The 230,686-nt window shown below is 59.2% G+C and carries 178 protein-coding genes and 9 pseudogenes (1 of these 187 running past the window's edge); 77 read left to right on the plus strand and 110 right to left on the minus strand.

Annotated elements, in window-relative coordinates; translation table 11 throughout:
• Nucleotides 1-133: 133 nt before the first annotated feature.
• The 6 genes from glgX to glgA form a co-directional block, all read right to left on the minus strand.
• Complete coding sequence (gene glgX / locus CKW07_RS06435) at nucleotides 134-2,293, minus strand: glycogen debranching protein GlgX (RefSeq protein WP_095144114.1); 2,160 nt, start codon at nucleotides 2,291-2,293, stop codon at nucleotides 134-136.
• A 240-nt stretch (nucleotides 2,294-2,533) separates the two neighbouring features.
• Complete coding sequence (locus CKW07_RS06440; protein ID WP_095144115.1) at nucleotides 2,534-2,821, minus strand: DUF2934 domain-containing protein; 288 nt, start codon at nucleotides 2,819-2,821, stop codon at nucleotides 2,534-2,536.
• A gap of 21 nt (nucleotides 2,822-2,842) precedes the next feature.
• Complete coding sequence (locus tag CKW07_RS06445) at nucleotides 2,843-5,629, minus strand: malto-oligosyltrehalose synthase (RefSeq protein ID WP_095144116.1); 2,787 nt, start codon at nucleotides 5,627-5,629, stop codon at nucleotides 2,843-2,845.
• Nucleotides 5,626-7,707 (minus strand): 4-alpha-glucanotransferase, encoded by a 2,082-nt coding sequence (gene malQ, locus CKW07_RS06450; RefSeq protein WP_095144117.1) that lies wholly within the window; start codon nucleotides 7,705-7,707, stop codon nucleotides 5,626-5,628. The genes CKW07_RS06445 and malQ overlap by 4 nt, the downstream gene beginning before the upstream one ends.
• Nucleotides 7,704-9,509: a malto-oligosyltrehalose trehalohydrolase gene (gene treZ / locus CKW07_RS06455; RefSeq protein ID WP_095144118.1), complete on the minus strand. Its 1,806-nt coding sequence runs from the start codon at nucleotides 9,507-9,509 to the stop codon at nucleotides 7,704-7,706. The genes malQ and treZ overlap by 4 nt, the downstream gene beginning before the upstream one ends.
• A gap of 13 nt (nucleotides 9,510-9,522) precedes the next feature.
• Nucleotides 9,523-11,091: a glycogen synthase GlgA gene (glgA, locus tag CKW07_RS06460; RefSeq protein WP_095144119.1), complete on the minus strand. Its 1,569-nt coding sequence runs from the start codon at nucleotides 11,089-11,091 to the stop codon at nucleotides 9,523-9,525.
• An 856-nt stretch (nucleotides 11,092-11,947) separates the two neighbouring features.
• Between glgA and CKW07_RS06465 the strand changes: the two genes are divergently transcribed.
• The 9 genes from CKW07_RS06465 to CKW07_RS06505 all read left to right on the plus strand — a co-directional run bounded on the left by CKW07_RS06465 (nucleotide 11,948) and on the right by CKW07_RS06505 (nucleotide 28,425).
• Nucleotides 11,948-13,372 carry a serralysin family metalloprotease gene (locus CKW07_RS06465; protein ID WP_095144120.1) on the plus strand — a complete coding sequence of 475 codons (1,425 nt, stop codon included), beginning with the start codon at nucleotides 11,948-11,950 and terminating at the stop codon, nucleotides 13,370-13,372.
• 103 nt (nucleotides 13,373-13,475) lie between these two features.
• Nucleotides 13,476-13,856: an AprI/Inh family metalloprotease inhibitor gene (locus CKW07_RS06470; RefSeq protein ID WP_095144121.1), complete on the plus strand. Its 381-nt coding sequence runs from the start codon at nucleotides 13,476-13,478 to the stop codon at nucleotides 13,854-13,856.
• A gap of 223 nt (nucleotides 13,857-14,079) precedes the next feature.
• Nucleotides 14,080-15,852 (plus strand): type I secretion system permease/ATPase, encoded by a 1,773-nt coding sequence (locus tag CKW07_RS06475; protein WP_095144122.1) that lies wholly within the window; start codon nucleotides 14,080-14,082, stop codon nucleotides 15,850-15,852.
• Nucleotides 15,849-17,183: an HlyD family type I secretion periplasmic adaptor subunit gene (locus tag CKW07_RS06480; RefSeq protein ID WP_095144123.1), complete on the plus strand. Its 1,335-nt coding sequence runs from the start codon at nucleotides 15,849-15,851 to the stop codon at nucleotides 17,181-17,183. Before CKW07_RS06475 ends, CKW07_RS06480 begins: the two co-directional genes overlap by 4 nt.
• 2 nt (nucleotides 17,184-17,185) lie before the next feature.
• Nucleotides 17,186-18,550 (plus strand): TolC family outer membrane protein, encoded by a 1,365-nt coding sequence (locus CKW07_RS06485; RefSeq protein ID WP_095144124.1) that lies wholly within the window; start codon nucleotides 17,186-17,188, stop codon nucleotides 18,548-18,550.
• Nucleotides 18,551-18,618: 68 nt separating this feature from the next.
• Nucleotides 18,619-21,579, plus strand: a complete 2,961-nt coding sequence (locus CKW07_RS06490) for an autotransporter domain-containing protein (RefSeq protein ID WP_095144125.1) — start codon at nucleotides 18,619-18,621, stop codon at nucleotides 21,577-21,579.
• A 73-nt stretch (nucleotides 21,580-21,652) separates the two neighbouring features.
• Entirely contained in the window at nucleotides 21,653-24,736 is a 3,084-nt protein-coding gene (locus tag CKW07_RS06495) for an autotransporter domain-containing protein (RefSeq protein ID WP_095144126.1), read from the plus strand.
• A gap of 57 nt (nucleotides 24,737-24,793) precedes the next feature.
• The gene (locus CKW07_RS06500) at nucleotides 24,794-26,473 is read left to right on the plus strand and encodes a polyurethanase (protein ID WP_095144127.1); all 1,680 of its coding nucleotides are present in this window, start codon (nucleotides 24,794-24,796) and stop codon (nucleotides 26,471-26,473) included.
• A gap of 98 nt (nucleotides 26,474-26,571) precedes the next feature.
• On the plus strand, nucleotides 26,572-28,425 hold the full coding sequence (locus CKW07_RS06505) for a polyurethanase (RefSeq protein ID WP_095144128.1): 1,854 nt from the start codon (nucleotides 26,572-26,574) through the stop codon (nucleotides 28,423-28,425).
• Between the two features lie 46 nt (nucleotides 28,426-28,471).
• On the opposite strand, the gene CKW07_RS06510 is transcribed toward CKW07_RS06505, so the two are convergent.
• Together CKW07_RS06510 and CKW07_RS06515 are read right to left on the minus strand one after the other, a co-directional pair.
• Nucleotides 28,472-28,870: a hypothetical protein gene (locus CKW07_RS06510; protein WP_256577033.1), complete on the minus strand. Its 399-nt coding sequence runs from the start codon at nucleotides 28,868-28,870 to the stop codon at nucleotides 28,472-28,474.
• A 214-nt stretch (nucleotides 28,871-29,084) separates the two neighbouring features.
• Entirely contained in the window at nucleotides 29,085-29,309 is a 225-nt protein-coding gene (locus CKW07_RS06515) for a YgdI/YgdR family lipoprotein (RefSeq protein WP_095144129.1), read from the minus strand.
• A gap of 265 nt (nucleotides 29,310-29,574) precedes the next feature.
• Between CKW07_RS06515 and CKW07_RS06520 the strand changes: the two genes are divergently transcribed.
• Nucleotides 29,575-31,227 carry a VRR-NUC domain-containing protein gene (locus tag CKW07_RS06520; protein WP_095144130.1) on the plus strand — a complete coding sequence of 551 codons (1,653 nt, stop codon included), beginning with the start codon at nucleotides 29,575-29,577 and terminating at the stop codon, nucleotides 31,225-31,227.
• Entirely contained in the window at nucleotides 31,224-33,488 is a 2,265-nt protein-coding gene (locus CKW07_RS06525) for an ATP-dependent DNA helicase (protein ID WP_095144131.1), read from the plus strand. The genes CKW07_RS06520 and CKW07_RS06525 overlap by 4 nt, the downstream gene beginning before the upstream one ends.
• On the opposite strand, the gene CKW07_RS06530 is transcribed toward CKW07_RS06525, so the two are convergent.
• The 5 genes from CKW07_RS06530 to CKW07_RS06550 all read right to left on the minus strand — a co-directional run bounded on the left by CKW07_RS06530 (nucleotide 33,453) and on the right by CKW07_RS06550 (nucleotide 38,196).
• A complete protein-coding gene (locus CKW07_RS06530) occupies nucleotides 33,453-33,977 on the minus strand; it encodes a GNAT family N-acetyltransferase (RefSeq protein WP_095144132.1) in 525 nt (174 codons plus the stop codon). The two genes, CKW07_RS06525 and CKW07_RS06530, sit on opposite strands and share 36 nt — an antisense overlap.
• A gap of 87 nt (nucleotides 33,978-34,064) precedes the next feature.
• A complete protein-coding gene (locus CKW07_RS06535; RefSeq protein ID WP_095144133.1) occupies nucleotides 34,065-34,343 on the minus strand; it encodes a cupin domain-containing protein in 279 nt (92 codons plus the stop codon).
• A gap of 118 nt (nucleotides 34,344-34,461) precedes the next feature.
• Nucleotides 34,462-35,856, minus strand: coding sequence for an FAD-binding oxidoreductase (locus CKW07_RS06540; RefSeq protein WP_095144134.1), 1,395 nt, complete (start codon nucleotides 35,854-35,856; stop codon nucleotides 34,462-34,464).
• Between the two features lie 19 nt (nucleotides 35,857-35,875).
• The gene (locus CKW07_RS06545) at nucleotides 35,876-37,165 is read right to left on the minus strand and encodes a glycosyltransferase (protein WP_095144135.1); all 1,290 of its coding nucleotides are present in this window, start codon (nucleotides 37,163-37,165) and stop codon (nucleotides 35,876-35,878) included.
• Nucleotides 37,166-37,263: 98 nt separating this feature from the next.
• Nucleotides 37,264-38,196 (minus strand): GntR family transcriptional regulator, encoded by a 933-nt coding sequence (locus CKW07_RS06550; RefSeq protein ID WP_095144136.1) that lies wholly within the window; start codon nucleotides 38,194-38,196, stop codon nucleotides 37,264-37,266.
• A 195-nt stretch (nucleotides 38,197-38,391) separates the two neighbouring features.
• Here CKW07_RS06550 and CKW07_RS06555 point away from each other — a divergent pair, with 195 nt between their 5' ends.
• From CKW07_RS06555 to CKW07_RS06595, 9 genes are all read left to right on the plus strand, one after another.
• Nucleotides 38,392-39,447, plus strand: coding sequence for a spermidine/putrescine ABC transporter substrate-binding protein (locus CKW07_RS06555; RefSeq protein ID WP_095144137.1), 1,056 nt, complete (start codon nucleotides 38,392-38,394; stop codon nucleotides 39,445-39,447).
• 89 nt (nucleotides 39,448-39,536) lie between these two features.
• Nucleotides 39,537-40,397 (plus strand): ABC transporter permease, encoded by an 861-nt coding sequence (locus tag CKW07_RS06560; protein ID WP_095077075.1) that lies wholly within the window; start codon nucleotides 39,537-39,539, stop codon nucleotides 40,395-40,397.
• Entirely contained in the window at nucleotides 40,394-41,200 is an 807-nt protein-coding gene (locus CKW07_RS06565) for an ABC transporter permease (protein ID WP_095077074.1), read from the plus strand. Before CKW07_RS06560 ends, CKW07_RS06565 begins: the two co-directional genes overlap by 4 nt.
• The gene (locus tag CKW07_RS06570) at nucleotides 41,193-42,272 is read left to right on the plus strand and encodes an ABC transporter ATP-binding protein (RefSeq protein WP_095144138.1); all 1,080 of its coding nucleotides are present in this window, start codon (nucleotides 41,193-41,195) and stop codon (nucleotides 42,270-42,272) included. Before CKW07_RS06565 ends, CKW07_RS06570 begins: the two co-directional genes overlap by 8 nt.
• A gap of 32 nt (nucleotides 42,273-42,304) precedes the next feature.
• On the plus strand, nucleotides 42,305-43,588 hold the full coding sequence (locus CKW07_RS06575) for a glycosyltransferase (protein WP_095144139.1): 1,284 nt from the start codon (nucleotides 42,305-42,307) through the stop codon (nucleotides 43,586-43,588).
• Nucleotides 43,581-43,949, plus strand: a complete 369-nt coding sequence (locus tag CKW07_RS06580; protein ID WP_095144140.1) for a cupin domain-containing protein — start codon at nucleotides 43,581-43,583, stop codon at nucleotides 43,947-43,949. The genes CKW07_RS06575 and CKW07_RS06580 overlap by 8 nt, the downstream gene beginning before the upstream one ends.
• A gap of 94 nt (nucleotides 43,950-44,043) precedes the next feature.
• On the plus strand, nucleotides 44,044-44,394 hold the full coding sequence (locus CKW07_RS06585) for a cupin domain-containing protein (RefSeq protein ID WP_095144141.1): 351 nt from the start codon (nucleotides 44,044-44,046) through the stop codon (nucleotides 44,392-44,394).
• Nucleotides 44,395-44,399: 5 nt separating this feature from the next.
• Complete coding sequence (locus tag CKW07_RS06590) at nucleotides 44,400-45,428, plus strand: aminoglycoside phosphotransferase family protein (protein WP_095144142.1); 1,029 nt, start codon at nucleotides 44,400-44,402, stop codon at nucleotides 45,426-45,428.
• Between the two features lie 33 nt (nucleotides 45,429-45,461).
• Complete coding sequence (locus tag CKW07_RS06595) at nucleotides 45,462-46,961, plus strand: aldehyde dehydrogenase (RefSeq protein ID WP_095144143.1); 1,500 nt, start codon at nucleotides 45,462-45,464, stop codon at nucleotides 46,959-46,961.
• A 66-nt stretch (nucleotides 46,962-47,027) separates the two neighbouring features.
• On the opposite strand, the gene CKW07_RS06600 is transcribed toward CKW07_RS06595, so the two are convergent.
• The 3 genes from CKW07_RS06600 to CKW07_RS06610 form a co-directional block, all read right to left on the minus strand.
• Nucleotides 47,028-48,341: an FAD-binding oxidoreductase gene (locus CKW07_RS06600; RefSeq protein ID WP_095144144.1), complete on the minus strand. Its 1,314-nt coding sequence runs from the start codon at nucleotides 48,339-48,341 to the stop codon at nucleotides 47,028-47,030.
• On the minus strand, nucleotides 48,338-49,426 hold the full coding sequence (locus CKW07_RS06605) for a polyamine ABC transporter substrate-binding protein (RefSeq protein WP_095144145.1): 1,089 nt from the start codon (nucleotides 49,424-49,426) through the stop codon (nucleotides 48,338-48,340). The genes CKW07_RS06600 and CKW07_RS06605 overlap by 4 nt, the downstream gene beginning before the upstream one ends.
• 110 nt (nucleotides 49,427-49,536) lie before the next feature.
• On the minus strand, nucleotides 49,537-50,895 hold the full coding sequence (locus CKW07_RS06610; RefSeq protein WP_095144146.1) for a glutamine synthetase family protein: 1,359 nt from the start codon (nucleotides 50,893-50,895) through the stop codon (nucleotides 49,537-49,539).
• A gap of 162 nt (nucleotides 50,896-51,057) precedes the next feature.
• Between CKW07_RS06610 and CKW07_RS06615 the strand changes: the two genes are divergently transcribed.
• The 5 genes and pseudogenes from CKW07_RS06615 (at nucleotide 51,058) to CKW07_RS06635 (ending at nucleotide 55,976) form a co-directional block, all read left to right on the plus strand.
• Entirely contained in the window at nucleotides 51,058-51,996 is a 939-nt protein-coding gene (locus tag CKW07_RS06615) for a helix-turn-helix domain-containing protein (RefSeq protein ID WP_095144147.1), read from the plus strand.
• A gap of 292 nt (nucleotides 51,997-52,288) precedes the next feature.
• Nucleotides 52,289-53,179, plus strand: a complete 891-nt coding sequence (locus CKW07_RS06620; RefSeq protein WP_095144148.1) for a universal stress protein — start codon at nucleotides 52,289-52,291, stop codon at nucleotides 53,177-53,179.
• Nucleotides 53,180-53,220: 41 nt separating this feature from the next.
• Nucleotides 53,221-53,328 (plus strand): annotated as a pseudogene (locus tag CKW07_RS06625) (LuxR C-terminal-related transcriptional regulator); the annotation flags it as partial.
• Nucleotides 53,329-53,484: 156 nt separating this feature from the next.
• Nucleotides 53,485-55,095 carry a mechanosensitive ion channel family protein gene (locus CKW07_RS06630; RefSeq protein WP_095144149.1) on the plus strand — a complete coding sequence of 537 codons (1,611 nt, stop codon included), beginning with the start codon at nucleotides 53,485-53,487 and terminating at the stop codon, nucleotides 55,093-55,095.
• A gap of 173 nt (nucleotides 55,096-55,268) precedes the next feature.
• The gene (locus tag CKW07_RS06635; protein WP_095144150.1) at nucleotides 55,269-55,976 is read left to right on the plus strand and encodes a phosphoribosyltransferase; all 708 of its coding nucleotides are present in this window, start codon (nucleotides 55,269-55,271) and stop codon (nucleotides 55,974-55,976) included.
• 4 nt (nucleotides 55,977-55,980) lie between these two features.
• On the opposite strand, the gene CKW07_RS06640 is transcribed toward CKW07_RS06635, so the two are convergent.
• Nucleotides 55,981-56,958, minus strand: a complete 978-nt coding sequence (locus CKW07_RS06640) for a site-specific integrase (RefSeq protein ID WP_095144151.1) — start codon at nucleotides 56,956-56,958, stop codon at nucleotides 55,981-55,983.
• A gap of 153 nt (nucleotides 56,959-57,111) precedes the next feature.
• Nucleotides 57,112-57,370 (minus strand): annotated as a pseudogene (locus tag CKW07_RS06645) (IS5/IS1182 family transposase); the annotation flags it as partial.
• Between the two features lie 262 nt (nucleotides 57,371-57,632).
• On the opposite strand from CKW07_RS06645, the gene CKW07_RS06650 reads away from it, so the two are divergent.
• Complete coding sequence (locus CKW07_RS06650) at nucleotides 57,633-58,133, plus strand: DUF4822 domain-containing protein (protein WP_095144152.1); 501 nt, start codon at nucleotides 57,633-57,635, stop codon at nucleotides 58,131-58,133.
• A gap of 117 nt (nucleotides 58,134-58,250) precedes the next feature.
• Nucleotides 58,251-58,691, plus strand: a complete 441-nt coding sequence (locus tag CKW07_RS06655; RefSeq protein WP_095144471.1) for a hypothetical protein — start codon at nucleotides 58,251-58,253, stop codon at nucleotides 58,689-58,691.
• 219 nt (nucleotides 58,692-58,910) lie between these two features.
• On the opposite strand, the pseudogene CKW07_RS06660 reads toward CKW07_RS06655, so the two are convergent.
• A pseudogene (locus CKW07_RS06660) lies at nucleotides 58,911-59,036 on the minus strand (IS5/IS1182 family transposase); the annotation flags it as partial.
• Between the two features lie 284 nt (nucleotides 59,037-59,320).
• On the opposite strand from CKW07_RS06660, the gene CKW07_RS06665 reads away from it, so the two are divergent.
• The 8 genes from CKW07_RS06665 to CKW07_RS06700 all read left to right on the plus strand — a co-directional run bounded on the left by CKW07_RS06665 (nucleotide 59,321) and on the right by CKW07_RS06700 (nucleotide 68,452).
• Nucleotides 59,321-60,691 carry an NAD(P)/FAD-dependent oxidoreductase gene (locus CKW07_RS06665; protein WP_095144153.1) on the plus strand — a complete coding sequence of 457 codons (1,371 nt, stop codon included), beginning with the start codon at nucleotides 59,321-59,323 and terminating at the stop codon, nucleotides 60,689-60,691.
• Entirely contained in the window at nucleotides 60,691-61,101 is a 411-nt protein-coding gene (locus tag CKW07_RS06670) for a RidA family protein (protein WP_095144154.1), read from the plus strand. Before CKW07_RS06665 ends, CKW07_RS06670 begins: the two co-directional genes overlap by 1 nt.
• Nucleotides 61,102-61,111: 10 nt before the next feature.
• On the plus strand, nucleotides 61,112-61,786 hold the full coding sequence (locus tag CKW07_RS06675; protein ID WP_095144155.1) for a DUF1028 domain-containing protein: 675 nt from the start codon (nucleotides 61,112-61,114) through the stop codon (nucleotides 61,784-61,786).
• Entirely contained in the window at nucleotides 61,779-62,948 is a 1,170-nt protein-coding gene (gene argE / locus CKW07_RS06680; protein WP_095144156.1) for an acetylornithine deacetylase, read from the plus strand. The genes CKW07_RS06675 and argE overlap by 8 nt, the downstream gene beginning before the upstream one ends.
• 10 nt (nucleotides 62,949-62,958) lie before the next feature.
• Complete coding sequence (locus CKW07_RS06685; protein ID WP_095144472.1) at nucleotides 62,959-64,458, plus strand: aldehyde dehydrogenase; 1,500 nt, start codon at nucleotides 62,959-62,961, stop codon at nucleotides 64,456-64,458.
• Nucleotides 64,459-64,531: 73 nt separating this feature from the next.
• Nucleotides 64,532-65,977, plus strand: coding sequence for an APC family permease (locus tag CKW07_RS06690; protein ID WP_095144157.1), 1,446 nt, complete (start codon nucleotides 64,532-64,534; stop codon nucleotides 65,975-65,977).
• Entirely contained in the window at nucleotides 65,977-67,359 is a 1,383-nt protein-coding gene (locus CKW07_RS06695; protein ID WP_095144158.1) for an aspartate aminotransferase family protein, read from the plus strand. The genes CKW07_RS06690 and CKW07_RS06695 overlap by 1 nt, the downstream gene beginning before the upstream one ends.
• 52 nt (nucleotides 67,360-67,411) lie before the next feature.
• On the plus strand, nucleotides 67,412-68,452 hold the full coding sequence (locus tag CKW07_RS06700; RefSeq protein ID WP_095144159.1) for an ABC transporter substrate-binding protein: 1,041 nt from the start codon (nucleotides 67,412-67,414) through the stop codon (nucleotides 68,450-68,452).
• A gap of 130 nt (nucleotides 68,453-68,582) precedes the next feature.
• Here CKW07_RS06700 and CKW07_RS06705 read toward each other — a convergent pair whose 3' ends face one another.
• Complete coding sequence (locus CKW07_RS06705) at nucleotides 68,583-69,494, minus strand: LysR family transcriptional regulator (protein WP_095144160.1); 912 nt, start codon at nucleotides 69,492-69,494, stop codon at nucleotides 68,583-68,585.
• A gap of 288 nt (nucleotides 69,495-69,782) precedes the next feature.
• On the opposite strand from CKW07_RS06705, the gene CKW07_RS06710 reads away from it, so the two are divergent.
• Nucleotides 69,783-70,751 carry a DNA-binding protein gene (locus CKW07_RS06710; protein WP_095144161.1) on the plus strand — a complete coding sequence of 323 codons (969 nt, stop codon included), beginning with the start codon at nucleotides 69,783-69,785 and terminating at the stop codon, nucleotides 70,749-70,751.
• Nucleotides 70,752-70,790: 39 nt separating this feature from the next.
• Here CKW07_RS06710 and CKW07_RS06715 read toward each other — a convergent pair whose 3' ends face one another.
• Both CKW07_RS06715 and CKW07_RS06720 read right to left on the minus strand, forming a co-directional pair.
• Entirely contained in the window at nucleotides 70,791-72,563 is a 1,773-nt protein-coding gene (locus CKW07_RS06715) for an acyl-CoA dehydrogenase C-terminal domain-containing protein (RefSeq protein ID WP_095144162.1), read from the minus strand.
• Nucleotides 72,564-72,683: 120 nt separating this feature from the next.
• Nucleotides 72,684-74,306, minus strand: coding sequence for an acyl-CoA synthetase (locus CKW07_RS06720; RefSeq protein ID WP_095144163.1), 1,623 nt, complete (start codon nucleotides 74,304-74,306; stop codon nucleotides 72,684-72,686).
• Between the two features lie 213 nt (nucleotides 74,307-74,519).
• Here CKW07_RS06720 and CKW07_RS06725 point away from each other — a divergent pair, with 213 nt between their 5' ends.
• The 7 genes and pseudogenes from CKW07_RS06725 (at nucleotide 74,520) to CKW07_RS06755 (ending at nucleotide 82,309) form a co-directional block, all read left to right on the plus strand.
• Entirely contained in the window at nucleotides 74,520-76,787 is a 2,268-nt protein-coding gene (locus CKW07_RS06725; protein ID WP_095144164.1) for a PAS domain S-box protein, read from the plus strand.
• A 75-nt stretch (nucleotides 76,788-76,862) separates the two neighbouring features.
• Nucleotides 76,863-77,555, plus strand: a complete 693-nt coding sequence (locus tag CKW07_RS06730; RefSeq protein ID WP_095144165.1) for a response regulator transcription factor — start codon at nucleotides 76,863-76,865, stop codon at nucleotides 77,553-77,555.
• 22 nt (nucleotides 77,556-77,577) lie between these two features.
• Nucleotides 77,578-77,676 (plus strand): annotated as a pseudogene (locus tag CKW07_RS25645) (hydrolase); the annotation flags it as partial.
• A gap of 366 nt (nucleotides 77,677-78,042) precedes the next feature.
• Entirely contained in the window at nucleotides 78,043-78,990 is a 948-nt protein-coding gene (locus CKW07_RS06740) for a pirin family protein (protein ID WP_095144166.1), read from the plus strand.
• A 22-nt stretch (nucleotides 78,991-79,012) separates the two neighbouring features.
• Complete coding sequence (locus CKW07_RS06745) at nucleotides 79,013-81,160, plus strand: FUSC family protein (protein WP_095144167.1); 2,148 nt, start codon at nucleotides 79,013-79,015, stop codon at nucleotides 81,158-81,160.
• A complete protein-coding gene (locus CKW07_RS06750; RefSeq protein WP_095144168.1) occupies nucleotides 81,150-81,353 on the plus strand; it encodes a DUF1656 domain-containing protein in 204 nt (67 codons plus the stop codon). Before CKW07_RS06745 ends, CKW07_RS06750 begins: the two co-directional genes overlap by 11 nt.
• Entirely contained in the window at nucleotides 81,350-82,309 is a 960-nt protein-coding gene (locus CKW07_RS06755; RefSeq protein ID WP_095144169.1) for an HlyD family secretion protein, read from the plus strand. Before CKW07_RS06750 ends, CKW07_RS06755 begins: the two co-directional genes overlap by 4 nt.
• Nucleotides 82,310-82,393: 84 nt before the next feature.
• Here the strand turns inward: CKW07_RS06755 and CKW07_RS06760 are convergent, their stop codons facing one another.
• Nucleotides 82,394-82,636, minus strand: coding sequence for a DUF6868 family protein (locus CKW07_RS06760; RefSeq protein WP_095144170.1), 243 nt, complete (start codon nucleotides 82,634-82,636; stop codon nucleotides 82,394-82,396).
• Nucleotides 82,637-83,240: 604 nt separating this feature from the next.
• Between CKW07_RS06760 and CKW07_RS06765 the strand changes: the two genes are divergently transcribed.
• Nucleotides 83,241-84,116: a universal stress protein gene (locus tag CKW07_RS06765; protein WP_095144171.1), complete on the plus strand. Its 876-nt coding sequence runs from the start codon at nucleotides 83,241-83,243 to the stop codon at nucleotides 84,114-84,116.
• 19 nt (nucleotides 84,117-84,135) lie between these two features.
• Here CKW07_RS06765 and CKW07_RS06770 read toward each other — a convergent pair whose 3' ends face one another.
• Nucleotides 84,136-85,059, minus strand: a complete 924-nt coding sequence (locus CKW07_RS06770) for a universal stress protein (protein WP_095144172.1) — start codon at nucleotides 85,057-85,059, stop codon at nucleotides 84,136-84,138.
• Nucleotides 85,060-85,248: 189 nt separating this feature from the next.
• On the opposite strand from CKW07_RS06770, the gene CKW07_RS06775 reads away from it, so the two are divergent.
• Both CKW07_RS06775 and CKW07_RS06780 read left to right on the plus strand, forming a co-directional pair.
• Nucleotides 85,249-85,584, plus strand: coding sequence for a hypothetical protein (locus CKW07_RS06775; RefSeq protein ID WP_141234431.1), 336 nt, complete (start codon nucleotides 85,249-85,251; stop codon nucleotides 85,582-85,584).
• On the plus strand, nucleotides 85,574-86,257 hold the full coding sequence (locus CKW07_RS06780) for a hypothetical protein (protein WP_095144174.1): 684 nt from the start codon (nucleotides 85,574-85,576) through the stop codon (nucleotides 86,255-86,257). Before CKW07_RS06775 ends, CKW07_RS06780 begins: the two co-directional genes overlap by 11 nt.
• 166 nt (nucleotides 86,258-86,423) lie before the next feature.
• On the opposite strand, the gene CKW07_RS06785 is transcribed toward CKW07_RS06780, so the two are convergent.
• Nucleotides 86,424-86,849 carry a potassium channel family protein gene (locus tag CKW07_RS06785; RefSeq protein WP_095144175.1) on the minus strand — a complete coding sequence of 142 codons (426 nt, stop codon included), beginning with the start codon at nucleotides 86,847-86,849 and terminating at the stop codon, nucleotides 86,424-86,426.
• 92 nt (nucleotides 86,850-86,941) lie between these two features.
• Nucleotides 86,942-87,190 (minus strand): hypothetical protein, encoded by a 249-nt coding sequence (locus tag CKW07_RS06790; protein ID WP_095144176.1) that lies wholly within the window; start codon nucleotides 87,188-87,190, stop codon nucleotides 86,942-86,944.
• 363 nt (nucleotides 87,191-87,553) lie between these two features.
• Between CKW07_RS06790 and CKW07_RS06795 the strand changes: the two genes are divergently transcribed.
• Nucleotides 87,554-88,810 (plus strand): MgtC/SapB family protein, encoded by a 1,257-nt coding sequence (locus tag CKW07_RS06795; protein WP_176465287.1) that lies wholly within the window; start codon nucleotides 87,554-87,556, stop codon nucleotides 88,808-88,810.
• Nucleotides 88,811-88,993: 183 nt separating this feature from the next.
• Complete coding sequence (locus CKW07_RS06800) at nucleotides 88,994-89,917, plus strand: universal stress protein (RefSeq protein WP_095144177.1); 924 nt, start codon at nucleotides 88,994-88,996, stop codon at nucleotides 89,915-89,917.
• Nucleotides 89,918-89,971: 54 nt separating this feature from the next.
• On the opposite strand, the gene CKW07_RS06805 is transcribed toward CKW07_RS06800, so the two are convergent.
• Nucleotides 89,972-90,535: a GNAT family N-acetyltransferase gene (locus CKW07_RS06805; protein WP_095144178.1), complete on the minus strand. Its 564-nt coding sequence runs from the start codon at nucleotides 90,533-90,535 to the stop codon at nucleotides 89,972-89,974.
• A 228-nt stretch (nucleotides 90,536-90,763) separates the two neighbouring features.
• Here CKW07_RS06805 and CKW07_RS06810 point away from each other — a divergent pair, with 228 nt between their 5' ends.
• Complete coding sequence (locus CKW07_RS06810) at nucleotides 90,764-91,660, plus strand: universal stress protein (protein WP_095144179.1); 897 nt, start codon at nucleotides 90,764-90,766, stop codon at nucleotides 91,658-91,660.
• Between the two features lie 61 nt (nucleotides 91,661-91,721).
• On the opposite strand, the gene fnr is transcribed toward CKW07_RS06810, so the two are convergent.
• The gene (gene fnr / locus CKW07_RS06815) at nucleotides 91,722-92,468 is read right to left on the minus strand and encodes a fumarate/nitrate reduction transcriptional regulator Fnr (protein ID WP_095144474.1); all 747 of its coding nucleotides are present in this window, start codon (nucleotides 92,466-92,468) and stop codon (nucleotides 91,722-91,724) included.
• A 307-nt stretch (nucleotides 92,469-92,775) separates the two neighbouring features.
• Nucleotides 92,776-94,617 (minus strand): ATP-dependent zinc metalloprotease FtsH, encoded by a 1,842-nt coding sequence (ftsH, locus tag CKW07_RS06820; RefSeq protein ID WP_095144180.1) that lies wholly within the window; start codon nucleotides 94,615-94,617, stop codon nucleotides 92,776-92,778.
• A 549-nt stretch (nucleotides 94,618-95,166) separates the two neighbouring features.
• Between ftsH and CKW07_RS06830 the strand changes: the two genes are divergently transcribed.
• The 7 genes from CKW07_RS06830 (at nucleotide 95,167) to CKW07_RS06860 (ending at nucleotide 105,183) form a co-directional block, all read left to right on the plus strand.
• Nucleotides 95,167-96,087: a universal stress protein gene (locus tag CKW07_RS06830; RefSeq protein ID WP_095144181.1), complete on the plus strand. Its 921-nt coding sequence runs from the start codon at nucleotides 95,167-95,169 to the stop codon at nucleotides 96,085-96,087.
• A gap of 96 nt (nucleotides 96,088-96,183) precedes the next feature.
• Nucleotides 96,184-97,566 (plus strand): MBL fold metallo-hydrolase RNA specificity domain-containing protein, encoded by a 1,383-nt coding sequence (locus CKW07_RS06835; protein WP_256577027.1) that lies wholly within the window; start codon nucleotides 96,184-96,186, stop codon nucleotides 97,564-97,566.
• 222 nt (nucleotides 97,567-97,788) lie between these two features.
• Entirely contained in the window at nucleotides 97,789-100,080 is a 2,292-nt protein-coding gene (locus tag CKW07_RS06840; RefSeq protein WP_095144183.1) for a heavy metal translocating P-type ATPase, read from the plus strand.
• A gap of 180 nt (nucleotides 100,081-100,260) precedes the next feature.
• Complete coding sequence (locus CKW07_RS06845; RefSeq protein ID WP_095144184.1) at nucleotides 100,261-100,959, plus strand: ion channel; 699 nt, start codon at nucleotides 100,261-100,263, stop codon at nucleotides 100,957-100,959.
• Between the two features lie 285 nt (nucleotides 100,960-101,244).
• Nucleotides 101,245-103,341 (plus strand): formate dehydrogenase subunit alpha, encoded by a 2,097-nt coding sequence (gene fdhF, locus CKW07_RS06850; protein WP_095144185.1) that lies wholly within the window; start codon nucleotides 101,245-101,247, stop codon nucleotides 103,339-103,341.
• Nucleotides 103,328-104,347 (plus strand): 4Fe-4S dicluster domain-containing protein, encoded by a 1,020-nt coding sequence (locus CKW07_RS06855; RefSeq protein ID WP_095144186.1) that lies wholly within the window; start codon nucleotides 103,328-103,330, stop codon nucleotides 104,345-104,347. The genes fdhF and CKW07_RS06855 overlap by 14 nt, the downstream gene beginning before the upstream one ends.
• Nucleotides 104,344-105,183 carry an FAD/NAD(P)-binding protein gene (locus tag CKW07_RS06860; protein ID WP_095144187.1) on the plus strand — a complete coding sequence of 280 codons (840 nt, stop codon included), beginning with the start codon at nucleotides 104,344-104,346 and terminating at the stop codon, nucleotides 105,181-105,183. Before CKW07_RS06855 ends, CKW07_RS06860 begins: the two co-directional genes overlap by 4 nt.
• Before the next feature lie 57 nt (nucleotides 105,184-105,240).
• Here the strand turns inward: CKW07_RS06860 and CKW07_RS06865 are convergent, their stop codons facing one another.
• From CKW07_RS06865 to CKW07_RS06880, 4 genes are all read right to left on the minus strand, one after another.
• Nucleotides 105,241-106,206, minus strand: a complete 966-nt coding sequence (locus tag CKW07_RS06865; RefSeq protein WP_095144188.1) for a ribose-phosphate pyrophosphokinase — start codon at nucleotides 106,204-106,206, stop codon at nucleotides 105,241-105,243.
• A gap of 114 nt (nucleotides 106,207-106,320) precedes the next feature.
• Nucleotides 106,321-106,887 (minus strand): phosphoribosyltransferase family protein, encoded by a 567-nt coding sequence (locus tag CKW07_RS06870; RefSeq protein WP_095144189.1) that lies wholly within the window; start codon nucleotides 106,885-106,887, stop codon nucleotides 106,321-106,323.
• Nucleotides 106,888-107,067: 180 nt separating this feature from the next.
• The gene (locus CKW07_RS06875) at nucleotides 107,068-108,435 is read right to left on the minus strand and encodes an erythromycin esterase family protein (protein ID WP_095144190.1); all 1,368 of its coding nucleotides are present in this window, start codon (nucleotides 108,433-108,435) and stop codon (nucleotides 107,068-107,070) included.
• A 268-nt stretch (nucleotides 108,436-108,703) separates the two neighbouring features.
• Nucleotides 108,704-109,111 (minus strand): hypothetical protein, encoded by a 408-nt coding sequence (locus CKW07_RS06880; protein WP_095144191.1) that lies wholly within the window; start codon nucleotides 109,109-109,111, stop codon nucleotides 108,704-108,706.
• A 1,066-nt stretch (nucleotides 109,112-110,177) separates the two neighbouring features.
• Here CKW07_RS06880 and CKW07_RS06890 point away from each other — a divergent pair.
• Nucleotides 110,178-110,636, plus strand: coding sequence for a hemerythrin domain-containing protein (locus tag CKW07_RS06890; RefSeq protein ID WP_095144193.1), 459 nt, complete (start codon nucleotides 110,178-110,180; stop codon nucleotides 110,634-110,636).
• Between the two features lie 62 nt (nucleotides 110,637-110,698).
• On the opposite strand, the gene CKW07_RS06895 is transcribed toward CKW07_RS06890, so the two are convergent.
• The 6 genes from CKW07_RS06895 to CKW07_RS06920 all read right to left on the minus strand — a co-directional run bounded on the left by CKW07_RS06895 (nucleotide 110,699) and on the right by CKW07_RS06920 (nucleotide 120,506).
• Nucleotides 110,699-111,088 (minus strand): hypothetical protein, encoded by a 390-nt coding sequence (locus tag CKW07_RS06895; RefSeq protein ID WP_095144194.1) that lies wholly within the window; start codon nucleotides 111,086-111,088, stop codon nucleotides 110,699-110,701.
• A 305-nt stretch (nucleotides 111,089-111,393) separates the two neighbouring features.
• Complete coding sequence (locus CKW07_RS06900) at nucleotides 111,394-114,489, minus strand: efflux RND transporter permease subunit (protein WP_095144195.1); 3,096 nt, start codon at nucleotides 114,487-114,489, stop codon at nucleotides 111,394-111,396.
• Entirely contained in the window at nucleotides 114,486-115,598 is a 1,113-nt protein-coding gene (locus CKW07_RS06905; protein ID WP_095144196.1) for an efflux RND transporter periplasmic adaptor subunit, read from the minus strand. Before CKW07_RS06905 ends, CKW07_RS06900 begins: the two co-directional genes overlap by 4 nt.
• 30 nt (nucleotides 115,599-115,628) lie before the next feature.
• The gene (locus tag CKW07_RS06910) at nucleotides 115,629-117,152 is read right to left on the minus strand and encodes an efflux transporter outer membrane subunit (RefSeq protein ID WP_095144197.1); all 1,524 of its coding nucleotides are present in this window, start codon (nucleotides 117,150-117,152) and stop codon (nucleotides 115,629-115,631) included.
• Nucleotides 117,153-117,269: 117 nt separating this feature from the next.
• Nucleotides 117,270-117,485 (minus strand): hypothetical protein, encoded by a 216-nt coding sequence (locus CKW07_RS06915; protein ID WP_095144198.1) that lies wholly within the window; start codon nucleotides 117,483-117,485, stop codon nucleotides 117,270-117,272.
• Between the two features lie 123 nt (nucleotides 117,486-117,608).
• Nucleotides 117,609-120,506, minus strand: a complete 2,898-nt coding sequence (locus CKW07_RS06920; protein ID WP_095144199.1) for an AAA family ATPase — start codon at nucleotides 120,504-120,506, stop codon at nucleotides 117,609-117,611.
• 276 nt (nucleotides 120,507-120,782) lie between these two features.
• On the opposite strand from CKW07_RS06920, the gene CKW07_RS06925 reads away from it, so the two are divergent.
• From CKW07_RS06925 to CKW07_RS06955, 7 genes are all read left to right on the plus strand, one after another.
• Entirely contained in the window at nucleotides 120,783-122,441 is a 1,659-nt protein-coding gene (locus CKW07_RS06925) for a bifunctional 3-(3-hydroxy-phenyl)propionate/3-hydroxycinnamic acid hydroxylase (protein WP_095144200.1), read from the plus strand.
• Between the two features lie 2 nt (nucleotides 122,442-122,443).
• Nucleotides 122,444-123,088, plus strand: coding sequence for a TetR/AcrR family transcriptional regulator (locus CKW07_RS06930; RefSeq protein ID WP_095144201.1), 645 nt, complete (start codon nucleotides 122,444-122,446; stop codon nucleotides 123,086-123,088).
• A gap of 270 nt (nucleotides 123,089-123,358) precedes the next feature.
• The gene (locus tag CKW07_RS06935) at nucleotides 123,359-123,973 is read left to right on the plus strand and encodes a TetR/AcrR family transcriptional regulator (protein WP_095144202.1); all 615 of its coding nucleotides are present in this window, start codon (nucleotides 123,359-123,361) and stop codon (nucleotides 123,971-123,973) included.
• Nucleotides 123,974-124,058: 85 nt separating this feature from the next.
• On the plus strand, nucleotides 124,059-125,150 hold the full coding sequence (locus CKW07_RS06940) for a VOC family protein (protein WP_095144203.1): 1,092 nt from the start codon (nucleotides 124,059-124,061) through the stop codon (nucleotides 125,148-125,150).
• 175 nt (nucleotides 125,151-125,325) lie between these two features.
• Entirely contained in the window at nucleotides 125,326-126,282 is a 957-nt protein-coding gene (locus tag CKW07_RS06945) for a fumarylacetoacetate hydrolase family protein (RefSeq protein WP_095144204.1), read from the plus strand.
• Nucleotides 126,282-128,183, plus strand: a complete 1,902-nt coding sequence (locus tag CKW07_RS06950) for an acyl-CoA synthetase (RefSeq protein WP_095144205.1) — start codon at nucleotides 126,282-126,284, stop codon at nucleotides 128,181-128,183. The genes CKW07_RS06945 and CKW07_RS06950 overlap by 1 nt, the downstream gene beginning before the upstream one ends.
• A gap of 156 nt (nucleotides 128,184-128,339) precedes the next feature.
• Nucleotides 128,340-129,659 carry an outer membrane protein transport protein gene (locus CKW07_RS06955; RefSeq protein ID WP_095144206.1) on the plus strand — a complete coding sequence of 440 codons (1,320 nt, stop codon included), beginning with the start codon at nucleotides 128,340-128,342 and terminating at the stop codon, nucleotides 129,657-129,659.
• A 226-nt stretch (nucleotides 129,660-129,885) separates the two neighbouring features.
• Here CKW07_RS06955 and CKW07_RS06960 read toward each other — a convergent pair whose 3' ends face one another.
• Nucleotides 129,886-130,116: a hypothetical protein gene (locus CKW07_RS06960; protein ID WP_095144475.1), complete on the minus strand. Its 231-nt coding sequence runs from the start codon at nucleotides 130,114-130,116 to the stop codon at nucleotides 129,886-129,888.
• A gap of 175 nt (nucleotides 130,117-130,291) precedes the next feature.
• Here CKW07_RS06960 and CKW07_RS06965 point away from each other — a divergent pair, with 175 nt between their 5' ends.
• Nucleotides 130,292-131,953, plus strand: a complete 1,662-nt coding sequence (locus tag CKW07_RS06965) for a SulP family inorganic anion transporter (RefSeq protein ID WP_095144207.1) — start codon at nucleotides 130,292-130,294, stop codon at nucleotides 131,951-131,953.
• A gap of 21 nt (nucleotides 131,954-131,974) precedes the next feature.
• Here CKW07_RS06965 and CKW07_RS06970 read toward each other — a convergent pair whose 3' ends face one another.
• Entirely contained in the window at nucleotides 131,975-132,163 is a 189-nt protein-coding gene (locus CKW07_RS06970; protein WP_095144208.1) for a ribbon-helix-helix protein, CopG family, read from the minus strand.
• Between the two features lie 448 nt (nucleotides 132,164-132,611).
• Here CKW07_RS06970 and CKW07_RS25660 point away from each other — a divergent pair.
• A pseudogene (locus CKW07_RS25660) lies at nucleotides 132,612-132,871 on the plus strand (helix-turn-helix domain-containing protein); the annotation flags it as partial.
• Between the two features lie 169 nt (nucleotides 132,872-133,040).
• On the opposite strand, the gene CKW07_RS25665 reads toward CKW07_RS25660, so the two are convergent.
• On the minus strand, nucleotides 133,041-133,325 hold the full coding sequence (locus CKW07_RS25665) for a hypothetical protein (RefSeq protein ID WP_095144210.1): 285 nt from the start codon (nucleotides 133,323-133,325) through the stop codon (nucleotides 133,041-133,043).
• A 527-nt stretch (nucleotides 133,326-133,852) separates the two neighbouring features.
• Between CKW07_RS25665 and CKW07_RS06985 the strand changes: the two genes are divergently transcribed.
• Nucleotides 133,853-134,614: a histidine kinase dimerization/phospho-acceptor domain-containing protein gene (locus tag CKW07_RS06985; RefSeq protein WP_256577028.1), complete on the plus strand. Its 762-nt coding sequence runs from the start codon at nucleotides 133,853-133,855 to the stop codon at nucleotides 134,612-134,614.
• 648 nt (nucleotides 134,615-135,262) lie between these two features.
• On the opposite strand, the gene CKW07_RS06995 is transcribed toward CKW07_RS06985, so the two are convergent.
• Nucleotides 135,263-136,561 carry a sodium:proton antiporter gene (locus CKW07_RS06995; protein ID WP_095144212.1) on the minus strand — a complete coding sequence of 433 codons (1,299 nt, stop codon included), beginning with the start codon at nucleotides 136,559-136,561 and terminating at the stop codon, nucleotides 135,263-135,265.
• A 177-nt stretch (nucleotides 136,562-136,738) separates the two neighbouring features.
• On the opposite strand from CKW07_RS06995, the gene CKW07_RS07000 reads away from it, so the two are divergent.
• The gene (locus tag CKW07_RS07000; protein ID WP_095144213.1) at nucleotides 136,739-137,473 is read left to right on the plus strand and encodes a Crp/Fnr family transcriptional regulator; all 735 of its coding nucleotides are present in this window, start codon (nucleotides 136,739-136,741) and stop codon (nucleotides 137,471-137,473) included.
• Between the two features lie 51 nt (nucleotides 137,474-137,524).
• On the opposite strand, the gene CKW07_RS07005 is transcribed toward CKW07_RS07000, so the two are convergent.
• Nucleotides 137,525-137,695 carry a CsbD family protein gene (locus tag CKW07_RS07005; RefSeq protein ID WP_095144214.1) on the minus strand — a complete coding sequence of 57 codons (171 nt, stop codon included), beginning with the start codon at nucleotides 137,693-137,695 and terminating at the stop codon, nucleotides 137,525-137,527.
• Nucleotides 137,696-137,999: 304 nt separating this feature from the next.
• Between CKW07_RS07005 and CKW07_RS07010 the strand changes: the two genes are divergently transcribed.
• Together CKW07_RS07010 and CKW07_RS07015 are read left to right on the plus strand one after the other, a co-directional pair.
• Nucleotides 138,000-138,158 (plus strand): DUF3309 family protein, encoded by a 159-nt coding sequence (locus CKW07_RS07010; RefSeq protein WP_095144215.1) that lies wholly within the window; start codon nucleotides 138,000-138,002, stop codon nucleotides 138,156-138,158.
• 69 nt (nucleotides 138,159-138,227) lie between these two features.
• Nucleotides 138,228-138,788 carry a YSC84-related protein gene (locus CKW07_RS07015; RefSeq protein WP_095144216.1) on the plus strand — a complete coding sequence of 187 codons (561 nt, stop codon included), beginning with the start codon at nucleotides 138,228-138,230 and terminating at the stop codon, nucleotides 138,786-138,788.
• 279 nt (nucleotides 138,789-139,067) lie between these two features.
• Here the strand turns inward: CKW07_RS07015 and CKW07_RS07020 are convergent, their stop codons facing one another.
• Nucleotides 139,068-139,367 carry a hypothetical protein gene (locus CKW07_RS07020; protein WP_095144217.1) on the minus strand — a complete coding sequence of 100 codons (300 nt, stop codon included), beginning with the start codon at nucleotides 139,365-139,367 and terminating at the stop codon, nucleotides 139,068-139,070.
• 270 nt (nucleotides 139,368-139,637) lie between these two features.
• On the opposite strand from CKW07_RS07020, the pseudogene CKW07_RS25675 reads away from it, so the two are divergent.
• Nucleotides 139,638-139,885 (plus strand): annotated as a pseudogene (locus CKW07_RS25675) (hypothetical protein); the annotation flags it as partial.
• A 472-nt stretch (nucleotides 139,886-140,357) separates the two neighbouring features.
• Here CKW07_RS25675 and CKW07_RS25680 read toward each other — a convergent pair.
• The 3 genes and pseudogenes from CKW07_RS25680 to CKW07_RS07045 all read right to left on the minus strand — a co-directional run.
• A pseudogene (locus CKW07_RS25680) lies at nucleotides 140,358-140,532 on the minus strand (Hsp20/alpha crystallin family protein); the annotation flags it as partial.
• An 84-nt stretch (nucleotides 140,533-140,616) separates the two neighbouring features.
• Nucleotides 140,617-140,736: pseudogene (locus CKW07_RS25685) on the minus strand (hypothetical protein); the annotation flags it as partial.
• Nucleotides 140,737-141,185: 449 nt separating this feature from the next.
• Nucleotides 141,186-141,611 carry an N-acetyltransferase gene (locus CKW07_RS07045; protein ID WP_095144220.1) on the minus strand — a complete coding sequence of 142 codons (426 nt, stop codon included), beginning with the start codon at nucleotides 141,609-141,611 and terminating at the stop codon, nucleotides 141,186-141,188.
• 319 nt (nucleotides 141,612-141,930) lie between these two features.
• Here CKW07_RS07045 and CKW07_RS07050 point away from each other — a divergent pair, with 319 nt between their 5' ends.
• Together CKW07_RS07050 and CKW07_RS07055 are read left to right on the plus strand one after the other, a co-directional pair.
• Nucleotides 141,931-142,917 carry a two-component system response regulator gene (locus CKW07_RS07050; RefSeq protein ID WP_095144221.1) on the plus strand — a complete coding sequence of 329 codons (987 nt, stop codon included), beginning with the start codon at nucleotides 141,931-141,933 and terminating at the stop codon, nucleotides 142,915-142,917.
• Nucleotides 142,918-142,920: 3 nt separating this feature from the next.
• Nucleotides 142,921-143,913, plus strand: coding sequence for a LysR family transcriptional regulator (locus tag CKW07_RS07055; protein ID WP_095144222.1), 993 nt, complete (start codon nucleotides 142,921-142,923; stop codon nucleotides 143,911-143,913).
• Here the strand turns inward: CKW07_RS07055 and CKW07_RS07060 are convergent.
• From CKW07_RS07060 to CKW07_RS07115, 12 genes are all read right to left on the minus strand, one after another.
• On the minus strand, nucleotides 143,822-147,478 hold the full coding sequence (locus CKW07_RS07060) for a PAS domain-containing protein (RefSeq protein ID WP_176465289.1): 3,657 nt from the start codon (nucleotides 147,476-147,478) through the stop codon (nucleotides 143,822-143,824). The two genes, CKW07_RS07055 and CKW07_RS07060, sit on opposite strands and share 92 nt — an antisense overlap.
• 62 nt (nucleotides 147,479-147,540) lie before the next feature.
• A complete protein-coding gene (locus CKW07_RS07065) occupies nucleotides 147,541-148,989 on the minus strand; it encodes a TolC family outer membrane protein (RefSeq protein ID WP_095144223.1) in 1,449 nt (482 codons plus the stop codon).
• Nucleotides 148,990-149,080: 91 nt separating this feature from the next.
• On the minus strand, nucleotides 149,081-156,211 hold the full coding sequence (locus tag CKW07_RS07070) for a TcdA/TcdB pore-forming domain-containing protein (protein ID WP_095144224.1): 7,131 nt from the start codon (nucleotides 156,209-156,211) through the stop codon (nucleotides 149,081-149,083).
• 100 nt (nucleotides 156,212-156,311) lie between these two features.
• Complete coding sequence (locus CKW07_RS07075) at nucleotides 156,312-158,453, minus strand: type I secretion system permease/ATPase (RefSeq protein WP_095144225.1); 2,142 nt, start codon at nucleotides 158,451-158,453, stop codon at nucleotides 156,312-156,314.
• A 1-nt stretch (nucleotide 158,454) separates the two neighbouring features.
• The gene (locus CKW07_RS07080) at nucleotides 158,455-159,843 is read right to left on the minus strand and encodes an HlyD family type I secretion periplasmic adaptor subunit (RefSeq protein ID WP_095144226.1); all 1,389 of its coding nucleotides are present in this window, start codon (nucleotides 159,841-159,843) and stop codon (nucleotides 158,455-158,457) included.
• Nucleotides 159,840-161,966: a peptidase domain-containing ABC transporter gene (locus CKW07_RS07085; protein WP_095144227.1), complete on the minus strand. Its 2,127-nt coding sequence runs from the start codon at nucleotides 161,964-161,966 to the stop codon at nucleotides 159,840-159,842. Before CKW07_RS07085 ends, CKW07_RS07080 begins: the two co-directional genes overlap by 4 nt.
• Nucleotides 161,967-162,442: 476 nt before the next feature.
• Nucleotides 162,443-162,811, minus strand: a complete 369-nt coding sequence (locus tag CKW07_RS07090) for a hypothetical protein (protein WP_095144228.1) — start codon at nucleotides 162,809-162,811, stop codon at nucleotides 162,443-162,445.
• 62 nt (nucleotides 162,812-162,873) lie between these two features.
• Nucleotides 162,874-163,914, minus strand: a complete 1,041-nt coding sequence (locus CKW07_RS07095; RefSeq protein WP_095144229.1) for a fimbrial protein — start codon at nucleotides 163,912-163,914, stop codon at nucleotides 162,874-162,876.
• A 141-nt stretch (nucleotides 163,915-164,055) separates the two neighbouring features.
• Nucleotides 164,056-166,665 (minus strand): fimbria/pilus outer membrane usher protein, encoded by a 2,610-nt coding sequence (locus tag CKW07_RS07100; RefSeq protein ID WP_095144230.1) that lies wholly within the window; start codon nucleotides 166,663-166,665, stop codon nucleotides 164,056-164,058.
• 184 nt (nucleotides 166,666-166,849) lie between these two features.
• A complete protein-coding gene (locus CKW07_RS07105; RefSeq protein WP_095144231.1) occupies nucleotides 166,850-167,590 on the minus strand; it encodes a molecular chaperone in 741 nt (246 codons plus the stop codon).
• Between the two features lie 70 nt (nucleotides 167,591-167,660).
• Nucleotides 167,661-168,278, minus strand: coding sequence for a fimbrial protein (locus CKW07_RS07110; RefSeq protein ID WP_095144232.1), 618 nt, complete (start codon nucleotides 168,276-168,278; stop codon nucleotides 167,661-167,663).
• A 317-nt stretch (nucleotides 168,279-168,595) separates the two neighbouring features.
• Complete coding sequence (locus CKW07_RS07115; RefSeq protein WP_095144233.1) at nucleotides 168,596-169,225, minus strand: response regulator transcription factor; 630 nt, start codon at nucleotides 169,223-169,225, stop codon at nucleotides 168,596-168,598.
• Between the two features lie 136 nt (nucleotides 169,226-169,361).
• Here CKW07_RS07115 and CKW07_RS07120 point away from each other — a divergent pair, with 136 nt between their 5' ends.
• Nucleotides 169,362-173,009: a transporter substrate-binding domain-containing protein gene (locus CKW07_RS07120; RefSeq protein WP_095144234.1), complete on the plus strand. Its 3,648-nt coding sequence runs from the start codon at nucleotides 169,362-169,364 to the stop codon at nucleotides 173,007-173,009.
• A 49-nt stretch (nucleotides 173,010-173,058) separates the two neighbouring features.
• Here CKW07_RS07120 and CKW07_RS07125 read toward each other — a convergent pair whose 3' ends face one another.
• The 4 genes from CKW07_RS07125 to CKW07_RS07140 all read right to left on the minus strand — a co-directional run bounded on the left by CKW07_RS07125 (nucleotide 173,059) and on the right by CKW07_RS07140 (nucleotide 178,175).
• Nucleotides 173,059-173,784, minus strand: coding sequence for a tyrosine-protein phosphatase (locus tag CKW07_RS07125; RefSeq protein ID WP_095144235.1), 726 nt, complete (start codon nucleotides 173,782-173,784; stop codon nucleotides 173,059-173,061).
• Complete coding sequence (locus CKW07_RS07130; protein WP_095144236.1) at nucleotides 173,784-176,006, minus strand: polysaccharide biosynthesis tyrosine autokinase; 2,223 nt, start codon at nucleotides 176,004-176,006, stop codon at nucleotides 173,784-173,786. The genes CKW07_RS07125 and CKW07_RS07130 overlap by 1 nt, the downstream gene beginning before the upstream one ends.
• A gap of 63 nt (nucleotides 176,007-176,069) precedes the next feature.
• Nucleotides 176,070-176,609, minus strand: coding sequence for a polysaccharide biosynthesis/export family protein (locus CKW07_RS07135; RefSeq protein ID WP_095144237.1), 540 nt, complete (start codon nucleotides 176,607-176,609; stop codon nucleotides 176,070-176,072).
• Nucleotides 176,610-176,930: 321 nt separating this feature from the next.
• On the minus strand, nucleotides 176,931-178,175 hold the full coding sequence (locus CKW07_RS07140; RefSeq protein WP_095144238.1) for an EAL domain-containing protein: 1,245 nt from the start codon (nucleotides 178,173-178,175) through the stop codon (nucleotides 176,931-176,933).
• Between the two features lie 658 nt (nucleotides 178,176-178,833).
• Between CKW07_RS07140 and CKW07_RS07145 the strand changes: the two genes are divergently transcribed.
• Nucleotides 178,834-179,715 (plus strand): nucleoside deaminase, encoded by an 882-nt coding sequence (locus tag CKW07_RS07145; RefSeq protein ID WP_176465290.1) that lies wholly within the window; start codon nucleotides 178,834-178,836, stop codon nucleotides 179,713-179,715.
• A 439-nt stretch (nucleotides 179,716-180,154) separates the two neighbouring features.
• Here the strand turns inward: CKW07_RS07145 and CKW07_RS25690 are convergent.
• Nucleotides 180,155-180,339, minus strand: a pseudogene (locus CKW07_RS25690) (IS630 family transposase); the annotation flags it as partial.
• A 352-nt stretch (nucleotides 180,340-180,691) separates the two neighbouring features.
• On the opposite strand from CKW07_RS25690, the gene CKW07_RS07150 reads away from it, so the two are divergent.
• On the plus strand, nucleotides 180,692-181,588 hold the full coding sequence (locus CKW07_RS07150) for a winged helix-turn-helix domain-containing protein (protein ID WP_095144240.1): 897 nt from the start codon (nucleotides 180,692-180,694) through the stop codon (nucleotides 181,586-181,588).
• A complete protein-coding gene (locus CKW07_RS07155; protein WP_095144241.1) occupies nucleotides 181,585-182,043 on the plus strand; it encodes a hypothetical protein in 459 nt (152 codons plus the stop codon). Before CKW07_RS07150 ends, CKW07_RS07155 begins: the two co-directional genes overlap by 4 nt.
• 524 nt (nucleotides 182,044-182,567) lie before the next feature.
• On the opposite strand, the gene CKW07_RS25185 is transcribed toward CKW07_RS07155, so the two are convergent.
• The 45 genes from CKW07_RS25185 to CKW07_RS07360 form a co-directional block, all read right to left on the minus strand.
• Nucleotides 182,568-182,909 carry a hypothetical protein gene (locus CKW07_RS25185; RefSeq protein WP_141234432.1) on the minus strand — a complete coding sequence of 114 codons (342 nt, stop codon included), beginning with the start codon at nucleotides 182,907-182,909 and terminating at the stop codon, nucleotides 182,568-182,570.
• A 220-nt stretch (nucleotides 182,910-183,129) separates the two neighbouring features.
• Nucleotides 183,130-183,756, minus strand: coding sequence for a response regulator transcription factor (locus tag CKW07_RS07160; protein ID WP_095144242.1), 627 nt, complete (start codon nucleotides 183,754-183,756; stop codon nucleotides 183,130-183,132).
• A gap of 713 nt (nucleotides 183,757-184,469) precedes the next feature.
• Nucleotides 184,470-184,853 (minus strand): hypothetical protein, encoded by a 384-nt coding sequence (locus CKW07_RS07165; RefSeq protein WP_256577029.1) that lies wholly within the window; start codon nucleotides 184,851-184,853, stop codon nucleotides 184,470-184,472.
• A gap of 10 nt (nucleotides 184,854-184,863) precedes the next feature.
• Nucleotides 184,864-185,376 (minus strand): hypothetical protein, encoded by a 513-nt coding sequence (locus CKW07_RS07170; protein ID WP_095144243.1) that lies wholly within the window; start codon nucleotides 185,374-185,376, stop codon nucleotides 184,864-184,866.
• Nucleotides 185,373-186,218: a hypothetical protein gene (locus tag CKW07_RS07175; RefSeq protein ID WP_095144244.1), complete on the minus strand. Its 846-nt coding sequence runs from the start codon at nucleotides 186,216-186,218 to the stop codon at nucleotides 185,373-185,375. The genes CKW07_RS07170 and CKW07_RS07175 overlap by 4 nt, the downstream gene beginning before the upstream one ends.
• Nucleotides 186,211-187,350 carry a hypothetical protein gene (locus tag CKW07_RS07180; RefSeq protein ID WP_095144245.1) on the minus strand — a complete coding sequence of 380 codons (1,140 nt, stop codon included), beginning with the start codon at nucleotides 187,348-187,350 and terminating at the stop codon, nucleotides 186,211-186,213. Before CKW07_RS07180 ends, CKW07_RS07175 begins: the two co-directional genes overlap by 8 nt.
• Complete coding sequence (locus CKW07_RS07185) at nucleotides 187,347-188,909, minus strand: class I adenylate-forming enzyme family protein (RefSeq protein ID WP_095144246.1); 1,563 nt, start codon at nucleotides 188,907-188,909, stop codon at nucleotides 187,347-187,349. Before CKW07_RS07185 ends, CKW07_RS07180 begins: the two co-directional genes overlap by 4 nt.
• A gap of 11 nt (nucleotides 188,910-188,920) precedes the next feature.
• Nucleotides 188,921-189,640, minus strand: a complete 720-nt coding sequence (locus CKW07_RS07190) for an outer membrane lipoprotein-sorting protein (RefSeq protein WP_176465291.1) — start codon at nucleotides 189,638-189,640, stop codon at nucleotides 188,921-188,923.
• A gap of 4 nt (nucleotides 189,641-189,644) precedes the next feature.
• Nucleotides 189,645-190,862, minus strand: coding sequence for an FtsX-like permease family protein (locus tag CKW07_RS07195; protein WP_095144248.1), 1,218 nt, complete (start codon nucleotides 190,860-190,862; stop codon nucleotides 189,645-189,647).
• Complete coding sequence (locus tag CKW07_RS07200) at nucleotides 190,862-191,215, minus strand: hypothetical protein (RefSeq protein ID WP_095144249.1); 354 nt, start codon at nucleotides 191,213-191,215, stop codon at nucleotides 190,862-190,864. Before CKW07_RS07200 ends, CKW07_RS07195 begins: the two co-directional genes overlap by 1 nt.
• 31 nt (nucleotides 191,216-191,246) lie before the next feature.
• On the minus strand, nucleotides 191,247-191,480 hold the full coding sequence (locus tag CKW07_RS07205; RefSeq protein WP_095144250.1) for a phosphopantetheine-binding protein: 234 nt from the start codon (nucleotides 191,478-191,480) through the stop codon (nucleotides 191,247-191,249).
• 15 nt (nucleotides 191,481-191,495) lie between these two features.
• Nucleotides 191,496-192,323 carry an ABC transporter permease gene (locus tag CKW07_RS07210; RefSeq protein ID WP_095144251.1) on the minus strand — a complete coding sequence of 276 codons (828 nt, stop codon included), beginning with the start codon at nucleotides 192,321-192,323 and terminating at the stop codon, nucleotides 191,496-191,498.
• Nucleotides 192,316-193,263: an ATP-binding cassette domain-containing protein gene (locus CKW07_RS07215; protein WP_095144252.1), complete on the minus strand. Its 948-nt coding sequence runs from the start codon at nucleotides 193,261-193,263 to the stop codon at nucleotides 192,316-192,318. Before CKW07_RS07215 ends, CKW07_RS07210 begins: the two co-directional genes overlap by 8 nt.
• A gap of 1 nt (nucleotide 193,264) precedes the next feature.
• A complete protein-coding gene (locus CKW07_RS07220) occupies nucleotides 193,265-194,602 on the minus strand; it encodes a methylaspartate mutase (RefSeq protein ID WP_095144253.1) in 1,338 nt (445 codons plus the stop codon).
• Nucleotides 194,599-195,033: a cobalamin B12-binding domain-containing protein gene (locus CKW07_RS07225; RefSeq protein ID WP_095144254.1), complete on the minus strand. Its 435-nt coding sequence runs from the start codon at nucleotides 195,031-195,033 to the stop codon at nucleotides 194,599-194,601. The genes CKW07_RS07220 and CKW07_RS07225 overlap by 4 nt, the downstream gene beginning before the upstream one ends.
• Before the next feature lie 8 nt (nucleotides 195,034-195,041).
• Nucleotides 195,042-196,310, minus strand: a complete 1,269-nt coding sequence (locus CKW07_RS07230; protein ID WP_095144255.1) for a hypothetical protein — start codon at nucleotides 196,308-196,310, stop codon at nucleotides 195,042-195,044.
• A gap of 22 nt (nucleotides 196,311-196,332) precedes the next feature.
• Complete coding sequence (locus CKW07_RS07235) at nucleotides 196,333-198,159, minus strand: acyl-CoA dehydrogenase (RefSeq protein WP_176465292.1); 1,827 nt, start codon at nucleotides 198,157-198,159, stop codon at nucleotides 196,333-196,335.
• Between the two features lie 10 nt (nucleotides 198,160-198,169).
• Nucleotides 198,170-199,153: a hypothetical protein gene (locus tag CKW07_RS25435; protein ID WP_176465293.1), complete on the minus strand. Its 984-nt coding sequence runs from the start codon at nucleotides 199,151-199,153 to the stop codon at nucleotides 198,170-198,172.
• Nucleotides 199,150-199,680, minus strand: coding sequence for a hypothetical protein (locus CKW07_RS07240; protein ID WP_095144257.1), 531 nt, complete (start codon nucleotides 199,678-199,680; stop codon nucleotides 199,150-199,152). Before CKW07_RS07240 ends, CKW07_RS25435 begins: the two co-directional genes overlap by 4 nt.
• Nucleotides 199,677-200,513, minus strand: a complete 837-nt coding sequence (locus CKW07_RS07245; protein WP_141234433.1) for a hypothetical protein — start codon at nucleotides 200,511-200,513, stop codon at nucleotides 199,677-199,679. Before CKW07_RS07245 ends, CKW07_RS07240 begins: the two co-directional genes overlap by 4 nt.
• 4 nt (nucleotides 200,514-200,517) lie before the next feature.
• Entirely contained in the window at nucleotides 200,518-201,447 is a 930-nt protein-coding gene (locus tag CKW07_RS07250) for a hypothetical protein (protein WP_141234434.1), read from the minus strand.
• A gap of 118 nt (nucleotides 201,448-201,565) precedes the next feature.
• Nucleotides 201,566-202,723, minus strand: a complete 1,158-nt coding sequence (locus CKW07_RS07255) for a hypothetical protein (protein ID WP_095144260.1) — start codon at nucleotides 202,721-202,723, stop codon at nucleotides 201,566-201,568.
• A gap of 3 nt (nucleotides 202,724-202,726) precedes the next feature.
• Nucleotides 202,727-204,268, minus strand: coding sequence for a class I adenylate-forming enzyme family protein (locus CKW07_RS07260; RefSeq protein ID WP_095144261.1), 1,542 nt, complete (start codon nucleotides 204,266-204,268; stop codon nucleotides 202,727-202,729).
• 15 nt (nucleotides 204,269-204,283) lie between these two features.
• On the minus strand, nucleotides 204,284-205,069 hold the full coding sequence (locus tag CKW07_RS07265; RefSeq protein ID WP_095144262.1) for a hypothetical protein: 786 nt from the start codon (nucleotides 205,067-205,069) through the stop codon (nucleotides 204,284-204,286).
• The gene (locus CKW07_RS07270) at nucleotides 205,066-206,025 is read right to left on the minus strand and encodes an alpha/beta hydrolase (RefSeq protein ID WP_095144263.1); all 960 of its coding nucleotides are present in this window, start codon (nucleotides 206,023-206,025) and stop codon (nucleotides 205,066-205,068) included. The genes CKW07_RS07265 and CKW07_RS07270 overlap by 4 nt, the downstream gene beginning before the upstream one ends.
• Nucleotides 206,022-206,804, minus strand: coding sequence for a hypothetical protein (locus tag CKW07_RS07275; RefSeq protein WP_141234435.1), 783 nt, complete (start codon nucleotides 206,802-206,804; stop codon nucleotides 206,022-206,024). The genes CKW07_RS07270 and CKW07_RS07275 overlap by 4 nt, the downstream gene beginning before the upstream one ends.
• Nucleotides 206,797-207,471: an ABC transporter ATP-binding protein gene (locus CKW07_RS07280; protein ID WP_176465294.1), complete on the minus strand. Its 675-nt coding sequence runs from the start codon at nucleotides 207,469-207,471 to the stop codon at nucleotides 206,797-206,799. Before CKW07_RS07280 ends, CKW07_RS07275 begins: the two co-directional genes overlap by 8 nt.
• 20 nt (nucleotides 207,472-207,491) lie before the next feature.
• Nucleotides 207,492-207,683 (minus strand): phosphopantetheine-binding protein, encoded by a 192-nt coding sequence (locus CKW07_RS07285; protein WP_218192027.1) that lies wholly within the window; start codon nucleotides 207,681-207,683, stop codon nucleotides 207,492-207,494.
• 894 nt (nucleotides 207,684-208,577) lie between these two features.
• On the minus strand, nucleotides 208,578-209,288 hold the full coding sequence (locus CKW07_RS07290) for an SGNH/GDSL hydrolase family protein (protein WP_095144267.1): 711 nt from the start codon (nucleotides 209,286-209,288) through the stop codon (nucleotides 208,578-208,580).
• 38 nt (nucleotides 209,289-209,326) lie between these two features.
• Nucleotides 209,327-210,520: a hypothetical protein gene (locus CKW07_RS07295; RefSeq protein ID WP_095144268.1), complete on the minus strand. Its 1,194-nt coding sequence runs from the start codon at nucleotides 210,518-210,520 to the stop codon at nucleotides 209,327-209,329.
• On the minus strand, nucleotides 210,517-211,308 hold the full coding sequence (locus CKW07_RS07300; protein WP_095144269.1) for an outer membrane lipoprotein-sorting protein: 792 nt from the start codon (nucleotides 211,306-211,308) through the stop codon (nucleotides 210,517-210,519). The genes CKW07_RS07295 and CKW07_RS07300 overlap by 4 nt, the downstream gene beginning before the upstream one ends.
• Nucleotides 211,305-213,617 carry an ABC transporter permease gene (locus tag CKW07_RS07305; RefSeq protein ID WP_095144270.1) on the minus strand — a complete coding sequence of 771 codons (2,313 nt, stop codon included), beginning with the start codon at nucleotides 213,615-213,617 and terminating at the stop codon, nucleotides 211,305-211,307. The genes CKW07_RS07300 and CKW07_RS07305 overlap by 4 nt, the downstream gene beginning before the upstream one ends.
• Nucleotides 213,614-214,339 (minus strand): ABC transporter ATP-binding protein, encoded by a 726-nt coding sequence (locus CKW07_RS07310; RefSeq protein ID WP_095144271.1) that lies wholly within the window; start codon nucleotides 214,337-214,339, stop codon nucleotides 213,614-213,616. Before CKW07_RS07310 ends, CKW07_RS07305 begins: the two co-directional genes overlap by 4 nt.
• 18 nt (nucleotides 214,340-214,357) lie before the next feature.
• Entirely contained in the window at nucleotides 214,358-216,289 is a 1,932-nt protein-coding gene (locus CKW07_RS07315; RefSeq protein ID WP_176465295.1) for a fatty acyl-AMP ligase, read from the minus strand.
• 19 nt (nucleotides 216,290-216,308) lie between these two features.
• Nucleotides 216,309-217,202, minus strand: coding sequence for an ACP S-malonyltransferase (fabD, locus tag CKW07_RS07320; protein WP_095144273.1), 894 nt, complete (start codon nucleotides 217,200-217,202; stop codon nucleotides 216,309-216,311).
• Nucleotides 217,203-217,213: 11 nt separating this feature from the next.
• Nucleotides 217,214-217,660, minus strand: coding sequence for a hypothetical protein (locus tag CKW07_RS07325; RefSeq protein WP_095144274.1), 447 nt, complete (start codon nucleotides 217,658-217,660; stop codon nucleotides 217,214-217,216).
• A gap of 47 nt (nucleotides 217,661-217,707) precedes the next feature.
• Nucleotides 217,708-219,258, minus strand: coding sequence for a class I adenylate-forming enzyme family protein (locus CKW07_RS07330; RefSeq protein WP_218192028.1), 1,551 nt, complete (start codon nucleotides 219,256-219,258; stop codon nucleotides 217,708-217,710).
• The gene (locus CKW07_RS25540; RefSeq protein WP_218192029.1) at nucleotides 219,258-219,527 is read right to left on the minus strand and encodes a hypothetical protein; all 270 of its coding nucleotides are present in this window, start codon (nucleotides 219,525-219,527) and stop codon (nucleotides 219,258-219,260) included. The genes CKW07_RS07330 and CKW07_RS25540 overlap by 1 nt, the downstream gene beginning before the upstream one ends.
• A 78-nt stretch (nucleotides 219,528-219,605) precedes the next feature.
• Nucleotides 219,606-220,811, minus strand: coding sequence for a diaminopimelate decarboxylase (locus CKW07_RS07335; RefSeq protein ID WP_095144275.1), 1,206 nt, complete (start codon nucleotides 220,809-220,811; stop codon nucleotides 219,606-219,608).
• A gap of 15 nt (nucleotides 220,812-220,826) precedes the next feature.
• The gene (locus CKW07_RS07340) at nucleotides 220,827-221,528 is read right to left on the minus strand and encodes a 4'-phosphopantetheinyl transferase superfamily protein (protein ID WP_095144276.1); all 702 of its coding nucleotides are present in this window, start codon (nucleotides 221,526-221,528) and stop codon (nucleotides 220,827-220,829) included.
• Nucleotides 221,501-222,679 (minus strand): hypothetical protein, encoded by a 1,179-nt coding sequence (locus CKW07_RS07345; protein ID WP_095144277.1) that lies wholly within the window; start codon nucleotides 222,677-222,679, stop codon nucleotides 221,501-221,503. Before CKW07_RS07345 ends, CKW07_RS07340 begins: the two co-directional genes overlap by 28 nt.
• A gap of 35 nt (nucleotides 222,680-222,714) precedes the next feature.
• Nucleotides 222,715-223,761, minus strand: a complete 1,047-nt coding sequence (locus CKW07_RS07350) for an NAD(P)-binding domain-containing protein (RefSeq protein ID WP_095144278.1) — start codon at nucleotides 223,759-223,761, stop codon at nucleotides 222,715-222,717.
• On the minus strand, nucleotides 223,758-229,793 hold the full coding sequence (locus CKW07_RS07355; protein ID WP_176465296.1) for a thioester reductase domain-containing protein: 6,036 nt from the start codon (nucleotides 229,791-229,793) through the stop codon (nucleotides 223,758-223,760). Before CKW07_RS07355 ends, CKW07_RS07350 begins: the two co-directional genes overlap by 4 nt.
• A gap of 2 nt (nucleotides 229,794-229,795) precedes the next feature.
• Nucleotides 229,796-229,966 (minus strand): hypothetical protein, encoded by a 171-nt coding sequence (locus CKW07_RS25440; RefSeq protein ID WP_176465297.1) that lies wholly within the window; start codon nucleotides 229,964-229,966, stop codon nucleotides 229,796-229,798.
• A protein-coding gene (locus tag CKW07_RS07360; RefSeq protein ID WP_095144280.1) for an aminotransferase crosses the window boundary here: on the minus strand, nucleotides 229,960-230,686 show its 3' portion. Its footprint extends 635 nt past the window's final position; only the last 727 of its 1,362 coding nucleotides appear in the window; its start codon lies beyond the right edge, outside the window; its stop codon occupies nucleotides 229,960-229,962. Before CKW07_RS07360 ends, CKW07_RS25440 begins: the two co-directional genes overlap by 7 nt.

Here is a 230,686-nt window from a genome sequence, read left to right on the forward strand (position 1 = left end):
GGTTCAGCGATCCTGCCCCTGGACTGCCGCACGCTGAGTATTGTCCATGCCCTGCGGTTCGTCGCCCCCGCCTGCGTGCAGGTCAGTATTTTTTTTCAAAGACTGTACTGGGTGCGATCCGTGGGGCAGGGTTTCACTCATCCTCCTCGCGTTGCAGTTCGAACAGCAGCAGCGAGCGGCCGGTCACGGCGTAGGGGTGATCGAAGTCGAAGCGTTCCTGGCCACGAATCGAGGGTTGGTGGGTGTCGACCAGGCAAGTCCAGAATCCACCGTCAGGCACTTCGGGCAGGCAAAAATTGACGATGTCGTGGTGGGCGTTGACCACCAGCAACAAGGTGGCATCGGCCCCCTTGCGACGAATGCCGGTTTCCTGGGCACGACCGTCGAGCAGTATGCCCAGGCAGCGACCGTGGCTGTCCTGCCATTGTTCGGTCGACATCTCGCTACCATCGGGAGCCAGCCAGGTCACGTCCTTGACGCCGATGTCCTCGTTGTAGCTGCCGACCAGGAACCGCCCCCGGCGCAGGATCGGGTAGCTCAGGCGCAGCTTGATCAGGCGCTTGACGAATTTGAGCAAGGCCTTGCCGTCGTCGCTCAGGTCCCAGTTGACCCAGCCGATCTCACTGTCCTGGCAGTAGGCATTGTTATTGCCGTGCTGGGTCCGGGCGAACTCGTCGCCAGCCACCAGCATCGGCGTGCCTTGGGCCAGGAGCAGGGTGGCGAAGAAGTTGCGCATCTGCCGCTGGCGCAGCGCGTTGATCCCGCGGTTGTCGGTCGGGCCTTCGATGCCATGGTTCCAGGACAGGTTGTGGTCGCTGCCGTCCTGATTGTTCTCGTCGTTGGCTTCGTTGTGTTTGTCGTTGTAGGAGACCAGGTCATTGAGGGTGAAGCCGTCGTGCGCGGTGACGAAATTGACCGAGGAATAGGGTCGCCGACCGCGTTGGTTGAACATTTCCCCTGAGGCGGTCATGCGCGCGGCAAAGTCGGCGAGCTGGCCATCGTCACCTTTCCAGAATGCGCGCACGGTGTCGCGGAAGCGATCGTTCCATTCCACCCAACCGGGTGGAAAGCCCCCGACTTGATAACCTCCGGGGCCACAGTCCCAAGGCTCGGCGATCAGTTTGACCTGGCGCAGGAGCGGGTCCTGTCGACAGGCGACGAGGAAGCTGTGGCGCTCGTCGAAGCCGTCGTGATAGCGGCCAAGGATGGTGGCCAGATCAAAGCGAAAGCCATCGACGTGCATCTCCCCGGCCCAGTAGCGCAAGGAGTCAGTGACCATCTGCAGCACGCAGGGATGGCTCAGGTCCAGGGTGTTGCCGGTGCCGGAGTCGTTGATATAGAAGCGTTTGTCGTCGGGTTTCAAGCGGTAGTACGAGACGTTGTCGATCCCGCGCATGGACAGGGTCGGGCCTTGTTCGTTGCCTTCGGCGGTGTGGTTGTAGACCACGTCCAGGATCACTTCCAGATTGGCGTCGTGCAGGTGCGCGACCATTTCCTTGAACTCGGCAATCTTGCCGCTGGCCAGGTAGCGCGGGTCGGGGGCAAAAAACGCAATGCTGTTGTAGCCCCAGTAATTGGTCATGCCTTTGTGCAGCAGGTGCTGGTCATTGACGAAGGCATGGATCGGCAACAACTCCACCGATGACACCCCCAGCTTGCGGATGTGCTCCAGCAGGTCGTCGACCATCAGCCCGGCAAACGTCCCGCGCAGTGCCTGCGGCACCGCCGGATGACGCATGCTGATGCCTCGCACGTGAGTCTCATAAATGATCGTTTTGTCCCACGGTACGCTGACCCGGTGGTCGCGGCCCCAGGTGTGCGCGGGGTCGATGACCTTGCACTTGGGCACGAAGGGTGCGCTGTCCCGTTCATCGAAGCTGAGGTCGGCGTCAGGGTGGCCAATGGTGTAGCCGAACAAGGCTTCGGACCATCTCAGTTGCCCTACCAGTTGCTTGGCGTAAGGGTCGATCAACAGCTTGTGGGGGTTGAAGCGATGGCCGTTCTGCGGGTCGTACGGCCCATGCACCCGATAGCCGTAGATCAGCCCCGGATGGACGTCGGGCAGGTAGCCGTGAAAGATTTCGTCAGTGTATTCGGGCAGCTCGATGCGCTCGAGTTCTACCTCGCCGGCATCGTCGAACAGGCACAGTTCGACCTTGGTGGCGTTGGCCGAGAAGATCGCAAAGTTGACCCCCAGGCCATCCCAGGTGGCGCCCAGCGGAAAGGGCAGGCCTTCACGGATGCGCGTGGCCTCGACATGGAGTTCGGCAGTGGTCGTAGTGGGCGTGGTCATGAAGACTCCTGCGGCATGGCATCGACATGGGCCGATTCGCGGGTAATGCGGTTCAGTTAAGGATAGCGTTGCTCAAAACATCCCCCTGTGGCTTGCTCGCGCTGGGCTGTACAGCAGCCCCAAAAAACGATCGCCGAGTTCGTTCTGAAAGACCGCAGTCGCTTTGTTGGGGGCGCTTCGCGCACCCGCGCGAGCAAGCTCGCTCGCCACAGGTCTCTCACTCGCTTCCAGAGGCGACCCTCAACTGGCCGGCTTGCGAGGCGCCCGGGGCTTCTTTGGCGCGGCGCTCTTTTCGCCTGATACGGCGCCCGCCGGGCTTTTGGCCTTTGCCCCGGTCTTGGTCGCCGGGGATTTACCGGCAACAGCCACGGCCTTGGCCGGCTTTACCGGTTTGGCGGGCGCCAGGGCTTCGGCCTCGGCCAGTTTGCAGGCCATTGCCCAGTGGCGTGCTTCCTGGCCTTCGGGTTTCCCTTCGGACTCCCAGATCTGATAGGCAAATTCACGAATACGTTTGTCATCGGTACTCATCGCAATACTCCTGAGTTGAGCTCAAGGCTGGATAAACAGATTGACCGGGAAGTCCCCCAGCGCCGCACTGATCAGTAGTTCTGTGTGGTGTGTGACTTCAGGTGTTGAAAAAAGTCCCTTCAGTTTTTCAGCGCACAGGGTGAACGGTAGTTTGACCCGGGTATCGCCCCAGAGCGGGGCATCGACCTTGGGTTCGGCACTGCGTTCCAGCAGTGCGGCAACCTGTATCGGTACCAGCACAATCGCCCATTGCCCCTGGTCCTCACGGGCAAACGCCAGTACCCGTCGGGCCTGGCTGCCCAACACTGGCAAGGGCACATAGCGTCCGCGCCGGAACAGCTGCGGATAATCGGCGCGCAGCGCCAGGGTACGGGCGATCAGCGCCTGCTTGATGTGTCCGTCGCGCCAGGTCTCCAGCAACTTCCCGGGCGGGGCCATCGGGTCCAGCGCGGCCTGACGGGTGTTGAAGTCCACGGGTCGACGATTGTCCGGGTCCACCAGGCTGAAGTCCCAGAACTCGTTGCCCTGATACAGGTCCGGCACCCCCGGCGCTGTCATGCGCAGCAAGGTTTGCGCCAATCCGTTGAGTGCGCCGGCGCAGGCAATCGCCTGTGCGGTCTCGGCAATCATGGTGCGCAATGCCAGGCCTCGCGGTGTGAGCAGCAGTGTCTCGATAAAGGCGCGAGCGGCCTGCTCGTAGGGCTCATTGGCGGCGCTCCAGCTGCTTTGCAACTTGGCTTCGCGCAGGGCCTTTTGCTGCCACTGGCAAAGGCGTTCGCAGTAGCCTGTCAGACCGGGGAGGTCGTCTACACGTAACTCCAGGGGCCAACTGGCGAGCAGCGTCTGGTAGAGGATCAGCTCGTCGCCTGCCGAGGGGGCGAGCGGGTCGGTGCGCAAGGCCTGGGCGTGCGGGCGCCAGGCATTGACCTGTCCGGCATACCAGGTGCTGAGCTCGCTGAGCACGGCCAGGCGCGCGCGGCTGTCTTCGCCGCGTTTGTGGTCATGGGTGGCGGTCGTCAGCAGGTTGTCGGGAAACGCTTCGAGGCGTTGCTGGCAGGCGGCATGGAAATCGCTGGCCGGCGCACTGAATTGTTCGCTATTGAAGCCGACATCGTTGCGCGACAGCAGCACGCCGCATCGATAGAACGCGGTGTCTTCCACGGCTTTGGCCGCGGCGGGTGATGTCAGTTGCTGGAAGCGCACACAGGCGTGCTTGAGGATCTTGCGCTGACGGCCCACCGCACGCTTGCGCCAGGGCTGGCCGCCCAGCCACAGCGCAATATTGTCGAGCACCGGCCAGTCGGCTTCACTCAAGGTCTGGCGTGCGCCGGTCATGGCCTGCTGGAAAAAAACCTCGTCCTCGGTCGAGCGCCCGAGCGGGCCGATGTACGTGCGGTACACCGGGAAATGCACGATCAACGCCTGCAGGGCCCGTCGAATGGCGCCCAGGGTCAGGTCGCGGCTCATCACGTCATCCCGGGCCACTTGCAGCAGGGCCTGGGCGACACTTTCACAGTCACCGGCCAGCGAGCCGTTGAGGATTTGCTGGCGAGCCAGCTGGGCTTCTTCGATAAAGGCCGGCGGCCGTTCGCTGTGGCGCTGCCACAATTGAGCCAGGGGTTGCGCGCCTTGGGGGGCGTGTTGCAGCAGCGACAGCTGATTCATGAATTCATAACCGGTACTGCCATCGACCTTCCAGTCGCGACGCAGGGTTTCGCCGGCGCCGAGGATTTTCTCGACGTAGAGGGGGATGTGCCGCCCAGGCGAAAGCGCGTCGACTCGGCGCCTGAGCTTGCGGCAGTAACCCCGTGGGTCGGCGAGACCGTCAATGTGGTCGATGCGCAAGCCATCCACCAGGCCGCTGGCGATCAGCTCGAAGACCTTGGCGTGGGTGGCCTCGAACACGGCCGGGCGTTCGACCCTCAACGCACCCAGCTCATTGATGTCGAAGAAGCGTCGCCAGTTGATGTCGTCGGCCGCGGTTCGCCAACTGGCCAGGCGATAGCTCTGGCGTTCCAGCAGGTTGTGCAGGCGCTGGAAACCCTCCGGCTGGCGGGCGTCATGCAGGGCCAGGTTGAACGCGATGCAGCGCGCGATCCCGGGCTCTCGGGCCAGTGCCGCCAGCGCTTGGTGCAAGGGGCCGGCGAGGGCGCGGGCGTCGATCTGGTAATGCAGGGTGGTGAACTGGTCAGCCAGGGCCTTGAGGAAGGCGGCCTGATCGGCGCTCAGTGCATCGTCGGGTTTGAGCAGCAGGGCGTAGTCGGTGGGGCAGATCGGGAAACAGTGCTGAGCGTGCCGGGCATGGAAGCGGCCCTGTTCAGGATCAAACTGTAGCGTCAGGGTGCCGTCCTGCAAGGCGATGCCGTAATCGCTACCCAGAAACGGCAGCAATAGTTGACCTTCGAGCAAAGGGTCCGGTGAGTGCCACTGGATGTCGAAGAATTCGCCATAGGGGCTGAGCCGCCCCCACTCCAGCAGATCGAGCCACCAGGGATTGTCCGCGCCGCCGACGGCCATGTGATTGGACACGAGGTCCAGCACCAGGCCCATGTGCCTGGCGCGCAGGGCCTGCACCAGGCGCCGCAATGCGGCCTCACCGCCCAGTTCGGGATTGACCCGGCCGGGGTCGACCACATCGTAGCCGTGCGGCGAGCCGCTGCGCGCACAGAGCAAGGGCGAGGCGTACAGATGGCTGATGCCCAGGTCGCTGAAGTACGGCACCAGCGGCACCGCGTCATCCAGGGTGAAGCCACAATGAAACTGCAACCGGAGGGTTGCCCTTGGCGGTGGGGTGTACACCTGGGTCATTGATCACGCTCAACGGCCTGCAGGCGCGCACAGGCGAGCATCTCCAGGCGTCGCGCGGCATCGGTATCGTCCAGCAGTTTTTCGCTGTCCACCGGCAAGCGCCGGCACCAGTTCGGGTGGCTGTCGAGGGTGCCAGGCAAATTGGCCTGTTCATCAAGCCCCAGTGCATCTTCCAGGGGCAGCAGCACCAGGGGCGCGCGGGTATGCCCGAGGAAGCGTGCGCTGGCATCGAGCACTTGATCGGTCTCCAGGGTTTCCTCGCGGAAGTTCTGTGGGTCCTGGCTCAGTACGCCGCGCAGGCCGTCGCGCTCGCGCTGGCGGTGTTCGCGCCATTGCCGCTCGCCTTGCTCATCGGTCAGCCCCAGGCGGGCGCTCCATTCGATGTCGCGGCCATGCCACCAGCCGTTGAGCGTTGGCAGGTCGTGGGTGCTGGTGGTGGCCAGCGCGTTGTCGGGCCAGTCGAGAATGGGGCGAAAGCGCGCGCCGTGGTCCTGCTCGAACAGCAGCACGCGCATGCCCAGGATCGAGCGTGCGCTGAGTTTCTCCCGCAGACCGTCGGGTACGGTGCCCAGGTCTTCACCGAGGACGATTGCCTGGTGCCGATGGGATTCGAGTGTCAGCAAGCGCAGCAGGTCATCCACCGGGTAGTACAAGTAGGCGCCTTCACTGGGCGGCGCGCCCAAGGGGATCACCCACAATCGTTGCAGGCCCATCACATGGTCGATGCGCAACCCTCCGGCGTGGGCGAAGTTTGCCCGCAGCATTTCGATGAACGCACGAAAGCCGTTACGCACCAGCCCTTCGGGAGAAAACGCGGAAATCCCCCAGCCTTGACCGGTGCGGTTGAGAATATCCGGCGGCGCGCCGACCGTGAGCGAGGCCAGCAATTCGTCCTGGCGGCTCCAGGCCTGGCTGCCGCCTCCGTCGGCGCCCACCGCCAGGTCGGCGATCAGGCCAATCCCCATGCCACTGTTGCGGGCCACGTTTTGCGCCCGTTGCAGGCAGCGGGCGATCAGCCATTGGCAAAAGGCGTAGTAGCCGATGCGGCCGGCGTTTTGTTCGGCAAAGGCGGCCAGTTCGGCACTGCGCGGGTTGCGCCAGGGGGACGGCCATTGTCGCCAGTCGAGGCTTTCACCGCGGGCGGCACACACCTCCTGAAGGGCCTCGAAGCGGCAGTGGTTTTCCAGGGCCTCGCCACCGCTGTGGCGAAAACTGCTGAAATCGGCGTGCAACGGGTGTTCGCCTTGCGTGAACCCGTCGTACAGCGCTTGCAGCACCTGTTGCCTGGCTTTGGCCGCCGCCGGCCAGTCGATCAGTGGCTGGTTCTCCAGGCGCTTGAGTTCGTCCGCCAGTTCGGTGGCGTCAATGGCCATGCGCAGCGCGCGTTCGCCGAGGATCTCGCCGGGTGCGGCATACAGGCTATTGAGGAACAACCGGCTGGAGGGCGAGTAGGGGCTATAGCGCTGCGGGTCGTTGTTGAACATCGCGTGTATCGGGCTGATCGCCAGTGCCTCCGCGCCCCGTTCGCCGGCAACCCGGGCGAGGTTCTCCAAGGCCTGTGTGTCGCCGATACCACCGTCGCCAGGGCGTCGTAATGAATACAGCTGCACGCTCAAGCCCCAGGCCCGAGGTGTCGGACTGTCCACCGCCGCCGCCACGCTATGGCAGTGCAAGGGGGCCACGGCGAGGGTGAAGGCATGCCCGGCAATGCTGACATCCTGATACCCCACGGGGATCAGTCCTGGCAGGACGGCATCGTCGTCGAGCCTGAGGTTGAGGGTCGCGCCGTCTTCCAGGCGAATTTCACAGGGCGTGCAGGGCGCGAAGTAGCGCGCGAGGTCGAGTCCGCGCCCCACATCGACGGTCATCAGCGGCGGCAAGTGCGTGCGGTCCTGGGCCTGCTGCAAGGCTTGCAGGCTGGCGTCGATTTCCTGGGCGCTGCCCGCCGGGTGCCCAAGCCCGGTGAGAACAGCCCGCAACACCGATGGCGCGACTTTTTGCGGCCGGCCATTGGCGTCGATCCAGTCCACCGCCAGGCCGGCGCGGCTGGCGAGGATTTCCAGTTGGGCGTCGCTCATGGGCGCTCTCCAGTAGGGGATGGCAATGCGGTGCCCGCCGTCAGGCTGACCACCGCGCAATGGGGCGCCAAGGTGCCCTGTTGCAGCTGTTCGAAGGTATGGGGAGGGTAGTCGAAGATCAACCGGGCATGGGCGGGCGGCAGATGGGCAACCCCGGTACTCCCCAGGTTCACGTTTATGCACAGCAGGCTGCCATCGCCCAATTGCCAGCGGGCGCTGAGGGCGCCGGTTCCCAGCACCGTGGTCTCCAGGGCCCGGGCACCGGGCAGGCGCGGGATGATTTCCCGGTGGCGGATGCGCAGCAGTTGTCGATAGAGCTCATGGGTGGCACGCCGGGATTTGGATGGCCCCGGGGTCAAGGTCGGGCGCGAGCCGAGAAAGGTGAGCGGGGCGTTCGGATCGGGAATCTGTTCACGGCGATGCGGGTCGGCGAACGCGGCGAAGGCGGCGAACTCGTTGCGTCGCCCTTCGCGCACCCGTTCGGCCAGTTCGCCCTGGTGGCTGGTAAAAAACAGGAAGGGTTCGGCGGCGGCCACTTCGTCGCCCATGAACAACAGTGGAATCATCGGCGACAGCAACACCAGTACGGTGGTCGCCTGCAGTGCCTGCGGCGTGCTCAGTTGGTGCAGGCGTTCGCCAAAAGCCCGATTGCCGATCTGGTCATGGTTCTGCAGAAACAGCACAAAGGCGCTGGGGGGCAGATGGGCGCTGGGTTCGCCACGGGGCTGGCCGTGGCGATTGAGGTGACCCTGATAGACAAATCCCTGGCTCAGGCAGCGGGCCAGTTGCTCGGTGGGCTGCTCGGCAAAGTCGGCGTAGTAGGCGTCGGTTTCGCCGGTCAGCAGGACGTGCAGGGCATTGTGGCCATCATCGTTCCATTGGGCGTCGAAACCCTGCTCCAGCAGGCTGGCCTGGTTGTGTTCGTTTTCCACGGTGAGCCAGACGTGCCGGGGCGGGTCGACCTGCTGGCGCACCCGGGTCGCGAGTTCCTGCAGAAAGTCCGGATCCTCGATGGCATGCACAGCGTCCAGGCGCAGGCCGTCGAAGCGGTACTCCAGCAACCACATCAGTGCATTGTCGATAAAGAAGTCGCGCACCTGGCGCCGGCGAAAATCGATGGCCGCGCCCCAGGGGGTTTGCCGGTCTTCGCGAAAAAAGCCCTTGGCATAGCGGGGCAGGTAGTTGCCATCCGGGCCGAAGTGGTTGTAAACGACATCGAGCATCACCGCCAGGCCCAGGCCGTGGGCGGTATCGATCAAGTGCTTGAGGTCTTCGGGCGAACCATAGGACGACTGTGGCGCATAGGGCAGCACGCCGTCGTAGCCCCAATTACGCTCGCCGGGAAATTGCCCCAGCGGCATCAGCTCGATGGCCGTGACGCCCAACTCCACCCAGTGCGGCAAATAGCGTTCGACCTCGGCAAATCCGCCCAGCAGGCCGACGTGCAGTTCGTAAATCACCGCCTCGTGCCAGGGCCGGCCTTGCCAGTCCGGGTGCCGCCAGCGATAGGCGAGGGGATCGACCACCACGCTGGGAGATTCGGGACCTGCGACCTGGGCCCGTGATGCAGGGTCCGGCACGTCCAGTTCGCCATCGATGTTGAAGCGGTAATGGGTGCCTGCCGGGCACCGGGTGTCGGCCACGAACCAGCCGTCAGCCCGGGGCAGCAGGGGCAAGGATTGCCCCGTGGCAAATTCGACACTTACATGAAAAGCATCGGGCGCCCACAACGCAAAGCGGGTGCGCCCGGTCTCCAGCATGACGGCGCCGTGGGGCCAGGTTTCCAGAGTCCGTAGCGGCATTCGAGGACCCCTCTCATGGCTTGACCGGCTTGCCCAGAGCCTTGGCGACCAGTTGCTCGTAGAGTTCGGCGTAGGGTTCGACCGCCTTGCACCAGTTGAAGGGCGCGGCCATGGCCCGGCAGCGCATGGCATTGAGCAGGGCGGGGAAGGCAAAGACCTTGAACGCCCGGCTCAGTGCTTCCTCGTAGCTGGCCACGGTGGACTCGTCGAACAGAAAGCCGGTGACGCCGTTCTCGATGGTGTCGGCCAGGCCACCCGTGTTGCGGGCCACCGGCAACGAACCAAAGCGCTGCGCGTACATCTGGCTCAGGCCGCAGGGTTCGTAACGCGACGGCATCAACAGGAAATCACTGCCGGCGAACATGCGCCTGGCATCGGTTTCATTGAAGCCGATGCGTACGCCGATCTGCCCTGGAAAACGCAGGGCCAGGTTGCGCATGGCTTGCTCCTCTTCCGGCTCGCCACGGCCGATGATAGCGATTTGCCCGCCAGCTTTGACGATGTACTCGGCGACGCCCTCCGTCAGGTCCAGGCCTTTCTGATAGACCAGGCGCGAGACCACCGCAAACAACGGACCTTCGGACTCTTTCAAGGCAAACAGCTTGCGCACATGGGCCGCGTTCACGGCCTTGCCTTCCCAATCACCGATGCTGAAGGGGCAAAGCAGGTGCGGATCGGTCGCCGCATCCCAGCTCTCATCGATACCGTTGGGGATACCGCTGAGCAGGCCTTGCTGGGTCTTGCTGGCGAGGAAACCATCCAGGCCGCAACCAAACGCTGGGGTGGTGATTTCCTGGGCGTAGGTCGCGCTCACGGTGGTGATATGGCTGGCATAAGCCATGCCGGCCTTGAGAAATGACAGTTTGCCGTAGAACTCCATGCCTTCTTGTTGCAGGGCGTGTTCGGGAATGCCCAGCTCCGGGCAGGAAGCCAGGCTAACCACGCCTTGATAGGCGAGGTTGTGGATGGTGAACAGGGTCGGCGTGCGTTGCCCGCGCCAGTGCATGTAGGCCGGGGCCAGGCCTGCGGGCCAGTCGTGGGCGTGCACCAGATCCGGGCACCAGTGCAGGTGCGCCAGGTTGGCCGCGATATCCGCGGCAGCCAGGCCCAGGCGGGCGAACCGGATATGGTTGTCCGGCCAGTCACGACCGTTGTTGGCGCCATAGGGCGAGCCTTCGCGTTCGTACAGCTCCGGGCAGATCAGTACGTAGATCACCAGGCCGTCGGGCATGTCCATGCGCCCGATCTTGCAGGCCGGCAAGGCGGCGTGGCCACCCAGCTCGCCAATGATGTGAATCGGGTTGTCGCTGTGCATCACTTGCGGGTAACCGGGGATCAGTACCCGCACATCGTGCAGGTGGGCCATGGCGCGGGGCAGTGCGGCCGACACGTCCCCCAGGCCGCCGGTCTTCACCAGGTCGGCGATTTCCGAGGTCACGAACAGCACTTTCTTTTTGTTCGGATTGTGACGTTGAGCAGGCAGTACCGTTTTTGAACCCGGAGCCAGGATGGCCATGGACCTCGATTCGTCGATGGCTTGGTGAGTACGTTCTTCCTGGATGTCTAAAGCGGCACTGTTCATGTGGTTCTCCCGTTTTATTGATCTGGTTCAGGCATCTCACCCGTGATGCAAGTGGCCGGTTCCTTGGCCAGGCGCTAATGCGCTACGCAACGTGCGGCAAACGCGGCCCGCTGCGGTGAAGCTCGAAGGCTGTTTTGGACATTGCAAGGATTGCACCAGTCGCCGGCCCCTCTTAACACCTGACCCGTGTCGGTGGTGGAAAGTTTCGGGTTTTTCGCCGAAATATGACCGACTGGTTTCCATTTGCGATCAGGAGTCTAGGTCAGAATCTAGAGCCATGTGGAAGGGTTTTTCGAATTGTTCGACAATCGGTTTTCGGCAGCAAAGTACGACACGAAGATTGTGACAATTGCACCGCCGAGGTGCGGTTCCGGAGGGCTGGACGGCCAAAAAAGGACCACTGAATGCCTGAAGGTAGCGCAAGGGGAAAGGCTCGCCGCACCTTTATGGTGCGAATGACGTGATCAACCCTCATCGCGCAAGGCGTACCCATTCGCGATACGTCTTGCAGTTGGACTTTCAATGCGCAGGACAGCTTTTAGTTGATGGCTAAGTGCCCTGTTAACAGTGCGACGTAGGCCGCAAGTACAACTGTACTGATATTTAATATTTAAATAAGACCCTGCTTGTCGATCCACGCCAGACAGTGAACAACCCTTACTCTTCAGATAGACAGGTCATTGTTTTGGGTTGTTTTGTGGAGCAGTTCAATTTGACGTCAAAAAAACACTAGACGTCCGATTTGAAATTGTGTCAGTTTTCTTTCGCCTTCATTGGGCGAGTGATAGGACGATCTCGCCAGAGATTGTCGCTATCGGACAAAAACTGTTCCATTGCAAAACAAGGAAGTGTGTTTATGTCGAAAGTAAAAGTTAAAGCTATTGAATCGGCGGCCGCCCCCAGTACTGCCTGGTCGCAGATCGATAGTTTCAGCCATCAGTATGACCGTGGCGGTAATCTTGTGGTCAATGGCAAACCCTCTTATTCCGTTGATCAGGCCGCGACGCAGATTCTGCGTGACGGTGCGTCCTGGCAGGACCTCAACGGTAACGGCAAGATCGAACTGACCTACACGTTCCTCACGTCGCCGGGGTCCAGCTTCGCCGCGCTGCAGGTCGGTAGGTTCAGCCAGTTCAGCACGCTGCAAAAAGACCAGGCGGTACTGGCCATGCAGTCGTGGGGCGATGTCGCCAATGTCAGCTTTACCCAGAAAGCCACGGGTGGTGACGGTCACATGACCTTCGGCAACTACAGCAACGGTAGCAGCGGTGGCGCCGCTTTTGCTTTTCTCCCCGAACCTGGCAGTGTTTATAACGGTCAGTCATGGTACCTGACGGGTGACGGCTACAACGTCAACAAGACCCCCGGCCTGAACAACTACGGCCGGCAGACCCTGACCCACGAGATCGGCCACACCCTGGGCCTGGCGCACCCTGGTGACTACAACGCAGGTGAAGGCAACCCGACCTACGGCGACGTGACCTACGCCGAAGACACCCGCGGCTACAGCGTCATGAGCTACTGGAGCGAAAGCAATATCGACCAGAACTTCAGCAAGGGCGGCTCGACGGCGTATTCGTCTGGCCCGCTGATGGACGATATCGCGGCCGTACAGAAACTTTACGGTGCCAACATGAGTACCCGTGCCGGGGATACCACCTACGGTTTCAACTCCAACACCGGACGGGATTTCCTGAGCGCCAGTTCGTCGTCGGACAAGCTGGTGTTCTCGGTGTGGGACGCGGGCGGCAAGGATACCCTGGACTTCTCCGGCTTCACCCAGAACCAGAAGATCAACCTCAATGAGGCCTCGTTCTCTGATGTAGGAGGTATGCTGGGCAACGTGTCCATTGCCAAGGGTGTGACCGTCGAAAACGCCATTGGCGGATCGGGCAGTGACCTGCTGATCGGCAATGCCGTGGCCAACGAGCTCAAGGGCGGTGCCGGAAACGACATTCTCTATGGGGCAGGAGGGGCGGACAAACTCTGGGGTGGTAGCGGCTCCGACACCTTTGTGTTTGCCGCCAGTTCCGATTCAAGACCGGGTGCGGCGGATCAGATTATGGATTTCGTCAGTGGGATGGACAAGATCGACCTGACCGGCATCACCAAAGGTGCCGGCCTGCACTTTGTCAGTGCGTTCACTGGTGCGATGGGTGACGCGGTGTTGAGCATGGTGTCGGGTGGCAGCAGTCTGGCCATCGACTTCTCCGGGCATGGCGTGGCTGACTTCCTGGTCAGCACCGTTGGCCAGGCAGCCACCACGGATATCGTGGCCTGAGTCGATGATCAAGGGGGCAGCGCTGGTGCGCTGCCCTTTGTCCTTGCCGGCTGGCCAGCGAAGGGCGAGGCTGCATGGGCTATAACCTGGAATCACACACCTTATGACAATTAACGCCTTTACCTACAAGGCTATGGCCTGGCTGATCGCCACGCTGATAATGTTTTCTGGAGATGTTGGCATGGCGAGCAGCCTGAGATTAGCGGACCCCTCGGAACTGGCCGGTACCTGGCAGGTTCACCTGCGACAGCAGCCACAGAACACCTGTGCACTCAAACTTGAGCCGGATCAAACCCTGGGCGGCGATGTTCAATGCCTGGCCGGCTGGCTCGGGCAACTCCCGGTCGGCTGGTTCACCGAGCCCGATGGTATATCGCTGACCAATAAGGACGGCACACGAATTATTCATCTTGGCCGACAGCAAGATGGGCGCTACCAGAGTAATAAACAATCGGATCCCGCCATTGTGTTACAGCGTGACTGAAATCGAGAGTACAGCTGTAGGCTGAATAATTATCCCTGCGTGGATACATGCATTCATTGCCGTTATTAACGGTCGGGTAAATAACCCCAGCGCTCTATCGTCATCAGAGGGCGTTCGTTCGCCTGTCAGTTGCCTGTATTAAAACAATGCCTGGACTTGCTTCGCGGCAGTTTATTGGATCCGTGTCGAACTTCGACACGCTATATCAGCTCGGGAAAGACTAATGAGTATGGCGAAGACCACACCCACTGCACCGCTATTGAACGCGCTGGGCGACTATAAAAACATTTTGATCAGCGTGGGCTGCTTTACCGCGTTGATCAACCTGCTGATGCTGGTGCCGTCGATCTACATGCTCCAGGTGTATGACCGGGTGCTCTCGTCGCAGAACGAAACCACTCTGGTGATGTTGTCACTGATGGTGGTGGGGTTCTTCGTGTTCATTGGCCTGTTGGAGATCGTTCGCAGCTTTATCGTGATCCGCATCGGCAGCCAGTTGGAGCGGCGCTTCAACCTGCAGGTCTACCAGGCGGCGTTCGAGCGCAATCTGTTCAAGGGCGAGGGCAACGCCGGCCAGTCACTGGGCGATCTGACCCATATCCGCCAATTCGTCACCGGCCCCGCATTGTTTGCCTTCTTCGATGCACCGTGGTTTCCGGTCTACCTGTTCGTGATCTACCTGTTTAACGTCTGGCTGGGTGTATTCGCCACCGTTGGCGCCGTGCTGCTGATTGGTCTGGCGTTCCTCAACGAAGCCATGACCAAAAAACCGCTGGCCGAGGCCGGAGGCTATTCGCAACAGTCCACCCAGTTAGCCACCAGCCACCTGCACAACGCCGAGACCATTCAAGCGATGGGTATGTTGGGAGCGCTGCGCAAACGCTGGTTCCAGGTGCATTCGCGGTTTCTCGGCTTGCAGAACCAGGCCAGCGACACCGGTGCGGTGATCAGTTCGTTGAGCAAAACCCTGCGCCTGTGCCTGCAATCACTGGTGCTGGGATTGGGTGCGTTACTGGTGATTCAGGGCCACATGACCGCCGGGATGATGATCGCAGGCTCCATTCTGATGGGGCGGGTGCTGAGCCCCATCGATCAGCTGATTGCGGTGTGGAAGCAGTGGAGCGGGGCGAAGCTGGCGTATCGGCGCCTGGATGCCTTACTGCGAGAGTTCCCGCCCAGTGACGAGGCAATGGCGCTGCCGGCGCCAAAGGGGCAGGTCAGTTTCGAGCAGGTCAGCGCCGCCCCGCCGGGCCAGCGGCAGGCGACGTTACACCGAGTCAGCTTCACTCTCGGTGCCGGGGAAGTGCTGGGCGTGCTGGGTGCCTCTGGTTCCGGTAAATCCACACTGGCCCGGGTGCTGGTGGGTGTCTGGCCGACCCTGGCCGGCATGGTGCGCCTGGACGGCGCGGACATCCATCGCTGGAATCGCGACGACCTTGGTCCCTACATCGGCTATTTGCCCCAGGACATCGAACTGTTCAGCGGCACAGTGGCCGAGAACATCGCGCGTTTTCGCGAGGCGGATCCACAGAAAGTGGTCGAGGCCGCGCAGCAAGCAGGTGTGCATGAGCTGATCCTGCGCCTGCCCCAGGGCTACGACACCCGTCTGGGGGAAGACGGTAGCGGATTGTCGGGGGGCCAGAAGCAGCGCGTGGCCCTGGCCCGGGCGTTGTATGGCGGCCCGAGCCTGGTGGTGCTCGACGAACCGAACTCCAACCTCGACACCGTCGGTGAGGCGGCGCTGGCCAGTGCCATCGCACAGATGAAAGCCCAGGGTATCAGCGTGATTCTGGTGACCCACCGTTCTTCGGCGTTGGCCCAGGCGGACAAGTTGCTGGTGCTCAATGAAGGCCAGTTGCAAGCCTTCGGTCCCAGCCAGGAAGTGCTCAAGGCGCTGTCCGGCGTACAACCACAGCCACAGCCGCCACGGGACTCACCGGCCGGGCTGAGCATGAGCCGCCAGTACCAGACACCGACCCGGAGTTCCGGGGTATGAGCAAGGATCGCGACATGACAATCGAACAGGCTTACTTGCCGGAGCGCCCTGAACGAGACGCCGGTTTTTTCGCCCGCATGGGCTGGATACTCGCAGTGGTCGGGGCTGGCAGCTTTTTCCTGTGGGCCAGTCTGGCGCCACTGGATCAAGGGATCCCGGTGCAGGGCACGGTGGTGGTGTCTGGCAAACGCAAGGCCGTGCAGTCGATGAGTGGCGGGGTGGTCACGCGGATTCTGGTGCGTGAAGGCGAAGCGGTAAAGCAGGGCCAGCCATTGTTCCGCCTCGACCAGACCCAGGTCGAGGCCGACGTGCAGTCGCTGCAAGCCCAATACCGCATGGCCTGGGCCAGCCTGGCGCGGTGGCAGAGTGAGCGTGACAACCTCAAGCAGGTGAGCTTTCCGTCACAGCTGAGCAACGACCCCGACCCGCGCCTGGCGCTGGTACTGGAAGGCCAGCGACAACTGTTCAGCAGCCGACGTGAAGCCTTTGATCGTGAACAGGCCGGGCTACGCGCGAACATCGATGGCGCCACCGCGCAACTCTCCGGGATGCGCCGGGCGCGCACCGACCTGACGGCGCAGGCCGAATCCCTGCGCCAGCAATTGGTTAACCTGCAGCCCTTGGCGGACAACGGTTACATCCCGCGCAACCGCTTGATGGAATACCAGCGCCAACTCTCCCAGGTGCAACAGGAACTGGCGCAAAACAGCGGTGAAAGCGGGCGCGTGGAGCAGGGCATTGTCGAGACCCGCCTCAAGCGGCAACAGCATGCCGAGGAGTACCAGAAAGAGGTGCGCAGCCAGTTGGCCGAGGCCCAGCTCAAGAGCCTGACCCTGGAACAGCAACTGACCTCCGCTGGCTTTGACCTGCAACACAGTGAAATCGTCGCCCCGGCCGATGGCATCGCGGTCAACCTCGGGGTGCACACCGAAGGCGCGGTGGTTCGCCCCGGCGACACCTTGCTGGAGATCGTGCCGCAAGGCACCCGCCTGGAGGTGGAAGGCCACCTGCCGGTCAACCTGATCGACAAGGTCGGCAGCCAGCTGCCGGTGGACATCCTTTTCACCGCGTTCAACCAGAGCAAAACCCCACGGGTTCCCGGCGAGGTCAGCCTGATCTCGGCGGACCAGATGGTCGATGAAAAAACCGGCGTGCCGTACTACGTACTGCGTAGCAGCGTCAGCGACGTGTCCATGGAAAAACTCAACGGGTTGGTGATCAAACCGGGCATGCCGGCGGAAATGTTCGTGCGCACCGGTGAACGCTCGCTACTCAACTATTTGTTCAAGCCTCTGCTCGACCGGGCAGGCTCCGCATTGACCGAGGAATAAGGATGTCCCGTCGCATGAGCAAGCTTTCCATACTCGGGACCGCCATCGCACTGCTGGTGTGCACACAGGTTCAGGCCATGGGGCCATTCGATGTCTACGAGCTGGCGTTGCGTAATGATCCGGTGTTCCTCGGCGCCATCAAGGAACGCGATGCGGGCCTGGAGAACCGCACCATCGGTCGTGCCGGCCTGCTGCCAAAGCTGTCGTACAACTACAACAAGGGCCGCAACAACTCCAAGGCCACCTACCTGGACGAAAACCGCCGCAATCGTACCGATGATCGCAACTACGACAGCTATGGCTCGACCTTCACCCTGCAACAGCCACTCGTGGACTACGAGGCCTACGCGGCTTACCGCAAAGGCGTGGCCCAGTCGTTGTTTGCCGATGAAACCTTCCGTGGCAAGAGCCAGGAGCTGCTGGTTCGAGTGCTGACGTTCTACACCCAGGCATTGTTTGCCCAGGACCAGATCGACATCGCACAGGCGAAGAAAAAGGCCTTCGAACAGCAGTTCCAGCAGAACGAGCACCTGTTCCGCCAGGGTGAGGGCACCCGCACCGATATTCTTGAAGCGGAATCGCGTTACGAGTTGGCCACTGCCGAAGAGATCGAGGCGCGCGACGAACAGGACGCCTCGTTGCGTGAACTGGGCGCGCTGATCGGAGCCCCGGACATCGACATCAACGACCTGGAGCCCTTGGGCGAGTCCTTCCAGTCTTTCAACCTGCAACCGGCCAACTACGACAGCTGGCACGAACTGGCGCTGAGCAACAACCCGAACCTGGCCTCCCAGCGTCAGGCGGTCGAGGTGGCGCGTTATGAAGTGGAGCGCAATCGCTCGGGGCATTTGCCCAGGATCAGTGCCTATGCCACGGCGCGGCAGAACGAATCGGAAAGCGGCAACACCTACAACCAGCGCTATGACACCAACACCATCGGCATTGAAATCAGCGTGCCGCTGTACGCCGGTGGCGGGGTCTCGGCCTCGACCCGCCAGGCCAGTCGTTCGATGGAGCAGGCCGAATACGACCTGGACGCCAAGACCCGGGAAACCCTGATCGAACTGCGTCGCCAGTTCACCGGCTGCCTGTCGGGCGTGAGCAAACTGCGCGCTTATCAAAAGGCCCTGACTTCGGCCCAAGCGCAGGTGGTTTCGACCAGACAAAGCGTCCTCGGCGGCGAACGGGTCAACCTCGACGTGCTGAATGCCGAACAACAGGTGTTCAGCACCCGTCGCGACCTGGCCCAGGCCCGTTACGACTATTTGATGGCCTGGACCAAGTTGCGTTACTACGCCGGCGTCCTGGGTGAAGCGGACCTGGCCAAAGTGGACGAAGCCTTCCGCTCGCGTACGACAACCCGCTAACCCTGCCTGAGCGCACAGCCCCGAAGCAGGGGGACTCAACAATAACAACGCCAGAAAAGCGAGTATTTATGAACACGGATGTACGTCGTTATCGCGCAGGGCCCATGGCCGCCCGTTCGTTGCTGCTGATGGCAGCGCTCCCGGCGGCGGTGCAGGCTGCGTATCTCGATCCGGGGCAACCCCAGGATGCAGCCAGTTGGCGCACGCCGGAGTATCAGGAGGATTGGGGCCTGGATCGCATGCAGGCGAATCAGGCTTACGCCGCCGGTATGACCGGCCAAGGCGTGAAAATCGGCGCCATGGACTCAGGCTTCGACCCCAACCATCCCGAGGCCGCGAGATTCCGCCCGGTTGTCGCCAACGGTATCGACGTCGGCGGTACGCCGTTCAGTGTCAGTGGTGTGCTCAACAGCAGCAACGACTCCCACGGCACCCATGTCACTGGAACGATGGGCGCGGCCCGTGACGGTGTCGGCATGCACGGCGTGGCGTTCAACGCGCAGGTGTATGTCGCCAACACCAACCAGAACGACAGCTTCCTGTTCGGTCCAGGCCCTGATCCGCGCTACTTCAAGGCCGCCTATGACGCCCTCGCCGATGCCGGCGTGCGGGCGATCAACAACAGCTGGGGCAGCCAGCCCAAGGACGTCGATTACAAGACTCTCGAAAGCCTGCATGCCGCCTATGCCCAGCACTGGAACCGCAACACCTGGATCGATGCCGCGGCCGATGTCTCGCGTCGCGGGGTGATCAATGTGTTCAGCGCTGGCAATAGCGGTTATGCCAACGCTAGCGTGCGTTCGGCGCTGCCGTATTTCGAGCCAGACCTGGAAGGTCACTGGCTGGCAGTGTCGGGGCTGGATAAAAACAACCAGCAGAAATACAACCAGTGCGGCATCGCTAAATACTGGTGCATCAGCACCCCGGGCGCAAAGATCAACAGCACCATCGTCGGTGGCGGATACGCCAGTTACAACGGCACGTCGATGGCCGCGCCTCATGCGACGGGCGCGTTGGCCCTGGTGATGGAACGCTACCCGTACATGAGCAACCAGCAAGCCTTGCACGTGCTGCTGACCACCGCGACGCAGCTCGACGGTTCAATCACCGACGCGCCCACCGACCGGGTCGGCTGGGGCGTGCCCGACCTGGCTCGGGCGATGCGTGGGCCTGGGCAACTGCTCGGCGAATTCGACGCGAACCTGGGCGTCGGTCAGCGCGATGTGTGGAGCCATGACATTTCCGATAAGGCGCTGCTGCAGCGCCAGGCGGAAGATGCCGCCGAGCGCAGCGCGTGGCAACAGACACTCAAGGACAAGGGCTGGGAACACGGCATTGCGACCGACGCCAGTCAGCAGGACCAGACCGACTACGCCGTGGGCACGGCGCGCGCCGCCGCGGCCGCCCAACGCCTGTATGCCGGCAGCCTGATCAAATCCGGCGCCGGTCAGTTGGAGTTGACCGGCAACAGCACCTATCGCGGCGCAACCACCGTCAATGGTGGCTTGCTGACGGTCAATGGCTCGCTGAGTTCAGCGGTGACGGTCAACGACAGCGCCACCCTTGGCGGGTCCGGACGCGTTGGAGGCTTGACTGCCCGCAGCGGCGCCACCGTTGCCCCCGGCAATTCGATCGGGACCTTGCAGGTGAATGGAGACGTGACACTGGCACCGGGCTCGACCTATGCAGTGGAGGTGTCGCCTTCGGGCAGCGACCGGATCGTGGCAACGGGGATGGCCACGGTCCAGGGCGCGACGGTCAGTCTCGCGCTGGAAAACAGCCCGACACTGCTGAGCGCGACTCAAGTGCGCAGCTTGTTGGGACAGCGTTACGACATTCTGCACGCGGCAGGCGGCGTTCAAGGCCAGTTCGGGGCGGTGCTGCCCAACTACCTGTTTATCGGCGGCAGTCTCGACTACTCGGCGAGTGACGTGCAGTTGGCGATCGAACGCAATGGCACGTCGTTCGCCAGTGTCGGGCAAACCCCGAATCAACGTTCGGTGGGCGCTGCCGTCGAGCAACTGGGCACGGGCAACCCGGTCTACGAAAGCCTTTTACTGTCGTCGTCGGCCGCACCCGCGCAGCAGGCGTTCCAGCAGTTGTCAGGGGAAATCTATCCGGCACTCGACACCTTGCTGATCAACGACAGCCGTTACCTGCGTGATGCGGTGGGGGAGCGCTTGCAGTATCAGGCGCCGGGTAGCAACGGTTGGGTCAAGGCACTGGGCGCCTGGGGGACGAGCGACGCGCACGACGACCACGCGGGGTCGACATCATCGATTGGCGGCTTGTTGGCAGGGGTCGACGGGGAGCTGGCAGAGGACACGCGACTGGGACTGGTGGCGGGGTATAGCGACAGTTCGCTGAACCTGGGCAGCGGCACCCATTCCCGGGCGCAGGTCGACAGCTATCACCTGGGCGCCTACGCCGGGCGTGAGCTGGGCGCGCTGCGCCTGAGCCTCGGCGGGGCCTACAGCTGGCACCGCGCGGACATCAAGCGTGACCTGCATTACGGCGACGTCAGCGCGAAACAGAAGGCCAAGGTCGATGCCGGCACCACCCAGCTGTTCACCGAAGCGGCCTACCGCCTAAACCTGCAACCGCTGGCACTGGAGCCCTTCGCCCATCTGGCCTATGTACACCTCGATACGGACGGCTTCAGCGAAAAAGGCGATGCCGCCGCGCTGCAAAGCGGCGAGGACACGCGTGATGCGGTGCTTGGCACCCTGGGGGTTCGCGCGCTGAAAACCTTCAACCTGTCCGGTCAACAGGCGCTCGACCTGGCGGGCACCCTCGGTTGGCAGCACACCTTGAGCGACACGGATTCGCAGGATCACCTGGCGTTCGCCAGCGGTGGCCCGACGTTCGCCGTGGAAAGCACGCCTTTGGCGCGCGATGCCGCCCTGGTCGGTGTGCAGGCAGGGCTGGCGCTGGCCAGGGACGTGCGCTTGAACCTCGATTACAGCGGCCGTCTGGCCAGTGACGAGAGCAGTCATGGGGTAGGGCTGAGCCTGAACTGGCAGTTCTGACCCAAGCAGCAAACCCGGCCGGGAACGGTCGGGCAATAACAACAACAGCAAAACAACTAAGGATGGTGGTTGGATGAACGTGCAACCGGTTCAAGCAAACGCAATATTCACCTTGAAAACCCTCAACCGCGCCTTGCTCTGTGCGCTGGCGACCCTGGGAACCGCCCAGGCCGCGCCCTATGAGGAAACCGGCAAGGTCGGCGATGCCAACAGCTGGCGCAGCGCCGAGTTCAATGCCGAGTGGGGCCTGGGAGCGATCAATGCCCAGGACGCCTACGCCGCCGGCTACACCGGCAAGGGGGTGAAACTGGGGATCTTCGACCAGCCGGTGTACGCCCCGCACCCGGAGTTTTCCGGTGAAAACAAAGTGATCACCCTGGTCACGCAAGGCATTCGCGAATACACCGACCCGTACATCCCGGTCAAAGCCGGCGATGCCTTTCTGTATGACGGATCGGCATCGGTGGGTTCGGACGGCAAGCTAGGTTCCCACGGCACCCACGTCGGCGGGATCGCCGCTGGCAGCCGCGACGGCAGCCCGATGCACGGCGTGGCGTTCAACGCGCAAATCATCAGCGCCGACAACGGCGATCCGGGCCCGGAAGACGGCATCATCCTGGGCAACGACGGCGCGGTGTACAAGGCCGGTTGGGACGCCCTTCGCGACAGTGGCGCGCGAATCATCAACAACAGTTGGGGCATCGGCATCACCGACCGCTTTGACCAGGGTGGTCGCGATCCGGCATTCCCGCACTTCACGGTGAACGACGCTCAACTGCAGTTCGACCAGATCAAACCCTTGCTCGACACCAAACAGGGCGGTGCCTACCGTGGCGCCATCGATGCCGCCCGCAGCGGCATCGTGACTATTTTCGCCGCCGGCAACGACTACAACCTCAACAACCCGGACGCCATCGCCGGCCTGGGCTATTTCGTCCCGGATATCGCCGCCAACTGGGTTACCGTGGCCGCGTTGCAAAAGAATCCGGACGTTGCCAGCGCCGACCCGTACATCATCAGCACCTTCTCCTCGCGTTGCGGCTACACCGCGGGTTTCTGCGTGTCGGCACCGGGCAGTCGCATTTACAGCGCGGTCATTGGCGGTACCAACGCCGACAACCTGACCATGGATTACGCCAACAAGAGTGGCACCTCGATGGCCGCCCCCCATGTGGCGGGTGCTGCGGCGGTGTTGATGGAGCGCTTCCCGTACATGACCGGCGCGCAGGTCGCCAGCGTGCTGAAAACCACCGCCACCGACATGGGCACACCGGGCATCGACTCGCTGTACGGCTGGGGCATGATCAACCTGCGCAAGGGCATCGACGGCCCCGGCATGTTCGTCGCCGACGCCGATATCCCACAGGAGTTTCGCGTAGAAGGTGCCTATGGCAACGGCCAGTTCGTCGCCGATCTGCCGGGCATCGGCGCGGTCATCGATGCCGGCAAACCCACGCAACGGCTGTGCACTGACCTCAGCTGCGGCATGGATGTCTGGGGCAACGACATTTCCGGTCACGGCGGCTTGACCAAGCAGGGTATCGGCACGCTGGTGCTGACCGGCAGCAACACCTACAGCGGCCCGACCCTGGTCAATCAGGGGCGACTGGCGATCAATGGTTCGCTGGATTCGACGGTGACCGTCAACGACAGCGGTATCCTTGGTGGTTCCGGGCGGGTCGGTGCACTGCACGCGAACAGCGGCGGCACGGTGGCACCGGGTAATTCGATCGGCACCTTGAACGTGGCCGGCGATGTCACCTTCGAGCCGGGTTCGACCTACGCCGTGGAAGTTTCGCCTACGAGCAGCGACCGCATCGTCGCCGGTGGCCAGGCCACTGTTCAGGGCGCGACCGTCAGCCTGTCCCTGGAGAACAGTCCAACCCTGCTCAGTACCACCCAGGTCCGCAGCCTGCTGGGCACCCAGTACAACATCCTGCAAGCGGCTGGCGGTATCCAGGGTCAGTTCGGCGCGGTGTTGCCCAACTACGCGTTCCTCGGCGGCACCCTCGACTACTCGGCCACCGCCGTGCAACTGGAAGTCGGGCGCAACGGCAACAGCTTTGCCAGCGTCGGCCAGACCCCGAACCAGCGTTCGGTCGCCGCGGCCACCGAGCAACTGGGTGCCGGCAATGCCCTGTACGAAACCGTGCTGCTGTCGCCGGACGCCGCCAGCGCGCAGCAAGCGTTCCAGCAACTGTCCGGGGAAATCCACCCGGCCATCGGCACCTTGCTGGTCAACGACTCGCGCTACCTGCGCGATGCCGTGGGTGAACGCCTGCGCGATCACAGCCTGTATGACGCCGCCACCCCCGGCAGCGACGACAACAACGGCTGGGTCAAAGTGCTCGGCGCCTGGGGCAAGACCGATGGCGACCAGGGTGATGCCAACTACACCCATTCCATTGGCGGCCTGCTGGCCGGCGTGGACGGCTTGATCGCCGAAAACACCCGCCTGGGCTTCGTCACCGGTTACAGCGACAGTTCGATGAGCATGGGCGACGGTACCCATTCCTCGGCTTCGGTCGACAGTTACCACCTGGGGCTGTACGCCGGGCATGAGCTCGACGCGCTGCGCCTGAGTGTCGGTGGTGCCCACAGCTGGCACCGCATCGACAGCCAGCGGGAACTGCAGTTCGGCGACGTCAGCGCCAAGCAGAAAACCAAGCGCGATGCGCAAACCACCCAGGTGTTCACCGAGGCCGCTTACCGCCTGGACCTGCAACCGATGGCCCTGGAACCCTTCGCCAACCTGGCGTACGTGCACGTGGGCAGTGACAGCTTCACCGAAAAAGGCGGGGCGGCAGCGCTCAAGGGCGGCGACGACAACCGCGATGCCGTGCTTTCCACCCTCGGCCTGCGCGCCAGTCAGCGCGTGGCGCTCAGCGCGCAGCAGTCACTGGACCTGTCCGGGACCCTGGGCTGGCAGCACAACCTGAGCAACATCCACAGCGAAGAGAACCTGGCCTTTGCCAACGGTGGCGGTACCCCGTTCAGCGTGCAGAGCGTGTCCATGGACCGCAACGCCGCGGTGGTGGGTGTACGCGCCGGCCTGGCGCTGGCGCGGGATGTCAGCCTGAACCTGGACTACAACGGCCTGCTGGGCTCCAACGACAAGACCCACGGCGTGGGACTGACCCTCGACTGGCAATTCTGATGACCGCCTCACGCGCACAACCGCACCACGCAATCGCACTGACCAAGAGGCAAGACCATGGGTGTTTTTGATTACAGGAACTTCAGCGGCGAGGCCAGGGCGCTGTACAGCGATGCCATCGCCTTGACGCTCTACGCCTACACGCCGACCGGGCAGCCGCTGGCGTCCGGCTGGACGCCGGTCACGGCCGGGCAATTGGGTTACCAGGGCACCGTGGGTGCCCAGGGGACTTTCTTTGGCGAGCAGGCCGGTTTCACCAGCGCCGAAGCCGAGGTGCTGGCCAGGTACGACGGGGCGGGCAAGCTGCTCGGCCTGGGCATTGCGTTTCGCGGCACCGGCGGCCTGGGGTACAGCGACACCTTCGGCGATATGAAGAACAATCTGCTGGCGGCCGTAGGTCCCACGGATTACGCGAAGAACTACGCCAAGAGTGCCTTCGACACCTTGCTCAAGGACGTTGCCGCGTTCGCCACCAGCCAGGGCCTCAGTGCCAGGGACGTGCTGATCAGCGGCCACAGCCTGGGTGGCCTGGGCGTCAACAGTGTCGCCGAGCTGAGCCGTGACCATTGGGGCGGCTTCTACAAGGACGCCAACTATGTGTCCTTCGCCTCGCCGACCCAAAGCTCGCCCGGTACCCAGGTGCTGAACATCGGCTATGAAAACGACCCGGTGTTCCGTGTGTTGGATGGCACCACCTTCACCGCTTCGTCGCTGTACAAACACGACCAGCCCCAAGCGTCGGCGACCAATAACCTGGTCAATTTCAACGACCATTACGCCTCCACCCAGATGACCCCGTTCAGCATCGCCAACCCGTCACACTGGGCGGCCCACGGCTCACTGGGTTATGCCGATGGCCTGAACCGGGTGATCGACTCGGCGTTCTACGACCTCACCCACAAGGACTCGACGATCTTCGTCTCGACCCTGTCCGAGAGCGCCCGTGGCAGCACCTGGATCGAAGACCTGGGCCGCAGTGGTGAAGCCCACACCGGCAGCACCTTCATCATCGGTACCGACAGCAACGACCTGTTGCGCGGCGGCAAGGGCAATGACTTCCTGGAAGGGCGCGACGGCGACGACAGCTTTCGCGATGGTAGTGGCTTCAACATCCTGCTGGGCGGCAAAGGGCACAACCTGTTCGAGCTGCAACAGCCGCTGCAGAACTTCAAACTGGCCCATGACGGCGACGGCACCTTGTACCTGCGCGACAGCTACGGCGGCATCAGCCTGACCCGGGACATCGACGCGCTGGTGAGCAAGGCGTCAGGGATGTTCAACAAGGACGTCAACTACAGCGTCACCGACCAGGGCTTGCTCAGTGGCACTGACTTGACCCGATACAACCACTCGCTCAATGGCGATGCCTACGGTAATTCGCTGGTGGCCAGCGCCGACGGCGACTGGCTGTTCGGTTTGGCGGGCAACGACCACCTGCAAAGCGACCAACAGCAGGTGACCTTCGTCGGCGGCGCGGGCAATGACGTCATGTCGGCCAGTGGCGCCAACAACACCTTCCTGTTCAGCGGGGCGTTCGGCTTCGACGCCATCAACGGTTACCAGGGCAGCGACAAGCTGGTGTTCATGGGCGTGCAGGGCGCGGGGCAGGGCTACGACTACAGCCAGCATATCTCACAATCGGGTAACGACACCTTGCTCAAGGTCGGCGACTACGCCGTGACCCTGGTGGGTGTTGGCCTGGACAACCTGTCAGGCGCGGGGATCGTATTTGCGTAATCGCATCACAAGGTAATACGCAGGAACGTCCCGCCCGGCGGGGCGTTCCGGCTGCGTGAGCTATCTCTGACAATTCCAACAACGAGAGAGGCAATACCATGGCTGTCTATGACTACAAGCACTTCACCGCATCAGAATCCAAGGCGCTGTTCAGCGACGCGATGGCGATCGCGCTGTATGCCTATCACAACCTCGATAACGGTTTTGCCACCGGCTATCAGCACAACGGATTCGGCCTCGGGCTGCCGGCCACGCTGGTCACGGCGCTGATCGGCGGCACGGATTCGCAAGGGGCGATCCCCGGTATTCCCTGGAACCCCGATTCGGAAAAAGCTGCGCTGGAGGCGGTGCAAAAGGCCGGCTGGACACCGATCACCGCCACGCAGTTGGGCTACGACGGCAAGGTCGACGGGCGCGGCACCTTTTTCGGCGAGAAAATCGGTTACACCACCGCCCAGGTCGAGATTCTCGGAAAATACGATGCCCAAGGACAGCTCACGGAAATCGGCATCGCCTTTCGTGGCACCAGCGGTCCTCGTGAGTCGCTGATCAGCGACTTCATCGGCGACGCGATCAATGATCTGCTGGCGGCACTCGGCCCCAAGGACTATGCGAAGAACTATGTCGGGGAAGCCTTTGGATCTTTGCTCCAGGACGTGGCCACCTTTGCCGCCGCCCATGGTTTGAGCGGCAAGGACGTGCTGGTCAGCGGCCACAGCCTGGGCGGGCTGGCGGTCAACAGCCTGGCGGACTTGAGCGGCGATCACTGGAACGGCTTCTACCAGGACGCCAACTACATCGCCTACGCGTCACCGACCCAGAGCAGCAGCGACAAGGTGCTGAACGTTGGCTACGAAAACGACCCGGTGTTCCGTGCACTGGACGGTTCCGACTTCAACCTGGCGTCGGTGGGTGTCCACGATACGCCTCAGGATTCGGCCACCAACAACATCGTCAACTTCAATGATCACTATGCCTCGACAGCGTGGAACCTGTTGCCGTACTCGATCCTCAACATCCCCACCTGGATCTCCCACCTGCCCACGGCCTACGGCGACGGCATGACCCGGGTGCTGGAGTCGGCGTTTTATGACCTCACGAGCAAGGACTCGACCCTGATCGTCGCCAACCTGTCGGACCCGGCACGCAGTACCACCTGGGTGCAGGACCTCAACCGCAACGCCGAAACCCACAAAGGCAGCACCTTCATCATCGGCAGCGATGGCAACGACCTGATCCAGGGCGGCAAGGGCAATGACTACCTTGACGGAGGCGAAGGCAACGACACTTTCCGCGATGCCGGCGGCTATAACATCATCGAGGGGGGCGGCGGCTACAACAGCCTGGACCTGCAGCAGTCATTGAAAAACTTCAGTTTCGCCAACGACGGCACAGGCACCTTGTATATCCGCGACGCCAACGGCGGTCTCAGCATCACCCGTGATATCGGCAGCCTGACCAGCAAGGAGCCGGGGTTCCTGTGGGGGTTGTTCAAGGAGGACGCAATTCACCGGGTCACGGACACTGGCCTGCTCTCGGACAAGGGCCTGACGCACTACGCGTCATCGGTGAAGGGCGATAGCGGTGCCAACACCCTCACGGCGCACGCCAGTGGCGACTGGTTGTTCGGACAGGACGGCGACGATCATCTGGTCGGGGGCCTGGGCAATGACGTGCTGATTGGTGGTGCCGGCAACGATCTGCTGGAGTCGGGCGGTGGTAGCAACAGTTTTGTGTTCAGCGGCGACTTTGGTCACGACCGGATCCTCGGTTTCCAGGGCAGTGACACCCTGGTGTTTCTCGGGGTCGCGGGTGTGGGGCAAGGGGATCCACTGCTGGGGCATGCCACAGCGGTGGGGGCCGATACGCTGCTGACCTTCGGCAACGACTCGGTGACCCTGGTGGGGGTGGCCCTGGACCATCTGAACAGCGCCAGCCTGGTGATCGCCTGAGGTAAAAAGCCCGGCGCGCGGTAAAGCGCGCCGGGCCGATCAAGGCTTAGTTGTAGTGAATCACGATGCCTTTGAGTTTACGTCCCTGAATGGACTGGATATCCCGGTCCCACAGCGGGCCGCTGACATAGGCCGACACCGGCTGGATCCGGTCATACACCACCACGACGGCATCACCGCCCATCGCGGCGGCTTCGGTGCGCAGCTTCTGCTCGATATCGGTCACCGGCGGTGGCGGCTCGACGCTGGCGTCGACAATCACTTCACCCACCCGAACATGGGGCCGCGTGGGTTCGACGCGTAGCACTTGCACCGACTCGGGCAGGGTGGGCGCAAAGTGCTCGCCGCCCACGTATTGGGTGGAGCTGGCGTTGATGTTGGCGCAGGCACTGAGGCCGAAAACGGTCAGGGCAATGGCCAACGCTTTGAAACCCCGCACCGGCAGTGCGAAGTCCTTGAGGCTCAGGGGCGGTTGATGGGTGCTCAAGCGGATACTCCTTTCTGGGGGGCGGCCATCAGGCTGTCGACGCTCAAAAGCATAGACACAATGGGCTGACCGGCCAGGCAGGAAGTGGATTTTTATCCGCTATGCACCCGGCAATGGCGCCAGGGCATGCTCATGGGCGGCCCCGGCACCTTGTCGGTTTTGCGGCAGACGATCATTTTTCCTTGCGGATAGTGGCGACCTCGTCGGCCCTGACCTTGACCATGGCGCCGGAAATATCCTCGAACTCGAAGAAACCGTCCTTGGTGTGGGTGTCGGGCATGTCCTTGGTCAGATATTGCGTGCCGTTCTGCAGGGTCACGACGGTGGGGGTCGAGCAGCCCGACAGCGCCAGCAAGGTCACGACAGCAAACGACAACCCCTGAATGCGGATGTTCATAGCAAAACCTCTCGTTCAAAAAACACATCATCGTCGCGATGCCCGGGCATCAGGCCGATTTCAACAGCCCATTGGTCGCACGTAATCCTGGAAAGTTCTGTCAGCCCCTGAAAAAAAACGCCTGGTACCTCAATCAAGCGTAAACCCTGTGGAGGGTGCTCAAGCGCTCAAATGAGCGCCATTGATCTTTTTCCGTTTGCCAGCACCGGTGCCAGGCTGGTATCTGTACGCATAACCAGTATCTGCACGGCATGGCGCTCTCTTTGTGACACTCAACCCGCTCGATGATCCCTTCTACTACCTGAACAACTTTCAGCGAGTGCTCGCCTGGCTCGAGCAGCGCTATGTCGACGTGCTCAACGGGCAGGAGCAGCAGTTCATTGCCGATTTCGGCCGCTTGCCCCGTGCCTCCCAGGCATTGCTGGTCCGTATGGTCATGCGCAAGGGGCTGCATTTTCGCCTCGGCAAGTTGCGGTACCCCGAGATCGGCGACAGCGCCGAAGCCGCCAAGCCCTTGCTGGCGCTAGGCTGGGTGGACGAACGGGCACCGCTGTCGATCGACGACCTGTTCGAGGTGCTGCTCAAGCCGGAGATTGTTCAGTGCTTTGGTGCGCACATTGAGCAACCCAAGGCGAAAAAACCGCAATGGCTGGCGGCATTACGTGAGCGCTTCGACGAGCCACGGGCCTTCAATGACTGGTGCCCGGCACTGGATGACCGGCTACTGAGCCTGAGCATCATGGATCTGGCCGACCGCTTGCGCTTGATGTTCTTTGGCAACCTGTACCAGGACTGGTCGGAGTTCGTGCTGGCCGATCTCGGCATCTTCACTTACGAGAACGTCGAGTTCTGTGCCCAATCCCGTGGTTTGCGCAGCCGCGACGACCTGGAGGCCTATCTCTATCTGCACCAGTGCCAGCAGCGCTTTGAAGCTGGCGAGGATGTCACGCAGGTGGTCGAACAGATCCACGCACTGCAAACGGCCAACCCCTGGCTTGAGCAACGGCGCGGCAAATTGCTGTTTCAGCTTGGGCAACACTGTGAGCGGGTGGCCGATTGGCCGGCAGCGCTGGCGATCTATCGCCAGTGCAGGTATGCCGGGGCCCGCTTGCGGCTGATCCGGGTGCTGGAGCGGTGCGCCGAGTTTCAGTTGGCACTGGAGCTGGCAAGCCACGCCGAGCAGGCACCGGAGAGTGCCGCCGAGCACCAGCAACTGCTGCGGGTCCTGCCCAGGTTGCGGCGCAAACTGGGCGGGCCGCCCGCATCACGGAGCAAGGCGCGGGAGGTTGAGCGCCTGGACCTGACCCTGGAATGGGCCGACCCGGCGTTGTCGGTGGAGTGCCTTGTCCAGGCGCATCTGGATGATCCCCGTGGACCGGTGCATTACGTCGAAAACAGCCTGATCAATTCGTTGTTCGGGCTGCTGTGCTGGCCAGCGATATTCGCGCCGTTGCCCGGGGCGTTTTTTCACCCGTTCCAGCGCGGGCCTGCGGACTTGCTCAGCGAAGACTTCCATGCCCGGCGTGCGGACCTGTTCCAGGCCTGCCTGGCAGAACTTGCGGACGGGCGTTACGTCGCGACCATCCGCCAGCGTTTCCGTGACAAATACGCGGTACAGTCGCCCTTCGTGTTTTGGACCGTGCTCACCGAGGCGTTGCTGGAGCAGGCCCTGGCCTGCCTGCCCGCCGAACACCTGAAGCTCTGGTTCGAACGCCTGCTGCAGGACATCAAGGCCAACCGCGCCGGCATGCCGGACCTGATCCAGTTCTGGCCGCAGCAGAAAACCTACCGGATGATCGAGGTCAAGGGCCCGGGGGATCGCCTGCAAGATAACCAGCTGCGCTGGCTGGAGTTCTGCCGCGAGCACCAGATGCCCGTCGCCGTCTGCTATGTGCAATGGGCGGAGCCTGAAGGGTGAGCTATGGCATTGCGGTGCGTGCCCTGTGTGAATTCACCGCCAAGACCGGTGATCTGGACCTGCGCTTTACCCCGTCACCCACGGCGCTGGAAGGCATCGTCGGTCATCGCACCGTGGCCTCGCGGCGCAGCGCGTCCTATCAGAACGAAGTCGCGCTGCAAGGCCAGTACCGGCAGTTGACCGTCAGGGGCAGGGCGGATGGCTACGACCCGGAGCAGAACCGCCTCGAAGAAATCAAGACCTACCGGGGTGAACTGGAGCGCATGCCGGCCAATCACCGGCAACTGCATTGGGCACAAGCGAAAATCTACGGCTGGCTGATGTGCCAGAAGCTGCGATTGGCTCACATCAACCTGGCCCTGGTGTATTTCGACATTGTCGGCGAACAGGAAACCAGCCTGGTGGAAACCTGGAGCGCCACGGCACTGGAGGACTTCTTCAACGTGCACTGCGGCTTGTTCCTGCACTGGGCCGAGCAGGAAATGGCCCATCGCGATGCCCGCAATCAAGGCATGCAGGCGCTGCGTTTCCCGCATCCGGACTTCCGGCCCGGGCAGCGCAACCTGGCGGAATCGGTGTTCAAGGCCGTCAGCACCGGACGTTGCCTGATGGCCCAAGCCACCACCGGCATCGGCAAGACCCTGGGTACCCTGTTCCCGATGCTCAAGGCCTGGGTGCCCCAGCAACTGGACAAAGTGTTCTTCCTCACGGCCAAGACACCGGGACGCAAGCTGGCGCTGGATGCCGCGCAAGTGCTGGTCGATAGCAGCAATGGCTTGCCGTTGCGCGTGCTGGAGATGGTTGCCCGCGACAAGGCCTGTGAGCACCTGGACAAAGCCTGTCATGGCGAGTCCTGCCCATTGGCCCATGGCTTCTATGACCGCTTGCCGGCGGCGCGGGCGGCGGCGAGCAAGCTCACGCTGCTCCATCAGGCCGCGCTGCGCGAGATTGCCCTTGAACACCAGGTATGCCCGTATTACCTGAGTCAGGAGATGGCCCGCTGGGCTGACCTGGTGGTTGCCGACTACAACTACTATTTCGACTTCAGCGCGCTGCTGTTCGGCCTGGCCCAGGCCAGCCAGTGGAAGGTCGCCGTGCTGGTGGACGAAGCCCATAACCTGGTGGAGCGCGGCCGCCAGATGTACAGCGCCAGTCTCGATCAATCGACCCTCGACAGCGTGCGCAAAACCGCGCCCGAGGCACTGAAAAAGAACCTGCAGCGGGTCAACCGCGAGTGGAATGCCTTGCACAAGGAGCAGGTCGCGCCCTATCAGGCGTACGCCAGTGTGCCGGACAAGCTGCTGCAAACGCTCGCGTCCTGTACCGCAGCCATCGGTGATTACCTGAACGAACATCCCCAGGGGCTGGATGGTGCCTTGCAAGGCTTTTACTTCGACGCATTGCAATTCAGCCGGGTGGCCGAACTCTTCGATGAACAGTTTCTGTTCGACATCAGCCAGCGTGAAACCAGGGGCAAGAGCAACTTGTCCCGGTTGTGCCTGCGCAACGTGGTGCCGGCCGGGTTCATTCGTCCACGGCTGACGGCGGCGCGCAGTGTGGTGATGTTTTCCGCGACCCTGGACCCGCAGCGCTTCTATACTGACATGCTGGGGCTGCCACCGGGCACGGTATGGGTCGACGTCGAATCGCCGTTTCGCGCCGAGCAACTCAAGGTGCAGATCGTCAGCCAGATCTCCACCCGCTTCGTACACCGCCAAGCCTCCCTCGGGCCGATTGTCGAGCTGATGGCCCGCCAATACATGGCGCGTCCCGGCAATTACCTGGCGTTTTTCAGCAGCTTCGATTACCTGCAACAGGTGCAACAACTGCTCGCCGAACAGTGGCCGCAGATCGCCCAGTGGGCACAGTCGCGGGGTATGGACGAGACGCAGCGCCAGGCCTTCCTCGATCGCTTCACCACCCGTAGTCAGGGCATCGGCTTTGCCGTATTGGGTGGCGCCTTTGGTGAAGGTATCGACCTGCCGGGAGCACGGCTGATCGGTGCCTTCATCGCGACCCTGGGGTTGGCCCAACTGAACCCGGTCAACGAGCAACTCAAGCAGCGCATGGCTGTGTTGTTCGGTGCCGGCTACGACTACACCTACCTGTTTCCCGGGGTGCAGAAGGTGGTGCAGGCGGCCGGGCGAGTGATACGAACCCAGCAGGACCAGGGGGTGGTGATGCTGATCGATGATCGCTTCGGCGAGCCCAAGGTCCAGCAGTTGCTACCGCGCTGGTGGTCGGTCGACGGTCGGCGCTGAGGCCCATTGAAACTCGAACAGGGTACAGGGGTAACCGTCGATGGGTTGCTGCTGGCGCGTGAAATCGCCTCCCGTCAGTTGCGGGATGACCCTGGCCCAGAACGCCCGGGCCGGCAGGTTGGCGTCGAGGTGGAAAATCTGCCAGTGCCCGGGTAACTGATTGAGCAGGGCCGCCACCGCATAGGCTGCCACCCCGTGCCCGCGATAGCAGCGGGCGACGAAGAAATAACCGATGTTGTACTCGACGCCCTCGCAGTGCGCCTCGTCATCCACGGTGACGAAGCCGGCCAGCTCCCCGTCCACCTTGATCAGGAACGCCTGGGTCGACGGCTTGCGCCAGTAGTCGAGCTTGGGCTGAACGTTGAACAGCCCATGGCGACCGAACTTCAGCGGTAGCCACTCACTGAAGTCGTACAGGTAGAACTGCATCAGGTTTTCGATGCACTCCAGTTCGTCCCTCTGTGCGCGGTGCAGTTCAATGGTGGCCATGGTGCGCGGCTCCTGATTGCGACCCTGCCTATGATCTTAGTGTCCTGTCTCGCACATGCTGTTCCGTTTTGACGGCGTCACAGGACACTAGCGCAAAATCACGTAGACCTTTCTGACGTCCGTGAGGTTTTCCCAGGTGCCCTCGAACCCGGCGGCCACCACGAAGGTACTGCCGGCCTCGAAGGTGCTGCTGTTGCCGGCGCTGTCGGTCAGTCGCACTTGGCCTTCGAGCAGATGGCACAGCTCGTCGTAATCGCAGTGGCACCGCTCCTTGTGCGGGCCGGCCTCCCAGACCCCGGCCGTGAGCTGCTTGTCGTCGTTGCTGAAATGCCGCCAGGTGATGCTCTGGTAAGGTTTCTCGACGATCTGCGATCGCTGACTTCCTGGATCAGCGCTCTGGTTGGTTGCGTGGCAAAGTCAGTGACGAACGCAGGTTGCTGGCGATGCATGGGAGGCTCCTTGTTAACGCAGTTCGCTAGTTTATTCAGGAGTCAAAACCGACCCCGAAGACATCCAGGGTTTTCAGGAACAGGTTGCGTTGGCCGCTACGGTCTTCATGGGCCAGGCCGCGTTGCGCCAGGCGCACGCCAATGAAGCGCAAGGGTTCGGGCGGAAAGCGCACCGGGGCGCGGTTGAGCATGTCCAGGCGAGTGCGGTGGCTGTCCTGGCCGTCCAGCAGGTCCAGCATCGTCGCGCCGGCAAAGCGGCTGGCAGCGATGCCCTGGCCAGTGAAACCCATGGCGTAGGCCACGCGGCGGTCATGGGTGGTGCCGGTGAACATCGTCGTGCGCGCGGACGAGTCGATGACGCCGCCCCAGGCGTGGCTGAAGCTCACGTCGGCCAAGGCCGGGAAGGTCTGCTGAAACTGCTCGGCCAGGCGCACAAAGGTTTCCGGGCGCTGGGTCAGGCCTTCGTCCAGCTTGCTGGCAAAGGGATAGATGGCGTCGAAGCCGCCCCACAGGATGCGGTTGTCGGCGGTTTTGCGCAGGTAGTGGAACTGGTTGCCGGAGTCGGCAATGCCGTGGCGCCGCTCCCAGCCAATGAACTGTAACTGCGCCTGGGACAACGGCTCGGTGGTCAGGGCGTAGTCGTAGATCGGAATGACCGTGGTGCGCAATGCGGGCAACAGCGATGGGAATACGTTGGTGGCCAGCGCGACCCGGGGGGCCTGGACGCTGCCGTAGCCGGTTTGCAGCAGCATGCCATTGCCGTGGGTTTGCAGGCGGGTGACCGGCGAGTGTTCGAACAGTTCCACGCCGTGCTCGATGCAGGCCCGGCGCAATTCGCGAACCATCTTCACCGGGTTGAGCAGCGCGTAATTGGGCTCATACAAACCGGCGCTGTAGAGTGGTGAGTCCAGATAAGCCTTGAGTGCCGGACCTTCCAGCCAGGTGCAGTCGATGCCATGGCGCCGGTACTTCTGCTCAAGTGCGCGCAAGCCCTCGACTTGCCATGGGGTGGTGGCTACGTTGAGTTTGCCGGGGCGTTCGAAATCGACCTCCAGGCCTAGCCGCAGGATGTCCTGCGCCAGTTCATCGAGATTGTCGCGGCCCAGGCGAATCAGGGTCTCGGCTTCCCTGGGCCAGCGCTTCAGAGCGTTGGACACGCCATGGGAAATGCTCGGTGCGCAGAACCCGCCACTTCTGCCGCTGGCCGAGGTGCCACAGGTGCGGCCCTCCAACAGGACAATACGCCCGGTGGGCATCCGTTGCCGGGCCAACAGCGCGGTCCACAGGCCGGTGAACCCCCCGCCGACGATCACCAGGTCCGCGTGGATGTCGCCGGTCTGCCGTTCGCACGCCTGGGCCGGCGTGTCGGTGTCCAGCCAATACGGCCTGGGGATCGTGTGCTTGAGGCTGTGCAGGGCGGATGGGCGCATGACGGACTCTTTTTCGTGGTTAGGACGAGGGGGTAGGCAACGCCAGGATCGCCCGCGCGGCGAGCTCGGTGCCGCGGGTCGCCTGCATGGCCGCGCCGATCGCGGCAAGGCGCTGCTGCATCGAGGTGTCGTTGAGCAACTGCGCGAGGGTGGCGGGCAGGGCGGCCAGCGGATCGGCGAAACGCGGCAGGTAGCGACCGATGCCGACCTCTTCGCCGCGCACCGCGTTGTCGTGGCCGTCCCAGCAGTAGGGAATGATCACCGAGGGCAAGCCAAAGAACAGGGCTTCGCAGAAGCTGTTGTTGCCGCCGTGGTGAATGAACAACTGGCACTCCTTGAGCACCGCCGGCTGTGGGAACCAGCTGTCCAGGTAGATGTTGTCCGGGACCTCGGTGTAGGTCTCGCGGTAGGCGCCGACGTTGATCAGGAAGCGATAGGGCAAGGTTTCCAGGGTGGCGATCAGGCGCTTGATCATCCGGGTATCGGCCGCGCCCAGGCTGCCGAAGCTGACGTAGATTAGCGGCGCGTCGTTGTGCCGCGGGAAATCGGGCACGATGTACGGCGCTTCGCGGCGCACACAACCGTCGAGGTACAGGTAGCGTTGCGGATCCAGCGGTTGCTCGCGCTCGTAGCGTACCGGGGTCGGCGACAGCAACAGGTTGAGCCAAGGTGAGTCCATCAGGAACTGGCCCGGTGGGCAGGTCGCGGTGTCGTGGCTGGCGAGAAAGCGCGAGAAGCGCTCATGGGCCGGGGCGACGGCTTTGTGGTAGTGCTCGACAAAGACCTGACGCGCCACGCTGTCGCGCTGGCTGCAACCAGACAGGTAGGGGGGCACGGCGTTGTCCGGCAACTCGGTTTCGGCACAGGAGACCATGCGCACCCAGGGGCAACCGGCATTGGCGATCGCCGGGAACATCACCACGTTGTCCAGCACGATCGCGTCCGGCTTGAGCCGGGCCAGCAACTGTTGCAGGGGTTTCTCGGCCTCGATGGCCGTGTCGATGATGGCTTCCCAGGCCGGCGCCACGTAGCTGTCGATCTGGGCCAGCGGGGTCTGGTCGAAGTAGGGGATGTTGCGCTCGATGAAGCGCTCCCAGTAATGCTGATGTTCGGCCGCCGACAGTGGGTTGGCCTCGGGAATCGGGTACTCGGCAAAACCGTACTCGGCGAAGATCCCCTGGAAATGCCCGTGACAGATAAACACCGGCCGGGCACCCAGCTCACGCAACGCCTGAGCGATACCGATGCAGTTCAGGGCCGCGCCAAAACTGGCTTCGGGGAACAGGGCGATCAGTTTTTCTTTGCGCATGGCATGGGACCGTCTGCAGCGGGTTGCCCCCGCTTTTCTTGAAGGTGTTTTTGATGCTGTCTTATTTCATGAAAAAAAGCACCACAATTTTTTCGGGGTCAAACGCGCCCGAAAGGATGGCGATGGGGGATACCACGGTTGGCGGTTTGTGGGCGTTGCGCCGCGGACAGCCGTAGGTGCAGGCGCATCAGGTCGGCGGCGATCTCCATCTGCCCCCGTTCGATCTGGGCAATGATGTGCAGGTGTTCACGCAGGGCTTCGTGCAGGCGGTGCACGCTGACACTCGGCAGCAGGTTGGGCAGGCGGCGCAGGCTTTGGTGCTGGAGCAGGGCGTCGCTGACGAAACGGTTGCCGCAACTCTGGCCGATCAGTTCGTGAAAGCTGATGTCCAGTTCGCGGAACTGCTGGAGGTCGAAGTCCTCGACCGGTGTCGCCAGCAGGGTTTCCATGCCCGCGCGCAGCAGCGTCAGGCGCTGAGCGTCGGCATTGAAGTGGGGGCTGAGCAAGGCTTCCGGTTCCAGGATCAGGCGAAATTTCAGGCTTTCGTCCAGGGCCGCGAGACTGTTGAGTGACGGGCGGAACAGCCAGGACTGGCCGGGGCCGCGCTCGATGGCCTGGCTTTCGCTCAGTTGGGCCAGGGCTTTCTGGGCGGCGGGGCGGCCGATGCCGTAGCGGCGCATCAGTTCACTGATGCTGATGCTGTCACCCAGGCGCCCGGCCATGCGGTCGCGCAGTACCGAGGTGGCCAGTTCTTCTTCGGCGGCCTGGGGCAGGACGCTGTTGAAGGGCTGGCCGGCGGGCGGGGCAACCAGGCGATAGCCCTTGCCCGCCTCATGGCTGAGCAGGTTTTCTTCGTGCAGGACTTTCAATGCCCCGCGCACCAGGGTGCGCGATACCTGGAAAGTGCGGGCCAGGGCTTGCTCGGAAACCGGGTCGCCAGGCACCACTCCCGTCTCCTGAGTGTGCTCAAGAATGCGCCGTGCCAGTTCCAGGTGATTGGTGCGAGGTTTCTTATCGGTTGTCGTACTCAAGGGCTCTTCTCTTGTCGGTCACTGCGCATTCATGCACGGATCTTATGTCATGGGCAGCCTGTCAGTCAGGCGCGAGAAAATTATTGACATCCTGCTATGCTGGTCCTAATTATTAAAAAAATACACCGCAAGCCGTTTCTTATTTTTTGCCGCACTGCCTTCGAACACAACAATAACAGTCGTTAGGTGAGCATTATGAGAAAGCTGAAGCACCTTGTTTGCGCAGGACTGGCCGTTTCCGTTGCAATCGCCTCATCAGCCGCCAGTGCCAAGGATATGGTCATCTCCATCTGGGACGGCTACATGGCCCCCGATGCGCTGGACAAGTTCAAAGTGGCCAGCGGTGTCACGGTCGACAAGGCCTTGCACGCCACCAACGAAGAGATCATGGGCAAGCTCATGGCCAATGGCGGGGAAGGCTACGACGTGGTCTTCGTGTCCTCGCCCTTTGCCGAAGTCCTGCACAAGCAGGGGCTGCTGGCGGACATCGATCCGGTCAAAGTCCCCAACCTGAAAAACCTCTACCCCGAAGCCACTCACCTGGAATACGACCCGGGTAACCAGTTCTCGGTGCCTTACACCTGGGGCACCACCGGAATCTGCTACCGCTCCGACAAGGTCAACCCTGCGCCCAGCAGCTGGAATGACCTGCTCAACCCCAGCGATGCCCTCAAGGGCAAGGTGACCCTGCTTGCCACCGACCGCTGGATGCTCGGCGCCGGGTTCCTGGCCAAAGGCTGGTCGGTCAATGACAACGACACCCAGCATATCGGCGCAGTACGTGACCAACTGATCGCCACCAAGAAGCGCATCCTCGCCTTCGACGACACCACCTTCTACTCCAAGCTCGCCTCCGGCGAATCGCTGATGGCCCATGCGTGGGACGGTTGGTGCAACTACGGCACCCAGGCCAATGCAGCGATCCGGTTCGTGGTGCCCAAGGAAGGTTCCGACCTGTGGGTGGACACCATGGTGGTGCTCAAGGGCTCGAAGCATCAGGACGAAGCCTTCAAGTTCATCAACTTCATGCTGGACAAGGGCAACCACGCCTGGGTCGCCGAAAACATTCTCTACAAAGTACCGAACCAGGCCGCCATGGCCGGGTTGTCCGCCGACCTGCTCAAGCAGTACCCGAACCTGAGCATCGCCCCGGCCGAACTGCTGAAGATGGAGCAGTTGCGCGACTTGGGCGGCACCACGCAGAAGGCCTATACCCGGGCCGTCACCGAAATCATGGCGGCGCAGAACTAGCCCGCGGATTCTGACCGGGGCATGTCGCTGCATGCCTCGCCATTCTAGGCAAGCCACCTTGCTGCGTGCGGGGTCGGAGGATATGGGTAATGAGTGCATTGCATGCTGACAGGCGTCTGTCGGCCTGGTTGCTGACGCCTGGACTGGGCTGGCTGCTGGTTTTCCTGGTGGTGCCGTGCCTGTTGGTACTGGTCTACAGCTTCGTGGAGCGCGGTGCCTATGGCGGCATCGACTGGGTGTTCAGTTGGGAAAACTACCAGCGCGCGCTCGATCCGCTGTACCTGGGGATCGTCCTCAAGTCGGCGAAGATCGCCGGGCTGGCGACCCTGTTCGCAGTGCTGATCGGCTACCCGGCGGCGTATGCGATAGCCCGGGCGCCACGGCGTCGGCAGGCGGTGTTCCTGTTCCTGGTGATGCTGCCGTTCTGGAGCAACTACCTGATCCGTACCTATGCCTGGATCGTCCTGCTCAACCGCGAAGGCCTGATCAACCGCCTACTGCAGTTGCTCGGCTACAGCGGTGACCCGATCAACCTGCTGTACACCGAGGCTTCGGTGGTGCTGGGGCTGGTCTACAACTACATCCCCTTTGTGATCCTGGCGATCTTTTCCTCGCTGTCGCGGATCAACAGCGAACTCTGGGATGCCTCCAGGGACCTTGGTGCCTCGGGCTGGATGACGTTCCGCCGGATCATCCTGCCGCTGAGCGTGCCGGGTATCGCGGCGGGCGCGGTGTTTGTCTTCGTGTTGAGCATCGGCAACTTCATCACTGCTGACCTGTTGGGCGGCAAGCAGGTGCAGATGGTCGGCAACCTGATTTACTCGCAGTTCCTCACGGCGCGGGACTGGCCGTTCGGTGCCGCGCTGAGCTTTTTCCTGATCGCCATCATGCTGATCCTGTTGTTTATCCAGGCGCTGGTCGCCCGGCGTGCCGAAGGAGGTCGCCCATGAGCCAGCCACGAACGGTCGGCGGGTCGTTCCTCAGCGCGCACCTGGGCGTGGTCTATGCCTTTCTCTATGTACCGATCCTGGTGTTGATCCTGCTGTCGTTCAACAAGTCCGGACTGCCGACCGCCTGGGGGGGCGTGTCCTTCAAATGGTACGTGTCGCTGGCCAACAACACGGCGATCCTATCGGCGGCGCTCAACACCCTGATCGTGGCGCTGTCGGCGACCTTGATTGCCTGCGTGCTCGGCACGTTGCTGGCCTTGGGGGTCGAGTTGCGGCGCAAGGGCAATGACAAGGGCCAGGTGGTCGACACCCTGCTGATGGCACCGATGATCATCCCCGACATCGTGCTGGCCATCGCTTTGCTGAGTTTCTTCAACCTGCTCAAGGTCGGCCTGGGCCTGCACTCGATCATCGTCAGCCATGCGGTGTTCAACATTGCCTTTGTCTGCGCCGTGGTGCGGACCCGGCTCAAGCATTTCGACTATTCGATCCTCGAAGCCTCCATCGACCTGGGCGCGGGCTGGTTCACCACCTTTCGCCGAGTCCTGCTGCCGGTGATTTTCCCCGGTGTGCTGGCGGGCGGATTGCTGGCGTTCACCCTGTCGGTGGATGAATTCATCATCGCCTTTTTCAACTCCGGGTCCGGCCAGGCCTCGACCACGTTGCCGATGCAGATCTACGCCATGATCCGCTTCGGCGTCACCCCCGAAATCAATGCCCTGGCGACGCTGGTGATGCTGGTCAGTATCACTGCGCTGCTGGCCTCCCAGCGTCTGAACAAGGCTCCGCGCACCCATGAATAGCTCATCTGCGGTACTGATCCTGGACAAGGTCAGCAAGTCCTACGGCAATGGCCTGGCAGTCAACGAGGTGTCGTTGAACATCCGCGAGAACGAGTTCTTCGCGCTGCTCGGGCCTTCAGGCTGCGGCAAGACCACGTTGCTGCGCATGCTCGCCGGATTCGAGACTCCCAGCGCCGGCTGCATCTACCTCGATGGCCTGGACATCTCGCCGCTGCCGCCCAACAAGCGGCCGTTGAACCTGATGTTCCAGTCCTATGCGCTGTTTCCCAACATGACCGTGCGCAAGAACATTGCCTATGGCCTGGAGATGGAGCGCCTGCCGGAGGCGCAAATACGCCAGCGGGTCAATGAGGTGCTGAGCACCGCACAGCTTACTGAACTGGCCGATCGCAAGCCCAATCAACTGTCCGGCGGGCAGCGCCAGCGGGTGGCCCTGGCCCGTGCGCTGGTCAAGCGCCCGCGGGTCCTGTTGCTCGACGAACCCTTGGGGGCGCTGGATAAAAAGCTGCGGGAAAAAATGCAGCTGGAACTCAAGCGCCTGCAACACGAGAGCGGCATCACCTTCATCGTGGTTACCCATGATCAGGAGGAAGCCCTGGTGATGTCCGACCGCATGGCGGTGCTCGACGGCGGCAAGGTCTGCCAGTGCGGCAGCCCCAGCGAGCTCTACGAAAACCCCAACAGCCGTTTCGTGGCCAACTTCATTGGCGTCAGCAACCTGTTCGAAGGTCTGCGCGGTGCCGAGCAGCGGGTGATGGTCAACGGCCACGAACTGAAGGTCGAGCCCCAGCCCGGCGCGGTGCGTGGCGAAGCGGTGGCGGTGGTGGTGCGGCCTGAGCGCCTGCAAGTACTGGGGGGGCAGGGGGGTGAGTGCGACAACCAGGTCCAGGGGCAGATCGTCGAAGTCGCCTATCACGGGCTGGATACCAACCTGCACGTCAAGACCGCGCTCAGCGACAAGCCGCTGATTGTCCGCGTGCCGTCCTCACAATTCGAGTTTGCCCACTTCTCCAGCGGTATGGACATCCGGCTGGGCTGGCAGGCCCGGCACGCCCGCGTACTGACGCACTGAACAATAACAAGACCAGGCAGGAGTAGCTCTCGATGAAACAGAAAGTGATCGCCTTCTTTCCGGAGGCCGCCTACGGCCCGGCCCTGAACTCCGTCGGTATAGCGCAGGCGTGCGAAGCCCTGGGGCACAAGGCGGTGTTCCTGACCGACCCTGGCATGAGCGGGGTGTATGCCAGTTATGGGTTCGAGGAATACCCGGTGAACATGTCGGCGCCGATGCCCGCCGAGGACATGGCCCGTTACTGGGTCGACTTCATCAACGGTCACATTCCGAACTTTCGCAAGACGCCCCTGGAGCAGATCGACAACTACGTGAAGGAGTGCTGGGCCGCCATCGTCGAAACCGCCAAGTGGGCGCAAAAGGACCTGCCGGCGGTGCTGGACCGGGTCAAGCCGGACCTGATCTGTGTCGACAACGTGATTCTGTTCCCGGCGATCAAGCAATATGGCAAGCCGTGGGTGCGGATCATCTCCTGCTCGGAGAACGAGATCGAAGACCCGGACATCCCGCCGCACCTGTCGGGCATGAGCGTCGACGACAAGGCCGGTCATGCCCGATTTCGCCAGCGCTTCGACGCGGTGGTCGGGCCGATTCACCAGGACTTCAACCAGTTCCTCAAGGACCATGGCGAGGCACCGTACCCGCTGGGGATGTTCTTTGAAGCGTCGCCCTACATGAATCTGTTGCTGTACCCGGACGCGGTCAAGTTCGAGCGTCGGCATCCACTGCCACCAGAACGCTTTCACTACTTGCAGGGATGCGTGCGCAGCGACACCGCGTACCAGATTCCAGCGTTTCGCGCCCACCCTGACAAACCCCTGATCTACGCCAGCTTCGGCAGCCTGGGCTCGGGTGACGTCGAGCTGCTCAAACGCCTGATCAGTGCACTTGGCGAGTTGCCCTATCGGGCCCTGGTCAATGTCGGCGAGCACCTGGACGAATACCACGACCTGCCGGACAACGTGCAGATCGCCAACTGGTTCCCCCAGCCCTCGGTGATCGCCCAGGTCGACGTGGTGATTCACCACGGCGGCAACAATAGCTTCACCGAGTGCCTGTACTTCGGCAAACCGGCGATTGTCATGTCCTACGTCTGGGACGGCCACGACAATGCCATGCGCGCCGAAGAAAGCGGCCACGGCTTCAAGCTCGACCGCTATGACTGGAGCCCGGCGCAACTGGCCGGGAAACTGGCCGCCTGCCTCAGTGACCCGGCGATGCGCCAGCGCCTGCAGCGCACCAGCGCCCAGATGCAAGCGCGCAAGGGCCCGGAAGACGCGGCGAAGATTCTCGACAAGGTATTGAACGATGAGTGATGCGAACACCACGGCGGGTTTCACGCCGTACCTCGAAGACGTGAGCAGCCGCACCGACCTGGTGGACTGGGGCGTGCAGAGCGACGCCCTGGAAGGGGTTTCCCGTTCCAGCGGGCGCCTGCTGTTCAAAGGCCCGGACAACCGCCCGGAAGCCGGCCTGTGGGTGTGCACGCCGGGCCGCTGGCGGCTGTCGATTCCGCGCGACGAGCTGTGCCATTTCCTGGCCGGGCGTGCCACCTACCGCAACGACGACGGCGAAGTGATCGAGGTCTACCCCAACACCCTGGTGCTGTTCCCGGCCGGCTGGACGGGCGAATGCGACGTCCGGGAAACCCTGCGCAACGTTTATATGCTTGTTTGAGCGGCAAGTTTTTAGCGGCAAGCGGCAAGCTGAATCGTACTGACCTTGAGCTCGCGGCTTAGCGCTTGCACCCTTTTTTCCTCAGGAGAACGCAATGACTACACCAACCCCGTTCCTGTATGACCCGTTGAAGATCACCGAGGTAAAGGACTGGGGCGTGATCCCCACCATGCTTGAGGGCGAGTCCCGCGTGTCCGGCGTGGTGCTGCACAAGGGCCCCGAAGGCCAGTCCGAATGCGGCCTGTGGATCTGCACGCCGGGCACATGGTTTTGCCATGTCACGAGCGACGAGTTCTGTCATTTCATGGAAGGCCGCTGCACCTATGTCCACGAATCGGGCGAAGTCATCGAGATCAAGCCCGACACCATTGCCTTTTTCCGCAAGGATTGGAAAGGCGTGTGCACCGTCCACGAGACCGTGAAAAAGGTCTACATGATCAGGTGAGCGACATGAGCGATGCCCTTGCACTGCCGCGGGTCCACGACGTCGAGCGCGACCAGGCCCGGGCGCAATTCCTGGCCCGGGCCGGGTTCGCCAATGCGCCGTTGCAAGCATTGCCGGCGGATGCGTCCCGACGCCGGTATTTCCGGCTGATGGGGGCTGGCCTGTTGTTGATGGACTCGCCCCCGGACACTGAACCGGTGGGGCCCTATGTGCAAGTGGCGCGTTATCTGCGCCAGTCGGGGCTGTCCGCGCCAACGCTGGTGCAGGTCGACGAGGAGGTCGGCCTGGCGTTGATCGAAGACTTTGGCCAAGACACCTACACCCGCTTGCTGGCGGCCGGGCACCAGGACGAGCCCTTGTATCGGCTGGCGGTCGATGCGCTGCTGGCCTTGCACCGGGCGTCGGCGGTCAGTGGCGATCAACTGGCGCCTTACGATGCCGCCCGTTTGAGTGACGAGTACGGGCTGTTCATCGACTGGTATGCGCCCCTGCTGATCGGCCAGGCGGCGGCCCAGGCCCTGCGTGAACCCTATATGCAGCTGTTCGCCCACGCCTTGCAGGACGTCGCCCTGCGCCGAGAAACCCTGGTGCTGCGCGATTTTCATGTCGACAACCTGATGCTGCTCAACGGCCGCAGCGGTGTCGCCGCCTGCGGTTTGCTGGATTTCCAGGATGCCCTGTCGGGCTCATGCGCCTATGACCTGATGTCATTGCTCGAAGACGCCCGGCGTGATGTACCCGAAGCCTTGCGCGTGGCGCTGCTCAGTCACTACCTGGTCAGTCGCGCCGACATCGATGCCATGCGCTTTCTGAGTGACTACCGCCTGCTGGCCGCACAACGCCACGCCAAGGTGCTGGGGATTTTTGTGCGCCTGGCCGTGCGCGACGGCAAACCCCATTACCTGGCCCATTTGCCGCGCGTCCTGGGTTTGTTTGCCCGGGCGCTGGAAAGCGAAGCGTTGCAGCCGCTGCGCAGGTTGCTTGATCAACGGATGCCGGGCTGGCGCGCAGGACTGCTCGAGCGTCTTGCCTGACGTTCTCCCTATTGATTGGTTCAAGGATTGCCCATGAGCACGTTTCAAACCGAGACCCCGTTGTGCTTCATCACCCCCGACTTCCTCACGCCGCTGAGCCAGCGCCTGCGCGAGATTCTCGACCCGGCGACCTTGCAGCCCGTCGGGCAGATCGCCCTGTGCGACGAGGCCGATGTGCAGGCCGCTGTCGAGGCCGCGAATGCGGCGCAACAGGCGTGGCGCAAGGTCGATGCGAAAAGCCGCGCCGCTCGCCTGCACCAACTGGCCAACACCCTCGAGCAGTCCACCGCGCGCAACCGTGAAGTGGCGCGCCTGATGACCCTGGAAATGGGCAAGCCGTTTCCCGAGGCCATGGGCGAGCTGGCCAACTGTGCGCCGATCTTTCGCTATTACGCGGAAATGGCCCGGGATGACGCCGGCAAGGTCGCCGGCACCACCCAGATTGGCTCGTTCCAGCATGTGCGCTACGAACCGTTGGGCGTCAGCGTGCACATCATGCCGTTCAACTTCCCGATCCTGTTGATGTGCTGGACCGTCGCCGCCTCCCTGGCGGCGGGTAACGCCTGCATCGTCAAGCCGGCGGAAACCACGACCTTGTGTACCTTGAAGTTCATGGAGCACTTCAGTGAATTACTGCCGGGGCTGGTGTCCTGCGTGCCGGGGGATGCGCACACCGCGCAGTGCCTGGTGCAGTCGACGGGAACCCACGGCGTGGCGTTCACCGGCAGCGTCACGGCGGGCAAGGCGGTGGCCGTGGCCTGTGCCGAGCGCATGAAGCCTTGTGTGATCGAGGCCGGCGGCAGTGACCCGATGATCATCTCCCAGCATGCACCGCTGGAAGTGGCCGCCGCCGGGGCAGTGACGGCCGCCTTCCACCTCAGCGGTCAGATTTGCACCTCCGCAGAGCGGTTTTTTGTGGTGGACGAGATCCATGACGCCTTTGTAGACCGCTTCGCCGAGCGCACCCGGGCCCTGCGCATCGGTCATGGCCTGGAGCGCTCGGAAATCGGGCCGATGGTCAGCGAGGCGGCGCGGAACAAGGTCATGCGCTTGGTCGACGATGCGCAGGCCAAGGGCGCGACCCTGGTGTGTGGCGGGCGGATTCCGGCGGATCAGCCGGTGGGCTGGTTCTATGAACCGACCATCCTGACCGGCGTTACGGCCGACATGGCAATCTTCCACGAGGAATGCTTCGGGCCGGTGGCGGCGATCTGCCGGGTCAGCGACTTTGACCAGGCGGTGCGGCTGGCCAACGACTCACCCTTTGGCTTGGGCGCCTCCTTGTTCTCCACGGACCTGGCCGAAGCCATGGAGGCCGCCGAGCGCCTGGAGGCCGGGATGGTCTGGGTCAACAACCCGCTGATCGACAACGACGCACTGCCGTTCGGTGGCTGGAAAATGTCGGGGCTGGGTCGCGAACTGGGGCGCCAGGGGCTGGACGCGTTTCGCCGTTCGAAGATGGTGATCATCGATCACCAGCCCCAGGTACAGGACTGGTGGTACCCGTACGCGGATGACGTGTTCTTCCGCTGAGACCGATGCCTGCCCCCGGCGATGGCGCCGGGGGTAGGTGAGGGTAGGTGGGCAGTGCAGGCGTTGTCAGCCGAGCATTTCCCGCAGGCGATACCACATCATGCCCAGAGTCAGGAGCGGTGTGCGCAAGGCCCGTCCGCCCGGGAAGGTGAGGTGGGGCACCGCGCTGAACACATCCATGCCCTGGCTGTGTCCGGCGTGGATGGCCTCGCCCAGCAGGCGTGCGGTCCAGTGGGTGACGTTCAGGCCATGCCCCGAATAGCCCTGGGCGTAGTACACGTTCGGGTGCTGGGGCAGTCGTCCGACCTGGGGGAAGCGGTTGGCGGAAATACCGATCCGGCCGCCCCATTGATAGTCGATGCGCACCTTGGCCAGTTGCGGGAACACCTTGAGCATTTGTGGACGCATGTACGCGGCAATGTCCGCCGGATCGCGCCCTGTGTAATGGCAGGCGCCACCGAACAGCAGGCGTCGATCGGCGGACAATCGGTAGTAGTCCAGGCCGACTTTCTGGTCGCACAGCGCCATGTTCTGCGGGATCAGCTCGGCGGCAGCCTGTTCCGACAACGGCTCGGTGGCGATGATGTAGCTGCCGGCGGGCAGCACTTTTCCACTGAGCTTGGGCTCGAGTTCCTCAAGGTGGGCATTGCAGCCCAGCACCACACGGCCGGCGCGCACCGATCCGCTGGCACAGCGCAGGGTGACAGTGCTGCCGTGGATAATCTCCAGCACCGGGCTGTGCTCGAAAATCCGCACCCCCAGGGACTCGGCCACCCGCGCCTCGCCCAGCACCAGATTGAGCGGGTGCAGGTGACCCGAGCCCATGTCCACCAAGCCCCCCGCGTATACCCCGGAGTTCACCACCTGGCGTATATCCTGGGGGCTGATCAGGCGGGTTTCATGGGCGTAGCCCTCGGCATTGAGGGTCTGCTGCTCTTGCGCGAACGCGGCGAATTGCGCCGGGGTATTGGCCAACTCGCAGAAGCCCCAGCGCAAGTCGCAGTCGATCGCGTGTTGGCGAACGCGTTCGGCAACCACCTGGACCGACTCGATACCCGCTCGCTCCAGATACCGCACGCCGTCTTCGCCGACGTAGCGGGTAAACCCGGACAGGTCATGGCCGATGCCGCGGATCAACTGGCCACCGTTGCGTCCGCTGGCCCCCCAGCCGATTCGCCGGCCCTCCAGCAGGATCACCGACAGCCCGCGCTGGGCCAGTTCAATGGCTGTGTTGACGCCGGTAAAGCCGCCGCCGATCACGCACACGTCGGCGTCAAGGTCGGCGGTCAGCGCCGGGCGTTGCAGCATCCCGTGCGCACTGGCCGCGTAGTAGGAGCGGGCGTGTTCCGCCGCCGGATTGATCAACGTTGCCTGATTCATTTATTGGACTTCACTTTGCTCCAGGAACGGGTCATCAGACGCATGATTTCCGGAGACGAGGTGGTCGAGATGTAGAGTTTGTCGAGCACGGCCTGAGGCGGATACACCTCTGGGTTGTTGATCAGTTCCGCGTCCATGAACGGCTTGGCGGCCGGGTTCGGGTTGGCGTAACCGACGGTGGCGCTGACCTTGGCAATCACTTCGGGGGCCAGCAGGTAGTTGATGAACTCGTAGGCCTCTTTCGGGTGGCCGGCATCCGCGGGAACTGCGAGCAGGTCGAACCACAGGTTGCTGCCTTCCTTGGGAATCGAGTAGGCGATGTTCACGCCATTGTTGGCTTCCTTGGCGCGGTTCGCCGCCTGGAACACGTCCCCGGAATAGCCGAAGGCGATGCAGATATCGCCGTTGGCCAGGTCCGACACGTATTTGGAGGAGTGGAAGTAGGTGATGTACGGGCGAATGGTCAGCAGCTTGGCTTCGGCCTTTTTGTAGTCTTCGGCTTTTTCGCTGCGTGGGTCCATGCCCATGTAGTTGAGGATCGCCGGGTACACTTCATCGGGCGAGTCCATCATCGACACGCCGCACTGGCTGAGTTTCTTCAGGTTCTCGGGTTCGAACATCACGGCCCACGAGTCGATGTGATCGACCCCCAGCACCTGCTTGATCTTGTCGACGTTGTAGCCGATGCCGTTGGTACCCCACAGGTACGGCACCGAGTGCGCGTTACCCGGGTCGTTCTTCTCCAGCAGCGTCAGCAGCTTGGGGTCGAGGTTTTTCCAGTTGGGCAGCTGTTCGCGGTCCAGCTTGAGGAAGGCCCCGGCCTTGACCTGGCGGGCCAGGAAATGGTTGGAAGGCACCACCACGTCGTAGCCGGTGCGGCCGGCGAGCAGCTTGCCTTCCAGGGTTTCATTGGAGTCGAACACGTCATAGACGACCTTGACACCGGTTTTCGCCTGGAAGTCGGCGAGGGTGGTCTCACCGATATAGTCGGTCCAGTTGTACACGCTGACAGTGGGCTGGGCCTGTGCAACCGCACTGCATAACAGCGCCAGCGCGGCGGGGGCGACGGATTTCAATAGACGCATTGCGACACCTCTTTGAATGATTGTTTTCGGATCGTATCCACGTTGCGGAAGCGGACGCAGGGCGTCGGATCGTTCCCACGCAGGAGCGTGGGAACGATTCGCCTCAGGGATCAAACGCTCAGCAGCAGGAACTCGCGCTCCCAGGAGCTGATCACCCGCTTGAAGTTTTCATGTTCGGCACGCTTGACCGCAACGTAGCCGCGCACAAACTTGCTCCCCAGGTAGCGCTCGATGGCCGGGCAGTCTTCCATGTGTGCCAGCGCATCCTCGATGGTGATCGGCAGGCGCAGGTTGCGGCGCTCGTAGGCCCGGCCTTCGACCGGTGCGCTTGGCTGCAGGCCTTCGATCATGCCCAGGTAACCGCACAGCAGGCTGGCGGCGATGGCCAGGTACGGGTTGGCGTCGGCGCCCGGCAAGCGGTTTTCCACGCGCATGGCGTCGGGGCTCGAGGTCGGCACGCGCAGGCCGACGGTGCGGTTTTCCACGCCCCATTCCACGTTGACCGGCGCCGAGGTGTCCGGCAAAAAGCGACGGAACGAGTTGACGTTGGGCGCGAACATTGGCAACAGCTTGGGGATGTACTTTTGCAGGCCGCCGATGTGGTGCAGGAACAGTTCGCTCATCTCACCGTCGTCATTGGCAAAGATCGGCTTGCCGGTGGCAATGTCCACCACGCTCTGGTGCAGGTGCATGGCGCTGCCCGGTTCATCGCCAATGGGCTTGGCCATGAACGTGGCGGTGACGTTGTGCTTGAGCGCCGCTTCGCGCAGGGTGCGCTTGAACACGGTGATCTGGTCGGCGAGGTCCAGGGCGTCGCCGTGACGGAAGTTGATCTCCATCTGCGCCGGGCCGTCTTCATGGATCAGCGTGTCGAGGTCCAGGCCCTGGAGTTCGCACCAGTCGTAGACATCTTCGAACAGCGGGTCGAATTCGTTGGCCGCGTCGATGGAGAACGACTGCCGACCGCTTTCGGCGCGGCCCGAACGGCCCAGCGGGGCCTTGAGCGGCAAGTCCGGGTCTTCACAGCGTTGCGTCAGGTAGAACTCCATTTCCGGCGCGACAATCGGCTTCCAGCCCTTGTCGGTATACAGCTGCAGCACTTTCTTCAGCACGTTGCGCGGTGACAGTTCGATCGGGTTGCCGAACTTGTCGAAGGTGTCGTGGATCACGATGGCGGTCGGCTCGATCGCCCATGGCACCACGAAGACGGCGTCGGAAACCGGCTTGCAGACCATGTCGATATCCGCCGGGTCAAGCAGGTCGTAGTAGATGTCGTCGTCGACAAAATCCCCGGTTACCGTTTGCAACAGCACACTTTCCGGCAGGCGCATGCCTCGCTCATGCAGGAACTTGTTGGTGGGTGCAATTTTGCCGCGTGCAATGCCGGTCAGATCGCTGACGACACACTCGACTTCGGTAATCTTGTGATCTTTCAGCCAGGTAAAAAGCTGATCGAAAGGGGCGTTCATAAAGACCTCATTGTTGGTTTTATCAGCGCCAGGGTTGGCATTCCCGAGCGGGAAGGCTTCCCCTGTAGCGCGTTGACGACTATCTTGGGCGACGCTTGCCGTTCCATCTATCCACTTTAAGCAGTCGCAAAGCGCACCAAAAGAGTGCGCACGGATCTCCCCATGACAGCGTCAACGCCCTTGCACGTACAGGCTTTCAACACCGCCGATGTCGCCGACCAGATACGCGCCACACCGGGGTGGGTGCAGCACTATCAGCAGATGTCGCCGGGGCATTTCGCCGGCCTGGTGCGCTACCTGGACCTGCAGGGGGTGGAGATCTACGAGGAATGCATGAACACCCGGGTCGAGCAGAATTTCAGCGCGCCCCCGGGGGCGCTGGCGTTCTGTTTCGACCGCAGCGACAACGCGCTGTATGTGCTCAATGGCGAAAGTCGCAACATCTGGATCACCCCGGAGAATTACCAGGAAGTGGCCGTGGTGTTCGGCCCGGAGTTCGTGCAGCGTCATGGCCTGGGCATCGAACGCCTGGAAGGCTTGTTCATGTCCCCGCTCAACTCCCAGCAGAACGCGCTGTTCAGTCGCTGGCTCAGCGGGACCCTGACCCGGCTCTCGCACACCATCGACCCACCCAGCCGGGAAGCCTTGACCCAGCAGTTGCTGGACGACTGCCTGTTTATCCTCGACAACGCCTGCGTTCGCCTCGACCAAGGGGCATTGCAGCGGCGGGCGGGGGAGCGGGCGATCATGAAGCGGGTCGGCGAGTGGGCCGCCGATACCCCGGAAGAACACCTCAACCTGCTGGAGTTGTCCCAGGTCGCCGGGGTTTCATTGCGCCAGTTGCAGCACGCCTTCAAGACCTACACCGGCATGGCGCCGACCCAATGGCTGCGCCTGCGCCGCCTCAACAGTGCCCGCCGCGAACTGCTCGCGGGCAGCATCAGCCAGACCACCGTGGCCGAAGTGGCGATGCATTGGTCGTTCTGGCACCTGGGGCGGTTTTCCAGCAGCTATCGGGCGTTGTTCCAGGAGTTGCCGAGTGACACCTTGAAGCGTTCATGTGCCACTCAGATGACCGGGCGCGTGCGGCGTAGCCGATGATGGCTGTCTGCTCGCACACTTAATACAGAGTCTACCTACAGCCAACAAGGAAACGTCTGATTTATCTTCTCTCGCTCCTTGCCCAGGTTGCTCGCCCCGCAGACAAGGGGGTGTGTGAGACTGATAGCGTTGTTCCAGCGCATTGCGCCAGGGCGTCCGACAGCTGCATGCCTAGCCGTTCGGGCAGTACCGGCTACCGACGATGCATGCGCTTGATCGGGATCAACGAAAAAAGGCGCCAGAGGTTCAGTCTTGGGTCAATACTTGCTATATGCCACTCAGGAGTCAGACCATGGGCCAGTATCAACGCTTGTTATTGATCATCAACCCGACCCTGCGCCAGTCTCCGGCGATCCAGCATGCCGGTGCCCTGGCCATGGCCAGTGGCGCGATCTTGCACATTGTCGCGCTGGTCAAGTCACTGCACATTCTGGCCCTGCTCGAGGAGGGGGATCGGGCCACGGCGCGAGCCGCTTATCTGAAGGACCAGGACGATTGGCTGCATGACCAGGCGCAACGACTGCGCGACACCGGGATCGCGGTGACGGCCGAAACCGCATGGTCCGACGACCTCGAGCGGGACATCCTGGATCACGTCACCGAGTGGCAACCCGACCTGCTGATCAAGCAAGTGCAGCACGAGTCGGTGCTCAAGCGCACGTTCTTCACCCCGATCGATTGGCATTTGTTGCGCCACTGTCCGGTGCCGATCTACCTGGTGGGCGCGCAAGGGCATGCTTTGCCTCGCAAGATCGTGGCAGCGATCGATACCGCCACCGACTCGCCGCAGCGCAACGAGCTCAACGAGCGGATCATTCAGCAGGCTGAACGCCTGGCACTGCAGTGCGATGCCGAACTGCACCTGCTCGCGGCCTCTGACATCAGCGCGGAGTTCCTGGGCGACGCGGGTGGAGGCGGGCTGATGCTGGGAGAGCTGACACTGCAGTTGCGGCGGGATCTGGAGCGGTCGTTTCAACGGAGCGCCGATCACTTCGGCGTGCCCCCGGACCGTCGCCATTTCATCAAGGGCGGTCCGGTCAGGGTGCTGGCCGAGTTCGCCCACCAGCATCAGATCGACGTGATCGTGATGGGCAGGAACCAGTCATCAGGCCTTGAGAAACTGATCGGCAGCACCACCGAACACGTGCTGTATCAGGCATCCTGCAGTGTGCTGGCAGTCTGACGCACAGGCCTGATTTACATCCTGCATCAAGAGCCGCTTCCTCGGCGGAAACCGTGCGCATGCACCGCAAGAATCTCTATCTCAAGCTTGGGATCAACTCGCAGTCGGAGTTGTTCGCACAGTTCATCGAGTGGCTGCGTCAGGACTGAGCGGTCACACGCTCGATTGCTTCGCAAAGTTCGCTGGCGAATCTGACAAGCCATCGGCGCTGAACTAAGCTGCGCTGCATGTTCGGCCATGGGGATGACCCGGATAACGATCATTATGGATGTCGCCCTGGAACCGGTGGCGTAAGGAGCTGGAACATGGGGAGCAGGGCGCTGGCAATGTTGCTCGCGGCGTTGGGGGTGTTCTGGTCGGTGGCGTTGTGGGCGGCTGATGAACCCCAGGCGACGGACCCGACGGCGGAGCTGAAAGTCGCCAACCGCAGCATCATGGTGTTTCGCGCCACCGTGCTGGGTGAGGCACCCCGGGCACGGGTCAACCGAGCGAGGGTGGTGATCAACGAGGCGCTGGCCGAAGGTGAGAACCTGGATGTCAGCCTCGACACGATCCAGAACAGCTACCTGGTGCTGCTGGGCAACAAACGGGCCTTTATCGTCGCGCCCAAGGACGTCGATACACTGCAGTTCGCCTCGGTGCAGCAAGCGGCCGAGAGTGCGGCGCAGAATCTGCGCCAGGTGGTGTCCGAGACCCGGGAAGCCCGCAGCCTGGACATGATACTCAGGGCCTTGATCGCCGTAGGCATTGCCACCGGTATCTATATCGCACTGCTCTGGGGCCTGTTTTACCTGCGTCGCAAGCTGCTCGAACGCTTGCCCGAGTTGATGCAACGGCATACCGCGGCCCTGAAAGTGGGACGCGTGCAGATCATCGACGCCAACTACCTGTACCCCTTGGTCGGTCGGCTGTTCTGGCTGGTGCGCTGGGCGCTGGTGCTGTTGTTCAGCTACGAATGGCTGGGGTTCGTGCTCTCACGCTTTCCCTATACCCGTCCCTGGGGCGAGCGCCTGAACAACTACCTGCTGGACGTGGCCCGCTACCTGTTCGAAGGCATCATCGGCGCGATCCCGGGGCTAGGCGTGGCGCTGGCGATCTTCTTCATCGCCCGGGGCGCGAGCAGTTTGAGCAAGCGGATCTGGCGGCGCATGGCAACGCCAGGAACCTTCAGTTGGCTGAACCACGAAACCCTGCAACCGACCATGCGCCTGACCTCCCTGGCGATCTGGCTGTTCGCCCTGGCGATGGCTTATCCCTACCTGCCAGGCGCCGGCACCGATGCGTTCAAGGGTCTGTCGGTGTTGCTCGGCCTGATGATTTCCCTGGGCGCCAGCAGCGTGATCGGGCAGGCCGCCGCCGGATTGATCCTGACCTATACCCGCACCTTGCGCCCTGGCGAGTTCGTGCGCATCGGCGACCATGAAGGCACCGTGACCGAACTGGGCATGTTCACCACCCGGATCCGCACCGGCCTGGGGGAGGTGCTGACCATCCCCAACTCGATGATCACCAACACCGTGACCAAGAACTACTCACGCACCGTGCAGGGGCCCGGCTACGTGGTCGACACCACCGTGACCATCGGCTACGACACCCCTTGGCGGCAGGTGGAAGCCATGCTGTTGGAAGCCGCCAGGCGCACCAACGGTGTACTGGAGGTTCCCGCGCCCCAGGTGTTCCAGACCGCACTGTCGGATTTCTACCCCGAGTACCGCCTGGTGGCCCAGGCCATCCCCAGCCAGCCTCGTCCGCGCGCCGTGCTGCTGAGCGAACTGCACGCCAACATCCAGGATGTGTTCAACGAGTACGACGTGCAGATCATGTCGCCCCATTACCTGGGCGACCCGTCCGAGGAAAAACGCGTGCCTCGTGACCAGTGGTTCAAGGCGCCGGCGCACACCCCTGACCCGTCTTGAGTGTGTTGATTCAGGGCCACTTTCCCGTCGGCGGAAGGGCCTGGGGGCAGACGTCGCGGTGCGTTTGCGCACGCCCACCGTGTGCAGGGCTTGATAAATAGCCATGGAAAACCACACTTCAGAGGAGGAATCTGGATGAGCGTGGGCGCTTGATTGCGTCAGGAGGTGTTCAAATGACTCATAGCCCCTCAGTTCAAACCATCTTGCGTGACCGTGCCGCCGCCGGCCAGCGCCTGGTGGAACCGCTGCTCAGATACGCACAACAATCCGACGTGATTGTCCTGGCCTTGCCACGGGGCGGGGTGCCGGTCGCCTATGAAATCGCCACGGCCCTCAAGGTCCGGCTGGACCTGATGCTGGTCCGCAAGCTGGGGGTGCCCACCCACCAGGAGTACGCCATGGGCGCGATTGCCAGTGGCGGCATTCAAATCGTCAATCAGGATGCGTTGCGGGCCAACCGTATCGAGCAAGGCACCTTCGATGCGGTGGTCGCCCGGGAAACCCGGGAGCTGCTGCGTCGTGAACAGGCCTACCGGGCGAAGCGTGCGCCACCCGTACTAAAGAATCAGGTGGTGATTCTGGTGGACGACGGCCTGGCGACCGGCGCCTCGATGATGGCCGCGATACAGGCCGTGCGCCGGCACGGGCCAGCGCGCATGGTGGTGGCGGTACCGGTGGCGCCGCTGGACACGCTGGAGGCATTGCGCGACGAAGTGAACGAACTGGTGTGCCCGATCATTCCCGAGTGGTTGGTGTCGATCGGCTACTGGTACCAGAACTTCGAGCAAACGTCGGATCAGGAGGTGATCGATCTGCTGCAACGTGCCTGGCAACGGGAGGCCGAGAGCGGTGCAGGCCCTGAAGGGCAAGCCAATGCGTGAGGGCCTAGCCTGCCGGCAGGGTGCCGGTCGTGTAGGTGGTGAGTGCTGACGCCTCCTTCAGGGTGTTGGAGGCCAGCTCGCCAAAGGATGCCGCGGGATCGACATAACGCAGGGCCGACTTGACGTCCTTCCAGCCCACATAGTTCATGATCGCCTTGATATCCCAGCCATTGGCGGATGCCCAGGTGGCGAAGCCCCTGCGCAACGAGTGGCTGGTGTAGAACGGCGCGGGGACGCCGGTGCGTTGAAAGACCCGGCGCAGCAAGGGGATCAGGCTGTTGGTGTTGAACCCGTCCTCGGCCAGGTTGCCCCAACGATCGAGTTTGCGAAACACCGGCCCATAAGCCATGCCAGCGGCGGTAATCCAGTTCGAATACGCCTCGACCGGGCAGAGTTTTTTCAGCGCCGGGGTGCGAAAGGTGGTGCCCAGGTGCTGGCGATCGCCTTTGCTGTGGGGCAAGTAAAAGGTGATCCCGGAGCCTGGCTCGACCTGGACATGCTCGACCCTCAGGCGTGACAGCTCATCGCCGCGAAACCCGCGCCAGAACCCGATCAACACCAGCGCGATATCGCGCCGATTGCGTAGCACGGTCGTCAGGTCATGCCGCTCGGCGGCCTGTTGCGCTTCGTGCTCCAGCCAATTGACCGCTTGCTCCAGATGCTGCAGGAGCAGGGGAGGCGCCTGCTTTTCCCGGGCCGGATGCAAGGTCCGGATGCCCTTGATCATTTGCCGCACCGCCGGCGTCTTCGTCGGGTCGGGAAACCCCTGGGTGATATGCCACTGCGCCAGGGCGGCCAGGCGCTGCTTCAGCGTACTGATGGCATGCTGATCGGCGTATTCGGCCAGGTAACGCACGATGCTGTCGCCGGTCGCCGGCAGGAACCCGCCCCAGGTCACTTCGAAGTGCTCCACCGCCGCCCGGTAGCTGCGCCGGGTGTTTTCCCGAGTACCGGCTTGCAGGTAGCGGTCTACCTTGTTCATCTCGAACTCTCCACACGGCAAAGGTGTTTTTTGCCCATGGAAGTAGAACGCAAAATCCGGAAAACATCAAAATTCCATAAAAAATAAAGGCTTGGATCTGATGTGGGTAGCGAAGCCAGGTGCCTTTGGCGGGCTGCGTTGGATTGGCACCGCCTGGTGTACCTCAGGATCACGTCTTTCGTCCTCATTTTTGATCGAACTGGGCGCGTGGATCATCGTGGCATCGACGATAGTGTCCTGAGGGGCAGGCGCGCGAACTGGCCGCATTGGCGTGATTTCATACAGCGCCTCTTCCACCGCTGGGTCGCTCAGGGATAACCCGTACCTGATCCAACTCGGCGAGGAGCCATTCGCGGCGGGTTTGCTTACGCTTTCCGGCATATTCGAAGTCGGAAAGGCTCATCAGACTCATGGGCGACTCGGATCAGGTGTGAGGGTGTATTTCAGTACATCTGAGACTTGTTTGGATATTTCCTTACTTTCACTCTATTTATCGAAAGTATCCAAATTGTTTTTTAATGTGTCGCGGTTGGAATTGTTGCAAATATATACCGAGGTATTGAGAGTGACTTGCGTCGGGCCTATATTTCAATCCGCCGATTGCAGTGATCATTGTTTTTGCGAGAAAAACAAAACAACAATCGCCCCACTCAAACCTAGCCAGGAATTATTCCATGCGAAAATACAAATCTTTATTTGCGGGCCTGCTTCTCGCCGGGTTGCTCAGCCCACTCTCCAGTTATGGGCAGCAGGTGGAGGCCAAGTCCGACATTCGAGCGTTTGCCTCATCTCCTCAATGGCTGACAACAAAAGTTTATATAGAAGGAGCCCCGGAAGTAGACGTCAAGGATAAATATCCGGGCGTGGTTGGAATATCAATGTGGGATCCTGAACGCAATCGTTATGAATTTTTTTATACCGATACAGGACAGTCAAAGTATGACAACGGCGGCGGCGGTTACTTTCTTGTCACCGGCGATAAAAAAACCCATATTCTGGTACCTGATACAGGCTCGGTCAAAACCGTGGTCAGGAGACTGGAAAAACTGAATAACGAAGAGTTCACCTATTCGCGGGAGGTGCCTCGCGACATGGTAGAAACCAACGCCCCTGTTCGAATTTATGTGGTCCATGCGCCCTACACGGGACCTATAAAGACCTCTATGTCCCACTAAATACACGCCAACAAACTTTCATAAGACCATTGTTTCGATACTGCCAGGCACCCGCATCAAATGATGCCGCATTTGAACGACACCCACAAAAAACCAACCATAAAAAGGCAATGCAACATGAGAATAAAATTCAAATCATTGTTGATGTGTACATTTCTGTTGTCCGCAATTTTCTCGGCTGGCGCCAATGCTCAACCCGCAGCGCCCCCGGAGGTAAAGCATGTTGTCGCCACACCAGATAATGCAATCATGCTGACTGTGTTCCTGAAGCACGATCAATCACGCCCATTAGGGGAGCTGAGAGCTCAGATGGCCAAACAGGGGTTTTACAAGGCGTTTCCTCCTGCGGGGGTAGAGGTTGTCAGTTGGAATATAACCATGGGCATCGGACACGTCATCGTTCTACGCTTACCCGCCTCACGCTTGGCAGCGGTAAACCTCGCACTCGAAAACACCGCGTGGGGAAGTTACACGACAGAGTTCTTTCCTACATATGATTACAAAGCAATAGCACAGGCAGAACTAAACAAGGTACGACAAGCCAATCCTGCCCAGTAATTCCAGAACAGGTGCACAGCGTCTGCAGCATGCCGAGGCGCTTGCATCCCTCCTAGGGAGGGTCTGAAGTACTCATGTATTTCTGACTGACTGCAGCGCCTGCTGATTTTGAAAGCACCCAAACGATCCTAGCCCCTCGTTTCTGGCTTTTTGGCCACCGCGAGCACTTCGCAGCAGCCATTTTCCGCATTACTGGCGCACCTCTCCTGCAGTCGTCAGTCAATACCGGCGCGCCATCCACAGGTGCGACAGTGCGTACAACGTCACCAACTGCGCGGAGTTCTTCGCCAAGCCACGAAAACGTACCCTTACATAACCAAACTGGCGCTTGATCACCCGAACGGGTGCTCGATCTCAGGTTCTCCTCGCCATCCAGCAGTTTGTCGACCTGGGTGACGTCCGCGACATTGACCGCCTGACCACCACTTTGCGTCACACACCGTGGCGAGCGCACACGCCCGCAACCCTCTGCGCCAGGGCCTTTGCGCGGGAGCAGCTTTTTCCTCGCCAGCAACGACAAAAATCATAATTTCGTAAATTCCCGCCTCCCAACAGAATGCCGCCAACACCCCCTTGTACCGATAGCCGCAACCGTAAAACAACAATGATCAGCCCCAGAGGCGGCAGCCATGGTCGATCTGAATCAACCCAACTTTCAGAAGTACACAGCCATGACAGTTGAAAAAAGACACATAGATACCCTTGTCGTTGGCGCCGGTCAGGCCGGCGTGGCCATGAGTGAACACTTGAGCCGACTGGGCGTCCCGCACCTGGTTCTTGAGCGCAACCGCATCGCCGAAGCCTGGCGTACGGGGCGCTGGGATTCGCTGGTGGCCAACGGCCCGGCCTGGCATGACCGCTTCCCTGGTCTTGAGTTCCAGGGCCTGGACCCGGACGCCTTTGCCGGCAAGGAACAGGTCGCCGATTACTTCGAAGCCTATGCCCGCAAGTTCAACGCACCGGTACGCACCGGCGTGGACGTGCAGAAGGTCGAGCGCAACAGCGGTCGGCCGGGCTTTACCGTCGAAACCTCGGAGGGCGTGATCGAGGCCAACCAGGTGGTGGTGGCGACCGGTCCCTTCCAGCGTCCGGTGATCCCGCCGATTGCCACTGAAGTGCCAGGCATCACGCAGATCCACTCGGCCCAGTACCGTAATCCGCAGCAACTGCCAGAAGGTGCGGTGCTGGTGGTGGGGGCTGGCTCGTCGGGCGTGCAGATTGCCGATGAACTGCAACGCGCCGGCAAGCAGGTCTATCTCTCCGTGGGGGCGCACGATCGCCCGCCGCGCGCCTATCGCAACCGCGACTTCTGCTGGTGGCTGGGCGTGCTCGGCGAATGGGATGCGGAAGTGGTCCAGGCGGGCAAGGAGCACGTGACCATCGCGGTCAGTGGTGCGCGTGGCGGCCATACGGTTGATTTCCGCCGGCTGGCCCATCAGGGCCTGACACTGGTCGGCCTGACGAATTCGTTCGCCGATGGCGTGGTGACCTTCGAATCGAATCTGGCGGACAACATTGCCCGCGGCGATGAGAACTACCTGGCGCTGCTCGATGCGGCCGACGCCTACATTGCGCGCAACGGCCTGGACCTGCCGGAAGAACCGCAAGCCCGCGCCTTGCTGGCGGACCCACCGTGCCTGACCCAGCCCATTTTGCAACTGGACCTGGCCGAGGCCGGGGTGACCTCGATCATCTGGGCCACCGGTTACTCGGTGGACTACAGCTGGCTGAAGGTCAACGCCCTCGACGCCAGCGGCAAGCCCCGGCATCAACGCGGGGTGTCCAGCGAGCCGGGGGTTTACTTCGTCGGCCTGCCGTGGCTGACGCGCCGGGGCTCGGCATTTATCTGGGGCGTGTGGCACGACGCCAAGCACATTGGCGACCACATCGTTAAGCAGCGCACCTACCTCGCTTATCGCGACGCCTCGCAACGCCAGGCAGAGCCCGAGCCGACGTCCGTTTCACCGGTCCACGCCACCAGCCTCATGGGAGTCCGTTAATGCCTACTCATACCCGCATCCGCATGTTCAACACCCAGGACACTTACCCCAACCAGACCCTGGACAACGACCTGTGCCAGGCCGTGCGAGCCGGCAACACGGTGTATGTCCGTGGCCAGGTGGGGACCGATTTCAACGGCCAACTGGTGGGCCTCGGTGACCCCCGCGCCCAGGCGGAGCAGGCCATGCGCAACGTCAAGCAACTGCTCGAGGAAGCCGGCAGCGACCTTAGCCATATCGTCAAGACCACCACCTACCTGATCGACCCGCGTTATCGCGAGCCGGTGTACCAGGAGGTCGGCAAGTGGCTCAAGGGCGTGTTCCCGATCTCCACCGGGCTGGTGGTCAGTGCCCTGGGGCAGCCGCAGTGGCTGATGGAAATCGATGTGATCGCGGTGATCCCCGAATAAGGAGTCAATCATGACCTTTTCCATTGTCGGACGGTGTGCCGAGACCGGTCAGCTGGGCATTGCCATCAGTTCCTCGAGCATCGCCGTGGGGGCACGCTGCCCCTGGCTGCGCGCCGGGGTCGGCGCGGTGTCGAGTCAGAACATCACCTTGCCGGCCCTGGGGCCGCAGATTCTGGACGGGCTGGCCGCCGGACTGTCCCCGGACCAGGCGCTGGACCGGGGCTTGAGCAGCAATGGCTTCAGCCAGTACCGCCAGGTGGCGGTGGTCGATGCCCAGGGCCGCACGGCGCTGTTCAGCGGCAACCATGCGCTGGGCACGCACAACGCGCTGGCCGGCGTGCAATGCGTGGCGGCCGGCAACCTGTTGGCCAGCCGCGCCGTGATCGACGCCATGGTCACGGCATTTGAAAGCAGCGAAGGCTGTCTCGCGGCGCGCTTGCTCAGTGCGTTGCAGGCCGGCCAGGACGCCGGCGGGGAAGCCGGGGCGGTGCACTCGGCGGCGCTGTCGGTGGTCGGTGACCTGACCTGGCCCATCGTCGACCTGCGCGTGGACTGGGCCGAGGACAATCCGATCGGCGAACTGGCCAGGCTCTGGGACGCCTATCAGCCTCAACTACAGGATTACCTGACCCGCGCCCTCAATCCGACCCTGGCCCCCAGCTATGGAGTGCCCGGCGATGAGTGAGCTGCGCAGCCGGGCCCTGTTGGCGCAGCTGGTGGGCTTTGCCACGGTCAGCCGCGACTCCAACCTGGAGTTGATCGCGTTCGTGCGTAACTACCTGCACGGCCTGGGTGTGGATTGCCAGCTGATCTACAACGCGCAGCGGACCAAGGCCAACCTGTTGGCCACGATTGGCCCGAGGGTGGCCGGCGGCATCCTGTTGTCCGGGCACACCGACGTGGTGCCGGTGGATGGGCAGGCCTGGACGGTCGAACCGTTCTGCCTGAGCGAGCAGGGCGGCAAGCTGTTCGGGCGTGGCACGGCGGACATGAAAGGCTACCTGGCCTCGGTACTGGCCGCCGTGCCGGTGTTTCTCGCCAGTCCCCTGCGGCGCCCGGTGCACCTGGCGTTTTCATACGACGAAGAGGTGGGGTGCCTGGGCGTCCGCAGCCTGCTGGAGGCCCTGCCAGCGCATATCCCGGCGCCGGCGCTGTGCCTGATTGGCGAGCCGACGGAGCTCAAGCCAGTGCTCGGCCACAAGGGCAAGCTGGCGATGCGGTGCCATGTACGAGGGGCGGCCTGTCATTCGGCCTACGCGCCGTATGGGGTCAACGCCATCGAACAGGCTGCGCGGCTGATTGGCCGGCTGGGGGAGATCGGCGCGCAGCTGGCCGATCCTCGGCGGCATGACGAGCGCTTCGACCCCGCGTACTCCACCGTGCAAGTCGGCGTGATCGAGGGCGGCACGGCCTTGAACATCGTGCCGGCCGATTGCCGCTTCGACTTCGAAGTACGGGCGCTGCCGGACTTCGCCCCGCAAGGGGTGGTGGAGGCGCTGCAAGGATACGCCGAGCAGACGCTGCTGCCAGCGATGCAGGCGGTGAAGGCCGACAGCGCCATCCACTTCGAAACCCTGTCGGCTTATCCGGGCCTGGCGACACCGGTGGACAGCGCCGCCGCCCGGCTGATCGCCAGGCTGTGTGGCAGCGATGCCTTTGGCACGGTGGCGTTCGGTACCGAAGGGGGCTTGTTTGACCAGGCCGGCATCCCCTCGGTGGTCTGCGGCCCCGGCAGCATGGAGCAGGGACACAAACCCGACGAGTACGTCAGCGTCGAGCAAATGGCGGCCTGTGACCGCCTGATGGATCGCCTGGCGGTCTACCTGAGTGAACCGGACGATGAATAACGACAAGGTAATGACGGTGAACGATTTCAATCAATGGACAGCCCTGGCGGCACGGCAGCGCTTGATCGACACCGCGCTGATCGACGGCGCGCCCTGTGAAGCTGCGGAGGGTGCACGGCTGGCGGTGATCAACCCGGCGACCGGCCAAGTGCTCGCCGAGGTGGCGGCCTGCGCTGAGCAGGATGTCGACCTGGCCGTGCGCAGCGCCCGGCGGGCTTTTACCCAAGGCCCTTGGGCGCGCATGGCACCGACTGAACGCAAGGCGGTGTTGCTGCGCCTGTCGCAGTTGATGCTAGCCCACCGCGAGGAACTGGCGCTGCTCGATTCGTTGAGCATGGGCAAGCCGGTAATGGACGCCTGGAACATCGACGTGCCCGGCGCTGCCCATGTGTTCGCCTGGTATGGCGAGAGCCTGGACAAGCTGTATGACCAGGTTGCGCCCACGGCGGCGAATGTGTTGGCCACCATCACCCGGGAACCGTTGGGAGTGATTGCAGCGGTGGTGCCGTGGAATTTCCCGCTGGACATGGCCGCCTGGAAACTCGCCCCGGCACTGGCTGCGGGTAACAGCGTGGTGCTCAAGCCTGCCGAACAGTCGCCGTTCTCGGCGTTGCGCCTGGCTGAACTGGCGCTGGAAGCCGGCTTGCCGCCCGGGGTGCTGAACGTGGTGCCGGGGCTCGGTGAGCAGGCCGGCCGCGCGCTGGGCCTGCACCCAGACGTGGATGCGCTGGTGTTCACCGGTTCGACCGAAGTCGGCAAGTACTTCATGCAGTACTCGGCGCAGTCGAACCTCAAGCAGGTCTGGCTGGAGTGCGGTGGCAAGAGCCCGAACCTGGTGTTCGCCGATTGCCAGGACCTGGATCTGGCGGCTGCGAAGGCGGCGTTCGGGATCTTCTTCAACCAGGGCGAGGTGTGCTCGGCCAACTCGCGCCTGCTGGTACAGCGCTCAATCCTTGATGAGTTCGTCGAGCGCCTGATCGTCCAGGCGCGCCTGTGGCAGCCGGGTAACCCGCTGGATCCGGCGAGCCGCGCCGGGGCCATTGTCGACACGCGGCAGACCCGGCGAATCCTGCAGTACATCGAACAGGCCACCGCCGAGGGTGCTCGCCTGGTGTGCGGTGGCCGGCAGCTGACGGTCGACGGTTCGAGCAACTTCATCGAGCCGACGATCTTTACCGACGTACACGCCGGGATGCAACTGGCCCGGGAAGAGGTGTTCGGCCCAGTACTGGCGATCACCGTGTTCGATGACGAGGAGCAGGCGATCGCCCTGGCCAACGAGCACATCTACGGGCTGGCGGCGTCCGTCTGGACCGACGACCTGAACCGTGCGCACCGCGTGGCGCGGCGACTGAACGCGGGCACGGTGTCGGTCAATACGGTGGATGCGCTGGATGTCACGGTGCCCTTTGGCGGCGGCAAGCAGTCGGGCTTTGGCCGGGACCTGTCGCTGCATGCGTTCGACAAGTACACGCAACTCAAGACCACCTGGATTCAGTTGCGCGGCTGACGGCCCAATCACCGGGCATCCGCCGTACAAACAATCGATTTGTTCTCCCTACAACAACAAAACGGAGCAACCGATGGACAGTTCCTCAAGCGTGCCGCTACACCCCCTTGCCCCGGCGCAGGCCGGCCCCCGCAAACGCCTGGGCTTCAGCGCCCTGTTGGCGGTTGCCGTGGGCCTGGTGGTCTCCCAGGGCGTGATGGTTCTGATGCTGCAAGGTGCCGGGATCGCCGGCATGGGCTTTATCGTACCGTTGGCTCTGGCCTGGCTGCTGGCCCTGAGCTACGCCTGTTCGTTCTCGGAACTGGCGCTGATGATTCCCCGCGCCGGCAGCCTGAGCAGCTACACCGAAGTCGCCATCGGCCAGTTCCCGGCGATTCTCGCGACCTTCTCCGGCTATGTGGTGGTGGCGATGTTCGCCCTGTCGGCCGAGCTGCTGCTGATGGAGTTCATCATCGACAAGGTCTACCCGCACTCGATGCCGCCCCTGAGCGTGGCCTTTGGCGTGTTGCTGCTGTTCACCGTGCTCAACCTGTTCAACATCGACATCTTTGCCCGCCTGCAGACCGTTCTGGCGCTGGTGATGATGGTGATGTTGCTGGTCATGGGCCTGGGCGCGCTGACCAGCGAAGGGGCCGGCAGTGTCTCCGCCCTGGTGGCGACATCGGGCTGGAACCCCATGGGCCTGGGGGTGATCGCACTGGCCGCGATGGCAGTGTGGGGCTTTGTCGGGGCCGAGTTCGTCTGCCCGCTGGTGGAAGAGACCCGACGCCCGGAACGCAATATCCCGGCCTCGATGATGGTCGGCCTGACGGTGATCTTCCTGATCATCGCCCTGTACTGCGTGGGCGCGCTGCTCACCGTGCCGCAGGCGGAGCTGGCGAGCAATGGCCTGCCTCACTACCTGTTCGCCACCACGGTGTTCGGTGAAGCGGGGCAGGTGTTGCTGGTCACCGCCGCAATCACCGCCACTTGCAGCACCCTCAACAGTTCCCTGGCGGCGATCCCGCGCATGTTGCTGGGCATGGCCCAAAGCGGCCAGGCGTTCGGCGTGTTCAAGCGCCAGGGCAAACGCAGCGGCGCACCCTGGGTCGCGGTGCTGTTCGTGTCTGCCGTCACCGGCCTGCCATTGCTGTTGATGCACGACAACCCGGACGCAATCAATCGCCTGCTGTTGGCGGCGGCCCTGGCCTGGTTGCTGGCCTACATCATCACCCACATCAACGTGATCGCCCTGCGTCGCCGTTACCCGCATGTGCACCGGCCGTTTCGCACGCCGTTCTACCCGTTGCCGCAGCTGTTCGGCATCGCCGGCATGCTCTTTGCCATCTGGCACGTTTCACCGAGCCCCGAGATGACCGTGCCGATTTTCGCCAGCGCCGGCGTGGTGCTGGCCATCGTCTCGCTGATCGCCGTGGTGTGGATCAAATGCGTGATGCGCAAGCCACTGTTCAGGCCCGAGCCGCTGGAGCCTGCGCTGGGCAGCCGTACTGACAACCTCAATAATCAAGGAGAGCTGTAATGAACGCAAAACTCGACACCCCCCGCAGCACCCAGGACTACCAGGCGCTGGACGCGGCGCACCACATCCATGCATTCCTGGACCAGAAGGCACTCAACGCCGAAGGCCCGCGGGTGATCGTGCGCGGTGAGGGCCTGGCGTTGTGGGACAACGACGGCAAGCGCTACCTGGACGGCATGTCGGGCCTGTGGTGCACCAACCTCGGCTACGGCCGCAAGGACCTGGCCGCCGCTGCCAGCCGCCAGTTGGAGCAACTGCCGTACTACAACATGTTCTTCCACACCACCCACCCGGCCGTGGTGGAGTTGTCCGAGCTGCTGTTCAGCTTGCTGCCGGATCACTACAGCCACGCCATCTATACCAACTCTGGTTCCGAAGCCAACGAGGTGCTGATCCGCACTGTGCGTCGCTACTGGCAGATCCTCGGCCAGCCGCAGAAGAAGATCATGATCGGTCGCTGGAATGGCTACCACGGCTCGACCCTGGGGGCCACGGCGCTGGGCGGGATGAAGTTCATGCACGAAATGGGCGGGGTGATCCCGGACGTCGCGCACATCGACGAGCCGTACTGGTTCGCCCACGAAGGCGACCTGAGCCCGGCCGAGTTCGGCCTGCGCGCGGCCCGCCAGCTGGAAGAGAAGATCCTTGAACTGGGCGCCGAGAATGTCGCGGCGTTCGTTGCCGAGCCGTTCCAGGGCGCCGGCGGCATGATCTTCCCGCCGGAAAGCTACTGGCCGGAAATCCAGCGTATCTGCCGTCAATACGACGTGCTGTTGTGCGCTGACGAAGTAATCGGCGGCTTTGGTCGCACCGGTGAATGGTTTGCCCACGAACACTTCGGTTTCGAGCCCGACACCCTGTCCGTCGCCAAGGGCCTGACCAGCGGCTACATCCCCATGGGCGGCTTGATCCTGTCCAAGCGCATGGCCCAGGTGCTGGTGGAGCAGGGTGGAGTGTTTGCCCACGGCCTGACCTATTCCGGGCACCCGGTTGCGGCGGCAGTGGCCATCGCCAACCTCAAGGCCCTGCGCGACGAAGGCATCGTCACCCGGGTCAAGCAGGACACCGGGCCTTACCTGCAGCGTTGCCTGCGCGAGGCCTTCGACGACCATCCGTTGATCGGCGAGATCCAGGGCACCGGCCTGGTGGCCGCCCTGCAATTTGCCGAAGACAAGGCCAGCCGCAAGCGCTTTGCCAACGAAAACGACATGACCTGGCAATGCCGCACCTTCGGCTTTGAAGAGGGCCTGATCATTCGCTCGACTCTGGGCCGGATGATCATGGCGCCGGCATTGGTGGCTAGCCACGCCGACATCGACGAACTGGTCGACAAGACCCGTATTGCAGTAGACCGCACCGCCCGCGCCTACGGTCGCCGATAAGCAGTCCGCGCCGGCTCGTGCGGGCGAGCCGGCATTCCCGAGGAACCGATCCATGTCCAGATCCTTGCGTTGCAGTGTTCCGTTTGCCTTGGCCCTGTTGTGCGGCAGTGTGTCAGCCGCGCCCCAGAGCCTCACCGTGATTTCATTTGGCGGTGCCACCAAGCAGGCCCAGGACAAGGCCTACTTCCAACCCTTCAACGCCAGCGGTGCAGGAAACATCGTCGCTGGCGAATACAACGGCGAGCTGTCGAAGATCAAGGCGATGGTCGCGGCGGGTCATACCAGCTGGGATGTGGTCGAAGTCGAAAGCCCCGAATTGCTGCGTGGCTGTGAAGAAGGCCTGTTCGAGAAACTCGACCTGACGCGCCTGGGGGATCCGGCGCATTTCGTCCCCGGCGCGCTCACCGAGTGCGGGGTGGCCACCTATGTCTGGTCGATGGTCCTGGCCTTCGACCAGAGCAAGTTGAGCAAGGCCCCGGGGTCCTGGGCGGACTTCTGGAACGTTGCCGAGTTTCCCGGCAAGCGCGGCTTGCGCAAGAGCGCCAAATACACCCTGGAAATCGCCTTGCTGGCCGACGGGGTCAAGGCCGACGATCTGTACAAGGTGTTGAACACGCCCCAGGGGGTGACGCGGGCCTTTGCCAAACTGGACCAGCTCAAGCCGAACATCCAGTGGTGGGAGGCAGGCGCCCAACCGGCGCAGTGGCTGGTGGCGGGGGATGTGGTGATGAGCGCGGCCTACAACGGGCGGATTGCCTCGGCGCAAAAGGAAGGCATGGCGCTGAGTATCGTCTGGCCCCACAGCCTGTATGACCCGGAGTACTGGGCCGTGGTCAAGGGCACGCCGAACAAGGCGCTGGCCGAGGATTTCATCGCCTTTGCCAGCCAGCCCCAGACCCAGAAGGTGTTTTCGCAGAACATCCCCTATGGGCCGGTGCATCGTCAGGCGCTGGCACTGTTACCGCCTGCGGTGCAGGAGCAACTGCCGACCGCCGCCGCCAACCTGGCCGACGCACGGGCGGTGGATGCGGAGTTCTGGGTCGATCATGGCGAAGAGCTTGAGCAGCGCTTCAACGCCTGGGCGGCTCGCTAGCTGGATTGTAGGAGCGAGCACGCTCGCGATGGACGTCAACGATAACGCGTGCGTTCTGAATAAACGCGTTGCGCTTGAGTTCATCGCGAGCATGCTCGCTCCTACCCATCGGCAGGCATCAAGCGCGGCCTCACATCAACCATTGCGCAAACTGTTCCTTGCAGTACTCCACAAACAACTGCGCAGGCTTGGTCAGCTGCGCACGTTTGAGCCAGCCGGCGACCAGCGCCGAACCTGTGACGTCCTCGGCAATCGCCACACAGACCAACTGCTGGCCATCGTAGGTGCTGCTCGAGTGTGGCCGCGTCACCAGGACCGCGAAGCCGAAGCCCTGGCCCACCATGCCGCGCACCATTTCGATCGACGGCGAGCTGAAGACGATGTTCGGGGTCAGCCCCAGCTCTTCGAAAATGCTCACGAAGTACGTCCTGCTCGGCTGCACATCCAGCAGGATCATCGGCTCGAGCGCCAAATCTCGCAGCGACACCTGGGCCTGATCGGCAAACCGATGCCCCACCGGCAGCAAGGCATAGGGCCGTTGCGGGGCCATCAGCGCTTCGGTCTCGATGGTGCTGTCCAAATCGTGTTCATAAAAGATCGCCAGGTCGAAGCGTCCACCCGTGAGGCCTTGCACCAGTTCCTGCTGTTCGCCGTCCTGCAGGCGAATCTCCACGCCCGGGTAGCGCTGGTGAAAACCGGCGATCAGGCGCGGCAGGTAGAGCGGGGCGACGGTTTCGAAGCAGCCGATATCGATCTGCCCGCTGACCACATCGTTGTCGGCCAGCGCGTTCTGCTCGAACTCCCGCGCCATGCGCAGCAGTTCCTGGGCCTTGCGGTAGAAGCGCGCGCCGCTGGGAGTCAATGACACGCCCTGGGCGTGGTGACGGATCAGCAACTGCACGCCGAAGCTGTCTTCCAGGCCCTTGATGGCCGTGGAGATCGACGGCTGGGCGATGTACAGCTTGCGGGAGGCTTCTGCAACGCTGCCACATTCGACGGTGGTGACGAAGTACTTCAACTGACGCAGGGAATAGGACGCCACGGCGTACCTCAGGCTTGGGGTTTTACCTACCTTACTCCGTCCGGCGCCCGGCGGGGTGCGGGCTCTGCTGTGGATTTTGCTGGGCATTGACGACATTTTAGCGTGCGCGTCTCCAGGGCCGGTTCTGGCGTACTGGATCACACGAGTAAACGCAGTTTTGACGATTAGAGATGCGATAACGCTCAATTATTCAATCAGACAAACACGCTAATTGGCATCGTTGGCTTTGACATCAATGGAATGTATATACATAGTACGTAATACAGTACGAAATCGTAGGAGCAACACATGGCCCGTGGCGGCGTAAACAAGGCAATCGTGCAGAAAGCGCGGGAGGCATTGCTGGCGCGTGGAGAACATCCAAGCATCGATGCCGTACGGATAGAGCTGGGCAATACCGGCTCGAAAACCACGATTCATCGTTATTTGAAGGAGCTCGAAGACCTCGATCTGCGCCGTGGCGCGCCCCAGCAGGCCCTCAGCGACGAGCTTGGCGAGCTGGTGTCACGGTTGGCGTTGCGCTTGCAGGAAGAGAGCGAGGAGCGCTTCGAACAGGCGCTGAAGGTGTCCCAGGCCGAGCAGGCTGCACTCAATGAGCAACTCAGCGCCAGCCAGGCTACGCTGGCGCACCTGCAACAGCAGCACGATATCCAGCATGTCGCCCTGGAAACCGAGTCCGGCGAACTGCACACCTGCCGTACGACCTTGCAGGCCGAACAGACCCGCAATGCACGGCTGAGCCAGTCGAACCTGGACCTTGAGGTGCACCTCAAGGACAAGCAGGAGCAGGTGCGCTCCCTGGAAGAAAAGCACCAGCATGCCCGTGATGCGCTTGAGCACTACCGCGCCGCGAGCAAGGAGCAACGGGAGCAGGAGCAGCGCCGACATGAGGGTCAGTTGCAACAGGTGCAGATGGAGATGCGTCACCTGCAGCAGACGCTGATCATCAAGCAGGATGAAGTGACGCAGTTGAACCGCGATAACGAGCGTCTGCTCACCGAGGCCCGGCAGCAGCACAAGGCCAATCTGGGACTGGAAACGGTGGTGGATCGTCAACGCAGTGAAATCGGTGCGTTGACGATCCAGGTGGCGCAAGTGGAAGGCGGCAAGCAGGTGTTGCTGGAGCAGGTCGCCCACTTGCAGCGTGAGGTTGGCGAATTGAGCGATGCCTCGGCCCGTCAATCCGCCGAGATTGCAGAGCTGCTGAAAACCCTGGAGGCGGTTGAGCCTCCCCCTGAAGACAAGGCCGAGGCGTGACCGGGCTGCGCCGACCTTGGCGATCGGCGCAGCGCCCCGTCAGAACTGCTCGGCGCTGAGTCCGTAAAGCGGCGCGCTGCCGGCGCGAATGCAGGCTTCCAGACCCAGGGTGCGGGGCAGCAAGCGGCTGAAGTAAAACTCGGCGGTGGCCAGCTTGGCGCTGTAGAAGGCCGGCTCTTGTGCATGATGCTGCCGGGCTACGACGGCCATGCGTGCCCACATCCAGGCATAGGCGACATAGCCGAACAGGTGCAGGTACTCCACCGACGCGGCACCGACTTCGTTGGGGCTGCCTTTGGCCTGGGTCAGCAGCCAGTCACTGGTGTTTTCCAGGCGTTGCACGGCATCCAGCAGCGGCGAGGCAAAAGGGGCGTCTGCCTGGCTGGCGAACTCGCGGATCTGTGCGGTGAACGAGCGCAAGCCTTCACCGCCATTGGCCATGACTTTGCGACCCAGCAAGTCCAGGGCCTGGATCCCGTTGGTGCCTTCGTAGATCTGCGCGATCCGCACATCGCGGACCAACTGCTCCTGACCCCACTCGCGAATATAGCCGTGGCCACCGAACACCTGCTGGCCATGGATGCAGCTGTCCAGTCCGGTGTCGGTAAAGAACGCCTTGGCCACCGGCGTGAGCAGGGCCACCAGGGCGGCGGCCTGCTGTTGCTCAAAGGCATCATCGCTGAACTTGGCCAGGTCCAGTTGCTGCCCGACGTAGCAGGCAAAGGCGCGTCCCCCCTCGGTCATGGCTTTCATACTGAGCAACATGCGCCGTACATCGGCATGCACGATGATCGGGTCGGCGGCCTTTTCCTCGGCCACCGGACCGGTGGCGGCGCGGCTCTGCAAGCGTTCCCGGGCGTAGCCGACCGCCGCCTGGTAAGAGGCCTCGGCGCAGCCAATGCCCTGGATGCCAATGGACAGGCGCTCGTAGTTCATCATGGTGAACATCGCCGCCAGGCCCTTGTTCGGCTCGCCGATCAGATGACCGATGGCACCGTCGAAGTTCATGACGCAGGTGGCCGAGGCCTTGATGCCCATCTTGTGCTCGATCGAGCCACAACTCACGGCGTTACGGGCACCCAGCGTGCCGTCGGGGTTGACCATGACTTTGGGCACTAGAAACAGTGAAATGCCCTTGGCCCCGGTCGGTGCATCGGGCAGCTTGGCCAGTACCAGGTGGATGATGTTTTCAGTCAGGTCCTGTTCGCCACCGGTAATGAAGATCTTGCTCCCGGTGATCGAATAGCTGCCATCGGCCCGTGGCTCGGCGCGGCTGCGAATCAACCCCAGGTCAGTGCCGGCATGGGCTTCGGTGAGGCACATGGAACCGGCCCAGCGGCCTTCGTACATGGGCGGCAGATAGGTGGTTTTCAGGGTTTCGCTGGCGTGGGCGTCGATGGCCAGGCAGGCGCCGGAGCTCAGGGCCGAATACAGGGCAAAACTGGAGCCGGCGGCGTAGAGCATTTCTTCGAACTGCACGGCGAGCATCTTGGGCATGCCCATGCCGCCGTAGCCCGGGTTACCGGACAAACCGACCCAACCGCCGTTGATGTAGGTGGCATACGCCTGCTTGAAGCCGCGAGGGGTGCTGACCTCGCCATTCAGCCATTGCGCGCCTTCTTCATCGCCGCTGCGGTTGAGCGGGGCGATCAGTTGTCCGGTGACCTTGGCGGCTTCTTCGAGAATCGCGTCGGCGGTGTCGGCGTCCACGCTGTGCGCCAGGGCCGGCAGGCGTGCCCACAGGCGCGGGGCTTCGAACACTTCATGGAGGACAAAGCGCAGGTCGCGCAGTGGAGCGTTGAACGTGGGCATGGGTGACCTCTTGTCGATGTGCGGGAGGGGGCGACCATCAAGCACCGGCAGTGCCGGTGCTTGATAACGGCGGGGCTTGACCGTGCCCCGGCGCGAGGGCCCGGTGGGCTCGGTTCGGATCTAGAGCGCTTTGGCCATGTCGCGCAGGACGAACTTCTGGATTTTCCCGGTGCTGGTTTTGGGCAGCAGGGTGAACACCACGGTTTTCGGCACCTTGAACCCGGCCAGGTGGCTGCGGCAGAAACTGATGATCTCGTGTTCAAGAGTGCTTTCATGACCCGCCTTGAGGGTGATGAAGGCGCAGGGGGTTTCACCCCATTTTTCATCCGGGCGCGCGACCACGGCGGCTTCCAGCACCGCGTGATGACGGTAGAGCACGCCTTCGACTTCAATGGTGGAGATGTTCTCGCCACCGGAGATGATGATGTCCTTGAGGCGGTCCTTGATTTCGATGTAGCCATCGGGATGACAGACCGCCAGGTCGCCGGTGTGGAACCAGCCGCCCTCGAACGCCTCGGCGGTCGCGCTGGGGTTCTTCAGGTAGCCCTTCATCACGGTGTTGCCGCGCATGAAGATCTCGCCGATGGTTTCGCCGTCACGGGGCGTCGGCTCCAGGGTTTTCGGGTCGCCGACCATCACACCCTCCAGCGTCGGGTAGCGCACGCCCTGGCGCGACTTGATCCTGGCGCGCTCCTCCAGGGGCAACTCATCCCACTCGGCATGCCAGGCGCAGACGGTGACCGGGCCATAGACCTCGGTCAGGCCGTAGACGTGAGTGACCTTGATGCCCATTTCTTCCACGGCGCCAATCACCTTGGCCGGTGGCGCGGCGCCCGCCACCATGGCGTTGACCGGATGCTCGATGGCCGCCTTGGCGGACTCGGGCATGTTCACCAGAGCGTTGAGCACGATGGGTGCGCCGCACAGGTGGCTGACGTTGTGTTCGCGGATCAGGTACAGGATTTTCTGCGGGTCGACGCGCCGCAGAAAAACGTGCACGCCAGCCAGTGCCGTGATGGTCCAGGGGTAGCACCAGCCATTGCAATGGAACATCGGCAGGGTCCACAGGTACACCGGGTGGTTGCCCATGGCCCAGGTCATCTGGTTGCCCAAGGCGTTCAGGTAGGCGCCGCGGTGGTGATAGACCACGCCCTTGGGATTGCCGGTGGTGCCGGAAGTGTAGTTGAGGCTGATGGCCTGCCACTCGTCATCCGGCCACTGCCAGGCGAAAGCCGGATCGCCCTCGGCGAGCAGCGCTTCGTAGTCCAGGTCGCTGACGGCCTGGCCTTCGCCGTATTCCGGGTCATCGACATCGATCACCAGGGGCGGGTGATCCAGCATGCCCACCGCCGCGTGGATCACGTCGTGGAACTCGCGGTCGGTGATCAGTACCTTGGCTTCGCCATGCTGGAGCATGAAGGCGATGGCCTCGGCGTCCAGTCGTACGTTGAGGGTGTTGAGGACCGCGCCGATCATTGGCACGCCAAAGTGCACTTCGAGCATCGCCGGGATATTGGGCAGCATCACCGCCACGGTATCGCCCTTGCCGATGCCACGACCGGCCAGGGCCGAGGCCAGGCGTCGGCAGCGCGCATAGGTCTGGGCCCAGTCACGGCGAATAGCGCCATGAATCACGGCGGGGTAGTGGGGATAGATGCTTGCCGTACGCTCGAGAAAACTCAGGGGAGAGAGGGCGATGTGGTTGGTCGGGGCCGGCGAAAGGCCCTGTTCATAGATCGACATTCGGGTACCCATGGCAGATTGTTTGCTCTTGTATGCCCTGCATCGATGAGGCCGCAGGTGCTTGTTTTTACCGCTGGCGAATCTTTATATACTCACCAATGCCGATATGGAAGTAAGACTATATGCGTATAGTTATATTACTATATAGTGCAAGCCTGTCTGACCGTGGACGTTGTGCCGCGCGCACTCCCGATGATTCAAGGAAAGCCATGCATGAGTGAGGTTCGCGCGCAGTTACGCAACTGGTTGAGCCTGCAGCGCGAGGCGCTACCGCTGGCGGTGCGTGCCGATGGGTTGCGTCGCACGCTGCAAGCCTGCCCGCAGGTGCGCCAGTGCTTTTTCCTTGGCTGGCAAGCCAGCGCCGGTGTCTACAAGCACGCAGGCAACCCACCCCATCTACCGCCAGGTTTTGGCGATCCATTGCAGGCCAGCGATCAGCCATTGTTCGACGCCCTGGCCCGGCAACCACGCTTGAGCCTTGCCGAGCTGCGCCTGCTACCGTGCTGGTTGGCCGGACGTGTGCGGCGAGCCGCGCTGCGTCACGGCCAGGTGCTCACGTTGTCGCTGGACGAGGGTCAGCCAGGCGTGTTGCTGGTGGAGCTGGAGGAGGGCGTTGGCCTGGAGTGGCTGGAATTCATCCATGAGCTGCTGCTGGCCTTGCTGGAGAGCCTGCCACGGCAACGGCGTGGCAGCCCGTTGCTGGGCGCCGACCCGCAACCGAGCCTGTTGCTTGACGCCCAGGCCCGCCCACTGGAGTCGAATGCGGCGCTGCTCACGTGGCTGGGTGATCGGCCCCTGTGCGCGGCGACCGGGTTGCTGCCGGTGAACCACCGGCAACTGGTGCGTGCCTGCCTGCAGCAAGAACGTCCCATTGCCGACGTCGAGGCTCAGTTCGACGGTCAGGTCCTGATCTGGCAGTTTATTCCGGACCCTCTTGAGCAGCGGGTACTGGCCCGTGGTCGACTGGCAACCGCTCAGGTGGTGGCGGAGCGTGAGGCCGCCAAAGCCAGTCGGCTGTACCGTTTGATCACCGAGAACACCACCGACCTGATTTCCCGGCATACGCCGGACGGGTGCTTCCTGGATGCCTCGCCAGCCAGTTGGACGCTGCTGGGCTATTGGCCGCAGGCGCTGCGCGGCACCCGGGCCCAGGCGCTGCTTCACCGCCAGGATCAACAACAACTGATCCACAGTGCGCGTGAGGCACTGGAGCAGGACGGTTACCACACCATGACCTTTCGCATTGCCCATCGCGACGGTCACTACCTGTGGTTTGAAACCGCCAGCCGGGCCATCCGTGAAACCTACACCGGCGCGGTGGTCGAGGTGGTGAGCGTGTCGCGGGATATCACCGCACGGGTGCAGGCCGAAGAAAACAAGCGGCGCCTGGCCGAAGTGGTCGAGGCCAATACTGATCTGGTGCTGTTTATCGATCCCGGTGGACGCTTGACCTACCTCAACCCTTCGGCGCGACATGCCCTGGGCCTTACCGAGCGCCAGCCGCTGCCCGCGCTCGATGCACTGCTGGCGCGCGATGACCTGCTCAACCTGCAGGCCAATGGCTGGTCCAGCGCCGACGCCTTGGGAGTGTGGAGTGCCGAAGTGCGGTTACTGCCCTTGAATCAAGCCGCATCGTTGCCGGTGTCCCTAGTGGTGCTGGCTCACCGGGCTACCAGTGGGGAGCGTTACTACTCGTTGGTGGCCCGGGACATGACCGAGCGTGAATTGCGCGAAGCCCAGCAACGACGTCACCAGGACGAACTGGCGCATACGGCCCGACTGGTGACACTGGGTGAGCTGGCGTCGGGCATCGCCCATGAGATCAACCAGCCACTGGCCGCGGTGGTCAATTATGCCAGCGCCAGCCAACGTTATCTGAAGGCCATCGCCAGCAATCCCCAGGCGGCGCAGAAGGTGGCGCAGGGCCTGGAGCGCATCAACGAACACGCCAATCATGCCGCGTTGGTGATCAAGCGCCTGCGCGGTTTTCTGCGCAAGGGCCAGCGGCGCTCACAGAAGCTCGACATGGCTCAGGCGGCGCGGGAGGCCGTGCGTTTGTGCCAGTGGGAGGCGAGCAATTGCCAGGTGACCATCAACGAGCAACTGGCGGACAATCTGCCGTCGGTGTATGCCGATCCGGTGCTGCTCGAGCAGGTGCTGCTCAATCTGTTGCGCAATGCCATCGATGCCAACCGTGAGCGTCACCCGGGCCAGCCATCGTGCATTGATTTGAGTGCCGGGGAGCGCGCCGGCCACTTGTGCGTCTGGGTCCGCGATCAGGGGCCAGGCGTCAGCGTCGAGCAACTGGAGCATATCTTTACCCCGTTCTACACCAGCAAGCCGGAGGGGCTGGGGCTCGGACTGTCGATGAGCCGCAGTATCATTGAGGGCTTTGGCGGGGCGCTGGAGGCTCAACCCGCGGAGCCGTCGGGGCTCTGCCTGGTGTGCAGCCTGCCGCTGGGGCGCAACGAGGAATCGTAGCCTGCGCGCGGGTGATGGTTGCAGGTGCGGGACCGCGAGGCGGGGCCGCACGCAGAATAATAAAAGGATGAGTGAATGACATCGCAACAGCAACAAAGGGTCTACGTGGTCGACGATGACCAGGGCATGCTCGACTCCACGGTCTGGTTGTTCGAGTCCGTGGGTCTGCAAGCGCTGCCGTTTACCAGCGGGCGGGCGTTTCTCGAGGCCTGCGATGCCAGCAGTCGCGGTTGCGTGTTGCTGGATGTGCGCATGCCCGGCATGGGCGGCCTGAATGTGCAGGAAGCTCTGCGTGAACGGGGCATCCACATGCCCATCATCTTTGTCAGCGGCCATGCCGATGTGCCGATTGTGGTTCGCGCCTTCCGCGCCGGCGCGGTGGATTTCATCGAGAAGCCCTATAACGAACAACTGTTGCTCGACAGCGTGCAACAAGCGCTGAGTCGCGAGCCGCAGCCGGGCGCTGTCGACCCACGGGTGCTAGAGGTGCAGGCGCGCCTGGACAGCCTGACGCCCCGGGAGCGTGATGTGTTGTTGCCGCTGGTACGTGGCTACACCAACCGCGAGGTGGCCGAACAACTGGCGGTCAGTGTGAAAACCATCGATTTGTACCGATCCCGGGTGATGAAGCGCATGCAGGCCGAGACCCTGGCGGACCTGGTCGGCATGGCCGTGGCGACGGGCTTGGTCGACGCCCTGCAGTTGCGTGTGGCAAGTGACCAGGGATCCTCTACGGATGGCGCGCCGGCGAGCAGGGAGCCACGATAACCGGCTTGACGGAGGCTAATGTCGCAATGACATCGAAGGGCTGGGGAGGCTGTTCTCCAACCCTATCCCGGACTACCGCAACCTGATCACCCGCTACACCACCCTGACCGCCGGCAAGTAAGGCTGTCGAACAGGCCCTGAGCGATCGGGGCCTGTTTGTGTCGACGGCGGTCGACGAGCCCTGGCAGTCACTGCCGATTTACCTTGCGTGACGACACGGAACACCCCAACCCAGCGGCTACGCTTAGGGGAGGAGGCGAACGCATGCCTGATTCATCCGCTGCTGAAGGGCGCGTAGCCGTTTGAACCGAAGGGCAGGGCATACACGATGAACCGGCCAGGGTTGTTGATCGCTGGGGTTCCAACGCTTTTCGAGGCCCGGGGCCGGCTGTCCGTCGGGCGCCTTCTCGAACAGCTGCGCGCCCTGCTTAATGCCATTCAGGACTGGCTCACGAAACCCTGGTCCTGGTTATCCGAGAGATAAACGATGAGTAATCAAGAATCCCCCTGTCAGCTGTACACCTCCTGGGACTGTCCGGTGCAGGAGGGCAGTCGTGCGATCCAGCGGATCACCGCGCGCACCGCTGAAGTGGGGGGCGGGATCACGGTCAACCGCCTGATGCCCTCGCGCCAACGACGCATGATCGGGGCCTGGTGTTTTCTCGATCACGCCGGCCCCGCGGTGTTTGAAAGCAAGGCCGGCCTGCGTGTCGGTCCTCATCCGCACATTGGCTTGCAGACCTTCACCTGGATGATCGAGGGCGAGGTCCTGCACCGCGACAGCCTGGGCAATGTCCAGGTCATTCGCCCCGGCCAGGTGAACCTGATGACCGCCGGGCGTGGTATCACCCACACCGAAGAATCCCTGCCCGATGAGCATCATCTGCACGCCGCGCAGTTATGGATTGCCTTGCCCGCGGCCGACAAGGATTGCGCGCCCGCGTTCGATCACTATCCGGACCTGCCGGGCTGGGTCGACGGCGGGGTACAGGTCATCCTGCTGGCGGGCACCTTCGCCGGTCGCACCGCCCCGAGCCGTATCTATTCACCGCTGGTGGGGCTGGACCTGTCGAGCCAGGGCGCGGCCTCGATTCGATTGGCCGTGGAGCCGCGCTTCGAGTACGGCATCCTGCCGCTGGAAGGCGCGTTCACGATCAACGGGCAGGCCTTTGCCAGTAACGAACTGGCCTATCTGGGGCGCGGCCTCGATGAGGTCGAGTTGTCCTGTACCACGGGCTCGCGTGCCTTGCTGTTGGGAGGCGAACCCTTTGCCGAGGACATACAGCTGTGGTGGAACTTCGTTGGCCACAGCAAGGAGGATATCGCCAAGGCCCTCGAGGCCTGGAACAGCCGGGACCTGGAGCGCTTTGGCGAGGTAGAAGGGTTTGACGGGGCACGTCTGACCGCGCCTGCGTTGCCGTGGCAACGCGTGTGATGAGCGGCCTCGGCGTTTCCCGATGCAGCCACTGATCAATTACTTCAAGGTTGTGTTCAACCCCGGCCTCGGGGTGTTGCTGTTTGCCTTGCGCACCGTCGCCGCCGGCCTGCTGACCTTGTACCTGGCGTTCATCTTCGACCTTGATCAGCCCAAGTGGTCGGTCATGGCGGTGATCATCGTCAGTCAGCCGCTGGGGGGCATGGCCCTGCAGCGCAGTTTCTCGCAAATCATCGGCACCACGGTGGGCGCTGCGGTCGCGGTGTTGATCATGGCGGTGTTTCCCCAGGCACCGTTGCCGTTCATTGTTACCCTGGCGCTGTGGCTGGCGTTATGTACCGCCGGGGGCACCTTGCTGCGCTACACCAGCTCGCATGCCTTTGTCCTGAGTGGTTTCACGGCGGTGGTGGTGGCCTTGCTGGCGGTGCCCGAGCAGGAAAACACCTTGATGCTGGCTATTACCCGGATCACCGAGACCCTGCTGGCAGTCGCCTGTGTCTGCGTGGTCAGCCTGCTGACGGCGCGGCCGGAGGCGGTGGCCCGGGGCTATTTTGCCAAGGTCGACCAGGTCCTGAAACTGATGGCGCAGCACGCGGCGGCCGTGATCCGTACCGAAGAAAGCGAAGCGGACTTTCACAAGCGCCAGTTGCAACTGCTGGGTGAGATCAGTGCCCTGGAAGGGCTGCGTCGGCACTTGTACTTCGATGCCCCGCGTTTGCGCAGTGCCAACGGCCTGGTGCAACTGCTGGGCAATCAGCTGGTATTGTTGACCTCACGCCTGACGGTGTTGCGCCATCAGCGCAAACTGATCGGTGAACGCTGGGAAGGCGAGTTTCCCGAGCATATCCAGCGTCTGCGTGAAGACGAACTGGTGTTTCTCGACGAGCTGGCCAGGCAAGGGCGCTCGCTGCCCAATGAGGCTCGGCATCAGTTCAAGGTGCTCCAGCAACGCTTTGATCACCTGGCGGAGCAGGCCGAACAACTGAGCGAACGCATGCCGGCCACCTTGCGTTCGCTGGCGTGGGCGTTGCGCTGGGAGCAGGCGCGCCTGCTGCAACAGCTGGAAGAAATCCTTGAGCTGAGCGACGCCATCCAGAGCGGTCGTGAAGCCAGCTGTGTCTACCCGCAACCACGTAGCAACCCCTTGCACCTGGACGTTCGCCTGGCGGCAATGAACGCGACCCGTGCATTCATTGCACTGCTGGTGTCCGGCTTGATCTGGATCGAAACCGGCTGGGACGGTGCCCGTGCGGGCATGATTCTGGTGGGCATCCTGTGCTCGTTGATGGCCACCTTTCCACGGCCGCTGGCGGCCAGCCAGAACTATGTCCGGGGCTTGGGACTGGCCCTGGTCGTTTCGGCCATCTATCAGTTCATGCTGGTGCCGGCGGTCACTGATTTCGAAATGCTCGCCCTGATCCTGGTGCCCTTGCTTTACGTGATCGCGGTCGGGCTGGCGAGCCCGGCGACCGCAGGGATTGCCATGGGGCTGGGACTGTCGACGTTCCTGATGGTCGGCCCGCAGAACATCGGGGCCTGGCAGAACAGTGCCATCCAGTGGTTCGAATTCACCGGGGGCTATGTCTGCGCCGGGGTGCTGTCGCTGCTGGTTTATTCGTGGGTATTTCCCTTCGATCCGGTGCAACGCATCAACCGGCTGTACCGCGAGACCCGTGAACAGGTCTACCTCCTGCTCAAGACCTCGACCGCCGACCAGCAGCAGTTTGCCTTTGAAAGCCGCATGGTCGATCGCCTGACGATGATGCTCGGGTTGTTGCCCGCAGCCAACGACCCTCGCAGCCATGAGCTGTACGAGGTCAGCCTGGCGTGCATGTCCCTGGGTGTGGCCCTCAATCAGCTCAAGCAACAAGGTCAGGACACTGCGCTGCTGAGCCCGCAGGCCAATGAGCGTTTGCAGTCGATCCTGCGCCAGACCGGCCGCTACATCGCTGACCGGCCGGGTATCGATCTGGATCAACTGGTGGATGAACTGCGCGCCCTCGGAGAGGAACTCGACCAGTTGCACGCCGGCGAACGGGCATCCGGTCACGCACAGCTATGGTCAGTGTTCCGTATCCGGGTCGCACTGTTGATCGTGGCCTCGTTCATCGAACGCTATCGCGAGCTTCTTCAACCCTCGGACATGGGAGTGCCGGTCCTTGCCCATTGATTTCGAATTGGGTGGCGTCTACTTGCCGCCGATTGCCCAGGCCCTGCTGTTGGCGCTGCCGGTCTTCCTGTTGCTGGACTGGGGCATACGGCGCAGCGGTCTGTTGAAGTTTGTCTGGCATGAAGCGCTGTTTGAAGGGGCGCTCTATGCCTGCGTGTGCTCGGTGGTGATTTTGCTGATGGGGGCCTCATGACTGTAAACAAAATCGTTGCGCAACTGGTGACGCTGGTCGTTGTGGGGCTGGCCGTGTTGCTCGGCTGGTTCGCCTGGGAGCATTACACACGGTCGCCCTGGACCCGGGATGCACGGGTGCGTGCCGATGTGGTGACGCTGTCCGCCGATGTCTCGGGGCGGATCGTCAGCTTGAAGGTGCAGGACAACCAGCATGTGGAGAAGGGCCAGCTGTTGCTGGAAATCGACCCGGCGCGCTATGCACTGGCGGTCGAACATGTCCGGCGCTCGGTTGAAGTGGCCAAGGCGACTCAGGGCCAGTCGCAGGCGGCGATCATTTCCAGCGAGGCCCTCCTCAAGCAGCGCCAAAGCGAGGAGCGCAGGCGACGCGAACTCAAGCAGGGCTTTGCGATCTCTGGCGAAGAGTGGGAGAAATCCAGCACCGAAGTGGCCGTGGCACAGGCCGAGCTGCTGAGCAACCAGGCCAACCTGAGTCTGGCGCAAGCCAATGTCCAGCTGGCCATGGCGGTATTGACCCAGGCCGAACTGAACCTGCAACGCACCCGGGTGATGGCGCCGATCAGTGGCTATGTGACGAACCTGCTGACCCGCGAGGGCGACTACGCCAGCGCAGGCAGCGCGCTGTTGGCGCTGGTCGACAGTGACTCGTTTTATGTCAGTGGTTACTTCGAAGAAACCAAGCTGCCGAGGATCGAAGAGGGCAGCCGGGTGCGGATTCAATTGATGAGTGGCGAGACCTTCGGTGGCGTGGTGCAGAGCATCGCCTTTGCGATCAGCGATCGAGAGAACCTCCCGGGCAGTCGTTTGCTGGCCAACATCAACCCCAGCTACACCTGGGTCAAGCTGGCCCAACGGGTGCCGGTGCGGATCGCGATAGACCCACAGTACGCCGGCAAAGGGCGCCTGCGCGCCGGGACCACCGCCACGGTGACCGTGCTTGAGCCAGGGTCCCGTTGACAGCGCACGGTTGCAAGCTCGACTCGGATGCTTCCAGGTCGCTCAGTGGGTGGGGGGGCTCACTGAACACTCGGCTCCCGTGGTTCAGCCCATCAGTTGCAATGCCAGCCAGGGCGTCAGGTTCAACAGCAGCACGCCGGTTTTGTACAACGCCATGGCTGCGTAGTGCAGGGCGTCGAAACGCTCCCGGGGCAGTTGGAACCAGCGATTGTGCAGGCGCAGTAGCCCGTCATGGGCACAGCTGAAGACCAGAAACCACAGCAGAAGGATGGAGTAGTTGATGGCGAGGCAATACAGCAGAAAGCGCTTGAGTTCGACAATGTCCATGGTGGCCCTCGGCACAGTCATCCACCCGCGACGAAGATTGCCAGCGGGTTGGTTGTTCTGTTTGGACCGTCGCGTGAACGCCAGGTGCCGGGGATCGAGGACCGCGGGGTAGCACAGGCATGGCCAAGCTGTCTTTCATCGTCTTCGTGCTTTCTTGCATGGAGGCCTGTCGTTCGGTAGGTGTTTTGGCAGTCGCCACTTTGTCGAATGCTGCCTGCATCTTTTGCATTTGCTCGGTCATGGCTTGGTTATGCATCGAGATGGACGCTACTGCTGATTGAGCCGGCGAGGAAGGCGACTGCTGCGCAGGTTGCTCATCGACCCTGCCCATGAGCAGGGCCTTGAGGATAAATTTCAGAGAGGTACGCATGACGGTCTCTAATGGCTAGGCCCGTTCATGCTGAGCTTGGCCAACATCGCGACGGGGTCTCTGAAGTACATACGAACATCACTCAGAGACGCTGCGATTGATCCACATCAAACCGATGTTCGACGGGTAGCGATTATTGATGTAAATCAAGCCTGGGACATGAACAAGCGCCACAATCAAATACACCTGCTTTTGATGGTGCCAATAGCCAATTGGCATCAATGGAGGTCTTGAATGAGTCAATATCAACAGTTGCTGTTGATCGCCAGTCGTGATCTCCCGCATTCAGCGGCGACGCAGCGAGCCAAAGCTCTGGCCACAGAGACCGGTGCCTCGTTACATGTACTTGGCCTGGTTGAACCTGCAGGCCAAAGCTACATACACCAGGCCACTGCCGAGCATTTAAAACAATACAGTCGAGAATTGACGGAGGCGGTTGGCGCCTTGCGGCAAAACGATGTTCAAGTGACCAGTGATGCCATCCTGATGCAGGATCCGATCAAGGATCTGCTCGATTACATATCCGAACTCAAACCCGACCTGGTCATCAAGGATACCCATTGCGAATCAACCTTCAGACGAGTGTTTGTCACCCCCTTTGATTGTCAGTTGATGCGCGCGAGCCCGGTACCGGTCCATCTGGTGAATCAAGCCCGGCGGGCATTGCCCAAACTAATCGTTGCCGCTGTCGACACATCCAGTTCGGATCAAAAGTTGCTCGATTTCAACCACGATATCATACGCGCGGCCGCGACAATGGCGCTGCAATGTGACGCTCAACTGCACCTGTTGCATGCCTATGAAATCTCGCCAGCATTTATTGCTGAACCTGGGGGCGCCACAGACTGGGTCGAGGAGCTTCGTGCAGTACTGCGCGAACCTTTTATTGAGCTGGCGGACTTCTATGGCGTTGGCACGGATCGTCGTCATTTCGTCATGGGGGCGCCGGTTGCTGTGATCGCCGATCTGGTAGACGAACTCGAAGTGGATGTGGTGGTCATGGGTATCATCCAACCCAAGGGAGTGGATAAACTGATGGGTGACACGACTGAGCGGACATTGAACCTGTCGCCTTGCAGTGTCCTGACGGTAAAACCGGAGACACCTTGATTATCTTCGCATCTGGACCTCAGCCACAGAGTTCTTCGGGGGTTATGACCAAAACGCTGCTGGGCATTTTGTAGAGAATTTGCTCTACGGTGCTGCCCACCGTATTACCCCGGCTGCGATGATGTACGCGTCCCATGACGATGACATCAATGTTGTTGGCTGCGGCAAAATTGGTGAGCACTTTGGCAGGATGGCCCATGATCATATGCTGGCTTTCGGCTGGGATACCATTGCGTTCAATCATCTCGTCGAACGCTGCGACTTGAACATCGAACAAACTACGGGCCTTGCTCGCCGCCGGGAATAGAGGGGTTCCCCAGGTAAATTCCGACGTGTCGAGTGAAGAGAGGTCGTGGGCATAGAGCACATCGACTTCAGCCTTGCATTGCATGCCAAGCTTCAATGCTTCATAGATGATGCGATCGTTGAAACCTTTGTACTGGTCATCTGGATGGAATGGGTCGACTGCTGCAACTATCTTGCGGGGCAGGGCATTGCGTGTTTTGCAGACGAAGTGCAAAGGCACGCTGCACTCGCGCAGTAAATGCACATCCAGACTGGTGAACATTGCACGCTTGAGCAACGACTCGTGCTCGATATCCTTGATCAACATGTCAATAGGCTGCTCGTGCAGATGCAGCAGAATTTCCTTCAGCGGGTTTTCAACCCAAACTACTTCGGTTGTCACCTCGATTCCCGCTGCGCGCATGGACAACGCCTGCTCTTCGAGCCATTGCCGATGGTGCTGAACATACTCCTGGCGAAATCGCGCCAGTGCCTGGTCGCTGAAGAGCCCAGCGCTTGCCAGGCCTTCAACATAGTCGAACGCCACGATATGGATCGGTTCCCCCCTGATTTTCGCCAGCGCCGTTGCCCTGTCGAATGCGGCGGGGTGGTGCATGGTTGATGGGGCCAGCAGCATGAGTCGCAGGTGTTCGGACATGGCACACACCCCTAGTTATCTACCGCCACACAGAGATGGCCCCATCATGTACCAGCACTACGGCACGGATTTGATTTTGATCAAGCATTCAGCTGACTGCCAGTGTGCTCAGAGTTGATGAAAGTCAAATAATTGAAGGAAGCAAAGCGCACCCTGAACGGGTTCCATCCAGCTTCTGAGGGTATGCTCATGCAACTCTTCTTCGTCGGCGCTACTAGTATCGTCACAGGTAGCAAGCATCTATTGGGGCACAATGCCAGGCGGGGATTGATCGATTGCGGACGTTTGCAGGAACAGGAAGCTGTATATGTAAACCGCCGTGGATACTCCAAACATCATCCGGCAAAGTCGCTGTACGCCGAAGAAGACGCACAACGGACGCTGAAGCTGTTTGATCCGCTCTCGTTGTACAGTCATCTTGATATAAAGAAAGGCGGGCATGTGCTCCTGCGCTCGGTCGGGCATATCCCGGGGGCGGCAACTTTTTACGCACGCAAGGGTGAGGAGGGCAAGGGTGAACGCTGATAATAGAGAGAAGTTGGCGGCTTGGCTGAAAAGGCCCCGGAGCAGCTTTGGTTTTCTGGCGACAGTGGGCAGCCTGGTGTTGCTGTTATCGGTTGTCACCTGGTTCGAACCGGCGTTCGACCGCCTGATGGCCCATCCCTGGATTGTTTTGTTACTGGTGATCAGTAGCATGGCCATTGGGGTCATGGTGCAGCACAGATACACGCTGCTGGTCGGCAAGAGCATTTTCAGCCCGGCACAAACCAACTGGAAAAAAAAGCTCGGCCTGACCAAGACCTACGCCAAAGAATCGAATATTGCATTATGTATCCTGCTCCTGCTGGGCACGGGATACCCACTGACGTTATTTTTCGCAGCGCGCTCCACCGAGGCGATCGTCAGTGCCTGTAAAAGTAACCTGGACGCCAGGCTCCAGGCCAGTGGCGAGAGCGATGAAGCCCCCTCTATTTCGTTGCCGGTCTGCCAATGCCTGTCGAAGGTCTTCCTCGACAGAAATGGCATCCTACGCTTGGCATTGTTCAAGACCGAACTTTTGGATGCGGCCGATTACGAAGGGGTTAGCGAAGCAGACGAGGCGTTCTGTATCGATTCAGTGTTCGAATCGGCATCCGACCTGGCATTGAGGTCCACTTTTCCAACGATGCATGTGTTACCCCGCCAGTCTGGACAATGAACGGTTTTGCCAGCGTAGCGACCGCTCAACGAGGCAGGTGAATACTTGAGTTCGGCACCCGGTCGATTGCACCCGAGCGCCTATAGGTTAACCATGGCGTAAGGTACTGGCTTGGGTGGCAGGATGGTGCAAGGCGCAGGGGGAATACGCCAGGTAAAGTGCCGATTTATTTGGCTTTCCAGTATTTTTGCATTTCGACGAATAAAAACGATGCTGTCCAGGAAATAAGCACCAGACCGGTCAGTGCTTGTAATCCGGTCAGGTGTTTAAGGCGACCGGTTGGTGAGATGTCGCCAAAACCAATAGTGGTATAGGTCGTAAAGGAAAAGTACACACAATCGAGAAAGGATCCATCGAAGTTGCCTTGCAATACTCCCCAGTCACCGGAGCGCACCATCAAGTAATAAGCCAGGGCGAAGCACCAGACTTCAATGGCATGTGCCACCAATGCGCCGAATACACCCACGACTATTCGGAATCGGCTCCAGACCTTGATCTTGGGCAGCCAATCGTTAAGGCGCAACAAGCATTCGTAATGGATGATCACGGCCGTTATCACCACCAGCGTATTGGCTAACACTAACGAAAGCATAAATAGGCCTCACCTCGATCGGTAAACCAGCTACATCGACTTCAACAGGCTTGAAATACGCGTCGTCGCATGGGAGCGCAGGGGAGGCCTTATCATGCATGCACGCGATGCGCCCGTACAGGCGGTACTGATCTGTTGCCGGGCGCAGGGCTACATGAAATGGCGCCTGACCACAGCGGCCGATACGCGATCATTGCCAATGAATGCGGTGCATTTATCCGCTCGTTTAACCGTTGAACAAACGAATTGGCTTCATCCAGGCTGCGAAAACGCGCCGCCCATTGGTCCATGTGAACCCACCAATGATTGAGTACGGGATCTTTTTCGATCTTGATGTTCATTGCCGACACTCCAGGAATCTCGACACCGCGGGGAAAGCTGCCACAGGATCAGACAAAGATCGTACATGAGGCATGAGCTGCACTCCGGCAAGTGATGGACGAGCGGAACGGGAGTCTTTTTTGTTATTTACTCCTGCCCGATGTCGGCGACTTGATGTATGTCAAATCCGTTGTTCGAGGCTTGTTTCTTTGTTCAATATTCCCCAGCGTCCCAATCCTGCCTGGCTCAGGAGGTGGCATGCAACACAGAGGGCACCCGTGAAATCCTCCAGCAGTCTGCCAGCGGTGCTCCTGAAACGTGTCGCTGCGCCAAGTTGCGACTATAGTGTCAAAGGTTCTTGGCGTCTGATCTGACAATGCAAGATGAATATCTTTGGCTGGCTACCCACCGATGCCACACACATTTTCTTTGTTCTGTTCCTTTGTTTTCTTATCGGACTGGAGAGGGAAGAGCGCAAGGTCAACGATGATCCCTATGCATTTGGGGGCGTGCGCACTTATCCACTGATTGGGCTCATCGGTTATTCCATTGCAGTATTGTCTGGTGGCGAACTGATACCTCAGACACTGGGTTTTACTGTGGTTGCAGCCTTCCTGTTGATGGCCTACTGGCACCGGCTTTCGTTGTCAGGTTATTCGGGCATTGCGTCCGAGATGATCGGGCTTGCCACGTATCTGGTCGGTGCCCTGGTTTATCACGACATGTTCTGGTTGGCCACCGCACTGACGGTATCAAGTATCATTCTTCTCGAACTCAAGACGCAGTTGGAAAATCTGGCAAAACGCATTGAGACAACCGACATTCTGACCTTTGCAAAATTTCTTTTGCTCTCAGCAGTCATCCTGCCGTTATTGCCCAATACGCCATTTACACGATTCCAGATTAATCCTTTCACGACCTGGCTCGTCGTGGTCGCGGTAAGCTCGCTTTCTTACGGCAGCTATGTCTTGCAACGAGTGATAAGGCCCCAGAACAGCGTGTTGCTTTGCGCATTTGTTGGAGGCGCCTATTCATCGACAATGACGACGGTGGTGCTCGCCAGAAAATCGCACCAGGAAGAACAGGCACACCTCTATTCCGGCGCCGTTCTGATTGCTTCCGGCGTTATGTATTTGCGCCTGGCTGTGTTGTTGGTGCTGTTCAATCGAGCGTTGATGAGCCAGTTGGCAGTGTCCTTTGTCGCGCTGGGCAGCGTTGCGATGCTCATCGGTTGGCTTTGGTCTCGAAAAGGATACAAAGATGCGCCAAAGGGGACGGGAACACTGGAACCGAAGAATCCGTTGGAGCTCAGCGCCGCGCTTTTGTTTGCAGGCCTTTTTGTGGGCATGCTGGTTGCGACCCAACTCACTATCCAGTACCTGGGGGTGGCTGGGGTGTATTCGCTCGCGTTGTTGATGGGGGTCACAGATGTTGATCCCTTCATTCTGGGTATGACGCAGTCAGCGTCGAGCGTGACACCGTTACCGGTTGCAGCATCGGCAATCATCATTGCCGCCGCCAGCAATAACCTCATCAAAGGCATCTATGCATATGCACTGTCCTCCCGCAAGGCCGGTCTGGAGAGTTTGTACTTCCTCTTGGGTATGGCCGCAGGCGGTCTGTTACTCCTTCTGAAGTAGCGAACCATGCTGACCATTGTCATTGCTGGTCAGCTCTGTCTGAGGCTTGCGATGTGGGGCGGCATCTTGCTGTACTTGCGCGTGTCACGCCGTGTAGCTGACAAAGATCAAGTTGCCTGAACCAGGAACGCTCAATCTGGAGGTCATTGACTCCATCCAGAAAGCTGCGTGCCGAGGTGTCCTATGTCGCAGACTCAGCATTTATTGTTGATCGCCCCCCCAACCATGACCCGCACACCGGCGTTCGACCGGGCCGGCGCATTAGCTCATGCGATGCAGTTGCCGTTGCACATTGTAGCTTTCGACTACTTGCAGGCCTTGGCTGTGGCTGGCCTGTTCGCCTCCGAGCAAATCAATCTGGCTCGGGAGAGCTACCTTCAAACCCATCGGCAATGGCTCGAACAGCAAGCTGAAATGATGAGCAAAAACAGCATTGAGGTCACGAGTGAGGTCGTTTGGATACAGGACCCGTACGAAGAGATTCTTCATTTCGTCAACGAGATGCCTTTGGCTCTGATCGTCAAGGATGCTCAGGAAGAGTCAGCGTTGAAACGAGTCTTCTTTACTCCACTGGATTGGAAATTGTTGCGCGATTGTCCGGTTCCAGTGCACCTGGTGACCAATGGCCTCAACCCGCGGCCACGTAACATACTGGTCATCGTCGATGTGTTGCGTAGCGAAGAGCAGGATCTTGTATTCAACGACCAGATTATCGACGCCGCGGCGAAACTGGCTTCACTCAGTGAAGCCCGGCTTGAGTTAGTGCATGTGTATGACTGGACGGTCGCATATGCCCAAGACATGGGCTTTGGCGTACTCCCCCTGGCCACCGGTATTTATCAAGCCTTGGGAACGGCTCAACACGAGGCGTTTGCGGCCCTGGCCGAACGCCACGGAGTGCCACCGGAATGTAGGCATTTCATCGAGGGTGCGCCGATTTTCAGTATTTGTGAATTTGCCGCGCAGCACCGTACAGATGTCATTGTGATGGGGACGGTGCAGCATAAAGGGTTGAGCAAGCGATTAGGGAGCACCGCGGAACAACTCCTGCATCGAGCGCCTTGCAGTATCCTGGCGATCAAGCCAGGCAGGATGTTGCAATCATGAGTGCTTGATCACCCCGCGATGGACCGTTGGCCGGAACGTCGCGGGGGCGACTTTTTACAGGTAAAGGCGATGAATGACCTGACGACTGTCATCGGGATCATTGTGCGTCTCGAAACCCAGAGACTTGGCCAGGTCACGCATGGCAGCATTGCTGGAGGCATCAACCGAATGCATCTGGCGAAAACCGTTTTTTCGAGCAGTCTTGATCAAATGTTCCATCAGCAAAGTACCCAGGCCCAAATGCTGCCATTTGTCGGCAACCGTTACTGCGCATTCACATTCATGCTCGCCCGTGGCCGCGTAGCGGCTGACGCCGATCTCGATCAGTTGGCCGTTTTCGTGCACCAGTGAGATATAGGCCATGCGCTGTTTGTTGTCGGTGTCCATCAATTGATCGAGCATGGAGGTGCTCGGTTCGCTGATTTGTGCAAGGAAACGCATGTGCCGGGACTCGGGAGACAGACGCTTGATAAAGTCGTATTCACGCTCGCGGTCTTTTTTCGCCAATGGCCGGATCAGCACATGGCGGCCGTCCTTCAGCGTTTCGATCCAGTGTTGTCCAGTGACCGAGGCATAGGCAGCAGCGGCCCGGTCATTGTGGTCTTTGACAGTGAGCATAGTGTGACCCTCCATCCTGTTTGAACGATTTGCACGCAGTGACGAACCACGCGGCTCATTTCTTTTTACACAGCTGGCGGCACTTGAATCTGATCTGGATCAGACACCGGTGAAGGAGGGCGTTCATTCGCTCGTGCTTGATGTAAATCAACCGGGGGGAGGGGCGATGCGTGCAGTCTTGAAACTGACCGGCGCTTTGCTTAACCCGGTATCTTGCTGAGGTGTGTGATGGGTCAATATCAACGTTTACTGCTGATCGCCGATCAAACCCTGCACCAGTCTCCAGCCATGCTGCGTGCAGTCGCGCTGGCCAAGGCTAGCGGGGCAGCGCTGGATGTGCGTGCCTTTGTCGAACCGGTACCGCTCGCTCATTTGTGGGAAGAAAAAGTCGACGACGCAGGGTATCAACGCTATCTGCGGCGCTATCGCCGCTGGATGGCCGACGAGATCGAGCGGCTGAGCGGGCAAGGGTTGGAAGTGACGGTCGAAGTCATCTTTACGACCCACCCACTGCTGGACATTCTGAAGGCGGTCGCAGAGCTCAATCCAGATCTGTTGATCAAGGATGTCACCCTGGAACCCGTACTCAAGCGTGTCTTCATCACACCGCTCGATTGTCACTTGCTTCGCGAGTGCCGGATCCCCGTGCACTTGGTCAATCAGACCCGTTACAGCTTGCCACACCGCGTCGTGGCGGCGGTGGATCCGTTCGATCCCTCAACCCAAATCAGTGGCCTGAACGACACCATCATCCAGACTGCCAACGCACTGGCCCAGCAGTGTGATGCACCATTGCACCTGCTTTATGCCTATGACTTGTCATCCGCTTTCAATGGCGATGCGTCGCTGGTCAGCGGTGGTTGGGGTGTGGACTTTATTGAGGCGTTGCGTTCGTCCTTGCATCAGGCTTTCGTCACGCTGGCGGATCGCTACGGTGTGCCGCCGGAGCGCAGGCATTTCGTCATGGGCTTGCCGGTGCCGGTGATCAGTGAGTTTGTCGAGCAGTACCTTGCCGATGTGGTGGTGATGGGCACTGTGCATCGCGTGGGGATCGACCGGCTGATCGGAAGTAACACGGAGCGCGCACTGTATTCGGTTCCGGGCAGTATTCTGGCGGTCAAGTAGCGGAGTCAACGATCAGAGGGTGATTACGATCGCGCCTTTGATCTGGCCAGGCGCCCGGGTCTCAGCGAGGGGCTGACCGATGACACCCCGCAACCAGTTGCTTGAGTCCCTCCATGTTCAAGACTTTGGCTTCTCGGCCCGATATCTCCACCAGTCCTAGATCCCGCAAATGCGCGATGCCCCGGCAGATGGTTTCCAGCCTCAGCCCGAGGTAGGAGCCGATCTCCTCGCGACGCATTTTCAGGACAAACTCCGTGGATGAGTAACCACGCATGCTCAGGCGCTGCGACAGGTTCAGTAGAAAAGCCGCGAGGCGCTCATCCGAGTTCATGTTGCCCATTAACATCAACATGCTGTGATCGCGAACGATCTCACGGCTCAGGAGTTTGTTCAGGCTGTGTTGCAAGGATGGCAACTCCTGGGCGAGCTTCTCCAGTTGAGCGAAGTGGAGAGGACAGACCTCGCTGTCCTCAAGGGCGAACGCACTGCAGGCATGTTCGTCGGCACTGATCGCGTCCAGGCCAAGCATCTCGCCAAATATTTGAAAGCCGGTGATCTGTTCTCGACCGTCGACTGAGACCATGCTGGTCTTGAACGAGCCGATACGGACCGCATACAGCGAGCGCAATGGATCGCCTGCGCGGTAGAGGGCCGCGCCTTTTTTAACCTTGAATCGTTGCATGATCAGGGTGTCCAGGCGCTCGATTTCCTGCCCCGTCAGACCAAGCGGAAGGCACAACTCCGACACGCTACAGTTGGCACATGCGGCCTTGAGATGGTGGTTTGGGTACAGGTGGGATTCAGGCATGCTAAAAGCCCCCTCTATCGGTCCATCAAGCATAGTTCCTGAGCGAAGCAGGAGACGTGTCGTATGGTTGTTCCCGGACAGGATTCGACGAGCGGGAAACTCACGACCGGGATGGAGCTGAACGGCATCGAGAGAAACGTTGCACCACGCCATTCGACATGGCGGCGATCAACAACCTGGATCGTTATCAGCTGACACTTTGGCAATGGGCGCCTGTCGCCGGCAGTTGACGTTAAATCATGCAAAAAGAAAAACAGGGGCGATTCATTCTCCCAGTACTACGGTTACGCCAAACACTGTTTGATTGTCATCGCGGCGTCGAGATCGGCCGATATGAGGCCGAGGCCGGCGTCAATGGCAGGAGCGGTGGAAACTCCTCGGGCGTCAGGGTCTCCTTTTCCAGCAACAGACGAGCACCGGCATCCAGATCGTTCCGGCGGTTCTCGAGCAGTGCCTTGGCCTTGTCATAGGCCTCATCGAGCAAGGCGCGGATCCCCAGGTCGATTTCCCGTGCGGTTTGTTCCGAATAGTCTTTCTCGCCACTTCCCTGCATGCGTTCGCCCAAGTAGGTTGCATGTTGCCGTTCGAGTACCGACTGACCGAGTTCCGGGCTCATGCCAAACCGGGTGATCAACTGTCGGGCAATATCGGTAGCATGTCCCAGGTCATCAGCGGCCCCAGTGGAAATCTGGCCATAGGCAAGGAACTCGGCGGCGCGTCCGGCCATCAGCACGATAATCCGGTCCTTGAGCATTTGGCAACTGATCAGGAAGTGATCTTCGGTCGGTCGCTGCAGGGTATAGCCCAGCGAGCCGACGGCGCGGGGGATGATCGATACTTTGTGGACCGGATCCATGGCGGGCAGGCTGCTGGCGGCCAGGGCATGCCCCATCTCGTGATACGCCACCACCTGGCGCTCGTCGGGGTGCAGCAGGCTGCTCTTGCGCTCAACCCCCGCGACGATACGTTCCACCGCCGCGGTGAAATCGTCGAGGCGGACCGACTCGGCGCCGCGGCGGGTGGCCACGATGGCGGCTTCGTTGACCAGGTTGGCTAGATCGGCGCCAGTGAAACCGGTGGTGATGTCGGCGATACGCTCACAATCGAGGTCCGGTGTCGCTGTGATTTTCTGCAGATGGACCTTGAGAATCGCATGCCGGCCTTTGCGATCGGGGCGATCGATCAGGATCTGCCGGTCGAACCGGCCAGCCCGAAGCAGTGCCGGGTCCAGAATTTCCGGTCGATTGGTCGCGGCCAGCAGGACAACGCCCTCACGGGGATCGAATCCGTCCAGCTCAGCCAGTAACTGATTGAGGGTCTGCTCTTTTTCGTCATTGCCGCCAAACGCGCCGATGCCTCGCATCTTGCCCAGGGCGTCGAGCTCATCGATGAAGATAATGCAGGGCGCCGCCTGCCTGGCCTGATCGAATAGATCACGTACGCGGGCGGCACCGACGCCAACGAACATTTCGACAAATTCGGAGCCTGAGATCGAAAAAAACGGTACGCCGGCTTCACCCGCGATGGCCTTCGCCACCAGGGTCTTGCCCGTGCCCGGCGGACCGACCAGCAACGTCCCCTTTGGAATATGCGCCCCAAGGCGTGCGTATTTGGCCTTGTCTTTGAGGAACGAGACGATCTCCACCAGTTCGGCTTTGGCTTCATCGATGCCGGCGACATCGGCAAAGGTCACCCCGGTATCGCGTTCCACGAACACTTTGGCCCGGGACTTGCCGATGTTCATCAGTCCGCCGACGCCTTGTTTTTCTGCCAACCCGCGAAACAGGAAATGCCAGATCACTATGATGAGGACAAAGGGCAGCAGCAAACCCAGCAGGTTGTTCATGAAGGTGTTTTCATTGACCCCGGTGAATCCGACGCCAGATCCAGCGAGATCCGCCGAAAGCGCTGGGTCGACCCGCACCGTTGAGAACAGGTTGTGCCCATCGATGGGTATTTGCAGTTTGCCGCTGATCCGATCTTTCTCAACCCGCAAGTCGCTGACTTTTTGCTCACTCAGCAGTTGCAGAAACTGACTGTAAGGAATGGTCTGTACGACTCGACGTTCGAAAAAAAGAAACTGAACGAGGGAGAGCACGACTAACCCGATCGCGAAGTAAGACAGGTTCCATTGGTGAGTTTTTTTCATGACCTTGGCTCAAAGAGAGGGCATGGCATGGACTGGGCAGGTCCTCAAGGACCCGGGAAAGCCGCGTGCTCCCTGGGTGATTGACTCAGGCAATCAGCAAATGATCGTCTGCTTTCTTCACATCCGGCACCGACCAGGCGGCACGTTCGGCTATCGGGCGCTCGCGCTATAAATGAACGGTGCCTTAAAATTTTACAACTCAGCAAACCCTCGGACTCAAGAGAACTCGGCCATCTCGACTTTTTCTACGCCTGAGCGACACAAAGACATTGAGCTAAATCAACAAGGCTTCTATGAGCCTGTCCATCGTTAGCCGGCCAGAAGTTGACAAAGATCAGAGACACACCGCGATAACGCCAGATACTTGATTTACAACCTGACGCTACCCAGTCGCGATCAACCGAGGGGAATACCATGAGTCAGCACTTGTTCATTGTATTGCTCGCCGTATGGCTGATAAGGCGATTCGCAAATATCGAGCGATTGAACGAAGACCGCCAGGCGGGCTGACAGTCAGGCAGGTGCAGCGTTCGCAGGACGAGGTGTGTGATGTTGAAAATACAACGTTTACTCTTCATTGCTCCAACCGAGATGATCCGCACCCCGGCATTTGACCGGGCGCAGGCGCTGGCCAGTGCAACAGGTGCGATGTTGCACATTGTCGCTTTCGATTATGTGAACGCGCTTGCGGTCGCCGGTCTGTTCGACCACGACGCGATGGCCCAGGCACGGGAAGGTTACTTGCAGGTGCACCGTCACTGGCTTGAGCAACAGGCCCGGTTTGAGCGATGCAAAGGGGGGCAGGTGAGCACTGAAGTGGTCTGGGCCAAATTCAGCCTGGCGCATGTGCTTGAGTACGTGAATGACTTCCAGCCAGACCTGGTGATCAAGGATACACAGCGTGTGCCGGCACTTGATCGAGCATTCCATCGCCCCTTGGACTGGCTGTTGCTACGCGACTGTCCGGCCCCCTTGCACCTGGTCACCAGTACTGAACACCCCAAGCCATTAACAATACTCGCCGCCATCGACCTGTCCCATCTGGAGATGCTGACCGAAGGTCTCAATGATCAGATTCTTGACCTGGCCTCGACGTTGGCTGCGTCCTGCGTTGCGACCTTGCATGTGCTGAATGTCAGCAACTGGTCGGTGGTGGGCGACGCGTTGATGAGTGTGCCGACATCGAGCCTGGACGACAGTTTGCGAAAAGCCGTCAACGATGCCCAGAAAGAAGCTTTTGATGTGCTTGCCGAACGTTATGGGATCGAGAAAAAACACCGACATATGCTCACCGGTATCCCCGATCAGGTGATTGAACATTTCGCCCGCAGGAATGCCTTCGACATGGTTGTGCTGGGCACGACCTATCGTCATGGGGGCAACATTTTCGTCGGCAGTACCGCCGAGAGTGTGTTGAATCGCGCACCCTGCAGCCTGATGATTGTCAAGTCATTGCCGGGAGGCGAATGAAAGAGCAACCGGTGCGGCCTCGGGTGATAAACATCAATGCCCGATGGAGGAAAGGTGCGATCGACAGAGCGCTTATGAATGTTCAAGGAGACGGCCATGCGAATGACATTTCTCGGTGCGGCTGGCACGGTCACGGGCAGCAAATATCTGCTGGAGTATAAAGGCAAGCATGTGTTGATCGATTGCGGCCTGTTCCAGGGCTATAAACAACTGCGCCTGCATAACTGGGATCCGTTCCAGTTGCCGGTTCGCGACCTGGACGCCATTGTGCTGACCCATGCCCATCTGGACCACAGTGGCTACCTGCCGGTGTTGGCTCGCAATGGCTATCGCGGTCCGGTGTACGCCACGGCCGCGACATGTGAACTGGTGAAAATCCTGCTGCGAGACAGCGGCCGCCTGCAGGAGGAAGAAGCCGAGTTCGCCAATCGTCATGGCTACTCGAAACACACCCCCGCATTACCGCTTTACACCGAGCAGGACGCGGTGCGGGTGCTAAAACTCTTACGACCGCTGGAGTTGCACCATCGGGTCGACATCGTGCCGGGAATGAGCATCCTGCTGCGTTGTGCCGGGCATATCCTGGGGGCGGCTACGGTGGAGGTGGTGGCGGACGGCATCACGCTGGTCTGCTCCGGGGATCTGGGGCGGCCGAATGATCCACTGATGTTCGCCCCGGAAACCATCGAGCAGGCCGACTATCTGCTGGTGGAGTCGACCTATGGCGACCGTCGGCATCCCGTTGAATCCCCGGAGGAGCAACTGGCGCAGGTCATCACCCGCACCGCGATGCGCCGCGGCATTACTCTGGTACCGTCGTTTGCGGTAGGGCGCGCGCAATTGCTGATGTATCACCTGTACCGGTTGCTGCAAAGGCGCGCGATCCCCGACCTGCCGATCTACCTCAACAGCCCCATGGCGACCGATGTCACGCGCCTGTATCAGCGTTTTCGCAGTGAGCACCGCCTATCCCTGGAAGAGTGCGAGGGCATGTGCCATGTGGCGCATTTCGTGCGCACGACCCAGGACTCGATCAACCTGGATCTGCAGCGCACGCCAGCGGTGATCATCGCGGCCAGTGGCATGGCCACTGGCGGTCGGGTGATTCACCATCTCAAGGCGCTGGCTCCCAACCCGATCAATACGCTATTGGTCCCAGGCTTCCAGGCCGGCGGTACCCGCGGCGCGCAAATTGTTGCTGGCGCCGAGTCAGTACGCATCCACGGCAAGGATGTGCCGATCCGGGCCGAAGTGGTGCCGATGGAAACCTTGTCGGCGCATGCCGACGCGGATGAAATCATGCAGTGGTTGCGCGGGTTCAAGCGGCCGCCGAAACACACCTATGTGGTGCATGGCGAACCCAACGCCTCGGATGTGCTGCGTCGGCGTATCAGCCAGGAATTGGGCTGGTCGGTCTCCGTGCCGGAGTACCGTGACAGCGTTGAGCTATCCGGTGTCGATCAACCTTCAGGCTCATAGCTGTGACATTACCCTCGGCTTTGCCAATACCTGATTTGAGGCGCCATAGCGGACACGATAGAGAACCAAGCCCCAAGTTCTACCTTGTAATACTGAGTCGCCTGTTTATAGCGTCTCTGCGAAGACGCAGGAGTCAAGGAGACGGACCGACATAGCCTGCTTATGAACGGCAGGTGTTTTCACAGTGGGGGATGCAAATCGCTTTTTGAGGAACTCACTTCAATGCTCGATAAGTGGCTGAACCCCGTTCTGTTGCTGTTCTGCGCCCTGACGCTACTGGCCGGGGGCGTTGCGCATATTGCGCAGAAGTCTGATTGGGCATTAATGTGCTGGGCCGCGGGAAGCCTGGTGATGGCCTTGGTACTGCTCGTTGAGATTACCAGGCGCTTGGCCCGGCGCGAGGTTGGTGTAGATCTTATCGCGCTGCTGTCGGTGATCGCCGCCCTGGTCTTGCAGCAGATGCTGGTGGCGGCGGTGATTGCCTTGATGCTGGCGACCGGACGCAGCCTGGAGTTTTTCACCCGGCAACGTGCCGAGCGTGAGCTTCGCGCGCTTATCGAACGGGCGCCTCGTTTTGCCTGGTTGCAGGACAAGGGTAGCTTGCGCAAGATCCTCGTTGAACAGATCCAGCCGCACCAAACACTGTTGGTACGCCTAGGTGAGGTGATACCGGTCGATGGCCGCCTGCTGAGTCCTGCGGCCATTCTGGACGAGTCGGCGCTCAGTGGCGAGTCGATGCCGGTAACCCGCCGAGAAGGTGAACAGTTGCCCAGCGGCGTTTCCAATGTCGGTGCGCCTATTCTCCTGCTCGCCTCGCGAACGGCAGCGCAAAGCACCTATGCCGCAATAGTGCGGCTGGCCGAGTCGGCACGACGCTCGCGTGCACCTTTCGTGCGCCTGGCAGACCGCTATGCGTTGCTGTTCGTTCCACTGACCTTGCTGATTGCCGCAATGGCCTGGCAAATGAGTGGTGATCCCTTGCGAGCGCTGGCGGTTCTGGTGGTGGCCACACCTTGCCCGCTGATTCTGGCGGTGCCGATTTCCATCATGTCAGGTATTTCGAGGGCCGCGCGGCGCGGGATATTGATCAAGGACGGCGTGACCCTGGAAGCGTTGGCCGGGGTCAAACTGGTGTTTCTCGACAAGACAGGCACGCTGACTAGCGGCCATGCCCGTCTGCAGTCGATAGAGGTCAACGGCCTGATCGATCCGCAGCGTTTGCTTGGCCTGGCCGCTTCGCTGGCGCAGGCCTCGACGCACCCCATCTCCCAAGCAATTGTTGAAGCGGCGCATCAGCACCAATTGCCGCTCAGCGTCCCACAGGAGGTGGAAGAACATCCAGGCTCGGGTCTTTGTGGGCTGATCGAGGGCAGGCGTGTGCGCTTCGGCACGTTGTCTTATGTTCATGAACAAGCCCCTGCGACCGACTGGATCACAGCCATGCTGCGTCACATGGACTACCTGGCGTGTAGTGGAAGCTTCATTGAAGTGGATGGAGAGCTCGCCGGCTTGTTGGTTTTTTCGGACAATGTGCGTCGAGAAACCCCGCAAACTCTGCGCCGATTGCGCAGCAGGGGCATAGAGAAGATCGTCATGCTCACCGGGGACCGTCTGGAAACCGCCGAGATGATTGCTCTGTCTGCCGGGATTGACGAGCTGCGGGCGGGGCTGACCCCCGAGGATAAAGTGCGGGCTGTTCAGGAAGGTTGCCTGCGTGCCAGCACATTGATGGTCGGCGATGGCATCAACGATGCTCCCGCGCTGGCGGCGGCCAACGTCGGCGTGGCTATGGGCGCCAGCGGCGCCAGCGGCGCCACGGCTTCAGCGCAAGCGGCGAGCGTTGTATTGCTGGTCGATCGCCTGGATCGTCTGGTCGAGGCGCTGGACATCGCTCGCCGGACCTGCCACATCGCCCGCCAAGGTGTTCTGGTCGGCATGGGAATGTCATTGCTGGCCATGGCAGTGGCTGCGCTCGGTTACCTGCCGCCGCTTATTGGCGCCGTTGTGCAAGAGGCCATTGACGTGGTGATCATCATTAACGCTTTGCGTGCACTGGGGTCGTTGCAGGGGCTGAAGCAACGAAAGCTCACCGCAGAGCATATCGATCGCCTGCAAGACGAACACAAGCAACTCTCCACGGTGCTTAGCGATCTGCATCAACTGGCCAGTGACTTCGCGCGGCGTCCACTTGAGCAAGCACAGACCGAGTTGCTGGCGCTGGTTAAAAAGCTGCAAACATCGCTGGTGCAGCATGAGCGCGAAGATGAAAACACCCTATACCCGCTGCTGACTCGAAGCATGCCGGGCGAGGACCCCATGTCGACAATGAGCCATACTCACCGGGAGATTTTTCGCCTAATCCATTTGCTGGCGCGCATGAGCAGCGACTTCAGTGCCGACCCCACCACGGCTTCTGCCGATGAGATTCAACATCAGTTGATTCGCCTGGATACCCTCGTGAGACTGCATTTTGATCAGGAGGAGGAGTTGTTCCGATTTCTGGATTGGCGCTAGAAGTTTGAGTCCTGGAAAAAAACGTCGATGGGAATCGTCACTGATCATCTTCACTATGCAAAGTCCGCACACACGCATTCGCGACTATAATTTCCAGCTACCCACTCTTCTAAAACAGGGTCAAATTCCAACCGTGTAACGTCAGGTCGCGAGCGTTAGTTCGGTCTCTGGGAAACTGTCATGAAAAATCCGCAAGATGAAGCCGAGTCCGACGAGGATTTAGCTCAGATGATAATAGGCCACGGGCCTTGCACCTATCTATTGCTGCTCTTGCTTGGTTTGATCCTCCTGTTTCCCTATCTTGAAGAAGGCATATTCGCTCGCACGCTGCTCGGTGTTCTGTTTTCTATCGTGCTGCTCGTGGGCGCTTTCGCCACCAGGCAGTCCCGGTGGGGATTCATCCTCAAACTGGGCTTGGCGTTGCTTGGGGTTGGCCTTCAATGGACTGCGTTATGGACTGGGAGTCTCGCGATTCTGGACCTTGCCGCGATATCCTATGCCGCATCTCTTGCCGCCTCGATTAGCGGAGTGTTCCACTATATTCTCAAGCGCGGGCCAATTACGGCTGACAAGCTGCATGGTGCACTTGCGGGCTACATCATGCTGGCCTTTGTCTGGTCCTTCATCTATGTCCTGATCGAGAGATTCAGCGCAGGTTCATTCGGGCCTGGTCACCTCGACTTCACACAGCCCGGCACGTTCTTCAAACTGATCTATTTTAGCCTCACGACACTCACAACCACCGGTTACGGTGATGTTATTCCATTGACCAACCACGCCCGCTCACTTGTGATGCTCGAAGAGTTTGCAGGCGTCTTTTACGTGGGAGTCTTGATCGCGCGGCTCGCCGGTCTCTATCCGTCGACTCTGACCCAGTGACTCTCGATCTGCCTGAACCCACATTGCACCACTGGCAAGAGCGAGGTTGCACCCTGCAGGTAAGTCAGTGCCTGGTGTTTGAGCCGGTTTGGACACTTTGCATGCTTTGCGCAGGCATTTGATTTAAATCAACGTCAAGGTGAACTCGACAGAGGAATCTGAATGGGAAGCGCTGGTGCCTCAAGCGTGTGTTCCTTACACCGCTGGCTTGATGTTGGCCCAGGTCAAAACGACAACCCATTTATGGGGTGCGATTGAGTCAGTACCATCAGTGAGGGGCATGTGATGCACGTCGTGCCAAGCATATGTACGTTCTGCGGGGTGGGTTGCGGTCTCGGGTTGCGCGTGGACGGCGACCGGGTCATCGGTGTCGAACCTCAGCCCGGGCATCCGCTCAGTCAAGGCCAACTGTGCTCCAAGGGATGGGCCACCAGTTTTGCCGTCGACCCGGTCAATCGCCTGACCACCCCGTTGATCAAAGAGCGTGGAGTCTTTCGGCGTGCTAGCTGGGATGAAGCCCTGACGCGGGTTACCGACGAGTTTCGCATGGCGCTTGATGAACTTGGTCCGCCAGGCGTGGGTATCATCAGTTGCGCCCGTGCCACGAATGAGGACAATTACGCCGCACAAAAATTTGCCCGGGCGGTGCTGGGTACTCACAACATTGATCACTGTGCCCGCATCTGTCACAGCCCCTCGGTAGCGGGTCTGGCGTGCACCCTGGGTTCGGGAGCGATGAGTAACAGCATCGCCGACATTGATCAGGCCGACCTGATCCTGATAATCGGCGCGGATGTCACCGAAAATCACGCGATGATTGGCGCTCGCATCCTTCGCGCACAGGCCCGTGGAGCCATGGTGATAGTCGTGGACCCGCGCAAGACACGACTGGCACGTCTGGCCGACATCCATTTGCAACTGCGTCTGGGCAGCAATATCGCACTGCTCAACGGTCTATTGCAGATCATCCTGGCCAACGGCTGGGAGAACCACGCGTTTCTCGAAGCACGTTGTGAAACCATCGAACCGCTGCGCCGACACCTGTGCAGATTGACCCCGGAACAGACCCATGCGAGCACGGGCATCAGCCTCGCCGATTTGCAGCAGGTGGCTTATCTCTACAGCCACGCCAATGCCGCGTTCACCGCCTATGGCATGGGCATTACCCAGTTCCAGAGCGGTACCAATAATGTGGTCGCGGTGTCCAATCTGGTGTTGGCCTGCGGTCAGATCGGTCGGCCAGGGACCGGCATCAACCCGCTACGAGGGCAAAATAACGTGCAGGGCGCATGCGACATGGGCTGCCTGCCGAATGTCTATCCTGGCTATCAGGATGCCAATGACCCATCAGTACAAGGAAAATTCGCAGCGGCCTGGGGGACTCCTGCACCGCGGCAACCGGGCCTTACCTCGCTGGGTATGAGCCGGGCCGCCCTGCATGGGCAATTACGGGCATTGATGATCATGGGTGAAGAACCGGTGCTCACCGACCCGGATCAACATCAGGTGGCCAAGGCCTTGGATGCGTTGGACTTCCTGGTGGTGGTGGAACTGACGCTGACTGAAACCGCCAAGCTCGCTGATGTGGTGTTGCCGGCAGCGGCTTTTGCCGAAAAGGATGGCACTTTCACCAATTGCGAGCGTCGTGTGCAGCGGGTCCGTCAGGCTGTCGCACCACCGGGTGAGGCTCGCAGTGATTGGCAGATCCTGGGGGCATTGGCTCAGCGTATGGGCTATGCGGGCATGAACTGGGAAAATGCCGAAGCGTTGTTCGACGAAATGACCGCGCTGACGCCAATCTTTTCAGCCATGAGCTATACCGCGCTGGATCGCCATGCCGGTTTGCAATGGCCCTGTGATGCCGCCCACCCGCAAGGTTCTCCGGTGTTGCATGAACTTTCCTTTCCACGCGGCCGCGCTCGACTGCTGCCGGTGACACAGGTGGCGCCGGACGAATGCCCTGACGCCGAGTATCCATTCGCGTTCACTACCCATCGGCTGCATTTCCATTATGGTGGTGGTTCGATGACACGTAAGTCGCCTTTGCTGGAACGTGAGACGCCCGAGGCGTTGCTGTTCATGCATCCGGCTGACGGTGCCGCGCTCAGCCTGCACGATCAGCAAGCCGTTCGCGTTCGTTCACGCCGCGGCTGTCTTGAGACTCGAGTCCATCTCACGGATGACGTCCCCCCGGGAACCCTGGCGATGCCTTATCACTTCCGCGAAGCGCCGTGTAACCTGCTGACCAATAGTGCTCAGGATCCCACCAGCAAGATGCCTGAGCTCAAAGCCTGCGCAGTTGCGGTCGAGCCATTACCCACGGGCGTTCAGCCCCGCATTCCCGAGGTGTTCCCAGAGGGCAGCCATCATGCACGCCTATAATCTGGATCGACCAGAACGTCTGCGTGCTTACTTGGCCAAGCAACGCACGCTGTACGAAGTCCGCGAAGACGGGCAGGGTGGTAAACACTGGGAAACGGTCACGGCTCAAGACCTCCGCCCTTTCGAACCGTCCGTCGAGCCACCACCTTTTTCAGCCAAGAGTTTTTTCTTCGTCGAGCGCGAGCGGTTGTTTCGCTTCGATGGCGGGCAATTCTATTCGGCGTTGCCGGAGGTGGTGCCGCAGGCGATCTTCGGCCTGCACGCGTGCGATTTGATGGCGGTGGCCTATCAGGATCGCTTTTTTGCCGAGGATACTCATTACCAGGTCAGGCGCCAGGCTACCTTGCTGGTGGGGCTCGACTGTCTGCACAGTTGCAATGATGGCTTTTGCAGCGTTCTCGGTAGCGGGCCGGCGGTACAGGCACATACCGCCGACCTGATTCTGTTGCCACCTGCCATCCATGGCGCCGGCTGGTTGCTGCTGGTCGGCTCTGAGGCCGGGAGTGCCGCCATCAGCGGCCTTGGTTTAGCGCCGACAGAGCAGGACTGGCAGGCACAGCGGACGGCCAATAGTCTTCAGGTCGCCCGCGAGCAGGGGGAGCAGCTTGATGTCGTCGACGGAATCAATGCGCTGAACATGGGGCAAATCGATCCGCAACGTTGGGATGACCTGGGGCTGCATTGCCTGGGGTGTTCGGGGTGTACCTCGGTATGCCCGACCTGCTCCTGCTTCGCGCCATTGGACCTGCCTTCGGCTGAGGGCGACATGCAGCGTCTGCGTGTCTGGGACTCCTGCCTGTACGAAGGGTTTCAGAAGGAAGCCAGTGGGCACAATCCCAGCGCCACGGCGGGGCAGCGGGTACAGCGTTTCTGGTTTCACAAGTTCGGTGACGGGTTCAAGAATCGTTTCGAGCATTACGGCTGTGTCGGGTGTGGACGTTGCGATCATGTTTGTCCGGGCGGTATCGGTGTTCATGGTGTCATGCACAAGGTGGTCCAGCCATGATCGACCTGACACCAAGAAACCTGCATATAACCGCTCAGTACGAAGACGGCGAAGAGGCTCGACACTTCAGCTTTCGTATCGACTTGCCCCAAGCCAGTGATTTGGCCGCCAGGGCAGGACAGTTTTTCATGCTCACCGTGCCCGGCTTTGGCGAGGCGCCCTTTACCTATGTCAGTCCGCCGGACAAGGGGGGGAACTTCAATGCCTTGATTCGTCGGACGGGAAGCCTTACCGCAGCCTTGTTCGAACTGGCTCCCGGGACCGTGCTGGGATATCGAGGACCCTTCGGTCAGGGCTGGCCGTCACTCGAGGATACCCGTCGAGTTCTGGCGGTCGCGGGAGGCTGTGGATTGGCACCGTTGGCCAGTGTGATTGATGGCGCGATCCATCACCCCAGGTCGGTGCACATGAGCGTGCTGTATGGGGCTCGATATGCCGCCGCTCAAGTGCTGTTGCGCGAGCGTGAACGTTGGCGGTTGGCATTGCCGTGGATCGAGACCTTCGACCGTGCTCCTGCCGGGCTCCGTCAGGGAAGCCCCCTTGCGCACTTTGATGAGTTGTTTGGTGATGAACCACCCGACACCGTGTTGTGCTGTGGGCCAGAGCCTTTCATGCTGGCCATCGCTCGGGATTGCTTGCAGCGAGGCGTTGCGGCCAACAGAATCTGGTTGTCCGTGGAGCGCCGCATGCACTGCGCGGACGGTGTATGCGGGCACTGCTATGTCGGCGAAAGCTATGCCTGCCGAGATGGACCGACCTATCGCTATGACGACTATCGACGACTGCTGGCCAGTGCGGCGATGGAACCTGCCGGGCAGGACAGCTGGCTCTGTTGAACAGCACGCTATAGAAAAGGTCGATCATGCATTCGCGTGGATAGGGCCGTTCCACCATCAAGCGCGATCAAAGGCACCATTCTCTGCGAGCAAGGCGGCCACCAGGGTTGTGCTGTCGAGTATGTGCAAGTGCTGTGTCACACATTCGGCGGACAGCCGCAACGGAGGCACGCTGTCAGAGATCGCAATGTGTGCAAAAAGTGGTCTGTCGAACAGACGGCTGCCAGCGGTAAACAAACCATGGGTGGCGGCTGCGAACAACCGAACGGCCCCTGCTTTTTGACAGGCAAGGCCGGCATGCTTCAGCGTTTCGCCTGTGCTGATCAGGTCGTCGAAAATGATGGCTGTCTTACCCTGCACTTTACCGGCCAGGAGAGTGCCAGTAAGCGTGGCCTGATCACGGTGTTTTTCCATCAGGGCACTGCCCACCGAACGTCCCAGTTGCAGCTCCAGAGCCTGACGAAACTGCTCGGCTCGCTTGGCGCCACCGGAGTCCGGTGAAACCGAAACCACCTCGTCGTCGCCGACAAGTCTGGCGAAATGTTGGGCGAACAGTTCTGTGCACTGCACGTTCCACGCCGGAATGCGAAAGGCGTTGTTAAACGCTGCCGGATTGTGCACCTCCAAGGCAATCAGACGGTCTACGCCGCAGGCTTCGATCATGGCCGCCAGGTAGCGAGTGATCGTTGGGTCCTGAGGCTGGGTGCGCCTATCCTTTCGTCCGTAGCAGAGGTAGGGCGTCACTACCTGCACATGGCGAGCGCCGGCATCCTTGAGTGCCGCGCAAAAAAACAGCAGGCGACACAGCTTATCGTTTGCGCTCTGCCGGCCATCCCCATACAAAGAATGGAACACCACGACCTCGCGACCGTTAACTGACTCCAGCGGTCGGCATTTATGCTCGCCGTCTTCGTAGTCGCGCTCCTCATGAACCGCCAGTTGGCAGCCAAGCCGCTGCGCGATGCGGACTGCATAGTGTTCACTGCCTTGCAGAGCAAAAAGAAGTGGGCGTTCAGTGAACATGCACGGGCTCCTTTGAGGCGTTTATCGAACACGCCTCTACGTGTACATCAGACCATTTGCAGCGTTGCCGTTATCACGTCAGAAGTCCCCTGCAACCCTGGGTCAGTTGCACCGTCATCGGGCGGCGCCATGACGCAATACATCAATGCAAAACTCCATTTCGAAGGGGGGCACGTTGCATTCGACGATGTCATTAGCGCCAACTTGCAGATGCACGCCGACAATGTCGGCATGGATCGGCTGCTGGCAGACATGCCGGTCGACCAATACCGCAGTGTAGACCCGACGGGCACCCAGTTGCGCCAGATACGCACAGGTGCGCAGGAGCGAGTGGCCTTCAAACAGGACATCATCGACAATCAGCAGGGTGGTACTGGCGAGGTCAAGTTCGCCCAAAAGAGGGTTTTCGGTCAACTCCGTGTGGGCATGCAGCACCCTGAGGTCATCGGCATAGCGCTTGACCTTCAGGGGGTAAAGAGGCAGTTCTGGCTGGCCGGCCTGACGTGACAGATGCTGTTGTAAACGCTGTGCCAAAGGCTCACCGCGGCGTTGGATGCCAATCAGTGCCGCTTGAGAGGGCGGCAACAGTGTTGCGGCTTGGCGCGCCATCGCTCGCAGCACCCCCTCGAGTTCATCGCTGTCGTACAGGCGCAACCGCTGGCTCGCAAGCAGGCTAGGCATGGCAGTCTCCTGTCTAGAACCTATGAGTCATCATGACGCAAGTGACTGTGCTGTCCTGTTTTGTCAACGTAACCCAGTCGGCCTTGATCCGTTTGATATTGATCAACTGCGGTGAAATGAAATTTGAAACCCTTTAGGTACGTTGCCGAGTCACTGGCCAGGCTGGGGCATTGGTGTGCCTCACACACCAAACGGAAAGGTTTCGTCTTCCGGTTCCAGTTCCTGGTTTTTCGGCAATGCCAGTGCCGTCACCGGTTGTGTTTGCTCGATCCAGATCATGGCATCAAATTGTTCGGTCAGTACCGCCTCGAAGTAGTGACTGCTACGCTCGCTCTCGGGGCGATAAATCACACCGATGGCTCGCTCCAGCAACGGTCTGGAAAGGACTCGACGCAGTTCTTTTCGCTGCGGGTCGCGCCAGTCGGTCAATGACGCGGGGACGCCGGCCTTGAGGAACTGATGCTCCCAACTGTCTGGACGAGAAGGTCGGATGTCCTTGATGAGCATCTCGCCATCCCAATCATCCGCCGCTGCCACCTGGCCACGGTCGGTACTCATACCGATCAGAACGACATCGCGCCCATAGGCGCTACGGCACAATTGACCGATATTGAACTGCCCCTTCCAGCCCATTTCCGTGGCGGCCGCATTGCCGATATGGGCGTTGTGTGCCCAGACCACGGCCTTGGATAGAGGGCCCCGGTGCTCAAGCAGTGCGTGTAATGTGTCGAACATGTGCCGGTCACGCAGGTTCCAGGAGGCGGTCGAGCCTCGATAAATCGCTCGGTAGTACTGTTCCGCCGCCTGCACCACCCGGGCGTTTTGCGCTGCATTGAAGAACGCTTCGTCGTCCCGGATGAGCCCGGCCAGTTGCTCGGCCAGCATGACGTTGAGCTGTTCGACCACCGCATGCTCACAGGGCATCAGGCCGCCGCGTTCGACAAAGTGGCCGTACAGGGCAGGATCATCCTGCCAAGGGGTCAGGCAGCCATAGCGCCGCCGAGCTTCGTGGGCCAACTGCGGGTCGATCCGGTCCAGATAACTCAGAACCTCGTGAATGGAGTTGCGCAAGCTGTAAACGTCCAGACCGCGGAACTCGACACGACGTTCAGGAGCGTGCCGGTGGTTGTACCGATGCAGCCAGTGGACGAATGCTCTTACCTCGGTGTTGCGCCACATCCAGGTCGGGAACCGACTGAAGATGTGGCGCTTCCAGGCTGACGGCGCCAACCCACGGGCATACTTATCGACATGGCCTGCATCTGGCCAGTCGGCTTCAACCGCCACGATATTGAAACCGTGCTGCTCAATCAGCCGTTGGGTGATCGCCGCCCGGGTTCGATAGAAGTCGCTGGTGCCGTGGCTAGCCTCACCGATCATCACCACGCGTGCATCCGCGTAGCGATCGAACATTTCACCCAAGGCGGACGAGTCCAGTTCCGGCAGGGGCTCAGCGTATTGACGCAAGAGTGGTGCGATGGCGGCCGGGTCAATGTGGGGGGGCGAGCCATACAGTTTATCCAGCATGTCTTGGGAAGGGGGGCTCATGACTGTTGTACCCGTAAGGACGGATTGCTCGACGCGCAGCATCTCGTCGACTGTCAGGGGGGGCACGGACGGAGGGCGTTTCAATTGACATCGCGGGCCTGTGCCGCCTCATCTTTCATTTCTACGCCCGCATGCTGTCGACCGTTTGAGTTTTATCAATATGGATACTCATGGGTTGAGCCCTTAACAACACACATCAGTCAGGTGCGGTCTGCGTTAATCCAATCAGTACCAGTGCTATGTAATGTGCAGCAGCTCTACTGCACATTTACTTTTTCATTGGCATTTCCATCATGGACGACTGCTGCTCCATCATCTGCATCATCATGTCCATCATCCCTTTACCTGCGCCGTCCTTAGTTCCAGACATGCCCATACAGCCCATTGCGCTCTGCTCCTTACTCATCATGGCCATGCTGTCCTTCATCGCTTTCATGCCTTCTTGCATGGCGGCCTGGCGCTCAGCGGGAGTTGTAGCCGCTGCCGCTTTGTCATGTGCAGCCTGCATTTTTTGCATTTGCTCGGTCATGGCTTTAGCCATGGGCGTGGACGTTGGGGCCGTGCTTTCGGTTGCGTCGCCTGGTGCGTCGGCTGGGTGATGCGTATCCTCGGCGGAGGCGATGAGTGCACTGCTAGCCAAGATGGCCGCAAGCATGAATTTAGAATGCTTATGCATGATGAACTCCTGAGATTGTGAGGGGCTAAGCAGGAATGACTGAGTCGCGAAAAAGCGGCGCAGCAAGACAGAGCGACCAGTGCCCGGACACTCTGAAGCAGGGGTTAATTGTTGAAACGGACGAAAATCAAGCGGGCAGGGCCTTCCGGCGGGGCGGGGCGCTTCAGTATGAGAACAGCGAGAGAGGATTTTTCCTCGGGGTTGAGCACCATTATTACTGCCGCAGTTAACAGCAAAAGGACGGTCCAGTAGATGGGATCTAATGCTGGAGTCTGTGATGCAGGTTTTATCGCCGTAGCAGTGTTCTCACAATTTTGAAGGCACCCACTGGTGTGGAGAGCATGACCCTCCACCACATACTGCTCGGCATTGTGTGGCGCGACTATGTTGTGATTCGATTGCACCAAACAACCCTGGATTGCCATCATGGCCACAGCTAACACCCAAACCATAAGGGTAAGGTGCAATAGGCTTCGGCGGTGACGACGGAACCAGAACATGACGTACAACCTCGACTTGTTACGTCGTATTGATGTTCAGTGTAGCCAGCAAAGCAACGGCGAGGTTGATCAAAATCAAACTAATGGATGGCGCGATGATCGAGGTCTAGGTTCGCCTTGAGCATGCTCGCAGCCTCGGGCCGTTTGATCAGTTCGCCTGCTCGCCCTGACCGGAGGGCCGACTGCCACCCTCTTTTCCGCGTTTTAGGTTGTAATCCAACACCTTGGCGATAGCCGATCCCTCAGGCACAAGCTGCCTCTGTGCGAACATCCAGATATGAATCGCATCGATGATGGGCGTTTTTCCTTCCGTATTCGCTGGCAGACATCCGGTAGATCAAATAGTGCAATGAACATTGATTTGATATTTCAATTTTTTCCAAGGGTGGAAAATTTCCTGGGGTGAGCGCTTTGTGCTCGCCTATACTGAAAAGGTTAAATAGTGCTGTCGAGTGTGTTTGGTACGGTATCGAAAATTTGAAATTTAAAGATATGGGTATCCATGCAGGTTACGGGTTAAATAATATGATTTCTGTGATGGTTTGGTGTTGTGACGAGGGTTTGATATGAATGTCTTGTTGAAAGAACTTCAGGCTTATCATCATGAAGTGGCTATCAAAATCACTCAGATAAAGGAGTTGCTGAGGAAGCTGAGGCATGAATCCGATGGTGCTGATGACTGCAAACTGTTGTTCAAGATGCTTGAAGCTTTGCATGGTGACGCAGAGCGACACCACCATGAAAATGAAGAACTTATTCGGCTGGCCTTGCTAACGACCGAGGCACCGATCCACCAACGGGTCAAGGATATCGAGCGAGATCATCAGGCATTTGGGCGCATAGCTGGGCAGCTGAAAAGGCTGGAGGACACAACTCAGGAAACGAGAGTGATTGCTGATACTATCGAAGACTTCATCAAAAAATATTACGATCATATGGACGCTGAGGAAAATATTTTCTTTCCGGTGGCAGATAAGTGGCTGTCAAACAGCCAGTGGCAGGAAATAAAGCGTCAATGGCATTAATTGGAGCTCGCCGTGCACCTTCAATGTTTAGTTGCTACTAAGTACTCGACCTCACTAAGTAATTACGTGGATGCCCAGTAATTTCCGCCGAATTTCATTGACTCACCGGGGGCATATATCGACTGATCCTCGTTGCAAGCTCCTTCGCTTTGGCGCCTGTGCATCCAATGCAGCGCCTGATCGAGCACCGACCATAGAAGTGATCGCCGGTGCCGATCTGACAATCCACCGCAGCCATTGAGCGCCGTGATTAATGGCGTCTTTTCCTGCGGCGAGGGCAGGGGAGAGAGTCGCAGGTGGATCCACCAGTTGCCCATGGTATCTCTTCGTAGGTATCCCATCGCAGACCGCCAGTTTTCCCGGCCGACCAGGTCGGAAACCCGAAGGTACATCGCGGACATCGTTGCCACCACAAACAGAGTGCATTCATGAGCCGGCTCTTCGTCGGCCATCTATTCCGCCGTGTCAATGATGAAACACCACTGCATCTCAGTGAGCGATCGAGACGCAACGTGCGCTTTGCGTCTGTGACCGAAGCTTTGGATTTGACGCTACCTGAAGAAGGTCGAAACGCTTTGTGGATTGCAGTCTGTCGCCAGCAACTCCTTTGACCATCAGCATTTCCTGTGAACCGCGAGGGGGCGAAAGAGCGTAACGTTCGCAGAACCTCGCGACTGACCTCGGTTGTTTTCAGAAACGGCGCTGAGCAAGCCTTTCTAATCGCGGTGAGGTCGGGAGCACAACGCCACGGCACTCATCACTCAGAAGCGAGCGCGGTATCCCCCCTCAACGGCTGGGTGCCAGCGGTCGTCTGGCGACCCACCTTGAACCACGCGGCGTATAACGCCGGGACGAAGAAAATCGTCAGCAGCGTCGCCACGGTCAGGCCGCCCATGATCGCTATTGCCATCGGCCCCCAGAACACACTGCGCGTTAGCGGGATCATGGCGAGGACGGTCGCCAGCGCCGTCAGCATCACCGGACGAGCCCGGTGAATGGCAGCATCCAGAACAGCATTCCACGGGTCGCGCCCTTCGGCGATCTCGATCTGCACTTGATCGATCAGGATCACCGCGTTCCGCATGATCATGCCACCCAGTGCGATGATGCCCAGGATCGCGACGAAACCCAGCGGCGACTGGAACACTAGCAGTGCCGGCACCACACCGATCAGGCCCAGCGGTGCAGTCAGCATCACCATCCACATGCGGGAAAAGTTCTGCAGTTGCAGCATAAGCAGCAGCAGGATGGTGATCAGCATCAGAGGGGCCACCGCGAGCAGCGCCTTGTTCGCCTTGTCACTTTCCTCCACCGCACCGCCCACGTCGATGCGGTAACCGGTCGGCAGCTTCGCTTCGATATCCTTAAGCAACGGCTGGATCTCCTGTGTCACCGATACACCTTGCTCGCCATCCTTCACGTCGGCACGCACCGTGATCGCCATATCGCGGTTGCGGCGCCACAGCACCGGCTCTTCCAGCTCAGAGCGCACCTGTGCGACTTGCGACAGCGGCACCACCGTACCCTGGCGTGTGTAGAGGTTGATGTCTTTCAGTGTGTCGAGGCTCAAGCGCTCCTCAGGCACGGCACGGGCCACGATGTCGATCAGGTCCTCGCGCTCACGCAGCTGCGACAGGGTTGCGCCGTTCATCACGGCCTGGGTCGCTAGCGACACGTCGGTCGGCGTGAGGCCAAGCGCGCTCGCCTTGTCCTGATCGAGCTCCACTTTCAGCGTGCGCACCGGGTCGTTCCAGTCGAGCTGGAGGTCGCGCACCTTCGGGTTGGACGCAACCACTTTCTCCACGTCGCGGGCGATCTGGCGCACCACCTGAGTATCGGGGCCTACGACGCGGAACTGCACCGGGTAGCCGACAGGCGGCCCCAACTCGAGCCGGGTCACGCGCACCCATGCCTGCGGAAATTGTTGGTCAGCCGAGGTCATCAGCTGCTCACGTACTCGCTCGCGTGCATCCAGGTCCTTGGTCATCACAACGAACTGGGCAAAGCCCGGATTCGGCAGCTCGGGGTTGAGCGAGAGATAGAAGCGCGGTGCGCCGGCGCCGGTGTAGGCGGTATAGAAACGCACGTCCTTGTCCTTCGCCAGGATCTCCTCCATGCGCTTGACCTGCTCGGTCGTCGCGGCGAACGAGGCGCCTTCCTTGACGCGCAGGTCAATAACCAGTTCAGGACGCGAACTGTTGGGGAAGAATTGCTGCGGCACTAGCTTGATACAGGCCAGAGCAAGCGCCAGAGCGCCAAACGTCGCACCGATGACCGCCCAGCGATGCTCGATGGCCGCGTCGATCAGGCGGCGCAGGCTGCGGTAGAACTTCGTGTCGTACAAATCACTGTGCTGGTGCTTGCCCAAGTCGTTGGGCAGCATCTTGACCGCCAGGTACGGCGTGAAAATGCCGGAACAGATCCACGAGAACAGCACCGCGGTGCCGACGATCCAGAAAATGCCACCCGCGTACTCGCCGGTGGTGGACTTCGAGAGGCCGATCGGCAGGAAGCCCACGACGGTGATCAGCGCGCCGGTCAGGCGCGGCATCGCGGTGGACTGATAGGAGAAGGCGGCCGCCTTCACGCGGTCCATGCCGGTTTCCATCTTCGCCACCATCATCTCGATGGCGATGATGGCGTCATCCACCAGCAGTCCCAACGCGATAATCAGCGAGCCGAGCGAGATGCGCTCGAGGTTCCAGCCCATCGCCAGCATCACCAGCGCCACGCCGCCCAGCACCAGCGGCACCGTGGTCGCGACCACCAGGCCGGCTCGCCAGCCCAGGCTGGCCAGGCTCACCGCGATTACAATGATCAGCGCCTCGGCCAGCGCGCGCCCGAAGTCCAGGATGGCGTCCTTCACCGTGGTTGGCTGGTCGGCCACGAGCTCCAGCTCTACACCATGCGCAAGTTCCGACTGGATCTTGGCGACTGCCGTGTCCATCGCCTTGCCAAGGTCCACGATGTTGCCGTCGCTGGTCATCGTGATGCCGAGCATTAGCACTGGCTGGCCGTTGTGGCGCACCGTGTAGGTCGGCGGATCCTCAAAGCCACGGGTAACGGTCGCAATGTCGCCGAGCTTGATCAGCCGGCCACCCGCGGTGATGGGTACGTTGCGGATAGCCTCTTCGCTGGCGAACTGGCCGCTTACGCGCACCATGACGCGGTCGCCGCGGGTGTCGATCTGGCCTGCGGGCAACAGGGCGTTCTGGCTCTTGAGGCTTTCGGCGATGGCTAACGGTGTAATGCCCAGCGCTGCCAGGCGTTCGTGCGAGAACTCGACGTAGACACGCTTGGCCTGCTTGCCGATGACATCGATCTTCTTGACCATCGGCACCTTCAGCATCTGGCGCTTGATGTCCTCGGCCGCGTCCGACAGGTCGGCGTGGCCGACGCCGTCGCCCTTGACCGCGTACATCAGACCGTACACGTCGCCGTACTCGTCGTTCAGGATCGGGCCGATCACGCCGTCAGGCATCTCGAGGCTCAGGTCGTTGAGTTTCTTGCGCGCCTGGTACCAGGCCTCGCGCTGGTCAGCCTTGGAGGTGCCGCCGCGCACGGTGAGCGTCATGCCAGCGTAGCCTTGCCGCGCGTAGGTGACCACTTTCTCGAAGTTGTCGATCTGCTCGAATTTCTTCTCCATGCGGTTGAGGACCTGGTCCTGCAACTGCTGGGCGGTGGCGCCCGGCCAGATGACCATGGCGGTCATGGAGGGCACGGAAAAGTTCGGATCCTCGAGTTGACCGAGCCTGGTGAAGCTGAAGGCGCCGGCCACCGCGACGAGGATGAGCACGAACAGGACAATGGCGCGATGGCGCAGCGCCCAGTCGGTGAGGTTGAGATTGTTCATCGGGCGGCCTGCTGCGTGGTGTTCGCGTCAACAATCGCCGCGCCGGGAAGCGCGACCTTCAATCCGGACGTCATCTTCTGGATCCCGGCGGTGACGACCAATGCGCCAGCCTGCGGCCCGGAAACGAGCACCTCGTCGCTGCGGTAGCCCCAAACTGCCACACGCTCCAGTTCGACGATACCTACCGGATCCTTGCCCACAGGCGTGACTACCCAAAGCGCCGGCTGGCCACCGCTTTGGGTCAGTGCCGTAGCCGGCACCGCCGCCACCGAGACACTTGTCATCACGCGCCTGGCCATTACAGTGGCGGTGGCGCCCAGCGGCAGCGCCTGCATTGGCTTAAGTCGCGCGCGATAGGTGCGCGTCTGCGCCGCAGCCTGCGGCGACAGCTCGCGCAGCGTGACATCGAAGGTCTCGTTCGGCGCACTGGTCAGCGAGGCCTTGAACTGCGCGTCCTTGAAGACGGACAACTGATCCTCGGGCACGTCGATGACGATCTCGGATTCATCCGGATTCGCAACCGAGACAACCGATTGGCCCTCCGCCACGACCTGCCCGGCCTCAAAGCTCACAGCCGTGATGACGCCGCTACGCGAGGCGCGCAGCACCGTGTACTTGAGCCGGTTGCGCGCGAGCTCGAGCTTTCGCGCCTCAGCCTCGGCGTTCGCATGCGCGGTCTGAGCATTTGTGTGCGCGCGCTCGGCGTCGGCCGCACTGACCGAGCCGTCAGCCTTCAACGCAGTCAGGCGCTGGCGGTCCGAGTCGGCCTGACGCGTCTGCTCGACGGCAACCGTCCACTGTTGTCGCGACGCTTGCTCAGCGAGTCGGTAGTCGCTGTCATCCAGCACAGCCAGTATGCTGCCTTCGCGCACAAACTGGCCGACATCAACGTTGCGCTGGACTATCTTGCCGCCCACGCGAAAGGCCTGGTCGACTTCATGTCGCGACTGTACGGTGCCCACGTAGCGACTGATGTCGCGGGCATTGTCGTAGCTGATTTCAACGGTTCGCACCGGTCGTGGTGCCTGCACGGTTGGCTGGTCGGGGCTACACGCGGACAGCATGACGGCTACGGCCAAGGCGCCGGCCGCAGTAAGGGAGGTTTTCAAGACGGTTCCTCTTTGAAAAACGGCAGTTGCTTAGGAAAGTGGTGGCCGGTCGGCTTGGCTGGCTTGGCTGGCTGCGGTGTGGGTAGCGGGTTGTTCGAACACCTGCCAGCCTCCTCCCAGTGCCTTGTAGAGCTGCACGCTATCGAGCAGCAGTCGGGTGTTGCTGTCGTTGGCGCTCAGGCGCACCGCCAGGCGCGCCCGTTGCGCGTCCAGCAGCGGCAACAGGTCGATCTGCCCTCTATCGTAGAGCGACTGCGCGTGGCTCAGCGCAGCCTCCGCGGACTCGGCGGCCGACTGCAGCGACTGGGCGCGCTGACGCTCTTGCGTCTGCGTGACGAGGGCGTTCTCCACGTCCTCGAGCGCGCGCACAATGCCGTCCTCGACGCGCAGTAGCGCCTCACGCTGGCCGCTCTCGGCGACCTCGTTGATCGCGCGCGTGCGCCCGGCGTTGAAGATCGGCATCGCGAGCAGACCGACCACGTTGGTGAAGCGGGCGGCACCGAGATCCAGACCATTCAGCTCAAGGCCCTGGCGGCCGTAGGATGCACCGAGGAACAGCCGCGGAAACCACTCGGCCGCGGCTTGTTTACGGCGCGCATTGGCGGCATCGAGCTGCGCCATCAGCGCCAATACATCAGGCCGACGTTGCAGCAAGGTGGCGGGCTGCCCCTGGCGAGCCTCGGGTGCAACCACGTTGATAGGGGAGGGCTGGATACTCGCGGCGTTAAAAGCCTGGTCACCGATCAAGACTGCGATGCGGTGCCGCGCCACAGCCGCCAGGGTTTCCAACGGAGGGATCTGCGCACGCGCCGATGCGGCATCGGTCTGTGCGCGCTCGACGTCGAAGGAGGTTGCCAGCCCTACACGGTGGCGTGCATTAACCAGGCGCAGTGTCTCGTCCTGAGCCGTCGAGATCTCGCGTAATGTTTCGGCCTGGCGCAGCGCGCCGACCAGCGTGAAGTAGTTGCTGGCGATGTCGCTCATCACCAGCAGACGCACGCCGCGTACGCCGTCCTCCGCAGCCAATGCCTCGGCCTCGGCCGCTGCCGCTCCAGCGCGCAGGCGTCCGCTCAGGTCGAGTTCCCACGAGACGTCCAGACCCGCGCCGACGGTCTTGGTGTCTGGAACTCCCTGCTTCTTGGCAGTGTCGTAGCCGCTGCTACGGTCGGAGCCGAAGGCGGACATTCCGACACTCGGAAAGAGCCAGGAGTTACTGATCGTCTCACCGGCGCGAGCGGTGCGCACGCGCTCGGCGGCGATCTTGACATCACGGTTCTCGCGCATCGCGCGGCGCACCAGATCCGTCAACACCGGGTCGTTGAAAGTCTTCCACCACGCAGCTTCGGGTTCCATCTCGGAGGTCGTGCTCGCGGCGAACTTGGCCGGCAGGTCTACCGACGGCTTGACGACCTCCGTGGAGCAACCAGTCAAGACCATGGCGATAGACGCGGCGAGTGCCGCACCAACGACGACGCCGAGCAGGCGTTCGGCATGTTGCAGGGGCGCCTGCCCGGCGTAGCGGATCAGCGGATGGGGAGTTGGAAGTCGCGGCATCGGATTGGACTCGTGTAGATTCGAGGTGGCATCAGCGTAGGGCCCGGGGTGCGCGAAGTGGTCAGCGAAGGGTCGCCGTTCGGTCGCCATATCGAGCGCTCGTTCGTGGTGGAGGCGTCACTCGCCGACGGCATCGGCCGTGTGCTCGCCGGCTGCCAACGCGAGGTCCGAGGCAATCGACTCCAGCAGCTCTTCGGCTGACGAAAACTCGCGCTGTCGTCCGGTGACCAGGTTTTCGAGGCGGCCCACCAGGGCCTCCGGCGCGGCGTCGCTACGCAGCTTCACTACGTACGAGCGGCGGCTCGGGTATTTGGATTCAGGGTTCAGGATCATCGCAGGCCAGGGGGGGGCAGGAAAGTTCGACGACAGCGTAAGCGGTTCCCTGGGGCGAGTCGTAAGCGAAAGGTCAGACTTCGGTCGGGACAGTAACCCTTACCGCAGAGAAATTGCGTCGCTTCAAGCCGGCTTGGCAGCGTGAATCAGCGAGCGCGCCCGTTTCGCCAGCTCGGTTCCGTCAGTTTCGGGTGACTGGTCAACCAGCGCGGCCAATGCCTGTTGGTCCTCGGCCGTAGCGTCAGGGTGCTCGCACAGTTCGACCAGCGCTTGCAGCTCCAGCCACGGTGCTTCCTGGGCGCGAGCTTCTTCAACCGCGCACCGCACCGCAGCGATGCTGGCGTCGGGCTGACCCTGTACTCGTGAGATCGCTGCCTCCAGCAGCAATAGCTGTGGCAGGTATACGCGCTCGCCCAGTTCCTCGCTCACCCGAAATGCCTCCAGCAGCTCGACTTGCGCTGCGGTGCAATCACCTGCGAGCAGCAGCGCCTCGGTGGCGTAGCCGAGCACCTCGCTGGCACCGGAGCGCATTCCAAACCCGGTGTGTTCTTCATAGGCCTCACGGATGCGACGGTAGCCGTCGCGCGGTGCACCGTTGCGCGCGTCGGCCCAGCCGCGCCACCAGCGACAAGCCGTTCGCCCCAGTGCGAGCGAATACTCATCGACCAACTTCTGCATGTCGTCAGCCAGCGCGGCTACACGCAGATGGTTCCCCAGCCGCACCTCGATCAGCACCTCCTGCCAGGTGGCGACCAGCCAGGTCATGGGCTGGCGAAGCGCTTGCGCGCGGGTCCGCGCCCGCTGCATGTGGGCCCGGCCTTGCTCAACCAGGCCAGAACGCACGAGTTCTATGGCCAGCATACCGTGCAGCATGACCTGAGGATCGACCGCAAAGATCTCGTTCGTCCCGATGTCCAGCGGCTCGGCGATCGCGAGGGCGCGCTCTAGCCAACGGCGGGTTGCCTGCGTGCGACCCTGGAGATGGTGCACCTCGCCCTGCACGATGCACGCCACCAACATGAGCACTGGATCGTTCGCCTCGCACGAGAGGACTTCGGCGCGTTCCGCCACCTCCAGCGCCAGCGCATAGTCGCCGCGCAGACCGAGCAGATAGCCGAATCCGTGCAGCAGGCGACCGCGCATCGGATGCTCGGGTACATCGGCTAGCAGCGTGTACGCGCGTTCGAATGCGTTCCTGGCTTCGCTGCCGACACCGAACGTGTGGAAAGCCGACACCCCCTGCAGTGTGGCCAAGGTAATTTCGAGCGTATCGCGCTCTATCCCTTCTGGTGCCTGCCGCAGCAGGACCAATGCGCGCTCAGTAAGACCGATGCATAAGGTCGGACTGAAGTGCAGCAGCGCGGCTTCCGCGGCCTCGGCGTAGTAGCGCAACGCGGTCATCGGCTGCCGGGCCCGATCGAAGTGCGTCGCCAGCTCCGAGGCAGCAACCGGCACGCCGGCCATGCGCTCGCGTTCGAGGGCAGTGCCAACCTGGCGATGGAGGTGGGTGCGCAATGAGCGCAGCGTGCGGTCGTACAGTACCTGGCGGAAGAGGGCATGCCGAAACGAGTAAGGTAGCTCCACCGTCTCTTCAGGTTCGGCGGCCCGCGACCGTATTAGCCACACCTGCTCGCGCACCAGTTCCTCGCAGGTGTGGGCCACAGAAGCGAGGTCGCGTTCGAGGGCCAGCGAAACCGTCTCAACCCGGAATTCGACTCCGCATACCGCTGCCGCCGAGAGCAGCGCACGCTGCTCCGGCTTGAGCTTGGTGATGTAGTGATCAATGATGGCCGCGAGGTTCTCGGGAGCCGCCATCCCCGCCAGCCGGGCCTCGATGGTGGCGTCGTCGTCCGTGGTGTCCATCACTTCGCTGATGACTGACGACACGAACAGCGGCACACCGTCGGTGCGCTCGTGCAAGGCACGCACGAAGGCTTCATCGCGGGCCAGAGAGGCCGAACGCAGCGCGACATAGTCAGCGACCTCGGTTTCCGAGAATGAATCGAGCACCACTTCCTCGCACAGACGTTGCAGGCGCAGTTCGTGGCGCAACGAGTTGAGCGGATGATCGAGCGCCACTACCTCGGCGACGCGGAAGCTCGCCAGCCACATAAGCCGAGTGCGGCCACGTCGCCGCGCCACATAGTCGATGAGCTGGACCGTCGCCCGATCGCTCCAGTGCAGGTCTTCGGTTATCAGCAACAGCGGCCGCTGCTCGGTGTAGCGGTCCAGCAGTTCACCCATTTCCCGCAACATGCGATCCGGACCGATGCCGGCAAGCTCGCGCCGCAACGCGTCTCGCTCTTGCGCGGTGCTCAGCCACGGCAGTTGCAGCAACCAGGTCGGCGCCACGACGCGCATCAGCGTCGGCAGGGCAGGGTCGCTGCGGCACAGATCGGCCAACGCCTCCAACACCGGCAGGTACGGCTCGCCGGTGCCGTAGTGCTCCACACAGTGGCCGCGTGCGCAGGTAATGCCGCCAAGGCTGGCGAGGAAATGCTCGATTAACGCGGTCTTGCCAATCCCCGGTTCTCCAGCGAGCCAGACCACGGCACGCTGGCCGCCATCCGCTCGCTCCCACGCCCGTTGCAGTCTTGAAATCTCGTCGGTGCGACCGATGAATGGCGGTGACGGGTGCGCGCCAGCCGCCGGCACCGTCGCGGATGCAGGCGGCATCGAAGGTGCAGGGGAGGGCGCGGCGATGAAGCGATATCCGCGCCTCGACACAGTCTCGATATAGCGGGGCTGCTTGGGGTCGTCGCCCAGCACCTTGCGCAGATCACTGATGGCCGTCTTCAGCACCGAATCGCTGACGAACCGATGCCCCCACACGGCATCAAGCAAGGCATCCTTGGTCACCAGCAATCCCGGCTGGCGTGCAAGGACGCACAGCAGTGTGAAGGGAGTTGGCGCCAACGCCACGGCCTCTCCGTTGCGTGACAAGCAGGCGTTGGCTTCGTCGAGTTCGAACTCGACGAAGCGGAGCTGGACTGGGTTCGGATGGGACTGCGGACGCGCCACGTTGGATTCCTGAAGACTAAAACATGGGTGTGCCCTCGTGAGGCATGGCACGTGGTCACTCCAATAACAACGCTGATCGACTCAGAAGCCAAGCCTCACCGGTCGGAAACTGGCTCTCGGCATAGCTCACATGGGCTCATCACGGTGCGGTAATGATCCCAGAAAATTAATGACAAAAATATCAATATTGAAATATTCCTCAATATTATTTACCTTCACCTTGCCTGACGATGAGATCTCTACGTCTCACGACTTCAATCACAACAAAGGCTCGAGATGAACAACAACAAGAAAGGTACCGAACTGCCTCCCACCGCTGTCGATGTGCTGGTCGTCGGTAACGGTCCGGTAGGGGCGACAATCGCGGCGCTGCTCGGCCGCTATGGGGTAAAGACACTGGTATTGGACAAGACCCATGACGTCCTACTAATGCCCCGCGCCATTGCTCTGGATAACGAGGCGCTTCGCATCCTGCAACTCGCCGGATTGTCGGAAGACGCTTTCGAGAAGATCGCTATCCCTGAAGTGAGGATGCACTCCCCGGTCCTCGGGCAATTCGGTCGGGCCAATACCGCGGGATGCATCGACGGCCATCCCAAACTGGTGACTTTCTATCAACCCGACCTCGAACACGCGATGCGCAGCCAGGTTTCCCGGCTGAAGGCAGTGACCAGCCTGGGAGGATTCGAGCTCGAGAATCTGGTCGAGGAGTCAGATTGTGTCGTCGCCACCGTACGGGGCGATGATGGCCAGGCGTATCCCGTTCGCGCCCAATACCTGGTAGGTGTGGATGGCGCAAGCTCCAGGGTCAGGGCACTGATTGGCCAGGAATTCGAAGGACAGACCTATGGTGAGGATTGGCTGATTGTCGATGCCAAGAACCGGCATAAGTCAGCCATCGATCACGTTGAGTTTATCTGTGATCCACGGCGTCCAACGCCGCACATGCCCGCTCCCGGCGGAAGGGAGCGTTGGGAGTTCATGCTACACCCGGGCGAGTCCCGGGAAGAGCTGGAAAGCCCCGAAAGCATAGCCCGACTGATCGCGCCATGGATCAATCCGCAGGAGCTGGAAATCGAGCGAAAGGCGGTATATCGATTCCACGCGCGCTGCTGTAACAGATTCAGCAAGGGACGCATCTTTCTCGCGGGAGATGCAGCCCACATCACCCCCCCATTTGTCGGGCAAGGTCTCGTAGCGGGACTGCGCGATGCAGCCAATCTTGCCTGGAAACTGGCGTGGGTCCTTCGCGGTCAAGCCGCGCCTTCAATACTCGAAACCTATGACGTAGAGCGTCGCCCCCATGCCCAGGCGATGATCAATCTGGCGAAACTCATGGGCCGCCTGGTGATGCCGAGAAACAAGGTCGCCGCTTTCTTCATCCACGGCCTGATGCGCACGCTGGCGTTGACTCCCGCAACCAGAAAGTACTTCGAGCAGCTGGACATCAAGCCAAAGAACATCTTCAAACAGGGTCTGTTCGTGCAGCATCGTCGTGGCGACAAGCTGGTTCGTGGCAGTCTGTTTCCCCAAGTCTGGGTTCGCAACATGCAACAGCAGATCCAACTGAGCGACGATGCTCTTGGAGACAACCTGACCCTGGTTGGATTCGGTGTTGACCCGTTGTCACTGCTGACCGCTGCTCAGGTCGTTTCCTGGGACAAAATGGGAGGCCACTTCTTGCAGATCGGACCCTGCGGCCAGCGCTCCGGCAGCGGTTGCGACTTCATCGAAGACCTGAACCATGGCATCCTGCCGCTGGCTGCCAAAGGCACGCTGGTTGCGGTTCGCCCCGACCGTATCATCATGCACCACGCCCCAGGCGTAGAGGCAGGCAGTCTCGTTCGAGACTGTATGGGCCTGTTGGCTAGCGCCGACGCCACAGCCGATAGCGTTTCCATTACCATAAACGAGCCCCCTCGATTAAGAGCCTGAAGATGCCTTCCCCCACTTTTCCTTCAGAAGCAACTGAGCAAGAGCCTCTCACTCGGGGGCACAAGAAGCGTGAACGCACCCGTCGCGGCCTGGTGGATGCGGCATTGCGTCTTGTCGCACGTAAGGAGGTGGGGGAGATTGCACTGCTCGATGTCGCCTCGGAGGCCGCGGTATCCAACGGCACCATCTACAACTATTTTCGAACGCGCGACGAAGTACTCGAGGCGGTTGGCATCGCCATGGCGAGTGAGTTCTCCGATGCCATTTCCGCCTTGAGTTCGGGCGTGCACTGCGGTGCACAGCGGCTTTCGATTGGTGTGCGCATGTTCGTATGCCGGGCCGCGTACGACCATCAATGGGCCAACGCACTGCTGCGCATCATCCATTCCGATCAGGCCATGCGCTCGCGCTTGGCTGCCCATGTGCTTGGCGACCTGCGTGAAGGCCTGCGCGCGGGCACTTTCACTTATGAGGACGAGGGGATCGCCCTGGACATGGTCGTATCGTGCACAACCGGAGCCATGCGCTCGGTTGTCGAAGGGCGTGTAGTGGCGGAACACGACCAGCGGGTCGCCGAGATGATTCTCAAGGCTCTGGGCGTAACACCTGCCAGAGCCAAGAGAATCGCCGGTAAGCCGCTACCCTAGTCCCGATGTCATCATCGGCCCGCCAAGGTTTACAGGGGCCGGTTTGACGGCCTTGCTGAGATTTGTATTGAACACATGCGTTCAATAATTTCAGTATGGAGAAATCCCAGCCCCCCCCATAAACCTTGCCGCATCCCTCTTAAGCGCGGTTAATACGAGGGATGCAGCGCTTTGCATCATGATGAATCGGACCTGATTCAAAAAACAGGGTTGACTAAGAATGAACACGAGTGTTCAATTGATCCATGAGGTAATCCTGGAGAGAGAACCGTGGAATCCCTGAATCCAACACAGCGCCGCATTCATCAAGCCGCTTTTCGCCTGTTCGCTGAAAGAGGCACCTCACAAGTGAACATCCTCGACCTCGCGCAAGAGGCGGGAGTGGCGCGCGGAACGGTTTATAGCAACATCGACAGCATGGAAAGCCTGTTCGAGGCGGTCGCCAGTCATCTCGCGAGGGAGATGCATGAGCGCGTCAACAAGAGCTTCAACTCCCTCTCCGATCCGGCTCAGCGCCTTGCCAATGGCATTCGGTTCTTCATTCGTCGAGCTCATGAGGACTCCCAGTGGGGGGCGTTCATCCACAAATTCGCCATGAGCAATTCTTCGTTGCGCGAAATGTTCAGCAGCCAAGCGACTACGGATCTTCTGAACGGACTTTCCACTGGGCGCTACACCTTTGCGCAGGAGCAATTGCTCTCGGTACTGACGCTCATATCGAGCAGCGTTCTTGGCTCGATTTTCCTGGTGCTGGAAGGTCACAGAACGTGGCGAGAGTCGGGCTCTGATACCGCCGAGCTGATACTGCGGGCATTGGGTGTGCCGCCAGAGGAGGCGCGTGCGTTGGCGACCATAGAGTTGCCGGTACTTCCGTCTCTCGACTGAGTTCGTAACTGGCTTAACTGGACAAACCCCTGATTTTTCAGGGGTTCGGGACAGCTTTGCCCTAAAAACCCGGAAAACAAGAACAATGAACAACAGAATTGAATTGCACCGGTTGGCGACACCACATCCCGCGCGGCATCCGCAACCGACGGTAAAGGCCCAGGATCTGACTCACCTGATTTTCCAACGGCCGGACTTGAATGAGGCGGCGCGTTTCCTGACCGACTTCGGCCTGACGATAGGTCGGCAGGACGCCGATACGCTCTATCTACGGGGCACCGACGCTACTTCATATTGTTATCGCGTCCATCGTGCCGACCATGCACGTTTTATCGGGTTCGGACTCGCAGTGCAGTCTCTAGAGGATCTGGAAAAACTCACTCGAATCCCAGGTGCGTCATCGGTAGAGAGGTCGGAACATCCCGGCAAAGGGTATTACGTCAGACTGACTGACCCATCCGGTTTCATTGTGGAAGCTGTTTGCGACCAGACTCCAGGCAAAACTCTGGCACATAGAGCTCCTCTGCACTGGAATCTGGCGCACGAGCAACCGCGAATCAACGCCACGCAGCGCCCGCCGATTGCTCCCCCTGAAGTACTCAGGCTTGGCCACATCGTGATCGAAGTGGCCGACTACCAGGCGACCTGTGCCTGGTATACGCAGCATTTCGGGTTTATTCCCAGCGATGTGCAGGTACTCCCCGATGGCACACCTATCGTCGCTTTCATGCGCCTTGATCTTGGTGACATTCCCGCGGCTCACCATACGCTCGCGATAGCGCAAGGGTTCATGGCGACCTATAGCCATAGCGCCTATGAGGTCGTCGATGCCGACGCGGTGGGCATGGGGCAACGGGTCCTGCGAGAGCGGGGTTGGGAGCACTCATGGGGAATCGGTCGGCACATCCTGGGCAGTCAGATTTTCGATTACTGGCAAGACCCTTGGGGTGATAAGCACGAGCACTACTGCGATGGGGATATTTTTACGGCCAAGCAGCCTACGGGCATACATCCCGTGAGTCCCGAGGCAATGGCGCAGTGGGGGCAGCGCATGCCCAAGAGTTTCACAAAACCCAAGATGAGTTTAATCAATCTGCGAGCACTGATCCGTAACCTGCGACGCAGCCCGGACTTAACCATTCGCAAGTTGATAACGCTTATGCGGATGTTCGGGTAGAGCTGCCGTCATGTCGGGCAACTCAACCCAGTATGGCCGGCGAGACGTGCTCAAAGCCGGCGCTTTGATCGCCGGCGGCTCGTTGATCTACAGCATCGCCAGCCCACCCTCAGAACAACACCTCAGTTCTCGTGCCGCCGAGCGCGGGACAAACACCGCTCCAGGAGTACCTTCAATGTCTGCTGTACACGTAGTCCGCTTTGAATTTCAGAACGGTATCCACTGGGGCGTGCTTCGCCAAGGCCGTATCACGGTGGTTCCCGGTGCTTTTGAAACCACCGGTGACTTCATTCGCCAGAACAGTATCGACGACCTTGCTCAACTGAAAGGCCCTGAGCTGGAGGAGGGCGAAGTAAAGCTGCTGTCGCCGGTGACCCGTAACCAGCAGTTCCTCTGCCAGGGCGCCAACTATCGTCAGCACATGATCGAGTCGGGCATGGACCCGGATGCGAAGAAATTCAACATGATCTTCACCAAGGCGACGAGTTGCCTGGTAGCGGCTGACAGCGACCTGATCAAGCCGCGCACCGTGCGCTTTCTCGACTACGAAATTGAACTGGGGCTTGTGATGAAACGCGCGATCACCGGCGCTGTCTCTATCACCGACGCCAATCTGCATGAGTTCATTGCAGGCGTCGTTATTGTCAATGACTACTCGGCTCGTGACATTCAGATTCCCCAGATGCAGTTCTACAAGGGCAAGAGCTTTCGCACTTTTGGCCCGGTCGGTCCTTACCTCTGTCTTCTGGATGCCCAAGACATGCATTACCTCAAAGCACTGCAGCTGCGCCTGACAGTCAACGACCAGGTGCGACAGAGCGACAGTACGGCCAACCTGGTTTACGGTCCGGCTGAAACCCTTACCGAACTCTCCTCAGTGCAAGATCTCGCCGCTGGAGACCTGATCGCTACCGGCACTCCCGCGGGCTGTGCGTTAACGATCCCTTCACCTGCGAAACAGCGCATTGCGGCCCTGATGCCAGAAGCCACCAAGTGGAAACTTTTTCTCAAGGCGCAGGAGAGCCGGCCGCAGTACCTCAAGCCCGGTGACATGGTCGAGGCGCGCATTCGCAGCGCCGATGGTGTGATCGACCTCGGAGTGCAACGCAACCGAGTCGTGGGGGAAGCCTGATGGTTGTGCAGACCCTGGACGACATCGAAAGTCTCGAACGAGTCCCCTTGTCGGAGCGTGGCCTGGCTTGCAGTACCTATGATGCGCTGCGACAAGCGGCCGAGCGCACCCCCCAGTCACCGGCGCTAAGCTTCTTCGCCGATGCCGCCGATTTCAAACGCACCTACGAGTGGAACTACTCCCAGCTCTTCGCGGATATCACCCGCGCGGCAAATGCCTTCCATGACCTGGGCATAAAACCGGGAGAGGTGCTTGCCTTCATCCTGCCCAACCTTCCGGAAACCCATTTCACTCTATGGGGCGGGGAGGCGGCGGGCATCGTCATGGCGATCAATCCTCTGCTTGAGGCCAGGCAAATGGCAGGCTTGCTGAATGCCGCGAAGGTATCCGTGGTGGTAACGCTTGCGCCGACTGCGGGCAGTGATCTGTGGCCAAAACTGGCTTCGCAGCTGGATGAGCTACCCACGGTCAGGTCTGTCGTTTGGGTCAGCATGGAGCCCTATGTCGCCGAACCTGTGCGTGGGGCTCTGAAAGCCGTGGCACTGAATGAGCGAGACTCACACTGCGGTATCGCGATCCACGATTGGCTATCGCTGATGAATGATCAACCGTCCACGCACCTGAAGAGCGGTCGGCAAATCCGTCAAGATGAATGCTCCTCCTACATCTGTACTGGCGGCACCACCGGGCTCCCCAAGATCGCCGCGCGTACCCATGGATCGGAAGTATTCAATGCATGGGCTGTGGCCGCTCACTTGCAGCCACGCAGTGGTGGTCAGGTTATCTTTTGTGGCCTGCCGCTATTTCATGTCAACGGACAACTGGTTACTGGACTGATGCCTTGGACACAAGGCGACCATGTGATCCTCGGGACGCCTCATGGGTACCGTGGCGAGGGAGTGATCCCACGATTCTGGGAGATGGTCGAGCACTTCGGTATCAACCTCTTCTCCGGCGTGCCAACTGTCTATGCAGCACTTCTGCAAAATGAGTGGCAGGGCCGCGACCTGTCCAGTCTTCGCTTTGCAATGTGTGGTGCAGCACCCATGCCGGCTGAGCTTTTCCGAGAGTTCGAGCGCCGGACCGGGGTAAAGATCCTTGAAGGTTACGGCCTTACTGAGGGCGCCTGCGTCTCCTCAATCAATCCACCCCATGGCGAGCGCCGTATCGGCTCCATCGGGATACGGATTGCCTACCAGAATATGCGCGCGGTCCTGCTCGATGACTCTGGAGAGTACCTGCGCGACGCTGACGTGGATGAGATCGGCCTCATCACGATCAGTGGTCCGAATCTCTTCGAAGGCTATCTGGAGCAGCGTCATAACCAGGGCCTTTGGATCGATATCGACGGTCAGCGCTGGCTGAATACGGGCGACTTGGGTCGCCAGGATGCACAGGGTTACTTCTGGCTGACCGGGCGCAAGAAAGAGTTAATCATCCGCGGCGGCCACAATATCGATCCCAAGCAAATCGAGGAGGCACTGCAGGCGCATCCCGCCGTCGCCTTAGCCGCTGCAATTGGCAGCCCCGACGCCTATTCGGGCGAGGTGCCGGTCGCCTACGTTCAACTGCGCCCCGGGCACACCTGCAACGCTGAAGAACTTGAGTCGTTCGCTCAACTCAACATCAGCGAGCGGGCTGCAGTTCCCAAGCGCATTGAAATCCTCGAAACGTTGCCACTGACTGCCGTGGGCAAGATATTCAAGCCCGCCTTGCAGCTGCGCGAGATCGCCAGGGTAGTCCAGCAGGAAGTGGAGCGCCTGTGTCTGCAGGAGATTGCGGTAGACGTGGTGCAGGATGGTCGTCGTGGGCTAGTCGCATGCATACGGGCCGGGGCCGATGAGGAAAAACTGGCCCGCCTTCTGGGTCGCTACAGCTTTCAAGTGGAATGGCTTAAATGAGCCCGAATTAGCCACCCTAAGCCCAGCAAACATGTCTTGGTGTTGTTCAGCCAGGGCCTTTGCACAACTTCGGTCAACTTCAACTGGCACTGACAAGTGCACAGGAAGGCGAAGCCTTGCCTGCGTGCAATCAAAAAAATAATAAAGAGGTGGAAAATGAAACTGAATAGCCGAGCGATTCCTTATTTCTCCGCTCCGCGAGCAAGTGCTGCCTGGATTAAGTTTACCGGCGCCATTGCAATACTCACCGCCTCAACAACCGCGGGCGCCAATGGCATTGCCCTTAATGAACAGAGTGCAAGCAGTGCGGGAACTGCGTATGCGGGCAGGTCGTCTTCCGCGTTGGACGCCAGCACCATCTTTGGAAATCCAGCGGGCTTGACCAAGTTGAAGCGTAGTGAGATTTCCGGCGGAGCCGCGGTCATCTCGGTGAGCGACGACATTAGTGATGCGCAGAGCAGCGCCTCAGGAACGAATAAAGGGGACTCGGTACCTTTGGGGGGCGTGCCCTTCGCCTATATGTCGACGCCGCTTGACGATCGTTTTTCGATTGGTCTGGGCCTTTATGCTCCGAGTGGTCTGATCAATGATTACGAGAGCAGTTTTCAGGGCCGCTACCATGGTTCCTATAGCACGACCAAGGAAATAACCCTGCAGCCCACCATCGCCTATCGGATCAATGATTACGTGTCCATTGGTGGCGGGCCGACCATAAACCGTTTCAATGCAAAGCTTCAGAATTACCTGGCCACCGGCGCCCTGAACAACGGCGAGGACGCACTGGTTACCATCAAAGGCGATGACACGGCACTTGGCTACAACGTCGGCATCTTGGTTGACTTTACTGAGGCTACCCGTTGGGGGATTAACTACCACTCGAAGGTGGACTATGAGCTCGAAGGGCATACTGAGGTTTCCGGCTCCCCGAGCGTTATCCCGCTGGAGGGAACGTATGACAACAAGATAGACCTCACTATGCCCGAATCAGTGGACACGTCCATCACCCATCAATTCAATAGTCGCTGGACGGGATACCTGGGGACCACCTGGAAACGTTGGAGCCGGATCCAGAAGGTCGAGGCAGTCAACAGCGGTCTTTCCCCCTTGGGCCAGGCGGCTGGCCTGGGACGTGTGACCGAAGAAATGAACTGGCGCGACACTTGGGCCACCGCAGTTGGCGCCTCCTGGCAATTGAACCAACAATGGCTGTTGCGCGCAGGCTACGCCTATGATCCGTCGCCCATCAGAAATGCCGATCGCAGCGTGCGCGTTCCGGTCGGGAATCGCCAGGCCGTGACCTTGGGCGGTGCTTATTCGCCGAATCCCGATCTGACGATAGACTTTGCTTATGGTTATCTCTGGGATTCCAAAGTTTCCGTAAAACAGTCGAACAACTCCGGTCTTCAGCCTGAATACAGTGCCAAATATGACAATAGTGCGAATGGAGTTTCAGTGCAGGCAACCTATCGGTACTAATTGACAGAACTCCATTTTTAATGGAGACCATTTGCACAAGCCATCCGCTTTTAATCGATAGACAACTATCAGTTTCGCCTGTCAATCAGCACCAACCACCGCGAAGACTTTCGCAGTAGTTGGTGGGTTGTCGGCAATAACCCATTCGAGAATGTGCCGGTCGATTGACTGGGTAGATACTCGCCCCACACTGACATGATCATGTCTCCAGAGTGTGACCCAAGGGTTAAAAGTGGATTTCAGCAGTCTTGAGGCCCAGATCCCGAAGCTCGGCGATTAAGTCATCCAGATGCCCGAAAGACTCGACCTCTTCGTTGTCATCAACCAAGAAATAACTTCTCCCGGCGTCCTTCTTGAAAAACACAATCCACTCCTTGGGGTTGGTCGGGTTTGCGATCACATGGGTGTCGAAGGTCACGCCTTCGGCATGTTTGGTTTTCACAGCTTTACGATTCATGTCTGTCACCACGCTACGCGCGTTCTCAAAATTCTCTATTTGCAGTGCATGCCCGTCCAGCTCCATCTGAGCTTTCACTATAAACATCTCCAGCCGCACGAAGCAGTGGATCTAGGGCATTTCAATTATCACGGTATGTTAATACTATGCACATGCATCCACTGAGGAGCTAGCCATGATTGCGATAGTTGAGGCATGGAAGGTGGGGTTGTTAGGGCGAGGACACTGGCTTCGCAATATGGTGTCTGGTGTTATCGTCGGGGTCGTGGCGCTCCCTCTGGCAATGGCGTTTGCCATTGCATCTGGCGTCAAACCTGAGCAAGGCATCTACACCGCAATCATCGGTGGCCTGCTGGTTTCGCTCTTCGGGGGAAGCCGCTTGCAGATTGCCGGGCCGACAGGTGCGTTCATCGTGATTCTGGCGGGAGTCACGGCCGAGCATGGTGTTGACGGTCTGCAAATCGCGACGATGATGGCGGGGGCCATGTTGTTATTGCTGGGGATGACCCGACTCGGTGCAATCATTAAGTTTATCCCCGATCCGGTGATCGTCGGATTCACTGCGGGCATTGGGGTGATCATCTGGGTCGGGCAGTGGAGAGACTTTTTCGGTTTACCGAAGATCAGTGGAGAGCACTTCCATGAAAAGCTCTGGCATCTGCTCCAGGCCCTGCCGGATCTTCATATCGCCACGTCCCTGCTGGCGGTGCTTAGCCTTTTCCTAGTTATCACCGCGTCCAAAATTCCCGGACTCAAACGAGTACCTGGCCCGCTAATCGCAATGGCGGTCGCTACAGCGATACAGTCAACCTTTCATTTCAAGGGGGTAGCCACAATTGGCAGCGCTTTTGGTGGCATACCTCAAGGCTTGCCAGGGTTGAGCCTGCCTGAAATTACGCTGTCCCGCGTCATCGATTTGATTGGTCCGGCGTTCACTATCGCCATGCTTGGAGCAATCGAATCGCTGCTGTCCGCGATGGTGGCCGATGGCATGGCGGGTACCAAGCACGATTCCAATCAGGAGCTGATCGGTCAGGGTGTGGCCAACCTGGTCACGCCGTTGTTTGGCGGCTTCGCCGCTACCGGGGCCATTGCCCGCACTGCAACCAATATCCGTAACGGCGGCACGAGCCCGCTGGCTGGTATTACGCACGCGGCCACCTTGGTGCTTGTTGTTCTGTTCCTGGCACCTCTAGCCTCAAACATCCCGCTGTGCGCCCTGGCCGCCATTCTTTTCGTGGTCGCGTACAACATGAGCGAGTTGAAGCATTTCAAGCGCATGGTCCAACGGGCTCCACGCGCAGACGTAGCTATCCTGCTCATCACCTTCAGCCTCACCGTGTTCAGCGACTTGGTGATCGCCGTGAATATAGGCGTCATTCTTGCCATGCTGCACTTTATGCGTCGCATGGCCTCATCTGTGGAGGTGCAACAGGTCGTCGAGCACGAGCTTGAAGAAGAGCTGAGGGCCAACGGGCATGCTCGCCTGCCGCAAGGGACATTGATATATACGATTGAAGGGCCATTGTTCTTTGGCGCGGCTGAGACCTTCGAGCGTGTGTTGGCTCAGACCCATACCGACCCACGCCTGCTGATTATCCGTTTGAAGCGCGTACCGTTCATGGATATCACTGGCTTACAGGTGCTGGAGGAGGTGATTCAGCAGCTGCACAAGCGGCATATCGTGGTGAAACTTTGTGAGGCGAATACGAAGGTGCTTAACAAGCTCGATAGGGTGGGCATCTTGCAAGAAATCGGCACGGAGCATTACCACACCGACTTCAACACCGCGCTGGCTAAAGCCGTCAGTCTCGCAGAGGGCATGTCGGCCCTCTAGAGGCTAACTGCTCGTGTTGGGTTATAACTTGGTGCTGATGGCATGCTTACTCTTGGTCGAATAACTGGCACCATGAGTGTCCAGGTAGTCACGAATCAGCTGACGTACCACCTGCGAAGGCGTCAAGTCTTGTGCTGCACAGAGCTCCTCGAAAGCTTTTTTCTTGATGGGATCAATGAGCACAGTGAGGCGCGCAGTCTTGCTTTCCATGGGGTATTCAATCACTCAAGTCGCTAGATGTTAATCAAATTGTAATTGCCTTGTTCGGTGCTGTCACTGTTGCGGCCGTGGGTTGTACGGTATCTCGACTTAACTCCTAGAAAGCAATTGGCGCCTACGGTGGATGAGGAAGCGGATGTGCGTTGACTCAATATGGATAACTCCCGCCCGCGAGCAAGAGAGCGGATTTATTCTAAGCGGAGCGACTGTCGGCAGCAGGTCGATTGTGATCAGTCATGAGCGACCGGGAAAGACTTCACGGCTATCCTGAGTTTTTAGTTGTGACTTGTGTGCAGGGGCACCATAAGAGCCCTCTTCACTAGAGGGTGAGTCATCATTGAAAGCAACATTCAATACCAGGTTTTGACGCCAAAAAACGCTGGCCTGTCTGCCCCACAGGCCTTTAAGGATAAAGCCCGGTGGCCGTATGGAAAGTAGCAGCAGTCGCTTAAAGAAGATGTATGCCGAGGAGCGCCTCAAAGCCGAAATCATCCAGGAAGCGATGGCAAAAAAGTGGTGAAGCCATCTCGGCGACGAGAGATGGCGCAGCACGCTGTACGCTCAGGAAAAATCAGCATTAAGCAGGCGTGTATGGCCTTCGGGGTCAGCCACTGCTGCTATCGCTACCAACCGCGTCTGTCGACGGAAAATGCCGAGATTGCCGATCACCTGATTCGGCTTACGCATAACCAGCGTAACACGCGCAAAACCAACGCCCCGATAGACCATGGCGCTGCTCAGCAAGACGCGAGCAAGCAGCGTTCTAGCCACCAACACCATGGTGATAAGCAAGGCGCCAAGCAGTAATGACCGGAAGGCTACTGAGATGGAGTTCTACTCTAAGTGGGCTTTCTTGAGCTGAGCCCAGCTAGACGTAGGGTTGACCACCATATCCCCTTGGGAGTCTCTGCAGCCCCGGCATGGCGGTGAGCTTGTCCCTCCAGGCATCGCGCCAATTATTAGCGATGTGAAGGCCCTTGGCTTTCCGCGCGGCTCTGCGCGCTGCGTTGCGTGCATCTTTGCGGGCATCTTTGAATGCGTCGGTGCTACGACAGCTGCGGCATTTCACGCGCGTCAGTTCAGTGGTTGAGATTAGATTATCGCCATGATGGCCGCAGGCGAGATGTCCGGCGACCTTGAAGTGAGTGATCATTGGTAAGCTTCCTCGTGGTGAGTGCGGTGCAGGGAGCAATCCGATACGAAGCGCGGGAGCGCCCCCAGTAATCCAGTTTTTCGAGTCTGACGGATAGTGGGCCGATGTTCTGTTCGCTGAAGCACATATCGGCGGCAGATAGTGGACTGAACCGGTGCTGGCCGGCCAGGAAAGCACCGTGCTCGGCCATCTGTTCGGCGCTAAACAACTCCGAAAGCCGTTGAAGCGATGCAAGTGCGCGGGGCCAAGGGTTATCCATAGTGACCTTGCTGAACGAGGTCGGGCTGGAAAGTCAGTTTGCCAATGCCTCGCGCCGGGGTCTGTTCGGTAGCGAACAGACCCGTTACACCGTTGTACTCACTCTAGAGCCTGTCATTTACAGTAAGCCGGCAGACGCCGGTGCCGGAGTGCGCCATGAAACAGTCACTGAGGCCTTTTCTCGCCATCGCCCTGATGACCCTGTCGTTGCTTGGTGCGGGCCTGCGCAGCAAAGCCAGTGCCACCACTGCAGATGATCTGGACGAAGCTTGAACCTCTTATTGGACTGCACAGTGATGCCAAACCAAAATGAGTCTAATCCTGCAGCAGAACTACCCTGTGGCGACGCTGATCAAGGGTTGCTTCTGACCGCAGAAAACGGGTGCATCGAAAGTGCGAACCTGACGTTCTGCCGCTGGATGGGCTACTCGCAGCAAACACTGCTTGGCATGCGCATTCAAGAGCTGATGAGCCTGGAAACTAGGACTTTTCATCAGGCGTACTGGCAGCCACTCATGCAACTTCAGGGGGGCGTAGCCAACGTAAAATTCGACCTTATGCACCATGATGGATACAAGATGCCGATGATGTTGAGTGCAATAAGCTGTGCGCATTCCAATGGTGCTTTTCATGAGTTGGCTCTTTTTAAGGCAGAGGATCGGCACAAATATGAGCTGGGGCTGGTCAATGCTCGCTTGCTCGCTGAGGGGCACTTGACCAAGAACCTGAAGACCCAGCGCTCCAGGGAGATCGCGGAAGGTAAGCTACGTACTGTGTATGCTGCCGCCGAAGATCGGGCGCTCTTTGCTGAGCAGATGATCGGAATTGTCAGTCACGATTTACGCAATCCGCTTTCAGCAATAAGAATGGCGGCCGAAATTCTGTCGCGTCGTGATCAGGATGCCAAGACTACCCAGATGCTGGGCCATATTAGCCATTCCGTCGAGCGTGCCCAGCGACTTGTAGCTGACCTGTTGGACTTTACGCTGGTTGGGGCTAGTTTTTGTGTCGTTGTTTCGCCGCTTGAATAGGGTGGCGGTGGAACCATAAGACCGCTAACGACCAGTAACTCGCCTTCACCTGCGCATCATGTTTTGACTTTTTACAGGAGCGACTATTTCGGCCGCTCTCTGCTCGCCAGAAGACTGGAAACATTGTGTGCATTCCGGATAATTCCTGCAGATCTTAGGGGGAGTGAAAGTGCATTTTTACTCGCTCACCTGACTCACGGGATCTTTACCGACGCATGGACTTCAGGTTTTTTGCATCGGGCGAGCACCTTCAATCAATTGTTCACCTGCATTTGGAGTACACCAAGTTCCTCCTGCCCATCACCGCCCCGCTTTACATGGCCTGGCTCATCTTTCCTGTGGTGAGGGCAGGGGAGAGAGTTACGATACCTCACAAGATAGCGCTCGATGTAATCGTCTCTAACGCTGATCTTGGCCGCCTTGTTACACTTACCGAAAATGTGAGACCACAAGTTGCCCGTGGTATCCGGCCGTAAATCTCCCATTGGTCTTTGCATTAGCTTTCACCCTTTATGATGGAGGCCCGGTGGGCGTACATCATTGCATCGGGCTGGAGTGCATTGTGACTGCGCAGACGGTTGGCGTCGGTGGTAAGCGTTGGCGTTGCCAGGTATGCCTGGAAAGGGCACATCAGCGTTATTGCAAGTGTTAGTCTTGCTGCTCATACCACTTGATCAGAGGCAGAACCGACATGCCGTGTACCACGATAGAGACAGTGACGGTCACCAACGTCAGCGTTATCAATTGTTGAGCCAAGTGGGGGTTCAGGCCATGGCGAATGGCGAACATCAGGTAAAAAATGGAACCTATTCCTCGTATCCCGAACCAGCAGATCATCATGCGTTGTGGTTTGGGCATGTATTCACCCAGCATCCCAATCGCAACGGCTATCGAGCGAAGGAGCACGAACAACAAGGGTATGAACCACCACAAAGCTGGCCAATACACCACGTAGGGCAGTAATGCCCCTACGAGCAGCACCATCCCAAGCTCGGCCAACTTTTCGAGTTGTTCATTGAACCCGATCACTGCGCTCGTCATGGTTGCGCTGGCATGGTGCGAGTGCGTGGCCAATGCCTTGTAGGCGTGGCCGCTCACGCCAGGTCTCGTGCTCAGTGATGCCGCGTCGGGCTGCGGTTGTTCCTTGACCCTTTGTAGCGCCAGACCCGCGGCGAATACTGCCAGGAAGCCGGATGCCAGGCTCAGTTGCGCAGCGCCATAAGCCATCGCCAGCAGACCGAGTGAGAGGAACTCGTCCAGACCTACGGCCAGTTTATAGCGCGTACGCAGGTGAACAACGAGGCTACCGATGATTGCACCTAACGTAGCGCCGATTAGCAGGCCTCCTGCTGTGGCCCAGATCAGGTCTATTGTCCACCAACGCCAGCCACCCCTGCCGAGGTCGTGCAACCCCAGGAGCCCGAGGCCTAGCATCACGAAGGGAAACGCCGTTCCGTCGTTCAAGCCACCTTCCCCGGAAAGGCTGAAACGCAGGCGATCTGGATGTACCTCACTGTTAGTTTGCACCCCGGAGGCCAGCACAGGGTCTGTTGGGGCAAGGATGCCTCCCAGCAACACAGCTGCCCCCAGTGGAAGCCCCAGTCCCCAGAAACCGACTGCTGTGATAAGCCCTACCGTGAGCGCCATGGATATGAGCGCCAAGCGTAGCGGCAGCCTCCAGCGTCTGTCGGAGAATGGAACGGCCCCCATCTTCAATCCCACATTGAACAGTGAGATAAGCACTGCGACCTCGGCGACCCATTCCAGCACATCAGCATGATCCGCAGGGTCCAGTGTGATCACCGCGAGCACCGCAGGCCCTAGCGTGTAGCCGACAAAAAGGTAAACCATGGCGCTGCTCAACAGCAACCGAGTGAGTAGGGTTCCACCCAGCACCATGGTGATGAGTAAAACCCCGAGGAGTAGTGACCATAGGGCAATAGACATGACAGTCAGTTAACCTGGGGCGCGTCGTAACCTTGTCTAGCATCCTCTACCGTAGGGCCAGGAACTACAGAAAACTGAATCCTTTTGCCCGAGTCGCCGGGAGGTGGAAATTCCCCTGCGGGTCTATCATTGTGAAAACAAGTGTGGTTACAGGCCATTGGCAATGTTGGAGAAACCATGTCTGAGCTTCCCCACCCGCTGCAGAACCGTCTGCTGGCGGCCTTGCCCATTGAGGTTCAAGAGCGGCTGATTCCCCAGTTAGAGTTGCTGGTCTTGCCCTTGGGCAAGGTCGTGTATGAGTCAGGTGATTCTCTGCAGTATGTCTATTTCCCTACCGACACCATTATTTCCCTGCTTTACGTGATGGAAGACGGGGCCTCGGCGGAAATATCCGTGGTAGGCAACGAAGGGCTCGTTGGTATAGCCGTGTTCATGGGCGGCGAAAGCACCCCAAGCCGGGCCATCGTGCAGAGCGCCGGGCACGCCTACCGGCTGGCGGGGCCGCGCCTGAAAAGTGAGTTCAACCGGCATGGCGAAATGATGCAGATGTTGCTGCGCTACACCCAGGCGTTAATTACTCAAATGGCACAAACGGCAGTGTGCAACCGCCATCACTCAATCGACCAGCAGCTTTGTCGTTGGTTGCTGCTATCGCTGGATCGCTTGCCGAGTAATCAGTTGATCATGACTCAGGAACTGATCGCCAACATGCTTGGCGTTCGTCGCGAGGGCGTCACGGAAGCTGCGGGCAAATTGCAGAAACTCGGTGTGATCGAGTACAACCGTGGTCATATTGAGGTGTTAGATCGCGCGAAGCTTGAGGCGCTGTGTTGCGAGTGTTATGCCGTTGTAAAGAAAGAAACCGATCGTCTTCTTGCGCATACAGTCTTTAGCCATACCACTTCGCACTGAACAGTGCTCAACAGCCAGGCTCACCTGGTATCACCAGACTATTGAGTTGGATCAGCGTTTCAAATCTTCCTTCAGGTCCCCGAGACCTGCTTGAATAGTGCCAACGGTTTTCTCAATCTTTCCTCTTTCCTCCAGGCGTTTGTTGCCAACGGCTTTGCCTGCGACTTCCTTGATCGCGCCTTCAATTTCTTTAACCCTGCCTTTTACTTGATTCTTGTTCATGGTGTTCTCCAGTGTCTGCTTGCAATAAATTGTGCTTGTTGTCGCGCGTTTATAGCGACCACGTTCAAGAGGTTCGGCGCAAAAGAGTTTGAAGTCTGTACGGTAACACACATACCTGCAGACCAGCGGTCCGGAACTGTTGTTGTGCTCGCTTATTTCTGGCACTCACCGTTTCCAACGATGTGGATTGTGTGCGGTACCGTACAGATCGCCGCCAGCAAAGAGTTCACACTAGTGTCGTCAAATCGCTGGGCATGCGCGACAGCGATCAAGCCTGTTCTTTCGCGCGCGTGAGGAAATAGTCATGAGCGTGGGCACAATCCTATTAATCATCTTAATCCTGCTACTGATCGGTGTGCTTCCGAGCTGGCCGCACAGCAGGAACTGGGGATACGGACCGACTAGCGGGTTGGGCATCGTGGTGATCATTATCATCGTGTTGCTGCTGATGGGGCGGATATAACCGACTGACAGGTGTCAGTCGCACAACCAACGATGACTTCCTTTCTATTGCTGGCACTGGAGTTCAACAATGAAACATTCATTGCGATTGTTGTTTTCGATGTTTTTTGTCGTTTTGTCATTGGCATCAGCAGGGCTCATTAACAACGCTAGTGCTGCAACGGCCGCTGACCTAGACAAAGACTCCCAACAGGCCTTACAGATGCTCTACAAGGCACACCCATTGGCCGAAACCATGTCGCGCACCGCCAAGGCTGTGCTCGTATTCCCTAACATCGTTAAGGCGGGCCTGGTGTTTGGTGGTAGTTATGGTGAGGGTGAGTTGTTGATAGGTTCTAAAGTAGACGGCTACTACAACTCTGTGACTGGCTCCTGGGGGCTGCAGGCAGGTGCGCAATCCTACGCTTATGCAGTGTTCTTGATGACCGACAAAGCCCTTCAGTATGTGCGTGATACGAAGGGCTGGGAGGTCGGTGTAGGGCCCACGGTCGTGGTTGTCGATCAGGGTGTGGCGAAAAATTTATCGAGTTCGTCGTTGCAACAGGATGCTTATGCGTTTGTCTTTGATCAGCAAGGATTGATGGCGGGTATCAGCATTGAGGGCACCAAGATTTCGCTGATCAAGCGCTAGAGCCCAGCGTACGCCCCGATCAATGTCGGGGCGTTCATCTGAGGAGCAATGCCGATATCAGTCAGATGGGTTTGATCATGCCTCAGGAGTATGCCCCATTATCTGATTGCCAATACAGCGACCATCGATAGGTTGAGCGACGAAAGCAGAATCATGATGCAATGCAGCTTTGCATTCTGAGTAGTACCGCACGAAACTGTCGATTTCTGGCCCGATCTGCTTTTTTAGGAAAAATTGCAGAAGCAACACTATCCTGACACCGGAGGTAAAATGCGAAAACTAAGCAAAAGCCTTTCTTTTGTCGTCGAGATATTCGTGTCCGGACCACATCAAACGATAAAAAATTTTATCCGGCGAATCATAGTGGGCTGAGTATTTCTTCACGAACGCCGCATCTTCTAGGATCTCCAGCTGATATTCCAAGATTTTTTGGAGGTCGCCGACCTGCTCACAATCACCTGAGACACCATAGTCGTGCTCAAGCTGTTGCAGAATTTCCGAATACGACGACCCTAGAGGGTCTAGGCCGGACTCAATGCACGACAAAACTCTAAATATCAGCTCGTTGTCACGTCTCATATGGCACCCCCACAGAAATTGACTCCTGTAGGTCAATTCTATTCGTAATGCATTGCTTTCGAAACGAAAACACCAACTCTGTCGCAGTTGATGAGCTCCTTTAGGGATTCTCCGAACAAGTCCTCAAATGTACTGAAATAAGCCTTCACCGCCTGCCCCGAGCCCTCCAGATGAGTTTCTCCGACTTTGAGTATGCCGGCAAGCGCAAAGGCACCGCGAACGGTCACTGGATCAGGCGGTGCCTTGGAGCGGTTTGCAGGGCTTGATCGAACAGTATTCGGTTCCTGGAGCAGCAGGCAGGTGCCCAGTCCTACACCTATGCAGTGTTCCGGATGTCTGACAACGCGAGATCAGGAGTAGGGCCAACCGTCGTCCTGGTCGATGATGCCTATGCGTTTGTCTTCGATCAGCAAGGTTTGACGGCGGGTGTCAGCCTTGAAGGCACTCAAACGCTGATTCAGCCAGCGTCCCGGAAACATGGCAGCTGTCGGAATAGTGATTCTGATGATAGACGGTAATATTTGCGTAAACGCCGCCAAGACTCCGGCGTTTGAGCCGATGCCGGAAAAATTTGGCGGCACTACATAAAAACGGTTAAATAATTTGCTCGGTAGGAATAATCGAATATTAATCAGTAGATTATAGCAAAATAACAGGATTTTAACTTTTTTAACACAGGGTGAACCCAAAGGTTGACTCCGGAATACAAGTCGAAAACAAGGTACAATGGAGGCTCAAAAATCATCTGAAGGAATGTATGAGAAGTCAAATCGATACAGACTTCAGCTTGGGGCTGAATTACGTCAATTTGCGCCGAGGCTCACTTAATCCAATCGGAGAGTTCGCTAACGGTAAGTATCACTCTTATCTGCGAGGTGGGAATTTTTATAGATTGGACGGGGATGACATGTACGACCAGAACGATAACGTGCTCGGTACGATTGGGCGCTACCCCTACAGCGGCATGGTGATGTTTATGGGGATATCACCTACATCAAACAAACCACGGCTGACGGGTGATAGGTTTGAGCGGTGGTTGAAGTCTTCGAACAGGTGATCAACCTGTTGCCGGAGTTTTTCCAGGGGCGCCAAAGATCAGTGGCTACTGAGTGATCACTGGCTTTGTCGTCGTTAGTCACGGCCTTTTTTTCACGGAATTGCTCATTTTTACACTCCTCTTGGATGAAGGTGGCTGCAGACAGCCCATCTATCAGTCCACCCTGAAAGAATAGAGCGAAGGCCCTGGTTTCTCCGTCGCCAGCAGTGTCCAGGCGAGCAGGGCGCCGCCTACTGAAATGATCAAACCGACGTTGAGCAGCAGTGCACCCCATGATCCGGTCACGGCTTCAATTACGCCGGCCATCGAGGGGGGGCAGCGCCGCTAGATCAAGTAGTCATGGCTGTCCCCAGAAGACGCGAGTTCTGCATTCATCGAATGTGATTGGTGCAACGACGGTCTCTAGTTCCTGCTGAACGTCCCAAGCATAACTCAACTAAATGACTATTTAGTTGAGTTATGTCTAGAGATTATAAGAAAGGCTGTCACGGCATACAGTGGAAAAGGGCGCGAACACGCACTGCAGAGGTCAGTTCAAAGGGGGTAACAGGCACAAAATACTCGACTTGCCACCTTTGAATTTGCACCGACCTTTGTCGGCGTGATTTTGGCAACCCGAAAGACTATCTGGCGATCATCAAGCGTGAAGCGGAACCCGCCATATTCTCGGGCTTCAATATCCGCTGAATAGTCGGCCGAGCATTGCAATGCGGTGGGCAAATACAGGGTGTTGATAGCCGTCAGCAAGGGCTGCGGGAAGATCAACCCTTGTACGCCATCAGATACTCGCCATGGCCCGTTTGATCATCAACTTGCTCCTTGATCACCTCAAAGCCTTGCGACTGGTAAAAGGCGAAACTGGGCGTGTTTTCCTTGTAAACCGCCAGGATCAACTCGTCACGAAGCTTTTTCGCGTGCTCGAGCAACTGCTTGCCCAGGCCTTTACCTTGATGGCCGGGATCAACAAACAACGCAGCCAGTTGATTGCCCAGCAAAGAACAAAACCCCAGAACCCCGGATTGGTCCTCAATGACATAGGTCTCTGATGCCGGGATGTAAACGTCACGCATCGTCTCTGTATGGGATTGCCAGTAAGACGCATCGATAAAGTCATGGGCCTTGATCGATGCACTCAGCCAGATTTCCAGAATACGTTCCATGTCGCGATGTTCAAATGCTCTTATCATTTGTCATTCCATTGTGGCGTGTGCAGTGCAAAGACTGTGATTATGCCGCAAAGCAAACATTCAGTGATCCGCGCAGAATGAGTGAAATGTTCAAGGCGGATGGCGTCAGAACAAGGATTGGCCAAGAGAGGGATTTCCAGCCTTGAAATCTGACCTCCACTGACCCTGGCACGGATAGATACAACTTCGCATAATGTATATTATGTTAAATTAAGTGCGTTCCGTGAAGCGCCGTACATCCACTACTGCCTGCCAAGGTACCAATTAGTCAATTGAGATAAACTGTCGCCCTCGCCCTACTTTGCAGAGACGCTTCTTCATGCACTCAGAGCACGCCTCCAAGCCTTATACGCTCCTGGCCATCGACGACGATCCGCAATCACTGATCGTGCTCTCGAAGACCTTGACCTCTGAGTATGAAGTGCTGCTGGCCAAGCATAGCGAGCAAGGTATCGCCTTGGCCCGTAGCGCCTGCCCCGACCTGATCATCCTCGACATCATGATGCCCGGAATGGACGGCTTCCAGGTGCTCAGCGAACTCAAGCGCCATCCCGCAACGACCAGCATTCCAGTCATCTTCCTGACCTCACGCAGCAGCGTTGAAGATGAACGCCTGGGTCTGTTATTAGGCGCCGTCGATTACATCGCCAAACCAATTTCGCCTCCGGTGGTGCTGGCCCGGGTATCGGCACAACTAAGTTACCGGAACAAACTCCTGCATAACCTTCAACCCGCCAGCGCCCCTTCAGCCGGCAATGGCATGCGTGACGGTTTCATCAGTGCACTGTCACTGCAGCTGAAACATAACCCGCTCATCCAGCTCGACGCGCTGCTCGATACCCTGTCGATCCTATCGGACAGCGCTGTGGCGGAGAACGATCCGAGCACATTACGCAGTGCCGCCTGCCTGGCGCTGATGGGCCTCAATCAGTTTAATGCCCCTGTAATTCAGGCCTTGGCCCACAGCAGGGTATTGATAGAGGAAGTTCTCAGCTTTGCCGACCCAGAGGACCGAATCCTTAACCTCGCCTGGGAGATCACCCGGGCAGAGGCTCTGCTCAAGGGAGACGTCAGCCATCAAACGATTGACCTGCCGCTGTCGACTCACCTTTTTGCGCTGGCTCTGACTTACCACCTGGAATTGCTTCAACCCGGGCCGGACATTCACTACCGGCATGTGCAGGCATTCAAAAAAATGGTCGAGCAACCCAGTTTTTTGCAGTACTTGGCTTGCGATCAAGAGTCGTTGTCCGCAGCCTTGCTGAGGTCGACGTACACTTTCCTCGGCCTGCACAGCGAGCATTGAAGTATGGCTAACCTTGGAGATCTTGAACTGTTTGTGTTGATCGCCGACTGTCAAGGCCTGTCGCCTGCCGCTCGTGCGATGTCCATCACACCCGCTGCTGCCAGCCTGGCGCTCAAGCGCCTGGAAAACCGATTGGGTGTACGATTGTTCACCCGCTCCACTCGCACCATGAAACTCACCCCCGAAGGCCTGCGTTACCTTGAGAGTGCGCGACACGCCCTGAAAATTCTGGCTGATGGCAAACGCTCGCTGACCCATGATGACGGCATGCTGGAACTCACGGTGCCCTCCGACCTGGGCAGGAACCTGCTACTCGATGTGTTCGCGCAACTCAAGCGGAGCAGGCCGCGACTGTTTATCAAGCTGGCGCTTAGCGACAATGAGGAGAATCTGCTCACGGGCAAGTTCGACGCGGCCCTGCGATTTGGTAAAAGCCTCTCACTGGATCTCGTCGAGCTACCCGTTTTGAAACAGCATTACTTCATCGTCTGTGCTGGCCCCACCTATCTCTCTGAGCATCCCCTGCCCAGCACACCGCAACATCTGAGTGAACATGAGTGCATCATCAGCACCCGTAGTGGCAGAGCGGAAAATCATTGGCGCTTCCATAAGTCTGGGCAGATCGAAGTTGTTCAGGTGCAAGGGCATTTTTGCTGTGACGACGGCGACGCTGTGCGGCGCTGGGCGATAGCCGGTTATGGTGTGGCTTACTTGCCCCTATTGAGTGTCATCGACGACTTACTCGCCGGCCGATTGCTCGCATTGCTGCCCGGCTGGCAGGGCGAGCAAGCCCCACTGAACCTGGTGGTGTCGCACCGGTCGCAAATCACCGAATCGCTCCGGGCCTTGCATCACAGTCTCACCGACCAGTGCAACGAACGAATGTCTCACTACTCCGCCTGGCTCAATCCACCGGCAATGTCTGTGACGCTCGATGAGCTATCAGCAGGTCATAGGCCTGCTGAAATTCCAGACAATAGACACTCTCCTGGATAGCCAGCAGAGCACTGCAGGCACCCTGCTCGCAAAGTTCATCGACCATGCTCAGCGCTTGCGCGTTTTGATCGCGCAACAGCGTGGCCAGGCGCTCCAGTTTTACCATCAAGAGACGGCTTTGGTCTTCGTCTTCATCCACCAAACACAGCACCGGCCCCTGCCCCAGATCAGCCAGGCTCTCCAACACCGAATGCAACTGGTAGGCCAACCGCCATATCAACGGAGCCAGGTCAGTAGACCCTGCACAGTGATCCTCCAATTGCCCGGCCGCTCGCTGCACAGCCCGAGCTCCTATGTGGCCAGAAGCACCGCGCAAGCTATGAGCAAGAAAGCTGATGGCCTGAAGATCCTTGATTGCATGCGAGCGCCACAAGCGCGCGACGAACTGCTGATGACTGTCGCGAAAACTGCACAACAGTTTTTGGTATAGCGCGGCATCATGATTGACCACCGATAACCCGACTGCTGTGTCGATGCCATCGTAATGCGGCATTGATGCAACACGAGGTACAAGCGGTTTATGATCGCCAGGCGGAACTTCCAGGGGTTTGATCCAACGTACCAGAGCGCGGTAGAGCTCATTGACCTCCAACGGTTTGGCGATATGATCATTCATACCGACAGCCAACATACGCGCCTTGGCGTCCAACAGGGTATGGGCAGTGACGGCAATAATCGGCAAGGACTGCAGATGGGGGTGGCGGCGGATTTCTAATGCGGCACAGTAGCCATCCATGACCGGCATCTGGCAATCCATCAGAATCCCGTCGAAGTGACTGTCGCGCAGCAACAGTTGCAAGGCCTCTTCACCGTTGTTGGCAATCACTACTTGTACTTTGGCGCGTTGCAGCAGCCCCTCGAGAACTTCCTGATTCATCGGGTTGTCCTCAACCACCAAAACCCGGGTACCCTCCAGTAACCGCGTAAAATCGTTGACCGTGCACGTGCCAGCGACAACGCTGGCCGATAAGTCAGCGCCTGGCTTGACGGGCTCGTACTGCACAAGGGCAGGCAACTCGAAATCCTGGGACTGTGGCACGCTCAGCGTTACGGTGAATTTGAACTCCGCCCCCCTTCCCTCCAGGCTATCGATCCAGATGCTGCCTTGCATCATCTGTACGATTTTTTTTGAAATGGTCAGCCCCAGACCGGTTCCGCCATAACGTCGGGTAATCGACGGATCAGCCTGGACAAAGGCATCGAATAGACGAATGCGCTGCTCTTCACTGATACCAATACCGGTGTCCGAAACGCTGAAGCACAACAGTACCTTGCCGCTCCACTGCCGCACTTGGTGTACCCCGATGCAGACATGACCGACTTCAGTGAACTTAATCGAATTGTCGACCAGATTGGTCAGTACCTGAGACAGGCGCAATGGGTCGCCCACATAACTGCGAGGCATCAACGAGGGTATCTCCAGGCGCAGACTGATTCCCTTTTCAGCAGCCCGCTGGCGTACCAGGCAAAGCACCTCATCCAGCAGCTCCGGAAGGTCGAAATGCACGTGTTCCATGCTCAGCTTGCCAGCTTCGATCTTTGACAGATCCAGTACGCCGTTGATGATCCCGACCAGATTCTTTGCCGCACGGTCCATCTTCTCGATGTACCCGCGCTGGGTCTCCCCCAGTGGCATATCCAGGAGTAGATGGGACATACCGACAATAGCGTTCAACGGTGTGCGGATTTCATGGGACATGTTGTCGAGAAACATCGACTTGGCCTGGGTGGCCAGCTCGGCATCGCGTCGCGATTGCTTGATCAGTGCTTCCCCGGCCTTGCGCTCAGTGATGTCGAAGATCACCCCGTCCAGGTATTGCGGTACCCCGTCCACGTCAATGGTTTGCCCTTTGTCGTAGACCCAGCGCACCTCCTGCGTCGCGGTGATGATCCGGTACTCGAGCATATAACTGCCGTCATCCAGGCAGCAGTCGAAAATCCCAAGGTCGTCGGGGTGAACAAGCTCCCGGTAGGCTCGGCCGGACAAAAAATGCTGCGCCGAATAGCCACTCAAGCCTTCGATGACATCACTGACAAACATCATCTCGCGTGCGCTATTGGGCAGGCTGCGAAAAACCACTCCTGGGATATTGGCTATCATCGACTGGAGTTTGCTCTGGTTCTCTACAATCGCCAGCTGAGCCTCGACAGCCTGGGTGATGTCCTGCAGCACTCCAGTCACCCGTGTCGCGACACCTTGGGCGTCACGCTGCATGACTTTGCCGATATCCAGCACCCACACCCAGTCTCCGTTTTTATTGCACACCCGGTATTCAGCGCGGTATTCGTCAGTCTGGTTATCCAGGTGCGCGTTGAGCTTGGCCATGACCGATTCAAGGTCATCCGGATGAATCAGACGAGCCCAGCGATCCAGGCCATTACCAAAGGTACACTCCAGTTCGCATTGGCTATAACCGAGAATACGCAGCCAGACACCATTGTTGATGACGATGCCCAGACTGACGTTCCAGTCCCACAGGCCAAGTGCCCCGCTCTGCAGGGCCAGGTCCAGGCGTTGTTCGCTTTGCTCGATCAACGCGACATCGCGATTATGTCGTCGGGCGTCCGCCAGCCGCCGCAGACCACCCCACCACAGCAGAAAAAACAGGCCGGCACTCACCCCGTCGATCAACAGGATTTGTTCATTAGGCAGGATCGAATCCAGATCGCTCAACGTGATAAGCGACCAGGGGCCTCCAGGGTCGCTCCAGTCAAAGTCGGCTCTGGACAGGCCATAACGTCGCCCCTCCAGCGTGACCACAGGCTGATGGGCATCAAACGGCAACCTCTCAGGTATGCCATCGGGAAATGGATAGTCGGCGAATTGCTGGCGGATCGCGCCGATAAACGCGCCCGGCGACCACTCCCGGTCGGCCTTGAGCAGCAACGGCTGTGCGTTGGCGGCAAGCACCACGCCACTGGACGACAGGATCATTTTAACGTCGCCGTTGCGTTGTTTACTCAAGCCGCTGTCCAGCACTTGGGCATCGAAACGCGCCACCAATACGCCGATCACCTTGTCCTGACGGGTACGAGATGCGTAGATCGGTACTGCCATGTAGAACATGCGCGATCCTGTGGCAGTACTTATCGCTCCGTAGACGCTGCTAACACCTTTGAGGGCGGTATTGAAATAGGGGCGGAAGGCTACATTCAGGCCCAGCTGTGACGGATTGAGCAAGTCATGGACCGCCACGATCTCCCCGTCCAGATTGGCGACAAACGCGTGACTGGCACCCACCACGATCGACAGCGTACTCAGGGGTATCGCCGCCTGCTCCATGAGCTCTATGGAAGGACTGCGTTCCTGAATGACTCTTTTGAGCATCGGATTGTGTCGCCCCAGGATCGACAGCGCGCCAATGGCAAATCCGTCGGATTTCCACTGCTCCAGTTCCGCGGCATGCTCCTGCGTCTGCGCTTCGATCCCCGCCCGGTAGACATCTTCAACCTGCAAGCGGTAGTAGTTGCCAACCGCCACGCCCCCACCGACCGCAATCAGCACGCCAAGAGCGTTATAGTACAACCTGTTACCGTCGAAGAACTTCACTAACCTGTACAACATCCACTCCCTCCTCTCAACCATCCTCGCATGGCAAATGCGTCTGTCACGCAGCCCTGAAGTCACTAGCGTGTGGCCAGCTGACGCGGAAATTCCGGAGGCAGGAAATCACGATCGGGGTCGTAGTTCGGTTTGAGGAAATCACAGAGCGTCTGCAGGTCTTGCGGCGACAAGGTGCCTACCGACTGATGGAGGCGCAGTGTATCGAGAATGTAATCGTAGCGGCTGTTATTGTACTCGCGCACCGCATTGTAGAGCTGACGCTGGGCTTCCAGCACATCGACGATATTACGTGTACCGACCTGGAACCCCAGCTGTGACGCCAGCACCGCGCTCTGGTTGGAGATGATCGACTGGCGTCGCGCCTGGATCTTCTCGACGCTGCTGTTGAGACTACGATGCAGGTTGCGGGTGTTCTCCACCACTTGGCGACGCAGGTTGTCGTTAAGCGACTCGCGCTGGCTCATGCGTTGATAGGCTTCGCGAACCTGCGAGCTGGTCTGCCCGCCGTTGAACAACGGAATGTCGAGTTGCAGACCAACCGAGCGCTGTTCAGCGTTGCCGCCATAGCCACCGCCCCGTACCCCGCTGTTGCCATAGCCGAGGTTGTCGTTGTCGCCTATCTGGTAGCGCATTACTGCATCTACGGTCGGCGCATGCCCGGCCTTGCGTGCGTTCAGCGTTTGCTGCGCCACCTGCAAGGCCCGCTGGCTGACCCGTAGCGCGATGTTCTGATGCATTGCGCGATCAACCCATCGCCTCGCGTCGTTGGGTACGGGTAACAGGATTGGCATGTCATGCCGCACCCCCTGGACTGCGGTGTACTGCTGATGGGTCAAGGTATCGAGGGCTTCAAACGCGTTGTCCACCTGCTGCTGCGCAACAATGCGATTGGCCCGGGCACTGTCATGACTGGCCTGAGCCTGCAGCACATCGGTACGGTCAGCCAAGCCCAGTTGCAAGCCCTTCTCTGCCAGGTCCAGCTGACGCTTGAGGGCGGTTTCCTCGGCCTTGCCTGCAGCGAGTCCGTCCTGGGCTTTAAGCAGGCCGAAATACACCTGGGCGCTGTCGAGTATCAGCTTCTGCTCGGCAACCTCCAACTCCAACAGTGCCTGCTGATGTTGGGACTCGGCAGCCTTGAGGTTGAACCAGCGATCGACGCGCAATACGGGCTGGTTAAGTAGCACCTGGTAGCTGCTGCCACTACGCCCGATGTCCTGCTGCGGTTGTTGCAAGGTCGTCGTTCGGTCTTTGAGCTCGGCACTGGCCGACAGCGAAGGCAACAGGCCGGCACGGGCTTGAGGCACGGCCTCAGCCCGTGCTGCCTGGTCAGCGCGGGCCGCTGCCAGCTCGGAATTGTTCTGTCGAGCATCTTGGTACACCCGCCAGAGATCGCTGGGAATGGCCACAGGTGGATAGTCCCGAGGAGCGCTTGCAGCCGGTTCAACCTGCAACAGGAGCGCGAGCAGCCAGACGATAGGCGCCCGCTGTCGCGAAATAATTGGTTTGATCATGTACAGGGCAACTTTTACAAGAGGAATGATTCAAGCTGAAGGTGGGAGGCAGGAGGCGCGTTGCGCCCCTCCTGCTGTTTCTCGTACTACCTCAAGACATCGAAGGCACCAGTGCCCCATGCGCGGCCTGGCGGTTTTGCGGCAAATATTCGCGGGCACCGCCGGTGTCGGCGAACGCGGCCATCGCGCCGCTCAACTTGGTCAGGCTGGGACTGGTTGCGCTCTCTACTGACTCCGGCTGCTGGTTGGCCCAGGCCAGCTCGAACAGGGCATTTTTATCGGCCCCTACCCGGGTAAAGCCCGCGACCAGATGATCAATACTGATCACCGCCCCGGAACCTTTCAGCTCGATTTGCAGATGCCGGTGCGTCGCCGCCTGGCTGCCAAATACCTTGCGAATGAGCAAGGTAGTGCCTCCTGCCCAGTCAGTCAGCAGCAGATCATCATCATGACGGCTGACGAGGAGCTTTTCCCCATCGGCTGCCGGTATGATCAATCGGTCCAGGGCCTGGTCCGGGTCATCGTTATCAATGACGACTGTGCGGTAGTGCGACCACATTTCCGGGCTGAGGCGGTAGGTATCGCCGTTGGCCCCCCCATGCAGCACGACACTGTCGACACCGTCAATCAGTGGCGGCTGCAGATCATCCTGGCTACCACGCAAGCCGTCGCCCCGCAGCAACAACGACGAACCAACGCGCTCGACAGAGGTGTAATGGCCGAGCCTCTTCGGATTACCCGCCCAGACATGGTACAACCCCTGGTCTGTCTGGCTGTATACATAGGCTGCTCTCTGCCCAACAGCGGTTCCCACGAAACGCAAATCTTCCGCAACCGGGAGACCTTTGCCAGAGAACACTTGTCCACTGCTGACGTCGAACCACCCTTGCGCGCCCTGCCCCAGCAAAGTCAGCACACCTGTAGCTCGCCACTGGCTGGCGAGCTCGCTGAGCGCTTGCGGCAAACGAGCAAGGTTATCTTGCTGCCAGCCTTTGTCGACCGCCACCAGCTGCAATTCACCCTTGCTGTCCCGGAGCAAAATCTCGCCTTTGACGGTGGTCAGGCGTAATCCCGCGTCATTGAGCTCTGCCGCCTTGAGATGCAGATTCGGCACCAGCTCACTGGCGGCGGGCAGTTGCGCCGACACCTCGAGTACCTCGTCAGTGCCAAACGCGCCGGCAAGCGCTGCAGGAGTCAAAGGAGGTTGACGATAGAGCTTGCCACTTGCCGGATCGAAAATCCGCGCAGCGCTGCCGTCCGCTTCAAATCCCAGAAACTGCAAAGGCTTGCCATGCAGCGGGGCGGATGCCACCACGACCTGCCCGTTGTGGTACCACACGGGCAACACGCTCTTGCCGTCACTGCCCTTGACGCCAAACACCGCCAGGGTTGCACTGCGACCAGCGACACTGGATAGATCTTGCCACCAGGTTTGACGCCCTTTGAGCCAATGCTCGTTGACGGCCTCGTAACTGAGCTGCCCCTTGGCATCGACCCGGGCCAGGCGGCCATCCTCGGTGAGGAGGACCAGAACTCCGTTCAAATCGATTACATTCGCCAGCGCCGGGGTGGTAACCCGCAATGCTGTCGGGCGGGTGGAGTCGAGCACCGCCTGGCCTGGCCCTTCCTGGCGGAACAGGACCTTTTGCGCCTTGCTGTAGAAAAAGAACACCTCCTTGCCATCGAGGCCGGGCATGCTGCCCGCCAACACCAGATCAGCGGGAACAGGCCATGCGCTACGACTTGTTTCGTGCGCTTCGAAACGCAGGGTTGTGTCCCCGGGTGGCGCCAGATTGGGTTTGATCACGGCGCCATCGCTGGTTCGTATCCAATAGCGGTGTGCCACGCCAGCCGCATCGGTGCCAAATACCGTCATCAACGCCGCAGGGGTTGGCTCGATCAATCGCGCGCCCAACCCATACACTGGGGTGCCGCGCTGCACGCCATTGCTCGCGTAGCCATTGAGCATGGTTTTTACCGCGTCGCCATATTGGCCAGTGCACGCCGAGAGCTGTAATAGCGCCTCATCACCCACCGCGCTGACCAGCTCCATGCGATCGCCCTGGATCCGGTAGCTCAGCTCGGCCTCACTGCCATCTTTGAGCAAATGGCGGCGCGTCAGGTAGACCGCATCCCCCTCTTGCCATAACCGGCTGATGTTGCCCGCGCTCTGGTTGAACCATGGATCGAACTGCGCATCGATCCTGCCACTGGCGATGTCCACCCGCCACGCCGCGGCGTTCGCGGCGTCAAAAAAATAAGCATAGTCGCCACTAACGGCCCCCAACTGAGCATGCCTGGCCTGCTCAATATCAGTGTTGGTGAACAGCATGCGATCCTTGGCGACGTCATAGAACGCCCGGCCGACATTTCGTCCCTCGTGGCTGTAATTCTCCACCACAACGTACTGACCTTGCATCTGATGAGCCTTGGCCAAGTCGCGCAAGTGCTGCTCGATACGATGACCTGGCACCTGCCATTTACTGGCGTCCTCCACCAGCACCCGGGTAGTCATGCCGGCAAAATCGACTTCCCGCACCTCGCCTTTGGCATTGACCAACAGTATGCGACCGTTCTGGGCGGGATCGAGCTCGACCACAACACCACCGACCACCAACTGTTGGTTCGACACGCTGATGCTATCGCTGGCAAGCTGGCTGCTATCGATGATCCAGCGCGAGGGCATGCTGCCTGTTTCGCTGGTGAGCTTGACCCGCACGCCTTCATTCAAACCGATTACGTATTCGCCCCCTGTGCCCTTGATCTCGTAGCGCAGGAAGCCGTGCAGCTCATTGGGCAGCTCGGGTACTACCAGTTGCCGGTTACGCTGATCGAGCAGCACTTCGACCGGCGTATCGACGTACTCTTGATGAATCTTGCGGATCGTGTACTCGCCCGGAAAGAGGTAGAAGTCGTAGTCAAAGCGTCTGTCTTGCTCAAGCCGACGAATCACATCAAAGCCGCCGTCATGGCGGTTGGTGGTGCCGGGAAGTGTCTCGTATTCGTAACTGATATAGGACTTGGGCGTACCCGGCAGAATAACTACCCTGGTATCGCTGTGAGCGAGCGGATGGTGGCTCCCATAGCCGATGCCACTGCGCACCTCGACCGCCTGACTGCGATCGCGGACCATCACCGGCATGCCCCACCCGAAGTAATTGATTGCTCCAGAACCGCCATTACCGTGATGCGTGCGGTAGATGTACTGACTGTCGAAGTCGATTTGCCCGTTGCGCAGGTCGACGGTCTTCACTACCGCCCCGGCAAGAGGGACCAGCACCTGTTTCTGCTCGTCATAACGATAACCTTGGCCTTTGTATGCGCTGTCGAGCGCCTCAAAGTAGCGGCCCACCGCTTGGGCTTCCATAGCCACAACACCATATGCCTGTGCCAGTGCGGTAAAGCCGACCGCAAGCCCACCCAGGACCACAGCACACCCACCGAGCATGGCAGCGGCGGTGGAGGCACCGATCAGGCCGGCGCTGAGTCCCGCAATACTGGTCACGAAGCTTGCCGAGTCGAAGGCGAGCTGGGTGCCGAACACAGCCTTTTGCATATCGTTTTCGGCGTGAGCCAGCTCAAACCCATCAAAGCCAACCATCGCTGCCCCCAACAGGACGCCAATGCCTTCATCGGCGGTGCGCCCCAGCGTTTTGGCAAAGTCCTGGAGAGTGGCTTCAGCGGCTACCGCTTCGCCGCGCAGTGCCGTGCGAACCAGCTCGGTGACCCTGGCCACATCCTGGAGGGTGCCATGCCCCATCTGGATAAAATTGATGTAACTGTGCACTTTGAGCGCCGTAGCAAGATCAGGCGCCGCCCCCCCGCTCGCAGCGTCTTTGCGGCTCCTGTCTGCAAACCAATGGATCAATGCCTGCACCGCAAAACCTGCGTTCAAACCGTCTACCGGTGCGGCCTCACCGGATACGCCCTTGGGCCGCAGTTGGCCATTCTCGAGGGTAAAGTGCTGGCTGAGCCGCTGCAGATTTTCGTCGACGAAGCGCCGAAACTCGATAAAGGTGACATCTTCGGTAGTCAGCCAGCGGGTTTGCTCGGGCTGGTCACGGTTGATGAACTGAACCCGGTACCGGCCTTCGCCTTGCGCTTCGGTATTGGCAATCACCGGCATCCAGCGATGGTCGAGCCCCGCTTCCCGCGCAAGCAGGGTGCATGATTCTTCAAATCTGGCGCCCCACTGCTCGGCATCGAGCGTCACCAACGCCATGCGCAACCGGGTGTCCTCGATAGCCTGTGCTTGTGTACTGAGCGTACGTTCGACCAGTCGCCGCTGCTCAATGGAACTCACCAGCTCATCAGCCCGTGACAGGTCAGCAACGTACAGGTCGTTGCCCACCGGCACCTCGGCCATTTTGGCGACATCGATCTGCACCAGGTTAAACACAGGAGCCGACTGGGTGCCGAACGAGCCGTAGAAAGCGGCCATTTTGCGGCCGATCAGGTGCTGTGTCATTGCCTTCGACAAACTGGCCGTATCGTCGAAAGCGAAAATCCCGACATTCGGGTCGTAGAAATAGTAACGACGCCCTTCGGCACTAATGGTGCTCCCCACCAGCATCGAGTGCCCTTGGGTGTTGAGCGCGAACATTGAGGTTTGGGTCGTTTCAGCCAGCCGGGCAACCACGTCGGCCACTTTGAAATGGCCCAGTTCGGTTGATGCCTCAACTGCGTCGACATTGGCGTGCAGCCTGCTCAAACTGTTCTTGAGCAATATGGAACTGGCCCCTTGCGGGTCGGCGCCAGCCAGGAACAGCTTTTCCACCAGGTTATTGACACCGTACTCACCGCCGTTTGCCAGCGCCACCGCCATGGCCCTGACCAAGGGATAGCAACGACCTCCCGACGTGTCGCCTACCAGCGACAGATAAAAATCCTGTGGCACCAGCCGATCGAAGGTACTGCCGGCACGATGAAAGTCTTCGCTGAACTTCGCCGTTCGACTTAACACTTTATCGATGTATTCGGCCTGGCTCGCCACACTGATACGCCCACTCAGAGCGCCCTGCTGCTCAGGGGTAAGCTGTCCCTTGAGGAACAGACGCTTCATCTCCAGGACTGACATCTTGTCACCCAAACCGGGAATGGCTATATCACGGAAATTGCGCAAGCCTTCAGCAAACCCGGGGACCTGCGTCCCGCGCTGAAATGCTTCTGCGATCGAGTAACGTTCCCCAACACTGTCAACACGCGACGCTCCTTCTCCCTGGATTGAAGCGTCGTCAATTCGCACCACCGCGGCGATGCCTTTTTTTTCCTTGATCTGCTGCCAAAGCCAGGTTCTCTCGACAGATCTGGCTTCTAACAATAGTGGTTGGTATTGCGCACGGTAGTAATCCTGAGTGAGGTTTATCTGCTTGATCTGCTGGTCGATCAAGGCTTTGTCACTTGAAGTGCGCCGGGCATCCTGGAGTTGAACGCGCTTGTATCTCAACTCTTCGATGTCAGAATCGACAATGACTTGAATCGCATTGCGCAAGTGGATCCATGCTGCAATTGCCGGGTGCTCGGAAGAAAAATCGCCGTCCGTATAGGCAACATCGGCTACTCCTTCAGCAGATACGCCGAACTGACCGGCCACTTTTTTCAGTTGTTGGTGAATCTTTTCCCGGTAAGCGCTGAATTGAGCCTGATTGCGCTGCGCCACTTGGTCGTCGGCGACTTGGATCGAAAGGGGTGACTCGCCATCACGCAGCTTCGGCCGGGGTCCCTCATCTACTCTCTGGTTCTCCTCGTACTCCTGACGCTGAAAAGCCAGCTGCCATTCGCCATTGACATACTGCATGTACGCTGCGGCCAAACCCGTAGAAGTGCCGGAAACCTGATAATCCTTGAAGTCGATCGCCATCACCACGTTGTCGTAGAGTGTCGAGCTGTTGACCCGGCCGTCGTGATACACCCGATAGGTGTTTGCATCCAGACTGGTGACTATCAGCGAACAGCCTGAAAGCGTGGCGGTGAAGAGAAAGCTGCCGGGGGCCGCGTGCTTGGGAATATCCACATAGGCAGGGGATGCATTGACCTGATCCGCACCATTGAAGCCAAGAAAGTACGCTGCCACACTGTCGACTTGGCTGGCTGGCTGGCCTTCATCACCATGCTCGGTGTATTCAATTTCATACAGGTTAGGCGCAACTTTCACCAACTGGGCAAAACCCTGGGCCGGAAGACGGCCCGACTTGAGTAGAGCCTCGGCGCTGAGTGTGTAGGTCTTGGCAAACAGCACAGGATCCAAAGCAAACTGTCGGATGTCAGGACTGCCCGTGCGGGGTTCAGCCCCACCACTGACAGGCACCAACCCTCCCTTTAACGCACGGTCTTGTACAGCTTGTGCTAGCAGGGCCGGGTCTTGTACATCGTACCCACGCCTCTGCAGGGTACGCTGCAAAGTCTTCTCAATTGGAGTATCGGTGAGCAAGGCCTCAGCTCCCGCTGCAGCAATCAGTCTGGCTCTGGATTGACCATGGCTGCTCGACTCCCCTTGCGCCGTCTCGGAGTAGGCAATGCCTTTGTCCACCCGGAGCATGCCGGTGGGAGTGTGTTCGACAAAGGCCGGCGCCGGTAGAAGTTCGGCAAGCCTTCTGCCGATGGTTCGAGCATGCTCTACCCCCGCTTCAGACAGGTAAATCACCGCCTGGTCGGTGCGGCGGCCCAGGTTTTTCGGCCCCATGATCTTGGCCTGCTCAAGCCAGCCGCGGTTTTCATCGCTGAACAATTGGGTCAGTGCATTGGCCAGCTGGTTGAAGTACGCCTTGTCGACGTTGATGGTCAGTCGTGCGCCAACCTTGGATCGTGTGCCATACCGTTGCGCAAAATCTTTAGGCAGAACTCGAAACGCTTCAGCACTTCCTAGAACGCTGTCCGTTTGCGAGGCCAGGGCTATTGCCTCGCTGCCTTGCACTTTGATATCGACCATTGCAGCACGCGCCGCCAATGCCTTCATGTACTCGACAAACTCACGCTGTTCAACCTCGTTGAGGCTACTGACCGCTGTCGGCCTATCGTTGCTGTAGCGGCCGTAGGCATCTGCCTCAAGCGCCTTTTCAAGCTGGCGCTGTTTGGCATTCGCTTCGGGAGTCCACTTGTTACCGTTATCACGAAACATTTTTTTTATGTCGTTAACCAACGCTTGGATCGCTGGTCTGCGTTTCATCTCTTTATAGGTCGCTTGCGCGGATTCGAGCAGTGACTGGTAGCTTCTGCTGGGCATAGGTCTCTCTCCTGAGAATAGGTTTACGGATAGTTTTTGCGGGTTACAGCGCTGGATTGACGGCCACGGCATGTCCACCTGGCCGTCTGTGATCGGGATATCAACCCTTCATCTGCAACGCCCATTGCCGGGCATACAACCCGTCCAAAGCGAGCAGTTGTTCGTGGCTACCTTGCTCAAGGACCTGGCCTTGATCGATGACGAGAATTCGGTCGGCATGACGCAGCGTGTTGAGGCGATGTGCGACACTGATGACCGTGCGGCCCTGGGCGATTCGCTGCAGATTGGCCATCACCGCCGCCTCGGACTCGTAGTCCAGGGCACTGGTGGCCTCGTCCAGCAACAGGATCCCTGGGTTGGTCAGCAACGCCCGAGCCAGGGCTATGCGCTGACGCTGGCCGCCTGAAAGCTGGCCGCCGCGCTCACCGACCTGGGTGTCGTAACCCTGGCTTAGCGCCTCGATAAAGGTCGCAGCACCGGCGAGGGTGGCCGCCTCGTGTACTTCGGCATCGCTGGCCTGGGGTCGGCACAGGCGAATGTTCTCGGCAATGCTGCCAGCGAACAGCACGCTTTCCTGCAGCACCACGCTCATGTTGCGACGCAGGGCCACCGGGTCGGCAATGGCCAGGTCGATGCCGTCCACCAACACCCGCCCGTGCTGCGGTACATAAAGGCGTTGCAGCAGTCGGGTCAGGGTCGACTTGCCCGAGCCGGAAGGCCCGGTAATACCGATGAACTCCCCTGGTTGTACGTCCAGGTTGAGGTTGCGCAGGATTTCCTGGCCATCTTCGTCATAGCGAAAACGCACGCCCTGGAAACTCACCGCGCCCTGCAGCGCCGGCACTGAGGCCAGACCGCCGCTACCGCTTTCACACTCGGTGTCGAGAATATCGCCCAACCGTCGCAACGAGATCAGGGTGTGCTGGAAATCCTGCCAGACCTGGGCCAACCGCAGAATCGGCTCCACCACATGGCCGGCCAGCATGTTGAAAGCCACCAGTTGGCCGGGCGTCAACTGCCCGTCCATAACCAGCATAACGCCCCACCACAGCAGCAACGCGGCGGTCAGCTTCTGAATCAGGCCAATACCCTGCCCGGCCCAAATACCGACGATGCGTGTGTGAAACGCAGCCCTCACATACGCCGCCAACTGACGTTGCCACTGCTGCTGGAAACCGCCTTCGGTGGCGCCGGTCTTGATGGTTTCGATGCCCGTCACAGTCTCGGTGAGAAAGGCGGTGTTTGCCGCACTCAGCTCGTATTCGCGCAGCGCCCGGCTGCGTAACAAGGGGCCCACGCACAGCCAAAACAGGAAGTACAGGACCAGGGAGCCGACCACCACCCATGTCAAGAGTGGTGCATAGCTGTACATCACCGCGATGAACAGGCTACAGAAGGCCAGATCCAGCACCAGGGTTAGCGCCGAACCGGTGAGAAACTGGCGGATCTGCTGCATCTCACCGACTCGGGCGATGATCTCGCCCGTTTGACGACGCTGGAAGTAGCTCAGCGGTAGCTGCACCAGATGCTGGTACAAGCGCGCGCACAATTCAGCGTTAATCTTGCTGGCCAAGTTGCTAAACAGCCAGGAACGCAGCAGGCCGAACAACGGTTCGAACAGCGCCAACGCCAGCAGGGCAATGCCCAATACTTGCAGGCTGGACATACCCCGGCTGACCAGCACCCGGTCGATGATGTTCTCGAACAGCAGGGGCGTGACCAGGGCTACCAACTGCAGCATCAGCGAGACCAGTAACACGCTACGAAACTGCCGCACATGTTTGAGGATCGATGGCCAAAACCAGGCCACGCCGAAAGCAGGCGGTTTCAAACCGGTGTGCTGTTCAGCCAGCAACAACACCTCGCCCTGCCACAGTTCAGCCAGGTCTTCACGGGGCAGAGTCTGACAGTGCCCCTCTAGCGGCCAGAACAGGTTGACCTGCCCTGGTTCGACGGCATTGAGCACCACCCACCCGCGCGCGGTCTCCAGCAAGGCGGGTAACGGCAGTTGTTCCAGGCGCTGGACGCTGCTGCGCACGGCCCTCGCCCGCAGCCCGGCCCAGCCGGCACAACGGCGCAAGTCGATACTGTCGGCCATGCCCTCGACGCGGCCCAGGCGGTGATTCAGCTGTGCCGCCGTGAGGGTCAGGTCAAAACGCCGTGCCGCCCATACCAAGGCCTCCAGGCCAGTATCCAGGATGTTCGGTGTATCGTCGCCAGCGTGGATAAATGCAGTGGTCATATCAACGCTCCCGCAGGGCTTCGGACTGGTATTGCTGGATCGGGCTCAACAGGTAGTCAATCACCCGCCGATCTCCCGTGCGAATCTCGCCGGTCACTGTCATCCCTGCCTGCAAAGGCACCCAGCCCTGGTCCACGGCAATAGCGGCCTTTTCCAGGCGGATGCGCGCTGGGAACACCAATCCCTGCTGCTCATCCTTGATGGCATCACCAGACACATGCATAACGGTCCCGCGCAAGGTGCCGTATCGGGTATAGGGGAAAGCATCAACCTTGATCTCCACTGGCTGTCCAGCCCTGACAAAGCCCACATCCTTGTTCAACACCATGACTTCGGCATCCAGCTCCGCTCCCTCTGGCACAATCACCAGCAGTTGTTGCGCTGGCTGTACCGCACCGCCCAGGGTATGCACCGCCAGTTGTTGCACCACGCCATCAACCGGTGCCAACAACGTTTGCAGGCGCTGCTTGTCGCGCCCGCGGATCAGTTGCTGCTCGAGAATGGCAATGTCCTGCTGGGTACGATGGCGCACGTCGTGCTGCTCGCGCTGGGTCCTGGCCAGAAAACTGTCGCGCTGATCCTGCCGGTTGCGCGCCTCGGCCTTTAGCACCTGCAGTTCGGCATGCTGTTGGGCCAGCGAGCGCTCGACCTCCAACTGCTCCTTTTCCTGCTCCAATAGATCAACCTGGGGCATCAGTTGCTGGGCCGCCATCGCCCGGCGTGCATCGAGGCGCCGCCGGACATTGCTAGCCAACTTGCCCAAGGCGGAAATCTCCACACTGCGAGCCCGCTGGCCGGCCTGATTGATGGCCATCTCAGCATTCAGGCTGTCCAGGTTGGCGTTGATTTCTTTCCAGGTGCTTGCCAATTGCGCACGGGCTTCCATTGATTGCTCCGGGCTCAGATCGGGTGGCGGCAGATAGCTGCCAATCGGGTCATTGCTCAGCAGCGCCTGGGCCCTGGCCAGCTCCAGGCGTTTGAACGCCAGTTGAGCCCGAAGCTCGCTCAGCTCGGCATCGACACCAATCGGGTTCAACGCCACCAACACATCACCGGCCTTGACCCGTTGCCCGTCACGCACGTGGATTGCACCGACCTCACCCGCATCATGGGCCTGAATGATTTTGGTGTGGCTAGGCACTATCAACCGGCCAGAAGCACTGGCGTGAATGTCGAGAAAGCCGAGAATCGCCCACGCCAGCGCCAGTGCGATCGACAACATCAACACCATCGCCGTGCCGCGCGCCCAAGGCGCTGGTGGTCGCTCGACAATCTCCAGATAACCGGGCTGGAACTCGTACTCGTCGCGACTGCGTTTGAGTGCGGCAGGCGCCTGGCACAAAGCGCGCCAAGCCTGCCGGGGAATGCTCAACAATGACCAACGCATCATGCCTGCTCCTTGCGTAACGCACGTTGCAACGCCCATAGGCGTGCATAACAACCACCGTTGGCGAGTAACTCAAGATGGGTGCCCGATTCACTGACCCGCCCCTGCTCAACGGCAACAATGCGTTGGCATTGGCGCACGGCCGACAATCGGTGAGCGATGATGATCACCGTGCGCCCCTCAGCGATCCGCGCCATGTTGCCCTGGATCAATGCTTGGGATTCGTCGTCCAGTGCACTGGTGGCCTCATCAAAAATCAGGATCCTTGGGTCGCCCATCAGTGCGCGGGCAATGGCAATGCGCTGGCGTTGACCACCAGACAGCGATCTGCCCGCTTCAGCCAGCACCGTGTCGTAGCCCAACGGCAGTTGCAGAATAAAGTCATGGGCGCCCGCCAAACGGGCTGCGGCGATGACTGCTTCCAGGGAGGCAGTGGGATGACGCAGGGCAATGTTCTGTCGCACGCTGCGGTTGAACAAATAGTTTTCCTGCAGCACCACACCAATCTGGCTACGCAGCCAGGCCGGCTCCAGCTGCTGCAGAGGCAAGCCGTCAATCAGAATGCGTCCGGCATCAGGGGTATAGAGTTTTTGCAGCAAGCCGGTCAGCGTGCTTTTGCCAGAGCCAGACGGCCCGACGACTCCCAGGGTCTGGCCCGCGACGATGTGCAGGTCCAGCCCCTTGATCACAGGTTCCAGGTCGGGACGATAGCGGAACACCAACTGCTCGATGCGCACCTCGCCTCGTAACGGTTGTAGCGGACGCAGTTGGCCCTGCATCTGCTCGACCGGCAGGTTGAGCATATCGCCCAGCTTGTCCACCGAGACTCGTACCTGGACAAATTGCTGCCAGACCTCGATCAACTTGGCCAGCGGCTGACTGATGTGAGCCAGCATCATGTTGAAGGCGATCAATTGGCCGATGCTCATCTCCAGGCCAATCACCTTGCTTGCACCCCAGCAGATCACCGCAACGGCGGTAAATTTCTGCAGCAGGGTAACTGCCTGGCTAATCGAGCTGCCCAAGGTCTGGCTGGCGAAACCGGCCTCGACCATCTCAGCGGTCTGGGACTCCCAGCGCCGTTGCATCCGCGGCTCTACCGCCAGACTCTTGATGGTCTCGGCGCTGCTCACGGTTTCGTTGAGAAAGGCAGTATTGCGGGCAGAACTCTGAAACTGGCGCTCGATGCGCTTCTCCAGCGCTCCGGTGCTGATCCAGGCCAGCAGGACATACAGTGGAAGCGTCGCCATCACCAGCAGGGTCAAGGGCCATGAAATCCAGGCCATGACCGCAAAAAACACCAGGGTGAAGACGACATCGATGCACAACGTCAGCAGTGAGCCCGTGAGGAACTCACGAATGCTATCCAGTTCCTGAACCCGGGTGATGATCGCGCCCACCTGGCGCTGCTTGAAATACAGCAGCGGCAACCCCAACAGATGACGGAACAGTTTGATGCCAAGACCAATGTCGATGCGATTGGCGGTATGTGCCGAAAGGTATTCGCGCAAGCCTTTGAGCAAAACCTCGAAGATCCCCACCACGACCAGCGTCATGACCAGAACATCCAGGGTCGCCAGGGCCCGATGCGCCATGACCTTGTCCATCACCGCCTGGAAAAACAACGGTGTCGCCAGGGCCAGTACCTGCAACAGCAACGAACACAACACCACCTCCGTCAACACCCGACGATGGCGCAGCAGCTCTGGAGCAAACCAGGACAGATCGAAACGCAGGCCTCCCTGGCGCAGACGGATCACTTCCCCGCTCCACTGTTCGGCCAATTGCGCTCGCTCGATCACATCGGGCGTGCTGGCCAAAGGCGATTGAATCAATGCCTGGGCGTCAGACAGGCGTGCGAGCAGCACGAAGTCGCCCGCCCGGGTGCGCCAGACCAAAGGCAACAACTTCGGCGTCAGCTTGCGCAACGACAAGCGCTCGAGCCGCAGATTGACTCCGGCGCACTGCCCGTAGTGCTTGACCGCGCGGCGTACGTCCGGGCCGGTCACTTCCTGTTCGGGTTCCGGAACCCGCCCCTGGCACACTTGCAACAGCAGCCGGCAACAGGCCAGCGCTGTACGGACCTCGGCCGCCGTAGCGGAAAGAGGAAGCGCCCGCCCCGTCATACCGGAGCACGCGATAAAACGTGGGAGTAGAATGTTGCAGAATTCGCTGACATAAACCGCTCTTTACATGATCAAGGGAACATGGAGGCACGGTCGAATTCTGCGTCAATAAGTGTGAGTTGATAATCACAGCCTGGATTGAAAGGTTTTAATTAAAACTTAATAGTTAACTTGAGATGTTGCGTAGGGCATCTAAGCCCATTCGAACGCATTTGTGCAACTTAAGAAATTTCTTGCAGACACAAGCACTGCCCTGAGTGAAACTGAACGGGTTGCTCCGCATAGAGAACTTTGCCCCCGCTGCTGGCGGTAATACTGCGACTTAAGATTTCGTGACCGCATTGTAGCCCCAACAGGCGCCACGCTTAACTTAAGTAAACAGTATTACGCCACCGGGGGATTTTTTGCGTTTCCCCATCTTAATGCGTCATCAAGGCGGCACTCTGCCTACCACCAGGCGCCACCTGCCGCACGCTTTAGTCCTTTGCACACCCTTGTGCCGCATTGATCAACCTGCCTTTGTCAACCCACGCATGCCTCTGGTAAACGGTGTAGGTGGTTTGGCCGCTGGCGCGTGACAGTTCGACAAGCCCTGCTGCCGTAGTGGGGTCGATACTGCCAATAAACAGGTTGATGCTACCGTTGTTCTCCACGGTAAATGCTTTTGTGCCGCTGGTGAGTTCGTGCTTTATGCAGGCGATGTAAGCTTGAGTGCCTTTGGCCGTAACACCATTGGCATGATTGCGATCAAGTCCTATATCCGAATGATGTGAGCAACCAGCGACCACCAATAGAGTGTAGACAAATAAAGTTTTACCCAATCTTCCAGCGATCATTGCTTTCATATGTTCAGCTCCTGGTTTTCGGGCACGGTGAATCCTGACAACGCTGCAAGTTAAGCCCGTAGCTATTGATATGAAAACGTTATTGTCGAACGCGCGTGAACCGTTCCAGGTTGCACGGCTGCTGCTGTTTGCACATATCTCACTGTAAAAGGAATTATATGCTCGGTCGCAAGCGAAGCGGCATTGCCGCCGACAAACCATTGGTTTTGGGTGCCTGCAATTCGCGAGTCAGGTCCATATGACACCACGCCCGCCCTGCCTGTTGCGCTAATTTGAAGGCCAACCCCTGCGGCCGTTGAATCTTCTGCAAGCCTCAAGAAATCGCCCCTGTTATCTGGGAAGTTAGCATCTGTCATAGTTGCATGCAGGGCAACGCCAGCATCGCAGTTTACGCCAATGGTAAAACGTTTTGAGCCAGCGGTTGAGCCTACGCCTTGGAAGCTGCTCCTGGAAACCGTGGGAAGCACTACCTGCTGATTCCGATCAGCAGCAAGTACCGAGCAGGTTACACCAGTGACGAGCACCGTGGTTCCGCGATAGGATATATCTTCCCCACGCGCTCTTCTTCGACCAGGCATTAATTCCCACAGCACAGTTCCAACGCTCCTAGCACGAAGACGATAAGTGCCAGGAGCTAACGGGCCTGTGGCGATAAATCTGACCTGTATATTGATGTCTCTCCTCGCATGCTCTGTCCGAGTATAATTCCCAGTAAAATCAGAAGTATTACCAAGGTGATCCCGAGCTCTCAAGTAATATCCAATGTTTTCAGTTCCAGTTGGATACACATTATAGTCGACCCCTTCTTCACTTGTGGTCAATACCGGTGTCACACCATTTGGCATTAGCACGACACTAATCGTAGTGTCAGCGGGACAGTTATTCGCCCAATACCCCGCGACAGCGGTCCCAGACCACTCACCTAAAGTGGAACTTCTCTCTATCATCGCAGACCTTGCAGTCATCGGAGTAGGACGTAAGGGGCGGCTGTCGCTGTTAGTTCTGCATGCCCACACATAACCCGGGAAGTTGATTTCAATCACCAGCCCAACCAAAAAAACAATCCCTACCGAATTAAACAATTTTGTCTTGAACACTTTCATTACAACACACCAATTAATGTTTCTCTGATTGCAGAGTGGTATGCCAGACCTACCCCTACGTATTTACTCATAAAGTTGTTTTTTGCCATCCCGCACAATCCGTTCACTCCGTTCTTCAGGCAAATTTCCCGAAGCTAAACCCTATACACGACACGGCAAATCGACCCGCTCTAATTCCGCATTCGCTTGGTGCTTCTCCCTGGGCTTGAACTGATAAGTCATACTGCACTGACTTGACTCCTTGCCATGGGTGCTGACCCACAACCTGCCCTGGTCGCTGCCGAGGCGAGCGAATATCTGCCCGCCCTGCCCGACCACACCCACTGTGCGACCGTCCGAATCGTAGACATTGGCCCCGAAAGGCAAAGGCTTGCCATCGGCCTGCTGAGCATTGATCAGTAATGCGCGGCCCGTGACGGTCTTGAAGCGGGCCATGACCACCGCGCCACTGCGCGGCACCACTTCCTGACTGGTGCTTTGCAATTCAACGTCATCGGAAAGACCCTTGGGATCGAGTCCCAAGGTGTTTACCCGGTAAGGCGTCAAATACGGCACGACTGCCTGGCCATTGCGGTCGAGTTTCACGCCAGTGGCATTGTCCAACGTCGCACCAGCCGCCTCAGGGGCATGAACGATGGCAATGGTGTCACCCAGCGGTTGACCGAAAGTAAATCCGGCCGGATGGACGACCACCGAGCCACTCCCCCCCAGTGAGGCCTGCTGGAAGTCGCTCCCCTTACTGAGCGAAGCACTCAGATCGGCCGCCGAGGTTCGGCGCTGGACGTTAGCGCTGGTGCTACTTGAATGCTTACCGCTGCTTGGACGATTGTTGCTGGCCGAAATACCATAGCTCAGGCTATGGTCTTCGCCGCTGGTTCCACTCAAAGTACTTTGCACGTCGGCACTGCCGTCGCTGTTGGAGCTGGCACTGGCACTCAGATGGGCGCGATTTGTGCTACTGGCCGATCCCAGGGGCATGCTAAAACTGACCATGTATTGGGTGGAGTTCTCGCCATACATATCCTGAGTGCGCGAGGCGCTGACACCCGCACTGCCCCAGCTGAAAGTGTGGTTGTAACCTGACTGAAACTGCTTATCACTGCCCGGACTGTTCCAATAATTCTGCACCGAGGCATTGAGATACAGGTGCGAGCTATTGTTGATGCGCTGGCTGACGTTCAGTTGCGCTCTGCTGCGAGCATGACGGAAGGCGTCCGGGTTGCTGTCGCCACTTTGTTGAAATTGGTCGCGGGCAACAAGTGCATCGCGTATACCGAAATAACCTTCAGTGGAATAGCGATACGCGGCAACCGTGAAGTTGGTGCCTGTGTTTTGCAGTACTTTATTATAGGTGACCCGCGCCGATTGACCGTTGAAGGCCTTGCCCGCCAAGTCGGTTTTCGAGGCGGTAATGTCTGCGCCTAGAGCACCGTATTCGCTGTTCAACACACCACCCAGTAGAGCAGCACTATAGCCCTCGGAGGCTGACATGCCGGCATAGCCGGTCACCAGATTGCTAAGTCCTCGCTGGTAGGTGGCCTGGGCAACAGTGGGCGAGCTACCGTACGACAGGTTGCGCGCCTGGCCAACAGTTGCCGTGTAGCGTGAAGTACCTTCGCGCAGGGAACGACTGACCGACGAGAACGGCACGATAAACTGCTTTTCCTGCCCATCGGCTTCAGTCACTGTGACTTCCAGATCACCGCTTTGGCTGGCAGGGTTCAAATCGGTGATTTCAAAGGCCCCGGGGGCGACGGAGGTCTGCTGGATGATAAAACCGTTCTGACGCACTGTGACCCGCGCATTGGTGGCGGCCACGCCACGAACAACGGGGGCATAGCCACGTAGCGAGTCGGGCAGCATACGATCGTCAGTGGCCAGCTGCACTCCACGTGTCGCAACCGAATCGAACATCTCGCCATCGGTGAACACATCACCCACCGTCAATTCCGAGCTGAGGGAATCGATATCCCGCTGCGCGTAGCGGGTAACAACCTGGTAGGCCTTGCCAGTTTCGTTGTTCCAGTTAAGCGCCGAACGTTGGCGCAAACGCCAAATGCCCAGATTGATGCCAGCATTGAAATCGGCATATGCGGTGTTGCTCTGACCGCCCTGACCACTGCTTTGGTAAGCGTTAACACTGTAGTTGACGAACGCGGCGTTAACGCCCCTTTCCCAGCGCTGTGGGCTGACATAGCCGCGTGGACGGTTGAGCATTGCGACTTGCGGTACGCTTAACTCAAGCCGTTGATCGGCACTGTCGTAGCGATAGGTCGCATCGGCGATGAGGCCGAACAGATCCTTGGAGGCCGCTTCAGCACCTGCGCTCGCTTGTAATTTGTCGGTATCAACACCGAGTTGATCCAGCAGCTCCAATGGCAGCTCAGGCTTGGCCTGGTGCGGTGTCGCACCAGGAATAAACGCGACATCGAAGCGCCCTGCAGGTGCGCCGTTGATACTGAGGTCAACACTGTAGGTGCCTGTTTCGACCGGGCTTCCCCGACTGTAGCGCTCGACATCAAGCGAACCGGCGCTCGCGCCCATCAACATGCTGCTGTCAAAGTTGGCGAATTCACTCGAGGGGCCGTCGAACTCTTTCGCCCGGACAGTGGAGGTCAGACCAAAGCTGTCAATCAGGGTCGCAACTGCAAGTGACTTTAAACAAAAAAGATTAAAGCAGCGAGTAACACTGAAATTGTTCCCACGCCTATTGAGGTTACGCCCTTCCCAGGTTTTGACTTGCGACGTCATTCAAACCACCACAGCCCCAAGGCTTTTTCTTGCACCAACGAGGAAACGTCACGAAGACAAAAGCCTCAATGATTACTTGAATACACAAGAAAGTTCTTCAGGCTTTGACAGCCTTAAACACAACAAACAGCTAACGATAAGAGCATGACGCTCGACTACCGTACGCAACTATTGAGAAGTCCTTCTATAATAAAATAGGAAGCTCAAATTTACTGGTGCCACCGTAATCATTCACCACGCCCCCTTCAACTCGGCTGCCGCTCGCTGGATTGTAGGAGCCCTTAAGTGGCAGGGTCTTGCGCTCGCCCGGCGCGAACATACTGTTTGCCAAGTTCAATTCAGCACTGGCATCGCCCACTTTGAGCGAGTTCAATGTTAGAAAATAGGGTGTTGTATTAACCCCTTCAAGGGCCCAACCGCCAGCGCTGTTCTTCAACCGCCATTGGATTTTCTGGGCAGCCTGCGCCACATCTTCTTTCAAGCCAGCCGGACGATAGAAGAGCTTGATCCGGCTGCGAAAAGCAATGTTGAGCTTGTTTTGCCCATCCTCGGCAGACGGTGGAACTTCCAGTACATTCAGCCAGAATAATGATTCCTTATCCTGTGGCAGCATTTGCTGACCAGTCAGGCGTACCCGCAGGGTCTGCCCCTGGCCGGCATTGACCCGGGCAATGGGAGGGGTCAGGACAAACGGCGCCGTGGAAGTATCCGGCCCGCTGTGCCTATTACTGTCATCAACCCAGGACTGCACCAGAAGAGGAACCTCCCCGGTATTATCGAGCTTGACGCTGACTTCCTTCTGGTCGGAGGGATAGATCACCCGGGTACCGTTGATCACGATGGCCGCCTGGGCTTGAGTAATAAAAAGGCTGCTTAAAAGGATCAATCCAGACAGCAACCGCCGAGGAAACTTAAAGGGTCGCATCGCTTATCTCCTAGCGCTTGTAAATGGTTGCTGGCAGCCGGGGGGCCATAGCGGCCCACCGGCATATGGCTTAAAAATAGACGATGGAGTAGGCTACGCTGGAACTCACAGTGCCCGCGACAGGAGCGGCGATTCGGCGGTATTTGACGGTGTAAGGCAGCGTAAGGCTGCCGCCATTTATGCTTGCGATAGCGAGGGCGGGAGCTTGACCAAGCACAAGCGGGGTGTTGCTGGCCCCTTGGTGGATCACTAGCTCTACACCAGCTCCATTGCCAAGGGTGCTCAAGCCCCCCTGAGCATTGACGCGAGCGCCCTGTTCGAAATGTACCGCCGCACCATTGGTGGCGGCTCCGCAGGCGCTCAGCACGACGTTAAAACTGGTGTCGCCAGTTGTATTGCCATTAGCGGTCAGCTGATCCAATCGGGCGGCTGGCAAGATCACAGTAGGATTAAGACCGCCACCGTTGACATTGACGGTACAGGTAGTAGCAGTGATTGAACCGTTGAAGGTGATGGTGCCATCTGCAGCTTGGGCCGGCAAAATAATTGCAGCGCCCAACACAGTACTAACGGCAGTAGCAAACAGCGTTTTTAATTTCATGGATTTTCCATATATAAGTTGAATCGACAGACTTGCTTTGACACCAAAACTAAACGCGGCCCTCACCCGAAACAAAAACCTGAACATACTTCAAACCCTTCCTTGAGCACCCATTAGCGAATCACCGAACCACTCACCATAAAGTTACGGCGAGTTGAAACATCGGAAATTCCCGTCCCTCAGAGGCGGGGTATATAGGTAGGTTTCTGTTTGGAAGCGACAGGTTCAGTTTCTAGGAGAGCAGTGCTGGCGTCTGCAAGAAAAGTCTTAAGCTGCACGGATTGGCATGGGGATGAGTACTAGATCTACACGGTAGAGCGCGCGCCACCTGAAGGGCAGCGCTTAGACTTGATCGAATGGCCAGAGCACGAACGGCCTGCCACCCGTGAAGATTGGCGCCCGATTCAGATCAACTTGTTGCGTCGGGCGAGGTCGGCAAGATCGACCACAGACTTGACACCCAGCTTGTCAATCAAGCGGGCTTTATAGCAGCTGACCGTCTTGCTGCTGAGCATGAGGTTTTCAGCAATCGCCTTGTTACTCATGCCTCTTGAAAGCTGCTGCAACACCGAAAGCTCGCGATCAGAGAGTAAGCCGATCATTTCCATTTCACCCACCAGCATGTCGCCTTTACGGGTAGAAACGTTGACTTCGTCAGGGTAATAAATTTCCCCTTTCATGACCGACTTGATGGCGTCGGAAACAGCGCCCAAGTCATCCGTCTTTGTTATAAATCCTGACGCCCCCGCCTTGATACAGCGCTGCGCGTAGTATTCCGACGCCAACGAGGTAAGGATAATAATTCTCGTTGGCAACTCAAGCCTTTTGATCCGGTCGATGACCGCAATTCCATCGAGCTTGGGCATCGTCACATCAAGGACGACAATATGTGGATTGTGCTGGCGAACAAGACTGATGGCCTCTACACCGTTTTCCGCCTCGGCCACCACGTCATGCCCCGCCTGAATCAGCACTGCACGCAACGCCAACCTAATGAGCGGATGGTCATCTACCACAAGAATTTTGTACGCCACGTCGCTAACCCTTGCTTTCTATAAGGTGATAGCGAGTGTACCATGGAGGCATTGAGATATCAGCCGCTTTAACCCGGGTTCTTATCAGTATCTATAAATGCAAGAGTCTGGCAGCGGGCATCGGCAAGGAAAAAGCATGAAGTATGTTTGGATATTAATTCTTTCCTGCGTTGTATTTAATTATGCCTCAGCCAACAATAACCCGGTGGTACTGAACGTTGTTGGTCGCTCGGTTATTGAATCTGATCAGTTCTCTCTCAACCAAAGCGATACCCAGTGGTTGGCAAAGAAAGCCACCTTACGCATCGGCATATCCGACCCTGACTACCCTCCTCTCGATATCACTACCCATACTAAAGAATTCGAGGGCATTACCGCCGACTATTCCGCACTACTTGGGCAGCTTCTCAAAGTCCGGGTCGAGATATACAGCTTTCCAGACCGCACCACGCTGATTGAGGCGCTCAAGCGCCGCGACATTGACCTGATCGGATCGGCCAACGCCTATGAAGCAGTGGATCCGCAGCTTATGCTCTCGGCGCCTTACATGCTCGACCAACCCACTATCATCACGCGTATTGAAGATGATGTCGCAACTGACGAGAGCCTGGCTGGCAAAAAAATTGCGATGCTTTACCATTACCTGCCTTTAGCGACCGTTCAGGGCTTTTATCCCCAAGCGCAGATCGTGCTCTACCCCTCCATACTCAATGCCATCGGTGCGGTCGCGTTCGGCGATGCTGACGTATATTTGGGCGATACGGTTACTGCCAATTACCTGATCAATAAAAGTTACCTGAGCACTGTTCAGATGACTGACTTCTCAAGGCTGGAAGCCAACAACTTCTCTTTTGCGCTGCTGCGTTCAAACGCGCAACTTAAACGCGTGGTCGACCAGGCGCTTGAAGCCATTCCCTCCAGCGAACGCATCGCCATTGTCCAGCGCTGGCAAGCAGGCGGTGTCAGTATTTCGGGGCGCAACTCGATCAAGTTCAGTGTTGAAGAACAAGAATGGCTGACACAGCATGGCCAGTTGAAAGTTTTGTTCAACGAAGACTACTTGCCCTTCTCCTTCGTCGATGAAAATGGTCAGTCCAAGGGATTGACGGTTGATGTACTGAAGAAGATCAGCCAGAGAACCGGCCTGCGCTTTGAAACTGGCCGCGGATCCTCGGTCAACCAAATGATTGCCGAGCTCAACGCCGGCAGGTTCGATATTGTCGCTTCGCTGACACAAAGCCCAGACCGGGAAAAGCTGGTCAACTTCAGTCGCCCGTACCTGGCAACACCGCTGGTGCTCGTGACACGCACCAGATCCGACGCGCCTCATAACCTTGAAGAGCTGGCAGGCAAGAAACTGGCCGTGGTCTATGGCAACGTCAACTTGTCGCTGCTTGCACGTAAATATCCGCACGTACAGCTTGTGCCGGCCAACAATCTAAATGAAGCATTCGCCATGGTCGTTCAAGGAAAAGCGGATGCAACCCTCAGTTCGTTGATCAGTGCGCGCTACATCATCGCCAGGACCTACCCGGACGCACTCAAGATAGCCTCGACCACCGGCACCAAAGCAGGCCAGGTCGCCTTCGCGGTCAGCAAAGAAGCCCCCGAGCTGTTGTCGATACTCAATAAATCATTGCTGAGTATCTCACCCGAGGAAATGGATGAGATCACCAATCGGTGGCGCCGCGCGGTTGTCGTCGAAGACAGCTACTGGACTCGACACCGTGAAACCATCTATCAAGGCCTGGTTGTAGCTGCATTGCTACTGCTGGGCATCTTCGTGTGGATCACTTCGTTGAAGCGCGAAGTGTCCAAGCGCAAACTCGCCGAGCGCGCACTCAACGACAAACTCGAGTTCGAGCGCGTGTTGCTCAATGGCACCCCGCACCCGATCTATGCCAGGGACCGCGATGCGCGCTTGTTACTGTGCAACAAAGCCTACCTCGATACCTTCAGCGTCAGCGACGGCGCGCCCCTCGAGGGCACGACCGTCGAACAAAGCCTGCTACTCGATCCAGCCCAGGCCGCTGAATACAATAAAAGCTTTTTTGAAGTGATGGCCTCTGGCGAGCCTAGATTCGAAGATCGCCTGCTCAGACTTCCCTGTGGCGAGACACTCACGATCTATCACTGGATGCTGCCCTATCGTGCTAGCGATGGCGCCGTCAAAGGGCTGATTGGTGGTTGGCTCGATGTGAGTGAACGCCAGGACCTGATCCAACAACTGCACGCTGCCAAGAATGACGCCGATAACGCCAGCCGGGCGAAAACGACCTTCCTTGCCACCATGAGCCATGAAATCCGCACACCTCTGAATGCGGTGATTGGGATGCTGGAAATGGCGTCAAAAACCGCCGAGCAAGGCGTTTTTGACCGGGCAGCCATCGATATCGCCTCGGAAGCCGCACAAGGGCTGCTCGATCTGATCGGCGACATACTTGATATCGCGCGCATTGAGGCGGGACAACTCAGCCTGACCCCCCAGCAGGCAAACCTGCGCGACCTGTTGATGTCGATCGTGCGTATTTTCTATGGCCCGGCGACACAGAAATCACTGCAGCTGGTCACTCATATCGACCCTTCGGTCGACCAGCTTGTACTCATCGACCCCGCGAGCTTCAAGCAAGTGTTGGCCAACCTGCTGAGCAACGCAATCAAGTTCACCGCCCAAGGCTCGGTCAACCTTTCGGCAAGCGCGACACTTCACCCCACAGAACGAACCTTGAGCCTGGAAGTTAAGGTCGAGGACAGCGGCATTGGTATTTCTGTCGCCGACCAACAACGCCTGTTCAGGCCTTTCTCCCAGGTTAAGAGCGCTCAACAGCTGTCTGACAGCGGCTCGGGTCTTGGCCTGGTCATCAGTCGGGCATTGGTAGAAATGATGGGGGGAACACTCGAGCTGGTCAGCCAGGAGGGTGTGGGCACCCTGATCACAGTCAGGATCGATCTGCCGCTTCAGAACGCTCTCCATGTCGAAGCTTTAGCCTCGCAACAGCAGACGCCAGAAGTACTGGCTGCCGATTGCCCGCTGAACATCCTGATTGTCGATGACTACATGGCCAATCGTATCCTGCTTATCCGCCAACTGAGTTACCTGGGCCATCATGTCAGCGAAGCCTGCGATGGTGTCGAAGCACTAGAACTATGGCACGAAGCTCCCTTCGACGTGATCATCACCGACTGCAATATGCCCAACATGGACGGGTATGAACTGGCACGAAACATACGTCAGCAGGAACAGCAAAGAAACGAACCTGGCTGCCTGCTGCTGGGCTTCACTGCCAACGCAGTGCCTGAGGAACGGCAAAATTGCCTGGATGCCGGGATGGATGACTGCCTGTTCAAACCCATCAGCCTGAGCACCCTGAGCAACAGATTGCTGGCGCTCTGCAACGAGTATAACGATGGGTTCAATGATGGCGAACTGTCAGGTGATCAACTTCACGCCCACCTGATGCGCTTGGCTGTTGCAGACGAGACGGCGATGCAAGCCCTCTGGTCAGAGTTGGAGCGCAGTACCGCGAACAACCTGCTTGAACTGCAAAAGTTACTCGATCAGCGTGACACCAAAGGAATGGCCAAGCTCGCCCATCAGATCAAGGGCAGTGCACTGATACTGAAATATGAAGCGCTCAATATCAGTTGCACCAATATGGAAATAGCCTGCCGAGACAACGTGGATACTGAGACGCTGACGGTCACGGCAGGCGTAGTCTCCAACTGCATGCAAAGCCTGTTGGTTTTGTTGCAAGAGGGGAAGGTGTCAACCAAAGATCCGTAGAAGTGGGCTTGCGCCGCGAGAAGACCCTGAGAGCCTGCATATCGCACGACTATGCAAAAAGCCCCTGCGCTATTTCCCACGGAGTATCATGCACCAGGGCATGGGCCTTGCGGTCTCCAATAAGCTGTGCCGCGCATTGATGTGCTTGAGCGAGAACTGCAGGACGGTGCCGCACGTTGTGACCATCACTTGCCAGTACGTGCACGACTCCTTGCTCCAGCAAGTCACGGGCAACTGACTGAACCTGCTGACCAAAATAACCTGTCAGGGAGGCTCCGGTCACCTGCAACAAACACCCTCGTGCGACAAACGGCCTGAGCCTCGCCGGATTTCGCATCACAGCCTTGTTGCGCTCAGGGTGCGCGATCATCGCAACGATGCCCTTAGCCAACAACCAATCGATCAGATGCTCTGCGGCATACGGGATTTGTCCATGGGGAAACTCAAGCAGGACCACCCTCCTACCTTCCCACTCCCCCATAAAGGGCAATGATTGCGACTCAATTGCTGCCGGCAGGTGGTCGCCGAATCGTACTTCTGCGGCAGCAGCGATGCGCAAGGCAATGTCGGCTTCAAACAGTGCTACTTTCATTCGGGCACACGCGGCTTGAATTCCTGAAACGCTGTTGTCGTGGCGCCCGGGGTGCATATGAGGTGTGCATACGATTGTTTTTATACCGTCTGCCACCGCCATGCGCGCCAGATCCAGCGCGGCTTCAAGGTCAATCGAGCCATCATCCAGACCCGGGAGCATGTGATTATGTAGGTCGATCATCAGGTCGGGCTGTCGCTATAGCTGTAGTAGTCGTAGTAACCGTCGTAACGGCCACCCTTGGAACCCGCTGCCGTAACATCGACCTGGTTGAGCACAATGCCTTTGACCGGTGCATTGCCTTGTAACAACTGGCCAATTCCTTTGTGGACGAGAGGTACCGCGGTCGCATCGGACTTGACGACATAAAGTACAAAGTCCGCCAGTGTGGACATCAACAGCGCATCGCTGACGGCGAGGCATGGCGGAGTATCAATAACAATGCGTTGATAGCGTTCACTCAGTTGTTCCAGTAGCTGGGAAAACAAGGGAGACGCCAGCAGCTCCTGCGGGTTAGGTGGCACGGTGCCCGCTGCCAATACATCCACCCCGTCAGCCTGCTGAATGCAATCGTCCAGAGATGCAGTGCCGGCGAGCAAGTTAGCCAGCCCCGGCGAACCAATGGGCAACTGAAAATGCTTCGCTAGCATGGGACGGCGCAAGTCTGCATCAATCAGCAATACTTTCTCCATCTGCCCCAGGGCGCATGCAAGGTTAGTAGACACCGTGGTCTTGCCTTCGCCAGGTATGGATGACGTGACCAGCAGAACCTTGTGCGGTTGCTTGAGATCGCTAAGCACGATGCCGGTACGCATTGTCCGGATAGACTCGCTGAAGCGCCTATCCAGCTCTCGACTGTAAAGTTGCCACAACTCGCAGCCAAGCTTTGTGGACAACCGCGGAGCAACGCCGAGTACCGGAATGTTCAACTGCTCTTCGACCTGATCCACACTTTTGAAGGTGTTGTTCAATGCCTCGAACAATAGTGTCAACGCGGCCGCCAGGATGAGGCTCAACAGTGCGGTGAGGGTGACGACCAGGACTTTGCGTTGCCCCACTGGCATCGTCGGTACGATCGCGGGGTCAACGATACGCACGCTGACGATATCCAGGTCGGAAGTGGCCGCAGTTTCCTTCAAACGATTGGCGAAGGCGTTATACAGCGAGCGATTGGCGTCCACCTCACTCTTTAGCTCACGCAATTTGAATTCCTTGCGAGAGACGCTCTGTTGCTGTGACTGAACGCGGTTGAATGACGCTTGCAGGGTCTTTTGGTTGGCAACCGCAAGCTGGTAGTTACGCTCGATACCTGCTACCACTTGCACGATCTGCCCGTGCAGGCTGGCGGAGGCCGCATTCAATTCGGCGCGCACAGCTTCCATCTGCGGATGTTGCGCTCCGTAGCGCTTGGAACGCTCCTCAACCTTGGCCCGCGCCTTGGTCTCATCTGCCTTGAGTTGCTGAATCAGTGGATGACCGAGCACTGCCGGAACAGCTGCCAGCTTTTCCCAGTTGCCACGATTGGCCTGAACCTGGCGATATTGGCTTTCGGCTTCCGCATACTTGAGCCGGGCATCGATCAACCGGTCACCGGTGCGCGCCAGTTCCGTCGCGCTGATCGTCGACACACCACCTACATCGACCAAATTCTCCGCCTCCCGATAACGCTGCAGACGTTCTTCCGAGACTTTGAGTTGCTCGCGTAGGCTCACCAACCGGCCATTCATCCAGGCGCTGGCCCCGGCAGAGACTTCCACAGCCGCCTCCATTTGGCTCTCGATCAATTCCTTGGCCAAGGCGTTGGCAGCTTTTGCCGCCATGTGCGGGTCGCTCATTTCGACCTGCACCTTCACCAGCGTGCTGTTGCCTTGGCGTATAACCTTGATGCGAGTCATGAATGCCCGCGTCACTTCATCAAACCGAAGTACCTCAAGCTCTTCAGGTGTAGGTGGCTCAAGCGCTGCTCCGCTCGGAACAAGTTTGCGAATGTCGAGCGCACTGAGCAGTTTCTTCAGCAAGGCAAATGCCCCCTCCTGTTCCTTCGCGAAAAACTCGGGATGGGCGACCAGGTTCAGTTGACGAACCACGCGTTCGGCCAAAGCCCGGGACTTGAAGAGTTCAAGCTGGGTGGGCAGGTATTCGCTACTTACGGTATCCCTGCCGTAAACATGTTCGATCGAGCCAACCGATGAAGGCTTACCCTCGATCAGAACGGTTGTCTCAGCCCTATAGGTCGGTGTAACCGTCAATAGGGAAAGGCCGACCAACAGGCTGGGCAGCATCGAAAAACCAACAATGGCCCACTTACGCCGCCAGAGAGCTTTCCAGAACTTGAGTAGATCAATCTCATCAGACATTTCAAGACCCGGGGGATTCGGCTTGCGTGAAAGAAGGTTACTTTGCATATAAATCTCACCTTGAAATTTTCTTAATACTGAGGACGAAAACACGCGCCGTTACCGTGATTACTAAAAGACACCCCGAGCAATGGTGACGGCGTTTCCCGGCAAAAGTGGTGAGTCGAACGAGCCTTTATGCGTTTGCGTGACCGAGCCCTGATCTCGACCGATGGTCATTCGGCTTTCAGAGCCACGTTTGGTCAGGCCGCCCGCGAGGGCGACAGCACGCCTCAGTGTCAGCCCAGCCTGATAGGGGTAAACGCCCGGGCTGCGCACTTCGCCGCTGATAAAAAACTGCCGGTAGCGCGGCACACTAACCGACACCCTTGGGTCGACCAGGTAGTCACCACGCAATTTGTCGGCAATCAGCTGCTCGATCTGCGCTGCAGTCTTGCCCTGCGCATTGAGATCCCCAATAAAGGGATAAGTAAAACTGCCCGCGTCAGTTAATCGAAGATCATTAAAGCTCAGGTCCTGCTCACCCACTACATCGATACGTATAACATCACCTGAAGACAACCTGTATTGGGAGCTCCCTTGAGCCAATATCAAAGGGCTCTTGAAAAATAGCAGCCCGATCAGGACATGAAAAAACATCGACGGCTTCATAAACTTAAACACTCTTGAAAGACTAACCGCTGATGAGTAGTAACATCGCGCACTCATCTTGAAAGGCCTCAGATGATGGGAGCTAAATTGCTCTCAGCGACCAGAAGCATTCAATTACCCCATGGCCAATTGCGCAAAAGCAATGCCATTACTTTGTTTCTCATAATGAAAGTTGAACCGCTGAATACTTGAGGATATGGTTAACCCCAAGCGAGGGAAATTACATACTCAGTTTCCACGCACGCGGTGTTTGTGTCTGCAAGAAAAATCCTAACCTGCACGGACGGGCGTTTGGACTAGTGTTTGATGCCCTACGCATGCTTACACTGCCTTAACTAGGCCACCGAGATTGGTGCGCTCTTCAATCCAACACAACAGGTCGACCTCACTCATGGGGCGCGCAATGAAATACCCCTGTACGGTTAGCCCTCCCAATTCCTGCAAGGCGCGATAGTCACACGCTGTTTCCACACCTTCGACCACCACGCTCAAGGCCATTTTTTGCGCCATAAACAGAGCCCCGGCGACCACTGAGGCCTTGCGTCCATTGTCGCCAATGCCACGCACGAACTCTGCGGGGATTTTCAACTCGGAAAATGGTAGTTGCAGCAAACGCTGAATGTTCGACGCGCCGGTGCCAAAGTCATCAATCGACAGATGGCAGCCCTGCATGCGTAAGCGCAATAGACCTTCCAGGTGTGCAGCCGTAGTCTGCAACGACGGGTTTTCGACAATCTCCAACGTGAGCACGTTGGCAGGTAGCCCGAAGCGCCCCAACAGCGCCAATACTTGCCGAGCAAAATCATCCCGCTCGATCATCGACGGTGGGATATTGACCGATACTGGCAGGCGTTCACCGCGCTCGCGCAGCACTCGCGAGGACAACGTCAACGCCAGTTCCAGCATCCGCCAGGTTAACGGTTCAATCAGCCCGGCACTCTCCACTGCGCCCATGAATTGACCGGGTGACATCAACCCATGGATAGGATGTTGCCAACGGACCAACGCTTCCACACCTGCCAGTTGCCCCTCAAGACTGACTTTGGGCTGGTAATAGGCAACCCATTGCTCAAACATACCCGCGCCACTGATGCGCTGACCGGGAGCAAGCTGATGTAACTCTTCCAATGAAAACCGCTGTGATATCTGCTTCAGTGGCAGTGATTGAGCGTCTTGAGCAACAAGATTCTGATAAGTCTCCAGCAACTGGCACAACGCTTCAAGCGACATGGGTTTGCACAAACTACCAAGCACTAAAATTCCCTGTGATCGGGCGAAATGGGCCGCACCGTCAAGTATGCTTTGGTCAGTGCCACTCAGGATGATTAGCGCACGAGCCAAGCGGTATTTGGCCAAAAACCGTATCATGTCGAGGCCATCCTGGCCGTCCATCTGCAAATCGCAAATGGCAATATCGACCCCTCCTCGATTGGCTAGTGCTTGCTGGGCGACCTCCACACTGTCCGCCGTCAGCACATTGAAGACCTGAATGGCATTTAGCATCTTGTGTAAGGCCATTAACTGGAAAGCGTTATCTTCAAGAACCAGCACATTCAGTGAGCGCAACGCAACACCTCTATAATTTAAGTGGTTTTATCCAAGGCTAATTTAGCCGCTCAGCGAAAGTTACCCGCGCCGGGGAAAGACGCCACAGTTTATACCCTCTCACTACGACCAATTAAGCACTAAATATAGCTAGGCTCGGGCCGCTGTTATCTCCAAGAGTGCGATTATCACCCACTCGGACTGCCTTGGAATGCAAGAAATTTCTTAATCTTCAGCAATCTCATCCTCATGGGCAGTTTGCCCTGGGAGACAGCTTAAGAAATTTCTTGCAGACAAAAAAAACACTGTGCCAGAAACTAACCAGGTTGCTCCACGTTAGGCACCTTTATGCCCCCGGCCCAGGGGGCTTTTTTTTACTGAAAACCTTCGTTGATGTGGTACCACCGCGCCCGCAATAGTCATCTGTTCGGTCTCCCGTGCACTGTAGCCAATCAGCAAAAGCGACTTCGTTGCAAGGGGTGTTTGCCCCGCAGATATGGGGACTGCCCATTGAGCCTCGCGCGCGGAAAATTTTTCTAGCGAAAATCATCTGTTGCGGCGACACCTGTGGGATATGCAGTGGCATCTAACTGATTCGCTTGTTTGCCGTGCCGAGCATGTCGAATTTAGGCACTCTGGATGCCTGTTCGCCCCAACAAACATAATTAGGACAGCCAAATTGAAAAGCCTCCTCGTACTCACGATATCCCTACTATCAATTGCCTACGAAACAGCCGAAGCATCGCTAACATGCAAATTTTTCTTTCATGAGTCTGGGCGGTCTCATCACTATTCCTACGCGGAACGACCAGAGTTTGTTGGCGAAAAAAAAACCAGAGCTTACATCCCGTCATGCGATTTATTAGGGCGGGGCAGTATTGCAGCCAAGATGGAGAAAGATGAAATTTTTTCCCTTCTGGCAATGGCCATGGTCGAAAAAGACTGGCAAGCAGGCGTTAACGGACGGGGCCACAATATAGGTTCAATTCTCGTTAATAACTCAAACAAACCAGTATTTTGGGCAAGAAACTCCATAAGAAAGCACGACGACGCCACGCAGCATGGCGAGGTTCGTCTGATGCAGGGCTTCTTAAAGTGCCCGGGTGTAGGCAAATATGTCAAAGGATATAGCGTCTATACCACACTAGAGCCATGTGCCATGTGTTCGGGGATGCTCGCAATGACTCAAGTTGATCGTGTCATCTACCTACAACGAGATCCGGCCTATGGAGGTATCGGTGAGAGACTTAAGAATAGCAAATACCCTCGAACTTATGAAGAATACACGCCTAACCAGTTGACTCAAAAAAATAAACTTGAGCGTGAATTTGAGGTCTTTCAAAAAAAAAATAACAGCATTACAGATTTTCTGCTTACGGACGAAGCTCATCGAATCTTCATGTCGGCTGGGCGTGCATTATCAGAATATCAGACCTCCCACCCTGAAAATGAGCAAATACTAAACTCAGCACGAGCCTACCTATCGAAAATTACGGAAGGAAAATATGACGAGCACGCTATGGGAAGCTGCCCGACTTTTAATGATTCGCAGGCAAGTTAGTGCCATTTTAGCAACTTTCTAGAAAGTTGGTAATTCCATCCTATCCGCCAGATAACGCTGGGTGTACATCCGCGCAATCGCAGGATGCAGATCAATGATACACCGACGTCAGAGGCAAACGAGTCTGAATGTGCTATCTAGTATTCATCGTCATAGCCGTAATCATTGCCACCCTTGGTGTAGCGCTATTTGGTTGGTATAGCCACCTGCAAGACGACGAGGATGACGTAGTCTAGTAGGGGCAAGTCCAGGTCTGAAAGACTCCCATCTCCAGGGATGGTCTGAAGTAGCCATGTAGTTCGGGCTGACTTCAGCCTCCGCCAATGTTGAAAACGACGAATCGATCAAAGATATTATCCGATGTTATTTTTCGAATACTGGAATTATAGGAGTGAACAGCATGACAACCAGGACGTGGTGAACCAGTCCTGACTCCACAACAGGTAATTGTGAGGGATGACAAACCGATCAAGCGCGCGATCTCTATCCGTGAGCACCTTGTGCTGCCTAGCAGCACAAGCACTTGGGCGCGACGGCCGTCGCGCTGGCTGATGGTGACCGAAGGTACTGGCGGCTCAGCTCGGCTTGCTCTCCTGAGCCGAGGACAATTTCTTGGGCGTTCACTTGTGTCCCCCCCGAGCGCTGAATGGCAGGGAAAGTCTAGCCAAGATTGCAGGAAAGTTATTTCGAGAACCGCACACTAGCGAAGGTCTTCAATCTGCAATGGCCGGATTGCGAGAAGAAAACGCGCTCTTTTTTGGCCAAAATTCGTGAATTGATGTAAATTGACATCTATTGACTTCACGTTTTGAGAGTCCTGCTTGATAGTTCTCACAGGTCCATCAAGCAGGTTGTCAAGCAATGTGCACACTCGACATGGAAGAAAGGATACTCCTCGCCATTACTCCCTCAGGATATTAGCCACTGCATCATTTTTGGATGCTGTTTTTACCTTGCATCTTTCTAAGGCAGAAGCATGACCTACACAAATGTACAAGAGCCTCACCTTCCCTTAGAGTCACCTCAGAATCTTGATATTGAAAGTCCAACCGTGGCCACACAACCTTGTGGCAGCCATGTGATTCGCGGTACCAAAAAAGAACACTATATTCATTTCGCATCCAAATGCCAGTTGCTAACGTTTTATCTTCGAGAAAAACCAACCTCTAGGATAGAGATCAGTTTTTCAGCTTCTCGCTTGCTCGAACTGTTAATTCTTAGAGCGGATACCATTGTCGCGCGAGAGGATATTTTGGCATATGCCTGGCCTGGTCGTGTAGTCACTCAAAGTAGTTTAAATCAAGCTATTTCAGGCATAAGAGAGCAACTGGGTGACGAAACCGCCAAGGAAATTATACAAACGATGCCTCGTCGCGGGTATCAATTCAACTCTCGGTTTCTCATTAGTCCCTCGGAGTGGCCAGTATTGCAGCATGACATTAATTTGGCTGCTACCGTAGTCCCACCTCCCCCATGCGCAACTGAACTGAGCATAAAATGCAATGCCCGGCGCCTCCGCATTCCACTTCTAATATTGGCTGCAACTTTATTTGCGGCACTTATTTGGCGTTTTAACTACGCGCTATTGATGCAGCCCGGCCTGGTCACCAGCATTCAATATATCGGCAACCAAAGCATTCTATATACGGCACCCGACAAAAAACAGCTCGTTACTTTACAAGCCGATGTCATGCACTTACGGGACAGGTTAGTGTCGCGTTCCGAGTCGCCAAGCACCCTATTGTTCAATCGCATGCACAACTTCCTTGATGTCATTTGCATCAATCAGTCTGGCGAAGTGTTTTCCATGCTCGTGCACCAGTCCCAATTATCAAAAATCACTGATCATCACCTATTGGCATGTGTGAAATGATTCATTCAAACCGCTGGCTCTATGTATTGATATTTTTTCTGGTTCTGGCTCATGCCGTCTATTTTGTTTTAGAACGACATCATCTCTCAGGCTCTTATTTCTCCCATGGCATTGTTTTATTGGAAAGCGGCGAATCGCTCCCCCAAAGCTCGCGCCTGCAGTTTCAAAAAAACACCATCTACGACTTTCAACAGGTCGATGGCTCTTCGAGTCTTTTGCCCCTCAAAGTAAATGACAGCATTCGTAGTAGTTTCTTTTTAACGACCACATCCCAAAACCAGAGCCTGAACAAGATGCTAGCAAAATATGCCAGCAGTCAGCTGGCATACAATCAAGCTTACTATGCCAAGGAAAATATGCCGCTTACGCTTTATCGACTCCCCACCGACACAAACAATTTTTGCGCGTATATAGTTGAGCTGCAGAAACTGCGCTGCTTTGGAGTGGCGCATTAGGGCTACCCGACTCCTGATGTCGAGTTGCGGCGGAAAATGTTGAACGTCATGCCCTCGCCCGCCACTTGCGGCCCGACAATCGTCGGTTGGCCGTGATCGGTCTTGCCAAAACACCAGGCAGGGCGAGTTTCCAGCTTGACCGGGTCTGGTTGAGAGCCACCATGGTTTTTTCCAGTGGCAACAGGAACGACGGCAAGGCCGAGGTGATGTGCCCGATAAACGTAGTGAGGCCGTCGGCATGGCATAATCGGGAAGCCGGTCGTACAACTGCTGGACATGCTCGTCGATGGGCGTCGGCGACTCCGGCACGCGTATGCTGGAGAACAGCGTTTACAACGTTTGCTGGTCTATCCCGGGGTTGAATCCCGGGTAGCCGAAGAACGCCACGGGATGCCGGCTGATGCTCTGTTCCTGGCACGTCAACAGTTCCTGGGCGGCTGTCGTTGGCTGAACAGTTGCTGCAGTGCCTGCTATGCCCCCTGCTCAGCCACAAGGTCGAGCGGCTCGGCCGAAAACCAGCACCGTCACAGGATTTTCCCGTCCAGCTTGGTCAGCACATCACCGGGGCCGACCTCCTTGAACTGAGCGCCCCCGCCGCGCGCATTCGAAACATCGAATCCTTCCACATCACCGAACTGCATAACAGCGCCGACAGGAGCGCCACCAGGCTGTCGTCGGTGTAGAGCCCAGCGTCGATTTTGGACAGCACCGGCACTTTCAAGGGAGAAAAGCGAATCCCCTGGAGTAACCCGGCAAACACTGACTTTCAGCGGCACATAGGCGATGCCTAATTGCCGTGTCACCTTGTAGGCCAGCGCACCACCCGAGGAATAACCGCCCAGGAAATAAAATCGGATAAAAACCATCCAGGCTGCCTTTTTCCAGCCACACAGGCATCCCCCATTAGTTGGGCCAATCCACATGGGGCTGCCCCGATACCACACTAAGTTTGCGCAAGCGGGTTGCCGTATCAGGTGAATTCTTGTGAATTTTGCGAGTGCCGATCTGCCAGCTCAGTCCTGAGCCAGGCCTTTGGCTCGCCTGTGTGCTATCAGGACATTCGTCAGACGCTTGATGGCGTCCAGTTCATATCAGTTGGTTTCTTTTGGCCATATCGGCCAAATGCACCAACGAGGTGACTCCGAGCTTTTCGATAATCCGGGCCTTATAGGTACTGACGGTTTTATTGCTCAGCATCAGATGATTGGCAATTTTCATATTATCAAAGCCTGCAGCCAGCTGAATGAAGATGCTCATTTCGCGATTTGACAGACTTTTCAGCAAGGTTCGCTCTGATGATTCAGCTTCTTTGCTACACACCGAGCCATGCGTTATTTGCGGGAAAAACGTATAACCGGAACTGACTACATTGATCGCCTTCAATAGTTCGTCAGGGTCTTGAATCTTAGACAGAAAACCGACGGCACCGGCTTTCATGCAGCGCATGGAATAGAACTCGGCGGGATGGCAACTCAACACTAGCACTTTGCTCACCACCCCCAGTTCATTCAGGCGATGCAAGACCATTAAACCGTCGAGTTTGGGTATAGAGATATCCAGGATAATCAATTGTGGCCTGTGCTCAAGCGCCAGCTGAATAGCGTCAACCCCGTTGTCGGCTTGTGCAACCACACGGTGATTGCTCTGCTCTAGCAGCACCTTCAACGCTGAGCGAATGAAAGGATGGTCATCCACGATCATGGCACTACGCATATGTTCCTCCGAACTTTTCTACCGGGCATTGGCCGCGAGCAAACTCGTGGACCCAGTCAAGATTGAACAATACATATCGACTTCCCTGTGCCCATATTTTATACAATTGCTCTGCGGGCTGTGTACAGGCGTTATTAACGACTGCCAGCGAATCTATCGAACTAGAGTCGAGCCTGCTCAGCAATGTAAGCTCTAGAGCGCATTCCGAACGAACCACCATTCTCAACTGCCGCTGGATGCGTGAGAGGCATGAGTTGGTGGCCGCCATCTTGTTTGTGATCAACGACTACCCGGGCGCCTGGAATGCCCCCCAACTAAGAGAGTCCGAATGAGTCATTATTCGCTGTATCAATATTTCCAGCAAGTATTTTATCCTTAAAAATAATGTTTGAGGAAACTCCGATCAACTACCTGTGAGCACGCGACAAGTCGAAATACCCATCAACTGCTTTCGAGCCAGCAAAAGGTTCGAAAAGCGAACAGCATGGTCAACTAAGCGGTGGACGTTCACTTGCATTTCCCCGGACGCTGAACGGCCGCAGAAGAGTAGCCAATACCACAAAATAGTTACTTCTAGAACCTCGCACCTAAGTCCGTAACTGCGCTTCGAGATTTGTCGTGCATGTTTCGCTGTCATCGATATCAAGAACCAGACGCCACCCTTCACCCGCCGCCAAGACCGCTATCAACAGGCCTTGGCGTCCAGCACCAGGCTATTTGCAATGGTGGCTGAAGCTCGCAAGGCCTTGTTGAGCCGGCGAACCCTGGACTTTCAGACTGACACTCATGGCTACGGCCTGGGTTTCCATGGTACTCAACTGCTCAGCGATGCTTTTCAATCGCTCATCAATGATATTGACCTGTTTGTGCAATTGGTCGGCCTGCTCATACTTCTCCAGTAACTCCTGCCCGCCCTCCTGGCGGTAGGTCAGCTGAATACCGATCAGGTTCTCGCTGCCCATCACATTGCGCTGACTGGGGAAGTCATCGGCAGTAAAGGTGTGTTGGCCACTATTGAATAGCCGCAGGAAATCCACGAACGCGCGGTCCCCGGTCCAGTGCCGCGTCAGCTTGAAGTTGGCGAAGCCGATTTCCAAGGTTGACAGATCAAGTACTCACGTCTCCCTCCAAACCCAAACCTCGCAGCGCCTCGACGCAGACCCGAAAAGCCGGCTCGCCCAAGGCGCCCGGCCGGTGCAACGCTAGGCGAAACTCATTCTCGCCCTGCTCCATCGGGTGGCGAACGAAGCCTTCGTGCATGGTCAGAAACGGGATCCCCAATGCCCTCAGGCGCTGCGTTTCCACCGTCAGATCGGAGACTTTGAGAATGTCCTCACAGTTATAGGCCGGTGGAAACCGCGTCACGCCCGGCACCCGGCAGGTCATCAGGAGCTGCCGAAACTCCCCGTCCAACGTGCGGCGAATTTCAGTGAGCACCGCGTCCATCAGACGGTATTTCTGCACAAAGGTCAGCAGCACCGGAGCCCAGGTGGGTTTGGCGAAGGCCGCGTACGCAGCAAAATCGTCTTCCGTGGCGATCTGCGGCGGTAATAGCCCTGCCTGGGTGATTTCGTCCGGATACGGGCAGCGGTGCAAATGAGCGTTGAAGATCAGTGTCATGCCGCGATCTCCATCGGTTCCGGCACCTGCGGGCCGAACTGGAAAATGCCGTCTGCGGCCAATTGTATTTCGGCAAAGCACCAGTAGCCGTTAAGCGCCACCGAGGCCGCAAGAAAGCGCTCGTCAGCACCGATCTGCCCAGCGCCGTGACGCTGGAGAAGCGCCAGCCACGGATCAGAACCGAAACAGTGGCCATGCTCGTCGGTGAGATTAGGCAGTCGCCGATCCTCGGCGATCAATTTCGTGTACATCGCCGCGATGTTATGTGGGAAGAACGGCGGAATCAGGATCAGCCCGGCATCCTCCTGGCTGCAACGACGCATATCCAAGCAGAACTCGCCAAAGCCGTTGATCGATTTTGCAGTATGGCACTCGACCCGATCTTCACCTGAGAGACGAAACAACAGCGTCGCAAGTCCGAAACCCGAGTGGCCCCAATTCGGATTAGCGTGCCAGTAGCTCAGGTCGAAGACGTTCAGATCCAACACTGAGATTGCCACGTACTGATCGGGCTTGAGAAAGCGCTTCGCATAGCGCAAACAATAGCCCCACGAGGCGCACTCATAAGCGCAAACAAAGCTGTCGAACACCGGTGTATGGGGGCGCTGGGTGTGCGGACGGATCATTTCCCAATCAATCCAGCCTGATGTGAACGGCAGATCGAGCATCGTCGAGACCACGAAGTTCATACCGACCTGTTCTGGGTCGATCCCGGCGCAGGCGGCCTGCATCTGCGAGGATAACAACTCACCCAAGGCGCCAGCCACCGCCTGTGGGCCGCGAGAGGCAAAACCGGGCCACGCGTCGGTCTTGCGATAGAGCGCCGCACTGAGCTCAAGCATTGTCGTTCTCCTTGACCTTGGCGCACTCGCCCAACAGGAATGCAGAAGCCGCCCCCAGCCCCTGAAGCGCCTCAGGCGCATAGGTTCGACACCAAGCGCCGGCATCCGGAATAATTAGCAAATCGCCCGCAGCCAGCGTTCGCGGCATTACGCCAAAGACGTCACCCGACTGCCCCGATGCCCCGACGATGGTAGTTTCACGCACCTCGCCAGCATCCGCGGTCAGTACCCTCACCGGGCTACCCCTGCGCTGCTCGCCAGCCGCCTCACTCAGTAACAGCGCCGAGGCGAGGCTCGCGTCACAGATCGCGCGTTCGCCCTCGCCTATCCTGACGCTGTCCACCACACGCGTGACGAACACACCGGCGCGAGAAAAAGTCGTATCACCCGCCTCGTGCAGGGCGAGCCGGTTTGGCGGCAACTTGGCTAACGCCGCGCGATAGGCTTCAAGTCCGACACTGTCGTCAAGCGCCCCAGTCCACTCGCCTAGCAGCATCGTGGACAGCTGTGCGCCAATCTTCGCCTCGATTTCGCCGATCAACTCGTTCAAGGCCGCCAGGTTGTGCAATGCCTCCTCGGCGTCGAACTGCGCCCTCTGCAGTACGGCCACACCGCCTATGACGATGCCCGCCGCCAGCGCTGCATCAATCGCGGCGAATGCACCCGACCGATCCAACCCGCGATGACCGCCACCGCGACCGCCGAAAGCCATCGGATGCAGCCCCAGCAGCAGCGGCTTGACTTCACGTCGACCACGCAGCTCGGCCAGCAGCGATACCTGCCGCGGCGTCTCGACGATAATCCGATGCCCTGCCCCCAATGCGGCGCGCGCTAACTGCGGGTCGAGGTTCAGCGCATGCACATAGGCGTGCTCTGTAGCCCAGGCAATGACCATGTTCATCTCCGACCGTGACGCCGACACCACGCCGACGCGGACATCCTCGGGCAGCCGTGAGAGTAAGTCAGGCATCGGGCACGCGGCCAGTTGCATGACCAGCGGCGTACCCAGCAACGCCTCTACCGCCCGCATGTCCTGCGCGATCTGCTCGACCGAGTAGTAATAGGCAGGTGTCTTGAGCACTTGGTTTTCCAGAAGCTCGCGGGCCCAACCGGTGTAATTGACAGCACTCATTGGTCGTTTCCTTCCAGACCGCGCTCCAGGGCGCGGCGGTCGATCTTGCCGTTGGTCGTCGCAGGCCATCGGGTCACGAACACAATCTCGCGCGGCATCAGCGTCCGTGGTATGACACTGCGCAACTCATCGCGCACCACGTTGCGGCGGGCAAGATCGCTCTCACCTCGAATCTGCACGTACAGCACGGCGCGCTCATCGCCACTGTCCTCAGTGCGGCCAATCACCACCGCCGTCTCGACCGACGCCAGCTCCTCGGCCAACTCCTCAATATCGCGTGGAATCAGACAGTAGCCACCTTGCTTGATCAGGGACTTTGAGCGCCCCTTGAAGTAATGCAGGCCACGTGCATCGATACGGAACAGATCACCCGTGGCCAGCCAGTTGTCGGAACGGTAACGTCCAGGCAGCAAGCGCGCGCCGGCACCAGAGTCAGCGCCGCGGTACTCCTGCATCACCGAGCTCCCGCGCACCCACAGTTCACCTACCTCGTCCGCCTTTGTCTCGCGGTAACCGCCGCCCTCGGTTTCAACCACCACCCGCGCTTCCAGCCCCGCCATGGCTACGCCGACACTGCCCGGTGCGTCGGGGAAACGCGAGCGGTCACAATAGAGTGCTCGCTTACACTCAGTCAGGCCGTACATCGGGATGACGCTGGTGTTAGGGAAAACACTTTGTAATAACTCGATGCTGACTTCCGGCAAGTGGCCGCCCGTGTTGGTGATCAGTCGTACCGACGGCACCATCTTCTTGCGTATCTGCAGCATCCGGCCAATGCCAGACGTTAGCGCTGGTACCATCGGCAGCACCGTCGGCTGCATCGACTCAATCACCAGAGCGAGCTTGTTGACCGAGCGGTTGTCGTTGGCTACTACCAGCGTGCAACCAGTGAACAGGCTCAACAGCAACTGGTACAAGCCATAGTCGAAGAACAGCGGCGGAATCGCCAGAATACGATCCTGCTCAGTGATACCAAGATAGGTTGCGATCGCACGCAGCGCCGACATCACGCTGTGGTGCGTCAACACCACTCCCTTGGGGTTGCCGGAGGTGCCCGAGGTGAAAACCATCAGCGCCAGGTCTACACCGGTGATGCGCTTGGGACGCAGTAGCCGGATTACCGGCCGGGTACGCGGCTCGCCAAGCAGGCTCACCTTGCCGTCGGTGTCGACCATGGCGCGAGCATCAGCCTCGTGAGCGATCAGGGCACGCACGCCTGGCGCGCAGTCGGGGTCAATCGGGCAGACCACGCAACCTTTTTGCCAGAGCGCCAAAATCGCCGCGATGCTCGTCAGCGTGCTGGCTGCCTCCACCAACACTACATGGCCAGCCTCGACACCGGCTGCGGCGAGCTCGGTATAAGCTGCGTCCAAACGGGCGGAGTCCAGCGCCCCCCCCTCATGGTCCTGCACGCAGCCCTCACGGCCGTCACGGCGCATACCGCAGACCAGATCAGTCAGGCTTTGCGCCCACAGCGCAGTTGCGCTACCCGGCAGTTGGCCGGCGACGTCCAGGGAGGAGTGTTCGAACATACTCACGGGCACAACTTTAGTCGTCATCGTTGTTTACCTCAATAATTCAAGGGGTTTCGGATAGCGGCCGGCGCGAAGATTACCGCCGGCAAATCTGCCGTGCGATAGTGTGAGAACTCCATTACCGTGTAATTCGCACTGTTGCCCGGATCGAGCAGGATCAACTGGCGTAAGCGCTCACGGCCTCCGTCAACGTCGAACTTCACGTACTGCGCCACTTTCAATACCTTGCCGGAGCTGGCGAAGTGGTAGCTACGAAACGGCCGGTTACTCTGCTGCTCGAGCAAGAAGTCCACTCGCGGATACAGCACGCCCGGCTGCTTGGCTACCGCCGAGACCCGCTTGTAGTCGACCCCATCGACCACTTCGATCTTCAGTTCCTCGATGGTGTAAAGATCAAGGTCGATGTTGAGGATATCGCCGTTGCTAGCCTCCCCCATGAGTCGGTCGGCTGCCGAAATCCGCACCATACGCGAGGTGTTCGGCAGCGAAAGCCACATCTGCTGGCCAGAGAACAGGATGCGCCGACCCGCGTAAGCAGCTGGAGCGGTGAAGTCCACCAGCACTGCAGAAAAATTTCGAAACAGTACGCTCGATTGCTGCGTCGGCCCGGACTGTTTACCACCACGGAAGGTGGCAACGTGCATATTGAAAATGAACGGTTCATCGGCATATCCGCGGTACAGGCTCATCTCGCGAAGATCCGCCTCGGGATCCGCATGCACGAGCGCCGGCAGCAGGGCGAAGAACAGCAGCAAGACTCTAAACATGACGCAATGCTCCGACGATGGACGTATTGGCTGCCTTGATCGCCGGCAGCAGACTCGCTACGAACGCCACCAGTACCGCCAGCACACCAGCGAGGGTGAGATTGGGCCCAGTGACAATGAATCGCAGCGGATAGTCGACCGTGGAACCCGGCGGGGTCGGCATATTCAGTCCCGAGTTAGACAGCAACTCCGCCAGCCCCAGCGCCATCCCCATCCCCAACATCGAACCGACGATCCCCAGCAGCACGCCTTCTAGCGCATATTGCCTGGCTATCTCCAAGCGCTGATCACCGATGGCGCGGGCGATACCGATCTCACGAGTGCGCTCGACAACGCAGATGGCGATGGTGTTGGCCACGGCAAGCACCACGAACAACCCGATCGCCGCCTTGATCACCAGGAAGATGGTGCTGAACAGATCCACCACTTCGCTGTAGGTGGGCGCCAATGTCCGCCAGCCCTGAATTTCCAAGCCGTCCGACAGCACCGCCGCAGTGTCATCCACGAAGGTCTCGGTTGCATCGGTGTCCTCCAGCAACACCGCGATGCGAGTGATGCCATCGGTCATCAGGAAAGTCTGCGCGGTCTCTAGAGTGACGTACATCAGCCGGGCATCGCTTTCGCGCACGCCGGTGGACACCAGCCCGATCACCTCCAGATCGATGCCGTTGAGTGTGTTGTCTACGGTGCTACCGAGCAGCGTCACCGTGTCGCCCGGCTTAAAACCCAGCGCGTTGGCCAGCCCCACGCCCAGTAGGATGCCGTTGCTGTCGTCCTCGAACAGATCGCGGCCGGCGGTGATGCGCAGGCCCGAACTGACCAACGCCGAAGTGTCCGGGTCGACGCCGATCATCTGCCCGACCTGCGAGAACTCACCGTTACTGGCCATTACCGAAGTTTCCACCCGTGGCGTCGCTACCCGCACGCCGGGCTGGGCTTTCAGCGCCGCCAGCACCCCAGCGGCGGTTTCGGCCGGTATCAGCACACTGACTGACTGCAGGTTGCCGCGCGTCTGCAGCCCTTGAGCAAATATCTGCGCATGGCCGAGCCCGGACTGGATCATGCCGTCACGCATCCCGCGAAACATCGAGGTTGCGTAACCGTCGATCAGCACCACTAGCACCACGCCGCACAGGATATTTGCGATCACGAAAGCGGCCCGCCGTGGCGAAGCCAGGCTGTTACGCAACACCAGTTTGAGGGTGCGCATCACTCTACCGCTCCCACCGGCGCTGCCAACCAGCGTGCGATCTGCGGCCCCGCCTCGTACAGGCAGGTTAGATGATCGCCCGAAGACATACCGTGCCCCTGCAGGTCGGGCACCAGCACGGTGGTGCCACTGGCCTCGTGTATAGCCTTGGCAAGATCGAGGTAACCCACGTTCATATTGGCGCCGGCTCCATGAAAGAAAATCATGACCTGCGTCGTCTCAGCATCGTCGCCAAACAGACCGGCGAGCAGTGTCTCGAGATCACTCGTCGTGATCCGGACCCGAGTTTGCGGCAGGCAACGACCGCGCCGTATCGCTTCGGACACAAAATTCTCGTACATGAGCTCGTTCATGGAATTACTCCGATAAGACGTTACGCGGGAATCAGGCCAACAACAGGGATTGCATCTGTTCATCGAGTTCACGAATGGTCGTGTTCTCGTCGATATTGATGTCTTCGTAATTGGTGACTTGGGTGTAAATCTGCTGGCAGATAATCACCATCTCCACGATATTCATTGAGTCCACGCCAAGCTGCGACATCGGTGCATCTACGTCGATGTTCTTCAGCTCCAACATCTTTTCCATTTCTGCGGCGAACTGTTCGAGCGTTGTCATATCTTGTTTCCTCAATTATTTCGGCGATCCGTTCGCCAGGCTCCAGTTGAATTTGGCTGTAGCGAACCAGATAAGCGCAGCTCCGATCACCACCATCACTCCAATTGCCGGCGCCGTATCGAGCAGGGTCTGAGTTCCCGCGTACAGATCGCGCGCGTCGCTGACGAAGCGATAGATCGGTGAGAGTTCGACCACAGCCCGCATCCCAGGGGGCAGAATGGCCACCGGCAGGAACAGGTCCGACAGGAAGATGACCGGGATGTTGACGATATTGGCAACAGCATGGGCAGTCGCAGTACGATCGATCAGCGCGGCCAGCACCAGGCTCAAACCCAGCAGTACTAGGCTGCCAGCGGCCACATAGACCATGAACCCGCCGAGCCGACCGAGGCCAATACCGGTACCACCAGGCGCAGACGCAAGGTGTGAGAATCCCAGAGTGAAGACCGCGCAGAAGATCAACAGGATCAGCAGTCGCGCGGTGATGAAACCGAGGAAAAACGAACACTTGCCGAACGGCATCAGGTTGAATACCCGCAGGTTGCCGTTAGCGCGCTGCTCGACCAGTACCACCATGAAGCTGAACAGCGAAGTGGAGATCAGCGTCATCACCACTAACCCGCTAATCAAGTAATCGGCATAGCTCAGATGTGCGCCGGTCGGCGAGTCGCCACCGCCGAAGATTAGATTGAGGATAAAGAACAACATAATCGGGTAGATGAATGTCCAGAAGATCGCGACCGGCACATGCAAGTACGCGTCCGCCTCCATCCAGAAGAACGAGCGAACGATGCCAGCGTTAAGATCCGAAGGGGGGGCAGCAGTGGTATCGGTATTAGTCATTTCTCAGGCTTCCCAGAATGTCGGCGGCTCCGGTTTTCCAAACGGAGAACAGGGTCGTATCGGTGGTAGCGGCAAGCTCGACCAGCCTCGGGCGCAACTCGTCCTCGCCGTACACGGTCAGCCGACCGTTGCGGCGCTGCAGTCGGCGCAGGTAAAAAGTACCGTGCAGCGCCGCCTCGACGGCGTCGAGCACTTCCTGCGGCCCCTCGAAACGTGCCCCCAAGGTTCCGAAGCCATCTGCGACCAGAGTGTTCTTGTCGGCATGTGCCTCAACCCGGCCATTGGCGAGCATCAGCACTTCGTCGCATATCTCGACCACCGCCGCAGAGTGAGTCACGAATAACGCCGAGAACGCCTCATCGCGTGCCCGTGCATCCAACAGCGCCTCGGTGAAACGCGCTTCGTAGTACGGATCGAGGTTCGAGGTGGGTTCATCGAACAGCCCTGAGCGCGGTCGATGCGCCAGCGCCAGTGCCAACTGCAGCCGCTGCCGCTGCCCAGAGGACAGCTGCGAGAAACGCTGCTTGGCGAGCTCCGGCACACCGAAAAGTTCGAACACAGTGTCATCAGAAACGACATAGGCAGCGCGGTGCAGTTGGCAGATTCGACGTACGCTGTACTGCGGATTGAAGCTGGCATCCTGTAGTTGCACACCGATGTCATTGCGCTCCTGCAACGACCACTTGCCCGGCATCCCCCTACCCAGGCTGACCTCCCCGGACTGCGGCTTGAGCATGTTGGCGAGCAGGCTCAGCAGGGTCGATTTACCGGAACCATTTGCGCCAATCAGCGCTGTAAGCCGGCCCTCCGGCACCGTCAGCGAAGGGATCACCAGATCGAACTCCTGACTCGCCGTATAGTGGACATCGCGCACCTTGATCCACGGAGGTTGCGTCACCGGCACCAACGTGTTCAGTTGTTCTAAACTCAAATAGTCCATGTCATGCCCTCAACGTTGAGAAATAAAACAGAGAGTCGCGCACGGCTTCACTGAGCGAAGGGTGCTTATCGCCACCGGTGCAGGTCGCCCCGCGTAATGTTCGTTCGGAAAACGGCAGGTTGCCCGTCCGGCCAAAGCGGATTGCTCCTGCCGCATCGCGCACCGGGTAGATATCTCCCTGCGCCACCGGATTGGCAGGAAACGGGATATCCAGCCGACCGCTGGCGAACGCTTCCACCAGCGCGCCGACGATATCCGACGCCGACAGCACCGGCTCGACGATCTCAGAGGTCTCGGCCAGGATCTGCTCACGCTCGGCGACGATATGCGCTTGCGGTAGTGGCAGCGTGGCCAAACGACCGCTGAGCGCCGCGCGTGTGAGGCGCAGACCGGCAATATTGGACGACGCGGTCGGCACTCCGATGGCTTCGTGATAGGTCTTACAGATAATCTTGTGGGCGCCGCCGTAGAAGCCGGCCAACCCACCGGAGAAGATCAACCCGTCGGCGCTCGCCCGGTTTTGCGGGAACACCCCCATGAACTGATGCAACACCGGATGTACTGCTACGTCGACCGGCAGCCAGCGCGCGGCTAGTAGTGGGATCGCCTGTAACGCAGCAATGTCCTGAACCATATTGCCTCCTTGCGGAATGGCAATGGAGATGGACTTCACCCCCGCCCGCGCGGCCATCACCGCCTCGATAAAGGTGCAGGCGAGCGCGATCGAGGGTGGCACCGCCACGCCGGTGAGCGAGCCAAACATTTCCCGTTCGATAACCATGCCTGCGGCGGTGAAACGCGCAGCAGCATCATCAATTTCGGCCCAAGCGGCGAGAGACTGCTCGATAGGCACATCGCGGCAATACGGGATGTTGTATCCAATCGGGCCGCCCTCGAAACTCGAAAGTCCGGCGGCGAGGGTCTCGGCGAACAGACGCCGACCATCGTAGGAGCCATGCCGGACCTGCAGCGGCGCATCGATCGAGTCAGCCAGCGCCCGCACCGCGCGGTAGCCGTGCGCTACCAGCGGAAAGCCGTTGAGCCGGCTAGGATCGTCGGCTAGAATCTCTGCCGCGCGCTCGAAGCGCTCCAGCCGGGTATGGCTGTCGATAGTCAGGCTCAGGACCTCCGGCGCGGCACCCGCCTCCAGCTCCTGCAGTAGTGTTTTCATCTCCATCAGCCCACCTACTCCGCAGCGCGGCTGTACGATGGTGCGACCGGCGACGGCAGCCTCGGCCATGCGTTCGGCTACCGTTGGGCGCTTGCGGGCGAAGACATCGGCGAGGATTTCGTCGAGCGGCGGCAGATCGCTCGCCAGCCGCAGGCAGGGGAAGCTCATACCACTATCTCCAGCGGGTAGTCGCAAACCACTGTCTCAAACAGGTAGTCGATCAGGCTGTCGATAGTCGAGCAGACATGCGTCACGCCCACACTCCGCAGGCGCTCCTCGTGGATGGTCGAATCGCCAACACCGACGAAATAATGGCCGCCCAGGATCACCGGAATCTCGCTATCCGCGCCAAGCGCGTCGGACAGACCGATCAGATCGTCGTAGGCCGATCCGTTCTGGTTGCTGATCACGATTGCTTTGGCATTGGTGCTACGGGCCCGTTCGACGAAATCCGCCACGCTATTGAAACCGCGCATGTTTTCCACCCGAAAGCCGTTCTGTTCCAGACTCAATGCGATCAGGTAGATCGATACAACGTGCGCATCGCTTTCCGTGCCGCCGATGACGATAGTGCCGCGATGATTAAGTAACGCGTTCATATATCCCCCTAGAGTTGGAGTCGCAATTGCAAGCTGAGCTGCGTTGGTTTTCGTCCAAACTCGGACTCGCCGTTGCCAAATGTTTCACTTGCATTCAGCCGCACGGAGACATGCTCCCCGATGGCGCGGCCAAACTCGATAAAGGCGAGGCTGCTGCGGTCGTCGGCACCGTAGTAACCGCCGGTTGTCAGCGTGAAGGGATAAAGCTCGTCGCCGGCCGTATAGCTAGCGAACAGGTAGTTGCGGCGTAGGGTTTCGTTGCGCCCGAGCTCAGCGCTGTCACTGATAAGACTTGCACCGGAGAAGTCGCCCCAGGCAATGCCAGCGACAGCGGCATCATTGGCGGCGATAAAGCTCGCCCATTCGGCATCGTCGTAGCCGTGGCCGTTGCGGTAGTAACCGGCGTCGATCTGGCTGCCACCGCCCAGCGCATAGCGCATGCCAAGTATTGCGCGTGTGTACGTGCCGTCTTCGTGCGACTCCGCGTCCCATCCCGTCGTCGTCAGCGGACGCAGATCCCGCCGGCGCGCCACATCAGCTTCGGCCGCAAGGATGGTGCGGTCGAGTTCGACGTCCAACGACACGCCAATTCGGTTACCCATGTCAGGGTCATTCACCAGTTGCGTCGCCAGCCGAGCCGCTCCGGCTTGCCAGGCATAGCGAGCCGCGCTGAATAGCGTGTCAGACTTGATGTCACCCAGATCATCTTTCTGGCTGCCGACCATCGTCGTCAACTGCCCCTGACCTAGCGCCATCGAGACACGCAGGTAGGGATCGGCGTCGTTGCGTTCAAGGTCTTGCGGGTCGATTCGAAAGGCATAACCCAAGTGGGGATCAAGTGGATGAACCATGTCGAAGAAGCTCCACCCGGTGTAGTCGTACCCAGCTTCGAGGGTCATCTCACTAGAGTGAACCAGCCGCGCCCGGCGCAGTCGCAGATCGTCCTGCTCGTCGTCCCGCAGTTGCACGGTAGCATCGAAGACGAGTGCCATGCCGGCACCTCCGGAGACACCCGCCAGCAGATTGAGTGCCTGCGAGTCTTCGCGAGCCCCGGCAAGGGACTGCAAGGGTTGCGGTATCCAGGTGCGGGTAGCTTCACCCACCAAACTGGCATGGGTCTCGATGCGGGGAGAGTTCGCTGACCGGACGTCCACATCCGGCGTCTGCTGGATAGGTACCGTCACCGCGGGCAGATCGTCCAGCACCACCTGGTCGAACCCCGACGGCAGATCGCTAGCACATCCCGCTCCGACGACGGATAGAGACAGTAGCGTCATGAGCAGCCTAGACCTCACCGACTCATGCCGACTGCGTCGAGCCGGCCACAAACGGCTCCGGCGCGTGCTGCAGTTCGGCGGCGATGGCGCGAGCAGTGGCGATGCCGCGCGGCAGTAGGCGATGCACGAAGAAACTCGCCGTCTCCACTTTGAAGGCGTAAAACTCTGCATCCTCGGCAGCAATATTGCCAGTATCGAGCGCCTTGCGCGCGATCACGCCAGCCTCCAGCAAGTGCCAAGCGATAACGAGATCGCCAAGCGCGGACTGGAACTCCACCGCAAACTCCGACACATCGTTCATCTGAATACACACGCGCTGGCCGATAGCTTGGGCTGCCGCCATGACCGCCTCACAGGCGTCGCGTACAACAGCAACTTGGCGAGCGAAGCGCCCATCGGCCTCGGCACAAGCCACTACCGACTTGATCTGCGCCAGCAGCACTTCGAGCCGCTGCAAACGCACGCACATGCCAAGCTTGTCACGCAGCAGGAATAGCGCCTGTATGTGGTTAGTCCCCTCCCAGATCGACAACACCTTGCAATCGCGGGCGTTCTGCTGTGCCGGGTAGTCACGGGTAAAGCCGACACCGCCCATGGTCTGGATAGCGGTCTCGCAAACCCGCCAGGCGCTGTCAGAGTTATAGGCCTTGACCAGCGGCAGCAGCACTTCGCTGATGTCGATAGCCGCGCGACGCTCCTCGACAGTGGACTGCAGGTCGTTTTCGATCGACTGGCAGTGGCCTAGGCGCGCCAGCAACGCACGGCAGCCAGTGGTATAGGCGGCCATTTCCAGGCGCATGCGGCGTACGTCCGGATGCTCGGCGATCGGAAGACTGGGCGCACGAGCGCTCATCGACTGGTCGAACCTCTTGCCCTGAATGCGCTGCAGCGAATAAGCGTAGGCAGTCTCATAGGCCGAACTGGCCAGACCCAACGCGAAAATCCCCGTGGAGATGCGCGCAGGCTTCATCATCATCATCAATTGCTGCAGTCCACGGCCTTCGACCTCGCCGAGCAGGTAGCCCTCGGTAGGCACTTCCTCAGAAAAGGTAATCAGGGCATTGGCACAGCCCTTAAAGCCCATCTTCTGCACCACATCACGCACGCGAATGCCATTATCGACGCTCGGGCAACCGTCAGCGCCGAATCGATAACGCGGCACCAGGAAGCAGGACAGGCCGACCATGCCGCTCTGGGCCGGATCGGTACGGCACAACACAAAGTAGTAGATGTTATCGGTCAACTCATGGCTGCCCGCTGAGATCAGCCACTTGTGGCCGCTCACTCGATAGCTGCCATCTTCCTGACGGGTAGCGAGTGCGCGCAACCGGGTCAGATCGGAACCAGCCTCCAACTCGGTGATGCACAGGCAAGCGGTGGCGCTCAAGTCTTCAAGCGCCGGACGGTAGAGTGCGTTGAGCTCGACCGTGCCGTGTGCGCCAAGCAGGCTGAGACCGGGCTGCGAGAAGCCGACGTAGGTCATGAAGGAGGCATTACCCGACATGAACATCTCTACCATCATGTTCTGCAGGATAGGCGGCGGCATAAGGTCGTTGACGGCAGCGCTCATCCAGCGCGCCCAGATCTCACGATAGGCGACCATCAGCGCCGGATAACTGTCCGGCAGTTGCACGGTGCCGGCCTCAGTCAGGAACGCTTCCTGCTCGTCGCTCTCGCGGTAACTGCACGCCAGCGGACCTTCGGAAAACTCCTGCGCCTGCTTCAGGTTCAAGGCGATGAACTCTCGGCTCTGCGGCGAAGAAAAACCGAGCGTATCCTGAATGCGGAACTGCTCCCAGAGCAGGAAATTCATATCACGTAGCGGCGCTTGATAGGTCAGCTTGTGCATATAAATAGCCTCAGTTTCGAAGGGTCCACTGGAAGTAAAAATTGTTGCGTCCATAGAATTCGCGGTCGGCGTAAAGCACATGGGTCGGGCGCACCGGCACGGTGTCGTGTTCGCCCAACAGAGCGATTTCTCCCAGATCATGGCGATCAGCTTTGCCGAACGTCGGTTCGTAGGTGAGCCGCACCGGCTCGGTTGTTCCGTCGTCGACACGGAGCCACTCCAGCGCCATCAGGCCTATCCGGCCACCAGCGCCCAGGCAGGCAACGATCAGCGCCTGGGGGGGGGTGTGGTTAATATGGGAAAGCATGTCAAGCAGTGGACGCACGCTCATGAAATGGCGCTCGTCGCTTTCGATAGAGGGCAGCCAACGCTCTGGTGGCGGCACGGCCCCCTCCCTCAGCATCACCGTCAGCAGTTGCAGCAGCCGCTGTGACCATAGCGAGACGTTCTCGAAGGTAACTATTTCCGCGCCCGGCAGGCGTAGGCATAGGTTCTCCAGGCAACGCGCGAGTTCTTGTGACAGCTTCGCCGTGCCACCGAAGCTGCCTCGGCGGGCGAGGATTTCGCAATGTCCGATCTTGGCTATCGCGCCTTTGCGCTCCTTGCTCAGATCCATCACACAGGCGACATCCTGGGCAATGAAGCCATCGCCGCCGTCGCCGAGCTTGGCCACGTCCAAGGTGTGCTGCACGAAACTGGCCGGCGCCTCGAGCGCCAGGATGCGGCAGTACCGAACCGACCGCTGAACGAACTCCAGCACGGTGGCGAACAGACCAGTACAACCGATGGAAACGAAGACGATCTCCCCCGTGTATCCACGCGGCATGCTGGCTCGGAGGATTTCGCGCGCACGCGGCTCGTGAAGGATGTCGATCTCGGCCGACGAGGTGACAATGAACAGTTCGATTCCTTCGGCCCCATCCAGCCCAGCAGGAATCTCGCCACCCTCAAACAGGTAGATCGCTGTGATGTAGCAATCGGTGCCGAGGATCATGCCCGAGCCTCCGTCAGATCGATCTGCTCGATCCCGCAGTCGTTCAGCGCATCGGCGATACGTACCATCGTCTCAGCCGCCCCGACGGGTGCGTTGTACCAGCGCAACAGTAAGCGGTTGTCGCCGTCCTCAAGCATGTGGCGCAGGAACCCCTCGCGCAGACCGAAGAGGCTCACACCCTTGGCAGCCAGCCGCTCGCACTCATCCTCCAGGCCCAACAGGAAGAACAGGTCCTTTCCAAACAGCGACTTTGGCATCCGCATGATGCTGGGCATGCGCGAGTAGACGAGGATTTCCTGGAACAGCCCCTCGGCCTCGTGACGTAGGATGCCGACGATATCGCTCAGTAACTCGTACTTGCGCTCGTAGGTCACCCGCGAGGCCGGCCAAGAGCCACGGCCCAGTTGTCGGTAACTGTCGAAATCCAGGTCGTCGTGAAAAGGCGGCGTATGAAAGCCGGACGGAGCGGGCTTGCCTGGTCGGTAGGTGTGCACCAGCAGCCCCTGATACTCAATCACATGCGTCATGAGGCATCCTGTAAGGTCGAGGCCCCAGTCCCATCGACGAAACCGTAACGCACCGTCGGCGACAGCCGTAGCTTGGTCATTGCCCAGTAGCCGCGTAGCGAGGCGGAAGTAGCGGTGTGCACCTGCCCCGGCTGCAGCAGGCCGCCTTCCAGATGGGTGATATAGCTGATCCAGGTGTCGGAACCGAAGCAGTGCCCCCACTGTGCGTGGAGATCGGGCATCACTCGATCCATCGGCAAGAAGTGTGAGTAGATCCCTGCCATCTCGACGGGCAGGTAAGGCACGTTGGCGAGCCCTTCGGGTGTCTTGGCGAGCCATTTGCGCAAATCAACGCAGAACTCACCCATGCCTTGGCTCGACTGGGCGACGCTGACCACCCCATTACGTTCCTCTACCGGCGGCAGGCGCAGCAACACCGCCGAGATGCCGAAGCCCGACGCCCCCCAATTGGGGTCACCGCGCCAGAAGCTGATGTCAAGGATATTCAGATCCGCCACCAGGATCAGCGCATAGGTGGCCTGCGGTGTACGCCGCGCCGCGTAGTCGAGCGCGTAGCCCCAGCCGGCACACTCGTAGGAAGCGGTGAAGTTCTGCGGCACATGCACGCAGTGACGGGTGATCTCGGCGCGGATGCTCTCCCAACGCAGCCAGCCCGAGGTGAACGGCATGTCCATGATCGTGCTCACGACCATGCTGAAGCCGATCTGCGCAGGATCGATGCCTGCCGTCGCACGACTCACTTCGTCGGCCAGTAGCCGCCCGATGACACGGGCGGCCTGCTCGCCGCCGCTACGGATCTGGGTCGGTAACACCGGCAACGACCGATAGAACACCGCCTCAAGCTCCAACATCACGGAACCTCTTGTTGCGCTGGTAGATCTCGAAGAAGCAGCGATACGAACTGCCCTCCATCTTCGAAAAACCGAGCAGATCGCGCGCATCGCCTTGGGCAGGCACAAGACCGCTGATGACCAAATGCACCCACGTTTCGTTGGCGATCCACTTGAGCGCCATTGCCTGGTCTTCGGAGAAGCGGTCGAAGTAGCCGAGTTCTGCCTGGTTGATCGCCGCCCCGGACAGAAAATCAATCGAGGCAGATGCCACCTCATCCAGGCGCACCCGCCCCTGTTCCTCAAGCCATAAGATGTGTGCAATCAACGCACGAATCAGCCAAGGTCGCGCCATCGTCAGGAAAATCTTGGAGGCAATCGGTCCACCGCGGTTCATCATCCAGGATGGGGAAGCGGCCTCAATGGTGAGTTTGACGTTGCCCAACGGTAGATGGCCGTCGAGGAAGGCCGGACCGGACTGCGAGGTCTCGGCTTGGGCGTACACCTCGGGCGGCAGTAGCAACGAGGCGAGGACCATCGAAGCGCCCTGGCGCACTATGATGATTCCGAAGTCGGCTCGGTTGGCGTTCATCGAACAGATTTTGTCGATCGTCACACGCGGCGGCTCACCCGGCAGCAGCACCGAGTTCCAGTCAGCCGCCAGCGCGCCGCCACGGTCAGTCATCGCAAAGCAGGCCTGCTTGCCCTGCCCAACCCAGTTTCGCACCAGCGCTGCCTGCTCCTCAGTACCGGACAGGTCAATCATGATCGCTCCGAGCAGGCCGAAGAACTGCGCTGCGTGCGGTCCGAAACCAGTGCGGCGTACCTCTTCGACCAGCGACCGGATGGCGTGCACCACATCGTGCGAAGGCAGCGGGGTTCTAACCCGGCTCTCCTCGACGCGGGCGAACGGCTGCAAACTGTCGGCGATCGTCATGTCGCTGTCAGTCAGTCGGGTAGCCGAGGCCTCCATTAGGCGCCGTACAGCGGCGGGAACCTCAGTGTGCCGAGCCAGAGCATCGAGCGCTGGCATAGCCAGAATCCTACCAATGGGATCAGACGACATAGCTGGACGCCTCCCCTAACTGCAGGAAATTATTCATGGAGTAGGTACGCGTATAGGCGCCACAATTTTCAAATACCAGCATGTCGCCGGCTTCGATGGCGTAAGGCGCCAGGCCGATGACGTCGTCGCGGCTGCAAGTAGAGCCGGTGATGATGGTTTCCTCGCCCTCGGGCAGCGCCTCGGGGGTACGCCCATAGACCCAGGGCGTGCGGTACTTGCGCATCATGTTTTCCGTCTGCGCCAGAAGGAAAGCTTGCGCCATGCCACCGTCGCACACCACATAGCGCTTGCCGCAGACCGATTTCGACTGCAACACCTTCACCGCGAACACGCCACAATCAGCAAAGATCGCCCGTCCGAATTCATGTACCAGTTCGTAGCGTGACGGGAACGTAGCCAAGACTGCGCGGTAGCTGGTGAAGTCGTGGCCGCGCTCGGTCCAGTTCTCTTCTAGCCCGCCGCCAAGGTTGAGTACCTTGATCGGGTAGCCCAGCCAGGCTTCGACCTGCTCGACAATCTGTCGCATTGCCTCTACCACGTGCAGCGATGCCTTTGCGAACGTGTGCGGGCCGGCATAGAGATGCAACCCGTCGATCTCGATACCCAGCTCAGCTGCGCGGCGGATTGCCTGCACGACTTGCGGCATATCCATGCCGAACTGGTCGTCGCGAAGACGCGGCACGTCAGGACTGAACTGGGCGATCAGCTTGTTGGACAGCCGCAGGGTGATAGGCTCGACCTTCCGCACGCCGCGCAGCCGAGCGATCATTTCCAAGTGTGAGGGGGTGTCAAGGATGAAGCGCGCCCTGGCACCAAGCGTGGCCCGCACCAATGACTCGTTCAGCGCCGGGGTGTTGACGTAGAAATGGGGCGATTGTAGACCGGCACTCATGTGTAACTCACCGCGAGAGGCTACCTCGATGCCGTCGAAGTACTCCGGCGGCAACCGCGACAGCAAATCTTGCTGGTTCGACGCCTTGAACGAGATGATGACTTTTGTGCCGAGCGCTTCTTTCAGCAGGCGGATACGACGCCGCACCGCATCCGCCGAGAATACGAAGGCTGGCGTCTGCACGTTCGACAGGTCGAGCGACTCTGTCCAGGACTCTCCAGCATCAGGGAGTCGTGCTTGGGTATTAGCGGACATAGGTCAGAGCTCCTCCGCCATGATGCGCAGCTTGTTGAGATCAATTTTGCCGACCGGCGAGGCCGGCCATTGCTTCAGGAACTTCACCAGCCGGGGCTGGATGGTCGGATGCAGTTGAGCGAGAATGCCGTCGCGCAGCGCCGCTTCGGCGGTATCATCGCCGGCTACGTTAGTGACCGCGAACAGCACCGCGCTCTCGTCGCCATCCGGCTCCGTACGACCGACCACCACCGAGGACTCGACGCCGACGGTAGCCTCGGCGGCCGCTTCCAGATCACGCGGATACAGGCAGTAGCCACGCTGCTTGATGAGCGCCTTTGAGCGGCCGCGGAAGAACAGGCAGCCATCCTCGTCGCGCACAAACAGATCGCCAGTAGCGAGCCAGTTGTCGTCGCGATAATGACCGGGAATCAGACGAGCCCCGCCAGCGGCCGCCGGCGAGTGGTAGCCCTGCATCACCGAAGCGCCTCGCACATAGAGCTCGCCGTCGACGTTGTCGGGTGCCTCAACCAGTTGCCCATCCTTGTCGGCGATGACCACGCGAGCGTCCAGGCCGGGCATCGGTCCACCGACAGAGCCGGGCTTGGACTCGACCAGCTCCGCGGGCAGGAACAGAGCGCGCTTGCTTTCGGTCAGCCCATACATCGGCACCACCTGCACGCCCGGGAAGGCGCGTTGCAGAGCGGTGGTGGAGGACGGCGCCAGATGACCGCCCGTGTTGGTGACAATCCGCACCCCCTCAATCACGCTGCCAAAGGTGTTGAGAACGCGCGCCAGGCCGGATGCCAACGCCGGCACCACTGGAATGATGGTCGGCTTGCAAGACTTGATCATTTCCAAGATGCGCAGTGGGTTGGTGACTCCGCTGCCGAGATACAGCGTGGTGCGAGCGAACATCGCAAACAGCACCTGGTAGACGCCATAGTCCAGGAACATCGGCGGGATGCAGAGGATCCGGTCACACGGCCCGATGTCCAGGTAGGCGGTGATCGCACGCAGCGCGCAGAGCACGTTGGAATGGGTCAGCAGTACGCCCTTGGGTGAGCCTGAGCTGCCCGATGTGAAGATGATCAGGCCCAGATCCTCACCGGTGGCTACCCGTGGATTTCGCAATTCGATCAGCGGCACCGCACAAACGCGTTCCACCGCCGTGACGCTACCGTCGCCGCCGACAATGGCCTTGGCACCGGACTGCTCGACGATGGCGGCATGGACCTCTTGCGCACCGCTCGGGTCGACCGGACAAAGCGCACATCCCAGCGCCCAGACGCCGAGAATGCTCGCCACGCCGCCCAAGTCATTGCGAGCTTTGACCACCACCACGTCACCCGGTACGACCCCGGACATGGTGAGCTGCGCAACCACCTCGTCTACCTGCTCGACAGCCAGCTCCACACCATCGACATCACGAATCAGACCAGTGGCTCGGTCGCGCAGCATGGCGAGTACAAGATGTTGCAGGGTGTGTGCCCCGAGGCGCGGATCACCTTGGGGAAGCATGCCTTCTGCGACACAGTTCAATGCGCTCAGCGGTCGGTTTAACATGTCTGTAACCCCATTCTAATGAAGCGAGAGAAAGGAGAATTGGCAGGCGGCAAGTGCCGCCGCCGCATCGCCAGGCTGCAGTTGCGGTTCGCGCGCCAAGGGCCGCCCAAAACCATGCGGACTGACGATGAAGTACTTGCCTAAGGCCTTCGGGCGTGGCCCGAAAAAGCCTCGCCGGATAGCCAGCGCGATGAGGTTGACGCTAAGCGGGTCGCCAGCGCTAAGCAGCGGCAGCGCCAGCTCACGCGGCTGGGCGTCAAACGTTTGGTTGGGATCAACCAACACCAGTCGGCCAGACTCCAGACCGAGGTATTGCGCGAGCTGCGTAGCAATCGCCGGCCCCAGGCCGTCGGTCAAAATACGTTGATGCAGGATGCCAGCCGATAAGGTGGCGGAAAGACCGAGCGCACGGCGACGCTTTTCGGTGAGTACGACCATCCGACTCTTGACTGCCTGGTAGGTCTGCGGTGCCAGATGGGAAAGGAACCTCACTGGCGACTCCACCGGCGCCAGCGGCAGCAACACGACGGCGTTATCAACTGACTCCAGCGTCAGGGTCGCGAGCAACTCGGGATGAGTTAGCAGAGTACCGTTGCTGGCGGCGAAGTTGCGTAGCGGCACCGCATACTCGGCAAACCCTTGGCGCAGTCCCGCAACGAATTCCAAGCGCAACTGCGGGCCATCCGGCAACGCGGTGGGAGCCGTAAACTCCAGCTCATCGTGCAGCGCCACACCGTAGAGTGCGAGATCGGCGATCAACGCCACCGGGTCGCGGCGGGTGGATAGACTAAGGAGGCTCATATGCTCTCCTGCCTTTGCGCCGACTCCAGCACCAGGGTGTCTAGCCACTTCAGTAGGGCCTGCGCCGACAGCAGCAGCGTGGTGAAGTGATCGCCACCCGCCTCATGCAGGGCCTGCAGGCTCGCTTGCGGGGCGATCAGCCACGGCAGCAGCGTGCGTACGGCATCGGAGTTGACGAAGCCATCCTGGCCACCTGTCGCCAGGAATACCGGACAGCGCAGGCGGGCTAGCAGCAGGTCGACTCGGCCGACCATCGAGCCGCGTACTCCACGGGCAGTGTAGGTATAGGGAGCCTCGTTCTTGCCCGACGACTGGTAAGTGAGCACCGGCGCGGTGCCACACAGGCCAGTCATGCGATGGAACAGAAAAGCGCCGAGACGGAAGACCATCCTGCTACCCGGTGCCCTCCCCTTCACCTCGGCTTCGGGAGCCGGCCTCAGCATGTAGCGGAAGTAGGTGCCGTAATCTCGGCCACCGGAGTTGCGACGCACCAACGTGCCGTCGTCGGCAAAAGTGGGCGTGAGCATAGCGAAGCCGGCCACCTGCGGCGCAGCCACCTCCGCCAGTACCCGCGCCGACATGGCCGCGGCGCCGGAATGAGCAGCGAGCACAACCGGCAGCCCGAGCGTCTTTACTCGCAGCAGCATCCAAGCGATGTCCTCGCAGTAAACGCCGTGGTGAGCAATGTCACCCCGCGCTCCCTCAGACTTTCCGTGGCCGCGCTGATCCGGCATGAGCACCAAATGTCCGCGTGAAGCTAGCAGGCACCCGACCGTTTGGTAGTAACCTGAATGCATCCCCGCGCCGTGCAGCAGCAGCAACACCGTGCGCGCCACACCCGGCGGACAGGCCACACGCAGGTGCAGCGCGGTGCCGTCACCCATCTTGAGCGTAGCCTCTCCCTGCGCGCCCTCGACCTGCCAGCGGTCGAAGGCTTGAGCCACCTGCGCGGTCAACGCCCCAGCCCCATGATCAAGACCTGAGCCCGCGCCTGCCAGTACGGGACATTGCTATCGGCCAACTCACTGAAGATACGACGGGCGTCGTCCTTGCGGTCGACCTTCTGGTAAGAAAGGCCGAGCAATTCAAGCAGATACCAACGTGTCGATTCGTTGATGGCGAACCTACCCGACACCAGTGCCTCGAAATCGCTGACAGCGATGGAACCACGCCCGGCGACCATGGGCGAATACAGCGCATTGCTACCGCGCTGCATCAGCACGCCCCCATTGTCCGGGTTATCCCGCACTAGTCGATCCAGAGTCCGAGTGACTGATTTCGTTATGGCTAGAGCACCCATCGGCGAAACGGTCATGCCCGCTTCGATCGCATGTACATTGGTAGCGATGGCGGCAATTTCCGGGTCATCGTCGGACACTGAGAGAATTGTGGCCAGTAGTTCTTTGGCGGCGTTCACTCCATCTGGCTTGGGCGGCATTTCCTGGGCCGTACGCCTCAGTACCAGCAGCGCGAGTTGGCGGCGCTTTTCGATAGGTAGCTGGGTGACGTTCTGCGCAATTAGTTGCTGGTAGAGACCGTCCAGGTCGGAAGTTTCGAAAGACACAGGCCCACTACCCGTCTCTTTTGTCACTTCATTCAATACTACGCTTTCAGATCGTTCATCCGACGAGCCAATCAATTTACCAACAGATGAATTACCCGACGCATCGCAAGCCGTACTAAGAAATAAACAAGCTACAACACCGATTGAAACTAACTGTTTAAATTCAAACATTGGCAAGTACCCCATCGGTTATTACAAGCCTTTGATCGGCGAATCGCTCCGTCATTGGGTCGTGTGAGATAAGAAATACTGTCGCCTTTCGCTCATCAGCGAAATTGCGCAATATCGTCATGATGTTTTCGGCATTTTCGGCATCTAGCGCACCCGTTGGCTCATCGGCCAGCAGGATGCTCGGCTCCTGTGCCAGTGCCCGCGCTACCGCGACGCGCTGCTGTTCACCGCCGGATAACCGATCCGGACGCACGTGCATGCGATGGCTCATACCTACACGCTCCAGCGCACGCTCTATCCGCTCCCGCACATCCTCCGCCCGTCCATCACGCAGCGGATAGGCCACGTTTTCGGCTGCCGTCAGCGTCGGAAACAGGTTGTAGGCCTGGAAAATCAGCGCAACCTCGCGGCGGCGCATCGCCGTGCGCTGACGATCGGATAACTGATCCACCCGCTTGCCCATCAACCACAGCTGGCCCTCGGTCGGAGAGATCAAGCCGCCCAGCACCGAAAACAGACTAGATTTGCCTCCGCCGCTTGGCCCTTGTAGCAAAGTGACGCTTCCCGGCAGGCAACTCAGGCTGGCGGAACGTACCGCCTGAACCTCCTCACCACGCAGGTGGTAAGTCACGTCGATATCGCGCGCTTCGAGCATCGGGCTTTGCATGATAGTTCCGCCACTTTTCATTAAACGGATAGACTAAGCATCTGCTCGTCGATCTCTCGAAGCGTCGTGTTTTCGTCGATATCGATCTCGTCGAAATTGAACACGTTCACATAGACCTGTTGGCAGATAAGTATCAACTCCACCACATTCAGAGAGTCGATACCGATCTGCGACAATGGCAGATCGAGATCCACGCTTTCCAGCGCCAACATATCCTTAATTCCGCATGCCAACGCTTCAATCGTGCTTGTAGTTTCCATTGGCTTCCTGCTCCAGTAGCAAAATAGATACAGACCAACCATGAGGGGAAGGCAAGTACTGTCGTTATTAAACGGCCAGGCTCTTTTTAATCGAGACAGTAACTCGCCGTTCGCCCCCCAGCACTGAAAGTCCGGAAGCCGAAGCATTGAGTTGTACCGGCACGTTGGTTATGTCAGATACAGCATCGATGAGTAATCTCTAGTAGCTGTTAATGCCAGGACCCACCATGAGCAAAACAGCAAGCATCACCGCGATGCGTTGCATGATCGCGAACAGGATCAACCGTTCAAATAGGAGTTGTACTCGTGCGATGCAGACCAATGGGAATATTCAGCAGAGCACTTACCCAACTGTGACTTGAGAATGAAGCGGCCATCAGCGGCCACTTGTATGCCAACAGCCAAGCCTTGAACGACCCCATATAGTCTGCGTCGCGCCCGCCAACCGTCACATCCAGATTGACGCTTCTGGATTTGACCTGGTTAAAAATCAAGACACGTTATCCATAACCCATTCCATAATGGCTGACCCGTTGACATACGACCACCCAGAATCGTCACCTCATTAAAGACCCACAAAAATTCTTATGCGTCTAACCGTATAGCGCAAAGTATCTGGTTTCGGGTTGTCTAAAACTGCAACCTTGGTGATTTTTGGAACGGCGATTGTTCGAGAAACTCCTCCAAGGGGAGAGTCGGCTTTAGCACTGTCCCACACCTCATTTCAGTCCATATTCCTACGTAAAAATATCTGTGTACCTAGGAACCGACCCAAACTCTTGTATGAATTTTCGTACACAATTGCCGCTGGATGCTTGAGAAGCATGAGTAGGTGGGGCCGACATCTTACTTGTGATCAACGACTACCGGAGTGACCGTAGACTGTTCCGTCAATAGGGCGCCATCGTTGGTGCTACCACCATCTAGCAGTGGTAAAACATAATGAGCTAACGCCTCCCCCAATACCGCGTGCGCGGAAAATTCCATGTGCACCCCATCCACATCGCTCACCTGCACGCAGCGACCGGCATCGAAGAAAGCACAGCTGCGTTCCTGCGCGAGATGGCAATAGAGTGACGACAGCTCTTTACTGCGTGCGGCATGAAGGCCGAACTTTATGGCAATGTCCCCCTTGGGCATAATTATCGGAGGTGGCGCCACCAGAAGGATCGGTGGAACCGGCATTCCCGGTTCGATAGGCGCTTCTCGTACGCAATCGATCAAGGCAGACATGCCGGCTACCGAATCACTGGGCGCGCAGGAATGCATGGACTGGAAGTCATTAGTGCCTAGCATGAGGATCACCAGCGCCAGTGGCGACTGGGCCTCGATTTGCTGGGCTAGGCCTATCCCGCCATGTCGCCCGGGTTTTAGAGGATCATGCATGGCTGTACGCCTGCCGTTCAGGCAATCTTCGACGATGCGTACTTCCCTGCCCGCCGCTATCAGACGCTGCTCTAGCACTCCCGGCCAGCGTTGCTGAAACTTCATACGTTGCCGGGTGCCTGGAATGATCCCCCAACTAAGAGAGTCCGAATAAACCATTATTTGTTGCATCAATGTCTCCAGCGAGTTTTTTACTCCTAAAATAACGCCTAAAAAAAATGGCGCAGTTCCATGAATATAATTTTCTCAGGGATGAAATTACCCCCTAGAGAATCCAGCTCTCCATGTGCGAACTGACTTTGAACATTCAGTCGCCAACCATCCTTGAAACCCCAGCCATAACGCAGATAACCGATGTTTTCGCCTTTCTGCCCCTGCATATAGCCTAATTCGGCATCGCGCTTGCCATCGAACTGCTGACGCAAATTCAAGGTGAGCCAGCTTTGCCTTTTCCTGAAGTTCTGCGACAAACGTTGGTTATAACTTTCCAGAAGTGGGAGCCCTTCCGAGTCCGGGAGATTCGAATGATGATGAATCAGTTGCAGGCTCAATGTGCCATCCTTCCATATGCCTTTATCAAGCCCTAATGTAGCAAGCCATTCCTGCTCGGGCATACCGGGGTATGCCTCGCTGTCGTTACGAATATAGGCCACATCCCAGCGCAGGATATCGCCGTCCAGATTCACACTGCCATCGGTGGCGACACGTTGTTGCCGGTATGCCGAAACCTCCCCCCTGCGATCCATTACCGGATACAAAGCGCTTCCATGCAAATAGCTGGCGCCCAGTTCCCACGGCCCGTTACGCCATTCGACCCGCGCCAAGCCGGCGTCGACCGGATCTTTTTGCAGCGGCTGGTCCTCCGAAAGTGAGGAAACCATTGCCTCGGGCAATATATCGCCACGGTCCTGGCGAATGGCAGCCAAGGTGACAGTTGTTTCTGTCGAATACAGATCCAGCCGTAAGGCAGGTAGACCTATTTTTTGCTCTGTATCCACGGTGGTTAATTGCGTGTAGTCCCTGGGCGAGAACTGGCCTTGCGGATGCAACCAGTCACTACGCCCTTCAGGTAAAAATTGCCGGCCCAAGGTCAAGTCGTAGCTCTCGCCACTTTTCCGTACCCAGCCCTCACGCAGTAAGCTGGTACTGCTGTTGTCTCCAAGATTGTCATCGCTTGGTAATTCCGCTCTGAATACCGACTGTAGCGTTCCGGCCGTAAACTGCACATCAACGTGACCGCGCCCTCCCAATACAGTTTTCTCATCGCTGAAGGCTTCGTTGGCATCCCCGGCAATCAAGGAAACCCATCCAGAAATCTTCGTTTGCGGCAGCTGTTCTTGGGCATTCGCAACGCGCACCGTCAATAGTATCAGCAGTACTAGTATCAATACGCGAACGTTCATCTCCCTCTCTCAAGGCTGCGCACAGTGAACATCTGGGTATTCAGGCCTTGATCAAGCTTACGATTGTGATAGTTGATCGTCGTTTTATGGGTGATGCGAAAATCCGTCATTTCCACCTGATTCATGCGCCAGCGCTTTTCGATCAACTGGGGGGCGCTCGAGGACATACGCTTGATTAACTCGCCGGCCTTGTCATAAAAATCGATCCTTCCGGTGACAAGACGCTCGGGATCTATCCACAACCGTTTTTTCCCATAAAAGGTTTCTTTCTTCAGTTGGGCATCCTTGGGTATCTGCTCGACTATCAGGTAGTCACGCCCTTCCAGGCTGTCCTTGCTTATGAGGGAAAAATCGTACAACTCCACCTTGTCGTCGCTGACATCTTCATAGAAGAAATCGGTTCCCATATAACGATCGGAGCGGTTGCTTGATGGAATTTTACGGCTCGTATGATAGGCCGGAAGATACAGCCACTGATCATCGGCGCGGCCCTTGTTCTCCAAGGTCAACACTGCGCTGCCATCCATTTCCGCTGGACTGGAGAAACGGATCAGGCGCATATCCTGATCACTACCCGGCTCCCGTTGGCGCTGATAGAAGGTCGCCGTGCGTCTATTACTGCTCCCCTCTTTATCGACAAGTAACATATCGATCTCAACTTGCTCATCCGCCGGTGAGGCATTACGTTGCACTGCCAGTACCAGGTCCTTGGGTGACAGTTCGCTCGCGGATGAATATCCACAGAAAAAAACCACCAACAGGGCTAACAGTTTATTTGGGACGCTCATATGGTTCTCCCTCTGAGATATGCGGGTACATTCAATTTCATCACGGCATTGATCCCCAGCCAGCCGACAAAAGGCGCCACGACTACACTGGCAAACATCGGCAGGAGAAAATCCCTAAGGCTGTAGTGAGCTTCAACCGCGTACCAAACCTCACCCATACGGGCATTCAACAGATGGACCAGCAACACACCGATGATTGGCGACAGCAGTAAAGCCAGCGCCAGTTGCACTGCCACACCCAGAAAGATGAAGCGTCTGAGTTTGCTGCGGGAGAAGCCCAGTGCGCGCAAGGTTGAATACTCACCACGACGTTCGGCGATGGATAAATGGACCAGAGTGGTAACGATCAGCAGAGACACCATGATGGCGAAGACAATAGTCACATTGACCATCCCCATTTTGTCTCCCATCTGCCGCATCAGGCTTTCATATAACTGCTGACGATCCGTGACGCGCGCCACCAGGTCGCCCTCAGCAATCAAACGCTGTCGGGCTTGCGGCTCGGATTGCAGATAGTAACCGCTCACCTTATCTTCCATCTGGGCCAGTTTTTGTGCATCGGCCATAGTAAGGGTGACTGTTTGAAGGAATATATCGTCGGTCACCCCGACGACCCTGACCGTCAATTGCTGATTGCCTTTTTGCAGTTCAAGTTCATCGCCAAGATGACCATTTAATTCCCGCAGCAAGTCCTGGCTGATGACGGCTTCGCCATCTCTGGATACAACACGACCCAGACCAGGGGCCTGACTGTGCAATGCTCCGGTGACCTGTCCGGATAGCGCGCCGATTGCATAGTGGCTGCCTAGACGTACTTCCGTATTTGAGCGGAAATAGGGTTGTCCCTGGGCGACAACCACTCGCCGCAACAATTCTTCTGCCTCATCTTGGTAAACCGGGTAGCGGAAATCGATCGTATAGTTCCAGCTATCGCGCTTGAAACTTTCGCCTACTGTGTCGAAGTTCGAGGTCATCGCCAGACCATAACTGATCGCCACGCCAACCGAACCGCCCATGGCCAGAATGGCGGCAAGGCTCAATTCCCTCTGTCGCCACAGGTCACGAACAATGAAGCGAAGTAATAGCGGCCATCTTGCAAGTTCCAGCGGCATCCACTGATGCCCCCGAGACTGCTCCGTCAACAATTCTCGAGGTAAGCGCCGTAGCATTGGCCAGCATGAAACCAATACGGCCATCACGCCGCAGCATATTCCGAGGCCCAGCGTTTGAATGGCGAGCCACGGCTCGAACGTGCGGATGACTTCTGGCAGTTTCATGGCCTGGGCATAGGCGCTTCCGATAGCACCGCCCGTAAACCAACCTATCAGCCAGCCAAGTCCCCCCCCTAATACGCCGAGAACTGCGCCGAGTATCAGTAGAGTGACAAGAATTCTTCGTCGAGGTATGCCAAGGCTCAACAACACCGCGAACTCCCGCTGTTTTTCCACAGCGAAGCGGCGGAAGGTAATTACTCCCATTGCGAGCGCCAATAAAATCAAGGTCACGATGATCGCAGGGCTATAGGTGCCAAAGGCATTGATCTCCATGCGCAGCTGTTTAGTGCTGTAGTTTTCGGCCTGTGGAATAAGACGCTCTACATTCAGGCTTCTCACGGCACGGGCGATCTCGGCCAGCGCCTGATTGGGGTCGGCATCTGCACGCAAGCGCAGCAACAGGCTATTGACCATGCTGAACCCCAGGCTCTTGCGCAGATCCCCCAACTCTGCCCAGACAACGCCAACCGATCCTGGCTCCGCCACTACATAGTCCGGGTTGGAAGACGTCACCAGGAACTCCGGACTCATAACGATTCCTGCCACCCGGCGCTCAAACAATTTACGCCCCACGTTGACGGCAATCCGATCTCCGACCTTATAGCCGTGAAACTCTGCCAAGGCCCGATCGATCAATACTTCGTTCTGACCCGCGAGGGGCATATCCCCCTGCAATATGCGAAGTTGGTTGAGCGTTGTCTGTGGCGTGTCCTGAAAAATCATCAGTGTCGTTAGTGGGCGACCATCCGCCAGTTGGATGAACCCTGGAAAAACCAGACGTGACTCCACCGACTCGATCATGGGGAGTGCCGTCAGATTCGGAAGATTATCCCGGTCCTCAGGCAATAACTGCACTTCAACATCGGCGAAGTGCATGTCCTTCAACATCTGCTGTTGCGTCGTCAGCAGATTCGACAACGCCAACTGGATACCAAAGAAAATCCCACATCCCGCTCCGATGATTAGTAACAGGGCCAGCACCCGGCCGCGGATCAGCAATAGGTCTCGAATAAGCTTGCGCGCCAATATGCTCATGCGCTCAGCCCTCTTACTTGCTCGTGCAGTTGTCCGTGACTCAGGCGCAGGATCCTGTCGGCGCGAGCAGCCACCGTAGCGTCATGGGTGATCAATAACAGAGTCGTTTTGACTCGCCGCTGCATATCGGCGAACAACTCCATGACCTGCCCCGCCGTATCCTCGTCAAGATTGCCTGTAGGCTCATCCGCCAAAATCAAGGGTGCCTCCCGCACCAGAGCCCGGGCAATGGCCACCCGTTGTTGTTCGCCTCCGGAAAGCTGCGAGGGATAACGCTTGGCTTTTCCCGCCAGGCCGACTTCATCGAGGGTCTGGAGCGCACGCGCGCGGATGTCTTTCGGCGGAGAGTTCAGCGCCTCCAGGGCCAACATCACATTTTCCAGGGCAGTCAATGTCGGCAGCAGATTGAAGAACTGGAAAACGAATCCGACCTGCTGTTGCCGGTAGGTTTCCAACTCCGTTGCCTTCATCTTGCCGACATCCAGTCCATTGACCTGAATTTGCCCTGAGGCACAGCGCTCCAACCCCCCGATCAGATTTATCAGGGTCGATTTTCCGCTTCCCGAAGCCCCCAATACCGCGACGAATTGCCCGGTAGTCACGCTCAGGTTTACCTCTTTCAGTACTTCAACCGGCCCTTCTCCTCCGGGGAAGGTATAAACGAGCCGGCGCAATTCGATCATGGGCGCGAGGTCTTCCAGATGTTTCTGCTGCTGTGTCATACGGCTATCCTTATCAGTTCAAATGACCAACGACGATGACACCAGAGCACCCTCGGCCATCCGCCTTAGCTGCTCCACGCCCTCTGCCCAGCCGGGTGAATATTTCTCGTGCAGTATCTGAAGCTCGCCCCGTAACAAGCGATTACGGCACTCACCGCGCTGGATCTTGCCGCTGGAGGTGCGCGGCACACAGCCTTTGCGGACCATAATCACGCCAGTCAACAGCACGCCGCAGCCTTGTCTAACGGACTCGATCAGGCCACTGCCCTGAATATCCCACTCGTCATTGGAAGCGTTCTGATTGCCGATTTCACATACCGCGAAAACCCCATCCCGCCCTTCCACATTCAGGTTGAATACCGCAACTCTTCCCTCCCTCACCCGTGCATCGGCTTGTTCGATCACAAGTTCCAGGTCTTGCGGATAATGGTTGGCGCCATTACAGATCACGACATCCTTCAACCGGCCGGTAACGAACAGTTCACCGGCTTCATCGAGAAAGCCAAGATCGCCCGTTCTCAGTACGCCGCTGTTACCAAAATGCTCGGTATAGGCATTGAATGTTTCGTGCGATATCTCAGGTTGACCGAAGTAACCCTGGCAGACACTTTTTCCTGAAATGCATATTTCACCGATCTTCCCGTCTGCCAGGGGAAGGCCCGACTCCTGCTCGCAAATGAAGATGTTCAACAGTTCCTGTTGCCGGGCATTGCCACTGGACGTCAGGGTCACCATTCGCTCACCGTGCACAGCGGGCCGACACTCCCCTTCAGTGATCCCCCGATAATCCACATCACGCATCATCACCGGCTGATCATGGCGCTTCGCCGTGGCCATCACGGTGCATTCCGCCAAGCCGTAGCCGGGCAGGAAACTGTCCAGGCAAAAGCCCGTTGGCGCAAAACGCTCGGCGAATTGCAACAGCACCTCACTGCGTACAGGCTCGGCACCGCTGAAGGCCATGCGCCAACAGGACAAGTCGAGCTCTTCCAGATTGATGCGTTTGCTGCGTTTCAGGCACAGTTCATAGGCAAAGTTGGGACCGACGGAGTGAGTCACCCGATAGTCGCTGATCATCCTCAGCCAACGCATGGGTTGTTGCAGGAAGCTGACCGTCGAGAACAGGATGATCGGCCGCCCACAATAGACGGCATGGAGCAACCCTCCGATCAGACCCATATCGTGAAAGTGAGGCAGCCAACTGAGCAGCAGGCAGCGTCCCTCACGGGAGCCAATGCGTTCTTGAATCACCGCCAGGTTATGCAGAAGGTTGCCGTGGCTGACCATCACCCCCTTGGGGGCCGACGTGGAGCCAGAGGTGTATTGGAGGAACGCCACGTCATCAGGCCCAATCGCTGAGATATCGATCGGTTTTACGGGGTCGATTGACGGCCCCGTGGTATCCAGACAACGCAGCGTGAAGTGGCCCAGGCCCGCAAGGTTAGCCTCCAGCTGCGGCTGGTCCGAAGTGCGGCACATGACAATGCTCGGCTTGGAGTCGAGCAAAATACCCGCCAGGCGACGCTGCTCTTTGTCGTCCTCCGGAAAGTGGACCGGCACCGCGACGCAGCCTGCGTATAAACAGGCGAAAAAAGCAGGAAGAAAATCTCGAGCCGAGGGATAGACCAGCAAGACACGCTCACCATGCCGTAACCCTTGCTCACGCAAGCGCATCGCCAGCACATTGGCACGCTCATCCAGTTGCCGATAATCCATCAGCAAGTCATCTTCCCAGTCAAAGCCATGGAACGCGAAGACCGGCTCATCTGCCTGCAGACGTGAACGCTGGCGCAACAGGTCAGCTACTGAAACAGCGCTGACCACAGGTGGACACTGGTCCACACTAGAAGCTTTCATGATTGAACTTTTCATCTCGTCCTCCTTCGAACTATGAACCGAGGCGGCAAGGCCATTTTGAATGGTGCAAGCTTTACAACCGGTAGAGTCCAAACAGTTTTTGCCCCCCGAGTCAGTTGACTCCGGGCAATTTCTCTCGCTCTTTGGCAAGCTGTCTCTGTTCTCGTAAAAGGCTCCTGCACAAACCACGCAGAAGCTGGCCGTGCCCGAGTTCATGCAACTGCGTGATGCCTTGGGAGGCGAGATAGCGCAGCGTCTCCACCCAGCGGACCGGGTGATCCAACTGTTCCAGGAGATATTCGGGAGTACGCCCGGCCTGATAAGGACGGGCCGTAACGTTGGCGATGACGGGTACACGCAACGCAGAGAATGTGCATGAGGCCAGGGTTTCGGCGAAGTCGGAGCGAATGGGCGATAGATAGCGGGAATGGAATGCCCCATTGACCTTCAGCAAGCTGAACAACACACACCCGGCCCGCTCCAGTACTACGCCAGCTTGTTGCAGGTCTGCCACAGGGCCGGCCAGTACTGTCTGCAATGAGGTGTTGAAATTGGCCAGGTCGATGCTCGCCAGCCCCTCATCGCGCAGCACGGCTTTTATCCGCGACAATTTCAAACCCACCACGGCCGCCATAGCGCTGCCAGTGCTGCATTGCTCGAACAACTCGCCGCGTCGCCGTACCAGCTTCAGCCCAGTGGAGAAATCGATAGCGCCAGCGGCGTACAAGGCACTGTATTCCCCCAGGCTATGACCGGCACAGTAAGCCGGCGAATCCACGCCCTGCTCCCGAAAATCAGCGAGATGCAGAGCATTGCTCAGATAGATGGCCGGTTGCGCATAGGCAGTCCGTTGGAGATGCTCGTGAGGATCCTCCAGGCATAATTGCCGAGTTGAATAGCCGAGCAGATCGTCGGCTTCTTCCACCAGTCTGGGGAAGCGTTCGAACAGCCCAGCTCCCATACCAACGGCCTGGCTACCCTGACCAGGGAATATATAGGCGAACATATTGGCCTCCATTAGTAACGGCCCTGAGCAAACAAATAGCCACCGATGCCAAGCGCAACGACAACCCCAAACAGCACCACAGCGCCGAATTTATGTTGCAAGCGATCGAGCTTTTCGTAGCGTTGAAAATCCCTTTTACGGACTGCCGTCATTCTTTTTATGACCAGAACCACACAGAACATGTTGAAGAGCACGGCCAACAATCCAAAGCCGATCTTCATCAGGAGTAGCGGTGTGATGGCCGTTAATGACAACAGCCAGCCGCCGCTCAGCAATACGCCAACTATCGCGGGCACTTCGATGTATTTGTCCGTCGTCCAGTGCAACTGCGCGATGAATTCACGCATCGACGCACTCGGCTCGATGGCGTGTTCGTATACCGCTTCTACCAATATGCATCCCAGCCAGGTAGCAACGAACAGCAGATGGAGAAATAGCAATAGCAACTTCAGGCTCATGGGCAGCTCTCAATATTGATAGGCAGGGTCCTTCAGGACGCACTCGTTCAAGTCGCCGACATGTTGTTATTGAGCAGGTAGTGTTCCTTCAACTGGCGCCGGAGGATTTTCCGCGTGGGCCCTTTGGGCAATTCCTGCATACCGATATCCGGGCCCAGAATCAGCACATGCTTGGGTTGTTTGAAGGCAGCGATGCGCAGCCGGCAGTAGTTCCTGATCCAGTCGGAATCGACATCGCTGCCCTGGCGCAACTTCACATATAGGCAGATTTCCTGGCCCAATAGCGGGTCGGGAACACCAACCGCGGCGCACTCCACCACCTCGTCGCAGGCGTGCAACAGGTTTTCCAGCTCAGCCGGATAAATATTCTCGCCCCCACGGATGATCAGATCGTCCAGACGGGTGGAGAAAAAGTAGTGCCCTTGCGCATTGCGATAACCATAATCACCGGTATGCAGCCAACCAGCGCAGAAACGTTGTTGGGTAGTCAGAGGCAAGTTGTGGTAACCACGGGCGACGTTCTCTCCCTGAATCAGAATCTCCCCGATCTCTCCAGGCGGCAGCTCATTGCCTTCGCCGTCAACCACCTTCATGCGGTTACAGGGGAGCGCCTCCCCAATGGAACCCAGGCAGCGGCGCTCCGCCGGGAACCTATTGAGGCTGGAGAAAGATGTTGTTTCGGTCAGTCCATAGCCTTCGAATACCGCCACCTCGTAGCACCGCTCGAACTGGCTGCGCACCTCTTCCAGTAATACCTGCCCACCACAAACGATGCCCTTGAGCGTGCAGTCGGTTCGTGGCAGTCGATACTCGAGAAAGGCCGAGAGGAATGCGGGCATCACACTGGTCCAGTCCACGCGATAGCGCTCAATCATCGTCCAGAACGACAAGAGTGCCGAGCGCCCTTCGAGGATCACGCTACTGCCCCCTACATAGAGTGGCGAAAGCAAGGTGATGACTTGCCCGTTGTTGTGGAACATCGGAAGTACGCACAATGTACGGGTGCCATCCTCGAAAGCGAACCACTCCACCAAGGCCTGGCTATCGGCAAGGAAGTTGCCATGTGTCAACAGCACTCCCTTTGGATTCCCCGTGGTTCCCGAGGTGTAGAGCACTAGCGCGAGATCCTCAAGCCCGACATCGCGGCGCGCGCTCCGCAAGGCGGCGGGCTGTTCGAGTAGATTCGCCAGGGTGAAAACGGAGGGCCTTTGCAGTGCTTCCAAACGGCAACTTGACTCACACCGTTCGATTGCCGCAATCAAGTTGCTCAGCGAGGCATCGAATAGCGCTAGACGCGCCCCGCTGTTGGCAATGATGAAAGCCATCTCGTTAGCGCTCAGTACCGGATTAATCGGTACCAGAACCACACCTAGTAGATGTGCGGCGAAGTAATACAGCAGAAACTCCGGACCGTTGGGAAACACCAGGCACAAAGAGTCTCCTCGCTCCAGCCCGGCCCGTTCCAGACGTTCGGCGGCCGTACTCGCCAAGGCATAGAAACCGGCATAGTCGAACTGCAATTCCTCCTTGGGAAAAATCAGGAAAACCCTCTGTGGAAATGCCTCGGAACGGGCCTGAAACAAGCTGCCAATATTCATCAGCTACCCATCTCCCCAGCAGGCCCCGGCTGTGCCGCGCAAGCTTTCTGTACGGCGATGTACGCCAGCAGACGCTCGAACGAGTCAAGCCGATAGGCTTCCTTGAGTTCGATATCGATGGCGAATCGATGGGCCACTTCGCTCAGAATTTGAATGTGCATGATCGATGTCCATTCCGGCAGGCTGGTCATGCTGGCTGAACTATCGAATCGGCCGCCCGGTATGAGGCTTTGTCCCAGCGTCAGCAGCTGAGCTTTGATGGTTTCCATCAGTACTTCTCCTTATGCACATTGGACTTTTTACGGTGGTTCTAAGAACCTGTTTTGATCGGCTGCGCGCCGGTGCATTCAACACAGCAACAACTCGCGATAACTTCCACGCATGCAATGGTTGGAACTCATTGAGGCGGCATACCCCCCCGCATTCAGGAGGGCCACGAAGTCCCCTTCTTCGAGCGGCGACAACCGGACGTCAGCTGCCCAGATGTCCAGTGCTTCGTTTATATTCCCGGCGAGAGTCATCCGCTGAGGCTCCCCTGGCCGCAAAACGCAAGGCGCCGGCTCACAGGGCATGTCATAGAAAGCCGGCTCTATGGCCAGGTTGAAGCCGCCATCCAGTCCGGCGAACAACGTGTCGCGCTTGGTTTCCAGATAATTCACCCGCAGTACGAGCATGCCCGCGTCCTTGACAATGAAATCCCCCGGTTCCAGGAGCACCCGCACGCCTCGACTGGCGATGTGCTTCTGGATCAGTGATGCCCAGCGCTCAAGATCCAGCGCGCATTCGTCTGCTCGATGCGGAAGGCCGAGGCCGCCTCCCAGATTGACCTCTTGGAGTTCGGGGAGCTTTTCAAAGAAACACGCCAGGGCCTCAAGGACATTCTCAAAAGAATCCAACTGGCTATCCAGATATCCGCATCCGGCATGACAATGCAGACGTATCACCTTCAACCCATACTCATGGGCAAGCGCCAAGGCTTCATCGAACTGCTCTTGGTAAATACCGAACTTGGTGGTGCGCTGACCGGCGTAACTCAGCTTCTCACTGTCCGCATAGCCAATTCCGATGCCGGGGTTGATACGCAAGCCAATTTCCCTCCCCCTCCCGAGCCGGCCCAGGCAACGCAAGGCACTCATCGTGTCGCAATTGACCGCAACCTGCGGAAATGCAGCTAGCAGTCGGGCATCGCTCTGCGCCATGCCATGGGCGGTGTAGGAAATCTGCTCCGGGCGATAACCACAGGCCAACGCCGCGTATAATTCTTCCGGTGAGCAGACATCGAGACCGTATTCGCCGCTCTCGCGCAGATGGCAGAGCAAGGGCGGGAAACGATTGGCCTTCATCGCGTAATACAGACGATAGGGGATGGCCCTGCGCTGCAAGGCTCGCTCCAGGCTCTGGAGCTTCTGCGCAGGGCGTTGCGCCTCGTAGAGAAAAAGCGGCTCTTTGAACGCCGTCGCGAGATCGGCGACATCACGCTGACAAAAGTTCAGCCTACCGTTGCGATAAGCCAGGCTCTCACGCTGCCACCAGGGTTCATTGATCACGTTCATTACTGTGTCATTTCCTTAAGCCGAGAGTTTCAAGACGTTGTTCTGCGCTGAAGGTGTCGCCCAATAGCAATTGAGCCGCGGTGCCACCAAGCGTGAACAACATGCGGCGGTCCACCCTGGCAGGCTCGGCAGATATCGCAGGCGATAACCGCCCTGCTCACCAGGGTCGACGATGTCGTAACGCCCTCGCCCGAAATGGCGTACCCAGAAGCTTGTCATCGGTTTGCGCAGCCCCAGGCCTATGGCTTTGCAATACGCTTCTTTGGCCACCCACAGGCGGTAGTAGAAGGCTCTGTGCAAAGCCAGGGGCAATGCTTCCAGCGAGAAGCGTTCACGTGCATGGCAAACCCAATCGAACAGCCTCGAGCAGTTCAGACTCTCGTCTTCACGCTCCAGGTCGACTCCTAGGGAAACCCTGGAAAGGCCGATCAGCGCACAAGAGTTCGAATGCGCCAAGCTGAAATGCAGCGGCTTATCGGCCAGATGTGGCTTACCCAACTCATCGCGGATCAACATCAGATGTTGCGGCGCGTATTCCAGGTAATGCCCCAGAATCAGCCGCAAGGCCGTACGTGCGCGTCGGCGCTCGATATCCATGCCATGCCGCTCCTGGGGATGGAGAACGACTTGACCTGAATCCCAACGCTCATCCGCCAGGTCCACTTGCCAGAGATGGATGTCGCCCGCCCCTAGCATGGATTCTTCCCCAGGCAGCATGCAGGCAGCGACACCTCAGTGCGCGCTAGCATTGTCGGACTGCTCGCTGTCGCCGAGAGCTGCTCCAGCCAGGCCTGCGGGGTGCAATAGAGTGCCGCGCCATCCGCTAGCCAGCGCTCTCCGGCCAGTACTGTCAGTTGCTCCAACCATCTCCAGAGTTGACTACCGGGCAAATCCTGACCGGCCAATCCCAAGCGCAAGCAACCCTTGCTCCGCGCTTGCAGCGCCAAAGCCCGCAGCAGGCAATGCTCTACCTGTTTGCCCAGTACCACGCAGCTGAGCACAAACTCTTCGATGAGCGGCTGATCAGCTTGGCGCAACAACAAGAATCCAGAAAAGCCGTACTGGCCGAAGCGGTCGCTGACGTTGATACCGATCAGCGCCTTACCCTTGGTAGTCGCCTGCGCTTGCAATTGCTCGGCCGTCAGCTTGCAGCCACTGGCATGAAAGGTCGCTGCGGTGTGACTCAGCTTGGCTGCCGCGGCGAACTCCTGCGCGTGGCTGAGATAACGGCAACTCACCTGCAGGTCGAGGCGCTCGAGGAAGCGCCCGAGAGCGTTATCGCTTGGCGGCTCTGGAGCTGGGGCAGTATCGTGCACCGCTTCTGGCGCTCCTAGGTGCGTCACCAGAAATGCCGCCAGACTGCGATGGCAGTCGGCGCTGAACGGAATATGGGCGAGCTTGTCCGACAGCGCATCCAGATGCCGGGAAACACCGCTCTGGGCAACGTATTCATCCCATTCCAGCCAGCGCACCCCGCTCAATTGACGAAGCTGCGCAGCGCCCTGTTCGCAGGCCTTGCGCCGTAACGCCGACAAGTCATCGGCTTCGGGCACAAGCAACAGCCAGCACTGGCGACCACTGTGCTGCCGGGATGCGTCGATGGCCTCTGTGTACAATTGGAGGTTTTCTTCGATACGCGCATGCCAGTGTTCATCCGCGAGTTCCACTCCGCGCAGCAGATCCGACAGCCGAAGCATCAGCAACAGATGCTCGCAAGGCGGAATCTGGCCGAGCAATGTCTGCAACAACTGGTTATAGGGCAAGAAGCCAACCGGACCGCCTATTCCATCCTGCTTCTCGGACAAATAGGGTTCCAGTCCCTTGGCGGTGAACGTTGCACCAATGAGTAAACGGTATTGCTTGTCCATCGTTATCGCCTCCGCGTTGAATGATCTGGAAACACTCAAGAAGCCGCCGGGCGAACTTGCGCCAGATATAGCTCGACTGGATCGTCGGAGGGGAAGCGGAACAGACGACGCACTTCGTTATGGGTCGAACTCAGCGATCTTTCGCGCAGCTCCCTGCGGCACTGCTTGAGCAACGGATAGTCTTTCTCCGCTTCAGCCTTGAGTACTTTGGCGAACTCACCGTTCTCCAGGTGCTGCAAGATTCCCTTGGCCTGCTCGGCGAGCAGTTCTGTCGGCAACGACCGATGCCGATACAGGTGGTACCCCACCTGGCAGGTTGGCGAACCTTGCCGCTCGACGACCTCATCCAACCCCCACTCGGCGCCGTCCAGCAGCATCTTGCCCATCTCACCCGAGCCATAGAGCTCGAGCAGCGCCGCATGCGGGTCGAAGCCATGCTCGACCAGCACCGTGAAAGCCGTCTCGATAAGATCGACCAGCGCCGGTGCCAGGAATTGCTCCTGGAATAGATCGAGCAGGGTTTCCTGACGGTACTGGAGCGGCATCACCCCCGCGCGGGTGAATCCCACCGCACGGGCAATCGCCAATGTGCGCTGCAACGTCTGACCGGACGCATCGGCGATGACATCCAGATAGGCTGGAGCCCCCTTCCCCGCGAGAAAATATTTGCGCAAAGGCTCGCCGTACATGCGCGGTGCAAGCATGGCCAGATCGAGCCCCGGCAGCGGGCATACATGCCCCTCGCTCACCGAGAAGCCATGGGCGACCAACAAGGTGGCGCCTTGCCGGTAGCATGGGCGAATCTGCTCCTCGAATACCGAGCGGTGGGCCTCGTCGGGAATCAGCAAGAGGATCACATCAGCCCGCGTTACGGCATCGCCAATCGTCAGAACCTGGTGACCATCGGCCAGTGCCACGCTTCGATACTCATCGTCGATATTCCCGACGCACAGGTGAACCCCACTATCGCGTAGGTTGGCGGCAAAGGCTCGACCCTGGATGCCATAACCGATTACAGCCACGGTCAGGTCATCAAGTACTGCAGGGGACGCCGCGTCGTCGTAATACATTTTCACGCTCATTGTGTTTCCTTACATTCGGTGATGTGGGTTAACGCGGTCGTTTCGCCATCCGCGCACAGCGCTTTCAATTGAAATTTTCCGGACTCACGCAACTCGACATCCTGTGCCAGCAAGCCGCGCAGGTAGATAAACAGCAGTCGTTCATCGAACGGCGGCAGGTGAATTCCCGCAGCCTCAAGCTCACGCTGGGTACGTCGGCAGTCATAAATGAGGGTGGTACGCTGGCGCTCGGTGCTGAGCTGGTCGATTTCGCTTTCGCTCAAGTTCATCAGCCCTTGCACCAGAGGGATGATCGGCAACGCCAGGCCCTGCTGGTATAAAGCCTTGACTCGCTGCAACCAGGTGAAATGCGGGAGAATTTCCAGAGGCGCCTGAACCAGCCGATTGACGCCGGCGAACACGGCCCCCATGGGCGTTACCTCCATCGACGAGAGGTGGAAGACGCCCCCCCCCTGGCGATACCGTTGCCCCAGAAACACCATGGCCTTGGCGACGTAATCCACCGGAGTGATCACCAGGTCATAGCGGTAATCGGTGAACGCAGCCCCCATCAATACCGCGCTCTTGATCAGGCGAAAGAACGACTGTAGTTCGTCGTAACGACCCTCCAGCGAATCACCGGTGACCAGGCCAAGACGGTACACGTTGCAAGGAACCCCTCTGGCCGAGGCCAGTAGTACCAGCTGTTCGCCCACCCACTTACTGCTGGTATAGCCACTGGCAATCAGGTGCTGCTCGTGTTCGATCGTCGAGGTTTCATCGAAGGTGAGGGTCCCTGTCCGGTCCAGCGCACTGAACACACCGAGCGTCGAGACGTAGTTGAAGGTCTTCGGCCGTCCCTCTGTTGTCAGGCGCAACAGTTCCGTGACGCCATCGACATTGGCCAGCTTCGCCGCCTGGAACGACTCCAAGTGATTCATGCTGGTGGCGTTGTGGTAGATCACGCCGATTTCGCGGCAAGCCCATCGATAGTCCTCGTCCGCCAACCCGAGACGCGGCAGGGTCAGATCGCCTGGCAGTCCAACCAAGCGCGCCTCGTCGCCATCGCGCCACAGCCGCCATTGCTGCATAGTCTGACGAATGCGCTGACACACCTCCTCGACGTTCCGGCCCCTGGCCAAGCAGTAAATTTGCGCGCGGGTTCGGTCGAGTAATTCCCGTAGCAGGAAGCGCCCGACGAAACCGGTGCCCCCCGTCAGCAGGATGTTGTCCTGGTCCAGCATTGGCACTTCTATGGTGCAGGGTTGGATGCGCTCATCCAGGCAGGCCTCATGAGCCAGATCGACCCGCTGCGGTTTCGACGGCCCCGACTCGATTCGTTTGGCCAACTGTCGCGGGGAGGGAGCCATGAACACTTCGGCCACGCTCAAGCGCGCCGAACAGGCTTCATTGATCAGATAGAGCAGCCGAATAGCTGCCAGTGAATGTCCCCCGGCCTCGAAGAAATCGTCGTCGATGCCAACCCGCTCAAGCTCCAGCACCTGCTGGAAAGCTTCCACCAACTGCTGTTCCAGCGGATTGCGCGCAGCCACATATTGCGCCTGTGTCACTGCTCCAGCGGGTTTAGCAGCACGCTCCAGTTCAGCCTGAATCTCTACGATGGGCCTTTGCCACGGGTTCTGCTCGGCTATCCCCTCGCGCTGGGCTATCCATCGGCTGACGAATGCACCAATGGCGCTGTAATACGGCAAGGTGAAAGGCACATGCCCGGCTTCATCGGCCAATGCATCGAACACCGTTTCGACTGGGTAATCCGTGGCGATGGCCTGCGAATCGAACAGCACCACGTTCGCTTGTTCGCCCAACAACTCCGCCAGTTTCGCCCGCAATGGCAATGCGTCAGCCTGGAGCTCATCGGGCAGCATCAACAGCACGAGCGGAGCCTGCATCTGCGGCAGCGCCTGGAGGATGGCATCGGCCAGGTCCTGCAGATTGTCGAGAATCCGTTGTCGCTGAATGCTCGGATCATCACTCAATTCAAAACGCAGCCAGTCCACACTGCGCCAGAGAATAAGGTTGCAATCGGTATCCGCCTGAAAAAACACGCTTTGAGGATTCAACAGCATCTGGAAGACCTGGTTGTAGCCGGCAAAGCTCACTTCCAAGGGCCTGCCCAGATGCTTCTCCCACAGATACAGGGCTGGCTCCAGGGGGCGGTCGGTGAAAGTCGAGGCGATATTCAAGTACAACGGGCGAGCGGTCTTTGTACGTTCGGCGTGGTCCAGTTGCTCCCGTAGCCGCAGCTGATCCAGACGAACAACGGGAGTGTGCAACACCTCGTCGAGCAAGGCACAAAAGGACTCGGCCATCTGCCGGGCAGTCTCAGCATCGAACAGCTCCAAGCTGTATTGCAGGAAACCTTGCACCTCGTTGCACCGCACCTGCAAACGCATCGACAGGTCATAATCGCTGTAGCCGGTATCGACACTCCTGGGCTCCAGCTCATCGGCCAGGCTGCCCATCGGAATCACATTGAGCATCACTTGGAATAATGGGTTGCAACCAGGCACCCGCTGCGGATTCAACACTTCGACCAAGCGTGTGTATGGCACGTAAAGATGATCGAATGCCTCGTAGAGCGTTTCACGTACCCTGCTCAGCACTGTCTCGAAGGTGTCTTCGACCTGCAGTGGACTGCGCAGGATCAGGGCATACGCCAGCGGGCCGAGCATGTCATGAGTTTCCGCTTGCAGGCGGTTGGCGTAAGGACTGCCTACCACGCTGTCGAGCCGACCGCTGAGTCGGTAGAGCCAGCAGTTGAAAGCTGCCAGTAGCACGACGAAAACTGAAAGCTGGCGTTGCTTGGCGAACGCCTGCAAGGTCAATGCGGTGTCATGCTTCAGGCTGAATTTCTGCACCGCTCCCCTGTAGTTCGGGCGGGCTGGGCGCGGCCGGTCGAAAGGTAGTGGCAACGGTCCTGGCAAATCGGCCAGACGCTCTCGCCAATAGGGCAACTGGCGCTCAATGAGCGGCCCCAGATGCTGTTGTTCCCACCAGGCGTAATCGCCGTGTTGCAAGGTTGGTGCAGACACGAAGTCATGTCCCAGGCCGGCCATCGCCAGATCGTTCAACAGCCGCCCCAAAGCACTGAAATCGGCGATAACATGGTGCATGCACAACAGCAGGATGTGCTCTTCGTCACCCAGCGAAAGGATCAGTAATCGGCTTAGCGGGGCCTGATCCAGGGGCAACGGTTTCCGTGCGGTTTCCCGCAGCAAGGCTTCAACCTGTTCCTGCTGTTCATATGGCAGGAGCTCCGTCATATCCCTGAAACAGATTAGTGGCTCGACTTCATTGAATAGCTCCGGAACCGATTCGCCGGCCTGCTGCACGAAACGGGTTCGCAAACTCTCGTGATGTTCATGGGCCAAGGCGTAGGCCTGACGAACCCGCTCAACCTGAAAGGGGCCGGTGATGCGCAAGGCTCCGGGTAGAATGAAGGCCGGGTTGGCCGGACTCAACTGCTCGAGGAAGCAGAACTGGGCCTGAGCTTGCGACAGTGGGTTCTGGCCTTTCGGCCGGGGTAGCAAGGCACCCCCCGCGCCGATCTCGTCGTCAACGACCATACCTGCATCGCGCCCGCCGCTATCCGCCATGTTTACTATGATCGGCCCACGCTTCTGACTTTCGAGCAAGCGTATCAAGCCTGCCAACGTGGCACTTTCCAGCATCCGCCCCAGAGACAGATCGACCCTCAGTCGCCGCACGATCAGCTCACGAATCTGCGCCGCAAGGATCGAGTCCGCGCCCATTTCAGCGAATGACAAATCGGGGGCGATTTCCTCAAAGCCCAATACTTCACAGAAGATTGCAGTAACGGCTGCCGCCAGATCGGCCGACTCGGCTACTGCGGGATGCGTTCGACACTGCTCAAAAAGCCCGAGTTTTCCTGGCAGGCCGGTGCCTTGTTTGCACCAGAAACGCAATGGTGCGAATGGATAGCTGGGCAGATGGGACAACCGGCGCGCAGCGTATTGCGGCCATGCCACATTCGCCCCGCACACCCAGGACTGCACCAGAGCACCGAGCTCTCCCTGTGCTGGTTCCGCTGACAGCTCATCAGAGCAATACAGCCCCGTCCAATCCACCTGCCCACGCAGGAAGGCCGCGAGCCCCTGCACAATCCCGCCCAAGTCCCGACAGACCAGCGCCAGCCGGCACTTCATCGGCTCACGCCCGACCTGCAAGGTGAACAGCAGGTCGCGGAAGTAGTGCTCGCAGTTCATAGCGATCGTATCCTGGCCCGCTTCCAGATAGCGCACGAAAGCTGCTGCATAGTCGCGCAGGCGCTCCGGATCGCGCGCGGACAGCACGAACGCCCCGTCATCCGCAACGGTCGCGGCAGCACGCGGCATATGAGTGGGCGACTCGAGCACCACATGGGCGTTGACGCCACCGAAGCCAAACGAACTGACACCCGCGCGTAGCGGCACCGCCCGTCCCTCGGCATCCTTGAGCAACGGCCATGGTTGGGCCTGATCGAGCACGAAAAAGGGGCTGTCTTCGAGCGCAATGTAGGGGTTCAAGGCATGGAAGTGCAGGCTGGCCGGCAGCATCCGATGACGCATGGCAAGCACCACCTTGATCAATCCGGCGATGCCTGCTGCCGACTCTAGATGGCCTATGTTGGTTTTCACCGAGCCAATCCCGCAGCTCGCCGCAGCGCAGAGCTTATGCCCCCACTCGCTAGATAAACGCTGGAACGCCAGCTTCAGCGCATTGAATTCAATCGGATCACCCAGAGCGGTACCCGTGCCATGGGCCTCGATGTAGGCCGCACTCGCCGGGTCCACCCCGGCACGCCGCCAGGCGCATTCGATCAAACGCGCCTGTGCCTCGACAGTGGGAGCCGTTAGCGAAGCGGCATGCCCACCATGGTTGACCGCCGAGCCGAGCAGCACCGCCTGAACCGGCCAGCCCTCGGCTTGCGCCCGACTTAGCGGCGCAAGCACCAGCGCGCCTACGCCCTCGCCACGCACGTAGCCATTGGCAGAAGCATCGAAGGTCTTGCAGCGCCCATCGGGACTCAACATGCCGGCTTTGTTCAAGGCCACGTGCAAACTGGGCGTTAGCATGGCATTCACACCGCCAACGATTGCCAGTCCGCACTCTCCCAGACGGATTGCCTGCATGGCTTTGTGCAAAGCCACGAGGGAACTGGAACAGGCAGTATCCAATGCTTCGCTCGGCCCGTGCAGATCGAGCAGATAGGACAGTCGGTTGGCCAGTACCGCATGCGAGGCGCCTGTCGCGGTATGGCCATCCAGCGATGGCGAAAGCTCCCAGTAGTCCATGGTCCCGGCGCCGACGAAAACGCCAGTGTCGCTACCCGCCAGACTCGAGGGCCGAATCCCGGCATCCTCCAATGCCTTCCAGGCGACCTGAAGGAACAGCCTCTGCTGCGGGTCCATCTGCACGGCTTCTTTCGGGGATATCTGAAAGAATGGCGCATCGAACAGCTCGATTCCCGCGATGAAGCCACCCCAGTGACGCGCCTCTCCCGAGGGCTCCAGAAGGCTCCAGTCCCAACGCTCATGGGGGACTTCAGTGATCAGATCCGCGCCATCGCGCAGGTGCGTCCAGAATTCATTGCAATCCGCCGAGCCGGGTAACACGGCGCCGATGCCGACGATCGCCAGACGCTCGTCAGCCGTTGGCCTCGCTCGTTCGTACCAGGTGCTGGCGGGCTGTGGGGACGCCAGTTCGGCGATGACGGCGGCAGGCAACTCCGCAGCATGTCGGGCTAGCACCGCCGAGCGGTGCTGGCGAATCAGGTAGGCGGCGATGTTGCGCGGGGTATGTACATCGTAGAAAACTGTTGGGCTGAGGCGTATGCCATAGTACTCATTGAGATAGCCGCTGAGCTCGACGCTTTTGACCGAGTCAAACCCCAAATCGCTCAACTCGATATGCGGTTCGTAGGTACCCTCCTCCAGCTCGACGATTTCCAGAGCACAGTCGAGTACGTAACCCTCGACCCTGCTCAGCAGAAGCCGTTCGTGGTCGGTTAACGTAGAAGTCGATGGGGTCATAATCATAATCCTTGGCGCCCGAGCATCATGTGGCGGGCTTGCAGGTAGTCGCCGAAGCTGAGGCTCGACAGATCGTCGCTGCCACCGCTCAGATGCAGCCCTCCATCAGAGATTCCAGCGGTGTGGATAACGTGCTCTCTGACTCGCTCACGGTGGCCGGTGTTGATCAGCATGTGACCTCCTCCAGCGCACGCCCGAGAATACGAACGATTTCATCGATTTGTTGACGCTCGATGATCAGTGGCGGTGAGAGGATGCACATGTTCTCGTAGGGGCGAACTAACAGGCCCTTTGCCTGGCAGAGCACATCGACGCGCTGGGCCAGTGCAATGGACTCTGGTGATGGCATTCCATCGAGGCGACGTCCGTCGCCACATTCGATACAGGCCATCAGGTGGTCGCCACGCACCTGCGCCACGACCGGATAGCGGCGCAGTTCCTGGAGTCGCTCGATGAAGTAAGGCCCCACTTCACGCACATGCTCACAGACCCCCTCGCGCTCCATCAGCTCAATATTGGCCAGCGCTACAGCGCAGGCGACCGGATGTCCTGAATAGGTGAAGCCGTTGGTGAAAGTGCCATTCCCCGCGGCCTGCGTACCGCTGATCTGTTCGAGCAGACGCTCCGAGATCAAAACCGCCCCGAGCGGTTGATAACCGGAGGTCAGCCCTTTGGCCGTGATCAACAGATCGGGGACGATGCCGAAGTGCGCCTCGGAGGCGAAGAAGTGCCCAAGACGGCCAAAACCAGTCACCACCTCATCGGAGATGTACAGCACCCCATGCCGGCGGCAGACCGCAAGCATCCGCTGGTGATAGCCAGGCGGCGGTATGATTACCCCTCCCGAAGCGAGGATCGGCTCGGCAATGAAACAAGCGACGCGATCCGCGCCC

Origin of the sequence: Pseudomonas sp. Irchel s3b6 (assembly GCF_900187415.1) — a bacterium.
In the GTDB taxonomy this organism is placed as follows: domain Bacteria; phylum Pseudomonadota; class Gammaproteobacteria; order Pseudomonadales; family Pseudomonadaceae; genus Aquipseudomonas.

Coding starts and splice junctions, on each gene's coding strand:
- glgX (WP_095144114.1), bottom strand. CDS start 2,293: ATGACCACGCCCACTACGACCACTGCCGAACTCCATGTCGAGGCCACG.
- CKW07_RS06440 (WP_095144115.1), bottom strand. CDS start 2,821: ATGAGTACCGATGACAAACGTATTCGTGAATTTGCCTATCAGATCTGG.
- CKW07_RS06445 (WP_095144116.1), bottom strand. CDS start 5,629: ATGACCCAGGTGTACACCCCACCGCCAAGGGCAACCCTCCGGTTGCAG.
- malQ (WP_095144117.1), bottom strand. CDS start 7,707: ATGAGCGACGCCCAACTGGAAATCCTCGCCAGCCGCGCCGGCCTGGCG.
- treZ (WP_095144118.1), bottom strand. CDS start 9,509: ATGCCGCTACGGACTCTGGAAACCTGGCCCCACGGCGCCGTCATGCTG.
- glgA (WP_095144119.1), bottom strand. CDS start 11,091: ATGAACAGTGCCGCTTTAGACATCCAGGAAGAACGTACTCACCAAGCC.
- CKW07_RS06465 (WP_095144120.1), top strand. CDS start 11,948: ATGTCGAAAGTAAAAGTTAAAGCTATTGAATCGGCGGCCGCCCCCAGT.
- CKW07_RS06470 (WP_095144121.1), top strand. CDS start 13,476: ATGACAATTAACGCCTTTACCTACAAGGCTATGGCCTGGCTGATCGCC.
- CKW07_RS06475 (WP_095144122.1), top strand. CDS start 14,080: ATGAGTATGGCGAAGACCACACCCACTGCACCGCTATTGAACGCGCTG.
- CKW07_RS06480 (WP_095144123.1), top strand. CDS start 15,849: ATGAGCAAGGATCGCGACATGACAATCGAACAGGCTTACTTGCCGGAG.
- CKW07_RS06485 (WP_095144124.1), top strand. CDS start 17,186: ATGTCCCGTCGCATGAGCAAGCTTTCCATACTCGGGACCGCCATCGCA.
- CKW07_RS06490 (WP_095144125.1), top strand. CDS start 18,619: ATGAACACGGATGTACGTCGTTATCGCGCAGGGCCCATGGCCGCCCGT.
- CKW07_RS06495 (WP_095144126.1), top strand. CDS start 21,653: ATGAACGTGCAACCGGTTCAAGCAAACGCAATATTCACCTTGAAAACC.
- CKW07_RS06500 (WP_095144127.1), top strand. CDS start 24,794: ATGGGTGTTTTTGATTACAGGAACTTCAGCGGCGAGGCCAGGGCGCTG.
- CKW07_RS06505 (WP_095144128.1), top strand. CDS start 26,572: ATGGCTGTCTATGACTACAAGCACTTCACCGCATCAGAATCCAAGGCG.
- CKW07_RS06515 (WP_095144129.1), bottom strand. CDS start 29,309: ATGAACATCCGCATTCAGGGGTTGTCGTTTGCTGTCGTGACCTTGCTG.
- CKW07_RS06530 (WP_095144132.1), bottom strand. CDS start 33,977: ATGGCCACCATTGAACTGCACCGCGCACAGAGGGACGAACTGGAGTGC.
- CKW07_RS06540 (WP_095144134.1), bottom strand. CDS start 35,856: ATGCGCCCATCCGCCCTGCACAGCCTCAAGCACACGATCCCCAGGCCG.
- CKW07_RS06545 (WP_095144135.1), bottom strand. CDS start 37,165: ATGCGCAAAGAAAAACTGATCGCCCTGTTCCCCGAAGCCAGTTTTGGC.
- CKW07_RS06555 (WP_095144137.1), top strand. CDS start 38,392: ATGAGAAAGCTGAAGCACCTTGTTTGCGCAGGACTGGCCGTTTCCGTT.
- CKW07_RS06560 (WP_095077075.1), top strand. CDS start 39,537: ATGAGTGCATTGCATGCTGACAGGCGTCTGTCGGCCTGGTTGCTGACG.
- CKW07_RS06565 (WP_095077074.1), top strand. CDS start 40,394: ATGAGCCAGCCACGAACGGTCGGCGGGTCGTTCCTCAGCGCGCACCTG.
- CKW07_RS06570 (WP_095144138.1), top strand. CDS start 41,193: ATGAATAGCTCATCTGCGGTACTGATCCTGGACAAGGTCAGCAAGTCC.
- CKW07_RS06575 (WP_095144139.1), top strand. CDS start 42,305: ATGAAACAGAAAGTGATCGCCTTCTTTCCGGAGGCCGCCTACGGCCCG.
- CKW07_RS06580 (WP_095144140.1), top strand. CDS start 43,581: ATGAGTGATGCGAACACCACGGCGGGTTTCACGCCGTACCTCGAAGAC.
- CKW07_RS06585 (WP_095144141.1), top strand. CDS start 44,044: ATGACTACACCAACCCCGTTCCTGTATGACCCGTTGAAGATCACCGAG.
- CKW07_RS06590 (WP_095144142.1), top strand. CDS start 44,400: ATGAGCGATGCCCTTGCACTGCCGCGGGTCCACGACGTCGAGCGCGAC.
- CKW07_RS06595 (WP_095144143.1), top strand. CDS start 45,462: ATGAGCACGTTTCAAACCGAGACCCCGTTGTGCTTCATCACCCCCGAC.
- CKW07_RS06600 (WP_095144144.1), bottom strand. CDS start 48,341: ATGAATCAGGCAACGTTGATCAATCCGGCGGCGGAACACGCCCGCTCC.
- CKW07_RS06605 (WP_095144145.1), bottom strand. CDS start 49,426: ATGCGTCTATTGAAATCCGTCGCCCCCGCCGCGCTGGCGCTGTTATGC.
- CKW07_RS06610 (WP_095144146.1), bottom strand. CDS start 50,895: ATGAACGCCCCTTTCGATCAGCTTTTTACCTGGCTGAAAGATCACAAG.
- CKW07_RS06615 (WP_095144147.1), top strand. CDS start 51,058: ATGACAGCGTCAACGCCCTTGCACGTACAGGCTTTCAACACCGCCGAT.
- CKW07_RS06620 (WP_095144148.1), top strand. CDS start 52,289: ATGGGCCAGTATCAACGCTTGTTATTGATCATCAACCCGACCCTGCGC.
- CKW07_RS06630 (WP_095144149.1), top strand. CDS start 53,485: ATGGGGAGCAGGGCGCTGGCAATGTTGCTCGCGGCGTTGGGGGTGTTC.
- CKW07_RS06635 (WP_095144150.1), top strand. CDS start 55,269: ATGACTCATAGCCCCTCAGTTCAAACCATCTTGCGTGACCGTGCCGCC.
- CKW07_RS06640 (WP_095144151.1), bottom strand. CDS start 56,958: ATGAACAAGGTAGACCGCTACCTGCAAGCCGGTACTCGGGAAAACACC.
- CKW07_RS06650 (WP_095144152.1), top strand. CDS start 57,633: ATGCGAAAATACAAATCTTTATTTGCGGGCCTGCTTCTCGCCGGGTTG.
- CKW07_RS06655 (WP_095144471.1), top strand. CDS start 58,251: ATGAGAATAAAATTCAAATCATTGTTGATGTGTACATTTCTGTTGTCC.
- CKW07_RS06665 (WP_095144153.1), top strand. CDS start 59,321: ATGGTCGATCTGAATCAACCCAACTTTCAGAAGTACACAGCCATGACA.
- CKW07_RS06670 (WP_095144154.1), top strand. CDS start 60,691: ATGCCTACTCATACCCGCATCCGCATGTTCAACACCCAGGACACTTAC.
- CKW07_RS06675 (WP_095144155.1), top strand. CDS start 61,112: ATGACCTTTTCCATTGTCGGACGGTGTGCCGAGACCGGTCAGCTGGGC.
- argE (WP_095144156.1), top strand. CDS start 61,779: ATGAGTGAGCTGCGCAGCCGGGCCCTGTTGGCGCAGCTGGTGGGCTTT.
- CKW07_RS06685 (WP_095144472.1), top strand. CDS start 62,959: ATGACGGTGAACGATTTCAATCAATGGACAGCCCTGGCGGCACGGCAG.
- CKW07_RS06690 (WP_095144157.1), top strand. CDS start 64,532: ATGGACAGTTCCTCAAGCGTGCCGCTACACCCCCTTGCCCCGGCGCAG.
- CKW07_RS06695 (WP_095144158.1), top strand. CDS start 65,977: ATGAACGCAAAACTCGACACCCCCCGCAGCACCCAGGACTACCAGGCG.
- CKW07_RS06700 (WP_095144159.1), top strand. CDS start 67,412: ATGTCCAGATCCTTGCGTTGCAGTGTTCCGTTTGCCTTGGCCCTGTTG.
- CKW07_RS06710 (WP_095144161.1), top strand. CDS start 69,783: ATGGCCCGTGGCGGCGTAAACAAGGCAATCGTGCAGAAAGCGCGGGAG.
- CKW07_RS06715 (WP_095144162.1), bottom strand. CDS start 72,563: ATGCCCACGTTCAACGCTCCACTGCGCGACCTGCGCTTTGTCCTCCAT.
- CKW07_RS06720 (WP_095144163.1), bottom strand. CDS start 74,306: ATGTCGATCTATGAACAGGGCCTTTCGCCGGCCCCGACCAACCACATC.
- CKW07_RS06725 (WP_095144164.1), top strand. CDS start 74,520: ATGAGTGAGGTTCGCGCGCAGTTACGCAACTGGTTGAGCCTGCAGCGC.
- CKW07_RS06730 (WP_095144165.1), top strand. CDS start 76,863: ATGACATCGCAACAGCAACAAAGGGTCTACGTGGTCGACGATGACCAG.
- CKW07_RS06740 (WP_095144166.1), top strand. CDS start 78,043: ATGAGTAATCAAGAATCCCCCTGTCAGCTGTACACCTCCTGGGACTGT.
- CKW07_RS06745 (WP_095144167.1), top strand. CDS start 79,013: ATGCAGCCACTGATCAATTACTTCAAGGTTGTGTTCAACCCCGGCCTC.
- CKW07_RS06755 (WP_095144169.1), top strand. CDS start 81,350: ATGACTGTAAACAAAATCGTTGCGCAACTGGTGACGCTGGTCGTTGTG.
- CKW07_RS06760 (WP_095144170.1), bottom strand. CDS start 82,636: ATGGACATTGTCGAACTCAAGCGCTTTCTGCTGTATTGCCTCGCCATC.
- CKW07_RS06765 (WP_095144171.1), top strand. CDS start 83,241: ATGAGTCAATATCAACAGTTGCTGTTGATCGCCAGTCGTGATCTCCCG.
- CKW07_RS06770 (WP_095144172.1), bottom strand. CDS start 85,059: ATGTCCGAACACCTGCGACTCATGCTGCTGGCCCCATCAACCATGCAC.
- CKW07_RS06775 (WP_141234431.1), top strand. CDS start 85,249: ATGCAACTCTTCTTCGTCGGCGCTACTAGTATCGTCACAGGTAGCAAG.
- CKW07_RS06785 (WP_095144175.1), bottom strand. CDS start 86,849: ATGCTTTCGTTAGTGTTAGCCAATACGCTGGTGGTGATAACGGCCGTG.
- CKW07_RS06790 (WP_095144176.1), bottom strand. CDS start 87,190: ATGAACATCAAGATCGAAAAAGATCCCGTACTCAATCATTGGTGGGTT.
- CKW07_RS06795 (WP_176465287.1), top strand. CDS start 87,554: ATGAATATCTTTGGCTGGCTACCCACCGATGCCACACACATTTTCTTT.
- CKW07_RS06800 (WP_095144177.1), top strand. CDS start 88,994: ATGTCGCAGACTCAGCATTTATTGTTGATCGCCCCCCCAACCATGACC.
- CKW07_RS06805 (WP_095144178.1), bottom strand. CDS start 90,535: ATGCTCACTGTCAAAGACCACAATGACCGGGCCGCTGCTGCCTATGCC.
- CKW07_RS06810 (WP_095144179.1), top strand. CDS start 90,764: ATGGGTCAATATCAACGTTTACTGCTGATCGCCGATCAAACCCTGCAC.
- fnr (WP_095144474.1), bottom strand. CDS start 92,468: ATGCCTGAATCCCACCTGTACCCAAACCACCATCTCAAGGCCGCATGT.
- ftsH (WP_095144180.1), bottom strand. CDS start 94,617: ATGAAAAAAACTCACCAATGGAACCTGTCTTACTTCGCGATCGGGTTA.
- CKW07_RS06830 (WP_095144181.1), top strand. CDS start 95,167: ATGTTGAAAATACAACGTTTACTCTTCATTGCTCCAACCGAGATGATC.
- CKW07_RS06835 (WP_256577027.1), top strand. CDS start 96,184: ATGCGAATGACATTTCTCGGTGCGGCTGGCACGGTCACGGGCAGCAAA.
- CKW07_RS06840 (WP_095144183.1), top strand. CDS start 97,789: ATGCTCGATAAGTGGCTGAACCCCGTTCTGTTGCTGTTCTGCGCCCTG.
- CKW07_RS06845 (WP_095144184.1), top strand. CDS start 100,261: ATGAAAAATCCGCAAGATGAAGCCGAGTCCGACGAGGATTTAGCTCAG.
- fdhF (WP_095144185.1), top strand. CDS start 101,245: ATGCACGTCGTGCCAAGCATATGTACGTTCTGCGGGGTGGGTTGCGGT.
- CKW07_RS06855 (WP_095144186.1), top strand. CDS start 103,328: ATGCACGCCTATAATCTGGATCGACCAGAACGTCTGCGTGCTTACTTG.
- CKW07_RS06860 (WP_095144187.1), top strand. CDS start 104,344: ATGATCGACCTGACACCAAGAAACCTGCATATAACCGCTCAGTACGAA.
- CKW07_RS06865 (WP_095144188.1), bottom strand. CDS start 106,206: ATGTTCACTGAACGCCCACTTCTTTTTGCTCTGCAAGGCAGTGAACAC.
- CKW07_RS06870 (WP_095144189.1), bottom strand. CDS start 106,887: ATGCCTAGCCTGCTTGCGAGCCAGCGGTTGCGCCTGTACGACAGCGAT.
- CKW07_RS06875 (WP_095144190.1), bottom strand. CDS start 108,435: ATGAGCCCCCCTTCCCAAGACATGCTGGATAAACTGTATGGCTCGCCC.
- CKW07_RS06880 (WP_095144191.1), bottom strand. CDS start 109,111: ATGCATAAGCATTCTAAATTCATGCTTGCGGCCATCTTGGCTAGCAGT.
- CKW07_RS06890 (WP_095144193.1), top strand. CDS start 110,178: ATGAATGTCTTGTTGAAAGAACTTCAGGCTTATCATCATGAAGTGGCT.
- CKW07_RS06895 (WP_095144194.1), bottom strand. CDS start 111,088: ATGGCCGACGAAGAGCCGGCTCATGAATGCACTCTGTTTGTGGTGGCA.
- CKW07_RS06900 (WP_095144195.1), bottom strand. CDS start 114,489: ATGAACAATCTCAACCTCACCGACTGGGCGCTGCGCCATCGCGCCATT.
- CKW07_RS06910 (WP_095144197.1), bottom strand. CDS start 117,152: ATGCCGCGACTTCCAACTCCCCATCCGCTGATCCGCTACGCCGGGCAG.
- CKW07_RS06915 (WP_095144198.1), bottom strand. CDS start 117,485: ATGATCCTGAACCCTGAATCCAAATACCCGAGCCGCCGCTCGTACGTA.
- CKW07_RS06925 (WP_095144200.1), top strand. CDS start 120,783: ATGAACAACAACAAGAAAGGTACCGAACTGCCTCCCACCGCTGTCGAT.
- CKW07_RS06930 (WP_095144201.1), top strand. CDS start 122,444: ATGCCTTCCCCCACTTTTCCTTCAGAAGCAACTGAGCAAGAGCCTCTC.
- CKW07_RS06940 (WP_095144203.1), top strand. CDS start 124,059: ATGAACAACAGAATTGAATTGCACCGGTTGGCGACACCACATCCCGCG.
- CKW07_RS06945 (WP_095144204.1), top strand. CDS start 125,326: ATGTCTGCTGTACACGTAGTCCGCTTTGAATTTCAGAACGGTATCCAC.
- CKW07_RS06950 (WP_095144205.1), top strand. CDS start 126,282: ATGGTTGTGCAGACCCTGGACGACATCGAAAGTCTCGAACGAGTCCCC.
- CKW07_RS06955 (WP_095144206.1), top strand. CDS start 128,340: ATGAAACTGAATAGCCGAGCGATTCCTTATTTCTCCGCTCCGCGAGCA.
- CKW07_RS06960 (WP_095144475.1), bottom strand. CDS start 130,116: ATGAATCGTAAAGCTGTGAAAACCAAACATGCCGAAGGCGTGACCTTC.
- CKW07_RS06965 (WP_095144207.1), top strand. CDS start 130,292: ATGATTGCGATAGTTGAGGCATGGAAGGTGGGGTTGTTAGGGCGAGGA.
- CKW07_RS06970 (WP_095144208.1), bottom strand. CDS start 132,163: ATGGAAAGCAAGACTGCGCGCCTCACTGTGCTCATTGATCCCATCAAG.
- CKW07_RS25665 (WP_095144210.1), bottom strand. CDS start 133,325: ATGATCACTCACTTCAAGGTCGCCGGACATCTCGCCTGCGGCCATCAT.
- CKW07_RS06995 (WP_095144212.1), bottom strand. CDS start 136,561: ATGTCTATTGCCCTATGGTCACTACTCCTCGGGGTTTTACTCATCACC.
- CKW07_RS07000 (WP_095144213.1), top strand. CDS start 136,739: ATGTCTGAGCTTCCCCACCCGCTGCAGAACCGTCTGCTGGCGGCCTTG.
- CKW07_RS07005 (WP_095144214.1), bottom strand. CDS start 137,695: ATGAACAAGAATCAAGTAAAAGGCAGGGTTAAAGAAATTGAAGGCGCG.
- CKW07_RS07010 (WP_095144215.1), top strand. CDS start 138,000: ATGAGCGTGGGCACAATCCTATTAATCATCTTAATCCTGCTACTGATC.
- CKW07_RS07015 (WP_095144216.1), top strand. CDS start 138,228: ATGAAACATTCATTGCGATTGTTGTTTTCGATGTTTTTTGTCGTTTTG.
- CKW07_RS07020 (WP_095144217.1), bottom strand. CDS start 139,367: ATGAGACGTGACAACGAGCTGATATTTAGAGTTTTGTCGTGCATTGAG.
- CKW07_RS07045 (WP_095144220.1), bottom strand. CDS start 141,611: ATGATAAGAGCATTTGAACATCGCGACATGGAACGTATTCTGGAAATC.
- CKW07_RS07050 (WP_095144221.1), top strand. CDS start 141,931: ATGCACTCAGAGCACGCCTCCAAGCCTTATACGCTCCTGGCCATCGAC.
- CKW07_RS07055 (WP_095144222.1), top strand. CDS start 142,921: ATGGCTAACCTTGGAGATCTTGAACTGTTTGTGTTGATCGCCGACTGT.
- CKW07_RS07060 (WP_176465289.1), bottom strand. CDS start 147,478: ATGTTGTACAGGTTAGTGAAGTTCTTCGACGGTAACAGGTTGTACTAT.
- CKW07_RS07065 (WP_095144223.1), bottom strand. CDS start 148,989: ATGATCAAACCAATTATTTCGCGACAGCGGGCGCCTATCGTCTGGCTG.
- CKW07_RS07070 (WP_095144224.1), bottom strand. CDS start 156,211: ATGCCCAGCAGAAGCTACCAGTCACTGCTCGAATCCGCGCAAGCGACC.
- CKW07_RS07075 (WP_095144225.1), bottom strand. CDS start 158,453: ATGACCACTGCATTTATCCACGCTGGCGACGATACACCGAACATCCTG.
- CKW07_RS07080 (WP_095144226.1), bottom strand. CDS start 159,843: ATGATGCGTTGGTCATTGTTGAGCATTCCCCGGCAGGCTTGGCGCGCT.
- CKW07_RS07085 (WP_095144227.1), bottom strand. CDS start 161,966: ATGACGGGGCGGGCGCTTCCTCTTTCCGCTACGGCGGCCGAGGTCCGT.
- CKW07_RS07090 (WP_095144228.1), bottom strand. CDS start 162,811: ATGAAAGCAATGATCGCTGGAAGATTGGGTAAAACTTTATTTGTCTAC.
- CKW07_RS07095 (WP_095144229.1), bottom strand. CDS start 163,914: ATGAAAGTGTTCAAGACAAAATTGTTTAATTCGGTAGGGATTGTTTTT.
- CKW07_RS07100 (WP_095144230.1), bottom strand. CDS start 166,665: ATGACGTCGCAAGTCAAAACCTGGGAAGGGCGTAACCTCAATAGGCGT.
- CKW07_RS07105 (WP_095144231.1), bottom strand. CDS start 167,590: ATGCGACCCTTTAAGTTTCCTCGGCGGTTGCTGTCTGGATTGATCCTT.
- CKW07_RS07110 (WP_095144232.1), bottom strand. CDS start 168,278: ATGTTCAGGTTTTTGTTTCGGGTGAGGGCCGCGTTTAGTTTTGGTGTC.
- CKW07_RS07120 (WP_095144234.1), top strand. CDS start 169,362: ATGAAGTATGTTTGGATATTAATTCTTTCCTGCGTTGTATTTAATTAT.
- CKW07_RS07125 (WP_095144235.1), bottom strand. CDS start 173,784: ATGATCGACCTACATAATCACATGCTCCCGGGTCTGGATGATGGCTCG.
- CKW07_RS07130 (WP_095144236.1), bottom strand. CDS start 176,006: ATGCAAAGTAACCTTCTTTCACGCAAGCCGAATCCCCCGGGTCTTGAA.
- CKW07_RS07135 (WP_095144237.1), bottom strand. CDS start 176,609: ATGAAGCCGTCGATGTTTTTTCATGTCCTGATCGGGCTGCTATTTTTC.
- CKW07_RS07150 (WP_095144240.1), top strand. CDS start 180,692: ATGACCTACACAAATGTACAAGAGCCTCACCTTCCCTTAGAGTCACCT.
- CKW07_RS07155 (WP_095144241.1), top strand. CDS start 181,585: ATGATTCATTCAAACCGCTGGCTCTATGTATTGATATTTTTTCTGGTT.
- CKW07_RS25185 (WP_141234432.1), bottom strand. CDS start 182,909: ATGGTTTTTATCCGATTTTATTTCCTGGGCGGTTATTCCTCGGGTGGT.
- CKW07_RS07160 (WP_095144242.1), bottom strand. CDS start 183,756: ATGCGTAGTGCCATGATCGTGGATGACCATCCTTTCATTCGCTCAGCG.
- CKW07_RS07170 (WP_095144243.1), bottom strand. CDS start 185,376: ATGACACTGATCTTCAACGCTCATTTGCACCGCTGCCCGTATCCGGAC.
- CKW07_RS07175 (WP_095144244.1), bottom strand. CDS start 186,218: ATGCTTGAGCTCAGTGCGGCGCTCTATCGCAAGACCGACGCGTGGCCC.
- CKW07_RS07180 (WP_095144245.1), bottom strand. CDS start 187,350: ATGAGTGCTGTCAATTACACCGGTTGGGCCCGCGAGCTTCTGGAAAAC.
- CKW07_RS07185 (WP_095144246.1), bottom strand. CDS start 188,909: ATGACGACTAAAGTTGTGCCCGTGAGTATGTTCGAACACTCCTCCCTG.
- CKW07_RS07195 (WP_095144248.1), bottom strand. CDS start 190,862: ATGCGCACCCTCAAACTGGTGTTGCGTAACAGCCTGGCTTCGCCACGG.
- CKW07_RS07200 (WP_095144249.1), bottom strand. CDS start 191,215: ATGAACGAGCTCATGTACGAGAATTTTGTGTCCGAAGCGATACGGCGC.
- CKW07_RS07205 (WP_095144250.1), bottom strand. CDS start 191,480: ATGACAACGCTCGAACAGTTCGCCGCAGAAATGGAAAAGATGTTGGAG.
- CKW07_RS07210 (WP_095144251.1), bottom strand. CDS start 192,323: ATGACTAATACCGATACCACTGCTGCCCCCCCTTCGGATCTTAACGCT.
- CKW07_RS07215 (WP_095144252.1), bottom strand. CDS start 193,263: ATGGACTATTTGAGTTTAGAACAACTGAACACGTTGGTGCCGGTGACG.
- CKW07_RS07220 (WP_095144253.1), bottom strand. CDS start 194,602: ATGAGCTTCCCCTGCCTGCGGCTGGCGAGCGATCTGCCGCCGCTCGAC.
- CKW07_RS07225 (WP_095144254.1), bottom strand. CDS start 195,033: ATGAACGCGTTACTTAATCATCGCGGCACTATCGTCATCGGCGGCACG.
- CKW07_RS07230 (WP_095144255.1), bottom strand. CDS start 196,310: ATGACGCTACTGTCTCTATCCGTCGTCGGAGCGGGATGTGCTAGCGAT.
- CKW07_RS07235 (WP_176465292.1), bottom strand. CDS start 198,159: ATGCACAAGCTGACCTATCAAGCGCCGCTACGTGATATGAATTTCCTG.
- CKW07_RS25435 (WP_176465293.1), bottom strand. CDS start 199,153: ATGATCCTCGGCACCGATTGCTACATCACAGCGATCTACCTGTTTGAG.
- CKW07_RS07240 (WP_095144257.1), bottom strand. CDS start 199,680: ATGACGCATGTGATTGAGTATCAGGGGCTGCTGGTGCACACCTACCGA.
- CKW07_RS07250 (WP_141234434.1), bottom strand. CDS start 201,447: ATGACGATCGCCGACAGTTTGCAGCCGTTCGCCCGCGTCGAGGAGAGC.
- CKW07_RS07255 (WP_095144260.1), bottom strand. CDS start 202,723: ATGTCCGCTAATACCCAAGCACGACTCCCTGATGCTGGAGAGTCCTGG.
- CKW07_RS07260 (WP_095144261.1), bottom strand. CDS start 204,268: ATGTTAAACCGACCGCTGAGCGCATTGAACTGTGTCGCAGAAGGCATG.
- CKW07_RS07265 (WP_095144262.1), bottom strand. CDS start 205,069: ATGAGCCTCCTTAGTCTATCCACCCGCCGCGACCCGGTGGCGTTGATC.
- CKW07_RS07275 (WP_141234435.1), bottom strand. CDS start 206,804: ATGTTTGAATTTAAACAGTTAGTTTCAATCGGTGTTGTAGCTTGTTTA.
- CKW07_RS07280 (WP_176465294.1), bottom strand. CDS start 207,471: ATGCAAAGCCCGATGCTCGAAGCGCGCGATATCGACGTGACTTACCAC.
- CKW07_RS07285 (WP_218192027.1), bottom strand. CDS start 207,683: ATGTTGGCGCTGGAAAGCGTGGATCTCGATCTGCCATTGTCGCAGATC.
- CKW07_RS07290 (WP_095144267.1), bottom strand. CDS start 209,288: ATGCAACAAATAATGGTTTATTCGGACTCTCTTAGTTGGGGGATCATT.
- CKW07_RS07295 (WP_095144268.1), bottom strand. CDS start 210,520: ATGAACGTTCGCGTATTGATACTAGTACTGCTGATACTATTGACGGTG.
- CKW07_RS07300 (WP_095144269.1), bottom strand. CDS start 211,308: ATGAGCGTCCCAAATAAACTGTTAGCCCTGTTGGTGGTTTTTTTCTGT.
- CKW07_RS07305 (WP_095144270.1), bottom strand. CDS start 213,617: ATGAGCATATTGGCGCGCAAGCTTATTCGAGACCTATTGCTGATCCGC.
- CKW07_RS07310 (WP_095144271.1), bottom strand. CDS start 214,339: ATGACACAGCAGCAGAAACATCTGGAAGACCTCGCGCCCATGATCGAA.
- fabD (WP_095144273.1), bottom strand. CDS start 217,202: ATGTTCGCCTATATATTCCCTGGTCAGGGTAGCCAGGCCGTTGGTATG.
- CKW07_RS07325 (WP_095144274.1), bottom strand. CDS start 217,660: ATGAGCCTGAAGTTGCTATTGCTATTTCTCCATCTGCTGTTCGTTGCT.
- CKW07_RS07330 (WP_218192028.1), bottom strand. CDS start 219,258: ATGAATATTGGCAGCTTGTTTCAGGCCCGTTCCGAGGCATTTCCACAG.
- CKW07_RS25540 (WP_218192029.1), bottom strand. CDS start 219,527: ATGGAAACCATCAAAGCTCAGCTGCTGACGCTGGGACAAAGCCTCATA.
- CKW07_RS07335 (WP_095144275.1), bottom strand. CDS start 220,811: ATGAACGTGATCAATGAACCCTGGTGGCAGCGTGAGAGCCTGGCTTAT.
- CKW07_RS07340 (WP_095144276.1), bottom strand. CDS start 221,528: ATGCTGCCTGGGGAAGAATCCATGCTAGGGGCGGGCGACATCCATCTC.
- CKW07_RS07345 (WP_095144277.1), bottom strand. CDS start 222,679: ATGGACAAGCAATACCGTTTACTCATTGGTGCAACGTTCACCGCCAAG.
- CKW07_RS07350 (WP_095144278.1), bottom strand. CDS start 223,761: ATGAGCGTGAAAATGTATTACGACGACGCGGCGTCCCCTGCAGTACTT.
- CKW07_RS07355 (WP_176465296.1), bottom strand. CDS start 229,793: ATGACCCCATCGACTTCTACGTTAACCGACCACGAACGGCTTCTGCTG.
- CKW07_RS25440 (WP_176465297.1), bottom strand. CDS start 229,966: ATGCTGATCAACACCGGCCACCGTGAGCGAGTCAGAGAGCACGTTATC.